Annotated in this window: 242 protein-coding genes and 3 tRNA genes (1 of these 245 running past the window's edge); 122 read left to right on the top strand and 123 right to left on the bottom strand. The window is 38.4% G+C overall.

Going from position 1 to position 230,686, the window contains the following annotated elements; all coding sequences use genetic code 11:
* Window positions 1-482 carry the end of a replicative DNA helicase gene (dnaB, locus tag BM179_RS02645; RefSeq protein WP_092011665.1) on the top strand. It extends 1,126 nt beyond the left edge of the window, so 482 of the gene's 1,608 nt are visible here — the last part of the coding sequence; the start codon falls outside the window, past its left edge; its stop codon occupies window positions 480-482.
* 250 nt (window positions 483-732) lie between these two features.
* Here dnaB and rlmD read toward each other — a convergent pair whose 3' ends face one another.
* Window positions 733-2,154 (bottom strand): 23S rRNA (uracil(1939)-C(5))-methyltransferase RlmD, encoded by a 1,422-nt coding sequence (gene rlmD, locus BM179_RS02640; RefSeq protein WP_092011662.1) that lies wholly within the window; start codon window positions 2,152-2,154, stop codon window positions 733-735.
* Between the two features lie 279 nt (window positions 2,155-2,433).
* Here rlmD and BM179_RS02635 point away from each other — a divergent pair, with 279 nt between their 5' ends.
* Window positions 2,434-3,240: an SDR family oxidoreductase gene (locus BM179_RS02635; RefSeq protein WP_092011659.1), complete on the top strand. Its 807-nt coding sequence runs from the start codon at window positions 2,434-2,436 to the stop codon at window positions 3,238-3,240.
* 58 nt (window positions 3,241-3,298) lie between these two features.
* On the opposite strand, the gene BM179_RS02630 is transcribed toward BM179_RS02635, so the two are convergent.
* Complete coding sequence (locus BM179_RS02630) at window positions 3,299-3,985, bottom strand: SH3 domain-containing protein (protein WP_143095131.1); 687 nt, start codon at window positions 3,983-3,985, stop codon at window positions 3,299-3,301.
* Window positions 3,986-4,098: 113 nt separating this feature from the next.
* Here BM179_RS02630 and BM179_RS02625 point away from each other — a divergent pair.
* From BM179_RS02625 to BM179_RS02610, 4 genes are all read left to right on the top strand, one after another.
* Window positions 4,099-4,171 (top strand) — tRNA-Lys (locus BM179_RS02625).
* 72 nt (window positions 4,172-4,243) lie between these two features.
* A tRNA-Lys gene (locus BM179_RS02620) sits at window positions 4,244-4,316 on the top strand.
* Window positions 4,317-4,501: 185 nt separating this feature from the next.
* The gene (locus BM179_RS02615; protein ID WP_092011654.1) at window positions 4,502-5,761 is read left to right on the top strand and encodes a tyrosine-type recombinase/integrase; all 1,260 of its coding nucleotides are present in this window, start codon (window positions 4,502-4,504) and stop codon (window positions 5,759-5,761) included.
* Window positions 5,762-5,798: 37 nt separating this feature from the next.
* A complete protein-coding gene (locus BM179_RS02610; protein ID WP_092011652.1) occupies window positions 5,799-6,206 on the top strand; it encodes a hypothetical protein in 408 nt (135 codons plus the stop codon).
* 80 nt (window positions 6,207-6,286) lie between these two features.
* Here BM179_RS02610 and BM179_RS02605 read toward each other — a convergent pair whose 3' ends face one another.
* The 21 genes from BM179_RS02605 to BM179_RS02510 all read right to left on the bottom strand — a co-directional run bounded on the left by BM179_RS02605 (window position 6,287) and on the right by BM179_RS02510 (window position 20,147).
* On the bottom strand, window positions 6,287-7,669 hold the full coding sequence (locus tag BM179_RS02605) for an ArdC family protein (protein WP_092011650.1): 1,383 nt from the start codon (window positions 7,667-7,669) through the stop codon (window positions 6,287-6,289).
* A gap of 10 nt (window positions 7,670-7,679) precedes the next feature.
* Window positions 7,680-8,162, bottom strand: a complete 483-nt coding sequence (locus BM179_RS02600; RefSeq protein WP_092011648.1) for a transglutaminase-like domain-containing protein — start codon at window positions 8,160-8,162, stop codon at window positions 7,680-7,682.
* 130 nt (window positions 8,163-8,292) lie between these two features.
* Window positions 8,293-9,555, bottom strand: coding sequence for a hypothetical protein (locus BM179_RS02595; RefSeq protein WP_092011645.1), 1,263 nt, complete (start codon window positions 9,553-9,555; stop codon window positions 8,293-8,295).
* Window positions 9,556-9,560: 5 nt separating this feature from the next.
* Complete coding sequence (locus tag BM179_RS02590) at window positions 9,561-11,597, bottom strand: glycosyl hydrolase family 28-related protein (RefSeq protein WP_092011643.1); 2,037 nt, start codon at window positions 11,595-11,597, stop codon at window positions 9,561-9,563.
* Between the two features lie 5 nt (window positions 11,598-11,602).
* On the bottom strand, window positions 11,603-11,968 hold the full coding sequence (locus BM179_RS02585; RefSeq protein WP_092011640.1) for a hypothetical protein: 366 nt from the start codon (window positions 11,966-11,968) through the stop codon (window positions 11,603-11,605).
* A complete protein-coding gene (locus tag BM179_RS02580; protein ID WP_092011637.1) occupies window positions 11,965-12,150 on the bottom strand; it encodes a hypothetical protein in 186 nt (61 codons plus the stop codon). Before BM179_RS02580 ends, BM179_RS02585 begins: the two co-directional genes overlap by 4 nt.
* On the bottom strand, window positions 12,147-12,578 hold the full coding sequence (locus tag BM179_RS02575; RefSeq protein WP_143095130.1) for a hypothetical protein: 432 nt from the start codon (window positions 12,576-12,578) through the stop codon (window positions 12,147-12,149). Before BM179_RS02575 ends, BM179_RS02580 begins: the two co-directional genes overlap by 4 nt.
* Window positions 12,487-12,873, bottom strand: a complete 387-nt coding sequence (locus BM179_RS02570; protein WP_143095129.1) for a hypothetical protein — start codon at window positions 12,871-12,873, stop codon at window positions 12,487-12,489. Before BM179_RS02570 ends, BM179_RS02575 begins: the two co-directional genes overlap by 92 nt.
* Window positions 12,873-13,091 carry a hypothetical protein gene (locus tag BM179_RS02565; protein WP_092011628.1) on the bottom strand — a complete coding sequence of 73 codons (219 nt, stop codon included), beginning with the start codon at window positions 13,089-13,091 and terminating at the stop codon, window positions 12,873-12,875. Before BM179_RS02565 ends, BM179_RS02570 begins: the two co-directional genes overlap by 1 nt.
* A gap of 14 nt (window positions 13,092-13,105) precedes the next feature.
* The gene (locus BM179_RS02560; protein ID WP_143095128.1) at window positions 13,106-13,771 is read right to left on the bottom strand and encodes a hypothetical protein; all 666 of its coding nucleotides are present in this window, start codon (window positions 13,769-13,771) and stop codon (window positions 13,106-13,108) included.
* A gap of 102 nt (window positions 13,772-13,873) precedes the next feature.
* Window positions 13,874-14,272 (bottom strand): hypothetical protein, encoded by a 399-nt coding sequence (locus BM179_RS02555; RefSeq protein WP_092011622.1) that lies wholly within the window; start codon window positions 14,270-14,272, stop codon window positions 13,874-13,876.
* 18 nt (window positions 14,273-14,290) lie between these two features.
* Entirely contained in the window at window positions 14,291-14,878 is a 588-nt protein-coding gene (locus BM179_RS02550) for a hypothetical protein (RefSeq protein WP_092011619.1), read from the bottom strand.
* Window positions 14,879-14,890: 12 nt separating this feature from the next.
* The gene (locus BM179_RS02545; protein WP_092011617.1) at window positions 14,891-15,610 is read right to left on the bottom strand and encodes a lysozyme family protein; all 720 of its coding nucleotides are present in this window, start codon (window positions 15,608-15,610) and stop codon (window positions 14,891-14,893) included.
* 124 nt (window positions 15,611-15,734) lie between these two features.
* A complete protein-coding gene (locus BM179_RS25190; RefSeq protein WP_177219285.1) occupies window positions 15,735-15,875 on the bottom strand; it encodes a hypothetical protein in 141 nt (46 codons plus the stop codon).
* Complete coding sequence (locus tag BM179_RS02540) at window positions 15,872-16,345, bottom strand: hypothetical protein (protein ID WP_092011614.1); 474 nt, start codon at window positions 16,343-16,345, stop codon at window positions 15,872-15,874. The genes BM179_RS25190 and BM179_RS02540 overlap by 4 nt, the downstream gene beginning before the upstream one ends.
* Entirely contained in the window at window positions 16,342-17,022 is a 681-nt protein-coding gene (locus tag BM179_RS02535; protein ID WP_143095127.1) for a lytic transglycosylase domain-containing protein, read from the bottom strand. The genes BM179_RS02540 and BM179_RS02535 overlap by 4 nt, the downstream gene beginning before the upstream one ends.
* The gene (locus tag BM179_RS02530) at window positions 17,019-17,570 is read right to left on the bottom strand and encodes a hypothetical protein (protein ID WP_092011610.1); all 552 of its coding nucleotides are present in this window, start codon (window positions 17,568-17,570) and stop codon (window positions 17,019-17,021) included. The genes BM179_RS02535 and BM179_RS02530 overlap by 4 nt, the downstream gene beginning before the upstream one ends.
* On the bottom strand, window positions 17,567-18,313 hold the full coding sequence (locus BM179_RS02525; RefSeq protein WP_092011607.1) for a hypothetical protein: 747 nt from the start codon (window positions 18,311-18,313) through the stop codon (window positions 17,567-17,569). The genes BM179_RS02530 and BM179_RS02525 overlap by 4 nt, the downstream gene beginning before the upstream one ends.
* Window positions 18,313-18,471: a hypothetical protein gene (locus BM179_RS25185; RefSeq protein WP_177219284.1), complete on the bottom strand. Its 159-nt coding sequence runs from the start codon at window positions 18,469-18,471 to the stop codon at window positions 18,313-18,315. Before BM179_RS25185 ends, BM179_RS02525 begins: the two co-directional genes overlap by 1 nt.
* A 2-nt stretch (window positions 18,472-18,473) precedes the next feature.
* The gene (locus tag BM179_RS02520) at window positions 18,474-18,740 is read right to left on the bottom strand and encodes a hypothetical protein (protein ID WP_143095126.1); all 267 of its coding nucleotides are present in this window, start codon (window positions 18,738-18,740) and stop codon (window positions 18,474-18,476) included.
* Between the two features lie 702 nt (window positions 18,741-19,442).
* Window positions 19,443-20,147, bottom strand: coding sequence for a S24 family peptidase (locus tag BM179_RS02510; protein WP_092011598.1), 705 nt, complete (start codon window positions 20,145-20,147; stop codon window positions 19,443-19,445).
* A 154-nt stretch (window positions 20,148-20,301) separates the two neighbouring features.
* Here BM179_RS02510 and BM179_RS02505 point away from each other — a divergent pair, with 154 nt between their 5' ends.
* The 21 genes from BM179_RS02505 to BM179_RS02400 all read left to right on the top strand — a co-directional run bounded on the left by BM179_RS02505 (window position 20,302) and on the right by BM179_RS02400 (window position 32,140).
* Window positions 20,302-20,676 carry a hypothetical protein gene (locus BM179_RS02505; protein ID WP_092011595.1) on the top strand — a complete coding sequence of 125 codons (375 nt, stop codon included), beginning with the start codon at window positions 20,302-20,304 and terminating at the stop codon, window positions 20,674-20,676.
* Between the two features lie 11 nt (window positions 20,677-20,687).
* Window positions 20,688-20,879, top strand: coding sequence for a hypothetical protein (locus BM179_RS02500; protein ID WP_092011592.1), 192 nt, complete (start codon window positions 20,688-20,690; stop codon window positions 20,877-20,879).
* A 1-nt stretch (window position 20,880) separates the two neighbouring features.
* Window positions 20,881-23,007: a DDE-type integrase/transposase/recombinase gene (locus tag BM179_RS02495; protein ID WP_092011589.1), complete on the top strand. Its 2,127-nt coding sequence runs from the start codon at window positions 20,881-20,883 to the stop codon at window positions 23,005-23,007.
* 35 nt (window positions 23,008-23,042) lie between these two features.
* On the top strand, window positions 23,043-23,969 hold the full coding sequence (locus BM179_RS02490; protein ID WP_092011586.1) for an ATP-binding protein: 927 nt from the start codon (window positions 23,043-23,045) through the stop codon (window positions 23,967-23,969).
* Window positions 23,970-24,033: 64 nt separating this feature from the next.
* Entirely contained in the window at window positions 24,034-24,681 is a 648-nt protein-coding gene (locus BM179_RS02485) for a DUF3164 family protein (RefSeq protein WP_177219283.1), read from the top strand.
* A gap of 307 nt (window positions 24,682-24,988) precedes the next feature.
* Window positions 24,989-25,378: a hypothetical protein gene (locus tag BM179_RS02475; RefSeq protein ID WP_143095125.1), complete on the top strand. Its 390-nt coding sequence runs from the start codon at window positions 24,989-24,991 to the stop codon at window positions 25,376-25,378.
* A 145-nt stretch (window positions 25,379-25,523) separates the two neighbouring features.
* Window positions 25,524-25,886 carry a hypothetical protein gene (locus BM179_RS02470; RefSeq protein WP_092011574.1) on the top strand — a complete coding sequence of 121 codons (363 nt, stop codon included), beginning with the start codon at window positions 25,524-25,526 and terminating at the stop codon, window positions 25,884-25,886.
* A 7-nt stretch (window positions 25,887-25,893) separates the two neighbouring features.
* Window positions 25,894-26,067, top strand: coding sequence for a hypothetical protein (locus tag BM179_RS25180; protein ID WP_177219281.1), 174 nt, complete (start codon window positions 25,894-25,896; stop codon window positions 26,065-26,067).
* A 4-nt stretch (window positions 26,068-26,071) separates the two neighbouring features.
* A complete protein-coding gene (locus tag BM179_RS25530) occupies window positions 26,072-26,413 on the top strand; it encodes a hypothetical protein (RefSeq protein ID WP_092011571.1) in 342 nt (113 codons plus the stop codon).
* A gap of 108 nt (window positions 26,414-26,521) precedes the next feature.
* Window positions 26,522-27,028 (top strand): hypothetical protein, encoded by a 507-nt coding sequence (locus BM179_RS02460; RefSeq protein ID WP_092011568.1) that lies wholly within the window; start codon window positions 26,522-26,524, stop codon window positions 27,026-27,028.
* Between the two features lie 294 nt (window positions 27,029-27,322).
* Window positions 27,323-27,595, top strand: a complete 273-nt coding sequence (locus tag BM179_RS02450) for a hypothetical protein (protein WP_092011560.1) — start codon at window positions 27,323-27,325, stop codon at window positions 27,593-27,595.
* A 210-nt stretch (window positions 27,596-27,805) separates the two neighbouring features.
* Window positions 27,806-28,111, top strand: a complete 306-nt coding sequence (locus tag BM179_RS02445; protein WP_092011557.1) for a hypothetical protein — start codon at window positions 27,806-27,808, stop codon at window positions 28,109-28,111.
* Window positions 28,108-28,533: an LvrA C-terminal domain-related protein gene (locus BM179_RS02440; RefSeq protein WP_092011553.1), complete on the top strand. Its 426-nt coding sequence runs from the start codon at window positions 28,108-28,110 to the stop codon at window positions 28,531-28,533. Before BM179_RS02445 ends, BM179_RS02440 begins: the two co-directional genes overlap by 4 nt.
* Complete coding sequence (locus BM179_RS02435; protein WP_218159141.1) at window positions 28,521-29,144, top strand: BTB/POZ domain-containing protein; 624 nt, start codon at window positions 28,521-28,523, stop codon at window positions 29,142-29,144. Before BM179_RS02440 ends, BM179_RS02435 begins: the two co-directional genes overlap by 13 nt.
* Before the next feature lie 30 nt (window positions 29,145-29,174).
* A complete protein-coding gene (locus BM179_RS02430; protein WP_092011548.1) occupies window positions 29,175-29,525 on the top strand; it encodes a hypothetical protein in 351 nt (116 codons plus the stop codon).
* Complete coding sequence (locus BM179_RS25525) at window positions 29,515-29,790, top strand: hypothetical protein (protein ID WP_092011545.1); 276 nt, start codon at window positions 29,515-29,517, stop codon at window positions 29,788-29,790. The genes BM179_RS02430 and BM179_RS25525 overlap by 11 nt, the downstream gene beginning before the upstream one ends.
* The gene (locus BM179_RS02420; RefSeq protein ID WP_092011542.1) at window positions 29,787-30,056 is read left to right on the top strand and encodes a DUF3850 domain-containing protein; all 270 of its coding nucleotides are present in this window, start codon (window positions 29,787-29,789) and stop codon (window positions 30,054-30,056) included. Before BM179_RS25525 ends, BM179_RS02420 begins: the two co-directional genes overlap by 4 nt.
* Before the next feature lie 170 nt (window positions 30,057-30,226).
* Window positions 30,227-30,544, top strand: a complete 318-nt coding sequence (locus BM179_RS02415; protein ID WP_092011539.1) for a hypothetical protein — start codon at window positions 30,227-30,229, stop codon at window positions 30,542-30,544.
* The gene (locus BM179_RS02410; protein WP_092011536.1) at window positions 30,534-30,797 is read left to right on the top strand and encodes a hypothetical protein; all 264 of its coding nucleotides are present in this window, start codon (window positions 30,534-30,536) and stop codon (window positions 30,795-30,797) included. The genes BM179_RS02415 and BM179_RS02410 overlap by 11 nt, the downstream gene beginning before the upstream one ends.
* A 116-nt stretch (window positions 30,798-30,913) precedes the next feature.
* Window positions 30,914-31,258 (top strand): hypothetical protein, encoded by a 345-nt coding sequence (locus BM179_RS02405; protein ID WP_092011533.1) that lies wholly within the window; start codon window positions 30,914-30,916, stop codon window positions 31,256-31,258.
* 42 nt (window positions 31,259-31,300) lie between these two features.
* Window positions 31,301-32,140 carry a hypothetical protein gene (locus BM179_RS02400; protein WP_092011530.1) on the top strand — a complete coding sequence of 280 codons (840 nt, stop codon included), beginning with the start codon at window positions 31,301-31,303 and terminating at the stop codon, window positions 32,138-32,140.
* A gap of 49 nt (window positions 32,141-32,189) precedes the next feature.
* Here the strand turns inward: BM179_RS02400 and BM179_RS02395 are convergent, their stop codons facing one another.
* The 10 genes from BM179_RS02395 to BM179_RS02345 form a co-directional block, all read right to left on the bottom strand.
* Window positions 32,190-32,585 carry a hypothetical protein gene (locus tag BM179_RS02395; RefSeq protein WP_143095124.1) on the bottom strand — a complete coding sequence of 132 codons (396 nt, stop codon included), beginning with the start codon at window positions 32,583-32,585 and terminating at the stop codon, window positions 32,190-32,192.
* Window positions 32,586-32,773: 188 nt separating this feature from the next.
* Window positions 32,774-33,109 (bottom strand): hypothetical protein, encoded by a 336-nt coding sequence (locus BM179_RS02385; protein WP_092011521.1) that lies wholly within the window; start codon window positions 33,107-33,109, stop codon window positions 32,774-32,776.
* 12 nt (window positions 33,110-33,121) lie between these two features.
* Window positions 33,122-33,760 (bottom strand): glycoside hydrolase family 19 protein, encoded by a 639-nt coding sequence (locus tag BM179_RS02380; RefSeq protein ID WP_092011518.1) that lies wholly within the window; start codon window positions 33,758-33,760, stop codon window positions 33,122-33,124.
* Window positions 33,757-34,251 carry a hypothetical protein gene (locus tag BM179_RS02375; protein ID WP_092011515.1) on the bottom strand — a complete coding sequence of 165 codons (495 nt, stop codon included), beginning with the start codon at window positions 34,249-34,251 and terminating at the stop codon, window positions 33,757-33,759. Before BM179_RS02375 ends, BM179_RS02380 begins: the two co-directional genes overlap by 4 nt.
* A complete protein-coding gene (locus BM179_RS02370) occupies window positions 34,251-34,745 on the bottom strand; it encodes a phage virion morphogenesis family protein (protein WP_177219280.1) in 495 nt (164 codons plus the stop codon). The genes BM179_RS02375 and BM179_RS02370 overlap by 1 nt, the downstream gene beginning before the upstream one ends.
* Entirely contained in the window at window positions 34,720-35,442 is a 723-nt protein-coding gene (locus tag BM179_RS02365; protein ID WP_092011513.1) for a phage head morphogenesis protein, read from the bottom strand. Before BM179_RS02365 ends, BM179_RS02370 begins: the two co-directional genes overlap by 26 nt.
* A gap of 77 nt (window positions 35,443-35,519) precedes the next feature.
* Complete coding sequence (locus BM179_RS02360) at window positions 35,520-36,860, bottom strand: phage portal protein family protein (RefSeq protein ID WP_092011510.1); 1,341 nt, start codon at window positions 36,858-36,860, stop codon at window positions 35,520-35,522.
* Between the two features lie 107 nt (window positions 36,861-36,967).
* On the bottom strand, window positions 36,968-37,387 hold the full coding sequence (locus BM179_RS02355; protein WP_092011507.1) for a phage protein Gp36 family protein: 420 nt from the start codon (window positions 37,385-37,387) through the stop codon (window positions 36,968-36,970).
* A 2-nt stretch (window positions 37,388-37,389) separates the two neighbouring features.
* Window positions 37,390-38,949, bottom strand: a complete 1,560-nt coding sequence (locus tag BM179_RS02350; protein ID WP_092011505.1) for a hypothetical protein — start codon at window positions 38,947-38,949, stop codon at window positions 37,390-37,392.
* Window positions 38,946-39,395: a terminase gpP N-terminus-related DNA-binding protein gene (locus BM179_RS02345; RefSeq protein ID WP_092011502.1), complete on the bottom strand. Its 450-nt coding sequence runs from the start codon at window positions 39,393-39,395 to the stop codon at window positions 38,946-38,948. The genes BM179_RS02350 and BM179_RS02345 overlap by 4 nt, the downstream gene beginning before the upstream one ends.
* Window positions 39,396-39,581: 186 nt before the next feature.
* On the opposite strand from BM179_RS02345, the gene BM179_RS02340 reads away from it, so the two are divergent.
* From BM179_RS02340 to BM179_RS02315, 6 genes are read left to right on the top strand one after another with little or no spacing between them, the layout of a single operon-like run.
* Complete coding sequence (locus tag BM179_RS02340; protein ID WP_092011500.1) at window positions 39,582-40,523, top strand: hypothetical protein; 942 nt, start codon at window positions 39,582-39,584, stop codon at window positions 40,521-40,523.
* Window positions 40,524-40,575: 52 nt separating this feature from the next.
* Window positions 40,576-41,535: a phage capsid protein gene (locus tag BM179_RS02335; protein ID WP_092011497.1), complete on the top strand. Its 960-nt coding sequence runs from the start codon at window positions 40,576-40,578 to the stop codon at window positions 41,533-41,535.
* Window positions 41,536-41,573: 38 nt separating this feature from the next.
* Window positions 41,574-41,804: a hypothetical protein gene (locus BM179_RS02330; protein ID WP_092011495.1), complete on the top strand. Its 231-nt coding sequence runs from the start codon at window positions 41,574-41,576 to the stop codon at window positions 41,802-41,804.
* A 3-nt stretch (window positions 41,805-41,807) separates the two neighbouring features.
* A complete protein-coding gene (locus BM179_RS02325) occupies window positions 41,808-42,974 on the top strand; it encodes a DUF2586 family protein (protein WP_092011492.1) in 1,167 nt (388 codons plus the stop codon).
* Between the two features lie 9 nt (window positions 42,975-42,983).
* Window positions 42,984-43,388 (top strand): hypothetical protein, encoded by a 405-nt coding sequence (locus tag BM179_RS02320; protein WP_092011489.1) that lies wholly within the window; start codon window positions 42,984-42,986, stop codon window positions 43,386-43,388.
* A gap of 32 nt (window positions 43,389-43,420) precedes the next feature.
* The gene (locus BM179_RS02315; RefSeq protein WP_092011486.1) at window positions 43,421-43,729 is read left to right on the top strand and encodes a hypothetical protein; all 309 of its coding nucleotides are present in this window, start codon (window positions 43,421-43,423) and stop codon (window positions 43,727-43,729) included.
* On the opposite strand, the gene BM179_RS25520 is transcribed toward BM179_RS02315, so the two are convergent.
* Window positions 43,715-43,924, bottom strand: a complete 210-nt coding sequence (locus BM179_RS25520; RefSeq protein WP_092011483.1) for a hypothetical protein — start codon at window positions 43,922-43,924, stop codon at window positions 43,715-43,717. The genes BM179_RS02315 and BM179_RS25520 overlap by 15 nt on opposite strands.
* Between BM179_RS25520 and BM179_RS02305 the strand changes: the two genes are divergently transcribed.
* From BM179_RS02305 to BM179_RS02250, 12 genes are read left to right on the top strand one after another with little or no spacing between them, the layout of a single operon-like run.
* Window positions 43,905-45,593 (top strand): tape measure protein, encoded by a 1,689-nt coding sequence (locus BM179_RS02305; protein WP_092011480.1) that lies wholly within the window; start codon window positions 43,905-43,907, stop codon window positions 45,591-45,593. The two genes, BM179_RS25520 and BM179_RS02305, sit on opposite strands and share 20 nt — an antisense overlap.
* 36 nt (window positions 45,594-45,629) lie before the next feature.
* Window positions 45,630-46,052: a DUF6046 domain-containing protein gene (locus BM179_RS02300; RefSeq protein ID WP_143095122.1), complete on the top strand. Its 423-nt coding sequence runs from the start codon at window positions 45,630-45,632 to the stop codon at window positions 46,050-46,052.
* A gap of 1 nt (window position 46,053) precedes the next feature.
* Window positions 46,054-47,013: a hypothetical protein gene (locus BM179_RS02295; protein ID WP_092011475.1), complete on the top strand. Its 960-nt coding sequence runs from the start codon at window positions 46,054-46,056 to the stop codon at window positions 47,011-47,013.
* Between the two features lie 15 nt (window positions 47,014-47,028).
* The gene (locus BM179_RS02290; protein WP_092011471.1) at window positions 47,029-47,559 is read left to right on the top strand and encodes a DUF777 family protein; all 531 of its coding nucleotides are present in this window, start codon (window positions 47,029-47,031) and stop codon (window positions 47,557-47,559) included.
* Window positions 47,556-47,846: a hypothetical protein gene (locus BM179_RS02285; RefSeq protein ID WP_092011468.1), complete on the top strand. Its 291-nt coding sequence runs from the start codon at window positions 47,556-47,558 to the stop codon at window positions 47,844-47,846. The genes BM179_RS02290 and BM179_RS02285 overlap by 4 nt, the downstream gene beginning before the upstream one ends.
* A complete protein-coding gene (locus BM179_RS02280; protein ID WP_092011465.1) occupies window positions 47,830-48,039 on the top strand; it encodes a hypothetical protein in 210 nt (69 codons plus the stop codon). Before BM179_RS02285 ends, BM179_RS02280 begins: the two co-directional genes overlap by 17 nt.
* The gene (locus tag BM179_RS02275) at window positions 48,040-48,849 is read left to right on the top strand and encodes a hypothetical protein (RefSeq protein ID WP_092011462.1); all 810 of its coding nucleotides are present in this window, start codon (window positions 48,040-48,042) and stop codon (window positions 48,847-48,849) included. It abuts the gene before it with no gap.
* A gap of 16 nt (window positions 48,850-48,865) precedes the next feature.
* Window positions 48,866-49,861 carry a hypothetical protein gene (locus BM179_RS02270; RefSeq protein WP_177219279.1) on the top strand — a complete coding sequence of 332 codons (996 nt, stop codon included), beginning with the start codon at window positions 48,866-48,868 and terminating at the stop codon, window positions 49,859-49,861.
* 1 nt (window position 49,862) lies between these two features.
* Entirely contained in the window at window positions 49,863-52,832 is a 2,970-nt protein-coding gene (locus tag BM179_RS02265) for an SGNH/GDSL hydrolase family protein (protein WP_092011456.1), read from the top strand.
* 2 nt (window positions 52,833-52,834) lie between these two features.
* Window positions 52,835-53,386, top strand: coding sequence for a hypothetical protein (locus BM179_RS02260; RefSeq protein WP_092011453.1), 552 nt, complete (start codon window positions 52,835-52,837; stop codon window positions 53,384-53,386).
* 10 nt (window positions 53,387-53,396) lie between these two features.
* Window positions 53,397-55,211, top strand: a complete 1,815-nt coding sequence (locus tag BM179_RS25845; protein WP_092011450.1) for a phage head spike fiber domain-containing protein — start codon at window positions 53,397-53,399, stop codon at window positions 55,209-55,211.
* A gap of 2 nt (window positions 55,212-55,213) precedes the next feature.
* Window positions 55,214-55,465, top strand: a complete 252-nt coding sequence (locus tag BM179_RS02250) for a hypothetical protein (protein ID WP_092011447.1) — start codon at window positions 55,214-55,216, stop codon at window positions 55,463-55,465.
* Between the two features lie 401 nt (window positions 55,466-55,866).
* Here BM179_RS02250 and BM179_RS02245 read toward each other — a convergent pair whose 3' ends face one another.
* From BM179_RS02245 to BM179_RS02200, 9 genes are all read right to left on the bottom strand, one after another.
* Window positions 55,867-56,553, bottom strand: a complete 687-nt coding sequence (locus BM179_RS02245; protein WP_092011443.1) for an SH3 domain-containing protein — start codon at window positions 56,551-56,553, stop codon at window positions 55,867-55,869.
* 68 nt (window positions 56,554-56,621) lie between these two features.
* Window positions 56,622-57,161: a hypothetical protein gene (locus tag BM179_RS02240; RefSeq protein WP_092011439.1), complete on the bottom strand. Its 540-nt coding sequence runs from the start codon at window positions 57,159-57,161 to the stop codon at window positions 56,622-56,624.
* Between the two features lie 60 nt (window positions 57,162-57,221).
* Window positions 57,222-57,713, bottom strand: a complete 492-nt coding sequence (locus tag BM179_RS02235) for a hypothetical protein (protein ID WP_092011434.1) — start codon at window positions 57,711-57,713, stop codon at window positions 57,222-57,224.
* Between the two features lie 35 nt (window positions 57,714-57,748).
* Window positions 57,749-58,282, bottom strand: a complete 534-nt coding sequence (locus BM179_RS02230) for a hypothetical protein (protein ID WP_092011430.1) — start codon at window positions 58,280-58,282, stop codon at window positions 57,749-57,751.
* A gap of 420 nt (window positions 58,283-58,702) precedes the next feature.
* Window positions 58,703-58,957, bottom strand: a complete 255-nt coding sequence (locus BM179_RS02220) for a hypothetical protein (RefSeq protein ID WP_092011424.1) — start codon at window positions 58,955-58,957, stop codon at window positions 58,703-58,705.
* Window positions 58,954-59,616, bottom strand: coding sequence for a hypothetical protein (locus BM179_RS02215; protein ID WP_143095120.1), 663 nt, complete (start codon window positions 59,614-59,616; stop codon window positions 58,954-58,956). The genes BM179_RS02220 and BM179_RS02215 overlap by 4 nt, the downstream gene beginning before the upstream one ends.
* Before the next feature lie 19 nt (window positions 59,617-59,635).
* Window positions 59,636-60,277, bottom strand: a complete 642-nt coding sequence (locus BM179_RS02210) for a hypothetical protein (RefSeq protein WP_092011418.1) — start codon at window positions 60,275-60,277, stop codon at window positions 59,636-59,638.
* A complete protein-coding gene (locus BM179_RS02205) occupies window positions 60,264-60,674 on the bottom strand; it encodes a hypothetical protein (protein WP_092011415.1) in 411 nt (136 codons plus the stop codon). The genes BM179_RS02210 and BM179_RS02205 overlap by 14 nt, the downstream gene beginning before the upstream one ends.
* Before the next feature lie 12 nt (window positions 60,675-60,686).
* Window positions 60,687-61,577 (bottom strand): hypothetical protein, encoded by an 891-nt coding sequence (locus tag BM179_RS02200; RefSeq protein WP_092011412.1) that lies wholly within the window; start codon window positions 61,575-61,577, stop codon window positions 60,687-60,689.
* Window positions 61,578-61,758: 181 nt separating this feature from the next.
* On the opposite strand from BM179_RS02200, the gene BM179_RS25510 reads away from it, so the two are divergent.
* Window positions 61,759-61,986, top strand: a complete 228-nt coding sequence (locus tag BM179_RS25510) for a hypothetical protein (RefSeq protein WP_092011409.1) — start codon at window positions 61,759-61,761, stop codon at window positions 61,984-61,986.
* 128 nt (window positions 61,987-62,114) lie between these two features.
* Here the strand turns inward: BM179_RS25510 and BM179_RS02190 are convergent, their stop codons facing one another.
* The 15 genes from BM179_RS02190 to BM179_RS02120 form a co-directional block, all read right to left on the bottom strand.
* Window positions 62,115-62,513, bottom strand: a complete 399-nt coding sequence (locus tag BM179_RS02190; protein ID WP_092011406.1) for a hypothetical protein — start codon at window positions 62,511-62,513, stop codon at window positions 62,115-62,117.
* Window positions 62,514-62,588: 75 nt separating this feature from the next.
* Window positions 62,589-62,915, bottom strand: coding sequence for a hypothetical protein (locus tag BM179_RS02185; RefSeq protein ID WP_092011403.1), 327 nt, complete (start codon window positions 62,913-62,915; stop codon window positions 62,589-62,591).
* A gap of 30 nt (window positions 62,916-62,945) precedes the next feature.
* Window positions 62,946-63,278, bottom strand: coding sequence for a hypothetical protein (locus BM179_RS02180; RefSeq protein ID WP_092011400.1), 333 nt, complete (start codon window positions 63,276-63,278; stop codon window positions 62,946-62,948).
* A gap of 12 nt (window positions 63,279-63,290) precedes the next feature.
* Window positions 63,291-63,536, bottom strand: coding sequence for a hypothetical protein (locus BM179_RS02175; RefSeq protein ID WP_092011397.1), 246 nt, complete (start codon window positions 63,534-63,536; stop codon window positions 63,291-63,293).
* Entirely contained in the window at window positions 63,505-65,157 is a 1,653-nt protein-coding gene (locus tag BM179_RS02170; protein WP_092011394.1) for a hypothetical protein, read from the bottom strand. Before BM179_RS02170 ends, BM179_RS02175 begins: the two co-directional genes overlap by 32 nt.
* Window positions 65,154-65,954, bottom strand: coding sequence for a DNA adenine methylase (locus tag BM179_RS02165; protein ID WP_143095119.1), 801 nt, complete (start codon window positions 65,952-65,954; stop codon window positions 65,154-65,156). Before BM179_RS02165 ends, BM179_RS02170 begins: the two co-directional genes overlap by 4 nt.
* Window positions 65,955-66,049: 95 nt before the next feature.
* The gene (locus BM179_RS02160) at window positions 66,050-66,691 is read right to left on the bottom strand and encodes a hypothetical protein (RefSeq protein ID WP_092011388.1); all 642 of its coding nucleotides are present in this window, start codon (window positions 66,689-66,691) and stop codon (window positions 66,050-66,052) included.
* 18 nt (window positions 66,692-66,709) lie between these two features.
* Window positions 66,710-67,177 carry a hypothetical protein gene (locus tag BM179_RS02155; RefSeq protein ID WP_092011385.1) on the bottom strand — a complete coding sequence of 156 codons (468 nt, stop codon included), beginning with the start codon at window positions 67,175-67,177 and terminating at the stop codon, window positions 66,710-66,712.
* 2 nt (window positions 67,178-67,179) lie between these two features.
* Window positions 67,180-67,500: a hypothetical protein gene (locus tag BM179_RS02150; RefSeq protein ID WP_092011382.1), complete on the bottom strand. Its 321-nt coding sequence runs from the start codon at window positions 67,498-67,500 to the stop codon at window positions 67,180-67,182.
* A gap of 34 nt (window positions 67,501-67,534) precedes the next feature.
* Entirely contained in the window at window positions 67,535-68,467 is a 933-nt protein-coding gene (locus BM179_RS02145; RefSeq protein ID WP_092011379.1) for a Dph6-related ATP pyrophosphatase, read from the bottom strand.
* Window positions 68,464-68,856: a hypothetical protein gene (locus tag BM179_RS02140; protein WP_092011376.1), complete on the bottom strand. Its 393-nt coding sequence runs from the start codon at window positions 68,854-68,856 to the stop codon at window positions 68,464-68,466. Before BM179_RS02140 ends, BM179_RS02145 begins: the two co-directional genes overlap by 4 nt.
* A 211-nt stretch (window positions 68,857-69,067) precedes the next feature.
* Window positions 69,068-70,369: a DNA cytosine methyltransferase gene (locus BM179_RS02130; RefSeq protein ID WP_218159139.1), complete on the bottom strand. Its 1,302-nt coding sequence runs from the start codon at window positions 70,367-70,369 to the stop codon at window positions 69,068-69,070.
* Between the two features lie 4 nt (window positions 70,370-70,373).
* Window positions 70,374-70,853 (bottom strand): hypothetical protein, encoded by a 480-nt coding sequence (locus BM179_RS02125; RefSeq protein ID WP_092011370.1) that lies wholly within the window; start codon window positions 70,851-70,853, stop codon window positions 70,374-70,376.
* Between the two features lie 269 nt (window positions 70,854-71,122).
* Window positions 71,123-71,275 carry a hypothetical protein gene (locus BM179_RS25175; RefSeq protein ID WP_177219278.1) on the bottom strand — a complete coding sequence of 51 codons (153 nt, stop codon included), beginning with the start codon at window positions 71,273-71,275 and terminating at the stop codon, window positions 71,123-71,125.
* A 2-nt stretch (window positions 71,276-71,277) separates the two neighbouring features.
* The gene (locus tag BM179_RS02120) at window positions 71,278-71,673 is read right to left on the bottom strand and encodes a hypothetical protein (protein WP_218159138.1); all 396 of its coding nucleotides are present in this window, start codon (window positions 71,671-71,673) and stop codon (window positions 71,278-71,280) included.
* An 839-nt stretch (window positions 71,674-72,512) separates the two neighbouring features.
* Here BM179_RS02120 and BM179_RS02115 point away from each other — a divergent pair.
* The gene (locus BM179_RS02115) at window positions 72,513-72,959 is read left to right on the top strand and encodes a helix-turn-helix domain-containing protein (RefSeq protein WP_092011364.1); all 447 of its coding nucleotides are present in this window, start codon (window positions 72,513-72,515) and stop codon (window positions 72,957-72,959) included.
* Between the two features lie 494 nt (window positions 72,960-73,453).
* On the opposite strand, the gene BM179_RS02110 is transcribed toward BM179_RS02115, so the two are convergent.
* Complete coding sequence (locus tag BM179_RS02110) at window positions 73,454-73,684, bottom strand: SymE family type I addiction module toxin (protein ID WP_218159137.1); 231 nt, start codon at window positions 73,682-73,684, stop codon at window positions 73,454-73,456.
* A gap of 153 nt (window positions 73,685-73,837) precedes the next feature.
* Between BM179_RS02110 and BM179_RS02105 the strand changes: the two genes are divergently transcribed.
* A complete protein-coding gene (locus BM179_RS02105) occupies window positions 73,838-74,263 on the top strand; it encodes a helix-turn-helix domain-containing protein (RefSeq protein WP_092011358.1) in 426 nt (141 codons plus the stop codon).
* A 266-nt stretch (window positions 74,264-74,529) separates the two neighbouring features.
* Here the strand turns inward: BM179_RS02105 and BM179_RS02100 are convergent, their stop codons facing one another.
* Both BM179_RS02100 and BM179_RS02095 read right to left on the bottom strand, forming a co-directional pair.
* Window positions 74,530-75,144, bottom strand: a complete 615-nt coding sequence (locus tag BM179_RS02100) for a class I SAM-dependent methyltransferase (RefSeq protein WP_092011355.1) — start codon at window positions 75,142-75,144, stop codon at window positions 74,530-74,532.
* Window positions 75,145-75,256: 112 nt separating this feature from the next.
* The gene (locus BM179_RS02095) at window positions 75,257-76,114 is read right to left on the bottom strand and encodes an AraC family transcriptional regulator (RefSeq protein ID WP_092011352.1); all 858 of its coding nucleotides are present in this window, start codon (window positions 76,112-76,114) and stop codon (window positions 75,257-75,259) included.
* 364 nt (window positions 76,115-76,478) lie between these two features.
* Here BM179_RS02095 and BM179_RS02090 point away from each other — a divergent pair, with 364 nt between their 5' ends.
* The 5 genes from BM179_RS02090 to BM179_RS02070 all read left to right on the top strand — a co-directional run bounded on the left by BM179_RS02090 (window position 76,479) and on the right by BM179_RS02070 (window position 81,250).
* A complete protein-coding gene (locus BM179_RS02090; protein ID WP_092011349.1) occupies window positions 76,479-77,405 on the top strand; it encodes a family 2A encapsulin nanocompartment shell protein in 927 nt (308 codons plus the stop codon).
* Entirely contained in the window at window positions 77,389-79,341 is a 1,953-nt protein-coding gene (locus BM179_RS02085) for a family 2A encapsulin nanocompartment cargo protein cysteine desulfurase (protein ID WP_092011346.1), read from the top strand. The genes BM179_RS02090 and BM179_RS02085 overlap by 17 nt, the downstream gene beginning before the upstream one ends.
* Window positions 79,342-79,391: 50 nt before the next feature.
* Complete coding sequence (locus tag BM179_RS02080) at window positions 79,392-80,213, top strand: serine O-acetyltransferase (RefSeq protein ID WP_092011343.1); 822 nt, start codon at window positions 79,392-79,394, stop codon at window positions 80,211-80,213.
* A 220-nt stretch (window positions 80,214-80,433) separates the two neighbouring features.
* Window positions 80,434-80,862, top strand: coding sequence for a VOC family protein (locus BM179_RS02075; protein WP_092011340.1), 429 nt, complete (start codon window positions 80,434-80,436; stop codon window positions 80,860-80,862).
* Window positions 80,843-81,250: a DUF1801 domain-containing protein gene (locus BM179_RS02070; protein ID WP_092011337.1), complete on the top strand. Its 408-nt coding sequence runs from the start codon at window positions 80,843-80,845 to the stop codon at window positions 81,248-81,250. The genes BM179_RS02075 and BM179_RS02070 overlap by 20 nt, the downstream gene beginning before the upstream one ends.
* 84 nt (window positions 81,251-81,334) lie before the next feature.
* Here BM179_RS02070 and BM179_RS02065 read toward each other — a convergent pair whose 3' ends face one another.
* Both BM179_RS02065 and BM179_RS02060 read right to left on the bottom strand, forming a co-directional pair.
* The gene (locus BM179_RS02065; RefSeq protein WP_092011334.1) at window positions 81,335-81,763 is read right to left on the bottom strand and encodes a VOC family protein; all 429 of its coding nucleotides are present in this window, start codon (window positions 81,761-81,763) and stop codon (window positions 81,335-81,337) included.
* Between the two features lie 22 nt (window positions 81,764-81,785).
* On the bottom strand, window positions 81,786-82,325 hold the full coding sequence (locus BM179_RS02060) for an SRPBCC family protein (RefSeq protein WP_092011331.1): 540 nt from the start codon (window positions 82,323-82,325) through the stop codon (window positions 81,786-81,788).
* Between the two features lie 446 nt (window positions 82,326-82,771).
* Here BM179_RS02060 and BM179_RS02055 point away from each other — a divergent pair, with 446 nt between their 5' ends.
* The 3 genes from BM179_RS02055 (at window position 82,772) to BM179_RS02045 (ending at window position 85,126) form a co-directional block, all read left to right on the top strand.
* Complete coding sequence (locus BM179_RS02055) at window positions 82,772-83,137, top strand: DoxX family protein (protein WP_092011327.1); 366 nt, start codon at window positions 82,772-82,774, stop codon at window positions 83,135-83,137.
* Between the two features lie 574 nt (window positions 83,138-83,711).
* The gene (locus BM179_RS02050) at window positions 83,712-84,068 is read left to right on the top strand and encodes a VOC family protein (protein ID WP_092011323.1); all 357 of its coding nucleotides are present in this window, start codon (window positions 83,712-83,714) and stop codon (window positions 84,066-84,068) included.
* A 128-nt stretch (window positions 84,069-84,196) separates the two neighbouring features.
* Window positions 84,197-85,126 carry an Abi family protein gene (locus tag BM179_RS02045; protein WP_092011319.1) on the top strand — a complete coding sequence of 310 codons (930 nt, stop codon included), beginning with the start codon at window positions 84,197-84,199 and terminating at the stop codon, window positions 85,124-85,126.
* A gap of 132 nt (window positions 85,127-85,258) precedes the next feature.
* Here the strand turns inward: BM179_RS02045 and BM179_RS02040 are convergent, their stop codons facing one another.
* Complete coding sequence (locus BM179_RS02040) at window positions 85,259-86,239, bottom strand: GlxA family transcriptional regulator (protein ID WP_092011315.1); 981 nt, start codon at window positions 86,237-86,239, stop codon at window positions 85,259-85,261.
* A gap of 255 nt (window positions 86,240-86,494) precedes the next feature.
* Here BM179_RS02040 and BM179_RS02035 point away from each other — a divergent pair, with 255 nt between their 5' ends.
* The 9 genes from BM179_RS02035 (at window position 86,495) to BM179_RS01995 (ending at window position 94,310) form a co-directional block, all read left to right on the top strand.
* Entirely contained in the window at window positions 86,495-86,872 is a 378-nt protein-coding gene (locus tag BM179_RS02035) for a DoxX family protein (protein ID WP_092011311.1), read from the top strand.
* 97 nt (window positions 86,873-86,969) lie between these two features.
* On the top strand, window positions 86,970-87,275 hold the full coding sequence (locus BM179_RS02030) for a hypothetical protein (protein WP_092011308.1): 306 nt from the start codon (window positions 86,970-86,972) through the stop codon (window positions 87,273-87,275).
* Between the two features lie 154 nt (window positions 87,276-87,429).
* A complete protein-coding gene (locus BM179_RS02025; protein ID WP_092012021.1) occupies window positions 87,430-88,044 on the top strand; it encodes a TetR/AcrR family transcriptional regulator in 615 nt (204 codons plus the stop codon).
* A gap of 51 nt (window positions 88,045-88,095) precedes the next feature.
* On the top strand, window positions 88,096-89,379 hold the full coding sequence (locus BM179_RS02020) for a TolC family protein (RefSeq protein ID WP_218159135.1): 1,284 nt from the start codon (window positions 88,096-88,098) through the stop codon (window positions 89,377-89,379).
* 12 nt (window positions 89,380-89,391) lie between these two features.
* A complete protein-coding gene (locus BM179_RS02015) occupies window positions 89,392-90,345 on the top strand; it encodes an HlyD family secretion protein (protein ID WP_092011305.1) in 954 nt (317 codons plus the stop codon).
* A 29-nt stretch (window positions 90,346-90,374) separates the two neighbouring features.
* Complete coding sequence (locus BM179_RS02010) at window positions 90,375-91,319, top strand: ABC transporter ATP-binding protein (RefSeq protein WP_092011302.1); 945 nt, start codon at window positions 90,375-90,377, stop codon at window positions 91,317-91,319.
* Between the two features lie 21 nt (window positions 91,320-91,340).
* Window positions 91,341-92,084 (top strand): ABC transporter ATP-binding protein, encoded by a 744-nt coding sequence (locus BM179_RS02005; RefSeq protein ID WP_092011297.1) that lies wholly within the window; start codon window positions 91,341-91,343, stop codon window positions 92,082-92,084.
* A 10-nt stretch (window positions 92,085-92,094) separates the two neighbouring features.
* Window positions 92,095-93,195, top strand: coding sequence for an ABC transporter permease (locus BM179_RS02000; RefSeq protein ID WP_092011293.1), 1,101 nt, complete (start codon window positions 92,095-92,097; stop codon window positions 93,193-93,195).
* On the top strand, window positions 93,195-94,310 hold the full coding sequence (locus BM179_RS01995; protein WP_092011290.1) for an ABC transporter permease: 1,116 nt from the start codon (window positions 93,195-93,197) through the stop codon (window positions 94,308-94,310). The genes BM179_RS02000 and BM179_RS01995 overlap by 1 nt, the downstream gene beginning before the upstream one ends.
* Window position 94,311: 1 nt before the next feature.
* Here the strand turns inward: BM179_RS01995 and BM179_RS01990 are convergent, their stop codons facing one another.
* Entirely contained in the window at window positions 94,312-95,205 is an 894-nt protein-coding gene (locus tag BM179_RS01990) for a hypothetical protein (RefSeq protein WP_092011286.1), read from the bottom strand.
* A 259-nt stretch (window positions 95,206-95,464) separates the two neighbouring features.
* Here BM179_RS01990 and BM179_RS01985 point away from each other — a divergent pair, with 259 nt between their 5' ends.
* From BM179_RS01985 to BM179_RS01965, 5 genes are all read left to right on the top strand, one after another.
* Window positions 95,465-96,388, top strand: coding sequence for a PLP-dependent cysteine synthase family protein (locus tag BM179_RS01985; RefSeq protein WP_092011283.1), 924 nt, complete (start codon window positions 95,465-95,467; stop codon window positions 96,386-96,388).
* 162 nt (window positions 96,389-96,550) lie between these two features.
* Window positions 96,551-96,862: an ArsR/SmtB family transcription factor gene (locus tag BM179_RS01980; protein ID WP_092011280.1), complete on the top strand. Its 312-nt coding sequence runs from the start codon at window positions 96,551-96,553 to the stop codon at window positions 96,860-96,862.
* A 15-nt stretch (window positions 96,863-96,877) separates the two neighbouring features.
* Window positions 96,878-97,300 carry an SRPBCC family protein gene (locus BM179_RS01975; protein ID WP_092011277.1) on the top strand — a complete coding sequence of 141 codons (423 nt, stop codon included), beginning with the start codon at window positions 96,878-96,880 and terminating at the stop codon, window positions 97,298-97,300.
* 186 nt (window positions 97,301-97,486) lie between these two features.
* Entirely contained in the window at window positions 97,487-97,882 is a 396-nt protein-coding gene (locus BM179_RS01970; RefSeq protein WP_092011273.1) for a VOC family protein, read from the top strand.
* Window positions 97,883-98,209: 327 nt separating this feature from the next.
* Window positions 98,210-99,307 (top strand): Gfo/Idh/MocA family protein, encoded by a 1,098-nt coding sequence (locus BM179_RS01965; RefSeq protein WP_092011270.1) that lies wholly within the window; start codon window positions 98,210-98,212, stop codon window positions 99,305-99,307.
* Window positions 99,308-99,340: 33 nt separating this feature from the next.
* Here the strand turns inward: BM179_RS01965 and BM179_RS01960 are convergent, their stop codons facing one another.
* From BM179_RS01960 to BM179_RS01920, 9 genes are all read right to left on the bottom strand, one after another.
* Window positions 99,341-99,646 carry a response regulator receiver protein gene (locus BM179_RS01960; RefSeq protein WP_218159134.1) on the bottom strand — a complete coding sequence of 102 codons (306 nt, stop codon included), beginning with the start codon at window positions 99,644-99,646 and terminating at the stop codon, window positions 99,341-99,343.
* Between the two features lie 3 nt (window positions 99,647-99,649).
* Complete coding sequence (locus tag BM179_RS01955; RefSeq protein WP_229632882.1) at window positions 99,650-100,234, bottom strand: nitroreductase family protein; 585 nt, start codon at window positions 100,232-100,234, stop codon at window positions 99,650-99,652.
* Window positions 100,235-100,248: 14 nt separating this feature from the next.
* A complete protein-coding gene (locus BM179_RS01950) occupies window positions 100,249-100,965 on the bottom strand; it encodes a pirin family protein (protein WP_092011264.1) in 717 nt (238 codons plus the stop codon).
* 82 nt (window positions 100,966-101,047) lie between these two features.
* Window positions 101,048-101,638 (bottom strand): Crp/Fnr family transcriptional regulator, encoded by a 591-nt coding sequence (locus tag BM179_RS01945; RefSeq protein WP_218159133.1) that lies wholly within the window; start codon window positions 101,636-101,638, stop codon window positions 101,048-101,050.
* 81 nt (window positions 101,639-101,719) lie between these two features.
* Window positions 101,720-102,079 (bottom strand): cupin domain-containing protein, encoded by a 360-nt coding sequence (locus tag BM179_RS01940; protein WP_092011261.1) that lies wholly within the window; start codon window positions 102,077-102,079, stop codon window positions 101,720-101,722.
* Between the two features lie 17 nt (window positions 102,080-102,096).
* Window positions 102,097-102,720, bottom strand: coding sequence for an alpha/beta hydrolase (locus tag BM179_RS01935; protein WP_092011258.1), 624 nt, complete (start codon window positions 102,718-102,720; stop codon window positions 102,097-102,099).
* Between the two features lies 1 nt (window position 102,721).
* Window positions 102,722-103,657 carry a ring-cleaving dioxygenase gene (locus tag BM179_RS01930; protein ID WP_092011255.1) on the bottom strand — a complete coding sequence of 312 codons (936 nt, stop codon included), beginning with the start codon at window positions 103,655-103,657 and terminating at the stop codon, window positions 102,722-102,724.
* A 252-nt stretch (window positions 103,658-103,909) separates the two neighbouring features.
* Window positions 103,910-105,283 (bottom strand): tryptophanase, encoded by a 1,374-nt coding sequence (locus BM179_RS01925; protein WP_092012008.1) that lies wholly within the window; start codon window positions 105,281-105,283, stop codon window positions 103,910-103,912.
* Window positions 105,284-105,563: 280 nt separating this feature from the next.
* A complete protein-coding gene (locus tag BM179_RS01920) occupies window positions 105,564-106,058 on the bottom strand; it encodes a DUF3575 domain-containing protein (protein WP_092011253.1) in 495 nt (164 codons plus the stop codon).
* Between the two features lie 529 nt (window positions 106,059-106,587).
* Here BM179_RS01920 and BM179_RS01915 point away from each other — a divergent pair.
* From BM179_RS01915 to BM179_RS01895, 5 genes are all read left to right on the top strand, one after another.
* The gene (locus BM179_RS01915; protein ID WP_092011251.1) at window positions 106,588-107,520 is read left to right on the top strand and encodes a universal stress protein; all 933 of its coding nucleotides are present in this window, start codon (window positions 106,588-106,590) and stop codon (window positions 107,518-107,520) included.
* Between the two features lie 118 nt (window positions 107,521-107,638).
* Window positions 107,639-108,337, top strand: coding sequence for a response regulator transcription factor (locus tag BM179_RS01910; RefSeq protein ID WP_092011248.1), 699 nt, complete (start codon window positions 107,639-107,641; stop codon window positions 108,335-108,337).
* 51 nt (window positions 108,338-108,388) lie between these two features.
* The gene (locus BM179_RS01905) at window positions 108,389-109,762 is read left to right on the top strand and encodes a sensor histidine kinase (protein WP_092011245.1); all 1,374 of its coding nucleotides are present in this window, start codon (window positions 108,389-108,391) and stop codon (window positions 109,760-109,762) included.
* Window positions 109,763-110,212: 450 nt separating this feature from the next.
* On the top strand, window positions 110,213-110,899 hold the full coding sequence (locus tag BM179_RS01900) for a glycosyltransferase (protein ID WP_092011242.1): 687 nt from the start codon (window positions 110,213-110,215) through the stop codon (window positions 110,897-110,899).
* A gap of 15 nt (window positions 110,900-110,914) precedes the next feature.
* A complete protein-coding gene (locus BM179_RS01895) occupies window positions 110,915-111,583 on the top strand; it encodes an HAD-IB family phosphatase (protein ID WP_092011239.1) in 669 nt (222 codons plus the stop codon).
* Between the two features lie 54 nt (window positions 111,584-111,637).
* On the opposite strand, the gene holA is transcribed toward BM179_RS01895, so the two are convergent.
* Both holA and BM179_RS01885 read right to left on the bottom strand, forming a co-directional pair.
* On the bottom strand, window positions 111,638-112,657 hold the full coding sequence (gene holA / locus BM179_RS01890; protein ID WP_092011236.1) for a DNA polymerase III subunit delta: 1,020 nt from the start codon (window positions 112,655-112,657) through the stop codon (window positions 111,638-111,640).
* A gap of 56 nt (window positions 112,658-112,713) precedes the next feature.
* Window positions 112,714-113,328: an acyl carrier protein phosphodiesterase gene (locus BM179_RS01885; RefSeq protein WP_092011233.1), complete on the bottom strand. Its 615-nt coding sequence runs from the start codon at window positions 113,326-113,328 to the stop codon at window positions 112,714-112,716.
* 180 nt (window positions 113,329-113,508) lie between these two features.
* Here BM179_RS01885 and BM179_RS01880 point away from each other — a divergent pair, with 180 nt between their 5' ends.
* Window positions 113,509-114,024, top strand: a complete 516-nt coding sequence (locus BM179_RS01880; RefSeq protein ID WP_092011230.1) for an FKBP-type peptidyl-prolyl cis-trans isomerase — start codon at window positions 113,509-113,511, stop codon at window positions 114,022-114,024.
* A gap of 74 nt (window positions 114,025-114,098) precedes the next feature.
* On the opposite strand, the gene BM179_RS01875 is transcribed toward BM179_RS01880, so the two are convergent.
* Window positions 114,099-114,572, bottom strand: a complete 474-nt coding sequence (locus BM179_RS01875; RefSeq protein WP_092012005.1) for a deoxycytidylate deaminase — start codon at window positions 114,570-114,572, stop codon at window positions 114,099-114,101.
* Between the two features lie 146 nt (window positions 114,573-114,718).
* On the bottom strand, window positions 114,719-115,612 hold the full coding sequence (locus BM179_RS01870; RefSeq protein ID WP_092011227.1) for an OmpA/MotB family protein: 894 nt from the start codon (window positions 115,610-115,612) through the stop codon (window positions 114,719-114,721).
* Between the two features lie 514 nt (window positions 115,613-116,126).
* Here BM179_RS01870 and BM179_RS01865 point away from each other — a divergent pair.
* Window positions 116,127-117,470, top strand: coding sequence for a D-arabinono-1,4-lactone oxidase (locus BM179_RS01865; RefSeq protein WP_092011224.1), 1,344 nt, complete (start codon window positions 116,127-116,129; stop codon window positions 117,468-117,470).
* A gap of 229 nt (window positions 117,471-117,699) precedes the next feature.
* On the opposite strand, the gene BM179_RS01860 is transcribed toward BM179_RS01865, so the two are convergent.
* On the bottom strand, window positions 117,700-118,269 hold the full coding sequence (locus BM179_RS01860; RefSeq protein WP_092011221.1) for a Crp/Fnr family transcriptional regulator: 570 nt from the start codon (window positions 118,267-118,269) through the stop codon (window positions 117,700-117,702).
* Window positions 118,270-118,523: 254 nt separating this feature from the next.
* Between BM179_RS01860 and BM179_RS01855 the strand changes: the two genes are divergently transcribed.
* The 3 genes from BM179_RS01855 (at window position 118,524) to BM179_RS01845 (ending at window position 122,504) form a co-directional block, all read left to right on the top strand.
* Complete coding sequence (locus BM179_RS01855; RefSeq protein ID WP_092011218.1) at window positions 118,524-119,831, top strand: hypothetical protein; 1,308 nt, start codon at window positions 118,524-118,526, stop codon at window positions 119,829-119,831.
* Window positions 119,832-119,846: 15 nt separating this feature from the next.
* On the top strand, window positions 119,847-121,247 hold the full coding sequence (locus BM179_RS01850) for a Dyp-type peroxidase (protein WP_092011215.1): 1,401 nt from the start codon (window positions 119,847-119,849) through the stop codon (window positions 121,245-121,247).
* Between the two features lie 63 nt (window positions 121,248-121,310).
* Complete coding sequence (locus BM179_RS01845) at window positions 121,311-122,504, top strand: cytochrome P450 (protein WP_177219276.1); 1,194 nt, start codon at window positions 121,311-121,313, stop codon at window positions 122,502-122,504.
* On the opposite strand, the gene BM179_RS01840 is transcribed toward BM179_RS01845, so the two are convergent.
* From BM179_RS01840 to BM179_RS01820, 6 genes are all read right to left on the bottom strand, one after another.
* The gene (locus BM179_RS01840) at window positions 122,501-124,174 is read right to left on the bottom strand and encodes an LTA synthase family protein (protein WP_177219275.1); all 1,674 of its coding nucleotides are present in this window, start codon (window positions 124,172-124,174) and stop codon (window positions 122,501-122,503) included. The two genes, BM179_RS01845 and BM179_RS01840, sit on opposite strands and share 4 nt — an antisense overlap.
* 212 nt (window positions 124,175-124,386) lie before the next feature.
* Window positions 124,387-124,554, bottom strand: coding sequence for a hypothetical protein (locus tag BM179_RS25170; RefSeq protein ID WP_177219274.1), 168 nt, complete (start codon window positions 124,552-124,554; stop codon window positions 124,387-124,389).
* Entirely contained in the window at window positions 124,554-125,105 is a 552-nt protein-coding gene (locus BM179_RS01835; protein WP_092011206.1) for a stage II sporulation protein M, read from the bottom strand. Before BM179_RS01835 ends, BM179_RS25170 begins: the two co-directional genes overlap by 1 nt.
* A 10-nt stretch (window positions 125,106-125,115) precedes the next feature.
* Window positions 125,116-125,877, bottom strand: a complete 762-nt coding sequence (locus tag BM179_RS01830; RefSeq protein WP_143095118.1) for a hypothetical protein — start codon at window positions 125,875-125,877, stop codon at window positions 125,116-125,118.
* Window positions 125,878-126,056: 179 nt separating this feature from the next.
* A complete protein-coding gene (locus BM179_RS01825) occupies window positions 126,057-126,269 on the bottom strand; it encodes a hypothetical protein (protein WP_092011201.1) in 213 nt (70 codons plus the stop codon).
* Window positions 126,270-126,821: 552 nt separating this feature from the next.
* A tRNA-Met gene (locus BM179_RS01820) sits at window positions 126,822-126,895 on the bottom strand.
* A 315-nt stretch (window positions 126,896-127,210) separates the two neighbouring features.
* Here BM179_RS01820 and BM179_RS01815 point away from each other — a divergent pair.
* The 7 genes from BM179_RS01815 (at window position 127,211) to menD (ending at window position 136,278) form a co-directional block, all read left to right on the top strand.
* Complete coding sequence (locus BM179_RS01815; RefSeq protein ID WP_092012002.1) at window positions 127,211-127,603, top strand: START-like domain-containing protein; 393 nt, start codon at window positions 127,211-127,213, stop codon at window positions 127,601-127,603.
* Window positions 127,604-127,755: 152 nt separating this feature from the next.
* Window positions 127,756-129,030 (top strand): cation:dicarboxylate symporter family transporter, encoded by a 1,275-nt coding sequence (locus tag BM179_RS01810; protein ID WP_092011198.1) that lies wholly within the window; start codon window positions 127,756-127,758, stop codon window positions 129,028-129,030.
* A gap of 86 nt (window positions 129,031-129,116) precedes the next feature.
* Entirely contained in the window at window positions 129,117-130,586 is a 1,470-nt protein-coding gene (locus tag BM179_RS01805) for an LptF/LptG family permease (RefSeq protein ID WP_092011195.1), read from the top strand.
* A 106-nt stretch (window positions 130,587-130,692) separates the two neighbouring features.
* Window positions 130,693-130,968, top strand: coding sequence for a 30S ribosomal protein S15 (rpsO, locus tag BM179_RS01800; RefSeq protein WP_092011191.1), 276 nt, complete (start codon window positions 130,693-130,695; stop codon window positions 130,966-130,968).
* Between the two features lie 324 nt (window positions 130,969-131,292).
* A complete protein-coding gene (pnp, locus tag BM179_RS01795) occupies window positions 131,293-133,440 on the top strand; it encodes a polyribonucleotide nucleotidyltransferase (RefSeq protein WP_092011188.1) in 2,148 nt (715 codons plus the stop codon).
* A gap of 123 nt (window positions 133,441-133,563) precedes the next feature.
* A complete protein-coding gene (locus BM179_RS01790; RefSeq protein WP_092011185.1) occupies window positions 133,564-134,427 on the top strand; it encodes a sigma-70 family RNA polymerase sigma factor in 864 nt (287 codons plus the stop codon).
* Between the two features lie 126 nt (window positions 134,428-134,553).
* Window positions 134,554-136,278 (top strand): 2-succinyl-5-enolpyruvyl-6-hydroxy-3-cyclohexene-1-carboxylic-acid synthase, encoded by a 1,725-nt coding sequence (menD, locus tag BM179_RS01785; RefSeq protein WP_092011183.1) that lies wholly within the window; start codon window positions 134,554-134,556, stop codon window positions 136,276-136,278.
* Between the two features lie 102 nt (window positions 136,279-136,380).
* On the opposite strand, the gene BM179_RS01780 is transcribed toward menD, so the two are convergent.
* Window positions 136,381-137,301 (bottom strand): tetratricopeptide repeat protein, encoded by a 921-nt coding sequence (locus BM179_RS01780; protein WP_092011181.1) that lies wholly within the window; start codon window positions 137,299-137,301, stop codon window positions 136,381-136,383.
* A 162-nt stretch (window positions 137,302-137,463) separates the two neighbouring features.
* Here BM179_RS01780 and BM179_RS01775 point away from each other — a divergent pair, with 162 nt between their 5' ends.
* Window positions 137,464-138,717, top strand: a complete 1,254-nt coding sequence (locus tag BM179_RS01775) for a Glu/Leu/Phe/Val dehydrogenase dimerization domain-containing protein (protein ID WP_092011178.1) — start codon at window positions 137,464-137,466, stop codon at window positions 138,715-138,717.
* A complete protein-coding gene (locus tag BM179_RS01770) occupies window positions 138,704-140,638 on the top strand; it encodes an acetoacetate--CoA ligase (protein ID WP_229632881.1) in 1,935 nt (644 codons plus the stop codon). The genes BM179_RS01775 and BM179_RS01770 overlap by 14 nt, the downstream gene beginning before the upstream one ends.
* Window positions 140,639-140,683: 45 nt before the next feature.
* Here BM179_RS01770 and BM179_RS01765 read toward each other — a convergent pair whose 3' ends face one another.
* From BM179_RS01765 to BM179_RS01740, 6 genes are all read right to left on the bottom strand, one after another.
* A complete protein-coding gene (locus BM179_RS01765; RefSeq protein WP_092011175.1) occupies window positions 140,684-141,544 on the bottom strand; it encodes a flavin reductase family protein in 861 nt (286 codons plus the stop codon).
* Entirely contained in the window at window positions 141,541-142,788 is a 1,248-nt protein-coding gene (gene fahA, locus BM179_RS01760; RefSeq protein WP_092011172.1) for a fumarylacetoacetase, read from the bottom strand. The genes BM179_RS01765 and fahA overlap by 4 nt, the downstream gene beginning before the upstream one ends.
* A gap of 39 nt (window positions 142,789-142,827) precedes the next feature.
* Window positions 142,828-143,262 (bottom strand): MarR family winged helix-turn-helix transcriptional regulator, encoded by a 435-nt coding sequence (locus BM179_RS01755; RefSeq protein WP_092011169.1) that lies wholly within the window; start codon window positions 143,260-143,262, stop codon window positions 142,828-142,830.
* Between the two features lie 150 nt (window positions 143,263-143,412).
* Window positions 143,413-144,543, bottom strand: coding sequence for a 4-hydroxyphenylpyruvate dioxygenase (hppD, locus tag BM179_RS01750; protein ID WP_092011166.1), 1,131 nt, complete (start codon window positions 144,541-144,543; stop codon window positions 143,413-143,415).
* Window positions 144,536-145,345, bottom strand: coding sequence for a phenylalanine 4-monooxygenase (locus BM179_RS01745; protein ID WP_229632880.1), 810 nt, complete (start codon window positions 145,343-145,345; stop codon window positions 144,536-144,538). The genes hppD and BM179_RS01745 overlap by 8 nt, the downstream gene beginning before the upstream one ends.
* Window positions 145,346-145,401: 56 nt before the next feature.
* A complete protein-coding gene (locus tag BM179_RS01740; RefSeq protein ID WP_092011159.1) occupies window positions 145,402-146,556 on the bottom strand; it encodes a homogentisate 1,2-dioxygenase in 1,155 nt (384 codons plus the stop codon).
* Between the two features lie 176 nt (window positions 146,557-146,732).
* On the opposite strand from BM179_RS01740, the gene BM179_RS01735 reads away from it, so the two are divergent.
* From BM179_RS01735 to BM179_RS01725, 3 genes are all read left to right on the top strand, one after another.
* Window positions 146,733-147,056, top strand: coding sequence for an Mpo1-like protein (locus BM179_RS01735; protein WP_092011156.1), 324 nt, complete (start codon window positions 146,733-146,735; stop codon window positions 147,054-147,056).
* A 118-nt stretch (window positions 147,057-147,174) separates the two neighbouring features.
* A complete protein-coding gene (locus BM179_RS01730) occupies window positions 147,175-147,621 on the top strand; it encodes a peptidylprolyl isomerase (protein WP_092011153.1) in 447 nt (148 codons plus the stop codon).
* Between the two features lie 27 nt (window positions 147,622-147,648).
* Window positions 147,649-147,888 (top strand): hypothetical protein, encoded by a 240-nt coding sequence (locus BM179_RS01725; protein WP_092011150.1) that lies wholly within the window; start codon window positions 147,649-147,651, stop codon window positions 147,886-147,888.
* 83 nt (window positions 147,889-147,971) lie between these two features.
* Here BM179_RS01725 and BM179_RS01720 read toward each other — a convergent pair whose 3' ends face one another.
* Window positions 147,972-149,765, bottom strand: coding sequence for a M61 family metallopeptidase (locus tag BM179_RS01720; RefSeq protein WP_229632879.1), 1,794 nt, complete (start codon window positions 149,763-149,765; stop codon window positions 147,972-147,974).
* Window positions 149,766-150,048: 283 nt separating this feature from the next.
* Here BM179_RS01720 and BM179_RS01715 point away from each other — a divergent pair, with 283 nt between their 5' ends.
* From BM179_RS01715 to trmB, 6 genes are all read left to right on the top strand, one after another.
* Entirely contained in the window at window positions 150,049-153,069 is a 3,021-nt protein-coding gene (locus BM179_RS01715; RefSeq protein ID WP_092011147.1) for a tetratricopeptide repeat protein, read from the top strand.
* A gap of 126 nt (window positions 153,070-153,195) precedes the next feature.
* Window positions 153,196-154,815 carry a TonB-dependent receptor gene (locus BM179_RS01710; RefSeq protein ID WP_092011143.1) on the top strand — a complete coding sequence of 540 codons (1,620 nt, stop codon included), beginning with the start codon at window positions 153,196-153,198 and terminating at the stop codon, window positions 154,813-154,815.
* Between the two features lie 51 nt (window positions 154,816-154,866).
* The gene (locus tag BM179_RS01705) at window positions 154,867-155,961 is read left to right on the top strand and encodes an HU domain-containing protein (RefSeq protein WP_092011140.1); all 1,095 of its coding nucleotides are present in this window, start codon (window positions 154,867-154,869) and stop codon (window positions 155,959-155,961) included.
* 30 nt (window positions 155,962-155,991) lie between these two features.
* Window positions 155,992-156,951 (top strand): hypothetical protein, encoded by a 960-nt coding sequence (locus tag BM179_RS01700; protein ID WP_092011137.1) that lies wholly within the window; start codon window positions 155,992-155,994, stop codon window positions 156,949-156,951.
* Window positions 156,952-157,096: 145 nt separating this feature from the next.
* Complete coding sequence (locus BM179_RS01695; RefSeq protein ID WP_092011134.1) at window positions 157,097-158,392, top strand: bifunctional folylpolyglutamate synthase/dihydrofolate synthase; 1,296 nt, start codon at window positions 157,097-157,099, stop codon at window positions 158,390-158,392.
* A 237-nt stretch (window positions 158,393-158,629) separates the two neighbouring features.
* The gene (gene trmB / locus BM179_RS01690; protein WP_092011131.1) at window positions 158,630-159,313 is read left to right on the top strand and encodes a tRNA (guanosine(46)-N7)-methyltransferase TrmB; all 684 of its coding nucleotides are present in this window, start codon (window positions 158,630-158,632) and stop codon (window positions 159,311-159,313) included.
* A 139-nt stretch (window positions 159,314-159,452) separates the two neighbouring features.
* Here trmB and gap read toward each other — a convergent pair whose 3' ends face one another.
* Entirely contained in the window at window positions 159,453-160,466 is a 1,014-nt protein-coding gene (gene gap / locus BM179_RS01685) for a type I glyceraldehyde-3-phosphate dehydrogenase (protein WP_092011128.1), read from the bottom strand.
* An 874-nt stretch (window positions 160,467-161,340) separates the two neighbouring features.
* On the opposite strand from gap, the gene BM179_RS01680 reads away from it, so the two are divergent.
* Window positions 161,341-162,159: a 2,3,4,5-tetrahydropyridine-2,6-dicarboxylate N-succinyltransferase gene (locus BM179_RS01680; protein ID WP_092011125.1), complete on the top strand. Its 819-nt coding sequence runs from the start codon at window positions 161,341-161,343 to the stop codon at window positions 162,157-162,159.
* Between the two features lie 58 nt (window positions 162,160-162,217).
* Here the strand turns inward: BM179_RS01680 and BM179_RS01675 are convergent, their stop codons facing one another.
* From BM179_RS01675 to fdhD, 3 genes are read right to left on the bottom strand one after another with little or no spacing between them, the layout of a single operon-like run.
* Window positions 162,218-163,108, bottom strand: coding sequence for a 3-hydroxybutyryl-CoA dehydrogenase (locus BM179_RS01675; RefSeq protein ID WP_092011122.1), 891 nt, complete (start codon window positions 163,106-163,108; stop codon window positions 162,218-162,220).
* Between the two features lie 39 nt (window positions 163,109-163,147).
* On the bottom strand, window positions 163,148-165,490 hold the full coding sequence (locus BM179_RS01670; RefSeq protein WP_092011119.1) for an FdhF/YdeP family oxidoreductase: 2,343 nt from the start codon (window positions 165,488-165,490) through the stop codon (window positions 163,148-163,150).
* Complete coding sequence (gene fdhD, locus BM179_RS01665) at window positions 165,490-166,332, bottom strand: formate dehydrogenase accessory sulfurtransferase FdhD (RefSeq protein ID WP_092011116.1); 843 nt, start codon at window positions 166,330-166,332, stop codon at window positions 165,490-165,492. Before fdhD ends, BM179_RS01670 begins: the two co-directional genes overlap by 1 nt.
* 164 nt (window positions 166,333-166,496) lie before the next feature.
* Here fdhD and BM179_RS01660 point away from each other — a divergent pair, with 164 nt between their 5' ends.
* The 5 genes from BM179_RS01660 to BM179_RS01640 all read left to right on the top strand — a co-directional run bounded on the left by BM179_RS01660 (window position 166,497) and on the right by BM179_RS01640 (window position 171,349).
* Window positions 166,497-167,357 (top strand): CvfB family protein, encoded by an 861-nt coding sequence (locus BM179_RS01660; protein ID WP_092011113.1) that lies wholly within the window; start codon window positions 166,497-166,499, stop codon window positions 167,355-167,357.
* A 156-nt stretch (window positions 167,358-167,513) separates the two neighbouring features.
* On the top strand, window positions 167,514-167,969 hold the full coding sequence (locus BM179_RS01655; protein ID WP_092011110.1) for a helix-turn-helix transcriptional regulator: 456 nt from the start codon (window positions 167,514-167,516) through the stop codon (window positions 167,967-167,969).
* A gap of 773 nt (window positions 167,970-168,742) precedes the next feature.
* Window positions 168,743-169,213 carry a pyrophosphohydrolase domain-containing protein gene (locus tag BM179_RS01650; RefSeq protein ID WP_092011107.1) on the top strand — a complete coding sequence of 157 codons (471 nt, stop codon included), beginning with the start codon at window positions 168,743-168,745 and terminating at the stop codon, window positions 169,211-169,213.
* A 35-nt stretch (window positions 169,214-169,248) separates the two neighbouring features.
* Entirely contained in the window at window positions 169,249-169,929 is a 681-nt protein-coding gene (locus BM179_RS01645; RefSeq protein WP_092011104.1) for a response regulator transcription factor, read from the top strand.
* Between the two features lie 22 nt (window positions 169,930-169,951).
* Entirely contained in the window at window positions 169,952-171,349 is a 1,398-nt protein-coding gene (locus BM179_RS01640) for a HAMP domain-containing sensor histidine kinase (RefSeq protein WP_092011101.1), read from the top strand.
* Window positions 171,350-171,684: 335 nt separating this feature from the next.
* Here BM179_RS01640 and BM179_RS01635 read toward each other — a convergent pair whose 3' ends face one another.
* Complete coding sequence (locus BM179_RS01635; RefSeq protein ID WP_092011099.1) at window positions 171,685-172,113, bottom strand: helix-turn-helix domain-containing protein; 429 nt, start codon at window positions 172,111-172,113, stop codon at window positions 171,685-171,687.
* A 296-nt stretch (window positions 172,114-172,409) separates the two neighbouring features.
* Between BM179_RS01635 and BM179_RS01630 the strand changes: the two genes are divergently transcribed.
* Complete coding sequence (locus tag BM179_RS01630; protein WP_092011096.1) at window positions 172,410-172,694, top strand: hypothetical protein; 285 nt, start codon at window positions 172,410-172,412, stop codon at window positions 172,692-172,694.
* Complete coding sequence (locus BM179_RS01625; RefSeq protein ID WP_092011094.1) at window positions 172,691-172,969, top strand: type II toxin-antitoxin system RelE family toxin; 279 nt, start codon at window positions 172,691-172,693, stop codon at window positions 172,967-172,969. Before BM179_RS01630 ends, BM179_RS01625 begins: the two co-directional genes overlap by 4 nt.
* A 397-nt stretch (window positions 172,970-173,366) precedes the next feature.
* Here BM179_RS01625 and BM179_RS01620 read toward each other — a convergent pair whose 3' ends face one another.
* Together BM179_RS01620 and gyrA are read right to left on the bottom strand one after the other, a co-directional pair.
* Window positions 173,367-174,869 (bottom strand): tetratricopeptide repeat protein, encoded by a 1,503-nt coding sequence (locus BM179_RS01620; RefSeq protein ID WP_092011092.1) that lies wholly within the window; start codon window positions 174,867-174,869, stop codon window positions 173,367-173,369.
* A gap of 177 nt (window positions 174,870-175,046) precedes the next feature.
* On the bottom strand, window positions 175,047-177,629 hold the full coding sequence (gyrA, locus tag BM179_RS01615; RefSeq protein WP_092011090.1) for a DNA gyrase subunit A: 2,583 nt from the start codon (window positions 177,627-177,629) through the stop codon (window positions 175,047-175,049).
* Window positions 177,630-177,883: 254 nt separating this feature from the next.
* On the opposite strand from gyrA, the gene BM179_RS01610 reads away from it, so the two are divergent.
* The gene (locus BM179_RS01610; RefSeq protein ID WP_092011088.1) at window positions 177,884-178,408 is read left to right on the top strand and encodes a guanyl-specific ribonuclease; all 525 of its coding nucleotides are present in this window, start codon (window positions 177,884-177,886) and stop codon (window positions 178,406-178,408) included.
* A 59-nt stretch (window positions 178,409-178,467) separates the two neighbouring features.
* Here BM179_RS01610 and BM179_RS01605 read toward each other — a convergent pair whose 3' ends face one another.
* The 4 genes from BM179_RS01605 to BM179_RS01590 all read right to left on the bottom strand — a co-directional run bounded on the left by BM179_RS01605 (window position 178,468) and on the right by BM179_RS01590 (window position 184,382).
* The gene (locus tag BM179_RS01605) at window positions 178,468-181,611 is read right to left on the bottom strand and encodes an efflux RND transporter permease subunit (protein ID WP_092011087.1); all 3,144 of its coding nucleotides are present in this window, start codon (window positions 181,609-181,611) and stop codon (window positions 178,468-178,470) included.
* A gap of 3 nt (window positions 181,612-181,614) precedes the next feature.
* Window positions 181,615-181,914, bottom strand: a complete 300-nt coding sequence (locus BM179_RS01600) for a DUF190 domain-containing protein (RefSeq protein ID WP_092011086.1) — start codon at window positions 181,912-181,914, stop codon at window positions 181,615-181,617.
* A 48-nt stretch (window positions 181,915-181,962) separates the two neighbouring features.
* Complete coding sequence (locus BM179_RS01595) at window positions 181,963-183,057, bottom strand: efflux RND transporter periplasmic adaptor subunit (RefSeq protein WP_092011085.1); 1,095 nt, start codon at window positions 183,055-183,057, stop codon at window positions 181,963-181,965.
* A 77-nt stretch (window positions 183,058-183,134) separates the two neighbouring features.
* On the bottom strand, window positions 183,135-184,382 hold the full coding sequence (locus tag BM179_RS01590; protein ID WP_092011084.1) for a TolC family protein: 1,248 nt from the start codon (window positions 184,380-184,382) through the stop codon (window positions 183,135-183,137).
* Window positions 184,383-184,613: 231 nt separating this feature from the next.
* Between BM179_RS01590 and BM179_RS01585 the strand changes: the two genes are divergently transcribed.
* The 3 genes from BM179_RS01585 (at window position 184,614) to BM179_RS01575 (ending at window position 187,907) form a co-directional block, all read left to right on the top strand.
* Window positions 184,614-186,842, top strand: a complete 2,229-nt coding sequence (locus BM179_RS01585; protein WP_092011083.1) for a heavy metal translocating P-type ATPase — start codon at window positions 184,614-184,616, stop codon at window positions 186,840-186,842.
* Between the two features lie 26 nt (window positions 186,843-186,868).
* A complete protein-coding gene (locus tag BM179_RS01580; RefSeq protein ID WP_092011082.1) occupies window positions 186,869-187,081 on the top strand; it encodes a heavy-metal-associated domain-containing protein in 213 nt (70 codons plus the stop codon).
* 301 nt (window positions 187,082-187,382) lie between these two features.
* Window positions 187,383-187,907 (top strand): glycine zipper family protein, encoded by a 525-nt coding sequence (locus BM179_RS01575; RefSeq protein WP_092011081.1) that lies wholly within the window; start codon window positions 187,383-187,385, stop codon window positions 187,905-187,907.
* A gap of 71 nt (window positions 187,908-187,978) precedes the next feature.
* Here the strand turns inward: BM179_RS01575 and BM179_RS01570 are convergent, their stop codons facing one another.
* The 4 genes from BM179_RS01570 to BM179_RS01555 all read right to left on the bottom strand — a co-directional run bounded on the left by BM179_RS01570 (window position 187,979) and on the right by BM179_RS01555 (window position 191,841).
* Window positions 187,979-188,323: a heavy-metal-associated domain-containing protein gene (locus BM179_RS01570; RefSeq protein WP_092011080.1), complete on the bottom strand. Its 345-nt coding sequence runs from the start codon at window positions 188,321-188,323 to the stop codon at window positions 187,979-187,981.
* Window positions 188,324-188,385: 62 nt separating this feature from the next.
* Window positions 188,386-188,949 carry a helix-turn-helix domain-containing protein gene (locus BM179_RS01565; protein WP_092011079.1) on the bottom strand — a complete coding sequence of 188 codons (564 nt, stop codon included), beginning with the start codon at window positions 188,947-188,949 and terminating at the stop codon, window positions 188,386-188,388.
* A 43-nt stretch (window positions 188,950-188,992) separates the two neighbouring features.
* Complete coding sequence (locus BM179_RS01560; protein WP_229632877.1) at window positions 188,993-191,257, bottom strand: TonB-dependent receptor; 2,265 nt, start codon at window positions 191,255-191,257, stop codon at window positions 188,993-188,995.
* Between the two features lie 152 nt (window positions 191,258-191,409).
* Entirely contained in the window at window positions 191,410-191,841 is a 432-nt protein-coding gene (locus BM179_RS01555) for an HYC_CC_PP family protein (protein WP_417715083.1), read from the bottom strand.
* A 352-nt stretch (window positions 191,842-192,193) separates the two neighbouring features.
* On the opposite strand from BM179_RS01555, the gene BM179_RS01550 reads away from it, so the two are divergent.
* Both BM179_RS01550 and BM179_RS01545 read left to right on the top strand, forming a co-directional pair.
* Window positions 192,194-195,187 carry a lantibiotic dehydratase gene (locus BM179_RS01550; protein ID WP_177219273.1) on the top strand — a complete coding sequence of 998 codons (2,994 nt, stop codon included), beginning with the start codon at window positions 192,194-192,196 and terminating at the stop codon, window positions 195,185-195,187.
* 44 nt (window positions 195,188-195,231) lie between these two features.
* Window positions 195,232-195,645 (top strand): nuclear transport factor 2 family protein, encoded by a 414-nt coding sequence (locus BM179_RS01545; protein ID WP_092011071.1) that lies wholly within the window; start codon window positions 195,232-195,234, stop codon window positions 195,643-195,645.
* Between the two features lie 73 nt (window positions 195,646-195,718).
* Here BM179_RS01545 and BM179_RS01540 read toward each other — a convergent pair whose 3' ends face one another.
* Together BM179_RS01540 and nspC are read right to left on the bottom strand one after the other, a co-directional pair.
* Window positions 195,719-196,648 (bottom strand): hypothetical protein, encoded by a 930-nt coding sequence (locus tag BM179_RS01540; RefSeq protein WP_092011069.1) that lies wholly within the window; start codon window positions 196,646-196,648, stop codon window positions 195,719-195,721.
* Window positions 196,649-197,044: 396 nt separating this feature from the next.
* The gene (gene nspC, locus BM179_RS01535) at window positions 197,045-198,178 is read right to left on the bottom strand and encodes a carboxynorspermidine decarboxylase (protein ID WP_092011992.1); all 1,134 of its coding nucleotides are present in this window, start codon (window positions 198,176-198,178) and stop codon (window positions 197,045-197,047) included.
* A gap of 218 nt (window positions 198,179-198,396) precedes the next feature.
* On the opposite strand from nspC, the gene BM179_RS01530 reads away from it, so the two are divergent.
* From BM179_RS01530 to BM179_RS01520, 3 genes are all read left to right on the top strand, one after another.
* On the top strand, window positions 198,397-199,197 hold the full coding sequence (locus BM179_RS01530) for a hypothetical protein (protein ID WP_143095117.1): 801 nt from the start codon (window positions 198,397-198,399) through the stop codon (window positions 199,195-199,197).
* 246 nt (window positions 199,198-199,443) lie between these two features.
* Window positions 199,444-200,631: an FAD-dependent oxidoreductase gene (locus BM179_RS01525; protein ID WP_092011065.1), complete on the top strand. Its 1,188-nt coding sequence runs from the start codon at window positions 199,444-199,446 to the stop codon at window positions 200,629-200,631.
* A 94-nt stretch (window positions 200,632-200,725) separates the two neighbouring features.
* Window positions 200,726-202,405: a flavin monoamine oxidase family protein gene (locus BM179_RS01520; RefSeq protein WP_092011063.1), complete on the top strand. Its 1,680-nt coding sequence runs from the start codon at window positions 200,726-200,728 to the stop codon at window positions 202,403-202,405.
* A gap of 109 nt (window positions 202,406-202,514) precedes the next feature.
* On the opposite strand, the gene BM179_RS01515 is transcribed toward BM179_RS01520, so the two are convergent.
* The 6 genes from BM179_RS01515 to BM179_RS01490 all read right to left on the bottom strand — a co-directional run bounded on the left by BM179_RS01515 (window position 202,515) and on the right by BM179_RS01490 (window position 213,173).
* Window positions 202,515-203,729, bottom strand: coding sequence for a saccharopine dehydrogenase family protein (locus BM179_RS01515; protein ID WP_092011061.1), 1,215 nt, complete (start codon window positions 203,727-203,729; stop codon window positions 202,515-202,517).
* Between the two features lie 183 nt (window positions 203,730-203,912).
* Entirely contained in the window at window positions 203,913-204,866 is a 954-nt protein-coding gene (locus BM179_RS01510) for a Fic family protein (RefSeq protein ID WP_092011059.1), read from the bottom strand.
* Window positions 204,867-204,958: 92 nt separating this feature from the next.
* Complete coding sequence (locus BM179_RS01505) at window positions 204,959-205,585, bottom strand: C40 family peptidase (RefSeq protein WP_229632876.1); 627 nt, start codon at window positions 205,583-205,585, stop codon at window positions 204,959-204,961.
* Window positions 205,586-205,678: 93 nt separating this feature from the next.
* The gene (locus BM179_RS01500; RefSeq protein WP_177219272.1) at window positions 205,679-207,793 is read right to left on the bottom strand and encodes a Tex family protein; all 2,115 of its coding nucleotides are present in this window, start codon (window positions 207,791-207,793) and stop codon (window positions 205,679-205,681) included.
* A 127-nt stretch (window positions 207,794-207,920) separates the two neighbouring features.
* Window positions 207,921-209,726, bottom strand: coding sequence for a right-handed parallel beta-helix repeat-containing protein (locus tag BM179_RS01495; protein WP_092011056.1), 1,806 nt, complete (start codon window positions 209,724-209,726; stop codon window positions 207,921-207,923).
* A gap of 117 nt (window positions 209,727-209,843) precedes the next feature.
* Window positions 209,844-213,173 carry a UvrD-helicase domain-containing protein gene (locus BM179_RS01490; RefSeq protein ID WP_092011054.1) on the bottom strand — a complete coding sequence of 1,110 codons (3,330 nt, stop codon included), beginning with the start codon at window positions 213,171-213,173 and terminating at the stop codon, window positions 209,844-209,846.
* A 209-nt stretch (window positions 213,174-213,382) separates the two neighbouring features.
* Between BM179_RS01490 and pyrG the strand changes: the two genes are divergently transcribed.
* The 5 genes from pyrG (at window position 213,383) to BM179_RS01465 (ending at window position 221,276) form a co-directional block, all read left to right on the top strand.
* Window positions 213,383-215,032, top strand: coding sequence for a CTP synthase (gene pyrG / locus BM179_RS01485; RefSeq protein WP_092011052.1), 1,650 nt, complete (start codon window positions 213,383-213,385; stop codon window positions 215,030-215,032).
* Window positions 215,033-215,249: 217 nt separating this feature from the next.
* Window positions 215,250-217,094 (top strand): membrane protein insertase YidC, encoded by a 1,845-nt coding sequence (gene yidC / locus BM179_RS01480; protein ID WP_092011050.1) that lies wholly within the window; start codon window positions 215,250-215,252, stop codon window positions 217,092-217,094.
* Window positions 217,095-217,303: 209 nt separating this feature from the next.
* Window positions 217,304-218,911: an ABC transporter substrate-binding protein gene (locus tag BM179_RS01475; RefSeq protein ID WP_177219271.1), complete on the top strand. Its 1,608-nt coding sequence runs from the start codon at window positions 217,304-217,306 to the stop codon at window positions 218,909-218,911.
* A gap of 48 nt (window positions 218,912-218,959) precedes the next feature.
* Complete coding sequence (gene hemL, locus BM179_RS01470; protein WP_092011045.1) at window positions 218,960-220,249, top strand: glutamate-1-semialdehyde 2,1-aminomutase; 1,290 nt, start codon at window positions 218,960-218,962, stop codon at window positions 220,247-220,249.
* A 67-nt stretch (window positions 220,250-220,316) separates the two neighbouring features.
* On the top strand, window positions 220,317-221,276 hold the full coding sequence (locus BM179_RS01465) for a glycosyltransferase family 2 protein (protein ID WP_092011042.1): 960 nt from the start codon (window positions 220,317-220,319) through the stop codon (window positions 221,274-221,276).
* Between the two features lie 56 nt (window positions 221,277-221,332).
* On the opposite strand, the gene rfaD is transcribed toward BM179_RS01465, so the two are convergent.
* Window positions 221,333-222,298, bottom strand: coding sequence for an ADP-glyceromanno-heptose 6-epimerase (gene rfaD / locus BM179_RS01460; protein WP_092011039.1), 966 nt, complete (start codon window positions 222,296-222,298; stop codon window positions 221,333-221,335).
* 471 nt (window positions 222,299-222,769) lie between these two features.
* Between rfaD and BM179_RS01455 the strand changes: the two genes are divergently transcribed.
* Entirely contained in the window at window positions 222,770-223,189 is a 420-nt protein-coding gene (locus tag BM179_RS01455; RefSeq protein WP_092011036.1) for a 6-pyruvoyl trahydropterin synthase family protein, read from the top strand.
* A 76-nt stretch (window positions 223,190-223,265) separates the two neighbouring features.
* Entirely contained in the window at window positions 223,266-224,375 is a 1,110-nt protein-coding gene (lpxB, locus tag BM179_RS01450; RefSeq protein ID WP_092011033.1) for a lipid-A-disaccharide synthase, read from the top strand.
* Between the two features lie 32 nt (window positions 224,376-224,407).
* Here lpxB and BM179_RS01445 read toward each other — a convergent pair whose 3' ends face one another.
* The 6 genes from BM179_RS01445 to BM179_RS01420 form a co-directional block, all read right to left on the bottom strand.
* On the bottom strand, window positions 224,408-224,977 hold the full coding sequence (locus BM179_RS01445; RefSeq protein ID WP_092011030.1) for a 1-acyl-sn-glycerol-3-phosphate acyltransferase: 570 nt from the start codon (window positions 224,975-224,977) through the stop codon (window positions 224,408-224,410).
* 92 nt (window positions 224,978-225,069) lie between these two features.
* Window positions 225,070-226,239 carry a site-2 protease family protein gene (locus BM179_RS01440; RefSeq protein ID WP_092011028.1) on the bottom strand — a complete coding sequence of 390 codons (1,170 nt, stop codon included), beginning with the start codon at window positions 226,237-226,239 and terminating at the stop codon, window positions 225,070-225,072.
* 87 nt (window positions 226,240-226,326) lie between these two features.
* Window positions 226,327-226,944 carry an HAD family hydrolase gene (locus tag BM179_RS01435; protein WP_092011025.1) on the bottom strand — a complete coding sequence of 206 codons (618 nt, stop codon included), beginning with the start codon at window positions 226,942-226,944 and terminating at the stop codon, window positions 226,327-226,329.
* A 64-nt stretch (window positions 226,945-227,008) separates the two neighbouring features.
* Window positions 227,009-227,959, bottom strand: coding sequence for an acetyl-CoA carboxylase carboxyltransferase subunit alpha (locus BM179_RS01430; protein ID WP_092011022.1), 951 nt, complete (start codon window positions 227,957-227,959; stop codon window positions 227,009-227,011).
* Between the two features lie 281 nt (window positions 227,960-228,240).
* A complete protein-coding gene (locus BM179_RS01425; protein WP_092011018.1) occupies window positions 228,241-229,680 on the bottom strand; it encodes an MBL fold metallo-hydrolase RNA specificity domain-containing protein in 1,440 nt (479 codons plus the stop codon).
* A gap of 267 nt (window positions 229,681-229,947) precedes the next feature.
* Window positions 229,948-230,616: a CAP domain-containing protein gene (locus BM179_RS01420; RefSeq protein ID WP_092011015.1), complete on the bottom strand. Its 669-nt coding sequence runs from the start codon at window positions 230,614-230,616 to the stop codon at window positions 229,948-229,950.
* Between the last annotated feature and the right edge of the window lie 70 nt (window positions 230,617-230,686).

The following is a 230,686-nucleotide window of genomic DNA, read 5'->3' as shown; positions in this document are numbered from 1 at the left end:
TAAAGCAATTGGCAAAAGAACTGGATGTTCCGGTTATCGCTCTTTCGCAATTGAGCCGTGCTGTTGAAACAAGGGGAGGAGATAAGAAACCACAGCTTTCAGATTTACGTGAATCCGGTTCGATTGAGCAGGATGCCGATATGGTAATGTTTATTTACCGTCCTGAATACTATGGAATTACCCAGGATGAAAACGGGAATTCAGTAGCAGGAGTAGGAGAGTTGATTATTGCCAAGAACAGAGCAGGTTCTCTGGATACGGTTCAATTGAGGTTTATCGGAAAATATACTAAATATTGTGATCTTGATGCTTCAGAGTATTTAGGAATGAATAATGATATGCAGTCTTTCCAGCATATTGCTGATCCGGCCAGCACGTTTGAAAGTGGAGGAGCCATTACGCTGGGAAGTCGTTTGAACAACCCGAATGCCAATCCGTTTGGCGGAAATACTGCTAACCCTAGTCAGGATGTGCCGTTTTAAAAAAGCTTATTAAATCAAATGATTTTTGAATGATCGTTCGATTTGTTTTTTTCTTTCTTAATTAAAAAGTGCCTTTAGGATAAATTTAAGCCGTTTTTTCTTAAAACTGAAGGAATAATTTTACCTGAAAATTAATTTTAGTTAAACCATTTTCCTGGTAATATTTTATTTTTTATAAGAAGAATCCCTGATTTGAAACAACTTCAAATCAGGGATTCTTCTTAATATAACCTTATAAACTAAGGTGAAATCAGTTCTCTCTCAGATCCAATCTTACCACATTTTCTACGTGATGCGTTTGCGGGAACATGTCAACAGGTTGAACCGCTGTAACTACATATTTAGCGTCCAGTAAAGCCAGATCACGAGCCTGAGTGGCAGGATTGCAGCTTACATAAACAATTCTTTTCGGAGCAGCTTCCAGTAAAGTTCTGACTACAGGTTCATCCATTCCGGCTCTCGGCGGGTCGGTAATGACTACATCCGGGCGGCCATTCTGCTTAATGAAATCCTCATCAAGAAGTTTTCTCATATCTCCGGCATAAAACTCAGTATTGGAGATATTATTGATTTCCGAATTTACCCGGGCATCTTCAACCGCCATTTCCACATATTCAAGACCAATCACTTTTCTGGCCTTTTTTGCTACGAAATTAGCAATAGTTCCTGTGCCGGTATATAAATCGTACACCAGCTCATCTCCCTGAAGATCAGCATAATCCCTGGTGATTTTATAAAGCTCATAAGCCTGGGTGGAATTGGTCTGATAGAAGGATTTTGGTCCGACTCTGAATTTCAAACCTTCCATTTCTTCAATGATATATGGGAAGCCCTTCACATTAATAACCTCAAGGTCATGAAAAGTATCATTCCCTTTTGTGTTAATAATATAGTTTAATGAAGTGATTTCCGGAAATTCATTAGCCAGAAAATCCATCATTAACTGAATTTCTTCAGGGCTATTTTTGGCAAATTGTACAATTACCATCAAATCTCCTGTTTTGGCAATTCGGATAATCAGATTGCGAAGCACTCCTTCTTCCTGGCGTACCAATTCATAAAATTCCATATCATGTTTCTCAGCAAAGTCTTTTACAGCCAGCCTAATCTTATTGGATGGATCCGGTTGAAGATAACAATGCGAAACATCAAGAATTTTATCATATCGTTTCGGAACATGAAAACCCAGGGCATTTTTGGATAAATTACCCTCAGTGTTCATTTCTTCAGCCGTTAGCCAGCGATTTTTGGAGAAGGTAAATTCCAGTTTGTTCCGGTAATAAAATGTTTCTTTTGAGGGAAGAATCGGATTAATTGCCGGGAGATCTACTTTTGCAATTCTTTCCAGATTATCGGTGACCTGTTTGGTTTTAAAGACAAGTTGCTGTTGATAATCAATGTGTTGCCACTTGCATCCTCCACAAACCCCGAAATGAGAACAGGTAGTCTGGGTTCTGAATGCAGAAGTAGGACGAATATTGATAGCCGTAGCTTCTTTGTAGTTTTTCTTAGACTTTGTAATTCTTAAATCTGCATAATCACCCGGGGCAACAGGACCCTCAATGAAGATTACTTCATCATTTACTCTGCTCAGACACTTTGCCTCAGAAGCAAAATCTTCTATTAAAACGTTTTCTAAAACGATATTCGGTTTTTTATTCTTTCCTCTCATAAGATTGCAAAATTACAAAAAAACCGTTCTTTTCGGCAAAACTTCCTGATAAAGGCTGTGATAAAGGGAATGCTTTTTATTTTTGCAGGTAAATTCTAAGCTTTTGAACATAAAAAGCTTAAATGCTTTCTGCTAATGGAAAGTTTTCAGTAAACTTGAAGAACAATCATTGCCGCTTAAATGCTATCCTGTATCATATTAATAGTTTTTGGATATTAAATGATTGATATTGAATAGATTGTGTTATAGGTTGAAAAGTTGTAAATTATAAACTCACAGATGAAAGATAAGGTTGTTATTATTACGGGGGCATCCTCAGGAATCGGGAAAGCATTGGCTTTTGCATTTGGAAGAGAGGGTGCGAAAATTGTTATTACCGGAAGAAAAAAAGAGCCCTTAGAAGCCGTTTCCAATGAATTAAAAGCAGAAAATATAGAAAACCTGGCTATTACAGGAGATGTAAGCGTTGAGAAGGACAATGAAATAATGGTAAATCAGACTTTGGAAAAGTATGGCAAAATAGATATTTTAATCAATAATGCAGGTATTTCGATGCGCTCGATGTTTGAAGACGTGGAACTTGAGGTGATTAAAAAAGTAATGGATATAAACTTCTATGGTGTTGTTTATGCCACAAAATATGCTTTACCTCATATTAAGGCAACAAAAGGATCAATTATTGGCATTTCATCCATAGCAGGTTACAGAGGTTTACCGGTTCGCTCGGGATATTCGGCTTCAAAGTTTGCTTTAAACGGCTTTTTAGAGGCGTTGAGGACGGAATTACTCAAAACCGGAGTTCATGTACTTACGGCTTGTCCGGGCTTTACAGCGTCCAATATCCGGGTTGCTTCATTAGGTAGTGATGGACAGAGCAAAGGAGACTCAATGAGAGATGAAGGAAAAATGATGTCTGCCGAAGAAGTGGCAGATGCTATTTTAAATGCAACGAAGAAAAGAAAAAGAGACCTGGTGCTGACATCTCAGGGAAAACTTACCGTTTTTCTCAATAAATGGCTGCCCAAATTGATGGATACCATGGTTTATAATACCCTTGCAAAGGAAAAAGACTCACCTTTGAGGTAAATTTTGTTTAGAAATACATAATTTGAAAGTTCCGGAAGCGCCAGTTTTCCGGAATTTTTTATTCTACCAGCCACACATCGCTTTCTTTTACGTACATTAGTTTACCGTGCCAGACAACCCTGTGCCATATGTCTGTAGTTCCGAGCACACTCAGGCGATTTCCTTTGTCAATCGTTTCGATCGCATGCGCACCGGATGAAGGCGCATCTCTAAGAATAACACTGTCTGTATTGACGATTGCCTGATGGTAGCGATCAGGAAGATTTAACAGAATACTCACCCCGATAAGATAAACCAGAAGGAATATTTTCTGACTGAGTGGGATGTAATGTTTTTTGTATTGTTTGAAAACCAGGACAGAAAAAATATAAATTCCAAGCACCAGCATAATTGCCACCAGGAAGCCCGAATACTGTTTGTAGAGCAAAACCAGAAAGTTGAAATCATCAAGTTCGTATCCTTTCAGGTCGTTTTGGGTAGCAATTTCGTTGAGTTTTGATAGTATTTTATCATTCGGTTTAAGCTCGTATGACTTGTTGAGGTAATATAAAGTATTTAAAAAATCTCTTTTTTGTTCTTTGATGAAGGCGAGTTTCAGATATAATTTACTTGAAGGAAAACGAATTTTAGATAAATTTTCTTCGTAAATCTGTTCTGCGGCGTTAAAATTTTGATGTAAGAATAAAGAATCGGCTTTTTTTAATGAATTTACATATTTCTGACTCTTAGAGAGTTGCGGGCTCAAAACGATTAGAATGATAAAAAATATAATTTTTTTTAGATTACTAGCTTGCATAATTTTAGATAAAGTCGTAGTTTTGCACCGCAATTAAGGAAAACGCTTTCGTATTTGCAAATGATTCCGTAGCTCAGCTGGTAGAGCAATACACTTTTAATGTATGGGTCCTGGGTTCGAATCCCAGCGGGATCACGAGGATTGCCAGTGGCAAATTCTCCCTTCGTTCCAGATGGAACATTTTATATATACAGACTTCGGTCTGATGATTCCGTAGCTCAGCTGGTAGAGCAATACACTTTTAATGTATGGGTCCTGGGTTCGAATCCCAGCGGGATCACAAAATTAAACTTACCAGCTACGTACATCAAATGCCGTACTTCTTTAAGTGCGGCATTTGATGCTTTCAGGCCATATTTAGTATTTCTTCTACTAATAATCTATCAAACTACAGTTTTTCTGATAATGAAAATTTGGTACATGTTTTGACTGTAAAATTGTCTAACACATAAAACCAAACCCACCATGAAAAACCTAATCGAACACCAAATGAAAATCACATTTTATTTCCGACAATCACAAACTACATCAAAAAAAAGGAAAGGTCTGGGTATAATTTACTATTATGTAATGATCGACGGAATTAAATCAGTCGAAAAAAGTACTAAAATTTCCACTGCCTTTTTGCACTGGGATTCAATTAACCAGGAGCTTATATCTGGGGAAGGATTTGAAGCAAAAAACAGGCGACTAAGGGCGATAAGGAGGGAAATAGAGGATCAAAAACGGGATTTTGAGCTAAATGGATTGGTTATTAATGAAAAGACTATTTTTAATAAAATTTCAACGACAAAATCAGAAGAAACACTTTTGAAAGTAGTCGAAGACTACCTTGCTGAGCAAAAAACTAAAATTCGCAAGGAAGAGGAATTGAAGCACAAAGGAAATATTGAGAGTTCCACTTATGAAACTTATATCAAAAGAATCAAGAACCTCACCAAATTTCTTTTATTTCAAAAGAAACTATCAATCAGGATTGACCAAGTTGATGAACGTTTTTGCGAGCAGTTTGATTTATACCTAACGTCAAATATTAATGACGAAGGGAAATCAAGAGGGCAAAATTATGCCACCAAACATATAAAATTAATCCGAACAATAGTTGATTTTGCAAGAAGATGCAAGTTGACAAGAGACAATCCTACAATATTTTACAAGTTAAAACACGAAGGCAGGAAAAAAGTAAAAACAGTTAGCCCAACTGAGGTTTCTGCTATCGAAAAACTAGAACTTAACTGGAATGAGCAAAGATACCTGGATGTGTTTATTTTCTGTAGAGAGTGTATCATTCATCATGGTGATTTCAAGCAATTATGTGATGAAAAACACTTAAGAACCGATGAAAATGGCAACTTCTGGATTATAAAACCCAGAAAAAAGGCAATTGAAGAGGGACGGCAGATACAAATAATTCCAATGTCTGACAAAGCTATTCGAATAATGCTTAAATATGGGTCCTTACAGGAGATGCCCAGATTTAGCACAACCAACTTCAATCGTTATTTAAAAATGTTATTTGCAAAGGCAAAAGTTAACAAAAATGTTTCTTCAAAAATGGGACGATCATCCGGTATTTCAGAGGCCTATAATGTCAAAAAACTACGTGGTGAAAGCATTGCAGTTATTGCTGGTTGGACGACTACCAGGGAACTTGAGAGTTATTTGGAAATTGATCATACTATTTTAAGAGATGAATATTTGTCTACAAAAGGTTTTTTAGCTTAGTTTACGTATATAAAACAATTTAACCCTTATAAAAAAAATGAAGAACCCTATTCTACTCGTACTATTCGCTTTCTTAGCTACAATTTCTTCCTGCACCGTTCAGCCTAAAACCAGCAGTCAAAATCAAAGATTTAATTCGGTCAATGACACGGAATTATCGAATTTGAAAAGAGAGGATTACAAAATCACTTCAAACGTTGAGACAAGCAAATCTTTTACAAAGGTTTGGCTTTTATTTCTACCTTTCGGTGGTGGAAAGAGTGAGGAATTTAGAAGGGAGCAGGCATATCTGAAGGCCTGTAAAGAGCATCGAATCGATGGAATAGTTCAACCAAAATTTGTCACAAAGCGTACTGTAATCCCATTGATTCTTATTTCCTATGCAGGATATACAACTAGTGTTACAGGGAAAGGGTATCTAATTAAAACAGATAGTCAGAAATAAGCTACAAACTAATACTATCAAAAAAGCAGATATTGCCAGGCAATATCTGCTTTTTATTTGATGTTTCAGGAATCATTTATCTACTTTTTCCTGATAGAAGTCGTCCGATAACTCAAACCAACCCTTCTACCAATTACCTTAAAGTCTTCATTATCACCTCTCAATAAATTTGTCAAGAATTTTTTCTTTGCTTTCAAACTCGTTAATTCAGAATCTAACCCGGACAACCCATTTAGCGATTTTAGATATTTATCTAATTCAAAAGCCAGCTTTTCTTTAAACTTCGCATTATCCTTGACTTTTCTCGTTAGCTTTGAAATATCTCCTTTTAGTTTTTCCTTCTCTTCTCTTAATTTGAAGCTTTTAGAGAGAACAGGACGAGACTTATCTCCGATTTTTGGCGTTTCAATCTTCCCTTTAAATTTCCTGTAGATTTCCTTGTCCAATTTTCCGAGAATGTAATCAGATGCCTTCTGTGCCTCTGACGCAGCTTTGAATATTGCTTTATTATTACCCCGGAGTTCTTCAATTACTGATTTTTTCCAACTTTTAATATATGCTGCAGAATTATTAAGTGTGAAATAATCTATGTGAGTATACCCACATAGATACGAGGCACCTAACTCTGCGATTAATTCCTCAAAAGCATACTGAGGATCACTCATTCCTTTTCCGAATTTTCGATTTAATCGTTCTGAATACCCTGTTGAATGGATCAACTCATGAAAAAGGGTTGAGTAATATTCCTGTGGAACATTAAAATCCTTTATTACTGGCATTTGTACAGAATCGAAGTTAGGAGTATAGTACGCCTTATCGCCACCGAAGTACAACTTCGGCTTGTTTGGCATTTTTGTATAAATTTTCTCACAATTAGTGATTTGATCCTTTTTTGATACTGCAACCCCCTTCCATCTATCGTCAAACTTAACTCCTTCTATATCATTGGCGTTAAAGATATTGTAAACCTTTAGAGTGAATGACTGATGGTAATTCGCCTTTTCGGCATGTGATAATTCCTTATACTTACTGGCAGTAATCGTCTTTCCGGTCTGCAAATGTCTGTATAAATCTTTCGTGTAAAAACATGCTGTGTATGCCTTGGCACCTTTTTTTACATTTCCACCTTTCTCGAAAACCTGCTTGTAAGTCATAAAATATGGGCAATCATGTTTGAGGGCAACCATTTGCCATTTGATAAAATAACCATTGAAGCCCTTATAATTTTCCTTTGAAGTATAGTTCATAGGAAAGTTCGGTTGCCCCTCTTTGTTTGTAGTCCATGATTGTCGCCAAACGAGATTGTCATTATTTTGAATAATCTCAATAATTCGATCAGTGATAATATCATATATTGAGTTTTTTGTTCCGGTTGAAACAATTTTACCCAGTCCAGACTTATTATCCAACCCAAGTTTCTTTACCTGAGTTGCTGAATAACTTTCAATTCCGTAATATTCCATGTTTTTACTGCTAAAATGACTGATACTTAATCCGTTTAAACCTTTTAATCTTATTGAATTTTTCGTTGACTGGGTCCAAGATAAAATCACAACTCATTGTATGGACGATAATTAAAATATGCTGCCATCCTTCACCAAAATCAATCATACATACCCGATGAGGTATCTGAAGATTGACTAAAATTGAGGAACAAAATATCGCGAAATCTTCACAATCAACACCCTTTTTCCGATCAAACCAAGTTTGATTTGGTAGTCTTATTTGCTCGATTCCAGGAGTATCTTCTCTGTAATTTATATTTTCACGACAAAATTTATAGATTGAAAACAGAGTGGATTTCAGAGGTTTTCCTTGAAATTTAACAGATAACTTTTCACTCTCAGAAACAGCTTTCGGAATCGCCTTACAAATTCGAGAGAATGTCCTCAACTTGTTGAACGATGGCATCTCGATTAAATCACTTGCATCCGGTTTTTGAAAAAAATGTTTCATATACTTTTGGCTGATAAGATCCAGGATCGAACTTTTCTTAGATTCCGGCCGACATCGTAAAATAAGTCGATCCGGGCCGTAACAAAATATATTCAGATGCGATATCGCATCGCATTTTAATTTGATACGATCAGGAACCGGATTTCTTAATACCAAACAGATTCGTAAACCCGATTAAGTATGAAATTCCGGCAACCAACAGCGTAAATACTAATGCCAAAAACCAACGAAATTTAGCAATCAAAGAAATTGCCAAAATTGTAATAAAAGCAAGTCCTATAACGATTGCAGCTACAGAAGTATTCGCCTCGTCCTTTATTTGAGCGGCCGTCGTCTGCACAATCTTAGTGATTTCAGTGAACGTTGGAGTCGGTTTAGGATTAGATGCGAAGAAATTCTGAGAAATCAGCATACTTGTCCAATCCTGAGCTACTTTGATTTCCCCCAAATCATTCAAGTGTAATCCGTCCGAAATTCGGTATGAAGCTCCCATCTGAGATAAGTCAGGGCCATAATACATACTCGGCAGCTGCTCAATAGCCTGATTGGTAGAAGCAATGATTTCAGGGAAATTAGGATCAATACAACTTCGTGCCAATGAAACAGGCAAGTTAAAATTTGCATCAACTCTAATTTTGTTAATCAATCTTTTCCAGCCATCAAGTAAAATGTTTTGAGTAAACTGCTTATCTCTGTCATTATCTCCATGAATAATCAAAACTCCCCTGCAACCGGTTTCTTGTACAAAAGTCTTAAGAGCTTCTCCAAGTATAGCGTAGGGATAGCCTAAATCTTCATATCCTTGTTTATACCCGGCATATTCCCGTCCGGTTTTAATTCCTGAAGCTGCGTCTGCCCAATCCATCATGCGGGTTCCGCCCCAAGCACAATGATAAAACAGAACTGGAACCATCAACTTTTCTGCCATTTGGCTTGCAACTCTGGCAGGTAATCCCCTTGCCGTTTCTTGCCTGATATTGTCCAAATACCTTTGTACCTCTTCCGGTTTTTTATACTGATCCGGATCATTTCTTTTCCAGAAATTTTCCGTAAAAAATGCCAGGGGAGAGGTATCCGAACCAATGCCGTAACCATCTGCGAAACTATGTCCACTCCAAACGATCACTTCACCGACCCCTAAGTATTCCAATTTTTTCGATTCTGATTTATTGGTAACAACAACCTGATAGAGTCCCTGAGGGACTTTCACATTAGCTTTAAATTCGGCATTATTTACTGGAAGAGTAATAGAAAAATCAGTTCCAGAATTTTCCAAAGCCGAAAATTTTACAGTTACTGCAGTATCAGATAATCCTGAGAATTTTACAAGCGCAAAGCCCGAATTATTCCTTTGGTAAATGATCGGTTTTGTAGGATATGTGAGGTTTAGCATGATTCTTAATTAGTAGTGATCGTTTTCCAAACGGTTCCGTTCCAAAATTCCTTTGCATGTGTTTCGGTATTATAATAGTCTTGCCCTTCCTGTGGTGAAACTATTGCATTTCTTTGAGCAGTACTACCTTCAAGTCTTGAAGAAACCTTATACCAACTTCCCCATACGCCACCAGATTTCGTTCGTTTATATTCGTTTCCACTGGTATCGAAAACAAGCTGGTTTATATAATCCGACTGTCCGTTGCTAAGAAATTGCACACCCTGAAAAAATGCTGTTGGGGACGATCCGGCAGGTGCATTAGCTGGACCTGCTGTTGTTTTGAACCAACCCTCTTTTCCTAATCCGTTTAAATCACTAAGTGTTTGAACGGCAATTACTCCTGTGGGGTCAATTGAACGAATTGCATACCAGTCGACTCCCAAAGCATGACTAGAACCTGACGTTAATCGCTTCCAACCAAGAATAGAATAATTAACACCATATGTAGTGTATAGCATTGGATTATCATTCCAAACAGTTACACCAGCATTAAAATTGCCTGTGGTCGGCATAGTGCTACTGTCTAACATTTCTGAGTCTAACGAAACTACTTTTTTCCATCCGGTTGAAAGGTCAGCCCGATATTCCCATCCGCCAATATCTCTTACACTCCCAGAAGCCTGATTATATACATACCCTTGACTTCCATACGGTTGCGCTGGTGTTGGCTTTCCAAAATATTCACTCAACCTTACACCGTTCGAAAGTTCAATACCATTGCTTCCTCTAAACTTATAATAGTTATGCGAAAACCCTGCATACCTAATACTTCCAAGCGTTCCGGTATCGACTTCAACCTCGACATTATTAATGTCGTTATTGAGCAATGTTCCATATACCCGGTATTGCCCTTCGACTTTAATCCCCGTACTTCCTGTTGTCATACCTGTGCCGGAATTAATCATGTTGTCAGCGACGATTAAGCCGTCAGCCTCACCTACAAGCGACATCAATGTAATACCTACTTCGCCAGACTTTACCATGATTTGATTGTCAGCAATAATGGTGTTACAAACGCCGTTCCCTTCTGTCATTTTGTAGACAATCCCTCGTTGATCAGCTGGCTCTATGTAATTTCCGAGGATTTTAAGTAAATACCCTGAGATTACAATATGCTGTTGGCTGACTCCAAGTCCATAGAAATGATTTCCTGTGATTAGCCACCCCGCCGCCGTATCAAGATTTATCCCAGTTACACATTTAACAAAGAAGCAATTTTTCAGAATACCGTCGGTAGTGTGTCTGCCTGATGTGCTCGAACTTCTCATACCTGTATTGCACTCAATAAAATAGCATTCATCAATTACAGTTTCAACGACGTCGCTAACTGCATATGCAGTAAAGTCAATTCCAGCATCAAAATGCCTGAAAAGACAGTTCTTAACGGATAATCTCTGTATAGCAGAATTCAGCGCAACATTGGTAGAATTGTTACCCTCAATCGAAAGATTTCTCAACTGAATACATACACCGGAACCAGGATCACTTGCAGGAGTTGTAAATAAATATCCTGTACCAGAATAGAAGATCGTTTGATTATTTAGTGTATTTTGATCAAGGAAACATTGTTCCCCATACACCATTGTGTAGTTGTTAATTTTAAGCGATGCCGTAACCTTATATCGCCACTTCGGCTTTGGAAAAAAAACAACTCTATGATTATCCAATGCCCTTTGAATTGCAGCTGTGTCATCTGCTACGCCATCCCCTATCGCTCCATACGAAACAACATTAGCCGCTCTGCCACCAAATTGGCGTTTTAGTCTAACGCCATTTGCACAGACTAAAATTCCTCCAGTATTGTCAAGCGATGTTGTATCAGCAAAATCAGGAGTCCACTTTCCGCCACCCATGTCCGTACTTTCATACAGAACAGACAAATCTGATGAAACAGGGGACATACTACGCAATTGAGCAATCGTACCCTGTTTAATCAGACCATTGAAATTTGATGGCTTAACAGCATCCTGAACAAATTGTTGAGTCTTGGTCAGAGTCATATGAATTATTGTAATGTTGAGTGGATAAATAGCAAATCTTTGCCTTGTCGATAGTAAAGGCCCTCGCCCGGAACGTAATTCCAACCTTCTTTAACATTATTGGGATCGTAAAAACTTATCGTATTAGTGGAAACAGGCTGATTTTTTATAGCTAATGCTATAGCGGCAGTAGCTAACTGGCGGTCTGTATAATTTACCAACGATTGAGAGTCAGAAATCAATTCCGGCTGAATATTAGCAGTAAGGTTTTCAGGAGTTGTAGCAGCTTGATCGGTGCTATCCTCAATTCCAAGTTCGATACGGAATTTATAGATCAGAGCAGAAATTCCCCCGATTATTGCCAATACGAATATGGTTTTAAGTATTTTCATTTCTTTCTCAGATATAAGATCAGGGTAGTTAGGAAACCAATTCCCAAAACCGCACTAATGATTTTGAAAGTTTTTACTGACTTGGTTAAGGCCGATACTTGTTGCTTCAAAGCCCCCAATTCCTCAGAACTATTGTCCGAAGTACCGAATATTGCCCCTAAAATTGACGAGAATATGTTCATAACTTTATAATTAAGCCTTTTTGTGCTGCTATATTTCCGAGGTAAAATAAACCAGCACCGAGCAGAGGTGCTTTGATATATTGCAATACTAACTTAAGATTGAGCCGTTTTCTGATCTTTTTATCATTTGCAATTATAATCCCGGCTGTCTTCATATCGTCATCACAAATCTGAAATATCTGAGAACCTATCACTTTTGCTTTTTCCAGACTTACTTTCGAACTCAGCTTCAATAATTCAAATCTGATCCTAAGAGAATCCAGAGCGATCTTATTATTAATCGCCAAGTCAATCTGTGACTTTCTGACTAAGAACAATGGTTCCTGAATCTCTAAACTATCTTTTCTGGCTGTAGAGTCTGCTGCCGTAATACTTTTGCCATAGAGCGTCTCTGGCAGAATCAGTACGATCCAGGCTATTACTTTCAAGATATTTCTGATCTGCAGCATCTTTATTTTCTATTTCAGCATTAGTATTTAAACCTTTCTTAATTGCCTCTGCAAATGATTTCTGTAATGCAGATCGCTTTCCCTGATTATCTCTCAGCACCTTTGTCAGATAATCATTTTCAGTTTGCATCTGAGCAATTCGAAAATCTGCCTGTCTATAGTACATCCAGAAACCAAAACAACCAAGTAAAAATGCTATTGCCCCCAAACGGAGTAGTAGAAACTTCCACCGCTTGAGGGTAATTTCAGAATTGAGCCGAGCAATTAAAAGCATCACTTAACCTGTTTTGCGGCTCTTTTTACCGCCTCGACACGACTTACTTTAAACTTTGATACAGTTACTTTTTTCGTTGTCTTTCCGCCTGACTTTTGAATCTCAGTAGCAACCTGACTGATTCTTTTGATTCGTTTCTGAGCAGGAGTTAAACCTGATTTTACCACTTTCTTTTTTGGCTTAGATGCTTTTTTAGGAGCCGATTTTGTCTTTTTCATAGCTGAGGTATTTTTTATGATTTTTTTCTAAATATCAAAAACAGGAAAATAAAAACGGCTGAAATTGTTACAATTAACCAGGGAAACGGATTGCTGATTGCAGTTAAAGCAACATCTTTTCCGTTTAATTTCTTCCAGATAATTACTCCTTTCTGTTTAAAAGCCTGCCAGTATTCAACAATGCTGGGGTCACGTTTATCAGTAACCTTTAGGCTTTTATAACCACCTTCAAGCAATTGCCGTGGCTCTGTACAATATCCCAGATAATCATATTTTTGTCCTGTAACTTTGGTTGTGTCATACCAATTGTTTGATACAAAATTTGATACTAATATTCCGTTAATTCGATAGGCGAATTCCTTACTTTGTGTTATATCCGCAATCTCAAAAAAGAACTCTCCTTGCAAGTTAGGTTCGTTAAGAAAATTGTCTGCTTTCAGAAATTTATCTACCCTTGGATTCGCAATTGTCTCAATTCCTTCATGACTCATTGTAAGGGTTAAAGCATCAAAGTCGCTATTGTATCGAACATCTATATATGGCTTATTCTTCTCGTCAACCCAATGGTATCCATTTAATTCCGGCTGGTCGATTTCGCTTTTGATGTACATCGGATAATAATTATCCGGCATACTGGAAATAGAATCAAATACCTCATAATGTCCTTCGTACCCATTCAAATTTAAGAGTTGTCCAGCCTGAATGTTTAGGGCTTCTCTTATTTTCAAGAGGGTGGATCTGTCCAAACTTGAGACCTGGGATATGATACCGATGTTAACCATTTACTTTTTCTTCCTGAAAATGAAAAATGAAATAATTGCAACCACAACAAGTACAATTCCTATGATAGTGAACTTCCCGGTTTTAGCGGACTGTTCATCCTCTAGCTGTTGTTGTTGAGCCGGTGTAATAGTTGTATTTGCGGGAATCCCGGCATTTTCCCCTGAATTAATCCCCAGTACCCCGCCTACAATTCCCCCAATAGTTACTATCAAACTCGCCCAATCGAAAGTTCCTGTTGCACCCTTCGAGTTATCCGATCCGGAAGAAGTCCCCGCAGGACTTGAACTGGTAGAGCTCGTATCAGTCTTTTTCTTAAAAATACCTGAGAAGAAACCACCAATGTCCTGAAGTACTTTCCCCACCCGGGTCTTTCCTGTTGCGTCTTTATATGCTCCCATTTTAATTAGGTTTAGAGGTTAATTATGTTTCCGGGCAAACAAATAAATGACAAACCCTACTACGGCAACTGCAAGCCCATACAGAAGAATTTTACTTGATGATGCGTTTGAATTAGGAGTTCCAGCGCCTGGGGTATTTCCACTTCCGGCCGCACTTTTAGGAGGCTTTGTGTAACCAGTGTCACCATTGGCGTTCGCCTTCTTAATATCTTCAATAGATGCACCATCCTCCCTTTTGTCGAATGCAGCAAAAGCCGCATCCTCGCTGTCAGTAGCATCCTGACTGCTTACCCAGGCCAACATCGGTCTTGGTGTGTATTCACCTGCACCCCAACCGAGGAACCCTGTACTGTTACGGTTTTCTGAAAATGTGTTTACCTGGTAGTACAACACATCACCCTTTACTCTTTTTTCGCCTGTTGCTGTTCCGATTAGAGAACCCTGCAAAAACCGTTTTGGCTCATTTGTCGTCCCACTGTCACCATACCATTGCATCATAGGCTCGTGCCAATCAGGAAAATGCGCTCCGTAATGCTCGTCTTCATATACAGTACACCCCGCTTTTGAAAAGCAATAAATTTTAGAACCTTTAGTAATCAGAGCCATTTTATAATGAGTTTAGAGAGTTCTTGTAATTGAGTCTATAAGCCCGTTTGTGCCTATAAACTTTAGAATGTAATCAGATGTGGTATTAGAAATATTATTTTTCACAAAACTGACAGTGTCAGTAGGTGTTAAGGACTTCGGCACTTTATTTGCATTACCCTGCCCGGCATTGTAGTGTACAATAATTTTGTCCATCCTGACTTTTGTCGGATTGCCGATTCCTATGATTCCTCCTTCAGAATACTTGTCGACTAAATAATCCATATACATGGAAGACAACCAAATATTTATCTCTGGATTTAATAACTGTTGCTTTGTTATCAGATTTGTTGAATCTGCAGCACCTGAACATTTACTGGGAGCGTTATCCCACTTTAGATTCAGCAGACAATCCGCAAGGTTTTGACCAAAAAGTTGATAAATCTTAGCTTCCTGAGAATCCGTCATGATTTTTGCTCTTTTTTTGAGCCAGAATGGAATATTGCTTGCCGTTTTTGGGTCCAATTGCCCGATTCCGTAGGCTTGCCCGTTCGCAGCATTCGGATTGCCCTTGCTTTCGATGAAAAAAAGTGCTTCCAAGATGTACGAATCAAGCCTTGCATTTGCTGAGGAACACGCCTCGTTAATGATTGCTCCGTACGCACTTCTGATCTGGTTCACAATCGCCATATTACCCGGCACTTGATTTGTCGTGTAAAATGAGGATTTCAATATTTCGATTGCTAAAGGCATTTTTTAATTTCTTTTGATTACAAATTTCCGGTTTGATTTCAGTCGCCCTGGTTTAATGAAAATTGCATCCAATGTGATATAGCTTCCTATACCAAACACAATCAATGTGATGAATAAATAGTATTTATTTCGTTGGTACATTTTCAAGTTGTTTACGCATGCGTTGCTCTTTCAACGTATTGATATTGACAAAGAATTGAAGTACCAAACCGATTACAATTAAAAGGTTTACGCCAATTCCAATAATAAAGAACCATTTTTTCATAATTTCTTAAATTTCAACCTTGTTAAAATTTCGTATAAATGCGATGGAGAGAGTTGGAAACTTTTTAATCCATAACTTTCAATAACCCCTGCTTGAACCAATGAATTAAAACATATTTCGCTACAGAACTGACCATTAGAATTTGTAAGATCAAAACCTGCGATCATTCCGGCAAAAATGCCAGTCCAATTATATCTTTCTGATTGTCTATCTATAAAATACTGTCTCACTTTAGCCTCTTGATCCGCCTTGGCTGGTATCTGAAAGAACTGCCAGTTTTCAGGTTTGTAAACTTTGTCCTTATCTGAAATAAGCATTACACCCCTTCTTTTGTCTCCGGCTGTTCCGACTGCTCCGTCACTAAAGTGTATCTCGCAATGTGACCATATCCCTGCACTGGCCAGACTCATTATAATCGTGGATACTTCCGGATGATCTATGTCAAAAGTTTCAAAACCGATTGTCATCATTTCTTAAATAGTCCAATTATCATTATTCTAAAAGCCTTCCAGGAACCCGGTTTCAATAATGAAAACCCTGTGAAAAAGAAAAAGCCAACTACAATAACCCAAAGTAAAAAATTAGGAACCCCTTGGATAAACTGATTTACATTTTGTCCAGATTCCGACTGATTCAAGAAGGAAATATCGTAATACGGGTTAACCTGTTTCTCTAAAAAAGTCTTTAACTCGAATACTGTTACATTACCGTCCTTATCATAATCAAGCCTATTTGCGTTGTATGCGGCTGAACCTTTTGAATACAGGATAAAACCATTTGCTTTTTTAAATGCTGCCGGGTAATGCACCAACTCATACAACTCATACCCATTATCAGGCAAACCATACCTTTTAATTTGCAACGATAGATACCTCTCTACTGGAACCAACTGCTCGATAACATTCATTTTAGCAATCTGGGCAGTTGAATATCCTATTTCATTTGCGGTAGATTCTAAAAACTGTATTAAGCCAGTTGCCGTAGAGTCTGGAGCCTTAGCGGTTGGTATAAATCTCGACTCAGCCCATATCAACGCCATTAACCAATTAGGATTTCTGATCTTAAGATTCATACAAACAACCCTTAATTTCTTTTCAAATTCGGTTCTGAGGTTTGCAGGAATTTTATCTATAAAAATCAGGCTCACAGCTTTTTTTGCTTATTATAATAGAAACTAATATGATTACTGACTAACTGTATTTCGTTTAAATTTCGATTGGTGATGTAAACACCATGCCAGCCTTTGCCGCCTCCCGTGTTTCCGCCCCCGCTGGGGATTTTTTTTCTTGCAAAATCTTTTAACCAGTCATCACCGACGTACATTTCGATATGGGAATAAAACATTCGCATCTCATCGCCCTTTTTAGGCAAAATGCCAGTTCTTTGATTTCCAGAGCCCTTTATATACACTATTCGAGAACTTTTCTTAAACCATTCTCTAACCGAAAGCGGATTTTCAATCCCGAAATCTTTTCGAACGTCTATCCCGACATCCTGATGTAAAACAGTTTGATATGCACCGCACCAATAGCACCCAAGTGGACAACCTGCCCGTTTTTGAATTTTATCTAATTCAGTTCCTCTATTCGTGTAAACCCATGTCTTTTGAGTGTTACTCCAGTATCTATCTTCTCTAACTGTCAGATACTTTTCCTGGGCTTTAACTATTTTTTCCCTCAGCTCCGATTCGCTCAAAATTGGTTGACTGAGTGACTCAAACCAAAATAAATTAGCAACGATCCAAATAACATAGCAACAAATTTTATCCTTTCCCATGCGGTTAGTTTGTAGAAAAAATCGTGATAAAAATCTTTATTTGACTTAACAAACGGCAATTGATAGCATAGAACGGATGGCGCAATAATTAACAGGAAAATCAAAATGAATACCAGGTCGGTACTCTGTAGTAACCGCTCAAATACAATTCTCTGTAAATTTGAATCGTTGAAAGCGTTTACTTTTTTTGTAATAAGCTCATCTTCACTTAAGAGTGAATTTGCCCGCTCAATCTTTGCTTGATAACCATAAAATGACATTAACAGAGCGACAATCATTGAAACCAGCACGCCAACCTGAATGAATGGCATGTATTTTGCAATGAATCGACTCAGTTTTCGTTTATTGGCAATCTGTTCTACTTTTGGCAATTCTTCCTCGAAGGTCTCCCCTTCGATTACAATCTTTGCAGCTTCATCTCTTGAGGCTTTCGCCCAATCGAGCTTTTGATCTGTGTCCTCTTTAGTTTTTGCATCTCTGGCAAGGGCTTCGTAATTTCGAGCATCATCTAAAAGTGAAAGTTTTCGTTTTCGAAGTTCTTCCTTTTCAGTTTTGGCAATTTTCGCCTGTTCCGCTTCGAGTTGCAAAAGCCGTTCAGCAGCTTCCTCCTGAGAAATCAACAGCAACTCTTTTTCAAGTTCTATTTCAGATTTTGTCATCATTACCAGCCTAATAGTTTATAAATGAATTTAATAAGTACTGCGGCAACAATAGCAGACAATCCCAAGATAATACCAGTATTTAGTACTGATTTCTGGTCAAGACTGATCTGATTATCCGTTTTTACAGTGCCGAGAATATTTCCTAACAATCCATCCATTTTTAGTTATTGTTTTGGTATTTTAATTCTAAGGTTTTGATTCTTTTCACAAGATTGTCACGGATCGGGGATAGTGGAGTATAATAAGATACATCATCCAAATCCTTAGCTAACGACCCTTTGTTATTGCTATAATACAACTGATTATATCCGTTAATGACATAGATAAGTTGATTATCGTTATACTTTTCGATTTCTAAGATGTAATCATTCAAAGTGCCATTTGTAAAGTGCCAGGTTGAAAGATAACTACCGAGCTTGTCAACCATTGTTTGTCCAGTAGCCCTAATCCAAGTTTTGAAACTATCGCTTTGATCAGGGAGTGGGAGGGATGGCGAATAGCCTAAAACCTCCGGAGCAGAGTTCTTCTTAAAAACATATTTCTTAAGCAAGAGATACCCGGTAATTGCCGCTGCAGCATAATTAGGGGGTAATACGAGATATTAAAATAAAGATGTACAGAATGGTTTAAAAAAGCCTGAAAATGAGGAGATTAGAGGTTTTTTCAATTTGATGGCTAATGAAACGAATTATTAAAAAATAGATGTATTTTAATTGTACTTTAATTTTGCATGAAAAATAAGACTGAAATACATCTATTTATGAATTGGGTTGAATTTTGGTTAAATCTGGCTTGTACATTTCAGGGCGATAAGATAGAACACTATTGCAAAAAACAACCTTAAAGCCCTTATTGCGTTGTATTCTAGCCTTATTTTCCCAAAAATCAAGTTTGATGAGTAAGGTAGGATAACGACGCCTGAAAGTAAATAAAAGAATGCAGGTAAAGGCTCTGAAAAAAAACCTGCGAAGGCAAAAAGTATAAATAAACCACCGATAAACCAACTTGCAATACTGTGTTTTTTGTCCATTTTAATACATGTAAAAGTTTATAGATTGATATATATGTATTTTTAAATACAATAAAGATGTATTTAAATACATGTAAAAATTTATGTATTGTTGTACAATTACCCCATCGAGTTAATTCTCACAGAGGCTTTTACGAATGCGATTGCTTTAACAGCACCGACCTGTACGTCTTTTGGTTGGTGATGTGGATTTTGACTTACAAGTCTAATGTAATTTTCCCGTGTTGATTGCTGTACAAATTTTACAGTGATATACTCCTCCTGCTCATATTCGTCTACAAGACTAAGTAAATACATCTCGCCCCAAAAAACACTTTCTATACTTGCTAGTTGCTTATAAAGTACAATATCCCCGGACTTAAGTAGAGGGTACATGCTGTCGCCAGTAACATATACCGCACCGTCGCACTTCGACAGATTTGGTATTGAAAGGTAGTCAACTGGTGTTTGTGCTGCTGAATTATTAAACAAGGGGATTAATCCCGCTGTAGCATCTAAATTATAGAGAGGGATACTCTGTGAACTATATTTTTTTTCAATAGCCTTCCCCTGAAATTGATTTACCTTTAAGTCCGACATTTCGCCCTGTTTTTCCATGTCTCCACGCCCTGTTAATAGCCATTCGGTGTTAATTGTCGGCATAAAGTCGACAATTTTAATTATTGTTGACCCACTGATGTCTGAATCTCTATTTTTGATTATTGTCAGATACCCTTTACTTAAATTAATTTGCTTCTCAAACTTTGTATGGGGTATATTTTTATACCGAAGGTATTCAAAAACCCGATCAATTATCTTTGTCATTTGACTATTGTTATAATTATTACAAAAAAAGCCGACAATAATTTTGTATTTATGAAAATTGTCGGTAATATTGTACTCAGTCTTAGATACAAACTAAGTAGATTATACTTGAAAAGCAATACAAATTTGAGGGAACGGTACTAAATTTTGAAAAATGTCTAAAAATGTAACAATAACATGTAATGTATGTCGGCAAGAGCCTATTATGGAGGCTCTTGTAAGGGCAGAATTAATAATTGAGACCTGCCCGCTTTGTCCACATAAGTATCATGGAAGTCATGACGCTTTTAAAAAAGCCGACATATTTCAAAAAATCGAAATCGACAGCTTACGATTGCCGACAATTGGCAGTATTGTTACATCAAGTTTGCCGGGTGATGTGTCTGAACGTTTTGGAAATTGGGAAGTTGTCGAAATTGGCAATAAGAGTATGAATGCAGATAGAGGGTGGGTTGTCACAATTCAAAAAATTGGGACAACAAACAGAAGGATTAATACCTATTCAGCATGGTTAAAGATGGTCTCTTAATTTAATTAAAAATGCAGAACAAAAGATTGAGTTTCGGTGAATTGAAATTAATCTCCGATATGTCGGGAGTGCCTTATGATACTTTAAGAGCAACCAATAACGGAGTAAGAAATAACATGCGTGCGAGAGTGGCAATAGATGTGTATTTGGACTCTAAGGCAGGTTTGACTAAAAAAATAATAGCAGAGTTAAGGGATATATAGTATGCAGGATATTGTAAAGGAAATAGACGGACGCTTATACGTTACTATCGAGTCTCTCACGGCCGCAGGTATTCAGAAAAATACAATTGTGGTTGGGGCGTATCGTGGGCGGGATGGCTGGGTAATAAAAAAAGACCCTTCTGATCGTCGAAAAAGCCTTGTGCAATGGGAAGCGATGGCATTACGGTATAAAGACCTAATGCTTAAGAATGTACTTAAAGGTGTTCAACCGCAAGAGTACATAAATGAACAGAAAAATAGAGGGCATATTGTACAGAAAAGCGTAATAGAAATTAATCTTGATAAGATAGTTTCAGAGATTGATGTTAGAGTAATGGTGTATATGCGGCATTACAAGGCGTGGAATGATAGAGATGAAAAAAAACAATTAGCACTTGCTAAAGCTTGCGCAATATGTGAGATAGTTGCTAGTCATGTTGACAACTGGAAGCGATATGATACGTTTAAGCAGGCTGCCGCTTGGATTGGAACGTATCAGCAGGGCAAGGGTGTACCCAAGCTTCTTCCAGTGCATGAAATAAACCTAAAAAGGTTATTGGAGCGTGTTTACCTCCGCAAAGAATGCGAAATCTGGGAGGCTATTACGATTAAAAACGTAGGAAACAAAAACCGCAAGGCAAAACGACACGACGAACTTTATGCGTGGGCGCTGGCTATGCGAAACGATGGCCGGAACTTTTCTGCCGCGCACATTTATAGACAATGTAAGTTGGCTGCCAGCCTATTAGGATGGGAAGACGGCGAATTTGTATCTGAACAATGGTTCTACAAGGCTTTAGCTAAACAAGAAACAAAAGTGATAACGCAGGCTAAGCGTTTTGGCGGAACAGGGCGGGCGGCAAAGTTCTCTGGTTTTGTGCCTCTCCGGATGCCCACAGAAAAGAATATTCTCTGGGAAATAGATGCAACTCCAATTAACATAACTCCGCACTATTGGGAAGATCCCAACGAAGTTACAACAAAGAAAAAAGATTTAGCGATGGGACGGGCGGTACTAAGCGTTGTACGCGACCACGCTACGCAAGATATTCTCGGATACAGCCTTGATATGTCTGAAAATAGACATATGGTAATAAATGCCTTGCGAATGGCCATTGAGCGCACCGGAAAACTACCATACGAGCTAAGATATGACCGTGGTAGCTGGTATGGAACTGACGAAGTCGAAACGATTATTAAGAAGTTTCAGGGGTTTGGTGTTAAAACTACCGAAACCACTAGCCCAACCGGGAAGCCGGGCGTTGAACGCTGGTTTGAAACATTTCAGTCTGTATTCTTGATAGATTCAGACTATTATATCGGGGAGGGCGTTAAGTCACGGCGTGAAAATGCTCACCGATCTGCCGACCAGCTTACTAAGCAATTCCAGCAAGCAAAAAGAGAAAACTGGAAATTTGAGGATGCTGTTAAAGAGATTGCAGGGTATATAAACGAGTATAGAAAAACTAAGCTGAGTAAATATTCTAAAAAATACAAGAATGTTGACTATAGCCCATCAGAGCTATACAATCTATTCGATGATTATGAGGGAAGCGTAAACATAGAACGCTGGGAAATTGCCGATTTGCTGTGGAAAACAACTAAACTGAAAATCACAAGGCGTACAGTCAGATTGCAGGTACATAACGAGGTGTGTTTATTCCCTCTTATTGAGTCGAAAGCAGCTAAATACGCGATAAATGCGGCCGATATTTTAATGAAACACGCCGAAATCGTAGTAAAATACGACGAAAGAGACCTGAGCGAAGTGATGATATTTACCCCGGACACAGGCGATTTTCTGGGAAGTTTGGCAAGAAATGACGGGTTTGACGGTTACGGAAAGGATGCAGAATGGGGTAAAATCGCAGAGTTTCAGGCAAAGCAAAAGCAAACGAGTGAGGCAATTAAGAAAAAGGCCAAAATACTAATGGAGGCAGGACAATACGACCCAATGGCGATTCTTGCCAGCCACAAAGTTAGTAAAGCTGCTGCCGTAGAAGCAGAAACAGCCGCATTCCTTCCAAATATAGCAGAAATGAAAGAGAACATTAAACGCAGGGGAACTAAGAAGGGAAAAGCTGCTGAACCCGTAAAGGTAATGGACGACTTTTGGGGGCAATGGTAGAGTTTTTAAAAGGAATTTAAAACCCGTTTATAAATATGATAACAACAAAGCACAAACACGATATTGTCTCGCTGATTGAGCGGGAAAGTTCAAACCTGGGCAGCTACACTAAGGTTGCGGCAAAGCTAGGGGTTTCGAACGCTTACATTACGGAGATTCGCAAGCCTGAGCGATGGTTCAAGTTCCCTGACAAGGCTTGGAGTGACATTGCGGGAATGCTTAACTACCGAGTGGATTCCGAAAAATGGCAGATTGCGGACATTACAAATTTCCAATGGCTCACTGCCGCTTTAGAAAACGCTAAACAGGATTCTATGTGTATTGGCATATCGGAAAAGGCGGGTTCAGGAAAGACTAAAAGCCTAGAATCCTTCCTAAAAAACGATACTACAAGCGGCGTATTTCTAATCCGTTGCGAGGCGTGGGGATACCGGGTGTTTTTAGAGAAAGTTTGCAGAGAGGTGGGTATAAAATTGTCTGAAAAACGACATACATGCGAGGATATGTTAGAACAGATTATAGCCTTTTTTCGCCAGCGTTCTGCGACAACAAAACCTATCCTGATGCTTGATGAAACTGACAAGTTAAAGCCCGCAAGCTTGCAGTTTATTATAAGCTTTTACAATGCCTTAGAGCGCGAATGTGGCTTGGTTATCTGCGGAACTCAGCATCTTAAAAAGAAGATTTTAAACGGAGCTGCAAAGAATCAAGTTGGCTTTGATGAAATTCTTTCACGTATTGGCAGCAGGTTTCTTGAACTTCCCGGAAGCCAGTACGAAGACGTTGCAAAGATATGCCAGGCCAACGGTGTAAGCGACACGGAAACAATTTCGGCTATCTGGGCAGGATGTGACAGAGAGACGAGAACAAACGGACGAGGCAAGATTACAGAGGTTGTAACAGACCTTAGAAGAGTCGAAAGAAGTATTGTAGTCGCGATAAAACGGCAAAACAAACAATAATATGTTTAAGGGATATTTAACACTTAGAAGGCTTACAAATTCAAACAATAAAACAATAAATAACATGGAAAACACAGCAGTAGCAACTGAACTTACAGTAGAGCAATTGGAGGCGTTACTTTCGAAAAAACGCAGAGAAGAAAACGAACTAAAAAGGTCTAAAAGACAAGCATATGAAGACACAAGAGAGGATGTCTTACAAAGCTTAATGTCTGGGGCGAATGGGCTGTCAATTGCGCTCTACGAGTTCAAGAAAAAGGCATTTGACGAATTGGAGGCACTCTATAAAATTATGCAAGAATATGGAGACATTCCAGCGCACTCAAAGGGAGGCTTTTCAGTAACTAGTAAGGATGGCGCAAGAAGGTGTGTGTACGCATACCGGACGGTGAGTGATTTTGACGAGCGTGCACAAATGGCAGAAGAACATCTATCCCTGTTTATTCAAAGTCATTTTAAAGCCAAAGACGAAGATGCGTACAAATGGATTAGAACTCTTTTAGAGAAAAATGCAAACGGTAAGTTAGAGCTTTCAAGGGCGCAACTCTTATATAAGATGGAAAATGATTACGAAGACCCAAACTGGAAAAAAGGAATTGAGTTGTTGAAGGAAAGTTATAGACAAATAGACACGCGCTATACTATGACATTTCAAGAAAAAAATGAACTTGGCGAATGGGACGAAATCCCTCTTTCTCTAACGCGTGTATGAAGCCGCTTAGCAGCTACCAACAAGCCAAAGTACACTTAAAGTCTGCTGAGGCTAAACTAAGGTCTCACGACTCAAAAACGTACTTAAAAGCCAACAAGCCAAAAGAGTTTTTGAAGCTGCGAGAGGAACTCGAAAAGGAGTATCTAAAGTGGGCTGAAAAGGTTAAAAAGTACGCACCTAATCAAAACAAGAGACCAGATAACCAGCAAGATTTATTCAACGTATAAACGAAAAGGTGATGAAGTATAGCGAGAAAGGATTTAAGCAGTTTTACGAGTACTATTTCCCACAATACATAACGATAAGCATGGAAAATAACAAAAGAACATCAGAACAAAATAAAGCTTTTCATTTACTTGTGAAAGAGCGGAAATTTGACAAATCAAAGGTCGAAAAAATGGTACTACACTACTCAGGTGGCGTAACAGAACATTCAAGCGAATTAACGGAATCGCAGATGGCTGCATTAATAGCCGAATTGCAAGACGGAATACAAAAATCTCTTAACCGCATGCGAACAAAAATCAACCAGATTGCCCGCGGAATGGGGCTTATTCAGGGAAATGATTTCTCGCGTCTTAATAAGTTTGTACAGAAAACATTTAAGGTTGAAACGATTTTTAAATTACCTGCTGACGATCTGAGAAATTGCATTACTGCACTAGAAAGATGGAAGCAACAAGCAGCAAAAAGATGAATAAAATATTAGTGTATTTGGAAGATTGGTTTTTCTTCCCGGAAAGCCTCTTTAATGTGCTTTCAACTAGAAACCCGAAAGCAAGTTTAGCACTAAACAGAGCTTTTTACCCACGCTGGCGACTTAACTATTTTCCTAATTGGTTATGTATCAAAATCTTAGAAATGCGATGCAGGAACTAAAGCTAAAGTTTAATCACAGCGAACTGGAAGCCCTCGGAAAAATACTTGTTGTGTTTTTTCAACAAAACCCACTGCCTGTTTTAAAGGAAAATATCTTGCTTTACGGCTGTGCAGCAATCTTACAAGAAATCTATGAGCAAGCGGCAAAGAAGGCGAGTAGAGCGAAAAATATAGGGGCTGAAACAGTGTTTACGCTTACGATAAGCCAAGCGCTTATTTTCATTTGCTGTCTACAAGACGGTTGTTTTGATTTTGTTGGAAAGGATACCTACGAGGAAAACTTTTTGCAGCAACTCAGGGACACAATTATTAAAAAATACATTTAAAAAAAAGATGGCGAAAGGCGCAAAAAGGCATACTACAAAAATGATGTACGAAGCAATTCGTAAGGACTTCGAAGACTATTACAAAAAGGGGCTTCGTGTAGATGTTATTGTTCCTATTCTTGCCAGAAAATTTTACAAAGAAAACGCTACAATTGAAAACATCTTAAAAGGGGTAAAATAACAAAATGTATAAGATAGGACAAAAAATAAAGGTGTATCTAAGCGATACACGTACGGAAAGCTTGTACACTTTCGGCGTAGTGTGCGAGGTCATGGACGGAGTTCCAGTGCTGGAATTTAAAGACTTGTCAGCCGAAAACATTTCCTGTTTTTATAAGCTTTTAGAAAACAGGTATGTGAAATGGAAGCCCCGCCGTCCGGGCTGGGCAGACTACAAAATTTTCCGGTCGCATCTTACTAAAGGGGAAAGTAACATTAGTTCCGAATCCCTACCGAAGTCGAAATACACAAACGATAGTAATCCTAAGATTTACACAATCCCCAAAAGTCATGCGAGAAAATTTTAAAAAGTTCGGCTCATGGTTAGCCTCAGAAGCAGTTTTTTACTCCGTTTTAGTTATCGCATCGTTGCTCTTTTACATTCATCTGGTAATGGTTTTATATAAAATTCCGTGATGGAAGTATTTAAGCAATACACTGAAAACGAGTTAGAGAAATTAAGGGTTAATTATCTCGAACTGAGCCTAATTACAGGCATTCGTACAGCCGAGGGCAGGGCGGTTTTTGCTTTAGTGTTAAAGAAGTTTGACCCGAGCTACATAAAGGCAAGCGACTATCTATTTGTAAAAGACTTACTGCCCTTTTTTATCCGATTTCCCTCAGTAGATGAGCGATTTGATAACAAATCAGAGCTGATATTGAGGCTTATGGGATTTCACAGACAGTACAGGCATTATTTGCAAAGCAAGGCATGTATTAAACGCTGTATGCTCACGGGAGCAAAGAAGGTGTTTTATAATCTCATGTCTGAGCAAGAAAAGAAACATTGTGAAAAAGCTCTAAAATCGTCACATATCTGTTTGTATGGCGAGAAAAGCTACAATGAGGCAATACAAAGACGGGCGTACAAAAATCCCGGCGGAAATCTGTACAAAAACGCCCCTGAGCGATTAGCTAAATAATCATTTCAAAGTATAGCAAAATGAAAACATTCGAAGAGATAACGCAAGATAGATATGCTAAAAACATAAAGGTTCTCTACAATTTAAACAGGGTTAGAGAAACAATGATGAGTAGGTGTACTTGGTTTCATAGGCTTTCAGCGTGGGAGCAATTCGAGTATTGTGAAATGACATGCTTGATAGTCTATCATTCGGTTCGGAAAGTTAATAACGAGCGGCTTTGGCATAAAAGTGAAGAAAAGGAGTTTCCATACTCCATTGACTACGGTTTCAACAAAAACAACAAGGATAACGATGAAAAAATACAAAGTGAAGATTGTAAAAGAAATTGAACTCGAAGCAGAGTTTGATGGGAATTATTGGGATGCTGAACGAACGCTAATGTGTGCACTGGAAAACGATTTTGAAGAAGAAAGCACATTAAGATGTATTGCGGAGAAAGTAGCGAAAGCCGTACTAGAAACTTTTGACGCTCTTGACGATGAAGCCGTCGCCCCAATTCCTGTTCCTGGCGCTGTGCTTTTAATTAAAAATCTGTCGTGTGAGGTAGAGACAGATGAATATTAAAACAGCGATCGAAAACAAAGTAGCCCGCTTAAATCTCTTAGAGATGCTAGCTGGCAACCCTCCCAATTACGAGGTGACAGCCTCAAAAGCGGGGCGTTACAGGCTTAAACGCGGAAGCACGGGGGGGGGGTGACGAAAAGGGTTTGACAGTAACCCTTCCAGGTGCGCAAATGGCTAATTATTTACAAAAATTACTAAACAAATAAAGAAATGGAGCTAATAAATGAACACAAAGTGATGCTCGGCAATACACTTGATAAGTATGAGGAGATGAGGAAAAAGGCCGAGCAGGTAGAAGTATTAAGAAAAAGATGGAATGAAGCGAAAGACGAAGTTGAGCAAATGGAGCGTAAAATTTCTAAAGAACTGGATGGTATCCCTTTGGTGTCAGCTCTTGACAAGGGTGAGTTATTTGTTACTAGCAGAAAGATCAAGACTTATAGAATTAAGAAACGAGAATACCCGGGGGTTAACGAAAAATTCGTAATTATAGAAGTTAAACTTAATTACTTATGACCGAAAAATTCATCCTTAGCTCTGCTTTGTTCGAGGGAGAATTGATACTTGAATTTCGCTTAGATGGAACTTTGGTGCGATTCTCTAACGAAGCTGAGCTAAATGCCTCCCAACTTACTTTTTTAGCTGCGAACTTCCCTGTTAATGTAACTGCTGCAAACAAGTTTATTAAAGACGCTAAGAACATTACAGCAAAGCACTTCCCCGCAGAAGTTCAATTTTTAGACTTTTGGGAAGCATACGGAAACAAAGCAAATAGCAACAAAAAGCTAAGTGAAAAGGTATTCGAGAAGCTAACTTTAAAAGAAAAGGTACAGGTAATGGAAGACATACCGCGCTACAGGCAAAGGCTTATTAAACAGCCGGGGATTTCGCAGAAATACGCAGAAACTTACTTAAGGTCGAGAGTATGGGAGCAATGAGAGTGCTGGTTGCATGTGAAAAGTCCGGCATAATTCGGCAAGCGTTCGAAAAGCACGGACATGATGCCTGGAGCTGCGACCTGCAAAATAGCGACATTCTTGGAAAGCACTACAAAGGCGATGTCAGGGATATTCTATATTGCAATAGCTGGGATTTGATTATCGCACACCCTGTCTGTACAAGGCTCTGCAACTCTAGCGTACTGAGGCTGTATCATAACTCTAAGAAAGAATTTGGCCTAAATCCTGATAAAATCTTAGAAATGATTGAGGCAGCAAACTTTTTTAAGCTGTTCCTTAATCATCATTGCGAAAGAATAGCAATTGAAAACCCGATAATGCACTGCTATGCAAAGCGGATAATCGGAGTTGAACAAACACAGATTATACAACCGTTTCAGTTTGGACATCCGGAAAGTAAAGCTACCTGCCTATGGCTTAAAGGCTTGCCCCTGTTGCGCCATACAGAAGTTTTAAGATTGAAGCCGGGCGAAAGATGGCAAAACCAATCCCCATCAGGAAACAACAAACTGGGGGGTAAGGCGGCCGAATTAAGGGCGAAAACCTATCAGGGTATCGCGAACGCGATGGCAGAGCAGTGGGGTAACTAAAAATTTTAAAAACCTTTTAAACACAAAAAAATGAAAGAGAATAATAACGCAAAGCTGGATGCCGCCGCGAAAATTCTTATTGCCACAGGGCAAATACAATACCTCGCACACAATCTTAGTAACATGTTGCAGGCATTGGTAATTGAAAGAGCGTACAGCGATCCATTTGGCTCTACGTCCCACATAATTAAAAAGGGGGAAGATTTACTGAATAGTTCAGTTGAAAGACTGACGCATGTATTCGAAGACATGTCTTTGTTTATGGACGAGTGGGATCGCTCGCTCGAAATAGATAAACGAGTTATCCAAGTTCCTTTCGAGATTTTGGTACATGATATGGATGAGGTGCATAACCCCTATTTGCCAGACGATGAAGAATGACCGAAATGTCGAAATATTCAAGTTCTTTTTAGAAAATCACGGAATTGAACTTGCGACCTCCGAAATAAACGAGATTAAATCTTTCATGGGGGTTGATACGTTGGTTGAGTTAACATCAATGCTGCTTAGGAGAATCCGGCAGCTTGACAATAAACTGAAAGACCCTGATTTGACTAGGGTTAACGAAAAGATTAATCAAAAAGCCTTCGAAATATTAGAAAAGTACCTGACGACAGATTTGCAATATAAATTTATCAAATCATGACACATGAAATCAAGTGCGAAAGAGAATACTTCTCGCAAACCTGGCTAAGAAAAAAGCCTTTTGAAGTGAGAAAGGATGACAGGAATTTCAGCGTCGGAGACGAACTAATGCTAAGGGAATGGATAGCACACAAACAAGAATATACACATCGTGTAATGTTTGCGAAAATCTCTTATAAGTTGGAAGGCGGACAGTTCGGTATCGGGAAAGACTACTGCGTACTAGGATTACAGAGAATAAAACGTTTTGATTATTACACAGAATAAAACTAGAAAAAAATGACAATAGAACAATTTTTAACGATAGTCTTACTTTCCGTTGCATTCCACATACTTGTAGGTTCACCAAAGAAGAAAGACGATTAATAACCACTATCGTATTACAGCACGATAATCGTACAATATCGTACTGTGATACGATAATAAATCAAACTGACATGAAAGAAATTTTAGACGAATTATCGAAGTATGTTAATATATACGGAATTGGTTTTACTTACGAAGAAAAACAACCTATAGTAATTACCGTTTCGGAAGGTAAAAATTGGCTACAGGTTGAGATTTGTGAAATGTTTCGTCCTGCTGATTTGTCCCGAAAATCATTCAAACGGCATGTAGTTGACAAACTAAAGAAGGCAATACTAGAACTCAGGGGCGGAAATGTCGGAATATCAGGAGACTATATTGAAACCCTTGAAGAATCTTTTTATATGGTATATTATGAAAAACGCAAACCCCAAAACGATGGAAAATAACTCACTAGACAAACTTGCAAGCGCCCTTATGTGTGGGGTGCGAATATCCTTAGTTCCTGTAGGAATAGACGCGATTGAAATCGTACTAATTAGGGCAGGCGTTGAGGTAAGAAGGGGTGTGCCTAGAAAGATACTAAGGTTAGATGCGGCTTTTGCAACATGCCTCGAGGCTCTCTATGTGCGATTAGTGGAACTGGAGAGGGAACACGCAGAAATGCAAAAGGCTAAATACAAAAAATTGAATCTAAACTAATCCCTCCGGGCTGAGGGATTTTTTTTGCACAGCTATAAAAAAACACAACCAAAAGTTTGCATTTGCAAACTTTTGTAGTAACTTCGTATTGTTAAATTTAAACAAGTTCTTTATTTATGGTAAATCAGCAAATGACAGATGAGCTACTACGTGTAGCCTCTGAGAATCCGGATGGATTCACGATTAATGTAAACACCTTCCAGCCTGTTACGCATGGTTGGGCGGTGGCTCTCTTAGAAACACAAAATTGTTTTGGGAGAGAGGGGGCAATGAAAGTAATTGACGTTGCTCTCAAAAAAACTGCTGGGATTGTTGGAGGTTGGAATAATCAAGGCGATTATTATTTTGATGCGGTTTTGATTGTCGAAAGCGAAAGCGAGGCAACAAGATTAGGAATCGAAAATGAGCAAATTGGTATTTACGAAATCCACACAAACCGATACAAGGATTTATTAACTTAACAACACGAAGGGGTGAAAGCCCCTTCTTTAACCCTTAAAAAAATGGTAAACGAAAGCACAATTCAAAATCTTAAACGATTGCAATATCTTAGTGAAGACCAATTGGCTAAGTTAGAACGAACTGCAATCGCACACAAACGGTATAGCAATATCCGCTTCAACATCGTCTTTGTGGATAAAAAAGAGGTAGTTGTTGAAGTGTCACAAGGACGAAGCCTTAGCGAAAACTACGCTGACGCAGAAGGTCTGGTAAGGCTGACAAAAGAAATGATAGACAATAGTATGTTGTCCGGAAGGGCGCTACGTGTCGGAACAAAGATATATATAAAGACTGATTCAGACATAGTAACAACGAGTTGGATTAAAAATAAGATGTCTAAGGTCGGTATGAGAGCGGTTGACGTTGAGCAATATATGAGTATAGATAAAAGCACCCTTTCTTTGTACCTAAATGGTCGTCGTGAATTGACTAGGAAAGTAAAGTCAGATTTCTTCCATCGGCTGAGGGCTTTAATACTAGACGATGTGTATATAGGGAAAGAAGGTAGCGTGTATTCGGTCTATAGAAATGGGAACAGTTTGCAATTAAGCTTTTTGTTTAACGACCGAACCGGATTTGTGTGGTTTGAAATGAACGAAGATGAAATTAGGCATTTTAAGGTTTCTGACAATGTAGTTCTTCAACATGGAAAATATAATCCCGATAAACAAAAGGTGTCATATTCCTTTAAAAAGGGTGATGCAATATATAAAGGCGATTTGGGGACTCATGGGGAGATATTCAACCCAACCAGATACACAGATGCAGGGACTCATTTAGACCTTCAAATGCTTAACCCTAACTTTGAGCCAGACGAAAGCTTTGATTATGGTAATAATTAAGCGGCAATTATTAAAATAAAAAAGCCCCTCGAATCCGAGAGGCTTTTCTTTATTTATGAGCAGTAATAAGGACTGCAATAACTACAGGCTCTACAATAGCCACACCCCGCCAGACTTTTTTCCAAAACCTTTCTTTCTTTATCTGTTTTTGTGCCGCGACAAGTTGCGCAGAAAGAACCTGAATAGTAATCTTATCTGCCAGGTTCTTGTTCCTCTTTTCGCTCTCACTTGCGTCAAGCGCCTGCGAGAGATAAGAAACCCGGGTTTTAAGCAACGGATATTCTACCAGCGCCCTTGTAATACTGTCAGCTTTCTCAACTGTCACCGCCGGAAATGTGACAAGCTGCTTTCGTGTCGTGTCGCTCAAACTACTTCCCGAAATTCCGAAACACAGAGTCGCGGAAAGACTTAGAAAAATGAGCAGGAATCTTTTGAATTTTCGCATCGGTGATACTGTCTTTAAGTTTTAAATTTACAACTCTGATACTGTCGTACTTAGCGACGATGGCGAGGCTATCGCGCTTAATTAGCAGGTCAGTTGACTGCTTTTTGTGCTTACAGCCTAGCACTTGTGTAAGTACAATAATTAGCGAAATGGCTATTACTCCCAATAGCGTTTCGGTGAACAGGGCTTTACTGATTTGTTTCATCGCGTCCTTGTTTTAAATTGTTAATTGCCCGGATTGGGCTTTTCTTGAAGCTCTTGCCCCAAACCATCATGCCGCCAATGATGTAATAACTTAGTAGTCCGGCCAAAAATGCGGCAAAACCCCGGCTTTTCATCGCCGGAAAGTACTCTAATAATGCGAGGTCTGCGTACCCGGCGAATACTCCGCCGACCAAAATTTGTACGCATCGCTCCCACCATTTGAGGCCGAATTTAAAAAACTGTGCAATAGCCGCACCGAGCGCCCCGGACGTAATTGCTTCGGGTGCAATACCCAAAAAATCTAAAATTTGTTTTACCATCTTAGCGGTGTTTTAAATTGTTTTTAAAGCATTTAAAAGTTTGGTGTAAATCTGTTTTCGGGCATCAAGGCCGTTTTCGCCTCCGTTAATCTTAATGCAAATCGCCTCGAAGCTTTCGCAGGAAGAAAGCTTGTTATCTATCCAATACTGCGCAGCGGATAGGGCGGCAAAGGTTGGGTCAGAAAGGATAAGAGGTTTTTTAGTGAAATCTATGTCAGCTTCGCTTCCGTCCGGGAGTATATGCCTTCCGACTGTGCCGTTTAGGGCTTTGTAATTCGCCCGCCCGGTTGTGTGGAAATATCCACGCCCACGAAAACGAAACCCGTCCCCGCTTTCTACCCCCCCGTTTCCGTTCCGGTTTGCATATACCCAATCGCCTAATTTATTGGGATTTCTGGCGCACAATTTCGCTTGTGCAGGAGTAATCCGTCTGCCAAATACCTGCAAAATCCGCTCTTCTGTGTAGTTAAGATTTTCAGTAAGATTTAGAAAAAATCCTGTTTCGTAAGCGGCATTTGCAATAAATGCTGCAACCTGTTCGCTTGTGCTAAGTTTCGCAAACAAGATAGCCCCGTTTATAGGGTCAATATGCTCGTCTATGCGTGTCGCAGGCACGCCAATTGCCTGTAGTACTTTTGCTGTTATTCTCATAAAATTGGGATATTTACGTTAATGGTGAAATCGTGTAAAGTAATGGTTTGCGGAGTATTGATAGTATCCCAAAACTGAGACCTATATGTTTGCTCTACGACGTAGAACGTATTGACAGAATACTCCCTGTACCCGTGCCGGGCAACGGTCGGTAGCTTACAAACAGCTTTGTGAACCTCTTTTGCAACCCAGAGAGCTGCGAAGTTGTCCGCAAGTCTTTGCAAATCGTCTACCTTGCTTGTGATGTAGGTAGTTTCCGGAAGTCTGAATATTGTTTTTAAAGTAAAGCTGCCCGCTCCTGTCTGCGCGTTACCGACATGAGAGCCTTGAAAGTCTATATCCAAACCACCCAAAAGTACCGATACTTGCAGGATGCTTTCGTATTTGTCAGGGTCTTCTAATTGCCCCTTATCTAAATCAAACTGCTTGACCGTCCCTGCCTGCAATAGCGGCAATAAAGCTCCTGCAATCTCAAATTGTGCTTCTAGCATTATTTTTTATTGTTTAAAATTTTATCTAAAACCTGTGTTCTAATCGTCTGCATAATCTTTAAATTAAGCAGCTCGGATTTTCCCATAAATTGACGTTTTGGGATTCTTGCCGCTAGCTTTCTCCCAGCTCTTCCGCCTTCATTCTGAACCTTCGCATAGTCCAGATCTGAGGCGAACTTAACCCCGAATTGTCCGGCGTTTTCCCAGGTTATCGAATCGCCCAGGTCTCCGGACTGGGTCAGGGTCGGTCTGTTCTGTAGAGCTGTCCTTTTCTTGGCCTTCTTGCCTTCTGCGGGCAGGGCTGTAAGTCGCTTAGAGGGCTGCCACTTTACGAGGGTGGTATCCGTAAAGCCTTCGTCGCGGAACGACTTCTTAAACCAGTTTTCGCCTTCCTGCCCGATTATCGTTAAAATTTGCCGCCTGGTCGCAGGACTTTTAAGAGCGGTAACAATCCGCGCCAGCTCCTTTTTATTCGGCTGAGGGTTTATAGGCATCTTGTAAGCTGTTAATTGTTTGCTCCGAAACTTTTTTGCTGAAATACGGATGGTCGTCGGTAAATAATTCGCCTGTCTGTCCGACATTTCCGCCTAAACCTTGCGACACTTCCGGGAGTTTTTCCGGCAATTCTGTTACACCTTCGGTTGTTGGCACTGCGCCACAGAGACAGCCCCAGCGGCTCGGCGGGAGGTGTTTTCTCCAAAACGGGTCGTTCATAGGCCGCACAATTCCAACTAACTTTAAATGTGCCTCGTCCGGAGTCGTTGCCCGCGTTTGCAGATAGCGTAGGTTCGGATAAATGTCAGCTTGCGCCTCCCATCTCTGCCAATTCGTCGCCATTCTCGCCCCCCTTACAGCCGCCTGGTGTTCTACTTCTAGCCATCTCACGTTGTAGTTGTCTACAATCCCGGATACTGCTTTTTTGAATTTCGCGAAGCTTCTTTTTTTTCCGTTCTCGTCGAGTAAGCTATCTCGCAGCTCTGCACACTGAGCAGCGGTCTTATGTGCAGAGAAGGAGGCAGCGGAGTATTTTAATTTGCTTTTAAATTCCTGCTTTATCTCACCCTCTAACCCCTTGTTTACCGCCTCTAGTAGAGAAGAATAAGTAAGGTTAAAAAGGAGTTGACTTATCTCTAATTCTGTGCCTTCATGAATTTGCTTAAGGGCTTCGTTAACGATTCCCTTCACGCTCATATTATTACCCTCATCCGCTAAATTGGTGTGCGAATGAGAATATAGGGTGTTCACTTGCGCCCCGAGGTCGCTTAATTTTACAACTTCGGGGCTTGGTCGAAAAAAGAGAGAAAAGACGAAACAAGGCGGTGACTAAGGCTTAGTCCGTCTGCGTTATTTACAGCCTCTTCTTTAGGCTTCTTTTCTTTCTCTACTGGCTTAGTTGGCTCAGGCTCTTCTTTTTCCGGCTCGTCGTTGTCGTCAACAAACGTTACCCCGTATTTTTCCGCAAAAAACTTCTTAGGTATCCTGCCAACTTTTTCGTGAATTTTGAGGTCGTTATCAAGTTGCTCGACAATAGAGAGCTGCTCTTCGGCTTCCTTAAAGTCAAATCTGTAGCCTTCTTGAATGTCGTATCCGGCATACCTTAGAGCAGGGATGAACTTGCTATTAAGGATTCTAAGCACAAACCTTCTATCTGCTGCCGCAATTTTTTCCTCTACCTCTAAATGCACATCGCCCAAACTTCGAGCCCCCTTGTCTCCTGCGTCCGTTGTTAGCGTTCCGCCAAGCCAAAGTTTACTAACCTGGTCGTCGCAGGTTTTTTGAAACTTTTGAAAGTTTTCTGCATTCCCTGCTGTACCAGTGTTTTGTATATACTCTATTTCTGTCCCATCTGGCAAAATCAGATACGTACTTGTTCCAGCTTCCTCTAATGCTTGTTTAAGCTTTTCACGGTCGCCAGGAACAGTACTGTTGTATTTTCCAACCCGGTAGGGCATGCCGAATATTTGATTAAAAATCGCCCAATCTTGAATGTTCCCCGTCTTTAGGAGTATCCAGGGAAGCGCTTTAAGCAGTAAGCCTAAATCCCGCTTTTTCCCAACGCTTAAATAAAGGTTGTTGTATGGCGGAAGGGTATAACCAAACCCACTGTTCATTTCCGGAGTTTTGGTTACAATAGAAAGTTCGGGCTTGACATGCCGACGGTCTATAATCTCGCATTCTTCGAGACTTGCAGGGTCGAGCAGGTTGGCCGTAAGTAGGTCTATTAAAGTATAGCCAAACCCTACCGTTTCGATAATATGACTTAAAAGCTGTTCAAACCATTGTGTATCTATTAACTTGTGCACTAATAGGTGTTGCTCCCCCTTTTCGTTCGCGCAAACAATATCAGTATTGGTTACAGCTAATCTGCGTTTTTCAGAGACAGAAGTAAGGTGCGGGTCTAATAAGATTTCCGCATACAATTCAAGCAGCAGCCGCCTGTTTGGATTAACAGAACTTTCAGCAGAAACGATTGCTTGTCGAACCTGCGATAGCTCCTTTCTTGTTCGGTTAAGCGGTCGGACGTCTATACTTAGGTTCTTTACTTCTACCACAGGGCGGGCGAAGTCTGTAACGGTTATGCCCGCGTCTGGTTTTCTTTTTTTTGCCATCGGCTTAATTTTGCGTTTAAGCGACGATATTGTCGCAAGTCGAATAGTTGTGTCAATCGACTATTAAAATCGATTACAAGAAAAATTAAAAATGTTTTAAAAGGGGTTTACCACCTTGACGGCCTGCGGGGTTCGTATCCAGCGGCAATTCTGTCCGAAGCTGCCGGGTTTTCGCTTACTGGCGCGGGGTCTAAGCCCTGTATTACGGATAGTCCCTGCTGACATTCGAGCAAGAAAGATATTGCTTCTTCGTATGCAAACTTTCGCTTTGCAGGAACGGACTCAGGGAGCTTGTATAAGAAGTATATTGCTATATCTCTTACGTACATTACAAGCAGGGAGTTACGACTATCGCCAGTTTTAGCAAACTCCGCCGCAATGTTATAGCGTAGTGAAAGTTTTGCTGCAACCAAGTCCATCGCGTTGTTTATTGCGGTTTCTGGCGGGTTCGAATTGTCCCGGCTAATAGATTGCTGAATCTCTTCGTAGAGAGCTGCGTTAAGGTCTGTTGTTGTTACGTATGCCATTTTTACCAGGTTGTTGTACGGCGTGTTCCGCCAGTTTCAGGTGGTTGGGTCATTGATCTGTGATGTTCATTTAGTTTATTTTCGCTTCCTTCCAAGGCATCGGGTGCGTCGTCGTGCGCGTTTGGAAAACCTAAAAGCTGCTCTAAAAAGGCGATTAAATCAGGGGTGTTTCTCAGGTAGTCCGCAAATACAATAATACCTCTCTCGAACAAAGGGGTCATATTTTCGATGCGCCCCGTTTTGTCTGGTTTTTTTCGCGTATCTGCCCGAATTGGCAGCATGTATCCGAAATTTTCTTTTTGTGCTACATATTCGGTTAAGTGTGTGTCCTGCATCATATTCGCCTCCATATAGCAAATATGTAGTTTCAGTCCTTTGCTTTTTAGGAACAAATCCATGTCATAGTGCGCAGTCACCATACTGGAAACGCTTGCCTGCCTAACCCAAACCCCTACTACCACGATTTTTGTACCTATCCGGGTTGTAGCAACAATGGCTTTAAAGTCGTTGCGCTTGGTATCTTTATAAGAAGGGTCAACATAGCTTACAGCGACTTGACAGTCTGCCAAGCTCTTGACAGGAACATAATTTACCCACTCTTTTTTGAACACAGTTCCGTCGATAATATGCTTATGAAAATACTCCCGCTGCGCTACCCTGTAGCCGACCTGCATAAGCTTTAAGTCAAGTTGCCCACGCAAATAGTTTTCCTTCCAGGCTGGGACGCCCTTTTCGCTTTGGTCTTTTGCATGCGTTTTGGGATTTTCAAGGGCATAGACTTTCAGATGTCTTACGCCCGGTTTTTTCGGCATTCCTATCTCTGTGTCTCCGACGATATGTCTAAGTACAGACTTTTGGTGAATACCATTTCCGAGACACAAAAAACGAGCTTGTTTGATAGCACACGCCCCCCATAAATCCCCCATTATCCAGTCAACTGTACGGGTTACGCGTTCGAGGTTTCTACACAAATCCGGCGTGTCTACATCGTCTACAAGACAGGCGTTAGGACGGTTTCCGCCTACGATAACCCCCCGCGGACTTTGTCCAACTCCGAACGCCCAAAATCCCACGTCGCGGATAGTTGAGAACTGTCCTACCGACCAATCTCCAATATTTTTTTGACTCCCGAAATCGTTTATAAGCCGCGCGTTTGCTTCAAATTCTGCCTGAAATCTCGAAAGCAAAGTTTCGGCCTTATCAGCACTCTGAGAGGTTAAGACAAGCCCTGTAATCTCTCCTGCAAAGTAGAGATTAATAAATAGCATTAGTGCTAACGTAGACTTAGCATGTTCGCGCGGAAATTCCCATACGCCAAAATGCTTATTGTCTTCTAATACTTCTTTTGCCCCTCGCTTATGAAACCAACCGAAAGGCGCGGTCTTTAAATGTGGAAAATAATAGTCGCAAAAAGCTTCAAAATTTTTAGGCTTTAATAGCTCTGCGACACGTTTTTCCTTTTGCGATTCAGTCTCGTCTAAGATAACCTCTGTAGCTTTTCCGATGCTGAGTTTGACCGCTTGATACGCTTCTAAAGCCTGTTTGTCTTTAGTAGTTATCACTTGTCGAAATTATCCTTTTTGAGATTAATAAACTTATTAGTGAAGGGAACAAGGGCTTTGCTGAGTGCAATATCTTCCGTCTGTAGCCAGCCTAATAATTCAGTAATATTGTTTACTATTTGGGCGAATGTCATCTCCTTTTGCTTAATGCCAGATAGCAGCTTTGAAAGAGCATCAATCTGCCCCTTATCCAGCGGAACAAGTTTTCCCTCCTGTATCGCCTTATCCTTTTGTTGCTCCAAATATCTGAGCTGGTAATCTATCAGACTCATGATTCTTTGTACGGCACTTTCCTGGGTGGCTAAGGTGCTGGCGCGCTTATCTGCCCACTTGTTTTTTTGTGCCCAGGCTGATACCGTGGCCTCGGACTTCTCTGTAATTTCTGCGATTTTTTTCTGACTTAACCCGCTAAAATAAAGGGTTTCGGCTAGCTTTTCTGCTGTCATAAATTCAAGAATGTTTGTCTTTTTTCTTCGAAATTCAGCAGTTATTCAAGTAGTTACAAAAAGTCAAATCCAATTTAGTCTGAATTTAGGCTAATTTGAACTTAATTTTAGGTCAATTTGAAAATAGGTTTTTGCGACACTTAAAATTTTGTTCGAGCTTTGTTTCGAACAACAAGGGAAAGCAAAATGAATTACATTTTCATAGCTACACAAGACACGATAAATGTGTATGGTTTTGGGCTGGACAGCGAAGGGATAGACTTTAGCGACGTCGACCAAGAGCCAACATGTTTTTTTAATCATGACTTAAATGTGCCATGCGGGCACTGGACAGACCGCAAATTAGTCGACGGTGCGATTTCGCAAAAATGGAATCCCTACACAGGGATTGCGGAAGCCGCAAAGGTAAAACAGTTGGTTGACGATGGCATAATAACCCGCGCGTCTATATCTGTTCGCCCGGATGAAAGTAGCGCATATCTGAAAACTATAAACGGGAAAGAGTATGTGTACTTTGCCCGCTCGAAAGCGCGTGAAACCTCTCTTGTTACGCTCGCGGGAAATAAATCCTGCATTCGTCTTGTCGACGAAAATGACCGCGAGAGTACATATTTCAATCTCTCAGACAACCTTTTAAAACAACTTAAACAACCTAAAAAAACAATGTTAGAGCAATTAAGAAAGCTACTGAATTTGTCTGACTCCGCAGACGAGTCAGCGGCCTTGCAGTCCGTTACTGCATTGAAACAAGAACAGGGCTACAAGGCAAGGTTTGATGAGCTTGTAGCTAAAAACAAAACAGACGAAAAGGCCGCCTTTGCACAATTGTGCGACAAGGCTATTACCGAAAAGCGCATCTCTGCGACAGAAAAAGAAACGTTCATCGCGTTGGCTGACGCTTCGGGTAACTATGAGCTTGTAGAAAAATTGCTAGCTGAAAGAAAAGCCCCTGTGTCACTTGCAGATGTAATTCAACCGGATTCGCAGGCAGATAACGATGTAATTAAGCTTGCAGACGAGTACACCAGACTCGATAAAACGGGTCAATTATACGCACTAAAACAAAGTAATCCGGAGCGATTCAGTAAGCTTTTTAGCGCGAAGTTCGGCACAAAATACGGCGCATAGTCGCTAATCTAAAACAGACAAATAGATACTTTAAAAAATCTTCTTTTAAAAAATGGCTATCCAAAAAGAAATCTGGATTAACGACATCGTGGAGGCGATTTACGCTAACAACAAATTTTTAGAGTTCGCCGAAGACGCGACCTCATTCCTGATAAACGGTAAGTTCCTGCATATCCCGCAGGCTGGTGGAGCGACAGATGTGGAGCAAGACTTAACCGTGTTTCCCGTTGATGCAACAGAGCGTACGGACTTGGATTTAATCCTACCGCTTACGAATTTTTACGTAAAGCCTGTCAGAATCGCCAAAATTGATGAATACGAACTTTCGTTCTCGAAACGGAACTCTGTTATGTCGCAAAACTTGGCAAACTTGACCGACCGTGTTGCTTTGAAAGTACTGTTCAACTGGGCCGCAGCTAGCGGATTTATTAACGTCGCGACGACGGGCGCAGCCTCTCCGTTTGTCCGCATCAGCAAGACAACAGGGGCGGCAAGAGCTGCGGAGCTGGCCGGGTCGACTGGTAACAGAAAAACCGCTTTGCGACAAGACATCGCAAGAATGGCGGCAATGCTTGACGCGCAAGATGTCCCGCAAGACGGCCGTGTAGCGTTATTAACACCTCAGATGTATAACGATCTGTTTTCTGACGATGTGATGCTACGCCGTGATGTAACCAACGAAGCGGACTTGAAAGCTGGTGTAATCAACGAGCTAATGGGATTTAAGATTATGAAGCGTAGCCGGGTGCTTAATATCAATGCCGCCTACACCGGGGCAAAAGATATGAGCCTTAAGACTTACACGACTGCGGCCGCGACAGATAACGCAGCTAGTCTTTTCTGGCATCCGTCAATGGTTTATAAGGCTGTAGGGGAAGTTGACGTTTTCGAAAGAGATAATGACCCACAGTTTTACGGTAGTATTCTTTCTTCGCTTACCCGTGCGACTGGCATCAAAAAACGCCTTGATAACTTGGGCGTTGTAGCACTTGTGGAGGATACAGCAGCTTAATTTAATCCTTTTTAAAAGCCTTTTAAAACCCCTTTTATATGTCAAAAGTAACAATTGGACGGATTGTAATATACAAGCCGACCGAGGAAGATATTTCACTTATGCAGCATTCCGGTTTTTCAAAGAAAGAATTGCCCGCAATTATTACCGCGGTGCACTCTGACGACTGTGTGAACCTAAAGGTCTTTTTAGATGGGCATGGTGATTTGTGGAAACTTTCGCGAAATCGCGGAACTCACTGGGATTTCCCTACAATCGAAAAGACCTAATCAATGGCAGTTCAAATCATTTTAAGCAACGGCGGTCTGGGCAAAGTCCAGACCGTTCAAGACCGTGTCACCGGACTGCTGTTCACTGGCACGGCAACGGCTAACCTTGCCTTATATACGCCAAAGATGATTAACTCTTTGGCGCAGGCGGAGGGATTAGGGCTAACGGCTATCGCAGGAACAGAGAACGCAGAGGCCTGGTCACAAATAAAAGACTTCTATTCGTTCCCACAGAACGAGGGCAGAGAGTTCTATATTATGATGTACCCGAAAACAGCCAAAATGTCGGAAGTACTCGACAAGGATACGGCAAACTCTGCAAAGAAGCTGCTTGATTACAGTCAAGGCAGAGTCAATGTGCTTGCGGTTTCTTTGTTCGTTTCGGGCGGAACATCTCCGGCAATTACGGCCGGGCTAGACGCAGATATTCCAACGGCTCTAATCAAGGCGCAGGCGTTAGCGGAGACTTACGCGGGCGGTCAAAAACCACTGCGTATAATCTTGGACGGTAGATTCTACGGAAGCGACCCGGCTGTAGTGGTAAACCTTACGAGCGCGGCTTATAACCGGGTGGCCATTAACCTTGCCTGTGTTACGGTTGCTGCAAGAAATGCCGCGCAAGGCTTGCTTTTAGGCAGGATTGCCGCAGTTGCAGTTAACCAGCACATCGGACATGTGGGCTGGGGTGCGCTGCCTAGTTCTGCAATGTATCTTACGAACGGAACGACGATAGAAAGTCAGTTCGCAGATTTGGCAACGCTTGCGAGCAAGGGGTACATTGTACCTACAGCTTATCCGGGTAAGTTGGGATATTTCTTCTTAAACGACAGTACTGCGACAGCGACAAGCGACGATTATTCAAGCTTGCAGGCTGGCAGAACTATCGACAAGGTTCACCGTATTGCTTACGCTACGTTCGTTAACCACGTTAACGAGACAATCGTAATAGATAATGGTTTGTTAGACGCTGCTAAACTTTCATTTTTCGAAAGAGAATGTGAAAGCGCGGTTACAATCAACTGCCAGGGGGAAATCAGCGCAGTAAAATGCCAAATTAACCCGGCTCAGAACATTTTACAAACGGGCAATTTAGAGGTTGTTCTAAAGATTGTTCCGACTGCGACAATGAAAGAAATTATCGTCAAGATTGGTTTCGCAACAACAATTTAACAGATAAAGATGGCATTCGACAGTAGAGCATACGACTGGTCTCAGCTTCGATTACTGCACAACGGGCAGGAGCTTACAAGCTTTACCCGTGTGCAGTACACTGCCGATTTCGATAAGAAATTGCAGTACGGAGCTGGGACAAACCCCCAATTCGTCGGGATTGGAAACAAGAGCTTCAGCGGCTCAATCACAATTAAAAAAAGAGACCTGATTGCAATTAAAGCGCGCTTCGGTGTAAAGCTTCTCGGAGATGTTCCGCCGTTCACAATCACAATTGCGTACAAACGCCCGGACTTAACTGTACAGTCAGACAGCTTAATGTTCTGCGAGTTCGGCGGTGAAGATGTGAGCATCGGACAGGGCGACCCGGACACGGAAGTTACAGCAAACTTCATCTTCTTAAGTCTCGTTTAATCAATTTTTAAAAGCTTTTTAAAAACAAAAATATGGATTTCAAAGCACCATTATCCGCGGCAGATATTGCCGGATTTGCGGGCAAAAAAGTAAAAGAGGCGTCTATTAAAACAGACGAAGCAACCGTAATTGCCGTATTTTTTAAGCGTCCGACGCTCGATATTATCCAAGCCGCTTTGTCAGAAGAGGGCTTTAACAGAGGCAAGGCAATGTTTGTAAACTGCTACTTGGGCAGCGATAACCCGGAAGCCTTAGAGGCGGACGAACTTTTGTTGTTCCAATGCTATCAGGCCGCTGCCCAGTTAATCCCGGTGTTCGAGGGTAGCTTAAAAAACGTTTAGAGGCTGGAAAGCCTCTGCAAGAAACGTACCTGGACGAAGTAAGGAAGCGCAATACCTTGCTTCGTCACTTTCTCGGAATCCAAAACCCCAACCAGCTTTCAAACGAACAGTTCGGCGCAGCCTGGCAAGAATGCCTTTTTCTATTAAAACTACTTTATCCTGACCGATATAAATAATGGCATACAGTTTTGACATAGGATTATCGGACTTGTTTTCAAGCCCGCTTGATAATCTTTTCAACAACTATACGAACAAAACCGACCGTATGGTGAAAAAACAAGCTTCGTTCGACCGGGCAATCGGAAATACGGGTAAGCTTGTAGATAAGCTTAATTCAAAGCTGCAAAGCTTAGAGGTCAAAAAGACCATTGAAATAGACGACTCCAAGATAAAGAAGACTGAACAGCAGATAGATAAATTAAAAGCCCGGTTGAATACGCTGCCGTCTGGCGGAGGAGGCAATAGTAATTTCGGGACGCCTAAGCTCGGAGGCTCTAAGAATCCTTTTTCTGCTACTCTCCCAATGATTGGAAACCCCTATTTGGTGGCGGGTACAATGGCGGCGGCTGGCTTGACCTATGCTGCTAAATTGGGCATGGACAGACAAAGTACTTTATTGGATTTCGAGCAGTTTGTTGGCAAGCATAAGGCAGCCTCTGTTGTTGCGAATTTGAACAAATATGCAGACAAGACTTCGTACGAAAATGACGACGTCTTGCAGGCAGGTGCATTGTTGAGTCAAAATGTTTCGGCCGACAAAATTGAAAAAAAGATGGCGATGTTCGGAGATTTAAGCCGTGGAAAAGCGGAGAACCTAAACCGGAACATCTTTAATTACGCGCAGGTTAAAGGAATCGGAAAACTGGACATGATTAATGCCCGGGAATTTGAAAACAACCTTGTGCCAATATTAGACGCCCTTGCAAAGCTTAAAAAAGTAAGTCGCGCGACCTTATCGCAGCTTATTTCAGACGGAAAGGTTAGTTTCCAAGACGTCGACAGAGCGTTAGAGTCTTTAACAGAAAAAGGCGGGAAGTTTTACGGCCTTATGGATAAACAGGCTCAGACTACACGCGGCAAGCTTTCGACGTTATGGGGGACATTTAAGAACGAAATCGCAACAGAATCGTTAGATAATTTGCTCCCAAAACTGGATAAGTTGATTGACTTTGGCAATGATTTCTTAAAGAACGCCGACCCGTTAAAACAAGCTTTTCGGGACATTGGGAATACTTTTGTGTCCCCATTTGAAACCGCTTCAAAAATTCTTGAAACATTTAATGTAAAGGCTTTGCAAGCGGCTAATGTAGTAGACACATTGGGCAATAGGCTCAAACAACCCTTTGCTCCCTTGAAATGGATGACACAGCTATTTGATTGGGGTGGCCGTAAAATTGATGATTTTAGTCCTGAGATAAAAGCAGCCGGGAAGGCATTTACGAGCATAAAAAAAGGCTTTACAGATGCAAAAGGGAGCGACAGGCCTTTAGATATTTGGAAAAGAAGTTTTACGCAGATTGGGAAAGAGTACGACAGTGATAAGTTTAATCTTATAGAATCAAGGATTCACGGTAAAGACCAGAAACGTAACGATGTACACCGTCAACTAACGGGCGACCGAAACGCCAGACTTTCGGAAGAGAAGCAAAAAACGGAATCGCAATTAGTTTCCGGCTCAGCTTCCGCGGGTGGCACAGGAAGCGCAACAGGTGGAAAGGCGACTACAATCAATGTTAACGTTTCAAAATTCCTCGAAACGCTAAATTACACTGCTGGTGAGGGCTTAGGCGTAGAGGAGGTTCAGAGACAATTTATGGACATGTTTTTACGCGTCGTAGGTTCCGCCCAGGCGTTGGCTAATTAGAAAAATATGGAAATCAAGAACGCTTTAGGCATACCAATGCGACTCCCTGTAGGATTCGCCAAACCGGAGACCCCGGCAGATATTTGGTGGTTTCCTGTTGAGCCCCTTGTTACGCTTGCAAAGCAAAAATTTATTGTCGCAACGCCTTTGGCGAATAGCAAATACTATCGGGGAACGGTCAAGGAATTGTTTTCGGATGGCGATTACGGAATCACGATAGAGGGTAGTATTATAGACATTTCTCCGGCTAATTACGGGGAAAAAGACGAACGGAATATTAATAAGCTAAAGGATTTTTTGGATTATAACCGCAGTCTTTTAATCTATTGTGACCTAACAACGGATTTCGGGATTAGCCATATTGCTATACAACAAATCCCTAGATTACAAATGCAGGGGAATCGTTTAGATTACATTGTACAAGGTCTCTCAGACCAAATTTTTGAATTGCTAAATTAGGATGCTGGAAATTACTCACGATATAAGAATTGCTAACGTGCGCTTGCGCTCTTTCTCTGCAATAGAGATAAACAAGAGCATAGAGCAGTTAAGCGGTACTTGTGTTATAGAGCTTCCAGCAATGTTACAAAACCTTCCTTATAATATAGAAGGCAAGGTAAAACGGGGCGACATTGCAACTGTTTCACTCGGTTATGACGGCAAAAACAGACAGGAGTTTACAGGTTACTTACGGGCAATCAGCCCCAATACTCCGATGAGGCTCGAATTTGAGGATAGTATGTTTTTGCTTCGCAAACAGGTCAAAAACAAGTCCTATACGAATGTAGATATTAGCACGCTGATTAAAGATATTGTGAATCAGATCGGTGGATTTACCTTCAACATAAGCGTACAGGGCATCAGATTCGAAAAGTATGTAATAAGAGACCAGACCGCATATCAGGTTTTAGAAAAGCTTAAGCAGGACACTAACATTAACATTTTTTGTGTAGGCACAGAACTAAACGCTCACCTGCTTTACACACAAAAAACTGGAGAGGTCAATTTCTACACACACAATAATATGCGCAAGGATACCAACTTGCAATATGTCCGTGCCGACCAGGTGAATATTTCAATAACCGCAATCGGCAAGACTAAAAACAGAAACAAAATTGAAAAAACTGTAGGGACGTTGGGCGGAGATAATAAGGTTATGCGGTTTCCCGACATTTCCGACCCAGCGACTTTACAGAAGCTCGCAGAAGAGAGTTTGAAGCGTTACTCCTACGACGGATACCGTGGCGAAATAAAAACGTGGGGGCATAGTACTGTGGCGGTTGGAAATACCGCAAAAATAGTTAACGAGCTATACCCGCAGCAAAATGGCTCATATTATGTTATTGCTGTAAAGGTAGAGGTAAAAGGCGGGCAGGTAGGCTTTTGCAAGACTGCATCGCTCGGTTTAAAAGTCTCTTAAAAACCTTTTAAAAAAATGGAAAATGCTATCCAGCAAATGCGAACAGCACTAGCCGAACATGTGCAAAGCTATACTACTATTCAGGTACTAACGGGCATTGTACAATCTGTAACAGACACAACCGCAGATGTTACAGAAGAGGGAAGCCCGGACATTGTTCACACGGTTGAATTATCTGCAAGCCCGGATACCTCGGAAGGATTTTGGTTAATCCCAGCAGTAGGTTCAAAGGTGCTTTTAGGTCGAATTGAAAACGGGGAGGATTTTACGATTGTCAAATTTGACAAAGTAGACAAGTTGGTCTACAACGTATCAAACACAAGAATAGAAGCGACCGGAAACGGCGTAAAAATATTGTCTGGGGCTAAGGTGCAGATTGCTAATACAAGTCAGAGCCTTGCCGGAATATTTGGCGATTTAATAAGCCTACTAAATGGACTTAAGGTAATCTGTAGCTCGCCCGGCGCGCCCAGCTCTGCCCTTTCCCCAGACACCATTGTGAGTATTACTTCTTTGCAAACAAAGATAAATTCCCTGTTCGAATGATAACCGATATTTTAACAAATAGCGCAGGCGAGATTCTTGTGAATAACGGTGATATAATCATCGCCAACGGAGCGAACCAGGCAATTAAGTCGGTTATTACGACCCGAAAAGGTGGTAATAAATTCGAGCCGATTTCGGGGGTTGGAATCTTGGATTATGTCAATTCCACAACCCCAACAGTCGCACTTAATCGTATCGTCTTAGGCGAACTAAATCAGGTCGGAATTAATGCAGATTTGCAGGCTGCCGACATTAAAACCCTGTTAGCGGATGAAATATCAAGTTAAGCAAAAACAGACGCTGTATGATGTTGCGCTACAGTTTTACGGTGATATAGCAGGCGTACAGTGGCTCATTGAGGATAACGCTTTAACCTCGCTTACAGACCCGATTACGAATCTGAGTTTAGAAATCAGGGACGACAAAATCAAACCGCAAACCGTGCGCGCTTTAAGCCCGTACAGCCCAATCGTAACATAAATGGCACGCACAAGGAACGAAATATTTACAAGTATCACAAACAAGACGTTAGAGCTTTTGCCCAGTCTTGAAAATACTACCACAACCGGAAATGTCCGGCTTTGGGATGTTATCAAGGGTATAGCTGCGGAGATAATCTTGCAGGTCGAAATTAACTGGGACAGGATGCGTACACAGGTTCAGGCTTACGTAGATAATACGCAGGTTATGACAATCGGATGGTATGCTGACCGGGCTAAAAAATTCCAGATCTCAGATACACTTACATGGACGGACTTTGTTCCTAAGTATCCACAAATTGACACCACCAAGCAGATTATTAAGTACGTGAGTGTGCAGGAGGATAATAACGGGTTTTTGTATGTGCGAGTAGCGAAGGCGGATAATGCGGGCAATGCGGTTAGTCTAACGCCTACGGAGCTTGCAGAGTTCTCATATTACTTTCGAAGTATTAAGCCTGCGGGAGTAAAAGTGTTAATTGATAATGCAACCGCCGATACAATTAAACTTGAAATCGAAATTACACGTAGTACGGCCGGGGGAAACCTGACCACTGGTCTAAATTCCGACTATGGTATTACCGTCAGAGATGCAATTACGGATTTCTTCAAGCTCACTCAATTTAACGGTTACTTGTCGCTTAGAGAGCTTTCAAACTATATAAAAGACAAAGCGTTCCTTATTGACTGCGACATCAAAAACGCTTATTGGAAAGATGGTGCAACCTGGACAGTATTTACGACTGGAAGGCAGACGACGAAAGGTTTTTTCGTCTTGGATATACCTAGCTCAACTGTAATCTGGAAATAGAATGGTATCATTTAATTTGGCAAAACTTATTGAATTTCTGCTCCCGGAAGACAACCGAAATTCAGTAAACATAAATTTTATATCAAGCTTGTTTACGGATATTGCAGCGATTAATAATAATGCAATTTCCGAACTGGCAAAGCAAGAAGAACGCTTACGGGTAACACCGCAAGAAGGAAGCTTAGCGGCAGCAATTAAAAAGTACTTTAATGTACAGATTGCTTTCGACGACCCATTAAAGGAGATTTATTCAGGACTTGTTACTGTTGCTGTAATTATTCCGACCGACACCAGTAAGCTAACAGAACTTGCCATTAGAGAGTTTCTCTCTCACTTCTGTATCGGAAGTAAGTATATGGCGGTAATCCGGGACGATGTAAATAAATACATCCCCGTACAAGTCACATGGAGCATTACACGCGTTGATTTGCAGGAAGTTTCCGGGACTATGATTGCGACTGTTGTTGTTAATAATCCAGCAAGCAAGCAACTTTCTTATAGAAAGAATCAGGGTGACGAACAAAGTAACAATGCGTTTAATGTAGTTCCTGGTCAGACTTATATTTTCTATGTGTCAGAGCTAAGCAATACAGGTGTACTTATTGCTGCTCGTTCGATTAGCTTAACTATCCCAACGGCCGGAACGAACCCGACGGGATGGACATACGGCGAAACTGGATACGGCGCAAGTGTTCCGGTCGTGGACGAGTCAGCGGGCTGGACATACGGTGAAACTGGCGGAGATGTGCAGATTTCTTATGACAGCACTGCACGGATTACAAGTGTTACGTTTGCGAAGCTCGGGGATGTTACATACGCAACAGTAAATTATGTTAACCCCGACAATTATGTACTTAGTTTTAAGGTGTCAGCGGGGGGATTTACAGACTCCAATAGCTTCCCCGTGACAGACTTTCACCGACAAACAGGACAGTTTCAGTTAAGGGCATTTTATGCCCCTACCAATACATTTTATTTCTCAACAACATACGTAACAGTTCCTAACTTGTAAGATGGCTAATTACTCATATAACGGAAACGGAGACCTTCAATTATTTGGAAAAGGCGCAGATATTTGGCAAGACCAGACACAATACAATTGGTATTGCAAGAAAGAAAGCAACGTGGATATAGACCAAGTTTGCCTTGTCGAAAGCCAGCAAAACACTAACAGTTTCGCTAAGGCTGGCTGCTTAATCCATAACGGAATGCCGTCGGTTGCAGCGCATGCCGCAATCTGGATTTGTATAGTGCCCAATGGCTCTATCGTCGTGCTTTCAAAAGCATCAAACGGACAGGTTCAGCAACTTAAATCTGTAGACGGAAAAGCCGTTCCGGTGTGGTTGCGTGTTCAAAAAACAGGGCTTTCTGTTAAATTGTATTACAGTACAGATTCGCCAACTACAACCGCAATTGCGTGGGTATTGTTACACGAGGTACAGAACTTCTTTTCGGGGTTCGGAACTGACTACTGGCATGGTGTTTTTGGTTGTTCCCATACAACAGACACGACCTCAGAAATCAAGTTTAAGCACATTTTAGACGGTGCTGGCTCAGTAATTGCGCCGACTCCTGATTCGAGTGGGCAAACTAATAACCGCCGTCTATTTGTATTATTAGGTAGCAGTATCATGGGCGGCCGTGCGGCCAACTCTGGCGCTCCGACTGGTGACATTCGCGCCTATAATCGCATCAAGATTCTCAACAATAATACAATGGTTGTAGAGAATCTAAGCATCGGTGTAAATAGCGATTTGGCGGATAACGAATCAATCGCAAACACACACGGAATAGAATTATATATCGCAAAAGCGATAGAGAATAATGTGTTTGACCAGAACGACGCGTATCTTTTGAAAATAGCTCAGGGAGGTGCGTTTGTAGGTCAATTTACAGCCGGGTTGGGCTACGCGGATACAATGCTACAGCGCATTGATGCAATGAAGGCGGCTATTGCTGCGGCTGGAAGAACCTTTACTCCTTATGTAGTTGTAGAGCTTGCCGTAAACGATTCAGCAAACCACGAAGCAATCGGGGTTACGCCATCAATTTATTACGACAGGCTGACCAATTTATTAGGTCGTGTTCGTGCAAAACTCGGTTTATCAACACATATTATTATCTGTCGCCCGTGGGCAGATTTTGGGTATTTTAATGCCACAATTGATACGATTGTTTCAGAGAACCCGTATAACCATTCCGTAGACATTTCAGGGGCTGCAAGGTTCGACGGGGTTCACCCGAATTATGCCGGAAACCAAGTCATAGGACAGTTGGTTATTTCTAAAATTCAGTCAATTGAAGCCGTCGCAAATCCGGTAATTCCAACTGCCCCGGATTCAGGTGGCGGAACTTCTACGGAGGCGTTCAGAATTGTAAATACAGTAGTCACAGACTCGCCACAATACAATCAGATTCTTGTAGACGCTGTTCCGGATTTTAATATACCGAATAACACAGCCGGAGAGCCGTTTTTTCAAATTATATTCTGTACGGGCGGCAGGAATCAGTTTGGTTTAGATAAGCTATACAAGCGTGGATTTTCTACGCCGACTGTCTCGGCCTGTGTGCAACCAAGCGAATTTGACGGGTCTTACCCGCACGCAAATCCTGCGTATGTCAGTACGCTACCATTCTTCAGACGGTCGTTTTGGACTGGTACTGGCTGGATGAACTCCGCTCCGTTTAATCTACATATAGATGCGGGAGACCACACTTTAGATTACTTTGAAGATAATGGCAATAGCAGTTACCAACAAGCTATTTTGCAAGGCTTCGGAGCGAAAGGTTACGGATTTGGCGACCCGGCTACGCCAAACTATCTATTAAATGCAAAAACTATTTTGCTGGACATGGAAAATTGGGGTGGTTTCACAAATGGCCTTGACGATTTAGAGTTCCGGGCAAGACATTACGGCTGGCTATACTATTTAATGCAGGCGAGTACGTCAAACTGCTGGGTTAATACAATGTACCCAACCTGTCCTGTCTTTACGTTTGGCAGACCAAATTTGAACCACTATACGAATGCGGGGCGAAATGCACTTTGGTATCAGCCAGTCCAAAGTACATCCAATTTGACAGCCAAAAAAATGCCGTCTGCATTTGTTGGGCAAAAGGTGGCGGATTTGGCAAGGGTTTCGGCCTTCACTGAAACGTATTTTGAATATGAAACCTTCTTGCCAGAGGGTAGTATTATTAAGAATAAAAAAGGCAACAATCTGCCAGCTGTTACGCACTACGGAACAAATCCTAACGGCGGCCATTGGGCTACTCAGGCCTGTGGAAATCCGGAAGTTCAATTTTATCAGCTATTGCAGGACGGTAAAAGCAATCCAGTTGTACACGAGATTTCCTATATGAACCTGGGTGGAACAGGTTACAAAAACTACGGGGAGAATGGAGCATCAAACTACGAGGATGTAACAATAGACCGTTATCGCGCAGGATTTATAGAGCCTGTGCCTGCGTTAATTGCAGAGGGGCAGGTATTATTGACGTTATTTACGGGCGCATGGATAAACCTGTGGCACGACCCAGCCCCTGACATCAACCCGGTCGCAAAAGACGGAGCAACCTTGTCAAATCTAGTTAAAGACATGTCGGGTTTTAATTACATTTTAAAAGCGTTTTACAGATTTTTCGCTGCAAAAACAACCATCGCTAGTAGTCTGTACGGAATATCCGATTTGTTAGACGCTAATACAGAGTTCCTAAGATGGAATACTAAAGTTAGCTACGATTCAGGAAGCACATTTGTTCAGTATAAAGCTCCTGAGTGGCAGATTAACCAAAAAACCGCCGTGCGTGCTATTGTCAATAGGCCGAAAAACTTAATTGCAATCTATGCGGTTCAGCCTTACGGCGTTGAACAAAGCTCTGTTATAGTAAAATACGACCAAAATGGCTACAATTGGCAGCGTCAGATAGACGTTCGGGCGGGCGTTAACGAGTTATATATATTCAAATTAAACGATATTTAAACATGGCAGGTACAGTTAGTTCAAATGGTTCTGGTGCAATTATAACCAAAGTCGGGGCGTTTAGTGCCCCGGCTGTATTCCTTGTCGACGTAGACGGAAATCCTATCGTACCGACTTCTGCGGCAGGACAAACGGCGGCTAATGCTTCACTGTCGTCTATAGACACCAAGTTTCCGGCGCAAGTTAGCGGGGGGCTACCTGTTACAATAAAAGGAGGCACGCCGTGGAAGTTAATTTCCTCGGCAACTTCAAACACCCCGACTCAGGTTAATGCTACGCTCAAAAAGCTTAGTTCAATGTCAGCTATAAGCCTAGGCAGTGTAGTGCGATTTCTTAAGTTTTGGTCAAAAGCAACTATCCCACTAACCACGGATGTTCCTTTTTTTACCTTTCCGATTCCTGCAAATACACAAGGGGCGGGGGTTTCGATTCCCTTGTCTATCCCGGCAGAGGTCAGTCAAACAATCTGGGTTGCAATCACAGCATCAGGAGCGGACAACGTTTTAGACGCTGTTCCAGCGGGGGAAATATATGTAAATGGCATAGTGCTTTAATGACAAAGGTATGTTAAGTTTGTTAGGGGCTGGACAAGCCCAAAATATGGCTTTAACGCTCGGCTTAGACTTCTCTGTTTCTCAGAGTTTGTCTAATGCCCAGAGCGTCACTATTAACTACACTCGCCCATCTAGGGCGATGTATTTCAATTCGACTGGTAGACTCGTTGCAAGTCAGGAAAATGTATTTACGTGGTCAGAAGACCTTAGTAATGCTGCCTGGGCTAAGAATGCAGGCTCAATCACTTCCTACAATACAAGTATTCCGACTGGCGTTGGTGCTGCATGGTCGCTCATAGAAGACGCCAGCAACAACGAACATCGCATCTCGCAGTCTGTCGGCGAGTGTATCCCTGCAAGAACTTACACTTTTTCGTGCTTAGCGCAAGACGCTGGGCGTGCGCTTTATATCGGGTCTAATGCCGCCGTTTTTGGCGGGAATGACTGGGCGGTTTTTGATTTAAGAACAGGAGTTATTCCCGCTTCGTCGGGAAGTTCATCGCCTGCTGTTTTATCAATAGGAGGCGGCTGGTACTTGTGCTCTGTCAGTATAAAATGTGTGGCGTCCGGTTCAGCAAGTGCCTTTTTTTGCACATGCCCGTACACCTGGAACGTTCGTGTCGCAGCTTATACGGGCGACGGTGTTAGTGGAATTAGAATTACAGGTATGTCGGCAAATCAAGGCGGATTATTGACATACACAAAAACGACCACAGCGCAATATTATGCACCAAGATACGAATACGACCCCCAATCCCTTGCATTTAGAGGCATCAAGGTCGAAGGGTCTGCGACCAATTTGCTACTTCAAAGTCAGGAGTATTCCGGCTCGTCATGGGCAAAAACTGGCATTACTTCCGTCGGTTTTACAGCAGAAGTCAACGGAGTTGGTAATTTTTCAGGAGAGGCAACTAAGATTGTGGAAGACTCTTCGGGCGGTGCTTTTATCGAACAAACAAACCTTACGGTTACGGCCAACAACTACTACTGTGCTTCTCATTTTATCAGAAGAGGGAACTTCGACTGGATAAGATTTCTTATTCAAGACAATACGGGAACTGCCAGGGCGGCAGTTTGGTACAACATAAACACGGGTACGGTTGGTTCGTCAAGTGTAACATCAGGTGTTAATATTTCAGGCGCGTTTCTCGACAAACAGCAAGATAGTTGGATGCGGGTAGGTTTTGCCGCGAATATGGGCGGTTCGTACACAAACTGGAAAGTTACAATTGTTTCCGCGACGGCAGACGGGAGCGGAACGAGAGTTAATAACGGCTATTACTATGTCTGTGGGAGTCAGTTTGAGGCTGGCAAAGTTCCCTCAAGTTATATTTACACACGTATTGCAACTGCTACAAGGGCAGCCGATTTAATCAACATACCTGTAGGCTCTTGGTGGAATAAAAACGCCGCCTCAGTTGTAGCAGAATATCAACTAAGCTATGTTGATTCCGGAGTAGGATATGCACTGTTTTTCGCTAGTGACAACACTTCTAATAACAGGGTTTATATGCGTGCAAATAATTTCAGTGGTAGTAAAGAGTTTGCGACTATTGTTGCTAACTCTATTACCTCAGTGCAATCAGTTACGGGCATATTGCCTAAGACGCCGTATAAAATCGCTGGTTCATACGGAGCTTCTGGATTTACTTTCGTCGCAGATAACGGAACGCCCCTTAATAATCCAGTTGCGGCCTTGCCTGCGAATATCATAGATTTTACGCTAGGAAGCAGGACTGGCGCAATTGAATTCCTGAATGGCTGGATAAAGTCGTTTAGAGTTTATAACGGACAATTAGCAGACAACACACTTAAGAATTTATAAAAATGGATATATTTATTAAGGCACAAAATAGACAGGAGTTAGACGACTGTCTATTAGAAAACGGAATGATAGGCGATGAAGGATATATATGCTACACCCTTGATTATTGCCTTAATATCGTTGGAGAGATAGGCCAAACGGAGGGTTGGCATGCTAATATTCGGCTATTAAATGAGGATATATACCTTTCAGATAGTCTTATTGCGTTAAGTATAGCCCCAGACCCAGAAACGCCAGAAAATATTTGGTTTTGAAACAAAAATTCCATAAAGCTAAAAGCTAAATGGAATTAATAATAAAGTTCTACACCTATTATGATTGTAAAGATAAATCAAAACTATACAAAACAAAAAATCCTGTCTCTAACAAGGCAGGATTTCGTCAACTTTTCTACCATTAATCAAATTATCTTTGATTAATATTGTCAAAAATAGCTTCAATTAGCCTTATATAAAAGCTCAATTCTAAACGGCATTTTGTTTTTAAAAAGGCTTTAAAACATATTTAAAACGCTCGGAGAAATGTATCTTTGAGCGTTTGTAATTTTAATATATTGAATTACAGATTTTAATATCTCGAATTGTAATTTAATCATACCAGAATATTTTAGATGAAAATATTTTCATCATTACGCCCCATATGGTACTTAGAACTTTCATGCTTTCTTTTTAAAGATTTTTCTTAGAATAATTCCACCGATAAAGCTCGCAACAATACTAACTCCGAGTCTCAACCAGTCTATTGATCCCTCTATGGGCTGAACAACCGGAATCTGAACAGTTGTTTCTTTCCCTGATGTCGAATCCTTGACGGTTAATGGCTGAGTTACTACGGGAAGCTCAGGCGATTTGAGTGTGCAATATTGGTTTGAAACATATCCTACACCGCCCAAAGCAAGGTTGAACTTTAAGAACTGTCCATAAAGAATACCATCTGAAGTTCCAATAACATCACCCTTATCTAACTTTGCCAGAACAGCTGAAGCTACAGAAGAACCCTTCCGAATATTTACTTTGCTTCCAGTACACCAATAAGTTTTTCCAGTAGCAGGAGTGGATACTGCAGTACCAAATAAATTTACGTCAGCCAGATAAACATATCCATGAGTGTATTTTGTAAGTAATTTCGAAACAGGATTGACTAACTGTACTTTTGCAAAATGTTTACCATCTCCGCTATAGTATGTAGCTACAATTACACCGACCTTTCCACCTGTCTTAATTGTTGTCAAGCTTTTTGACAATCTGGCGATATTTATGTCTTTTACATATTCTCCCCAAACTGTCAGGTTTGAACTTGCGACCACCAGTGGATTTTTATTTGCAGCTTCAATAGTTATCATGACTTAAGAAAAAGAGCCTGCCTACACTGAGTAAGCAGGCTCCTGTCTATTTAGAGGTAAAACATATGCTATTTCCAGAACTTTTTCACAAGTACATATGCGACCACCGCACCAACTGCACCTAGAACCCATGTGATAGGCTTTTGATACCATTTTTTTGCCTGGGTCACTGCTCCTGTTCCAGTAGTAGTGGAAGTACCATCTGCAACTGTTTGCAGGATAGTTTTAATTGTGTCCGTGTTTGAAGCGTCAGTATATGGCGTTTCAGCGAAATGACCCAAACCATCGGTGTACACACCAATTTGCTTAGTTGTGTCAATCGAAGGCATGCTCATTCCTGTAGATTCAGCCATACCTAAAGCGTATTTAACAAGAACAGCATTTAGCACACCACGATCGCTTTCTGCGATATTGGCCAATGTCTCCTTAGAGAATGGGGTATAACTCGTCTGTGATGAGTGTTTGCCAAACAGTACGATCCGCGACCCTACAGTTGCGAGCTTAAAATCCCAGATTGAAACGTCAGTAACTGTATAATCAATACTCCCGATTGATTGCCCGTTTGTGATAGCACCTTTCGGAGCCAGATTGATAATTTTAGTTGCCATTCTAATTACAGTTTAGAGTATTTTGAGAGGTTTCCCTACTTTTTTATTTTTAATCGATCGCTATAAAGCGGCAATGATCCGGTTAAGCTTTTCTTTAACCTTTGCGCCTAATCCGGCTTCCTGTACAATTGACTGATAAATTCCAAGTTGAAGTACTAACGCTTGTTTTTCTGAGTCAACTTCAAAATCAACCGTTGTTACAGGCTCAATGTAGCCATCAGTTGAAAGTGGCAACCCAGTCAGAGTCGATATTAAAACACTTGTATTTACAATGCCCGCCCCTAGAATACCGGTAACAGTAGCTTCCAATGCCAACTGGTCCACATCGTTTTGAACAAAAGAATTGATAAAATTCAACTTTTGGGGTGTTCCGGCAAGTCGCGAAACAACACCTTCTTTTCCCAGAATAGTAACATGTGTTCCATCCGGATCAAACAGGGCAATGAAGTACAACCCTTTATAATATACGATTGCAGGCTTAACACCAACATTCACCCCGGCATTGTATGCCAACACAACTTCACGTTGCTGATATTGTCTTGAAAATCTCATGCTTATATATGCTTAAGCGTAAATTCTAATACTTACTACAAAATGCGTGTTTCCTGCTCAGGAATCCCTAAATCACCCTGACCACCATAATTGAAAATAATTTCAATATCAGAGCTACTTCCCTTCAGACACACGGCCAAAACTGTAAGCGGACTGAGAACGATTGGATTTCTCAATTGATACATGTCAAAGTAACGACCCTCAGCTGTTTTACCAGTTTTCAAATCAAACTCAATTTCAACCTCAGCTGGATCGCTGAAAGGATTAAACTCTGTCAAAGCGAATCTTTCAACAGGATTTTGATTTTCACCGTTGTTTGCCAATACTAAGATGTTTTCAATATTGAAGTTTCCAACTTGATTCAAGTAAGTAATTAGATCATCAATTTTGATTTGTTGCTTACCAGAGAAGGCCTTTGCCGTCAGCTCTAAATTCCCCGGATGCGCTTTGAATGCAGAATCTGACATGTAATTACCCGGCCCGTTAATGTCTTTTGCTACGCCTGGGAACAACACAGCTACACAAGACTCAGTAGCATTGGAAAGAATTAATTTTAAATGCTGTGACATAATTTTTCTATTTTGTGAAAAAAGCTTTTCTGCTTAATTATGACACAATGATAAAGCACATAAAAAATCATCTGGCTCTAAATCGGGCTTAAAGCGGCTGTAAAACGCACGAAGTATGCACGAGTAATGCACGAGTGACGCACAAACTATGATTGAAACTTGCTGAAAATGAAGCAAATAACAGTATAGGGGAGAGGTTTCCGTTTTCCCCATGCCCAAACATCTGTTTTAAATCTGGTAATAAGGGTCTTTCGGTATGGTTGAAGGGAAAAGAGCAGATAATTCAAATCCGCTCTTTCATGGGGTCCGTTTCTTGTAGTAAACCCAAACTCGATAGCGATTTCGCTAAGAGTCATTTTTGGGCGTATCTTCGGATTCGGCATGATATAGAAATTTATAATTGCAGCTTAAACAAATTTTTTAGCTTTCCAGTGGCAATTCCTGTATGATTGAATTGGCTCTTTTTTTGACAATTTCGTCCAATTCTTCTGAGGTTAAGGAAATCCTTTTTCGTTCTTCTTCAACAGAAGGCTGAATATCTGGTTTAATTTCCAGTTGTGGCCTAGGCTTTCTGAAATTGTTTAAGATTCCGAATAAAATCCGGATAATGACATTAAATGCGATTAAAACCCCGAAAAACTGTACGAGATTCCACCAGTTGAATTTACCTTTCATAGTGTTTTTATGATTTCGGAAATCTCTCTCCTTTGTTTATAAGACTCAGCAAAATTTGACACTGTCGGATTTTTAACATAAACCATCTCTTCATTTATGTCCACCAACCTTGTAGCCCATTTCCGATTAGGATCATATTTCGAATTTTCATCCCCACAATCCAATATCATTCGTTCTATTAAGCGCGAATTGGGTGCGCTTTTTTTGATTGGAAACGAGTCGTTAGTTTGTTTTATAACCAACATATTGCAACTCTTTAAGATCGATGGTGCAGTATCCGCAATAGTGTGAAACTGCATGATTAACTCTAATCTGTGATTTTTTGCAAGTCCAACGAACGAAATAAGTTTATCCGGAACATTACCCCTCCATAATCCCGTAGCATCATCGATCACGATTGAAGCATTCTTAATTTTGAATGCGAAATCCAAGAAACGGGACCAGTCTTGGGTTTGTACTCTTACGCATGCTCTCCCAGGCAGCAAATACCTGAGATCATCAATCTGAATTACATCAATTCCTCCGTAAGTATCATCGTTTTGGGTGTGATCCAGGATAATCGTTCTTTTAGGCGATTCTCTACGTTCCCTGAAAAACGCAGCGATTTCCAGAGCCTCAAACGATTTCCCTGTTCCCCGCTTACCGCACAGATACCACACGTTACCTCTTCCGTCCATATTACAAAAACCCTTTTGCTTTCTTTATGAGATTTTTTCCGATTGAGCTGAATACCCCGTAATTTTTCCCTACCAAAACAGAGAACTCAGAGGAAACCATCATTAGTATCATTTTTTCAATTGACAATTCCTCAAGTTTTCCCGCTTTCATTTTTCGTTCCAAATCCAGTTTTACGGCTTTTTTCAAGATTTCCCGCTTTAGCTTCATATCAGACGGGGGAGTTTGCTCCAACTTTTCCTTAACAGCAATTCTTTCCCGGATTTCCGCTGTTTCTGCACTTTCTGGAAATCCATTCAATTGGTGATTTCGTAAGATTTCCAAATCCTGATCGCTTACTACGAGTTCCGAAACTCCGCCTTTAGCCAATCCGATAAACAGATTAAACTTCGTCATTAGCAAATCAACCATCAATTCAGCACGAATTTCGAGGTCTTCGCTCGAATATTTTGGCTCATATTCTGATTCCGGCTTATTTACCGTCTTGAACAATCCTCCCAAGAAATCGCCCGATTTTTCAAGATATGGTGTACCCCTGTGCGGTAATAGTTCCTCAGCTGGCTGAGATACTTCAGTACTGAATAATCCATAGGAATCATCATTACCTGCATTTTCGAAATCACTTAAAAAATCAATGTTTCCCATTTTTTAACCTTATTAAGAATTTTACCAAAGACGGGCCCACTTTTGCAGTAATTCTCCACCGCATCTTTGAAATCGGCTTTTTAATCCAGAAATCGTAATAAAACCTAAGTGTGATACGGTTCTGTATTTCGATCAGCTTCTTTTCAATAACTTTTTCAAATTCCGAGTGATGTATGAAGCCCATTTTAACGATTTCTTCGAAATTTGCTGTTAAACGAATTTGCTGATTTCGTTCGATTTCCGTCAAATTCGATTTTGCTTTCTTTAATGCAATACTTTGTATGAAGAAAGAGTCAGCCCGTTCAACCGAACAATTTTCAGAGTAAATTTTATGAGGCAACTTTTCAACGATTATTCCAGTCAATGGATCTATTTCCACAAGTGCAAGTACCTTCATTCGTTCATAATTTTACAAAAACTTCTGATCAAAATATTTAGAAACGATTTCCTGCTCAGTAAAGCGTTTCAGTTTTGAAAATATTGAGGAAGAAGAGTATTCAGCATAACTTTTAATGACAGCTAAAGTTGCTAACCTGAATTTCTCGAAACTCTCAATATAAGCCTCAGACTGAAGAATCTTAGCTTCAGATGCCCGTACTTTTCTGTTTAATTCCTCAACTTTTTCATCCAGCAATCTTGAAAACTTATCACGGGTCTCGCTTTCCTTTTTGATAGTCATATACCGATCTTCATTAAAACCGGATTCCTGCAACGATTTCCGCACCTCTTCATCATTAATTTCATCGAAGGAGATTTTAATTGAATTGTCCGGCGTTTCTTGACTGAGTCCATCAATGCGAAATCCAGTGTTTTTCTCGGATTTCTTTGCTAAAATCCCTGCCCTGAGAACATCTGTTAGGAAATCTTCATAAGCAACAGAATCCTGCTCAGACTCGAACAATCTACGGATTTCTGCTAAATCAGTCGGTAAAACAACTATGTCAATACGTTCCTCAGCATTTTGTTTATATTTCCAACGCTGATTAACGAAATCCGTCAGGATGCTGCCGGAAACCACCTCAATTCCCACATTATTTTGATGGGAAAAACTATTTAAAGCGTGAGCAACGTCTAAGCCTACAAGCCCCTGTATTGTGTAAGTTCTTTCTTCGATGATTTCCGGCCCTGGAATGGAAATCTCGACTGGATTGGGAAAAAAATACTCTGTTAAGGCTTCCCGAATTACCCCGGCTTTTCCGTCTTCATACTCCTCAGCCTCCTTGTTAATTCTTTCAAGAAGTTTCTGGCTAACCTTTGGTGAGGTTGTAGCGTGGATTCCGTTGTTTCTGCTCTTTTTCATCGGATTTCGTTGGATTTCGTGACTATTGACAAAATGAGAATAAGGGTGTATCTTAGCATCAACATTCGACCTTTGTACTACCGATATCACCCTCTTTTTCGTGAAACAAAGCTAAAGAATCGGACTTCCGTTCGCAATAGCTTGACAGTTTCCGGGAGGTTCACAGTAAGTTCACGGCAACATGATCGGATTTTCTCTCACCCAAGTAGCAGATTGCTACCAGATAAAAGTATCAACTCTTAAAAGTCATGCAGAAAAAAGCGGACTTTCAGAGTACCTTCCAAAAGTCCTAAACTACAGGGCAACCATCTACCCACAGGAAGCATTATTAATAATGAGATTTCTCGGAGAATCTCCAAAGCTGGCCAGACTGGCGGGAGTGAAGATTACTGCAGTATCATTATCATAAAAAAAGCCCTCATTCTTGGAATGAGGGCTAAATATTATTTCGTGCGTTTTGGAATGAATGGCTTCATTTTCCCGCTATCGTCTTCCTTATACATTTTACCATCAAATATCATGTAAGTTGGAGATTTCTTATTTTTTTCCGTATTGTTGCTCGACTTCCTTTTTATAGGTGTCGTATTTTTTAATGATATGGCTTTCATGGCTTATGTAGCAGCTGATTATTACTGCAAATAAAGTTTCACAATCTTTTCTCTTGTCAAGGTAATAAAAAGTTACGTAATATTTTCCCCGGTAAAACGAAATTGCTTGAAATTTGTTTTTCGATTTCGGTACTTCACTAAAACAGACATTGCCAGACAAAAGTTGAGATATATCTGAAAATTTAACATCATGTACCCTTTCTTTACCTATCTTATTTACATCTGTTCGGTAGTTTTCTAGCAGGTGATCGCAATTTACCGTTTGAAAAAACAACTCAGCTTTACCCTCAGCAGTCAAAACAGTCGTATTTTTGGCTTTAAAATTCATAGCATATAATAAGTTCAGTACTCAAAAATACAAAAAAAACATACAAAATTCGAATCGAATAAATTCCTATAGGACCTAAAACCAACCAATGCAAAATAGCCTATCATTTAGATCATAAGGTTTACAGATATGCGTATTTCCCTTTATTGTATTAAGCTTTTCAAATCCATCAATCAACTCTTTTGACGGATTTTGGATGAAAAAACAAATACTTTCCCACCCATCATCTTGCTTTTTTCCCCAACCAAGTACCTCTAACACCGGAGGATATGTCTGCCTTTTAGTACCCCATTCACCCATATCAGAGGGCCATGATGGTATATTCAAATCAGGCAGGAACTCTTTTTTAATGAGACCGAATATCTCATAAGCCTGTTCTACCGTTTTAAAACTTAATGCCATTTCTATTGTAGTTTAAAGTTGAAATTATCCTTATTGTAAAGTTCTAAGTAAAAGAAAATGAAACTTTTGAGTAGTGAAATCTGAAACTTTGTTTTTATACATTGTTTTAATAATCTTTTCGAAGTACTCTACACCACATCCTGCGTCTATCGCAGTCATCCAGCCGTTAATTTGGCTGAGGTACAATACCCTAACTGACTGAATAACTGCTGTTTTCTTTAAAACACCGTTTTCATGTATTTCAACCGATCGCCCTTCAAAATATTTTTCCGGGTTGAAAAGTCTGAATGTAGTAAAATATTCACAATCAAGCTTGTGGTTCCAATTTTTTGAGAAACTTATTTTTTCAGGTTTATTATCCATAACCGGTATTATTTATTCGTCAGACATTTTCATGTTTAATTCTTTAATCTTCCCCACTTCGCATGCACGAAATAAGGCTTTCATATAATCCCCCCAGTTATGGCTTGGGTCTGTCCTGAAGAATGACCACCAATCTGATTCACCGAACCTATCAGGGGTGATATGATAATTGTTAGCCGTTTCAAACAGACTACCATCCTCCAATACTTCCCAGGTACCAAACTTGTCAAGCGTAGAGGGTCTTGAATATTTCGCCATAGTGGTTTAAGTACTCATTATAAAGCTCTGGCGCATTTTCCTGCATAAAATGCTTTTGGTATTTTACCTTACCCTCTTCTTTTTTATAGACTGGAATGACCTGTCCACCGAAGGCGACGAAACTTCCGCCTACTTTATTTGTCGCTTCATCGATCTGTGCTTTTCCAATAATATTTTTCAAACAATCTATATAATTCCAGCTTACTTTATCCTCAATACCGTAAGCTTGTCGCTTATAGTGAGTATCAGTAACTAATACATCTCTATGTTCATATTTCAACGACTCATTTCCCCAGAGGTCAGTTATGGTGTGGGAAAATATTTTTTTATTTTCAACCCTGGTTTCATAGACTGGCTCCTCAACAAGTTTGTAAGTATAAATCGCTTTTTCAAAAGCTTTAATTCCAAAAAGAGAGTCGCTTCGTCCCCATAAGCGGCCAGTGACCTTCCTTGTTTCAAATCTCGGTTTATACTCCTGGCGACTTGTCTCAATCTTCACCTCCTGACCATCAAGTGATAATTCGTAACGATAATTGACAATATATTTTTTCAACTTGCCAAACTCCTCAGTAGCAACAAACTCCTGATTATCATTTAATTTCGGAGCAATTTCCTCACTAGACTTTGAAATGTACTTGGTAACATATGCTGTTACACTCTTTGCATTCTGAATTGGGATTACCTGGGTACTTGGAGGATCGGTAAAATTATTCTCAACTTTCTTTCTGTAATTGTACTCAAGTACACATTTTGCCAATTCAGCAGATTTTTTCACAGAAAACGCTTTTTTTCCAGACTTGAAAGCTGTGATAAACTCATGTTCAACGGCCGGATGAATATTTTTCGGCAATTGATTATGCTTATTAGCCTGAAATAACTTATCCTGTAACTTTTTGCGCTGCGACTCTATTTCCTCAACCGTGCATGAGAAACCGTTTCTATATTTATGAAGTTGCACATTACGAAATCTGTCAACATAGCCCAGCCGATTGACTATCTGATTCCAACGCCAACGAATCTGATCTTTATCTATCCACCGATCAACTATTATATGGAAATGCAACTGCCCGTTTTTCTGAGTTTCAGCTCTCCACAAATATACCTTTACATTACACCCCTGCAATAAACCTTTTCCCTTGCCTTTTCTTGTAATGTACTCACGATCAGATTTAAGCCATTCTATGAATGGGTCGAGACACTCGTTCTTGATATAGTTATCATTATGAAGTTGCTTTGATGGGAGAGTCAACGTTATGAAAGTCGGATACACCTGATTATTTTGTTGATATTCGACCCCTGAAATCCTTTTTACCTGATCCGCAAGCAAACTGAATGATTTTTCTCCGTTTTTTTTAGTTGAATCAGTCGCATACTTCATGCCTGTAGTAAGCTCAACCGACATTAGAAAGTTTTCTGCCAGGTTCTTTAAATTTCTTTTAGAAGCCTCTGACAAGTACCCGTTCATATTTTCAGACTTTGCTCCATCTTTTAGCAAATTCGCCAAGGAAACTTCATTTTGAGTTGTTTCCTCTGATCGTTCAGATTGAACCCATCTTTTAGTTATAATAACTGAATTAGGCTTAAATTTTGCGATAGTGTCAAAGTGTGCAACAGTTTTCATAACAGTAGTTCTTTCAAAATTGAGTTTTGTAGTTGACGGGGCATTTCTTTAAATTTTCTCAGGAAATTTCTTTTAATCCGCTTTAATTTGTCTCGCTCCCTGAAATCACTTCCTAAATAGCTGTAATCTTGAAGCTCAGTAGGTGTTTCATAATTTTTGTATAAATATTCTTTAGCTAACCCTTTCCTTGTTTGAGACCAGAACTCATGCAGATTAAAATAGGGGGGGGGTAGTAAATCTTCATAAATATCATTTGGATAAGTACTAATAAGCTGCTTACAACGAATGTTTTTCAGATACTTCAGATACTTAACATGATCCTGGTCAGTCATTTCAAATTCGTATCTTTTTACTTGACTTTTTCTCGATCCGAGTGGGTAAGGTGGGTCTGAATAAATCAGCGAATTAAAAACTTCAATTAATTCCTTGTATTTATCTATCAAATCAATTGCATCAAGACACTCAATTATCAAAATAGATCCGGCATCGTTATTTCCTTGGCAAGTATTTTTAATTTCTCCGATGCTCGAGTTACTTATTTTTTCAAGATACTTCCGGATAAAATCTTTCCGGTCCGTATCATCACTAAAACTGATGCTTTCCGGAAAATGAGCAATAAGTTTCTGATAAACTTTAGGATTAATATCATTTAATATTGTTAAGTTAGGCCGGATCATTTTTCGAAAAACACTTGCATGTCCAGCATAGGCTTCGATATAAATTTCCACAGCTGGTATCTGATTAATGATAGTTTGATATGTCCCATCTGATCCTTTGCCTCCAAAATATGATTCCATAATCTTAATTCTGTTTGATACTGCAGTAACTAACATTTCTGTGGCTGACAACCCTGAAAGAGAAAAAGGGAAGAAGCGACGTAGAGATAAACCCATTAAGCTGACGCAGGATTTTTCAGATCAATTGTCACAAATTCTTCATCTTTTGCGGGGCGCATAGGCATAATTCCTATCAAAATTTCATTATTTATTTTGAATAGATTTACCCGTTCATCTTTCTGATGAATCAAGAAAATATTTTTAGAATTTGTGGCCTGACAAACTTCAAGTAGTTTGGCAATAAATCCATTGTTGAATAAACTGTCCCTAATTTTTATTCGTACTTCTTCATCGATGATGGTTTCGTACTGCCCATTTCCAACAAACCCATATCCGTCACAGTTTCGACAATATGAGGAATAAAAGCCCTCTTTAACCTCACCAGTCCCGGAACAATAAGAACACTCGCATTCTTGTTCTACCTCAACCAACCTAATTTGAGATACTTTGTTGATTATCTCATTAACAGAGATTTCAACCTCGCAGTTAGGGGATGGAATGTGTGCGGAAAGATTCAGAAACCCTGATGGAGTAAATTCATAAATCGACTTTTTAATGATAATAAAATGGTGGGGAGTTGTAGTAGCGACATATTTGTTGCTATTCCAAGTTACGTCCAAGTAATTATTTAATCCTGGTCTGTCGTTTTCTTTGTAACGAAATAGTTCCAATAAACGGATTATCTCATCCTTTTCCATAGTTATTCCTATTTTTGATTAAAAGTTTCTTTGAGTGAAATTCCCTGCGCCATCTGAACATATTCCAAGCAGAATGTTAGGATTAATACTGTACCCATTAACCAATGATCTATCGAACAATTGGTATCTATCAATCAAATCAGATATTACTGGAATTTTGGCATTTACACCCTGTTTAAATTGATTACCAAGATCAAGAGTTAAGGGGTAGAATAGACTTGTTGCTGAGGTGTGTCTAATGAATAATAATATGCGCCCTGAGTTTGTACATAGATAAAATTCCCATTTACGGGAATCAATATGGAAATACTTAAACTGGCAATCCTTGCACCAAAAATCCGATTCTGAAACACCAAAATCCATGCTTGCAACCAGCATTCCATGATATATCTCAGCTGGTTCTACCAGATACCAAATAGCAATACCTGTTTTTTTGTAAAACTCCTCTATTTGATCGTTTATATTTTCTTGCTCTATTGAATTCATAGCTATCTGTATGAGTCAACGCTCAATTTTGTCAATAGAGTAACCTTTATTGGCAAGTCACCTGGAGTAGTAAAGAACAAATCAGACCCAGATAATTTTACGCTTTCGTTATACCACTTATCAAAATGAATAGTTCCAAGTATTTCACCTATAAGCCCTTTTGTGCTTTTAAAAAAAAGCGAACCAAAGAAAACATCTTTGTCAGGAGAGACCCTATAGTAAGCAGGAAGATCATTTATCAAAATGCCATCCGCCTTTTGAAGCAGTATGATCGCCTGAGTGAGATTGATAATTGTTTCGATTAATTCTGTATTTTGTTTCATGCTAATTTGATTTTCGTACCAATTGAGAAATAGTTCAAACTTCACAAGGATTAAGATTATTAGAACAACCGAATAGACTAAGAGTCTTATCTCTCATTTTCTTGTTTCTAGAATAAGCTCTTGTAAAAACATATTTAGCAACATCGGTAACAGTCGGGATAAATACCAGACGAGACTTGCCGGACCTTTTGTCAAAAATTTCCTTCTGGATACTGCAATATGTCTTAGGAATATACTTTGGAGGAAAGAAGGATGCTCCTATTTGCTCTTCCTGCTTGGCTAAGCCTTGAATCCAAGCAGGAAAATTTTTAACAATTAACTTAAATTCCTCCTTTCCACACATTATACAAGGGAAGCAACCAACCCTATGAAATCCCATATCATATAATTTATTCCGCTCAGTAAAATTTGCCTCCAAAAAAGCAAATACATCACTCTCGCTCCAATCAATAATAGGGCGATCTACATCGTGAACATACTCTTTACAAAATGAAATAACATCCGCTTTTCGATATGTATAATACTTTCCCCTTCCATTTTTGTCGTATGTGTAAGGTTCAAAGTAAAATTTAAAAAATTCGCAATTCTTAGGCATTGTAGCTCTCTTATGACTTTCTTCTGCCCTAATTCCTTGAAGAACTAATATGTTATCATTTACCTGATCCAGTATGAAATCAATCATTGGTTTCACCTTCAGCTCCTCGGTACAAAATCTGCTTTTTGTCGAAGGAAAACGCCCCTTTTTCTTGGCTAAATCAACCAGTGAGTCAAATTTGTAAGACCGTGTACGAATAATATTAATGCCAAACCTCTCTTCGAGATAATCTAAGTATTTATATGTAATCTCATGTTCCCATCCTGTATCGCAAAATAGGAAAATTAAGTTCGAGCGATTGAATTTATTCAAAGCTAAAATCAATGTAGCTGTGGAATCCTTACCTCCGGAAAGTGTTACGATGACCTTCATAATGTAGGGGATTTGGGAAAATAATGTACATAATAAACTTCATCGAATATGACGACCGGACTTATTCCTCCAATCTCATTATAAACAAGATTCACAACCTCGCTTATACATCTTTTGTAAAGTTCGAGATCACTACAATTAAGAGCTAATCCGGTTACAACACAGATAGAATCCCCACCACACCCCCCGCCAAAATTAGGATTCATAACTCTTTTAGCCATTATGACAGTAGCATCCAAGTGCAAATCGTTCTTTTCACCTATTCTTTTCGAATTGTATTGCCAACTATAGCATACTTTACTCAACACCTCTTCCGGAGGTTCGAAAGTGAATAGTTCCCCAGGTATATCATCATTCCCCAACTCAACATAAAATTTCAGTGTTTTCATTTCCAATATATAGTTACAAGTTCATACAGAAATAAACCGTCAGCAGCAACTAACATCACAAAAGAGCCTAGGATACGAAAGAAGACTGGGTTAAATAACTTCTCAAACCTGCGATTTGATTGTGCCAGTAAGATAGAATTCCCCCAAAGTGTTAGGATATTGGCGAGTCCCAACAGGACCATAATTAGGATAGTTATCATTAGAATAGTTATTAAGGTTTGACTGTATCGATATTATTATTCAAATATTTTATTCCAATAAGAGTTACAATTGTTGCGGTAACTGCATTTCCGCACATTTTGTAGCGATTTGTGGGTTTTATTTCCCTAACTATATAGGCTTCGTTGTTATGAATCATAATTTCATCCGACCTCTTTTTAATATCTACATTCCTTGCTTTAAAAAGTCCGAATTTTGTCCAGTTATCAGGAAGCCCCTGAAGTCTCTCACACTCAATTTCTGTGAATCGTCTTATTTCAGAATCATCTAATAATATGCCGTGTTGTTCTTGGCAACCTAAAGTAAAGGCCGGGTCCCCATCTTCTTTTATCCTACGCCCATTTTGTCGTTTTACTATTCTGCCCGGGGTCAATACGGGTTTTATGGAAACAAAATTATTATGTTCAAAAGAGTTGCTCTTTATAGTAGGAGAGATTTCAGATTCATTTCCTTTATAAAAGCCATGAGGTTTCGAGATAATCTTAATAACACCTTGTCCACTACCGTCTTTTCTGGCTCTTGCTGGGATCGTCGCAGCACAGTCCCCATGATTTTGACGGAAACCATTGCCATCTTTATGAGTTCTGTATGTCCCTGAACGGATATAATCACCGGTCCATGTTTGAGTACCACTGGCCATCAATGGCAATGAAATTCTGTAATTTGAGTGTATTTTTTTAAAATTCGTTTCGGGTTTGTAACGTAGGCAGTCTGTTTCTGTGAAAGGAAATATTCCCTTGAAACTTCCTCCTGAGGTTGCAAGATGTCCAACAAGGAATATCCGCTCTCTATTTTGGGGTAAAACCCATGTTGTATTAAGCAATTGCCATTCGATGTTATAGTTCCCAAGGTTGGCAAAGGCTTTGATAATTGACCAAAAATCTTCACCATTGTTTGAACTGAAAGCTCCTTTAACATTTTCCCAGAAAAAAAGCTGTGGTTTACACTCATCAACGAGCCTAATTGCCTCTTTGATAAAAGAGGAACGTTTTCCGCCCATTCCCTTTCTGTTTCCAGCCAAGCTGAAATCCTGGCAAGGCGATCCGAATGTGATAATGTCAACCTTTCCAAGGTCGAATCCTCGAATATTTGTAATTGATCCAAGTGGTTCTGCATTTCTGAAGTTATATTGATAATTAGCAATACAATTAGGGTCAATTTCGCTGAAATAATGCTTTTTAAATTTAAACCCGGCATCTTTCAAACCTTTCGCAAAGCCCCCAGTTCCAGCAAAAAGGTCTAATAGTACTATATCATCTAATGAAAAGTCCGAATATGATATTTTCTTAGACATATCTTTATTTTTGTAAATCCCGATGCCTGGCATTAACCCGCTCGTGCAAATGAATAAAATTATCGTAGGTGAGCGTTAACTTAAGCAGCTGAACGTTTTCAGACCATATTTCCATGATTTCTTTAGTGGTTTTTGCATTATTGACAAGGGCAATAACAAGATTCTCGATCATTTTCTCTTTTATTGAAAGCTCCGGAATCGAAGGGAATAATATGCTAGAATCTTCGAAATCCAGTGCTTTTCTCGCATTCCTTAATCGCTCATTTTGCTGAGTGAGGATAATAAAAAAACAATCGTTAAACTTATCAACAATTGTTTCTAACTTCCTCAACTTGTCAACACGATCCTGAAACTTTTGTGTCGCAGATGGACTCAGCTTTTCAAACTGATCCCCGGAAATCGCAATATTCGCCCAGATTTCCGAAAACAATTCCTTTGCCTCTACATATAGATTTCCGACGATTTCCCGTGAATGCTCTTCCATTTTGTTTTAAAGAAAATTCCCCGGCACTCGCCGGGGTTTTTACATCAAACCTTTGCACCAATATATTTTTTTTCGACCGGGTACACCCCAATCCAATTTGCAAGAACTATTCTCGTATCGAGAAAATATCGGTCGGCACTATACGCCTTACTGATTTCCGAACATCTGATGCCAAAATATATACTCCATCAACAAAACTGATCCAAATTTTAGAATTCGATTCGAAGCCCCATATTGGGGACTTTAGAGTAACAAGGAACATAAGCGAATTAGGATTTTAGAGTGAAAAGAGCAACCATGCAAACTACATATATGACAAAACACAATAGTAAATCGATAACCTGAACACCATTGGTCAGAATCCTGTAAAACAGAACTCCTACAGCCGTAAATTCGAATAATATCAGTAGTTTACGCTTCATAGTTATGCTGAGATAAATTCTTCGGCTTCAATTTCTTCTATCAGATATTTGAATTTCAAGTTCAAAACCTCCCAGATCGCAATTTGTTCAACATCGGATAAGACTTTGTTGCCCGAAACCTTCTTTTTCCAGGTCTCGTATGAAATTACTGGCGAATCCCTGCGTTTTGGGTCTTGTTTAAAGACGTTGGGGAACAAATCAATACAGAATTGATAAAGCTCGAACTTATCCCTGTTAGTCGGCAATTTCTCTTGCACGCGTTTCCAATCCTTAAAAGTCAGTAATGCCATATTGATAATGTTTAATTTTTTATCGTAATATTCAGATACCTTTATTTTCTTAGCCTCCTTCTGTAGAATAATCGCCCGCTCACGTGTTTGAAAATGCTTCTTAGTCATGCTTGTAAGATGATAATACCCGCATTCAAGACATAAATATGCCCGTAGGGGCTTTTTACGATTGTCTGCGATAGCTGCGTACTCATCTATCTTTCTTATAGCGAGAGCCTTTGACAAGAATCTGACTTTTGTACACATCGGTTTTAGGTTTAGATATTATGGGGATTTCCAATAGATTTGTAATTATCAGAGAACAAACGTTAAACCTTCAATCCCCCATATTTTTTTATGTCTAAAAAGCTGAACGTCTTATACGGAAGTAATAATTTCTTAAACAATCAAGAATTGAGCTTATTTTTTCGGAATGGGATAAAGAAGATTTTAAATGATTTTTTATCTCATTTTCAAAATTTTGGAAATCAGAAATATCTAAAATCAACTGAGCATGATAGTAGATGTCTTCTGTCATCTGCTTATCCCACTTAATTTTTTTCTTCTTGTGTTTAAACGACTTGAATAACCTCTCAATAGCTACTAATTTATTCCTTCTTTTTTCAGAAGAGGTTAAGATTATCTAAATTCCAGATTCAAGGTAAAAATAGCAATCGTGCAACTTGCTACAGTAATCAAAGTATCTAACTACCTTTTTATTAATTGAAACTTCTTTCATATACAAAGTCGTTAATTTTTTCGTCAATCTTTTTTCCCTTCCGGTGTACTTGTCAATCTGATTTTCATAAACTTTTTTTTGTTTAGAATACCGAAAACTAAATTTTTTAATCAAAAATGTATCAAATCTGATTACTTTCCGTTTACTTTATGATATAAATACGATACAAATATATAAATAAATTTTTGGTGAATACAAAAAAATTAATAAAAAACATACAAATAAAATTATGAAAACCTCACAAGTTACTGATTATCAGGTAGATGATAAGGTAAAAAAATTAGCAAAAGAGAGGGGCGTTTCCTTCTCAGAAGTATGCAGAAAGATAGGAATGACAGACACCGGATTGTCAGGAAGTCTAAAAAAAGGCTCTTTGAAACTACAAACATTGATAGATTTATCAAATTATTTTGGCGTTCCTTTGAATTATTTTGTAACCAATACAAATGATTTTAGTAATGATCAAAATTCAGATGGTGGAACCTACAAGGTTGAACTAATAAATCAATTACAAGCAAGGTTGGAAGACGCACTTAAAGACAAAGAGTTTTACCGGGAATTATTATCAAAAAGTTACTTGGGAAAGCCTGAGGAAAGTGATTATGCCATATCAGACAATATTATCAAGGTTGAATTTTGGAAACAATATAAAAACCCCGCTTTGATAAATTTCTGATAATCATTTTCCATGCAACTTACGGAGTTGCAATTGGCTGGTTATTAATTAGATACGCTGGGGCGGATAAGTCCCAGCGGGATCACTTATATTGATTTTACTACTTTTGCGAAATCCGTACTTCTTAAAGTTCGGGTTTTTGTGTTTTTAGCCCCCTGATGCATCAATTTTTCATGGATTAAGGGATCAACGCCAAAGGTTGAGGAACTATAGAATTAGGCATATAATTGAGTTTGCCTATAAAGGAAAAATTAGCTTCACTGTGGCTTGTTTGAGAAGACCTGACTTTTCTGTTAAGAGAATATTTTTTTCACTAATAAAAAGGTATTGACCATGTCTGGAGTTTGTTTTGACTAAGGATAAACTTGTGATTCGTTTGAGTCTTATCAAACGGGAGTGTGGGGAATATTTGTGTAAGCTTTTACTTCTTTTTACATTTAATAGGAGTTTTTGATTATCAAACTAAAGTAAAACAAATCTAGGTACCTCAACACCTACCCACCCTCCAATCTCTGTTCCTCCACTATAGTTATGATCAGTTTGCTGTCTTCACAGACGATATCTATCATTTGGCCGCTTTTAAAACCTTGCTCTTTCAGCCATTTGCCACTCAGGCTGATGATGGGAAAAAATACATAACGGCCGTTTTCCCGGGCAAAGCCTTTATTGCATATTGTCATTCTTCTTGTTTTGGCTGCTTTGGCCACTTGTTCCTGTGCTTCCATAGGTTTATGCTGTTTTTGATACAAAGCACGCTTACAATTAATTTGTATCATACATCACAAGCCTGTATATTACACTGTAATAGGTTTGAGTGGCTGGTAACTTATCGAATAAATTTGTAATTTACGAGACTGAAAAAAAATACATTTGCTGTTATGATACATAGTAAAACACCAACTCATAAAATCCACGAAGGCCGTAATGTGAAACGCTTCAGGGAAATGTTAGGCATTAAACAGGACGCTATGGCTGCTGAGCTTGGCGACGACTGGAACCAACAAAAGATTTCTTTGCTCGAACAAAAAGAAACAATTGACCCCTCTCTGCTTCAACAAATATCCGCTACCTTAAAAATTCCGGTTGAAGCTATTCAGAATTTTGATGAGGATCAGGCGATTTATAATATTGCCTGCAATTTCTCAGACAATGCTGTAAACAATAACGGCGTGAATATTCAGCAGATAAATGCAATTGATAAAATCATTCAGCTTCATGAAGAAAAGATTGCTTTATATGAGCGAATGCTAAAGGAAAAGGACGAAATGATGTTGCGTCTGGAACGCTTACTTGAAAAAAAATAGTACTTTATAAAAAACGAAACCCGATGGCTTGAATTGCTTCAGGGGCTATCGGGAATAAGATGAAGTAAAACTAAGGTATTTTTTGAAATTAAGCAAGTAGTAATTAATGGATTACGCAACCGCATTGTGCCATTTATAAGAGGATTTAAAAATAGACTATTTCTATAAATACAATAATTCAGCTTACTCGAAAAGAAATAAAACATTCATAAAAATCCTTACATTCCGTAAGGATTTTTGTTTTTTGTCTGACCGAAATGTTGCATTTAGCCGACTTTTCTTCCTACAAACCTGATTACCGAACCTTTTCCGATATGATATTTCCCTTCCTCTAGCAGAATTTCTTCTTCCTCCAGCATCAATATTTCATAATTGGCAAAATCGGCTAAGATTTCGGCCTTAGCGTACAACATCTCAATCTCCTTCGGGCCGCCTACTTTTGGATTGAGCCTCACCAATTCCAGGTGATTTTTACTGAATGCCTCTAAAATGATTATTCCGCCCACTTTGAGAGATTCATTTAATTTCCTGTGAAATTCCGACTTCCGTTCTGCCGAAAAATGAGCATATATTAGCCCGATGGCATCAAATGTCTCTTTTTCAAACTCAAGTTCTTCTAAATCTCCTGCAATGTACTCAAGTGTTACGCCAAACTCCTCAGCCAGTTGTAAGGCCTTTGCCCGGCCTTCTATACTTAGGTCGAACGATGTTACATGCCAACCGAGTCTGGCGGCAAATACTCCGTTACGGCCTTCTCCGTCGGCTGGCATTAATATGGTGCCGGGGTCAAACTCCGGAAGCCATTCTTTAAAAAATAGATTAGGATCTTTGCCATAAGCAAATTCATTATCCTTATATCTTTCATCCCATATCTGTTTCATATTGCTTTGATTAAAACTTTTAATGATAAATAAACTTCAACGTATTACTTATCTGCAAAAGTAGTTCTCAGAATAATTTTCAGGATAGGACAAAAATGCAGTTTAACAGGACTTATCTGAAATTATGTCTGAATGCCTCCGGCGAAAAACCTGTGTGCTTTCTGAAGAATCTGATAAAATAGGAAACATCTTCATAACCCAAATGATAGGCTATCTGGTTTATCTGATCGGAGGTGGCAAGAAGATATCTTTTAGCTTCCAGAATAATGTGTTCATTAATAAGTTCTGAGCAGGTTTTGCCCAGCGTTTCCCTGGTGATTGCGTTAAGCTGGTAAGGAGAGAGGTTTAACAGCCCGGCATAGGTAGCAACTTGCTTATGGTTTGAAATTTGGCTTTCTAACAGCTCCAGCAATTCTTCAAGCCTTTCCTGTGCGTAAGAATTCAGATTATTTGAAGGTTTTGAGTTATTCTGTCTGACAAGTTCAATCAGGAAAATACCCAGATTTGCCTTAATAACTTCTGCATAGTTTTCTTGTTTTTCGATATATTCCTGAGAAATATAAGTTAACAGAGCATGCAATTTTTTGAATCGTGGGTCATCAAAAGAATAATGATTTACGTTACTGGCCTTTCTTAAGACCTGATTTGAAAGCTTGTCGTGAGGGTGGTAAAAATCAGTCTTAAATTCCATCAGAAACCCGGAACTTCCTGCCTTTAGTACAAGCTGATGCACCTGACCGGGACGCATAAAGAAAACCGAATTGTCAGAAACCGGGTAAGGATTGAAATCTATTTCATGTTTCCCTGTTCCTTTTTCCAATGCCAGCATATAAAAGAAATCATGTCGGTGAAGCTCCTGAACCATGTCTTCACCGGCCAGTAAATCTTCAATATTTCTGATGTTAAAACTTTCCTGTAAATTCAACTCTCCACGAGTTGCAGTAATAGATCTTATTGGAATGTTTCCCATTTCGAATAGTCTTTAATTACACCAACAATTGTACCTCTTGTAGAATTCGGCAAAATAAGAAATAAATGTTTAACTATACAATAAGATTCAATAGGTAAAAGGGCTTTAATTTTCATTTTATAACCCGTTGATTATGAGATGTAATGAAAATTATTTTTAAAAATAACTTCAAAAAAAATGAATAAAATTTTAAATCTATAGTTTTAATAGACTATATTTGAAAATCAGTTCATCTCAATTAAAATAATCTGAAACTTAAGTTTTTTTTAATACAAGAGCAATACCACAATTTGCTCTAAGTCAAACTTTTAATTATTAATATTCTTAATCTATATATTTAGTATTTTTTAAATCAAATTAAACTATGTCAGAAGTAAACAAAAACAAAAATCAGACGGCCTTAGGTGATGTGGCGGCAAGACAGCTGGCCATTGCTACCCGGACAGTCCCGCAGCTTTCAACCATTACACCCCGATGGCTTACACATTTGCTGAACTGGATTCCGGTAGAATCAGGCGTATATCGTCTCAACAAAGTGAAAGATGGTACAAGTGTAGAAGTTGACTGTTCGGGAAGAGATGAACGTGAATTGCCTCATACTTTCGTGGACTATATCGAAAACCCGCGTGAGTATAATCTTAGTGCAGTAAATACGGTTCTGGACGTTCACACACGTGTATCTGACCTTTACAGCAAGCCGTACAACCAGATTTCCGAGCAGTTGCGTCTTACTATCGAAACCATTAAAGAAAGACAGGAAAGCGAACTGATTAATAACAAAGAATATGGTTTGCTAAGCAGCATCAGCCCTTCCCAAACGATAAAAACCCGCACCGGAGCTCCGACACCGGACGATTTGGACGAGCTTTTGACGAAGGTTTGGAAAGAACCGGGTTTCTTCCTCTTACATCCTCTTACAATCGCCGCTTTTGGCCGTGAGTGTACCCGTCGTGGTGTTCCACCTCCAACGGTATCATTGTTTGGCTCTCAGTTTATTACCTGGAGAGGTATTCCGCTTATTCCTTCAGACAAAGTACCGATTGAAAACGGAAAGTCAAAAATTCTTTTATTACGCACAGGCGAGAGCCGTCAGGGAGTTGTTGGCTTGTATCAGCCGGGTCTTCCGGGAGAGCAGTCTCCGGGTTTATCGGTTCGTTTTATGGGAATTAATGACAAAGCTATTGCCTCTTACCTGATTTCATTGTATTGTTCTCTGGCGGTATTGGTAGATGATGCAATTGCAGTGTTAGAGGACGTAGAAATCGGAAAATATCATGAGTATAAATATTAATCAACCTCAGGATTTACCGGATATCGGATTTTTGGAGAATCTGGCTAATAAATTCTTTACCGAATTGCCTTCTTCGGGTTCTGCAACCGGAATAAATCCTTATGAGTTAAATTATGATTATCTGACAAGTCAGGGTAATTCAGGCGATTTGAGCAATTATGCAGGAAATCTGCCCGAACCTGATTATGGAAAAGGGATAATTCTCAATTCGGCAAGCGGAGGCGAGGTTTCTCCTTCCGGCATTAATCCTGTCAATGCCATCGACCTGAGTAATCAGAGAAATACCTTGCCCGACCCTCATTATGCTGGTCAGGGCAAAGTTCCGCAATCTGTGGCGGGGCAAGGTATTTCTCCTTCTGCTCATTATCAGGGAAATGAAGTAGATTTATCCGATCCTCAGACAAGCCTGCCTGATCCTCATTTTGCCGGGGAAGGAAGGAATCCTAAGTCTGTAGCAGGAAGTGGTATTTCTCCTTCAATCCGAAATCAGGAAGTTCATGAAAGTTTGCCTTTTGCTTCTGAGCATGATTTTTTTCCTGATTTAAGTGAAGTACTGTCTGGCATTCCATCCTTTGCCTCAACACCGCAGATTCCGACTTTCAGGCCTTCAGGTTTGGGAGATGCTTCTTATTATTTTCTGCAAAGCGATCATGGTTCCTATCTGACCAATGAATTTGCCAAAGAAAAGAAGCAACATCCGAAAGCTTCGGGTTTTAAGGCTTTGTTTGATGCAAATCTTGTAAAAAAAGATTTTCCGATTCTTCAGGAAAGGATAAATGGCCGACCTTTGATTTGGTTGGATAATGCTGCTACTACTCAGAAACCTCGTCAGGTTATTGATCGGATCAGTTATTTCTACCAACACGAAAACTCTAATATTCATCGTGCGGCGCATGAACTCGCAGCCCGTGCTACGGATGCATATGAAGCAGCCCGTGAAAAGGTCAGAGCTTTTCTCAATGCAGGTTCAACCAATGAAATTGTTTTTGTGCGTGGCGCAACCGAGGCGATTAATCTGGTAGCTAAAAGCTGGGGAGATCAGCACCTGAGCGCAGGAGATGAAATTATTGTCAGTAATCTGGAACATCATGCCAATATCGTTCCCTGGCAGCAATTAGCGGCCAGAAAGGGTTTGAAACTAAGGGTGATTCCAGTAGATGATGACGGACAGATTTTGCTTGATGAATATGCTAAGTTATTGAATCCTAAAACCAAACTCGTAACATTTACCCAGGTTTCAAACGCTTTAGGAACTGTTACTCCGGCAAAAAAGATTATTGAACTGGCGCATCAGGCCGGAGCAAAGACTTTATTAGACGGCGCACAGTCTGTGTCGCATCTGAGGGTGGATTTACAGGCGCTGGACGCTGATTTCTTTGTGTTTTCAGGACATAAGGTTTTCGGACCGACCGGAATAGGAGTTTTGTATGGTAAAGAAGATTTGCTGAACGAAACCCAGCCCTGGCAAGGTGGAGGAAATATGATCAAGGATGTCACATTTGAGCATACACAGTTCCATCAGGCTCCTTCCCGTTTTGAAGCAGGTACCGGTAATATTGCTGATGCAGTAGGGCTCGGTGCGGCTATTGACTATGTTAATCGCCTTGGAATCGATAATATCAATCAGTATGAGCATTATTTATTGTTGTATGCTACCAATTTGCTGAAAGATGTTCCGGGTTTGCGACTGGTAGGAACTGCGCCTGATAAAGCGAGTGTATTATCATTTACACTCAAAGGTTTTACAAATGACGAAGTAGGTCAGGCTTTGAATAAAGAGGGAATTGCCGTAAGAACCGGACATCATTGCGCCCAGCCGATTTTGCGGAGGTTTGGTCTGGAAAGTACAGTTCGTCCTTCGCTGGCATTTTACAATACTTGCGAAGATATTGATACATTGGTGGAATCCCTGTATAAATTGAAACGTAACAAATAAATATCGGAATAGCAGTTTAACTGCTATTCCTTTTACCTCGACTGACGAAAATGGACAACCCTAATATTCATAATTTTATCGAAATACTTCACAAAACACACAAGGAAGAGTGGGAGGCTACACCTAAAATCCATGACTCAATTGTGTGGTTAAGTGATTTGTTTGAATTTCTCTTTCCTAATAACCGTTTGCACAGGCAATCTACTTATGAAGGAGTCTTGAAGAAAAACCAGATTGATCTGGAAAATATTCTGTTAAGCTATCTCGATCCGGCCAGCATTGATATTGGTGCGAAGGTCTATGATTTTTACATTTCTCTGGAAAAGATATACCTGGATTTAAGGGCTGACGCCACAAAAATCTACGAGAATGATCCAGCCGCTACAAGTATTCACGAGGTGATCGTTTCTTACCCGGGTTTTTATGCAATTGCTGTGTATAGAATTGCCAATACTTTATCAAAACTTGAAATTCCGATTTTACCACGCATCATCAGTGAGCACGCACACGGGAAAACAGGTGTTGATATCCATCCGAACGCACAGATTGATGTGCCGTTTTTTATAGATCATGGTACCGGAATTGTCATTGGTGCTACGAGCATTATCGGAAAAAACGTAAGTATTTATCAGGGTGTCACACTTGGGGCACTACAGGTAAATAAAGAACTGGCTGAAACCAAAAGACATCCTACTGTCGAAGACAATGTTATAATCTATGCAAGAACTACTATTTTAGGTGGGAAGACGGTAATTGGCCATAACAGCATCATTGGGGGCAGTGTTTTTCTGACAAAAAGTGTTAGCCCATATTCTCATGTATTCAATACTCATCAACTCAGAATTGATGTGAAACAGGAGGTTTTAGGTTAATGTACGAAATATAAGTACTTGATAAATAGTGAAATTTGGTTTTGGGAAGGACTTTCAGATAGCTGGAAGTCTTTTTGATTTATCAGGTTTTCTGAATTTTCGACATCAATATTTACCGTAAAATAAGTGTCGCAATCTCCCCGCCAGATTGTCGTGATTGTGTATTTGTAAAACCGATTCCTGGGTTTAAGTTTGTATCACAAATCTAACAAATACAACTATGGCAATTTTCAATACTTATCTTAACTTCAACGGCAATGCCGAGGAAGCATTTATTTTTTACAAATCTGTAATCGGGGGAGAATTTGGTGTTTTAATGCGCTATCAGGATATCCCCGGAGGAGACAAAGTTGCAGAGGATGTTAAAGATAAAATTATGCATATTAGTCTGCCTTTAGGAAATGGCAATATCCTTATGGCGACAGATGCTGTGGCGTCGATGGGGCACAAACTGCTTACCGGCAATAACTTTTATATTTCAATTTATCCGGAGAGTAAAGAAGAGGCAGAGAAAATGTATTATGGCCTTTCAGCAGGTGGTAAAATTGATCAGCCTTTGGAAGACGCTTTCTGGGGAGCTTATTTCGGTATGTTTACTGATAAATTCGGGATTCAATGGATGGTGAATTATGAGTATCCTAAAAATTAATGAACTTTTAACCGATTTTGATTCAATGAGTAATACCGATAAAGTAAACGAATACCTGGATAAGCTGGATCATCCTTTAAAAGAAGAAATGAAGGCTGTCAGAGATATTCTTATAAATGCTAATGAAAAACTGGCCGAACATATTAAATGGGGTGCGCCTAGTTTTTATCTGAATAAGGAAGACATGGCAACTTTCAACCCGCAGGCTAAAAAATATGTACATATTGTTTTTCACAAAGGTGCTTTGCTGCATGACGATTCGGGGTTATTGCAGGGTGATCATGCCGACAGAAGAATGGTGAAATTACATAATATGGAGGAAATAGAAGCAAATAAAGAAGTACTGGAAAAGGTTGTAAATGAGTGGGTTGTCCTGAATGATAAATAGGATGAATTCAGCACTTTTGCCAAAGACTATTTAATAGTAAAGCCACTGTAAATCAGTGGCTTTATTTATTGCTGCTAAAATGGATTACTGTTGCTGATTGTAGTCATAATTTACCATCCACTGAATCCCGAATTTATCAGTAAACATACCGAAATAAGCTCCCCAGAAAGTTTTCTGTAGTGGCATTGATACATTTCCACCCGCAGAAAGTCCGTTAAATAACTTATCAGCTTCAGCCTCGCTTTCAGCGTTGATAGAAATGGAGAAATTATCACCAATGGTTGCTTTTCCATGTTCGTTAAGTCTGTCGCTGCCCATAATGATACTTCCGTGACCAATCGGTAAAGAAACGTGCATGATTTTGTTGGCTTCATCCGAAGGCATTCCAGAGTCTGAAGGGGCATCACTGAATCTTCCGATGTAAGGAAATTCACCGCCAAATACAGATTTGTAAAAATTAAATGCCTCTTCGCAATTTCCGTCAAAAGTTAAATAAGGGTTTACTGCTGCCATGTTGTTTAGTTTTTAATTGTTATTATTTATCAAGAATTCCTTTCAGATTTTGTAAGCCTGTATCTAAATCTTTACCAAGCATGTCTTCAATATTTACAAATAAAAGCATAATATTCATAGGGTAAGCCATGGTACCGCTGAATCCCCATTTTACTTTAGTCTGATTCTGAGATATACTTTCTGTAATCATATAGGCGGGAGCTGTGGAGGCAAAAGGTTTTTCAAATCTGATTTCAAAATCAATTCTTTCTCCCTCTACGATTTTGGTAATCTGCTGTTCACCTTTTCCTACATCTTTGTTATCGCTATCCCAGGCATAAACAAACCCGACAGTACCGTCAGTCCCTCGATAATCCTTTCTCATTTTCGGATCCAGCAACACCCATTTATTGAAAGTATTCTGGTTTTTGATAAACTTCACAAAGTCAAAAACTTCCTGCTTGGGTTTATTTATGGTAATTTCTCTTTCGACAGAATAGCTTTTTCTGGTGAAAAGACCAAGCACCAATAACAGTACTATAAAAACTGCCAATAAGATCAGGATTTTTTTTAAGATTTTCATTTTGTCTGATATAATTTTTAGGTTAAATATTATTTAAATTCCGGGAAAGGATAATGATTCAAACTAAGGCAATTAAATGATTTTTGGAAGAGTGTGTCAGAAATATCAAATGAAGATGACAATTTAGGGATGTATCCGGCTAAATTACTGGATTAAAATGATACAAATTTTTATTCCCCGTAAAATTCCCTGAAAAATTATCCTGAATCAATAAGAAATGTTTATTTCCATGATGGAAGACATGCTGTAAAAATATTGAAAATTTATTTCAGATTATTGAAGATGCTTTGAAAACTATTTAAAGGTACTTTCCTGAAGGAAATTAGTTTCTTTTAGGAAAGCACTATCTTTTAGAAAGTAAATGTAGTTAAGTTTGTTGTCAAATAAACTTACCGATTCATATACCTGGCTTAAACGTAGTTTTCAGGCCGTAAAAAGAAATAATAATGAAGAAAAATACGATTATTTACTGGATTTCAACAGGTCTTATCGGCCTGATGATGTTGTTTAGTTCGTACAGTTACCTGGCAAATCCTCAGATTGCTCAGGCATTTAAACATTTGGGTTTTTCCGATTATTTCAGAATTGAACTGGCTGCGTTCAAAATTATCGGAGCATTTGTTTTGCTGATACCTCAGATACCCTCAAGGGTAAAAGAATGGGCATATGCCGGTTTTGGAATTACTTTTATTTCAGCTGCAATTGCACATGCAGCAAGTAACGACCCTGCTTCAGCAGTTGTCACTCCGGTTATTTTTCTGGGAATACTGATCCTTTCTAATATTCAGCTGCATAAGTTAAAATTAGCCTGAATCATGGGTTTAGCGATTTTAAAGGCCACTGTTAACCAGTGGTTTTTTTATGGATTAGTGTAAAAGATTGGGTTGGTGAATGTATTGTTTTTCAGTTAGTTATCCGAAAATTTGAAGATCGGAAAAATTAAATTATATTCGATACCTGATAGACAAACTGTCCAAAATTACCTGATTATAATTCTGATAAAATTGTTAATCTGACATTTCTGAAGTAATGACTGCTGTTTTTAGCTAAAAAAACACTGATTCTGTCTTAAACACGCCGGAAGTTTTATGAAATTATTATGCTGAAAAAAGTTCATTTACAGGCTTTTGCTTTAAAATAAACCCCTGAAATACAAAGGTATTTGAAAAGAAACTTTTAGAATAAATCAGCATTTTGAATAGTTTTCAGATCGGTCTATAATTTTTCTGATGTGTTAAGTCTGACTGATTCTTCATGGAAAATTTGCCAAATGCTTTAAAACTGAATGTTCATTCGGTTTTTGATTTTCACTTTCCTGAATGAATTTGTATGTAACTTCCGAACTGTCTTCATCGTCTCAACTTTCAATTTTAAAATATGCTCATTATGTATAAGGCCCTGTATCTTAGTCCGATGATTCCATCTTATAATATTCCGGAAACTGTTCGTTTTTTTCAGAATATTTTTGCTTTTAATCTAGCCTTGGATGATAGCAATTATAAGATTTTGTACAAAGAGGACAGAACCGTTCATATTTTAAGAGCAGGAGAGCATATAGGTGAGATGGAAATGTATCTGGAAGTTGATAACATAGATTTGTTATGGGAAACTGTTAAAGATCAATTGAAAAGTTTTGAAACAAAGATACGTGAACCTTTTAATCGGGAATACGGAATGAGGGAATTTCATGTTGTTATTCCATACACCAAAGCGTTGTTGTTTGTTGGTCAGGTGGTTAAATAACGTGACAATTTATATTACCTGAAATCTTAGTTTTGAAAATGCTTATGGAATTAAAAAAAGTACTAACTTTGTATCAACAGTACCCGCTTTGCATACCGTAAGATCTGCAAGCGGGTCATTTTTTTATTATGGCAACTAAACCTGCGTATTCTATAGCCGACCAAATCTCTCTGCTAAAACAACGGGGAATGCATTTCCGGAACATGGTTACAGCTCCACACCTTTTAGAAAATATAAGTTACTATCGCCTCAAAGGGTATTGGTGGGATATGCAAGATGATTACACTCTGCATACTTTAAAACCCAACACTTATTTTGAGGATATAGTGGACCGATATAATTTCGACCGCCATTTTCGTTTGATTTTATTTGATGCAATTGAACGTATTGAAATCGCCTTACGTACCAAAATGATTTATCATTTATCCATGAGCTATGGTGGGTTATGGTATTTAGACTCCTCACTTTTCGAAAATACTACTATTATTTTACCAGATGGCACGGTTAAAACTATTCATCAAAATACATTAGGCGAATTAAAAAAAGAATTTAGCCGAAGTCAGGAGATTTTTATAAAGGACCATTGCAGACGTTACCCTAATCAGGATGCAGATGCCTGGAAAACATTAGAAGTGGCGTCAATGGGAACGCTTTCAAAATTGTATAAAAACTTAAAGCACCAGTTACCTGAAAAGGCAAGCATTGCAAAAGAGATGGGTCTGAACCTTCATAGTGAGCTTTCAAGTTGGTTAGAAGCTATCACTTACGTTAGAAATATCATTGCACATCACTCTCGAATGTGGAGCAGAAACATGGTTAAAAAACCAATAGAGCATTTGAATAATTCACCAGGACAATGGTTTGTAAATCCACTTATGGAAGTGCAGGCAAAAAAACCTTTTTTAATTATTTCAAGTATGGTTTATTTATGTAATCATATAGCGCCAAATCATCATATAAAAATCAAAATACTTGACCTTTTCAATACTAATCCTACCATACCAATTTACAAACTTGGTTTTTTAAACAATTGGCAAAACGAGCCTTTGTGGAGATAAAGATTTAGACACTCAGGCAAAAATTAGAAGAAGAGTTGATAGAACAGTCTGATTTCTTAAATTATCTCAATCCGTATTGGCATAAAATAAAAACCCGGACCTGAAAATTACATGCCCGGGTAAAAAAAGTATCTAGAAAACCATTGCTTCTTTGTTGTATTTATTACGGTAATCAAGGGGAGACATACCTGTCATTCTTTTAAAAACATCTCTGAATGCTTTATTGTCTGAATAACCGACATCGTACATTACTTCATTGATATTTTTACGACTTGTTTCAAAATTTTTCTTGGCAGCCTCTACTTTTACCCTTTGAATATATTCTGTGACAGTATTTCTGGTAGCTTTTTTAAACCGACGCTCCAGGCTTCTTCTGCCCACTGCCACCATTGAGGATAATTGGTCAACTGTTATTTTGTCCTGGAAATTCTTTTCAATAAATTCCTGGGCCTTTTTAACCGTTTCGTCCTCATGCTCTTTCTGGCCTTTAAACATAATGAAAGAAGACTGGCTGTTCCGGTCGATTTCTATGGCGAAGAATTTAGAAGAAAAAATAGCCATTTCACGGTCTGTAAACTTTTCAATCAGGTATAAAAGAAGATTCCAGTATGAAGTAGCTCCACCGCTTGAATAAATACCATGATCTTCCGTAATTATCTTATCGTCTACAAGATTTATATCCGGAAACATATTTCTGAACAAATTGGCATGAATCCAGTGAGTAGAGCAGCTTTTGCCGGATAGCAGACCGGTTGAAGCCAGTAAAAAAGCCCCGACACAAAGACTTGCAACTTCTGCACCATTTTTGTAGTGTTTTGATATCCAGGGAATAAAGTCTTTGTTTATTTCTAAGGCTTTTCTCATATCACCGCTTAAGGCAGGGATGAAAATAAGATCAGTTTTTTCTACTTCGTGTAATAATAACTCAGGATGAACCGTGAAAAGACCGTTTTGCAACTGTACTTCTCTGGAAAGCCCGACAAGCTGTACATGAAATAAAGCCGGTCTGCCTGAAGCCTCCAGAAAATCGTTAGCAGCAGTAAACAGGTAACGAGGATCTATGATACTGGCTAAAACGGCTCCTTCCGGTACAAGAATTGATATATGTTTCATAAGTTGCATATGAAGTAAGATATGTGTCGTGTTCGACCCCTTATATTGTCGTTTTTACACCACAGCAGACATCATGATAGATTGTAAGTTTGTAGCATAAAATATGCTCAATTTTAACCTTTTTTAGATGAAAATCAATAACGGAAAATGCAAAAATGCAAAAGCATGATCCCGGAAAGGTTTAACAGTTTTTCCTGATGGGCCTGTGGTTAAGATAATTAGCTTTAATTACATAAACTTTTAATCTTTTAACCAATGAAAAAAACAAAAATCATTTACTGGATTTTTACCGGCTTTCTGGCGCTTTTAATGCTTTTCTCCGGTATTTCCAACATCATGGTAACCCCTGAATCTGTTACAGTATTTAAACATCTTGGCTATCCTGTTTATTTAATTCCTTTTCTGGGCGTTGCTAAAACACTGGGTTCCCTGGCAATTGTTGTCCCAGGCTTCGCAAGATTAAAAGAATGGGCTTACGCCGGATTTGTTTTTGATTTGGCCGGAGCTATGTACTCAGGGTTCTCTGTAGGCGATCCTGTAAGCGGATGGCTGCCGATTTCGGTCGGTTTTATCATAATCGCAGTTTCTTATATTTTTTATCACAGGAAACAAAAAGAGGCTGTCAGCAATTAACAGGATAATCCGAATAACCCGTACAGGAAATTGGTGCGGGTTATGAAAAACCCGATAAGTCTTTCCTGAATAATCGAAAATTAAACCAAAATGAAAGATGGTAGAAGTTTTTAAAACAAATGTTAAAAACAAGAATCAGGCAAAAATGCTGATTCATCTTATCTATGAAACTTTTCAGGGATATGTGGTGAATTTTGATCTGGAAGACTGTGACAGAATACTTCGGGTCAAATGTGAATCCGGATGCATTGAATCGGAAGACCTGATACACTTTTTGCAAAAACTGGGGGTTCAGGCTGAAATTTTACCTGATGAAACTCCTCCGGGACAACGTTCATTCTTGAGTTCCGGAATAAATTTCCACTTTGGAACGGCCATTGAACAGGCAAAACGTTATTTTTAAATACAGCATTAATTTAATGAAATGACTGAAACAGGTTTAAAATCAGGTATTATTGAGATTTTATTTTTTTTATGTTTTTGTTTTAATCAAATGATTAAAATTATTGTTTAATTCAATAATCATTTTTACTTTTGAGCTGAAAAAGAGATTTTACATGAAGACAGAGAAGAAAATTGAAGCAGATCTTTCCACGGAACAGAAGATTATGGAGGCAGCAAGAAAGGTCTTTACGCAGAAAGGTTATTCCGGTACCAGAACACGTGATATTGCTGAGGAGGCAGGGATCAATCTCGCTTTATTAAATTACTATTTCCGAAGCAAGGAGAAATTGTTCCAGCAGGTAATGATTGAAAAGATTCAGCAGTTTTTTAGTGTGATTGCTCCGATTTTCATGGATGCTTCATCTGACCTGGAAACAAAAGTGGAGAGGATTGCTTCAAATTATATTGATATGCTTTCTGAAAACCCTGATTTGCCGATTTTTGTATTGAGCGAAATCAGAAATAATAAAGACCAGATTTTCACCAGGTTAAATGTAGGAAAGCTTGTTCAGCATTCGTCTCTGGTGCAACAGCTGAAAGAAAAAAGGCCGGATATTAATCCATTGCATTTCATCATTAATATTCTGGGAATGCTGGTTTTTCCTTTTGTGGCACAACCTGTTTTGGTTACGACTTCAATGACCGATCCGGAACAGTTTAAAGTACTCATGGAGGAAAGAAAAAGACTCATTCCAATCTGGATTAAGACAATTTTAAGTGCTGAGTGATTTTTTTTATACTGGAATTAATCAAATGATTAAATTAAATGAACCAATAAGATGATTAAATTATTCCGGAATGTTTCATGCTGTATCTGTCTTGCTTTAGCAGGAATGGCAGCAAATGCCCAGTCTGGTCAGTTTACGCTTCAGGAATGTTATGCTTTTGCCAGGGAGAATTATCCTCTTATCAGAAAACTGAACCTGATTAGTAAAAGCAGCGCTTATTCTCTTGAAAATGCTTCCAAACTGTATCTGCCACAGTTAAATGTAACGGCACAGGCTTCCTATCAGTCTCAGACCATTAGTTTTCCTGATATTTTTCAGGGAGCGCCCGGAATCAGCTTGCCGAATATCAGCAAAGATCAATATAAAATACAGGCTGAAATTACCCAGGCAATTTATGACGGCGGGAATGTGAATAATCAGATCGCCTCAGTAAAAGCCAGTGAAGCGATACAACAGCAGAATATTGAAGTCGCTTTATATGCAGTGAATGAGCGCATTAATCAGATTTATTTTTCTGTTCTGCTTATGGATGAGCAGCTTAAGCAAAATGATATCCGGAAATCTAATCTGCAAAACTCCATTGATAAAATTGCAGGAGCACTCCGGTACGGCACAGCTTTTAGAAGTAATCTGGATGAATTAAAAGCCGAAGTTATTAATGCAGATATGTCAGAAACGGAATTCAGATCAAACAGATCTGCTTATCTGCAAATGCTGGGTGCACTGATCGGGAAAACCACTACGGACAGTACAAAGCTGATGATGCCGTCGTCAGGAATTGTAAACACTGATATTAACCGACCTGAACTGAAGCTGTATGGTTTACAAAAGGAACTTTATAAAGTAGAGGAAAAGAAACTCCGGACAGAATATACACCTAAATTAAATGCCTTTTTTCAGGGAGCGTACGGAAGACCTACGCTGAATATTATCAATAATCAATTCGGCCCCTGGTATATTGTCGGTGCAAGAATGAACTGGAACCTGGGGAGTTTATATACTTTAAAAAACAACAGGCAAAATCTTGAAATCAGCCGGCAGAGCATAGACATCGATCAGGAAACTTTCCTGCTGAATACCAATCTTACGATCCGGCAGGAACAGGGTGACATAAGCAAATACCAGACATTAATCAGACAAGATCAGAAGGTGATAGAATTGAGAGCTTCTGTAAAAAAGGCCTCAGAAGCTCAGCTTGAAAATGGAGTCATTACCACGCACGACTTTATTAATCAGCTTAATGCAGAAAATCTGGCTCGTCAGACACTCATTTTGCATAGTATCCAATTATTACAGGCTCAATACAAACTTAGTCATACCACGGGGAATCCTTAAAATTATTTTACAATGAAATACAGCATTATTCTAGCTCTTTCGTCCCTTCTTTTTCTGGCTTCCTGTGAAAAAAAAGAGGATTATGATGCTTCCGGCAACTTTGAAGCAGATGAAGTAATTGTTTCATCTCAGCAAAACGGAGAACTATTATCATTTTCGGCCAATGAAGGTGACGCCTTAAAGGCAGGAACCCTGGTCGGGCAGATTGATGTGACCCTGCCTAAATTGCAAAAAGAACAGGTGGAGGCTTCCATTCAGGCCATTGCCCAAAAAACCGGCAGTCCTAAAGAACAGATTGAGTTGATAAATAAGCAATTAGCAGTTCAGCAGGCGCAAATGGACCAGCAACTCAGGGAGCGTACCCGCATGCAGAATCTTGTGAAAGCGGACGCTGCTACCAGAAAGCAACTGGATGATATTAATGCCAGAATTGAACAGCTGGAAAGAGAAATGCTGGCAACCCGTCAGCAAATGAAACTGAATACCACAAATGTCTCTACGCAAAACAGAGGTATTTTGAGTGAGCAGGCTCCTCTGAAAGTGAGTGCAAGACAATATCAGGAGCAAATTAACAGAGGAGAAATTGTTAATCCGGTTTCAGGTGTGGTATTGACCAAATATGCCTTAAAAGGAGAAATTACTGCCATAGGCAAACCTTTGTACAAAATAGCCAATATCGATACACTTTTTCTGAAAGCTTACCTGACGGGAGATAAACTTTCTCAGATCAGATTGGGACAACAGGTTAGCATCAGAATAGATCAGGGAGAAAAAGACTACAAATCTTATCAGGGCATTATTACCTGGATTTCCGCTAAATCGGAATTTACTCCTAAAACTATTCAAACGAAAAACGAAAGAGCCAATTTGGTATATGCTTTTAAAGTCAGAGTAAAGAATGATGGATATCTGAAAATCGGGATGTACGGAGAAGTGATTTTAAATAAAGCTCAGGAACAGAAATAGAGTACATTATCCCTTAAATCAGGCATAAAATGGCGGCAGTTTCTTTGGAAAATATTACCAAAACCTATGATAACGGAAAAGTATTGGCCGTAGATAATGTTTCTTTTGAAGTAAAGGAAGGCGAATTGTTCGGGCTCATCGGGCCTGACGGAGCCGGAAAAACTTCAATTTTTCGCATACTTACTACCGTTTTGCTTGCCGACAAAGGCCAGGCAACGGTAGCCGGATTTGAAGTAGTGAAAGATTACAGATCCATCAGAAGCCGGGTTGGGTATATGCCCGGGAAATTCTCTTTGTATCAGGACTTAACTATTAAAGAAAACCTGGAGTTTTTTGCTACTGTTTTTGGAACAACCATTGAAGAGAATTATGAATTGATTAAAGACATTTACGATCAGATAAAACCCTTTAACGACAGAAGAGCAGGAAAATTATCAGGCGGAATGAAGCAGAAACTGGCACTTTGCTGTGCCCTGATTCATAAACCTGAAGTTTTGCTGCTGGATGAACCTACCACCGGAGTAGATGTTGTTTCCAGAAAGGAGTTTTGGGAAATGCTGAAAAGATTGAAAAAGCAGGGAATTACTATCCTGGTTTCTACGCCTTATATGGATGAAGCTAATTTGTGTGAACGTATTGCCCTGATTCAGAAAGGAAAAATAATGTCTGTGGATACACCGGGAAATATCATTAATTCCTTTCCGACTACACTTTATGCGGCGAAATCGGCTGATATCTATCAGTTGCTCAATGACCTGAGAGCAAATCCTGAAATTGAAAGTTGTTATGCTTTTGGTGAATTTTTGCATGTCACGCTTAAAGATAACCAGAATGGCGGAGCGGATTTCCTGAAAAATATAGCAGTAAGTAAAGGTCATTCGGAGATACTTATAAAAACCATTACTCCCGGAATAGAAGACAGTTTTATCAGACTGATGAATGAAAGGCCGGAAGAGGTCAGACCGGGTAATTAAATTTAGAGCTCCTATGTAAAAATGGAAGAAAAGGCAATAATCTGTAAAGAGCTGACCAAGCAGTTTGGCGATTTTTATGCAGTAAATAAAATCTCGTTTGAGGTAAGTAAAGGAGAGATATTCGGATTTCTGGGAGCAAATGGAGCCGGAAAGACTACTGCAATGCGTATTCTTTGTGGTTTGTCATACCCTTCTTCCGGAACGGCCTCTGTAGCGGGCTTTGATGTATATCGTCAGCAGGAATCTATCAAAAAGAATATAGGCTATATGAGCCAGAAGTTTTCCCTGTATGAAAACCTGACCGTTTTAGAGAATATTGAGTTTTTCGGCGGAGTTTATGGGGTTTCGAGAAAGGAAATAAAAGAAAGAAGCAATGATTTACTTGAAACGCTTGGTTTGCAAAAGGAATCCCGGAAAATGGTAGGAGAGCTTCCTTTAGGCTGGAAACAAAAGCTCGCTTTTTCTGTAGCGATATTTCACAGACCTAAAATCGTCTTTTTAGATGAACCGACCGGAGGGGTTGACCCGGTAACACGCAGGCAATTCTGGGACATGATTTATGAAGCCGCAGCTTCCGGAATTACTGTTTTTGTTACTACACACTACATGGACGAAGCAGAATATTGCAACCGCATTTCAGTAATGGTGGATGGCAGAGTGGAGGCTTTGGATACACCGGCAAATTTAAAACATCAATTTTCTGCTGATACCATCGACGAAGTTTTTTACCAATTGGCCAGAGGCGCTAAACGTTCAGCCGATTAAAACTTAAGCCATGAAACAATTATTCGTTTTTATAAGGAAAGAGTTCTTCCATGTATTCCGTGACAGACGAACTTTGCTGATAATGTTCGGGCTTCCGGTGGTGCAGATTCTTTTATTTGGTTTTGCACTTACCAATGAAGTGAAAAACGCTCATATCGTTATTTCAGATAATTCAGGAGATGTACAAACCCTTCAAATCATTAATAAAATCAGGGCTTCATCCTATTTTACTGTAGAAGAATCGGTTTTGAATTATAAAGCTATTGAAAAAGCATTCAGAAGAGGAGAAGTAAAATGTGCCCTTATCTTTCCGGCCCACTTTTCGGAGGATTTAAAACACGGCGGTAAAACCCAGGTTCAGATTATTGCTGACGGATCTGATCCGAATACGGCTAAAACGATCATTAACTATCTGACGGCTATTATTACAGATTATCAGCAGCAAAGCTCTTCTTCTGGTCTGGCTTACAGAATTATTCCGGAAACAAGAATGCTTTATAATGAAGAGGGAAATGGTTCTCTGAATTTTATTCCGGGAGTAATGGCATTGATTCTGATGATTGTCTGCACCGCACTTACCTCTGTATCTGTAGTGAAAGAAAAAGAACTGGGAACAATGGAAATATTATTGGTTTCACCTTTCAAACCAGTTTTGGTATTAATTGCCAAGGCTGTGCCGTATCTGGTTTTATCTTTTGCAAATTTCACCCTGATTGTGCTCCTTTCGGTCTTTGTGCTGGATGTGGAAATAAAAGGAAGTGTTATTTTACTATTTGTGGAAAGTACCTTGTTTATCATAACCTGTCTTTCGCTGGGCTTATTGATTTCCAACGCCACTTCTTCACAGCAAACGGCTTTATTGCTTTCCCTGATGGGCATGATGTTACCGACAATGATATTTACAGGTTTTATGTTTCCGCTTGAAAATATGCCCTGGATATTCAGGATGATCTCCAATATTGTACCTGCCCATTGGTATTTTCTTATTATCAAAGCCGTCATGCTGAAAGGGCTGGGTTTTGAATATATCTGGAAAGAAACCCTTATTCTGATCGGAATGACGATCGCATTATTAGGAATTGCATTGAAAAACTTTAAAATCAGGCTCTGATGAAAGTATTAAGATTTATCCTGCAAAAAGAATTCAGACAGATTTTTCGTGATAAGACTATTCTTGCCATGATGTTTGTTATGCCGACAGTCCAGCTGATCGTCATGCCGCTCGCTATGAATTTCGATGTAAAAAATGTCAATATTTCACTTGTTGATCATGACCATAGTACCTATTCTCAGAAACTCATTTCTAAAATTGCTTCTTCAGGATATTTTCGGATTATCAGCTCAGATTTTTCTTTTAAGGAAGCTTTAATGCATATTGAAAAGGAGGAGGCTGACCTTGTCGTTGAAATTCCTTCGGGTTTTGAAAGAAACCTGGTTCGGGATGGCGCACAAAAGCTGGCGGTTTCAGTGGATGCTATTAATGGTTCAAAGGCTTCTATAGGAGGAAGCTATCTCAATACGGTAATCAGTGATTTTAATGCAGGAATTGACATAAATATCAGAAATATTAACAAAACACCTTCGGGTGTAATTGACATTTCTTTCCGGAACTGGTTTAACCCGATGGCAGAGTACAAATACTACATTGTTCCGGGAATTTTGGTATTGCTTCTTACCATGATCGGAGGATTTATGACCGCTTTGAATATTGTGAGAGAGAAGGAAGTGGGTACAATTGAGCAGATCAATGTTACACCTATCAAAAAATGGGAATTTATTTTAGGAAAACTTATCCCTTTCTGGGTTATAGGCATGACTGTTTTTTCGATCGGTCTGGTTGTATGTTTTGTAGTCTATAGAATTGTTCCGGAAGGCAGTATTGCGTTAATTTACCTCATTGCATCAGTTTATCTGATTGCATTATTAGGTTTTGGATTACTGATTTCAACCTATAGCGATAACCAGGTTCAGGCGATGTTTGTGGCCTTTTTCTTCATGATGATTTTCATGCTGATGAGCGGTTTGTTTACTTCAATTGACAGTATGCCGACCTGGGCAAGGATTATTTCTAATTTAACACCTGTTACACACTTTATCAAAGTTGTAAGAATGATTGTGCTTAAAGGCAGTGGATTTGAAGAGGTAAAAACAGAATTATGTTATATTCTTGCTTTTGCTTTTGTTCTAAACGGCTGGGCAATCTGGAATTACAGAAAAACCAATTGATTTATCTTTTGCGGTTGATAATTTCTTTAAGCCCCGGTTCGCAGGTTAACAAATGCCATCCGCCAAAAACGATGAAAATCTTGTCATGACTGTCGAGCAGTTTATCTATGGTTTTCAGTAAAAACTGATCTCTGATTTCCTTGGAAGTTCTCCCGATTTCCTGAAATTTGCCTTTGGGATTAAAGGGATCGGTTGGCTCCAACTCTTCAATATCGAAAGGAATATTCAGTAGTTTTTGGTAATTGGATTTATAAAAAGCAAAGCTCCTTTCCTCCGGATTAAGAGAAACTTTACCTTTTTCCATGATATAGTCCTTAATGAAACCGTTGAATTTGCTTTCGATTTCGTCATGTTTTAAAATATTTGCTCCCCGAAGCCCCCACATCAACCGCTCTGTAACAATGTATGCCAGAAACTCACCTTTAGTATATTTTTTTAACAATTGTCTGAATTCCAGACTGTCACTTATGTCGCCATTAATGGCTTTAACCTTTAAGCTGTCTGCCAGGATTTTGACCAGCCCGATTTCTCCGTCTTTTAACAAGGCATCATTCTTGGAGGAATAGATTTTTTGAGAAATATCCCCGCCTTCATTAATACAAAGCTCCGGTCTAAATGCAAAGAATTTCTTCTCAATCGTATCGAACATCGGGTTTTTAATGTCACTGTCATCTTTCAAATGGTTAACCCCGCAAAATACTACCTGCTTTTTGCCATTTTTGAATTCCATTATGTACGGATTAGCAGGTAAATGGCGTTCGCTATCCAGTTTTATTTTCAGATAACTTATAGTGGGATAAATATGGGTTGAGTCCAGAAGCGTATTTTGAGGCTTTTCTGTATTACGACAGGCGGAAAGTAGAGCAATTGTCAGGAAAATTGGCAAAAATTTCATTTTTGAATATCCGGTTATATTAAAATATTGTCATAGAAGAGATCAAACAGCTAAAGATAGAAACAACTTTGATATTTTGTAAATGCCCGGGATTTATTTCCCGGAATCAGATATTTGAAATGACATAAATAAACCTTCGCTCTAACTGTGTAAGATACCGGAAACTAAACATTTTCCCGGAAACAGTATTGATTATAAATGTCTTATGAAAAGCTTTTTATAATTTTATCAGAGACACGTTTAACCCCCACACAAAAATATGACCTATCACATTACGGATGCAGTCGGGAATACCCCGCTTGTTAAACTCAGGAAAGTAGTCGATGATGATTCTGCGGATGTTTACGTGAAATTAGAATATTTTAATCCCACCGGTTCTTACAAAGACCGGATGGCGCTGGCAATTATTGAAGAAGCTGAAAAAAGAGGGGATTTGCAGAAAGGAAAATCTGTCGTTGAATGTACAGGTGGCAGTACAGGTACTTCTCTGGCTTTTGTTTGTTCTGTCAAAAACTATCATTTTAAAGTAGTTTCTTCTGATGCCTTTGCTGCTGAAAAATTGCATTCTATGCGATTATTTGGAGCTGACCTCGAATTAATTCTGAGCGAGGGCGGAAAAATAACGCCAAATCTGATTCCTGATATGATAAATAGAGTAAAGGCTATTCAGCAGGAAACAGGAGCATATTGGCCTAATCAGTTTGAAAACAGAGATGCACTAAAAGGATACCAGAATCTGGGAAATGAAATTATCAGGCAGTTAGACAAGCCGGTAAATGTTTTCTGTGCGGCTGTCGGAACCGCAGGTATGATTACTGGTGTCTCAGATGCATTAAAACGAGTCAATACTACAACCAGAATAATTGGTCTTGAACCGGCTTCAGCTCCTTTAATCTCTCAGGGAATTAAAGGAAGTCATAAGGTTGACGGCGTAGGAGTGGGTTTTATTCCCCCGCTGTTCAACAGGTCAGATTTTGATGACATACAAACAGTAGAGGAGGCAGAAGCCAGAATAATGGCAAAAAGATTAGCTACTGAAGAAGGCATTTTTGCCGGAACATCCAGTGGTTTAAATGTTGCTGCGGCTATCAGAATTGCCAGACAATTAGGTCGGGGACAAACCGTTGTAACCGTTGCAGTAGATTCAGGAATGAAATACCTGGCAGGCGGGCTTTTTGACTAAATAATGTTTTACATATTTCAAAAGAGGTTATTTCTGTTTTTCCGGAGATAACCTCTTTTGTGTTTACAGCTATTTGAGGAGGAATATTTTCGGGCAAATAATTGTGTAACTGAAAGGTTTCATTATATTTGTAACCAATTAGTTACAAATATAGAAAAGATTATGAGAAGAGATGTATTTCAGGCAATAGCCGACCCAACCCGCAGGGAAATAATTCGTATTCTCGCTAATCAATCCTTAAATCTGAATTCAGTGGCAGAGAATTTTGACGTAAGTAGGCCAGCTATTTCCAAACACATCAAAATTCTGGAAGAATGTGGATTAATTGTAGTAAAGCAACAAGGCAGGGAAAGGTATTGTGAAGCCAATCTTAAATCATTGGCTCAGGTTTCGCAATGGATTGAACAATATCGAATTTTCTGGACACAGAAACTGGATGCTTTGGAAAATTTCTTAGAAAATGAAAATCTATAAACAATCAGCATAATTATGAAGAATGAACCTTTTGTAATTGAACGGCATTTTAATGCACCGATTGGTAAAGTATGGAAAGCTCTTACCGACAAAGATCAAATGAAAAAATGGTATTTTGATCTGGATGAGTTTAAGCCGGAAATTGATTTTGAGTTTCAGTTTTGGGGAGAAAATGAAGGCAGGAAATACCTGCACTTATGCAGAATTACTTCTGTGGTTTTTGAAGAGAAAATTTCTTATACCTGGAAATACAGAGATTATCCGGGGGAATCTGAAGTTACTTTCGAATTGTTTCAGGAAGGAGAGACAACCAGACTAAAGCTGACTCATGCCGGTTTAGAGACTTTTCCCGCCAACGAACCGGATTTCAGAAGAGAGAGCTTCTCAGGTGGCTGGACTTATCTTATCGGTACTGCTTTGAAGAATTTTGTTGAATAATTCCATAATTTTAATCCATAAGCCAGTCGGACCGACCGGCTTTTTATTTTTTATCATTTCGGGTTTGTGGTTGAAAGTGATGAATCGTATCAGTTTTTGAAAAAAAGATAAAAAAACAGAAGTTTTTTTAGAAAAAATGTAAACAATTGTATTTATTAGTAGAAAGATCCTTTTAATTCGAAAACTATGAAGATTAATTTGACCAGTGTAATGGTTGATGACCAGATGAAAGCCTTAAAATTTTACACTGAGGTATTAGGTTTTATAAAAAAGACAGACGTTCCGCTTGGGAAATTTCATTGGCTTACTGTTGTCTCACCGGAATTGCCGGAAGGAGTGGAACTGGTTTTGGAACCAATGGCTTTTCCTCCTTCTCAGGTTTATCAGAAAGCCTTATTTGAAGCCGGAATACCTGCCGCTTCTTTTGCAGTCGATGATATTCAACAGGATTATAAAAGAATGAAAGCATTGGGCGTCGATTTTAAGTCTGAACCTCAGAGTATTGGCCCTGTTACAATCGTGGTGCTGAATGATACCTGTGGTAATCTTATCCAGCTCGCTCAGAAATCAGAGCATTTTTAAGAAATATTATAGAACAGATTTCATTTGGAGTTAGTTATATGAAATCATCTCACCGTGTTCCGTGGCTCACGGAACACTTGATTATTTTTGCTCTGTGTGTGTCAGAGCAAGGAGTAGACTTCTTCAGTTTTTATTTTTCCCTTAATACATATTCCATTTTCTGGTCAATAAGATAATTCTTTTGGTGTAACCGCTACTCAGAGAAGAAGTATTGTATTTCCAGACAGAGTAAGGACAGAGGTTTTTGGAAATAGACTTAACTTTTGTGAAGATTTTACCATTCTTCCCCAGATTTATTCCAAAACCATTTTAAAATCTTAAAGACTAATGATTTATAAACAAAACTTAAAGACGCTTAGAAATACCATCCTGACCGGATTTTTCCTGATTTCTGGTTTTACGCTATCTGCTCAACACCTTTTAAAAGTGGGCGTAGCCGGGCTGACACATGATCATGTGCATAATATCATGAACCAGTTTGCCCGAAAAGAAGTAATTATTGTCGGGATTGTTGAAGAAAACGAACAATTGGTTAACCGCTATAAGAAAAACTATAAATTACCTGATTCACTATTCTTTAAAACCCTTTCTTCTTTACTGAAAAAAACAAAACCTGATGCCGTACTTGCTTATAATGCCATTTCGGAACACTTGTCTGTGGTGGAGATTTGTGCTCCCAAAGGTATTGCTGTAATGGTTGAGAAACCGCTTGCAACTACTTATAAAGATGCCGAAAGAATTGCTTTTCTGGCAAAACAACACCATGTGCAGGTACTTACTAATTATGAAACCACCTGGTATAATACCAATCAGCAATTGAATGAACTGGTAAATGACCGAAATGAAATTGGTCCGATTCGTAAAATGGTAGTGCATTCAGGGCATGAAGGGCCAAAAGAAATCGGATGCAGTCCTGATTTCCTTAAATGGCTTACAGACCCTGTAAAGAACGGAGGAGGAGCCGTCAGGGATTTTGGTTGTTACGGGGCAAATCTGATGACCTGGTTAATGAAGGGAAAAACGCCAAAAGCAGTTACTGCCACGATTAAACATATCAAACCTTCCGTTTACCCGAATGTAGATGATGATGCGACCATTGTGCTGGAATATGAAAATGCCACAGGAATTATAGAGGCTTCATGGAACTGGCCTTTTGGTATTAAAGATATGGAAGTTTTTGGCGTGAGAGGCTATTACCATGCTTTAAACGGAAATACCATGCAAAAAAGAGAGAAAAGCACGTATGAGAATATTACAGTAAAACCAGCTGTATATCAGGATAATATACCTTATCTGGCAGATGTGTTAAATGGTAAAGTAAATCCTTCTAACGATCTTTCTTCTTTAGAAAATAACCTTATTGTCGTGAAAATTCTGGAAGCGGCCAGTAAATCAGCTAAGGAAGGCAAAAGAATTGAATTGTAATTTAACAGGTTTCTTACTTAAAATCGCTCAGGCTCATTTTTGATGAATGGCCTGGGCGATTTCAGTATAAAGCAAACCACTTCCGCCACCGTAGTGCTGGGCAATTGCAATTTTATCATTGTTTTGTCTGAAAAAGGTACGAAGCGCCTCGTCAGTGTCTTTATCAATTCCTGCCCCGATCAGCACCAGATCAAAACTGTTTTTCAGAAATATATCCTTAGCTTCTTCCGGAGAAGTGGTACCGGTTGCTTTCCAGAGAGGATTGTTATTAATTAACCGCAAAACCGTCTGTAGAATCTCAGGATGAGTCCCGATTACAAGAATGCTGGTATTTTCCATGATTTAAGCCTGTTTTACAAATTCATGTAGCTCTTTTCTCTTTCTCGGAGAAAATTCACGTGTTTTTAAGCCTTCATCCAATTGATCCGGATCGCCAAGATAACCTAATGCAATGACACAAACCGGACTTTCTGAATCTTTCAGCTCAAATAATTCAACGGCTTTCTTTTTGTCGAAACCACCCATCGGATGACCGTAAATATCCATGGAAATTGCCTGAATCAAAAGATTTTGATTGGCCATTCCCAAATCATGAAAGGCTGTCGGATTCTCCTTGCCATTATGCGCATAAGTATGTTTGGCGATAGTCAGTACCAAGGCCGCAGCATGTTTTGCCCAGACAGCATTGGCCGGAACAAGACAGCTTAGTAATTTTCCAAAACCTTCTTCATTTTCTTTCAGAGCATAAATGTATTCCCAGGGTTGTTCATTCATCGCACTGGGTGCCCAGCTTGCCGCTTCGAAAATAGTATGCAGATCTTCAGGAAGAATAGAAGCCGGTGAAAATGCTCTGGGACTCCATCTTTTTCTGATTTGTTCATTTAATTCTACGCTGTTTGCTTCTTTTATTGTCAGTAGTTCCATCATTTTTTATTTGAAAATTAAATTGTCATTGATACCTCCATCAAGAGAAACTCCGCATCATTCTGAGCTCTGATGCTCAGTTGATCGGTTTCCAGTATTCCTAAACCATCCCTCTCTTCCAGTAAAGTGTTTGCTGTTTCTACAGAACCTTTTATTACAAAAATATAAACACCATTTTTTTCATTGTGTAAAGAATAGTTCTGTGCAAAACCTTTTTCGAAATTTGCCAGATAAAACCAGGCATTCTGATACACCCAAACTCCCTGATCTTCTTTATTTGGTGAAACGATTTGCTGTAAATTGTTAAGGGCTTTGCCTTTTTCCAGTACAATCTGGTCGTACCTTGGTTCTACATTCAATTGATTCGGATAAAGCCAGATTTGTAAGAATTTCGCCGGTTTATCTTTATTTCCATTGTATTCTGCATGATAAATCCCTGTTCCGGCACTCATCATCTGGATTTCTCCGGGTCTGATAACTGCCGTATTTCCCATACTGTCCTCATGTCTTAATTCTCCTTCCAGAGGAATTGAGATAATTTCCATATTATCATGAGGATGATCGCCAAACCCTTTGCCACCGTCAACAATGTCATCATTTAATACTCTTAAAGCCCCGAAATGAATTCTGTCAGGATTATAGTAATTGCCAAAACAAAAAGTCTGGTAACTTTTCAGCCATCCGAGGTCGGTTATCCCTCTGGAATCTGCTTTATGTAATATTGTCTGCGCCATAAAACTTATCTGATTATGATAGCACAAATTTAATTCTGCGCATTCTTTCAGCACTTAATATACATTAAGAAAAGAATCATGCCTACGATTTCTTTCTCAGCATTTCGTTTCGCATTTTGCTGAAAAACTGCGGAGTAACGCCAATATATGAGGCGATTTGTTTAAGGGGTAACTGATTGATAAGAGAAGGGTATTTTTTGCAGAAGTTGTTATACCTTTCTTCTGCGCTGAGGCTTAGGTTATCGAGCAATCTTTGTTGATTTGCTACAAGAGAATTTTCTGTAATTATCCGGAAGAAACGCTCAAACTTGGGTATCTGTGTGTAAAGCTTTTCCTGATCTGTCTTGGAAAGTAACAGAACCCCGGTATCTTCCAGCGCCTCGATATTCAGAACACCGGGTTTTTGAGAAATCAGACTATACATATCTGCTATCCACCAGTTTACCGGAGCAAAACTGAGGACTCTTTCAAATCCGTTTTTGTCGAAAATATAGCCTCTCAAACAGCCATCAGTAATAAAGGCAGAGTATTTGCAGATTTCGCCTTCATGGAGTAATAATTGTCTTTTTTTAATTTGTCTCGTTTCCAGTAAAGAAGTGAAAAATGCCATTTCTTCGGCTTCTAAACGGATATAACCGGAAATATTATGCTGAATTAATTCGATTGGGGTCATTTTGCTGAAAATATTGAAGAATTTCTGATTTTTAACAAGAATGTGTTTCAATATATCTGCAAAATGACCATTTTCCAAATGCTAAGCGATCGTCACAAAGATAGATTGCCTTGTGACGGGTTTTAAATTCCGGGTAGCATGCCCTTTTCCTGTAATGTCTTCAACAAGTAATACGTCTGCTCCGGAGAATCTTCTTTTCTCTTTTAAGGAAGTTTCTATTTCAATTTCACCATCCAGTAAAATAATAAACTGCTTTTGCGGAGCGGTATGAAAGGGGTAGTCATATTCAGGAACGACCTTGCGGAAAAAGAGGTCTTTTACTGCAAAATTCTCTGAAATGAAACCGATCGGGCCATTATCTTTCAAAGGATAAAAAAGATCTTCAAAGAAACTGTCTCCGTTTTCATCTTCATACAAGCGGGTTACTTTAAATGTTTCCATATTGCCGGCCCTCCGTTTTACAGATTTAAAAGCTGGTTTGCCAGCTCTAATTCTTTGAATTCAATGGTATGTGGTCTTCCTTTGAAAATTTCTACCCACACTTCAGCATTCATCTTTTTTAGTATTTCTGCGCTCTCGTTAACCCTTGAAACCGGAACATGCGGGTCAGGGTCACCGGTAGTTATCAGAATGGGTGTTTGATTGAAATCTCCCTGATAGTTGTTTAAATTCAACTTTTCACCAATAAGTCCACCCGTAAAAGCAATAACCCCTCCATATTTTGAAGCATTTCTTGCTGCAAATTCCAGCGTCAGACAGGCTCCCTGGGAAAAACCAAGCAGATAAATCTTATTAGCCGGAATACCTTCTGCCTTAATTTCTTCAACCAGTGCCGACAGCGTTTCAAGCGCTTCATCCAGATAAGGCTGGTTTTGCTGAACAGGTGCTAAAAAGCTGAAAGGATACCAGGTATGGTTTTTAGCCTGGGGAGCAAAAAAAGCAGCTTTTTCTACCTTTAAATGACTTTTCAAAGACAGTATGGAATCGGCGCTTGCGCCTCTTCCATGTACCATTATGATGACTTTATCAGCTTCTTTCAATGGCAGACCTGTCTGCATTATTTGATTTTCTTTGTTTAACATCTTAGTCTAATTTTGGCAATTTGCTTTCAATAGCCTTGCGACTTGATTCGTACTGTGCCGGAAGTTTCAGGCCGCTTCCTAATTCTTCAAGGGTTTCATCTGTAGCAAATCCCGGATTATCAGTCGCCAATTCAAATAATACCCCGCCTGGTTCTCTGAAGTACAATGAATAGAAGTAATTACGATCGATTTTAGGCGTAATATTCAAGCCTAAACCTGCAATTTTTTCTCTGTAATTCATCAGCACTTCTTCATCTTTCACTCTGAATGCTACGTGATGCACGGAACCGCCTGCTACATGACCCACTTTTTCTCCCGGAGCCTCAACCAGGTCAACAATTGAAGCATTATCTACGGCATCTGTAGCAAATCTTAAACGATTTACCTCTTGTCCTACAAATTTATAACCGAGAATATCGGTAAGAATATCTGCTGTAGGCTGAGCTTTGTTCGCAGTGATGGTCAGGTTATGAAAACCTTTGGTAGCGACCTGACTTGAAATTTCCGGTGTTTCCCAGGGTTTTCTTAAATCTGGTTTCTGAGCAACGGTTAATTCAAATTTCAGACCATCCGGATCCAGAAAAGTTAAATATTGTTCTCCGAATTTCTCAGCAGCTTTGTTATAAATTACATTGTTTGCTTCAAAACGTTTCAACCAGAAATCAAGGCTGTTTTCAGGTACAGAATATCCGATTTCACTTACCTGATGTGTACCTCTTCTGCCGGGAGTGATGCCTTCCCAGGGAAAGAAAGTTAAAATCGTTCCCGGTGTTCCTTCTTCATTACCATAATAAAAGTGATAGGTTCCGGGATCATCAAAATTCACGGTTTTCTTTACCATTCTTAATCCCAAAACTTTTGTATAAAAATCAAAATTCTTTCTGGCATTTCCTGCAATAGCAGTAATATGATGTATGCCTAAAATCCTGTCTTCCATTTTTCCTATAGTTATATTGTTATGAAATTTTATTTGAAACCTTTTAAGTCGGGGTGATTTCCCTTCCTCTTTGGTGTTACAAATTTGCAGCTAAACTTTAGTGAAATCACTTAATCTAGAATAAGAAAGCCGGAACGACAGAATTTTATTAAACAGGAGAATTAAGTTCTTGTTGTTTGGGGATTTGAAAATTCAGGGTAGAAAAAGAGTTATCAGAGATCATAATCATATCTCCGATAACTCTATAATATATTAATCAGCCAGCTCAAATCTTGCCGTGAAATGTCTTAACATGGGTGCTTCATAGCTAAGTTTATAACCTTTGAGAAGATGTCTTTCGTTAAAAACAGCAATGATAATTTCAGCCACATAATCGATATGGCTTTGGGTATAAACTCTTCTGGGAATAGCTAATCTTACCAATTCCATAGGAGGAGGAATTAATTTCCCTTTTTCATCATATTTCCCGAACATTACACTACCTATCTCACAAGCTCTGATGCCGCCTTTTTCATACAAAGCAATAGAAACAGCCTGTCCCGGAAATTCTTCGGCAGGAATATGAGGGCAAAAACGCTTCGCATCAAGATAAACAGCATGGCCACCGGTAGGTTCTATCAGGGGAACTCCTGCGGCAAGTAATTTTTCACCCAGATATTCTACACTACGGATCCGATAATGCAGGTAATTTTCATCTGTAATTTCTTCAAGACCTTGTGCAATAGCTTCCAGATCACGACCAGCCAAACCTCCGTAAGTTGGGAATCCTTCCGTTACGATCAGTACATTCCGGCAATTCATGGCCAGTTTGTCGTCATTCAGGGCAAGAAAACCTCCGATATTTACAAGAGCATCTTTTTTAGCACTCATGGTCATACCATCGGCATAGCTGAAGAGTTCCCGGCAAATTTCAAGAACAGATTTCGATTCATAGCCTTTTTCTCTTATTTTGATGAAATAGGCATTTTCTGCAAAGCGACAGGCGTCAATGAAAAACTTCAGACCGAATTCATCACATATTTTTCGTACACCTTTGATATTTTCCATAGAAACCGGTTGCCCGCCTCCTGAATTGTTCGTAATGGTAATGAATACCAATGGAATATTTTCAGGGCCTTTTTCCAGAATAAATGCCCTGAGTTTATCGAGGTCCATATTGCCTTTGAAATCGGCTTTTTCTTCAGGATGTTTCCCGACCTCACAAAGTAAATCAACTGCCTCAGCGCCGCTGTATTCAATATTTGCTCTGGTAGTATCAAAATGGGTATTATTCGGGAAAAATTTACCCTTTCCGCCTAAAATGGAAAAAAGAATCTTTTCCGCTGCTCTTCCCTGGTGTGTGGGAATCACAAAGTCCATTCCGGTAATTCGTTTTACAGCTTCCTCAAAACGGAAAAAACTTCTTGATCCGGCATAGCTTTCGTCGCCATCCATAATGCCAGCCCATTGTTTACTGCTCATGGCGGAGGTGCCGCTATCGGTTAGTAAATCGATCATTACATCATCAGCATGAATGAGAAATGGATTATAACCTGTGTCTTTAAGAATGGTTTTACGTTCTGTTTCGTTGGTAAATTTAATGGGTTCAACCGATTTGATTCTGAACGGTTCGATGATAGTTGTCATGTTTTCTTTCATTTAAAATCTTGGGAAATGCCTTTAAGCTGCCTGTAATTCAGGAAGAAAAAGGAAACGATAACTTGAGGAAATTATACTAAAAGAAAAGCATCTCTGTCTTTCAGGTTTTGAAAGATCGTCTTACTGGTTAAGAAATATGGAAAGGATAATGGCATTTATACTGGAATTACAGGGCAAAACTAACAATAATTCTGTACAAATACATTTGTAGCTGAAAAAAGGTCAGCAATAATGCTAACCTTCTTCAATAAGAGTTATCTGTTAAAGATTACCTTCCTAAATTGTAGCCCAGATTAAATCCAATTGAAGGCAAAGGACCATCATAGGTTATACTTATATTTTTGGAGGCACTTGTAAACCAATAGGCAGGTCCGATACTGGTTTCAATTGTAAAATTGTCTCCCAAAGCCCATTGGTACCCGATTTGAGCCCCTAATGAATAAGCAGAATAAGAATAGTCGTTGGAATCTTTTTGTTTGAACGAACCGTACTGCACTTCCGGTGCAAAGAAAAATCCGGCTGGAAAACTTTTACTGGCTGATAAATACCTGCGGTACTGAAGACCTAGACCGATTCCGGAAACACCTGATCTTGCATAGATTGAAGCGCTTGGGAAAATCGAACTTTTTTCCGTTAATTGTTTTTCATACCCGGCATTAATTATACCAAAAGCGAAAGTAACAGGGGCTATTTTAATAATCTGAGCATTTGATACACAATTAACAGCGGAAATAATAGAGAGACAAAGTAGAAGCTTTTTCATTTTATAATTTGTTATTAGTTAAAATGAACATGTAATTGTTCGCAGAGCAATTTAGTGAGAAAAACAATGATGTTCAAAATTTGTAAAATTTACAGGGTTTTGACTAAACAAAATACCTATTATTTCATCCAAAATAAGGATTGTATGTTTCCGGGATAATCGCTCACTTGCTGAATTATTTATGATATTACAGCTTTGTTTTATGGGGATTTTTGGGGAAGTATCAATTTCAAAGAATGAAATTAGCCATGCTGAATGTTCTTCCGGAGGTCTGGAACAATATTTTTAGAAAATTATATTTTAAAACTAACAATAATTCTTTCATAAATCCATTTTCTAATCAATTTCTAATCTTAAATTAAGCCGGTTTTAAGGTACCGCTCATAATTTTGATCTGATAATTATACACTGGCAGTCGAGACAATATTTTTAATAATTGTTCAACCTTAAACAAAACTGTATTCCTTCCTTTTTTGTTGCCCCTCTGCATGTTACCAAAAATTAACCATAAATTTAAAACACTTGTATTATGGAAAATTTAGCAATTAACACCATTCTTGTACCAATCGATTTTAGTACGATTTCATTGAATGCCTTAAATACGGCCATTTCTATAGCAAAACGCCAGAATGCCAGGATTACCCTTTTGCACGTCATTGATAGTAATTCATATATGTACATTACTGCGGATGGGTCACTTTCAGTAGATTTTACCCTTGATTCAATAATAAAAGATTATCAGCATAAACAGGACGTTTTAAGTGATTCCGTCCGGAAGAGTCATGGAATTGTTGTAGACTCCATAGTTACTGTTGGTTTTATCTCCAATGAAATCGTAAAAGTAGCTTTTGAAAGAGAAATAGATCTTATCGTTTTAGGTACCCATGGCGTTTCTGGAATCAGAGAGCTTTTTCTGGGTTCAAATGCTTATGATGTAATCAAAAATTCATTCTGCCCTGTTTTAACCGTGCCGGATGATGCTAAATTTGATAAGTTTTCCAGAGTGCTTTTTCCGGTCAGACCAGTTCATGGGGCTTTGGAAAAATATGATTTTGCCAGAAAAATTATCCGTAAAAATAAAAGCCAGCTTTTTGTTTTGGGTTTACTGGAAGAGGGGAAAGAAGAGCAGCACAGCACTTTAAAAGAAGAAATGGGGGCATTGAGTGAGAAACTTGAGGCAGATGAAGTAGATAGCAGCGTTTTCTTCTATTATGGAGAATCAGTAGCCAAAGAAATTCTGCACAATGCCGATGACCTTAGGATTGATCTGCTGGTAATTACCGCCACACTGGACTTCACAATCCGAGACTTTTTTATCGGGCCTTTCACACAGCAGATCGTTAATCATGCTAAAGTACCTGTCTTGTCGATAAGACCAGTCCCTGCACTGGAGGAAGAGTCTGGTGAGGATGAAGATGGTGCGGAGGATTTTCAGATGCCTTTAATGACAGGCACGTTTTAAACAAAGTTTTTAAGGTGATTTATCTGAAAGCAGAATTCAAATAGTTTTATGAATTCTGCTTTCAGGAGGAACGTTATACCCTTTTCAGAGCGATTTCTCTGAAATATTTTCAAAAAGAATGGAGCTTAAAAGTAAAATATTACTGATTGAGGATGACAATAGAATTTCTGAAACAATCGTCAGAGGACTCGTTAAAAATAATTTTGACGTCAGAGCGGCTTTTGATGGTTTAATTGGTCTGAGAATGGCGATAAGTGGGAATTACGATCTGATTATTCTGGACATTAATCTGCCTTTGATCAATGGTTTTGAAGTTTGCCGGAATATCAGAGAGAAAAAGCCGTTTTTGCCGGTGCTTATGCTCACAGCCTTTGGTGAAATTGAAGATAAAATAGAAGGTCTGGAAAAAGGTGCTGATGACTATCTTGTAAAACCATTCGATTTCAGAGAGCTGATTGCCAGAATTAATGCATTACTCAGAAGGGCAGGGCAGGAACCAAATAAAGAAGGCGCAAATATTCTTAAAGTTTCTGATCTGGAAATGAATATTGATACTAAGGACGTGAGAAGAAACGGGAATCATATTGACCTGACGGCTAAGGAATTTATGCTTTTGGAGTTTTTACTGAAGAATAAAGGAAAAGTTTTGTCGAAAATGGACATTGCTGAAAAAGTATGGGACTTAAATTTTGATACAGGAACCAATATTGTAGAAGTTTATATCAATTATTTGAGGAAGAAAATTGACAGAGATTTCGAGCAAAAGCTCATTCACACTAAAACGGGTCTCGGTTATGTGCTGAAAGATGAAGTTTGAACAAATCAGGCTATTTAATTCCTTTCGAATGACTTACAGCCTTTCTCCGTTATGAAAATAAGGTTTAAAATTGCCCTTCAATTCTCGCTTATTGCTGCCTTTATTTTACTGGCATTTTCTGTAACTATCTATCTTCGTGCGGATTATGTGAGACACCGTAATTATGTAGATCGTCTGAAAAAAAGAGCGGTAACCACTGCAAGGCTTTTGGTATATGTGAAGGAATTTACTCCCAAAATGCTTAAATTGTTAGATAGAAATTCTTTAAGCAGGCTGAATGATGAGCAGGTTTTTATTTTTAACCACTCAGACTCTCTGACTTTTTCAAATATTAATAAAATCCCCTCAAATATTAATATTGCTCTTTTGGACAAAATAAAAAAGAAAAAAGAGATCAGATTTCAGGAAAATGGAAGGGAGTATGTCGGATTAGTTTTTGAAGGAAAATTTGAAACTTTTATTGTGGTTGCTTCTGCAATAGACAGCATAGGCATCAAAGATTTGAAAAGTCTGAGTGAAACCTTGCTGATTGGTTTTTTAGCCGGAATCTTCGTGGTAATCATCGCAGGTATTTTCTTTGCCAGCGAATCATTGAAGCCAATACAGTCTATTAATCAGCAGGTTAAGAAGATTTCGGCACAACATCTTCGGGAAAGAGTTAACGAAGGGAACGGAAAAGATGAAATTGCTGAATTAGCCATGAATTTTAACCGGATGCTGGAAAGACTGAATCTGGCATTTGAACAGCAAAGAAGTTTTGTTTCACAGGCATCACATGAATTAAGAACACCGCTGGCTGCAATTAAATCAGAAATTCAGCTCGCTCAGGATGGTACGCAATCAATAGAAGAATATAAATCGGTACTTGCCACACTTTTAATTGATACTGACCGGCTGATTGCTTTGTCGAATGGGCTATTACAATTGGCAAGGTCTATGGAAAATGAAAATGTTGACAATTTTATTCCGCTCCATATAGAGGAATCTATATTTTTAGCAAATTCGGAACTCAAAATGGCCAAACCTGACTATAAGACCGAGGTTCATTTTGACCGGGTTCCGATTGATGAGAATAGTACTGTAGTATCAGGGAATGAGATTTTACTAAAAAACCTGTTTTTGAATCTGATTGATAATGCCTGTAAATACAGCATTGATCAGAGTGCTGAAATCAGAATCGGATTTGACCAGAAATTTGTAATTGTTAAAATCAGTGATTCCGGGATTGGTATTCCGGAGGCCTCTCTGGAGAAAATCTTTTCTCCTTTTTACCGGGCAGATAATGCCATTCAGGCCAATGGCTTCGGGATAGGCCTTTCTGTTACCCAAAGTATTCTGAAACTGCACCATGGAACAATAGATGTACAAAGCGCTGTAAATAAAGGTTCTGTCTTTTCTGTGAAAATTCCGCGGATTTATTCTTAAGTATAAACACTCAATTTATTAATATTTCTTAAGTTCTAAGGTATTTCTAATGTCGTTTTAAGGTATTTTTAATAGTATTTTGTTTTTTTTGTACAGTACCGGCAATGAATTGTTCACTAAAACCCCTAGGCTTATGAAAAGCGTATATGTTTTTTATCTATCGGCCATCTGTTTTTTTGTTGGCTTTTCACTTTCAATAGCCCATGTTCTGGAAATACAGAAAACATATTATTCTGTTGTCTTCATTATAATTGGAGCTTGCCTTTACGAAATCGGAGTTATTGTTAAAAAGAGAAATAAAATCTGAATTTCTTGAAATAGCCCGTCAATTCCACAAAAACCATCTTTGAAAACTCCGGGAATTTCTGATAAAATCAGAAAGGTTCTCCGGTATTCCATTCTCTTAGCATTAGCCTGTTACCTGTTTTTTCACACTAAACATGTTATAATATGAAGAAAATCACGGTTATAATACCAGCTCTTAATGAGGAAGAAGCGATCCAGTCGGTCATTCAGAAATCATATCATCACCCTGATGTAGATGATGTGATTGTCGTAGATGATAATTCGGTTGACAATACCGTAGAACTGGCAAAAGAAGCAGGCGCAAGCGTTATTACGAGTGCCAGAAAGGGAAAGGGTATCTCAATGAGAGAAGGGTTACTGATGGCTAAAAATGAGCTCATTGTTTACCTTGACGCAGATATTAAAACTTACCCTAAAGATATTATTGAAAGGTTGGTGAAACCTTTAAAAGAAGGCCCTTTTGACTTCGTTAAGTCTTATTTTGAAAGACAGGCCGGAAGAGTAACAGAATTGGTAGCCAAACCTTTATTAAGCCTTTTGTCTCCTCAGTTGAGTCATTTTCAGCAGCCGTTAAGCGGTATTATTGCCGGGAAAAGAACGCTTCTGATGCAGGTGGATTTTGAAAATGATTACGGGGTAGACATCGGTTTACTGGTAGATATGTACAATTCCGGGGCAAAAATATCGGAAGTCAATATCGGTACTGTTGAAAATAAAATGAAACCCTGGAGAGAACTTGGCAAAATGGCGAAGGAGGTAAGCGCAGCTATTTTAAAAAGAACCGTTCTTCGGGAAAATACTCGTAAAGTCCTCAGAGAGGAATTAGTTTAATCTGAATTTGAGATAATGAATTATACCTTACAAACAAATGACAGGAAAATGATTGTTTTTGACATGGATAATACGATTCTTCTGGGAAGTTTTATCCGGACTGCTGCAAAAGCATTTGATTTTCAGCCACAATTGGCCAGCATAGTACTTGAGAATACTAATCCGATTGTCAGAACCAAAAAAATTGCAGAATTAATGAGGAATATCAGTATTCAGGAGATTCAGGCTGTGGCAAATTCTATAGAAATAGTAGATGATTTTAAAGAAATTGTCGGAAAGCTGAGGAAGAAAGGCTATTTAATCGGGATTATCAGTGATAGCTATACCTGTGTAACCAATCTGATCAAAGACAAATTCAGACTTGATTTTTCAATCGCAAATGAATTGGAATTCAGAGAGGATCGGGCTACAGGAGAAGTGCTTATTCCTTCCTGGTTTTTTAAAAAAGACCATTCAATTTGCAGTCATGAATATTGTAAGTCAAACGTTGTCAGTTACTTACTTGAAAAGTTTGAGGTTTCAAAAGATAATCTGATTACGGTGGGGGATGGCGACAATGATATTTGCATGGTCAGTAAAGCAAAATTCGGTGTAGCATTTTGCACGGTAAGCCCTGCTCTGAAATCAGGTGCAAATCTGATTTTATCTGAAAAAGCATTCAGCCCTATTTTGCATTATGCTTAAATAATTTACTTTAGACTAAAGCTGTACGCAAGCACAATTACAGCTTTAGTTTTATTAGTGTAAAATACTAAAAGTCAACTCTTTGAGTATTGCTTCTTCGTCTGCTGCCCCGCCTTCAATACCTTTAGAGCGAAGGTCTGCAATTTTAATCTCATGCAGGATATGCGCTACCTTTCCCATTGAATAATTCCTGACAGCCAGCATATAATCTTTGGCAAAAAAGGGATTAATTCCCAGAATAGCTGCCACGTTCTTTTCCGACTTATCCTGTGTGGCGTGGACTAGTAAAACTTTGCTGAAGTAATTATAAAGAAGAATGATAATTTGAGGCAGCGGGTTGTCCTTGGGATTTTTCGCAAAGAAATTGATAATCTGATTGGCTTTCATAATATCCCGGTTAGTCAAAGATTTCTGAAATTCAAAGACATTGTATTCTTTGCTGATTCCTACATATTTCTCAACAATTCCTGCATTAATTTCCTCATCAACTCTCAGGTTAATCAGTATTTTATCAATCTCAGAAGCCAGACGTTTTAAATCGCTCCCGACGTTCTCAACAAGCATCTGAACGGCTTTCGGGCTGATTTTTGTGCCATTTTCATGGCAGTATCCCAAAACCCAGTCAGGGATTTTGTTATCATATAATTTTTTGGAAGGCATTGAAACGCCATGCTGGTCAAATGCTTTAACCCAATTGAGATGCTCTTTAACCGTATCTTTATAGGCCAATACCAGAATTGTTGAATCCAGCGGTCTTTTGGCATAATCTTCCAGCAATTTCTGCATTTCCTTCTGATCAATACCCTGAATAGCCTGTGCTTCCTTAACCAGAATCAATTGCCTGTCAGACATCATCGGAAATCTTTTGGCATACGACAGAAGGGAAGGAACAGTTATGTCTTTTCCAAAAAGGATAAACTGATTAAAACTCTGTTCAGAAACGGGAAGAGCATTTGTTTCAATGAAATCTGCAATTTTATCTATGTAAAAAGGCTCATCCCCATGTAAAAGATACAAAGGGACGAAGTTTTTTTTCTTAAGATCCTTTAAAACGTCAACGGATAATTTTGGCATAATGAAAAAAATATTTTAAAAGAATCTGATATCATGATCAGTATCCGGATATAATTTTAGGATTGAAAATCTGCTGTGGTTTTTAGCAGGAAATTCCTCACATGCTCCTGAAGATCAGGGAAAAATGCTCTGAATTCTTCCTGATATAACTCGTAATCTGTTTTGAGTTCGTCAATTGCATTTTCGATGTTTGAAGGAAATGAAGTTCGCCGGGAAATGCCTTTCAAAGCCCATTCTATGCCTTCAAAATTAGCGTAATTTGTCAGCCAATCTCTTTTTGAAATAGAATGAATGATCGGTTTTATTTCTTCTTTTATTTCAAATTCGTTGATTTCCAGTATTTTGTAGAAATTTTGCGAAAAATCAAAAAGTTTTTCACTTGAAAAATCTGAAAAATTCCTGGCCAGAAAATGATCATAAAACATATCGATACAAATTCCGGAATATCTTTGGAATTTTGGCTTTAAACGTTCAATGCTTTTCTTTACAACCGGATGAGAATCAGTGTAATAGTCAATTTCCCTATGAGCAGCGATACCTAATCTTACTTCCGGAGCATATCGCATATTTTGGGGATTATCCAGTTTTCCGCGAACAAAATCTCCCAGAAAATTTCCCAGTTTAATCAGGTCATTGTCTCCGGAAAGAAAAATATGTGCCAGGTAGTTCAACTTTTCTGCGAATTTTATCGTTGATTAACAAATATTATAGAGAAAACGCTTAGGTTTGTTCTAAAATCCAAAATTAGAAAGATTTTGAAGAAACTTTATGTTTTCTGACTCTGCGGAGTACTTTTGTTTTAAAATAGAACAAATCTTCCTGATTTACTTAGCAATTAAACAATTTTTTATATGCAAATTTCAAATGCGAAGGTCGTGTCTCTGACCTACGAATTATCTGTTTTAGACAAAAACGGTGAAAAAGAAACAATCGAAATCGTTGAAGTGGATGAGCCAATGGTATTTATTCATGGAATGAGCGGATTACCTGAGGCTTTTGAAGATAAAATTGCCGGATTGGAAGCTGGTGCTGATTTTGAATTCAGTATCTCTGCTGAAGATGGTTATGGTGAATATGATACCGAAGCGGTTGTTGAACTGCCAAAGGAACTTTTTAAAGTAGAAGGAGAACTGGTTGAAGATATTCTGGAAGAAGGTAACTTTATTCCAATGAGTGATGAGCAGGGAAATCGTTTACAGGGTAAAGTACTTGAAGTAGGTGCTGATTTTGTAAGAATGGATTTTAATCATCCTCTTGCTGATAAAGAAATGCACTTTAAAGGCAATATCATAAGTGTACGTGAAGCGACTGAATCTGAAATCGCTCATGGACACGTTCATGGTGAAGGTGGCGTACATCATCATTAATACCTGAATATCTCCTGATATTTAAAATAAACCGCAATGAAGCTTAAATTTCATTGCGGTTTTATTTTTGCATATCAGGCAGCTTCTTCACGTTTCTTTTTGTACTGAACCACTTCTACGCCAAATTTTCTCAAAAATTCTACTCCTTCGTCTTTCGGAATCCCTTTATACTGTGCGTAAGAATCCAGAAAAATAACCTTTTTGATCTTCATACTGAAAATAATTCTGGCGCAGGCTATACAAGGTGAAAGTGTCACATAAATTGTAGCTCCTTCGATTGAGGCTCCGTTTTTAGCGGCATACAAAATGGCATTCTGTTCCGCATGAAGCGCCAGAGAACAACTTCCTTTAGAATCTCTTTCACAACCAACTTCCGGAAATTCCTCGTCACAGTTGTGTGTGCCTGCCGGCGGGCCATTGTAGCCAATTGAAATAATTCTGGTGTCTTTGGCCAGTACAGCTCCGACCTGAGCCTTTATACAGTGCGAACGTTTTGCAAGGCTTACCGCCAAGTCCATGAAAATATCGTCAAAATCTGGTTTAAGCATAATGTGTTTATCAATTTTATTCCCTGATTTCAGGAGGGTTGCCTGTTGCAAAATTACTGAAAAGTTCTTCAAATACACTGAAACGCAAAAAATAAGGGGATAACCTGTGAGCAGGCTATCCCCTTATTTTCAAACACTGACTAAAATTATTTTTGCGGAGCAAGTAAGTTGAAGAACTGATCTAACTTAGGAGTTACGATGATTTCAGTTCTACGGTTAACCTTACGGCCAGTACTTTTATCGTTACCTTCTTTAGGGATAAATTCAGATCTACCACCGGCAGTCATACGCTCAGGAGCTACGCTGAATTTAGTTTGTAATAAACGAACCACAGAAGTTGCTCTTTTCACACTAAGATCCCAGTTATCCTGAACACACTCAGTAGAGATAGGTACATTATCAGTATGACCTTCAACTAAGATATCAAGATCTTTGTGATCGTTAACAACTTTAGCAACTTTTCCTAATACAGTTTCAGCTGCAGAGTTGATTAAAGAACTACCTGATTTGAACAACAATTTATCAGAAATAGAGATATAAACAACACCTTTTTTCACTTCTACCTGTACATCCTCATCATTTACATCGCTTAATGAACGTTTAAGGTTCATAACCAAAGCAAGGTTGATAGAGTCTTTACGTTGGATTGAAGTGTTCAGATCTTTGATATAACGGCTTTGGCCATTAAGAGCTTCCAAAGAACTTTTGATACTTTCAGCTCCTGATTTGCTGATTACTGACAAATCTGAAAGACGATCTAACAAGTTAGTGTTCGTTTTCTTTAAATAAGCCATTTCTTCCTGCAAAGATTTCAAATCATTTATTTTGCCTTGTAATTCAGCATCTTTGCTTTTAAGCTGACTACGTAAGTCAGTTCCCTGTTTCTCACAATCATTTAAGTCTGATTTAGCTTTGGCTATGGTTTGCTCATTTGAAGCCTGCATTTCGGCAAACTTAGATTGTAATTCTGTAAGCTTCTTCTTGCTTGCACATGAAGAAAGTAGTGGTAATAGCGCTACAATCAAAAGGATTTTTTTCATGGACTTTAATTTTAATTTCTTAATTGACACTAAGTTTTGATTAATGTGCAAAAATAAAAAGGTCTTTTTTCTTTTCTAACCTTGTTTATCCCTGTTACAAGTATTTTTTTTTGGTTTTTAAAAAACAAATGCCTGAATAAACTCATTCAGAGCTTATTACAGGACTCCTGACCGCAAAATTGAGTTGATTTTTTTTTGAAAAATAATTTGAAAAATATAAAAATACGGGGCTGGTTGAACATTTATTTCACTGATAACGCTCCTTTAATGGCAAAAGTTGTCTTCAAAACTAAAAAAAAATGAAAACATTGAGCGTTTTCAGCGGAACCAAATGTTCAAACGGGGTTTTGAACTTATCGGTAATTAAAGTATTATTTAGAGTAAATCCCGATATTTTTTATATTGCATCTTAACCCGGAGATTTATAATAGCCGAACATAAAAACTACCGGATTGGAATAAATGTAGATTAGGAACATTCATTCCTGCAAATTTTATCTAAATTTTTAAAAACTATGAAAAAAAGAACTTTCCTTAAATTATCCACTGTATTTGCTACAGGTGCAATGTTTTCCCCTTTATCGGGTTGTGTCATGAAAGAAAAAGAAAGACTTAAAAATTGGGCAGGTAACTTAACTTACAGCACCGCTAATGTAGATTATCCGACTTCGGTGGAAGAAGTGCAGGCGCTTGTTAAAAAATATAATAAGCTCAAGGTATTAGGAACAAGACATTGTTTTAATACCATTGCTGATTCAGAAGATAACCTTGTATCATTGAAAGAACTAAATAAAGTTGTTTCATTAAATGCTGAAGCCAGAACTGTCACAGTTGAAGGCGGAATCCGTTATGGTGATCTGGCTGAATTTCTTGAGGCCAAAGGTTTTGCTTTGCATAATCTGGCGTCTTTGCCACATATTTCGGTGGCAGGTGCCTGTGCAACAGCGACGCATGGTTCAGGGGTAAATAATGGGAACCTGGCCGCCGCTGTTTCCGGTTTTGAACTCGTTACGGCAGCAGGAGAAATAAAAACCTTGTCAAGAGACAAAGATGGAGAGGAATTTTTAGCAGGAGTAGTAGGGCTTGGGGCACTTGGTGTGGTGACAAAAGTAACACTTGATATTCAGCCGACTTTCCAGGTCAGACAGGATGTTTATGAAAACCTGCCTTTTAGTGCCCTGAAAGATCATTTTGATGAAATAATGTCCGGCGGATATAGTGTCAGTTTGTTTACTGACTGGCAAAAGGATAATGTAAGTGAAGTATGGGTAAAAAGCAGGATTGAACAGGGAGTGAAGATCGATATCAAACCCGAATTGTACGGAGCAAAGTTAGCAACGAAGAATCTGCACCCGATAGCGGACCTTGCTTCTGAAAATTGTACAGAACAGATGGGTAAGCCAGGTCCATGGCATGAACGCTTACCCCATTTTAGGATGAATTTTACGCCAAGCAGTGGTAAAGAGCTTCAATCCGAATACTTTGTTCCCCGTGAACATGCCTATAAAGCACTTGAGGCGATCAATCGCCTGGGTAATAAATGGAAAGAAGATCTGATGATTTCAGAGGTTCGTACAATTGCGGCAGATAACCTTTGGCTGAGTACAGCTTATCAAAGACCAAGTGTTGCCATTCATTTTACCTGGAAACAGACTGATAATGTTATAAAACTGCTGCCATTGATCGAGGCTGAACTAGTACCATTTGGTGTCCGGCCGCATTGGGGCAAACTTTATACTATTACAACAGAACAATTAAAGGCTGTTTATCCTAAATTTAATGATTTTGTAGCCCTGGCAAAGAAATACGATCCAAGCGGTAAATTTCATAACAAGTTTCTTGATACCTTACTTGGCTAGTATTTGAGCAGATTATGCCAGATGTACACACTGATCAGGAATGCAGACTTTCCTGATCAGATGCCGGTTTGTTTCGGTAACTGATTTTCAAAATCATACGAAAAGGATCATAATTGTACTTATGCGTATATATTTATACGGGTTATTCGCTTTATCTTTTATAACAAGCCACAGAAAAAGCCTGACCCCTTCAAAAGAAAATATTTGCAAATATTGAATTTCCGGCACCTTATGATTCAGCACGAATGCGGCTTAACTGGGTTGGCGTGATACCCAGATATGATGCGATTTCATGTTGTTTTAAACGAAATTCAAGAGATGGATAATTACGCAAAAAGTCGGCGTAACGAGTTTTTGCTGTATCATATCTGAAAGATATCTCCAAAGGTTCTTTTTCGATGATCCAGTGCAGTTCTATATACCTTATATAAAACGCAGCAATATCCTGATGTTTTTCCGTTAACTGTTTGAAATCGTAAAAGTTATACTCAAAAACAATACTGTCTTCAATAGCCTTTATGTTAAAAGGACTGGGTGATTTTTTTAATAAGGCACTTGTTGAGGCAACGAAATGGTTTTCAGGAAAGAACTTTTTAATAACAATGTCGCCGTTCTCAGCAGTAAAGTATTGAGAAAAAAGGCCTTCTGAAACAAATGCAACCATTTTCGGGGTTTGTCCTTCTGTCAGGAAAAGCTCGTTTTTTTTATAGCTTCTTTTTCTCAGAATCTCCTCCCAGGCTGTTCGGCTTTCTTCTGAGAGCTGAGTATAGGTATCAATTTTTTGCCAGATATTTTGCATAATAAATGAGGGAAGAGAATGACCTGAATGGTCGTCTCAATACGAAGTATTCTTTTTCCGGGAATAAAATTAGATATTTTGCCTGAGGCAGGACTGAAATAAAACAGAATTCTTAAAATTGTTGTAAGACAATTACCCTTTTATCAGGAAAATATTATCTGTTTATAAGATTTTATGCGTAAAAACACGTATTTCTACGCTTTCTTTTACAGCTTCGATTTCAATAACTTTATGAAACCTTTTAACATACCACTATGATTAAGCAACATGCCTTAACGGTAATTGCCAGACTTCGTCAGGAATCTGTCCCTGGCCTGAGAGTTTTGCTGGATATGATAGACCAGGACATTGAAAGCAATTCGATTATCCCCTTTTCCAGATTAACCACCATCCATTTCGCAAGATTTGTAATTCTTGAAGCATCAGAGCTTGATGGTGAAATGATCCCCCCTCAATTGTCTTTCAGTTCTAATTTTGACGGACCGTTGGATGACCATCTCAAAGAACTCTTTTCTGTAGCAGGGTCGGGTTTCGACCAGGTGTATCAACATTGCGCAGATTATAATGCTGAAGGAGATATCAGCCAGAAAATTGCATATTTTAAACAACACTCTCTGCCGCCACCCAATGCATTTTATATCGGACATCGTGGTTTATCTGTGCAAATGATTCAGAAACAGAATCAGATCCGGAATGCCATTGAAATGTTCCTGAATCAAAATCCCCAGGATAATTATAAACCTTCAGAAATCAGGCAAAATATCCTCAATTTTCTGGAAAGTGCAGGTTTAAGGGATATTAAACCTCCTGAAATTGTTTTGCGAACCCTTTGGGGGCCGGTTCTTATTTTACTGGGCAGTATTCTTCTGTTGGGTTTAGTAATCAGCTGGGCTTTTGTCCTGAAGCTATTCATTGCGATTGTGGTCTTTCTGATAATCTGGACGATTATCCTGAGAATGAAAGAAAAAACAGACCCTGAAATACAAATTGAAACAGATGACTGGAAAAAAGATAACCTGATTCAGAAAATCCAGACATTGAAAAAAGATGAAGACTTTGTTGTTCAGAACCAGTTAACACACCTGGTTCCCATTAAAAAGGGACTTTTCAGACTTATAACGCTGAAAGCAGTTCTCTGGGCAATTAACTTACTGGCCAATGTCTTTTATAACAAAGGAAAATTAGGAAACATTCCGACGATCCATTTTGCCCGTTGGGTGATAATCGACAATAACCGGCGTCTGTTATTCTTCAGTAATTTCGACGGTTCCTGGGAAAGTTATCTGGGTGATTTTATTGATAAGGCAGCAGTCGGCTTAACCGGTGTATGGAGTAATAGTGAACTATTCCCTAAAACTAAATTCCTTGTTTTTGAGGGAGCTACAGATGAAGAGCGTTTTAAATACTGGACCCGGACTTACCAGATTACCACGCAGGTATGGTACACCGCCTATAAAAATCTGACAGTAGTGAATGTGTTGAATAATAATGAAATACATCAGGGTATCTGGAAGGAAAAAATGACAGAAAATGAAATCATAGATTGGCTAAGAAAATTATAATCAACCACTACAATAATGGAAACTTTACAAATAGAAGATATTCAGGGGATTTTGATCAGAGGTTATAAAAACCTCAGAGGCGCCCGCTTTATTCTGTGCCAGATAACGGATGTTCAGGCTGCCAGACAGCTCATTTCTGATTTATTGCCTGTTATCACACGGGGCGATGAGAAAGCAGAGGAAAAAGCCCTGAATATCGCATTTACCTATAAAGGAGTTCAAAAGTTTAATATGAATCTTTCCAGGAATTTTTCTGAGGAATTTCAGGAAGGAATGGATTCTGTGGATCGCCAGAGAATCCTGGGAGACTATAATTCAAATGACCCTAAATACTGGCACTGGGGCGTACGTAATTCAGGTACTGAAATAGACCTGATTATCATGCTTTTTGCTCCGTCGAATAATGCGATTGATACAATTTTTTCTCAGGTTTATGAAAACATTAGAAAATCCGGAGTCCTGGTAGTAAAGGAATTAAATTCCGAAAAACTGGAAAATGACCGGGAACATTTTGGCTTTCATGATGGCGTTTCCCAACCGGTTCTGGAAAGCATGTCTCGGAAAAAGAATGCTACCGACGATAACATTATTGCAGACGGAGAATTTATTTTCGGATATACCAATGAATATGGAAAGGAAGCCATATCACCTACACTTACCAATGGTTTCGATTTTGGAAAAAACGGGAGTTATATGGTTTTCAGACAAATACAACAGGAAGTACATACCTTCTGGGATTTTATGCTCCGCCATTCGAATCAGGATAATGATGCGGCAATCCACCTGGCCGCTAAAATGATGGGACGTTATCCAAGCGGAACACCAATTACACTTTCTCCTTTGAAAGATAGCGAGGATCCTGAAATGTTTATGGAGAACAATTTCAATTTTTACAAGGATGATAAATATGGCGACAAATGCCCGATTGGTGCACATATCCGTAAAGCGAATCCAAGGGATGGTGTAAATGATAATCCAGAAGAATCAACTACAGTTTCCAAACGTCACAGAATTTTGCGTCGTGGCCGACCGTATGGACCGCCCTTGATTGAAGATATGAATGTGCCAAAAATGCTTGATGCCATTAAAGCCGGTCAGATGCCTGAAGAAAATATCGGACTTCATTTTATATGTTTTAATACGAATATCAGCCGTCAGTTCGAATTTATCCAGCAGCAATGGATGAATAACAAAAAGTTTGATCATCTCTATAACGATCCTGATCCCATTATCGGCGTAGATGGAAAGCCACCTGTTAACGGAACAAATAAGCCGGAACCTCCCGGAGAATTTACCTTGCAAGCATGTCCGGTAAGGAAAAAGCTTCTGGATGTACCTCAATTTACCAAAATTAAAGGGGGAGCTTATTTCTTTCTGCCGGGTTTGGATGCACTTCAACAAATGCAGAAATCCTGATAAGTAAATCGTTGGCTATCAAAGCCGATGTCATTTGTTTTACCTCAATTTTATGCAATAGAGATGATACACAAGTTGTTTGAAAATATTCGTTTCGGAGAAGTCATTACCTGGTTTTTCCGAACATTTTTGCCGGTCTTCAGATTTCGTGACTGGGTTGTTGTTTCCCGGTATTCAGAGGTAATAGAAGTGTTAAGCCGAAATCAGGATTTTACGATTTCTGAAATTAATGCGGCCCGTATGCATGCAGTTGATATAGATTTTTTTCTTGGAATGGATACTTCCCCACAACACGACCGTGAAAAGGGCATTATGGAATTAGTTGCTAAAAGGGAAGATATGGGACGCATTCAGCAATTTGTCTCGAAAGAATCTGAGCGAATAACTGATGAAATTAAGACCATTGGTAAGATTGAAGTAGTGGAAACCATCTCCAGAATTGTACCTGTATTGCTCGTCGATAATTATTTCGGTGTTCGCAATCCTAATCAAAAGCAAATGCTTTATTGGCTTCGTATCCTGTTCCATCAGCTTTTTCTTAACCTCAATAATGACCCGGTTATCGAAGCAAAAGCAAAAAAGGCAGGAAACGAGTTAAAACCTTTTCTTAATGTACTGATTTCTGACAGAAGAAGGCAGATGGAAGAAGGAAAGGAGTGTCCTGATGACCTGATAACCAGGCTGCTGAAGTTGCAGCCTCAATATGACTGGCTTGATACAGATGCGATTCGCAGAAATATCTCAGGATTAATTATCGGAGCAGTTGAAACGACCAGTAAATGTGTGGTTTTGGTGCTGGAAGAGCTTTTCCGAAGACCTGAGGTGTTGAAAGAAGCCATTGCACTGGCAAATAAAAATGATATAAAAGCCCTGAAAAACTATTGTTATGAGGCTTTACGCTTTAATCCCCATAATCCGATTGTTATTCGTTATGCTTCAGAAGAACAAAGAATCGGGAAAAACGGGAAATATAAAATTCCGGCGCAATGTAAGGTTTTGGTAGGTATCTACTCAGGAATGTTCGACAAAAAAGTATTTACCAGTCCCGGTAAATTTAAAGTTGACCGAAAAACAGAATACCTCCATTTTGGATACGGAATGCATGAATGTTTTGGAAAACATATTAATGCTGTACAAATTCCCATTATTGTCGGTTCAATTTTGCGTCTGCCTAATCTGAGAAAGGCCTCGATTAATGATGGAAAAGTTATTAATGACGGACCATTTCCTGAAAGCTTTTGGCTGGAATTTGATTAGTGATTGTGGTAGCTTTGCATAAAAGTATTGTGATAATATTGAAGCATTGCTTTAAGTTTAATGCTGGCAAAAGTTTGATTTTTTGCTTCGCTCCGGTTGAGAGTGAACGAAACATCTTCTGACGGGCTGAATAAGTGATATACTCCGGAATGGTATGAAAATGCCATTCCTTCATTTACTGAAAATAATGATTCTCCAAAAGGTAATGCCTTCTTTTCCTCAATGTTCAAAAAATCTAACACAGAAGGCAGAATATCAATATGTTGAGCGATTTTAAGAGAATTACCTTTTCTTTTTATTTGAGCTGATTCGTATTTATCCGGATGAAAAATTATTAAAGGAACCTGATATGCCTCTTTCCCTTCTGCGGTTTGCAGATGCGTATGATCACCTGTGATAATGAATAGGGTATTTTGATACCAATCTGTTTTCTCGGCTTCTCTGAAAAACTTTTTTAAGGAATAATCTGCATATCTCATGGATGTATGCATCTCATTCTTTTCTCCTTTTTTCAAAGGAAAGTGTGAAGGTAATTTATAAGGATTGTGCGAACTTAAAGTAAACAGAACACTGTGAAAGGGCGCATGAACCTTTGAAACAGTCTGACAGGCATAAGACAGGAAATACTCATCAAAAATACCCCATGCTCCATCAAAATGCTTGCTTTTGTCGGGGTAAGTATCCATTCCGAAATACTCATCATATCCTGCCTTTCGGGTAAATGTTTTAAATCCCATGGATCCGTCTCTGGCTCCGTGAAAAAACATAGTCTTATAACCTGATGCCTTTAAGAAAGAACCAATCGTTTTCGGATACGTTTTATGACTGACATATTGGATAAAATGGTTATCGCTAAGTTTAGGAACAGATGCCAGTATAGCAGGAATTGCATCTATGGATTCCCGGCCGTTGGCATAGAAAGATTTCATAGATAAACCTTGTTGAGACAGGCTGTCTAAAAAAGGTGTTTTTCCCTTAAATAAACATTCGGAAGAAAGGCTCTCGCAGATGATAATAAAGACATTTTGTTTCTTTTGATGAAAGAAATGATGCCTGCTGCTATCTCGTCTGATATATTTAGCCACTTCGGCGTCAGTTAAAAGTGAAATCTTTTTTACCTCTGTGGTTCTGCTGCTGCGGATTAAGGATAAAGTCGCGTTTGACAGCATGTATTTATAAATGTTGTTTTCTTTAATGCCTGAAGAGACAGACAAATCTGAGATGCTTTGTGAACCGAAAATCAATAAGAGAATTAATGTTATTTTATGCAGAAAATACCTCGTAAAGCTGGCTTGCCTGGGAATAAAAATGATAAAAACGACTGAAATAAGAAGCAGAATTAAGGAAATGTACCAATAATAGGTTACCAGACTTATGGTTTGCTGCCTGATATCGGTTTTGATATTGAGTACGGATATAGATAATGGTTGGCCTGTAAATCTGAAATACTCAACGTCGATTAAAGAAATTAAGATAAAAGGAAGGTTACACAATGCAAAAATCAGATAGTCCAGCTTTTCTGATAATCTGGTATAAGGAAACAATATTGTACAAAGAAAGGGCAGGCAGTTTATGACTATTAATGTGATAATATCTGTTCCTAATCCTAAAAAAGAGGCTTTGACTATACTATTAAGAGAAATCCCTTTCAGCAAATCGTGATTGTTCAAAAGAAAGAATATTCTGCAAAAAAGAGAAAATGCCAGTAAGTATATGATTCTGTTTAGAACAACATTTATCTTTTTTATTGGCAAAAGAGATGAAAAGTGCTGATTAATCCGGTTAAAGGTATTTTCATAGAACATAATAAGGCAGATATCAAATCAGCGTATGACCTTCAGATCGATCATACGCTGAGTTATCGGTCATTTGAAAATTTCAATTATTTGTGATGCTCTTTTTTAGAAAAATTAGCAAAAGTCATGACTGATATGATTAAAAGAAAGCCGGCAGAACTGATCTGAGGGATTTTTCCGGGAACCAGAAGAATTGCCAGGATTGTCATAGAAGCAACCAGAACAATAAGGCTTACAGCAGTTTTAGTTTTCATTATCGTGTATTTAAGAGGTTAAACAAAGAACCGGTTACATAACTTTCGACAATAGCACTTAATAAAATAAGGCTCAGCAATTTTAAAGTATAGATGCTTACCAGGTTTTTAAAAAGTGAATTGTCATCAAAGCCGGAATTCAGGAATTTGTAAAAATCAAAGGACAATTTGGTTGAATAAACCGAAATGCTGATAATCCAGTAATATTCCAGAATAGCATGAGGAATAAAAAGTATGATTGAATTTAAAAGGCCCAGATTACTGAAAAATTTATTGAGATAAAATCCCCAGAAAAGGCCGTTGAAAAATATGATAATAACATTGTAAATATTGAAAAAGATAAATCCTAAAAGCAGCGACAAACCCAGCAGGAAGTTATTCAATAGAATCTTAAAAAAAGAATCATTTGAAAAAGACACATTGTCTAATGAAATATCTCTGGATCTTAGGTTTATGTTAGTAAGACCCAGTACAAAACTTATGATGAATACGATCGAATATAATAGAAAACTATTTTTATTCAGAAAGACAACTACAGTTTTAGTATTCACTTTTCAGGGGTTATTTAGAAAATAATTGATTGAAAAGAATAGAAGAAAACAGAATCATTATACTTGGGAAAAAAGCATTGAATATGCTCCAGAATGCATTTAATTTACCTTTACATGAATTGTAAATTAATAAACCAAGTACACCTAACGACCAGTATTCACCTAATTTGCCGATCACAATTCTGGTATAAGAGCTTGACATTGTCTGGGTCAGCTCATCCAGGCTGTCGAAATGCCCCATTGTGCAGATATTGTAAATCAGCAATATTAACCCTGATAAAAGAAAGCCGACGTATGACAAACCGATACATTTCAGATACTCATTGAAACTGATACGGCTATCTAAAAACACACCCAATGTATAAACAATGACGGCCTGGAAAAATAAGCCTCCAACCTGACTCATTAAAATATTCATAGAATATACCTGCTTGATCAGTCCTCCTACATTTGCCTCATAATTACTGTCAATTGAAGAATAATCAACCGTATTTAAAGTGAAGAATAAATTGAGAAAATTGAAAAGTAATAACAGAAATATCACTGCGAATATTTCAGCCTTGTAATTAGCCTGAGGGTTAAAAGTTTTGGTAAAAGCTATCGGATTGTATATTAATTTCAAAAAAGGTCTTATTCTGTCATCACTTTCTAAAACGGGAAAATCTTTTTCATATTCGCTTTTTTCATTCGATATAATGATCGCAAATGAAACCAAGCCTATTGTGAGAGATATTGCAGATAATAAATGGTTAACTGTCAATTTATCATTCATGAGTGTATAAAGTAGAATCATGAAGACTAAAGAAACGAAGCCAAAATAGATTGCAAAATATCTTAAGCTGCTGATATATTTTTGTGCCAAGGGAATTAAAGGAAAGATGAGACTATTTGAAACAGCATTGAAATTAAATCTTCCGGCTTTAGGCCGGAAGACTTGAAAGGATCATGAAATTAAGCACCTACTCCAACCAAGATGGCAGTCTGTACACCACACAGAAGACCCAGTGCAGAACCGATACCACCTCCGGCACCAACTACAGTACCGATAATTCCTAGAGCAGCCTGAGTACTACCTGAAGTCAGGTAAGATCCGATTACATAAGCATTAGATGTTAGAGCTTGTGAGGCAAATGAGATAGCTGGCATAGCTAGTACCATTGCCATAAATAAGATCGCAGCGATTTTTTGCTTGCGTGAAAATTGTGTAGTTCTTTTCATTGTTTTTTTGTTTAGTACTGTAATAAAGGTATAATTATTGGAATATTACTCAAAATTTTTTGTGTTAACTGTATGTTAATTAATATTGTGTTGTACGGAGAAATATCATGTTTTTGTGCGTAATGTGTATTTAAGTGTATGTTATTGTATCTTATTTCTCTGTAAGGAGAGGCTGCTGTTATATTGATACTGTATATTTTTGAGTAAAATAAAAGGAAAGAAGGTCTCTTTGTAAGCTGCTGAAGCCGTCAGGTTGGAGTAGAAAATTAACGGATTTAAGGTAAATAAGGTAAACGTAGGATGTCTGACGTCAGCGGGTTTTATACAGGTTATTTTATGCAGGAGAAAAATCGGGACCTGAGTCAATAATAGCGGGAATGAAACTGTTTGGAAGAGGAATAGAGGAGGAAAAAGGACGGCTATTGGATTATAGAATAAATGGGGAATATCAGTTCTGTAAAAACAAAAAAAAGCCACTTTTTAAAGTGGCTTTCTGTGTAGCGAGGACGGGAGTCGAACCCGTGACCTCTGGGTTATGAATCCAACGCTCTAACCATCTGAGCTACCTCGCCTTGAATCATGGTGCAAAATTAGCCTTTTTAACCTTTCCCAGCAAATACTTTCTGCTTTTTTCTTAGATTTATTTTTTTTTCATATCTTAAGGTGTCTTATAACGATCTGTATTTCAATTTTTTATATTTTACGAAAAAAACGCATTTTTTTTAAAGTTTTTAATAAAACTTGCAATTTAAAAACAGATTGATACCTTTGCCTATATGACATCGGAGCAAATCCAGGTTAAAATCGCCGTTGCGGAGTAGATTTGCAAGTTTTGTAGTTAATGTTAGTTTTTAGAGGGGGAATTTATCCTCAAAACCCTGATGAGTATGAGTAAACATAAGTTTGTTATTGAATTTGAGTTGAGAGCATCACCAAAGGTACTTTTTCCTTATATCAGCTCCGCTTCCGGATTGCAACAGTGGTTTGCCGAGAAAGTTACTATGAAAGATAGTAGTACTTTTGATTTTGTATGGGATGGTGAAAGTCATATTGCTAAATTGTCTCAGGTGAGAATGAATAAGTCTGCTAAGTTTGATTTTGTCCCTAATGACCCTGATGAACGTGACCACAATTATCTCGAATTAAAAATGGATGTAAGTGACCTCACCGGATCTACTTATCTGAAAGTAATCGATTATTCTTCAAACACCGACGACGACGAACTAAAAGAACTATGGGAGGACCTGATTTACAAACTGAAGGAAATAGTAGGAAATTAGTACAGAAAGAAATAAATCCTTAAAAGCCCCGATCGGGGCTTTTATTTTTGCCCAAAAGCCGAAAAAACTTTGTTTTCATAAATATTTTGGAAAAATTAAGGCTTTAATGAGATAATACTTCGGAATCTAATAATTTCTTCTTTTCAACATACATGAAAAAACTATTTACTAATCTTACTTTTTGGGTTCTTACAGCCATTACGCTCGGAGTTTTATTGGGACATTTTGCCCCGCAGATTGCTCTGCAGAAAATAATGGAAGAACCTTTCAAAATGAAACTTTTAGGAAATGAAGTAAGTGTTGGAAATACAATCAGTGAGTTTCTGAGCGGAATTTTTATCAGTGTTGTCAAACAATTTATTAACCCGATTATCTTCCTTACTATAACACTTGGTATCGTTAGCATGGGGAATTTAAAAAAGGTCGGAAAAGTAGGAGGGAAAGCCCTGCTGTATTTTGAAATAGTTACTACTTTAGCCCTTTTGGTCGGAATTATTGTAGCTAATGTGATCAGGCCCGGAGACGGAGTAGTGACAGATAGTATCAAAGGAGGAGATATTTCGAAATATACAAAAAGTGCAGAGACATTTAGCTGGCTTAAGTTTTTTATGGATAACCTGACCTTGCAGGTACTTTTGTTTTCAATTATCCTGGGGATTTTACTAAGTAATTATGAAAGACGACATGTAATTGTTGCCTTTTTTCAGAAAATTTCCAGATACGTGTTCAAAGGATTGCATTGGGTTATGAAATTTGCCCCTGTAGGCGCATTCGGGGGGATGGCTTTTACCATCAGTAAATACGGTATCCAGACTTTATTGCCTCTTGCCAAACTTATGGGGACGGTCTATGTTACAATGGGCATTTTTGTGTTTGGTATTCTTACCCTTATTTTGAACTATTACAAGATTAGTCTGTGGCGATTTCTTAAATATATCAGAGAGGAACTGCTGATTGTATTAGGAACCTCATCTTCCGAAGCAGGTTTACCTTCATTAATGGAAAAACTGGAAAAAATGGGTTGCGCCAAATCTGTTGTAGGTCTGGTTGTTCCGGCCGGATATTCATTCAATTTGGATGGAACCACTATTTACCTTTCGATGTCTGTAATTTTTCTGGCGCAGGTATTTAATGTTTCTCTGAGTTTAGCCCAGATTATGACGATCATCGGAATTTTAATGGTGACTTCAAAAGGTGCCGCAGGAGTAACCGGAAGCGGATTTATTGTACTGGCTTCTACATTAACAGCCATAAAAGTAATTCCTGTAGAAGGTTTGGCGTTATTATTGGGTGTAGACAGATTTATGTCTGAAGCCCGGGCTATTACAAATTTTATCGGTAATGGCGTAGCAACGATCTGGATCGCCAATAACGAAAAAGAATTTGACCGCGAAGCTATGGAAAAAGCCTTCAATCTGAAAGCTTAAGTCTTTTAAGAAAGTTTAACTTTAGGATAACCGTCTTTTTCCGTAAATTTGCCGGAAATTATAAATATTTAAGAAATACTAATTTGATGAAGAAACTTGATAAACTGGTCCTCAAATCATTTTACGGGCCGTTTATTTTGACGCTGGCAGTAGTTATTTTTATTTTTCTGCTTCGTTTGGTGTTGTTTTACTTTGCTGATTTATTTGGGAAGGATTTGGGAGTGTTTGTTTACGGTGAATTGTTTTTCTATTTTACCCTTATTACCATTCCTATAGCAATGCCTCTGGCAATGCTGCTTTCTACCTTGATGGCTTATGGTAAGCTCGGAGAGTTTTTTGAATTAACTGCCATCAAAAGTGCCGGAATCTCAGTGTCCCGTGTCATGCGACCGATTTTGGTCGTAGCTGTTATAATCACCTGCTTTTCTTTCTGGTTTAATAATGTGGCTTTACCCTGGGCAAACCTCAAGGGATATCGTTTGCTGTATGATATCAAAACGACTAAAACTACTTTAAATATCAAGGAAGGCATTTTTTACAACGATTTACCAGGATACAGCATTAAAGTAGGGAAGAAATTTCCTGATAATAAAACGTTAAAGGATATTCTGATTTTTGATCATACCAAGAATGACGGAAATCGTCATGTAACAGTGGCAGATTCAGCTCAGATGTACACGATCCTAGATAAACAATATCTTATTTTTGAATTATTCAATGGGAATGATTATCTTGAGGATGCAGACAAGACTTCAGGGACTGACCAGACAGATATGGCAGTTCATGAGTTCAAAAGGAGCAAAGTTGTGATGAGTCTGGCGGCGTTTGATATGCATAAAACGGAAGAAGAGCAGTTTTCTCACCATCAGATTATGCGTGATGTGGTACAATTGGGAAAAGATGCCGACTCACTCAGAAAAAGCACCAGAGACCTGAAAGCAAATTTCTATTATACAGCCAGATCATATTATATGTATAATCTGAAAGACCTTACAAAAGAGCAGAAAAAGATGAAAGCGGGAAAGTGGATAGATTCTCTCATGGTTCCGAGGACAAAGGGAATGGAAATAAGAGATCTTGAATTTGCGGCAAGTCAGGCGAAAAACATGGTAACTTTTGCTGATGGCAATGAACAAAGCCTTTTGTCTAAAGATGACGAGTTTCAGAAAACAAATCTGGAATGGCATCATAAATTCACAAATGCTTTTGCTATATTCGTAATGTTCCTGATTGGAGCTCCTTTGGGTTCAATTATTAAAAAAGGTGGTTTTGGGATGCCGATTGTGGTAGCCATTTCATTTTTTATCTTGATGTATGTTATGACGCAGCAAGGAGATAAAATGGCAAAAGAAGGGAAGATTCTGGTACAGATCGGAGCCTGGTTTTCTAATGTAGTGTTATTTTCAATAGGGGTTTATTTCTTAAATAAAGCAAGAAATGACTCCAGGTTGTTTGAAACTGACGTTTATGCGATGGCTTTTGGCAAATTGAAGGAAAGACTTTCAAAAATTGAATTGTTCTCTAAAATATTGAAATTAAAGAAACAGACGGTATGATTCATTTGTAGGGTCTGAAATTAATAGGAACAAAGATTTGCATTCTCAGGAGAAAAACCTTATTTTTGCACGTTTATAAAATTTTTAACAATTAAACTGGTAAAAGATGTACTTATCACCTGAGAAAAAGCAAGAAATTTTCGAAGAAAAAGGAAAGGCTAAGTCTAAAATCGATACTGGTTCTGCCGAGTCACAAATCGCTTTGTTTACTTACAGAATCAATCATTTGACTGAGCATTTAAAAGTTAACAAAAAAGACCACAGTTCACGTTTGGGTCTTTTGAAATTAGTAGGTAAAAGAAGAAGACTTCTCAATTATCTTACTGCAAAAGATATTAACCGTTATAGAGCAATTATTGCTGAACTCGGCATCAGAAAGTAATCACTTTCCAAAACAGGGAATCACACAGGTGAATTCCCTGCTTTGTTTTCTCCTTATCATAATTGATTCTGATTTGAATAAGCAAATTGGCCTGAAAATGAATCACTTATGCCTTTTCCCTTGATATGTGCTCATTCCGGATAGAAGTGTTTAAACGGAACAGGGTTCGTTAATAGTTATACGTTATTTGCTAATCGTTATAATCGTAGCTTCTATAACCTTTCATAACGCCTAACATTTAACATTAACTAAACGATAAACCAACAAAATCCTTCCTCAACATGTTATTGATTGAAAAAGGGACAATGTTTTACTAAAAAAATTATGTCATTTAACGTAATTACAAAAAAAATTACAATGCCAGATGGTAAAGAAATTACCATCGAAACAGGTAAACTTGCTAAGCAGGCAGACGGGTCTGTTGTAGTAAGAAGCGGAAACATGATGTTGTTAGCAACTGTTGTAGCTAACAAAGAACACAAAGAAGGTGTGGATTTTTTACCACTTTCAGTTGACTATCAGGAGAAATTTGCTGCTGCAGGTCGTATTCCGGGTGGTTTCCTTCGTCGTGAAAGTAGATTATCTGATTATGAAGTATTGATCAGCCGTCTGGTTGACCGTGCTTTACGCCCTACTTTCCCGGATGATTTTCATGCAGACACTCAGGTGATGATTAACCTTGTTTCAGCAGACCTTGAGGTTCAGCCGGATGCATTTGTGGGATTAGCCGCTGCGGCTGCCCTTGCAGTATCTGATATTCCTTTCAACGGACCAATTTCTGAAGTTCGTGTAGCTAAAATTGACGGAGAATTTATTGTTAACCCGGATTCTTCATTAATTAACAAAGCGGATCTTGAATTGATCGTTGCAGCCAATATGAATGATATTCTGATGGTTGAAGGTGAAGCAAATGAAGCTTCTGAAGAAGATATGCTGGCTGCTTTAAGATTAGCTCACGAAGCAATCAAAATTCAGTGTAACGCTTTGAAAGAATTAGAAGCTGAAGTTGGAAAAACTGAGAAACGTGTATATAATCACGAGACACATGACGAGGAACTTCGTAAAGAATTGTGGGACAAATATTTCGACAGATTCTATGAAGTAGCCAAATTGGCTAATCCTGTTAAAGCTGAAAGAAAAGCCGGTTTCAAAGCAATTGTTGATGAATATATTGCTGCTTTGCCTGAGGATCATACTGTTAGCCTGGGCCTTGCTAAATATTATTTCCATGATATTGAGAAAGAAGCAGCCCGTCAGCTGGTATTGAATGAGCGTTATCGTTTGGATGGACGTAAATTGGATCAGATTCGTCAGATTACCTGCGAAGTTGATTATTTGCCATCTCCGCATGGTTCAGCAGTGTTTACACGTGGTGAAACACAATCGCTGACGACAGTAACACTTGGTACTAAACTGGATGAGCAAATTGTTGATCAGCCAATGTTCCAGGGTTATAACCGTTTTATGCTTCATTACAATTTCCCGGGTTATTCAACTGGTGAAGTAAAACCAAACAGAGCTCCCGGACGTCGTGAAGTAGGACATGGTAACCTGGCGATGCGTGCTTTGAAAAAAGTATTGCCAACCGGAGAAGACAATCCTTATACAATTCGTGTAGTTTCTGATATTCTTGAGTCAAATGGTTCATCTTCAATGGCAACTGTGTGCGCAGGTACATTAGCACTGATGGATGCGGGTGTTAAAATTAAAGCACCGGTATCAGGAATTGCCATGGGATTGATTACAGATACTAAAACCGGTAAATATGCCGTTTTATCTGATATTCTTGGTGATGAAGATCATTTAGGAGATATGGATTTCAAAGTAACCGGAACAGAAAATGGTATCACTGCCTGTCAGATGGATATTAAAGTAACCGGACTATCATATGAAGTTCTTTCTGAAGCATTGCATCAGGCAAAACAAGGCCGTTTACACATCCTTGGAGAAATGAAAAAGGCTATTGAAACTCCTCGTGAAGACTTCAAACCTCAGACTCCTAGAGCTACCGTAATCAAGATCTTCAAAGATCAGATTGGTGCAGTAATCGGACCAGGTGGAAAAGTTGTTCAGGATATTCAAAAACAATCCGGTGCTACTGTAACTATTGAAGAAAAAGAAGACGGAGGATATGTAAGTATATATTCTTCAGATAAACCTTCTATGGATAAAGCTATTAAAATGGTGAAAGGCATTGTAGCTGTAGCTGAAGTAGGAGAAGTTTATGATGGAAAAGTTAAGTCAATCATGCCATTTGGTGCTTTTGTTGAGTTTATGCCAGGCAAAGATGGCTTATTGCACATCTCCGAAATTTCATGGGATAGAATCGAAACTATGGATGGTGTTTTGCAGGAAGGTGAAGAAATTAAAGTAAAACTTATTGAAGTTGATAAGAAGACGGGTAAATTCCGTTTGTCAAGAAAAGTTTTATTGCCGAGACCTGCAAAGGCGGAGAACAAAACAGCAGAATAATACGTTATTTAATCAGTTAACAATTATTTTATATCTTAATCTCCAAATTATGGTTAAGAATCTGATAATTGTTAACTGACTTTATGTTAATTGAAACCAGCAATTATCAACAGGTAATTAAATATGAGACAGCTAAAAATCAGCAAGCAAATTACAAACCGGGAGAGCCAGTCACTCGATAAGTATTTGCAGGAAATAGGTAAGGTGGATTTGTTAACACCAGACGAGGAAGTAATTTTAGCTCAGAAAATACGTGAAGGTGATCAACTTTCTCTCGAACGACTTACAAAAGCGAACCTTCGCTTTGTTGTGTCAGTAGCGAAGCAATATCAGAATCAAGGATTAAGTTTAGGTGACCTTATTAATGAAGGTAACCTTGGTTTGATCAAAGCTGCTCAGCGTTTTGATGAAACCCGTGGTTTTAAGTTTATTTCATACGCTGTATGGTGGATTCGCCAGTCTATTCTTCAGGCTTTGGCGGAACAATCACGTATCGTACGTCTGCCACTTAACCGTGTAGGTTCTTTAAATAAAATCTCTAAGACTTTCTCTGAATTAGAGCAGAAATTCGAACGTGAGCCATCTCCGGAAGAATTAGCGGAAGTGCTTGAAATCTCTACAGGAGAAGTTGTCGATACCTTGAAAATCTCAGGTCGTCACGTATCTATGGATGCTCCTTTCGTTCAAGGGGAGGAAAACTCTCTTCTTGATGTGTTGGAAAATGATGGTGAAGATAAACCAGACTCTGGTTTGATTAATGATTCACTTCGTCGTGAAGTCCAAAGAGCACTCTCAACGCTTACACAACGTGAAGCAGATGTGGTAACATTATACTTTGGTTTGAACGGAGAACATGCAATGACTCTTGAAGAAATCGGTGAAAAGTTTAATCTTACCCGTGAACGTGTGCGTCAGATCAAAGAAAAAGCAATTCGTCGTCTGAGACATACTTCGAGAAGTAAAGCCTTGAAAACATATTTGGGATAATAATTTCCTGATAGTAAATTTAGAGCCTCTTTTAGAGGCTTTTTTTGTTCTGAAGATATCCTTCTCAGAATCCGGAAGATTCCAGAAAATTTAAGGATTAAGCTATTTTAATTACTCTGTTTAAGTATGGCCTTATTACAACCCATTCTCAATATTGCCGAAATTTTGCACAAAAAAGGTGTTAATCATGCCCTAATATCTCCGGGTTCCAGAAACGCTCCCTTAACGATTGCATTGGCCCGCCATCCGGGTATTCAGGCCAAATCAGTATCGGATGAACGCTCGGCAGCTTTTATTGCCCTGGGAATGTCTCAAAATTTAAAGGAACCTGTCGTAATATGCTGTACTTCAGGCTCTGCTGCTTATAATTATGCACCAGCTGTCGCTGAGGCTTTTTTTCAGGAAATCCCGCTGATTGTTCTCACAGCCGACCGGCCTAAAGAATGGATTCATCAGCATGACGGGCAAACGATATACCAAACTGATATTTTTGGTAAACATGTTAAACAAAGTTTTGAGATCGGTGCTGACTATTCTCATCCCGACTCCGTCTGGCAGATTGAAAGATCAGTAAATCATGCGCTTAATTTAGCCATGACAGAACCCAAAGGTCCCGTTCATATTAATATTCCATTAAGAGAACCTTTTTATCCTCTTGAAAATGAAGAGGTTAGGTTTAGTCCCCGGGCGCGTGATATAAAAAGAATTAAACCTGTATTTCAGCTAAGTAAGGAAGACTGGACTGAAATCATTGAAAAGGTAATAGATTCCAGCCGAATATTGATTGCAGTTGGCCAGGAAGAATTGAACTCTGCACTGTCGGAGGTTTTGGCTAAAATTCAGGAAGAATTTAATATTCCGGTTTTAGGAGAGGCTATTTCAAATGTTGGCTTGGATTCAATCTCTAAACATGATTTGTTTTTAGGGGGAGATGATTCTCTGTTGAAACCGGATTTGCTGATTACGATCGGAAAATCCTTTATTTCTAAAAGTTTTAAAACATTTCTACGGAAATACAAAGCTGAAGAACACTGGCACTTGCAATATGGAGATCATTTGATTGATACCTTTCAATCTCTGACTCAGATTATTCCGGTGAGCCCTCTTGATTTTTTCTCAAAACTCTTTGCTGATATTGACTATGATAATTTCCGAAACGGAGATATGGAAGAGAGAGATCCTGAATTTAAGAATATCTGGTTTGAAAGAGAATTAAAGGCGAGAAAATATGTGGAATCTTTCTTTCAGGCTGATTTTAAAACCGAATCATTTAATGAATTTTTGGTAATTAAGCAATTTATGGAAGGCTTACCGGATAATTCTCAATTACATTTAGCTAATTCATTATCAGTTCGTTATGCAAATTATATTGGTGTTGAAGCAAAGAAGAAAATAGAAGTTTTTGCCAATCGAGGAACAAGTGGAATAGATGGTTGTGTAAGCACTGCTGTCGGCGCAGCGATTAGTACAAAGAAACCGGTTTTTCTTTTAGTCGGAGATGTAGCGTTTTTCTACGACAGGAATGCTCTTTGGAACAGGTATTTACCTGAAAATTTAAGAATTGTTTTGTTAAATAATCATGGCGGTGGAATTTTCAGAGTAATTGATGGACCATCGAAGCTTCAGGAGCTTGAAGACTATTTTGAGACAGTTCAGTCTTATAATGCAGAGAAAACCTGTCAGGATGCTGATATAGAATATGTTAAAGTAAATAATAATGAAGGACTGATGGCTAAATTATCATTATTTGCCGAAAATTCCGGAAAACCGAAATTACTGGAAGTTGATACAGATTCATTGGTAAATACAGAGATTTTCAAACAATTTAAAGCCGGTTTTAAAGCTGTTTAAATGTCAGAAGCTACAGGTTTGCAGAATTGGATCTGTTGACTTGTAGCTTCTGAGTTTATCTTATTTTCCGGATATTTAAAGAGATCCTAAACATAGATTTGACTATTTTATAGAAGGATCAATCTTTTTTGCCTCATTGAGGTATTTTTCAGATTCTGTAAGATTTCCTGTTTTTTTGTAATACAAACTCAGATTTCTTAAGGCATAAGCATTTTCCGGCTGAAGTTTTAAAGAATGTTCTATGGCCTCTCTGGCTTTCTGGGTTTCTCCAAGCTGCAACAGGATATAGCCGTAATTATTAAGATAAATTGGCTGTGTCGCTTTCTGAGCAATAGCTTTTTTCGCCCATTTCAATGCCTCTTCATATTTTCCTTCTTCTCCCAGAATAAATGCCAGGTTATTGGCAGCAAAATCCTGATTACTATCCAGTGACAAAGCCTTTTCGAAATCCTTTCTGGCTAAATCATAAGATTTTTGCTGAAAATAAAGATAACCATGATTAGAATATGCTTCAGCATTTTTAGGATTTAGTCTGATCGCCTGCTCATAATCGGCAGTTGCTCCTGAAAGATTATTTAATTGGGCTTTAATATTACCAAGGCTTACATACACGTAAGAAGAATCCTTATACACTTTCTGAACAGCTTCAAGATCTTTTAGCGCATTTTGATATTCTCCTTTTATGAAAAGAAGTTCAGCTCTGTTGTAATAGGCTTCCGTAAAATTATTATCCTTTTCTATAGCGCTGTCAAAGTCTGCCAGCGCCTCATCAAGTTTATCTGCTTTCTGATAAGCCAAACCTCTGTTATTGTAAGCATCAGCAAAATCAGGCTTTTTTTCAATCGCTTCAGTAAACCATTTAATCGCTTCCTGATACTCCCGGTTCTGAAGCTTGAAATTTCCTCTTTTGAAAAAATCTGTGGCCTCCTGTAATTTACTGTCACTATTACATCCTGAAATCCAGCATAAAAAAAGAAGGTAACAGATTGAATAGAAAACAGAGCGTTTGAATGATTTTTTCATACAATGATAGTTGAAATTTTTATCCAAAATTACAGGTTTTTAAACGATTTATCCCTAAAATTCTGTGAATCATTATGATCCTTGATAGCAATAAATAAATGTTTACTAATAGTTGTTATACTAAGTAAAATTAATTTACATTTGCATATAAATCATAAAAAAATGCAATCTATTCTCAAAAAATTTGAAGAAAAACGTCCTGAAATTGTATTTGAATGGAAGGATTCTGAAACCGAGGCCGAAGGCTGGGTAGTAATTAATTCATTAAGAGGCGGTGCTGCCGGAGGTGGAACGAGGATGCGTAAGGGCCTGGACAGGAGAGAGGTAGAATCATTGGCTAAAACGATGGAAGTAAAGTTTACTGTATCAGGTCCTCAAATCGGGGGAGCTAAGTCAGGAATAAATTTTGATCCTTCAGATCCCAGAAAACACGGGGTATTGGAACGCTGGTATAAAGCGGTTTACCCTTTACTGAAAAATTATTATGGTACCGGCGGTGACCTGAATGTAGATGAAATCCATGAAGTAATTCCGATTACTGAAGAATACGGCTTATGGCATCCGCAGGAAGGAATTGTGACAGGGCATTATCTGGCCAATGAACCTTTGAAAATCAAGAAATTAGGCCAGCTCAGACATGGAGTCGTAAAAGTAATTGAAGATTGGAATTATACCCCGACTTCCTCTCAAAATGTCCATAAATATACGATTGCTGATTTAATTACAGGTTGGGGTGTTTCAGAGTCAATCAGACATTATTATGAGCTTTGGGGAGGAAATATAACAGGAAAACGGGTAATTATTCAGGGCTGGGGAAATGTTGCCGCCGCTGCGGGTTTATACCTGACGAAGTTAGGTGCCAGAATTGTTGGAATTATTGACAGAAACGGTGGAATTATCAGAAAAGAAGGATTGGATCTGGAAGAAACCAAAGCCCTTTTCTTCGACCGGGAAAATAATACTCTTGTTGCTGAGAATCTGCTTAGTTATGAAGAGGTTAACGAAAAAATCTGGTCAGCCGGCGCAGAGATATTTATCCCGGCTGCTGCTTCAAGGATTGTCACAGGAAACGCTTTGGATAAAATGATCGCCGGAGGTCTTGAAGTCATTTCCTGCGGGGCAAATGTACCATTTGCTGATCCTGAGATATTTTATGGCTCAATTATGTCACAGGCTGATGAAAAAATTTCTCTGATTCCTGATTTTGTTGCAAATTGTGGGATGGCAAGGGTTTTTGCATATCTGATGAGTGACGACGCTGTAATGACCGATGAATCGATCTTTCTTGATGTTTCAGAAACCATCAGAAAAGCTTTGCAAAAAGCCAGGAATGTGCATGATAGCAAGCAAACAATTGCCAAGGAATTATTTAGAATTGCGCTGGAACAATTAGTTGATGAAAATGATGAATCCTAAAATACTATGGAAACCTGATGCGGAAACGCGAAAGACTTCTAACCTTACTCAGTTTATTGATTATTTAAGATCCGCTTTCCAGCTGGATTTTCAGGATTACCAATCTTTGTGGGCCTGGTCGGTTAATGAACAGGAACAATTCTGGAGAATTTTGTTTGACTATTTCGGCTTGTCTTATTCCGGTGAGATAAAGCATGTACTGACAGGAAATATGCCTCAGACAAAATGGTTTGAGGGTATTTCTCTGAATTATGCTGAGAATATATTTACCAGAAAAAATGAGGCGATTCCTGCCATTATTTTTAAGTCCGAATCAGAAGAAAGTAAACATATTTCCTGGGACGAATTATTTTCACAAACGGCCTCACTTGCAGCATTTCTCAGAAAATCCGGAGTCAGAAAAGGAGACAGAGTTGCGGGGTATTTACCCAACATTCCTCAGGCGACTGTTGCGTTGCTGGCCACAGCTTCCATCGGTGCAATCTGGTCGGGTGCTTCTCCTGATTTCGGAACGGAGAGTGTTTTAGAACGGTTTCAGCAAATAGAACCTTCAGTTTTCATAGCGATAGATGGTTATCAGTATAATGGAAAACAATTCAATAAAATTCCACAGGTAAATGAATTAAAAAAACAGCTTAAAAGCCTGAAATCTGCCATTCTTATTCCTTACCTCAATAAGAATGCTGAAGTAGAAGGCTTTGATAACTGGGACAATATTATTGCAGAAAAACAGGAAGAAATTGCATATGAACGGGTAGATTTTAGCCATCCTCTCTGGATTGTTTATTCCTCAGGCACAACCGGAACGCCAAAATCGATTGTTCATTCGGTTGGTGGGATTTTACTTGAACACTTAAAATACCTTTGCTTTCATAATGATTTAAAGCCTTCTGAGCGTTTTTTCTGGTACACCACTACCGGATGGATGATGTGGAATTTTTTGCAGGGATCTTTACTGGCTGGAGCAACGGCCGTGATTTATGATGGAAGTCCTGCTTTTCCTGATATAGATAATTTATGGCGCTTTGCAGAAAAAGAAGGTATTCATCATTTTGGTACAAGTGCTTCATTTATTCAATCCTGTATAAAAAGTGAGATTCATCCGAAAGACAAATTTAACTTAAGTAAACTTCGCTCTGTAAGTTCTACAGGATCTCCCTTGTCTTCCGAGGGCTTCGACTGGATTTATGAATCTGTCAAAGAAAATGTCTATTTATGGTCTATGTCTGGTGGTACAGATGTATGCACTGCATTTGTTGGCGGTAATCCTTTGGAAGTTGTTACAGAGGGAGAAATACAATGTCGGGCTTTGGGAGTATCTCTGGAAGCATGGGATGAAAACGGACAGGCGTTAACGGATGAAGTAGGAGAGATGGTGATTACCAAAGCGATTCCTTCCATGCCGGTAATGTTCTGGAATGATCCTGATTTTAAGAAATATTCAGCCAGTTATTTTGAAGAATATGCCGGTATCTGGAGACATGGTGATTGGGTTAAAATTTCAAAAGAAGGGAAACTGGTAATTTTTGGCCGTTCTGATGCGACGCTTAACAGACAGGGTGTCAGGATTGGTACCGCCGAAATTTACAGAGCAGTTGAGCATTTACCTGAAATTAGTGATTCATTGGTTATTCATCAGGAAAAAGAAGATTGTATGATTCTGTTTGTAGTTTTGAGAGAGTATTCAGAACTTTCAGAATTGCTTAAACAAGAGATCAGAAAGGTTTTACGCGAATCTTATACTTCCAGGCATGTTCCGGATAAGATTATTGCTGTTTCTGCAATTCCTTATACAATTTCCGGAAAAAAGCTTGAAATTCCTGTCAAGAAAATTCTGCAGGGGATTCCGTTGGAAAAAGCAGTGAATTTAGGATCTGTAAGAAATCCGGAAGCATTTGAAGAATTTAAAACATTGATATGACAAAGCAATAAATCCCGGAATATTATTCCGGGATTTATTGTTTTGTCAGCTTAAAAGTGTAAGCCAGGCTTCTGTAACTTTTTTATCTCTTAACAGGTTCCGGGCAATATGGTGTATTTCGTCCCTTGATTTTCCGGTAAATTCTCCCTTTTTTTGCTTTCTGTGCTCATCTATCAGCTGATTTTCCGGCAGATGTTCAATGTTAGCAAGAATACCTAAATCATTGGCTGTAAATATATTACTTTGTCTGATTTCCAGCGGTAACTGATCAAATCCTATGCCTTTATTAATACTTGGTTTAGGAACCTCAAATATTGCATTACCAGAAGCTCTGCAATAGGAATCTCCCCCCATACGTGCTACCCAATCGGTTTTGTGTATATCTATTTTTCCGGATTCATCCAGGATATCCTCAGAAAAGTGCATCAGTATTACTTCACAGATCACCAGGTTTGCTGCCCCTCCGGTTTCACCCATTTGAATAACCTGTTTTACTTTGCATTCAAATTGCGCTTTTGACTCTCTGACCCTCGGAGGTTTAACTTTTAAGGATTTTTCTTCAGTAAATCCTGCTTTTACGAATTCATTGACACCTTTTTCGTACTCACAGCTGGCTAAAGACATTTGCTGAACCATTGAGTAATCAACCAGGTTAATTACGACTTCGTCATGCTCCAGAATATTCAGAATGGTATGTTTCTGAGAGCCGTCTCTTACTCTTCTGTTGGGCGCAAAAATTAAAGTAGGCGGATTGGTTCCAAAAAGGTTGAAAAAACTAAAAGGACTTAAATTAACCTGGCCTTCTTTATCCACTGTGCTGGCAAAAGCAATTGGTCTCGGTGCGATTGCATTTTGCAGATATGCCTGCAAGGCCTGAAGCGTTATTTCTTTAGGATTTATAGTCATTTTGATGGTAATACTTTATTGCTTACTTCTCCGAAACCTATTTTAATACCTTCTTTTTGTGAAAAACCTCTCATTGTAACTGTATCAAAATCCTGAATAAATTTCCTTTCTGAATTTTCTGAGAGTTTTATAGGGTTTTTACCACCCCATGTGAGCTCAAGCATAGAGCCAAAACTTGTTGGTTCAGAGCCGGAAATTGTTCCGGAAGCTAATATATCACCAATATTGAGGTTGCAGCCGTTTACCGTATGGTGCGCAATCTGCTGAGCCATGTTCCAATACATGTATTTAAAATTGGTCTGGCTGACAATAGCAGATGCTCCGTTTTCGGCACTGATTTCGACACTAAGCTGTATATCGTAATTTTTAGCGCCTGAGAAAGTCAGGTAGTCAAGTACCGGAGGATTTTGTTCCGGACCTTCACTTTTGAAAGGTTCCATTGCTTCCATTGTCACAACCCAGGGAGAAATCGATGAAAAGAAATTTTTTGCCAGAAACGGTCCCAATGGAACATATTCCCATTTCTGGATATCTCTTGCCGACCAGTCATTAAATAATACCAGTCCAAATATATAATTTTCTGCCTGTTCTGTAGAGACAGATTCGCCTATTTCAGAATTTTTTCCGATAATTAAACCGATTTCAAGTTCGAAATCAAGACTTTTACTGGGAGAAAAGACAGGAGAATCGGAATCATTTGGCTTGATCTGACCTTTGGGTCTGTGAAAGTCTGTTCCGGAAACTCTGATAGAAGAAGCCCTGCCATGGTATGCAACCGGAAGGTGTTTCCAGTTAGGTAGTAAAGCATTTTCAGGATCTCTGAACATCTTACCGACGTTGGTAGCATGTTCTATGCTTGAATAAAAATCAGTATAATCTCCGATTTTCACCGGAAGGTGCATGACTACTTCAGATTGCTTAATTAATGTTTTTTTTGCAATGTTCTGAATTTCAGTGTCTTCTGTAGTGAATATGTCAGTAATTCTTTGTCTTACAGCAGTATGGATACTTTTCCCGAGTGCAATAAAATCATTTAACTCTGCTTTTAAGAAGACTGCTCTGTCAAAATGGATTTCTTCCAGTAATGGTGATAATTTCCATAAATCAATGATGTATTCGCCCAGTGCAACCCCAACGCGTGAATCTGCATGCTGGTTAGTTGAGAAAACCCCGTAAGGCAAATTATATATTGAGAAGTCTGAATGAGCAGAAATCTCAAGCCAGGATTTTAAGTCTTTTTGCATATTTTCAGAAATAGCTTCCCGAAAGCTATTTCCGGAAAGCTAGGTAGTAATATTTTTATAGATTGTATCAAGTATTCTGGTGAAAATAAAATAATCTTCATCATTCAGTCCTGACCAGCTTTTTCTTCGCACATGCACCACTATCGGATGTGCCTTGTGATAGACTTCTTTCCCTGTTTCAGTCAGAAATACATCAAATCTTCTCCGGTCACTTTCAGACATTTTTCTCTCAGAAAGCCCTTTTTTGACAAGCAGATCAATAATCCTTGTTACTGTAGGATTATCTTTTACAGTCATTTCTCCCAAATCGTTCTGACTGATTCCGGGATTTCTGAAAATGTGATCGATAAGCACCCATTGGTCAACCGTAATATCAAGATTTGCTTCATCAAGCGCTTTTTGCAGAGCATATCTGATCTTTTTAATGGTTGTATCAATTTTGAAAAAATAAGCTTTCTGGTCTGATGAATTCATTTTGGAAATTTATGTAATTGTTGTTTTGACAATTAATTTTACCAAAAATACAAGAAAATTCAAAAAGCCGATAATTATTTTGTTTTTTATTCCTGAATAAGAATAATATTTGGAAAATTATGACAGATTCAATCTGAAATAATTTGCAGATCAAAGCGTTCCTCTTAAAATCTGTTCCCGTTCAATGGCTTCAAATAATGCTTTAAAATTGCCTTTTCCAAAAGATTTTGCTCCTTTTCTCTGAATAATTTCGAAAAATACAGTAGGACGGGAAACTATGGGTTTGGTAAAAATTTGTAACAAATAACCTTCATCATCCCGGTCAACCAGGATTCCGAGGCTGGAAAGTGTACTGATTTCTTCATCAATGCTTCCAATCCTGTCGAGCAGTGTTTCATAATAGGTTGTCGGAACTTTTAAGAATTCAATACCTCTTGCCTGTAAAGAAATGACTGTTTCAATAATATTGTCAGTGGCGACGGCAATATGCTGTACGCCCGGGCCTCCGTAAAAATCGAGGTATTCTTCAATCTGAGATTTTTTCTTTCCCTCAGCAGGCTCGTTGATCGGAAATTTGATTCTGCCATTACCGTTTGACATCACTTTCGACATCAGGGCTGTATATTCAGTAGAGATATCTTTGTCGTCAAAACCTACTAACTGATTAAATCCCATGACATTAGCATAGAAATTAACCCAGGTATTCATTTCACCCCAACCGACATTTCCTACCATGTGATCCACATATTTGAGACCAACTGTTTCAGGCTGGTAAGTTGGATTCCAGGGTTTAAAATTCGGAAGAAATGCTCCGTGATAGTCTTTTCTTTCCACAAAAACATGAATTGTATCTCCGTACGTTTTAATGGCAGATCTGACAACTTTTCCGTTGACATCTTCTTCGGAGAAGGGTTCAAAAACAGAAATAGCTCCCCTTGAAACGGTTTCTTCATATGCTTTTGCCGCATCATCAACCCATAAAGCTATCGCTTTTACCCCATCACCATGGCGATCAATGTGTTTACCGATTGCAGTATCTCCGGTTAGCGGACTTGTAAGAATGAATCTGATTTTATCCTGAACAAGTACATAACTTTCCCGGTCTTTTAATCCGGTTTCAAGTCCTGCGAAAGCAAGAGGTTGAAAACCGAAAGAGGTTTGAAAAAAATGAGCAGCTTGTCTGGCATTGGAAACATACCATTCAATATAATCAGTACCATTTATCGGAAGAAAATCTTCAGGTGCTTCCAGGGTACCAGTATTTGGTTCTTTTTCAGACATTTGCATAATTTTTGCCTAGTTCTGTATCGTAAGTTTGAAATGAATATTTTTTGTTGTCTTTCATCCGTTTTTCAAGTGCTAATTCAATTTCAGGAATGGAATCGAAAAGCTGCCGGTATGAATCTATGATGAAATATTTATCCTGATAATGTTCTTTTATGTAAGGTGTATCAAAAATTTCCGTTACATTAAATGGTACTCTCTGCGGAGTCGGATCAAGAAGGCAATAAGTACTTTCACCTGAAGAAGAAAGTATTCCTGCACCATAAATCTTCAGTTGGCCATCTTCTTTAATGAGTCCGAATTCGACAGTAAACCAGTAAATTCTGGAAATAATTTCAACAGCATCCTCACTTTCAACAAATCTTAATGCAATTCTTGCCAATTCTTCTAAAAAATGACAAACCGATTGATTGGAAAGTAATGGAACATGTCCGAAAATATCATGAAACATATCAGGTTCTTCCAGATAATCAAGCTGTTGGAAGCTTCTTAGCCAGGTTGAAGCGCAGAAATTCTTAGCTTGCATTAATTCGAAAAACGGACGATTCGCTATTAAGCCGGGTACTACATGAATTTGCCAACCGGTATAACTTCTCAGTAACTTATTGGTTTCCTCATAGTCCGGAATTCTTTCAGCTGAAAAATTAACCTTTTTGATTCCTTCCAGGTATTCTTTTGAAGCTATATCAGGCAACTTGGCGATCTGTCTGTTGAATAATATTTTCCAGATTTCAAAATCCTCAGGAGTATATTCATCATAATGCTGATGCATGGAATATGGAACAAAGTCGTAAGCCATTTTAATTTGTTTTGAAGTTTTAGTATTTTGAACAGAATGGTTCAAACAAATCGGTTTTACAGCCAGGATTGATAATATTTGCCATCATCAATTTTTAAGGCCTCTTCAGTAAGCATGAGAGGTCTGAAAGTATCTACCATTACCGCTAATTCATAGGTTTCTGTTTTTCCAAGACTTCTTTCCATTGCTCCCGGGTGCGGACCATGCGGAATTCCTCCCGGATGCAAACTGATATGTCCGGCTGCAACGTCATTTCTGCTCATAAAATCTCCATCAACGTAGTACAGAACCTCATCTGAATCAATATTGGAATGATTATAAGGTGCTGGAATACTTTTGGGATGATAGTCGAAAAGTCGGGGACAGAAAGAGCATACCACAAAAGCATCCGTCTGAAATGTCTGGTGAACAGGCGGCGGCTGATGGATTCTGCCTGTAATCGGCTCAAAATTGTGAATAGAAAAACCCCAGGGGAAATTATATCCGTCCCAGCCGACGACGTCAAAAGGGTGGGCTTCATATACTACAGAATGTAAAATGCCCTGTTTTTTAATTTTGATAATAAAATCCCCTTTTTCGTCATGGGTTTCCAGATTTTCAGGCAGTTTATAATCTCTTTCACAAAAAGGCGAATGTTCTGATAACTGGCCGAAATTGTTTCTGTAACGTTTAGGCGTGTATAAAGGACTGTGAGATTCCAGATAAAATAAGCGATTATCATTTGTATCGAAATCAATCTGGTAAATCATTCCTCTGGGAATCACCAGATAATCACCATATTCGAATGGAATATTGCCAAGCATGGTTCTGAGGGTCCCGGTACCTTTGTGCACAAAAATTAATTCATCTGCATCAGCATTTTTATAAAAATATGATTTCAGCGAATTACGTGGTGCAGCGAGTCCGATCAATACATCCTTATTAAGCAAAAGAGGAATTCTGCTGTCCAGAAAATCATCTTTTGCTTCGATATTAAAGCCAATTAGTTTTCTGGATTGAACGCTTTTTTCAATGGCAATTTTAGGGGAAGCATCAACGCTTTCAAGAATGGCTTTCACCATTGTCGGTCTTTGAAAATGGTAAGCAAGGGTAGCCATGCCGTCGAAACCTATGGTTCCGAAAAGTTCTTCATAAAACAGACCTCCATTCGGTTTTTCAAATTGAGTATGTCGTTTAGGAGGAATTTTTCCAAGTTTATGGTAAACAGGCATGGCGTTTAAGGTTTGATGAAGTATAATTCAAAATTGATAATTACGATCCGGTATTAAATCAAATAGTTGCTATACTAATAATTTGTATGTAAAGTAAATAAAAAGATATTGTAATTCAAAAAGAATTAATATGATTTTTAGTACATTTATGTAAAAAGGATCTAAATATTCTGAAAATGAAAAAAGCGTTAATAAAGACCGATAAATTTGAGAATTTCAGAGAGTTTTATAATTTTTATCTTACTGAGCATTCGCATCCTGTTTCAAGATTATTGCATTTTATCGGAACTGGTTTGGTGATTTTTATTACTTTTTACGGCATTTTCACTGACCAGTTTAAGCTTTTATGGTTTATTCCGCTGGTTGGGTACGGTTTTGCCTGGGTAGGGCATTTCTTTTTTGAGAAAAACAAACCTGCCACTTTCAAACACCCTTTTTACAGTTTGGGGAGCGACTTTGTCATGTTTTTTGATATTATAAGAGGAAAAGTGAAGTTATAATGAATCCATTTGCTAAAAATTCAGCACTATAATTAATAAGTCAGCGGGCAGAACGAGCATTTTCTAATACTTTGTCTAACTTTGTCCGGAGTTTATCACTATTAAAAGTATAATTAAAATGATTAAGGCAGAAATGTTGACCGATAAAGGTCTTATGAAAATTGAATTTTTTGAGGCCGATGCTCCGATTCATGTAAAGAATTTCGTCGATTTATCTAAAAGTGGTTTTTATGACGGACTTACTTTTCACCGTGTTATTCCTGATTTCGTAATTCAGGGTGGAGATCCGGATGGTACAGGAGCCGGAGGACCAGGTTATTCGATTCCCTGTGAGTTGACCGGAAATAATCAGTATCATGACAGAGGAGTTCTTTCAATGGCTCATCGCGGACGTAATACCGGCGGTTCTCAGTTCTTTATTTGCCATAGTCGCAGAAATACTGCTCATTTGGATCGAAATCACACTTGTTTTGGCAAGGTTGTTGAAGGTCTTGAAGTTATAGATGCGATTCGTGAGGGAAGTAAGATTATTAAGGTTACGATTATTGAAGACGAGGTTGCTTAATTTCTAACTCAAAACACTAAGGAACGAATGTATTTCATCGGAGAAATTCCAAATGAAGCTTGTAAGATTTCATTGTATAAATGGAATAACAAGTACTTTGTAAAGTTTGAAACACCTGATTTAGAACAGACTTTCAAAATTTCGGAAATGGATGTTGTCGGAGAGGGAGATGTTCGTGAAATGATGACTGATGAATTTATTCAGAAAGTAGTAAAACGTTTTGAAGAAATGTATGAGGATTTGAGTAAAGCAATGAATCCTTATTAGAAATTTCAAAATCATAACATCATAAAAATGGCCATCTCAAGCAGAGATGGCCATTTTTATGATGTATCGTCAGTTAGTAATGCTTACAAAAACAACCATTTTTTATAAAGATCCTGCTGTTCTTTGCTTGGTGAAGCAACCGGTTCAATTTTGAAATTTTGAATCGGGCTTTTTACTAAAGTAACTTTGTATGTTTTTTCCAGACCGTCTCTTTTAACTTTTACTGAAATAACATCCCCGACTTTCTTTGAAGCGATAACAGCCGGAAGGTTTTCTAGCTTAGTGTCATCAATGGTTAAAATTTCGTCACCGACATTCAGGCCATCATTATAAGCAGGAGAATCTCTCCATACATTTGAAATCTTTCCGTTTCTCAGATCAGCTCCCAGGTATGGGTCATTTTTGCCTGCATTCTGATCTGTAAGTTGCATCCCAACGGCTTCAAGGAATGAATTATAAGGAATTGGTTCTGTTCCGAAAACGTACTTCTGGAAGAAATCATTCAGGTTTCTGCCAGCTACAGACTCCGCTGCTTTCTGGAATTCTTCATCACTGAAGCCTCTTCCCAGTTTTTTGTAATATTCCTGGTAAAGCGTTTTCATCACATCATCAAGGTTTTTAGCTCCTTTAGTGCTTTGAATAATCAGAAGATTTAAAATACCCCCTAAAACTTCACCTTTTCCATAGTATGATATGGTACTATTGCGGGAATTTTCATTCGGACGATAATATTTAATCCATGCATCCCAGCTGGATTCAGCAGCTGACTGGATTTTGTTTCCCGGTTGGTTTTCAGTAACAGAAATCTCATCTGCATAAGTAGTAAGGTATTCCTCCGGAGTCATCAGATTGGCACGTCTTAAGATATAGCTTTGATAAAAACTCGTACAACCTTCTGAGAACCAGAGCATATGTGTGTAATTCTCATTCTCGTAATCGAAAGGTCCGAGTGCTTTAGGACGGATTCTTTTAACGTTCCATAAATGAAAATACTCATGTGCAATCAGACTTAAGAATGACTGATATGTTTTAGGGTTTTCATAGCTGGTTCTGGAAGTCTGACAGGTGGTTGAATTAAGGTGTTCCAGTCCGCCGCCACCCTGAAGGATATTGTGAATAATAAAAGTATAATCTTTACAGGGATGTTCTCCTACAACAGTAGTAGCTGTTTCGCAAACCTTTTTTATATCTGCTGTAACCTTAGCTTCATCATATTTTGCTTCACCATACATTGCAACTTTATGAGGAATTCCTTTTAAATCGAAGTTCAGAACTTTTTGTACACCGATTTCAATGGGCGAATCAATAAGAATATCAAGATTTTCGGCTTCAAATGTGTTGTTACCCAATGCCTTTAAACCGGTTGAAACAGTATTCCAGTTTTTATAAGGTTTAACAGACAAGGTTGAAGGGGTATGACGCCAGTCATTTACATACAGAAAAATGCTTGCCGGGTTAAGGTATCCGTGGGAGTCGTCAAGGAAAGATGTTCTTACAGATAACTCAAAGGCATAAACTTTGTATTTTAAAGTAACTTCCTGCGTGTTGGACTGTAAGCGTACTCTCCAGGTATTTTTATTGATTTTGTCTGATTTTAAAGGGGTATTTCCGGAACTGGCTGTTACTGATTCCACGTTTTTGGCATATTCTCTTACCAGGTAAGAGCCGGGAGTCCAGACAGCCATTTTAAAATCAAGAAATCCTTGTTGTTTGGTTTTAGCGTCAAGATTCGATGCTTTTACCACTACATCAAAATAATGGGTTTGTGGCTGATCCATCGAAAGAACATACTCAATTTTAGGCGTTGGTGTCTTGCTTTGTGCTGATGAAAGGTAGCCAATTAGTAAAAGGATGGCTGTTTTTACGATTTTTTTCATAATTTAATGCTGATATTTACGTTTTTTTAGTTGACGACCATCGAAATTAGTAAATTTCTGCAAGGTTGTCATCATTTTAAGGTCTCATCAATATTTAAACTTTGAAATTATTGTACATTCATTCTCTTTTGGTAATTTTTGGGGTCTGTCATGACAAACAAGCATTGATTGACTCGATTTAACGGTACTTTGCTTCATTAAGATAACTCCGAAATTATTTTTTAACTATTCATTATTTCATTCTTACTTGTATTACAAGAAATCTCCAATAAACAATTTTCTGATGAAAAGAATATTTTTAGCGATTCTTCAAATCCTGGTTCCTGCCATTTTTTTAACCTCAATGCAGGTTTCTGCACAAAATACTTTAAACTACACAGAGGCAGGTATAAATTTCAGAAATGGGCAGGAATACTTCGAAGCCAAAAATTATCCGGCTGCACGCGCTGAATTTAGTCAATACCTCGAATTATATAAACCACTTTTAGCGAAAGACGATGCCAATAAGGTCTGGGCCGAATATTATGTGACAATGTGCAGTTTGTATATGAGTAATCCGGAAACCGAGCTTTTGGCAGATCGGTTTGTCAGAAATAACCCCGACAGTCCGCAGGCGAGAAACCTTTTTAAGGAAATTGGTCAGTATTTTTTTGATAACGGAGATTATGAGAAAGCTGTTGGATATTTAGCCAAAACGGCTGGTTCAGATCCTGAAGCCAAGTATAAATTAGCCCTTTCATATTTTCAGTTGCAAAGATATAATGAAGCTCAACCGATTTTTGATGAAATAAAGAATGAATCCAATACCGAAAATGGGATCGGAGCTTCTTATTATTCTGCGATTATCAGTTTCAGAGCAGGCCGGTATAATGACGCAATCCCGGATTTCAAAAAAGCTGAACAATCTGCCAGATTTCGCAGTGAAATACCTAACTGGGTAGCCCATAGCTATTACCGTCAGGGAAAATTCAATGAAATGCTCGCTTATACGGAACCTATTCTTAAACAGAAAGGAACCGGGTTAAAGATTGATGATTTGGCGCTTTTGACGGCAGAAGTATATTTCCAGCAGGGGAATTACGAAAAAGCAGCTCCGTATTATACACAATATGCCAATTACAGAGCTCAGAAAATGCTTCCTGCTGTAGCATACCGATATGGATACAGCTTATACAGAATCAATCAGTTTGCTCCGGCAGCTGAACAGCTGAAAAATGTAGCAGCAAATCGTGATACTTTGGGGCAACACGCAGCATTTATCCTGGGAATCAGTTATTTAAAAGCTAACAATCCCAATTATGCACTGGGGGCTTTTGATCAGGCCAGAAAGCTCAACTTTAACATGGGCATTAAAGAAGATGCCGATTTTAACCACGCAAAGGTGCTTCTGGATCTCGGAAGAGCTAATGAGACTATTCGTGAAATTGAAGAATTTCTGAATAATTATCCAAATACCAAATATGAAGATGAAGCCAACGAACTGGTTTCAGAATCTTATCTGAGTACCAATAATTATGTAGCAGCACTCAATTATATTGAAGGTCTGAAAAAACGTTCTCCAAGAATTAATGCAGCTTATCAGCGAATTGCGTTTAACCAGGCAGTTATCGATTATAATGCCGAGAAATACAATGAATCACTCAGCAATTTTGACAAATCACTTTCAGCACCTGAAAATCCGGAACTGAAGTATGCAGCTACTTTCTGGAAGGCAGAGGCATTATCAGGCGGAAAAAGATATAATGATGCTATTTCATTATATAACCAGCTGATTGCTTCAAGCGATAATTCTACGAAAGCACTTGCTGATTATCAGACCAAAAGCAGATATTCTCTGGCTTATGCCTATTTCAATATGAAAGATTATGACAAAGCTAATGCTCAGTTTAAGGCATATGCTGATAAAATGAAGAATTCCGGTGATTCTCAGTCATACCAGGATGCTTTGATACGTTTGGCTGATACCTATTTCGCTGCAAAAAACTATGACCAGGCTTTAAAATATTATGACCAGGCGATTACAGCCAATAAGACTGACCGTGACTATGCTATTTATCAGAAAGGATTAATTCTTACTTTCCTGGGTAAGGATGCTGAGGCAAAAAATGCTTTCGAAAAAGTACAAAATGGTTTTCCGGACTCACGTTACCTCGATGATGCGATGTATCAGAAAGCCCTTCTTGCATTTAAAGGAAATAAATATACTGAAGCAATTACCGGATTTACGGAGTTGATTAATAACCAACCTAAAAGTACTTATGTAACCAGAGCATTATTGAAACGCGCCCTGGCATTCTCTAATACTAACAATCATGAAGGAGCGATTAATGACTATAAAAAGATCATTAATGATTACAAAGCTGATGATGTTACAAAGGATGCTTTAGCGGGTATTCAGGAAGAATTAAACGAAGTAGGTCGTCCGGAGGAATTCAGTCAGATACTTAACGGTTATCAGGTAGCTAATCCGAATGATAAATCTACCACCGGACTGGAATATGAAGCAGCTAAAGGCCTTTATCAAAATGAAAACTATGAAAAAGCTATTCAGGCACTGAGCGAATACATTAAGAAATATCCTGGTAGCTCGGATGTTTACGAAGCAAGATATTTTATCGCTGAATCATTCTACCGTCTGGAAAATAAATTCGCTGCATTAAGATATTATAACCTTGTGTTGGCTGATAATAAGATCAAACTTATTAACAGAGCTGCACAAAGAGCTGCGGAAATTGAATTTGCGAATGGAAATTATAAAAATGCAATTACTGATTATAAAGCTTTGTTAAGCGTTGCTTCTGACAAACGTGACCAGCAAACGGCTTATTTAGGATTGATGGAGTCTTATTATATCAGTCAGAATCTGGATTCTACAATTGTATTTACGCGTCAGGTATTGTCATCACCTGATTTTGTAATGGGCGCTAAGAGTAAAGCCAGTCTGTATGCAGGAAAGATCTATATGCAAAACAATGATTATTCAAAAGCAACTGAATCATTTAACCAGACTATTTCGATCGCCAAGGATGATTTTGGCGCAGAAGCTCAGTATCTGATTGCCCAGATTCTTTATAACCAGAAGAAATTCAAGGAATCAAGTGAAATGATTCTGAACAAACTTCGTAATGATTTTCCGGATGCCAACGATAAAATTATGGGAAAAGCCTTCATTTTATTAGCAGATGATTTTGTAGGAATGGACAATCTGGTTCAGGCAAGAGCTACATTGAACTCAATTATTGAAAATTCTCCCGAAAAGGATATCGTTACAGAAGCTAAAGCAAAATTGAAATCACTGAAGTAATAAATTCAGGTCGTTTAAATTAATCCTATTTAGAAAACAGTTAGATTCTTAGAAAACAAAGACATGATTTTGACTAAAAATCCATATAAATTTCTCACAATTGTATCCTTGTCTTGTGTGTCAATAATGGCGAACGGACAAGATAAAAAGCAAGGCTCAATCACGAATGAAGACATTGTTATTGATAAAGAAAGAAAAATTGAGCTTCCGCAGGCAAACCGGATTTTTGAAAAAATCCCGACAATTCAGGATGCCAATAAGGGTAAGGGGTTAAGGTATGAATTTACCGAAAGAAAACTCCCGATACAGATGCCTCAATTCAGTCCGGTAGTAGTGATGCCGGGAGATGGTATTTCTAAAGAAAATACAAAGCTGGGGAATTATAACAATGTCATCAAGGCAGGATTTGGTAATTATGCCCATACCTTCCTGGAAGGACATGTTGGAATCCAGCCGAATGAAGATGTTTACCACGGGATTTATTTCAAGCATGACGGCAATCGTTTAGGTCCGGTAGGTGCTTCAAATTCGGGAAGAAGTCAGAATCTGATAAAAGTTCATAGTAAAACGATAACCAACACCTTCAAGTTTGACGGAGCTATTGGCTGGGAAAGACAAAGTACCCATTTTTATGGAAAAGTACCTAATCCTTATGACATTGTAGCTGACAGTATTGCTCAGCATTGGAATAAATTTCATTACATCGGAAGTATCAGCAATGCAATCAGAGGATCAAAAATTGATTATACAGCTACTTCAGGATTGTCATTTCTTTACACAAAATATGATGCCCGTGAATGGGTTTGGGATAGTAAAATCAATGCGGTATTTCCGATTACAAATGGGCTGACTGCTCATTTTGACGGAAATATGGTTATCTCTGAATATACGGATGAGGTGGCTGACAGAAGACAATTATTTAAGCTTAAGCCAACATTTCAGTATAAGAATGATTTCCTGAATATTTCTGCCGGTATTAATATTGCCAATGATAAGGACAAGAATTTAAACCTGAACGACACTTACGTTTTCCCGACTGCTAAAATAGATGTGCAGCCTATTGAGAACATTCACGTTTTCGGAGGAATTGACGGAGATGTTTACATGAATAATTTCATGAATATCTTACAGGAAATGCCCTGGCTGGCGGCTAAATCTCAGCTGAAAGATACCCGTAAAACGGCCGAATTTTTTGCAGGAGCGAAAGGTTTGTTAGAAAATGGATTCGGGTTTGAGGCAAAAGTAAGTTATGGCCAGTACAGAAATTTCTATGTGTTTAATAATTCCGGAGCAGACTCGACAAGGTTTAATATTAATTTCTCGAATGATACCACTAAAGTGAAAGTAACCAACTTTTCAGGACAGTTAAATTATCAGTATGAAAACTTCCGTTCTTTGCTGAAAGTCGATTACTATAATTATGCCGGATTAGGGAATCTGGATCAGGCCTGGCATCGTCCGTCTTTTACTTCTACCTGGAACAACACACTCACCTTTAAAGAGAAGTTAATTGTTTCATCTGATATTTACTTTATCACAGGGTTGAAAGGAAAGAATCTGATTACCAATAAAGAACAGAATCTGTCTTCAATTTTTGACCTTAATCTTAAATTTACTTATCTTATTACTGACAGATTTAACGTCTTTGTTTCGGCCAACAATATACTTGGAAAGGAATACCAGCGATACCTGTACTATCCTCAACAAGGCATTAATTTTCTTGCTGGTTTGTCATATTCTTTTTAACTTAGCGAATAGAAGCCTCCTGAAAGGCTTCTATTCTAATTTTGGGCCTAGATGAAAACAGTACAGAGCTATATAATTGATCTTCTATTCGAACAGGATTGCGTGGTAATTCCTGACTTTGGCGGTTTTATCATAAACTCCAGAAGTGCAGGTTTAGATAAGATGGAGCGCTTTATGAGTCCTCCGCAAAAATGGCTGGCATTCAATGAATTATTGAAGTCTGATGACGGCCTTCTATCCAGTTACATTTCCGGATGTCAGAAGATTTCCAGAGAGGAAGCCGTTGTTCAGATAAAGAAATTTGTTGAGCAAACCCGGAAATCAGTTAAACTGAATGAGTCGGTTTATATAGCTAATCTCGGAACGTTCACTTTAAATGCAGAACAGAAACTGCAATTTCAACCTGATCCTAAAATGAACTTTTTAACAGAAAGTTTCGGGATGGATAATATAAAGTTGAAATATTTTACGCCTTTAAAAGCTAAAGAAAGCGAAGAAATTCAGACTTTAGAGTTGCCTGCGCCGGTTTATCGGACTCTACAACTCAAGGATCGTGAATATATTCATGAGGATTCGAAAGAAGAAACAAGCATTCGGCCGATCAGAAAAGCAAGTCGTTTGCTTTCTGTTATAACTATATTTTTAGGTGTTTCAGCTTTTATCAGCGGATTGTATTTTTATGATTCAAATCCTTCAACTGGTCTGAGCTCTTTTAACCCGTTTTCAGTAATCAGTCATTTTAAACAGCATTTCCCGGAAACACCAAAAGTTAACCCTGCAGCGGTTGAGAAAAAGGATGAAGCTGTAAAAGCGGAAGAAATCACGGCAAGTAAGAATGCTCCTGCAGAAAATGAAGCCACGAAAGAAACTTTGGTCGTAGAAAAAGCTATAATAACTAAGCCTGAAACTCGTTATTACGTCATTGCAGGAAGTTTTGGAAGCGAAAAAAATGCTGATAAAATGCGTAGAATATTAAAGAGTAACGGATTAGATCAGAAGGTAGAGTTTCTCTTTCCTGTAAAAAATGAAAAGCTCATTAAAGTTTCTGCCGGAGAGTTCTCTGATGAAACAGAAGCGAAGGCCTTTTCAAAAACGGTAAGTGATAAAATCAAACAACAAACCTGGGTTTTTAAAGTTAAAAACTAAGTTTGAACTGAACCATTCTACTATATTATTATGACGACTTTTGATTTACAGGAAGAAGAGAGCAAAAACAGAAGAATAGCATTTTTTTATACGTTGTTAATCAATGGATCATTGCTGTTACTTTTCTGGTTTGTCACAGTCTGGACTGCTCAGGAAAATAAGCCGGTAGAATTACCTGCGGGTGGCTTTGAGATAAATTATGGAACAAGCGATTTTGGAAGCGGAAAAGTTCAGACTCATAATAAACCAAGCCCGCTTCCTGAAGCTGTTGAGTCTAAACCGGAGGAAAAAGTAGAGGTAAAAAAAGAGATTGTAAAGAAGGTTAAACCGGTGGAAGTTCCCAAAGTAAAACCTGTTAAAGCAAAAGCTGCTCCTGAAACTCCTTTAATTTCAAGTACGAAAACAAGTCCGGTGAAAGTCAAGGACTTACCACCAAAAGTAGAGCCAAAACCTACTACCAAACCAGTAGAAGCTGCCAAACCAGCCGCTAAACCGGTTCCTGAAACACCAAAAGTTGATGAAGGGGCGCTTTATAAAAGGGGAAAAAGTACCTCAAACGGAACGATTGGAACAGCAAGCAGACCTGGTGGAAATTCTAACGGAGATGATAAATCGGGGATAGGAGATAAAGGGCAGAAAGATGGTGATATTAATGAAAGTGCCATTTACAAAGGACCAAAAGGAAATGGAGGTGGTTCGGGGAACGGAACTACAGGTGGAAACGGATCATTGAATTTAACAGGATGGACCTGGACGAGTAAACCTCAGGTAAATGATGATTCAGATGAAACAGGAATAATCAGATTTTCTATTAAAATTGATGAAAACGGAGATATCATTTCACTAAAAGTTGTAGAAAAAACAGTAAGTGCTTCAGTAGCAGAGAAATACAGAAAGGCAATAGAGAGAGTAACTTTCAAACCAACCTCTTCAGGAGAAAGGCCTGCTACCTCTTCCGGATCGATTATCTTCCGGATTAACCCGAAATAGAGATATTAATTTTGAAATTCTTAAAGCGAAGGTCTCCTTCGCTTTTTTTATTGCAGTTTTTTCAGCTAGCGAATGCGTGTTAACTTTACAGAAAAATTACCGGGTCATCTCTTATCAAAGAATGACTTAAATAAATTTAGTCCCGATGAATTACTCAGAAACCATTGATTATCTGTACGATAAACTTCCTGTCTTTCATAGAATAGGAAAAAAAGCCTTTAAAGCTGATTTAAGCAATACATTGGCAATATGTGAACACCTGGATAATCCACACCAAAAATTTAAGACAATACATATTGCCGGAACAAACGGAAAAGGAAGCACGTCTCATTATTTAGCCTCAATTTTGCAATCTGCCGGGTATAAAACCGGATTATATACGTCTCCTCATCTGCAATCATTTACGGAAAGGATAAGAATAAACGGACAAGCTATTCCGGAAGAAAGAGTAGTATCATTTGTAGAAAAAAATCAGCAGTTTATTGAGTTTCTGGCCCCTTCGTTCTTTGAATTGAGTGTTGGAATGGCTTTTGAATACTTCGCTTCTGAGAAGGTCGATATCGCTGTAATAGAAGTGGGTTTGGGAGGAAGACTTGATTCAACCAATGTGATTTCTCCCTTGCTAAGTGTCATTACCAATATCGGATATGATCATACAGACATATTAGGTAAAACTTTGCCTAAAATTGCCTTTGAAAAAGCTGGAATTATTAAAGAAAACACTCCGGTAGTTATTAGTGAGAGACATACAGAGACAGAATCAGTCTTTAATGAAATTGCTTCAGAACGAAAGGCCCCGATTTTCTTTGCTGAAGATTATTTTGAAGTAAAAAACTCTATTCAGGGGGCTACTTCTTTAGATTTTGAAATAGTTAACCGGGAAGAACCAGGAGAAGTAATCAAATTGTCCTCTCAATTAAGAGGGAAATATCAGACGAAGAATATTCTGGGTGTTTTAAAGGCAGTTGATGTATTAAATGGAATCGGATTTAGAATTGATGAATATTCTTTAGCAAAAGGTGTTGAAGGAGTTGTTTCACTTACACAGTTGAAGGGGAGATGGCAGCAGCTCTCCGAACAGCCGACTGTAATTTGTGATACAGCACATAATGTTGACGGAATCACAGAAATTCTGGAAAGTATCAAACAGGCGAAATTTAATAAACTCTGGATGATTTTAGGTTTTGTTTCAGACAAAGATATTTCAGGCATTCTTGAAATGTTACCCAAGGACGCTGATTATGTTTTTTGTCAGGCTTCGGTACCCAGAGCGCTTGATGCTAATGAATTGCTAAAAAATGCTAAAGAGAAAGATTTGAAAGGAATTGTTGAAAAAGACGTAAATCAAGCCCTATCTTTGGTGAAAAGCCAGGCCGGCAAAGATGATTTTATCTATGTAGGAGGGAGTACCTTTATAGTAGCTGAACTAGACCAATTATAAGGAGGCAAATAAAAATTGGTTTTAAAATAACCCCCTGAGAATTGAGTGTAGCCGGGTAATATACAGATAATTTCAAATGACCGATTCTCACAATAGCCTATTGTTTTGTATATAACTATATGTAAATCAATAAGTTATATTATTTTAAATTAACTAAATATTGACAGTTCAATTTTGACTATTTTATTTTAATTTTACAATAAGTTGATATTCAACTTATTAATAATAATTACAACAGTGCCAAGAAAGAAATTAAAACGATTCGAAAGTAATCAGTATAAAGAAAATATTCTAGAAGATTATAAGCCAATCTATAATGAAATTAAAGGAAATTGGAACGAAATTTATTTTAAAAATTCAAACCCGATTGTTCTTGAGTTAGGTTGCGGAAAAGGAGAATATACTGTAGGATTAGCAAAGTTATTTCCTGCTAAAAACTTCGTTGGTCTTGATATAAAAGGCGACAGAATCGCTGTGGGAAGCGATGTAGCGCTTGAACAGGGTCTGAGCAATGTAGCATTTATCCGTGCAAAGGTTCACAGTCTTTTAGAACTCTTTGCTGAGAATGAAATAGCTGAGATCTGGGTCACATTCCCTGATCCTCAGCCATTACAGAGTGGTGTGAGAAGGAGACTTACCAACGAACGATTTTTGACGCTGTATGAGAAAGTATTGCAGGACAACGGGCTTTTACACCTTAAGACTGACAGTGAATCGTTCTTTGATTATTCATTACAAAGTTTGAATGCGTTTGGTATCAAAGATTTGATTCTAACGAAGGATCTTTACAGTTCTGAATTGAATGTCAGACACTATGGAATAAAGACCAGGTTTGAAGAAATTTTTACAGATAAAGGTTTCAGTATCAATTATCTGTCTTGCAGTTTTATCAGGAAACCGCAAAATATTGATATTTCCTAAGCGTCTGAGAATTTAACATACTGATATCCGGTATGAAAAAAATATTCTGGACAATTCTCAGAAGAGGACAAAAAAGAAGGTCTGCCATGATTTTACCGAAGATTCGGGAATCAGGCAGACCTTTTTATAATACTAAGTATTACTTGCTAATCAATTGTGCAAAGTAATGAACAGTTCTTACTAATTGAGAAACGTAAGACATTTCGTTATCGTACCAGCTCACAGTTCTTACTAACTGAAGATCTCCGACTGTCTGCACTTTTGTCTGAGTTCCGTCAAATAATGATCCATAAGAAATACCGATGATGTCACTGCTTACGATTTCGTCTTCAGTGTAGCCGAAACTCTCATTGGCAGCAGCTTTCATTGCGGCATTAATTTCTTCAGCTGTTGTTTTCTTGGCAAGAACTACTGTTAATTCAGTAAGTGATCCTGTAAGAGTTGGAACGCGTTGAGCAGAACCGTCTAATTTTCCTTTTAATGAAGGTAATACAAGACCGATTGCTTTTGCTGCGCCCGTTGAGTTTGGAACGATGTTCTGAGCAGCAGCTCTTGCACGACGAAGATCTCCTTTTGGATGTGGAGAATCGTGTGTATTCTGATCATTTGTATAAGCGTGAACCGTTGTCATCAAACCGCTAACGATTCCGAATTGATTTTCCAGAACCTGCGCCATTGGTGCAAGACAGTTAGTTGTACAAGATGCACCACTGATTACAGTTTCACTACCGTCAAGGATATTGTGGTTAACGTTGAATACAACTGTTTTTAAATCACCTGTAGCAGGAGCAGAGATAACTACTTTCTTAGCTCCGGCAGTGATATGAGCTTCAGCTTTTGCTTTGTCTGTGAAAAAGCCAGTACACTCAAGAACTACATCTACCTCGTGTGCTCCCCATGGAATTAATGCAGGATCTCTTTGAGCATATATTTTTACTTCTTCGCCATTTACTAAAATTGAACTGTCTGTAGCAGAAACTTCAGCATTGAAACGACCTTGTGCTGTATCGTATTTTAATAAATGAGCAAGCACGCTAGGGCTTGTAAGATCATTGATAGCTACGATATCAATACCTTCCATATTATAAATCTGACGATAAACCAGACGGCCGATACGACCAAAACCGTTGATTGCAACCTTTACTTTTGCCATTTTGAAATAAGGGATAATAGTTAAATAACTCTACAAAAGTAGTAGCTTTAATGAGCTTATACAAGTAATTACTGCATAAAGTTATAGTTAAGTAAAGCTACTAAATTTAGTATATACAGCTATAATATTTAGTAAATGGGGAGAATTAGTTTAAAATTACTAAAAATAATAGTGATTAGATTTTGTTTTACTAATAATAAAACACCGTCATACAGCCAGGATACCAAACTGTGGCAAAAGCACCTATATTCTGTGCCAATCTATGCCGTTTAACAGTTCTGTCAACTAGCATATAAAGGAATTCTCTCTCTATTTAAGCCATTGTAATCGCGCTTTCCTCAGAAATGGATAATCCGAAGTACCTCAAACAATTCAAGCTTCAGAATAACCGAATGGAGCAAATTACAGAACACATTATATTAAACTCTTTGTAAATATTTAGGTCTGTTCCTGGAAAATGGCTGGTAGAAATCATAAGATTGGAGGATATATGAAAGTTGTAATGAATACTGTCAACTTGTCATACTTAAATTAATCGATCTTGCTCATTTCGATATTTTAGAAGCCAAATAATATTCTGAAACAACAAATCACATCGTTAAACAAAATATATAACTATTTAATTTTCAGTAAATTAAATATACTATTCTAAAGTAATACATTTCATTGTTTATCAAGTAAAGGGGTAGGGGATAAGTCAAACGGAGATAATCATTTTCTATAAATCAGGGCTTAGTCTATCTCTCTCAAACAGAAATGAAAAGGAATATCACCTTCTTATCTGGCATAAAATTGATAGAATGCCACTTAATTGTATTTAATTTGCATCTTCATTATAACTCTTCTCTAAAAAGAATCTTTTTATAATTAATAAATGGAACACTTAAAAGTAATTATTGAAAAAGCATGGGATGACACAAGTCTCCGTGCAAATGAGGAAACTAAAAATGCCATTGAAGCGATCGTAGAAAAAGTGGATAAAGGTGAGCTGAGAACTGCTCAACCTAACGAAGACGGTTCATGGACAGTGAATGAATGGGTTAAAAAGGCAATTGTCATGTATTTCCCGATTCGCCAGATGCAGGTACAGGAAGTGGGAATTTTCGAATACCATGATAAAATGAAGTTAAAGACTAATTATGCAGAATTAGGTGTTCGCGTTGTTCCTCCGGCAGTAGCTCGTTATGGAGCATTCCTTGCTAAAGGAGTTATCATGATGCCTTCTTATGTAAATATTGGAGCTTATGTTGATTCAGGAACGATGGTTGATACCTGGGCCACGGTAGGTAGCTGTGCTCAGATCGGAAAAGATGTACATTTAAGTGGCGGCGTTGGAATCGGTGGAGTACTAGAACCACCTCAGGCGGCTCCGGTAATTATTGAAGATGGTGCATTTATCGGTTCACGCTGTATTGTTGTTGAAGGCGCCAGAATTGGTAAAAGAGCCGTTTTAGGAGCGGGAGTAACCATTACAGGGAGTTCTAAAATCATCGATGTAACTGGTCCTGAGCCGGTTGAATACATTGGGGTTGTACCGGAGAACTGTGTAGTAATTCCGGGTGGATACAATAAAAAATTCCCTGCCGGAGATTATAATGTTCCATGCGCCCTTATTATTGGAAAAAGAAAAGAAAGTACTGATTTGAAAACATCTTTAAATCAGGCACTTAGAGAAAATAACGTAGCAGTATAGTATTTATAGTCCTATTTGTCATCTGCTTTTAAAAGGAGGAAAATAATTTCCTCCTTTTTTATTTTCTGAACCGGCCGGATACGATAAGCTCTTTACTGCCTTTGGTATATTGATAAAAACCTTCTCCTGATTTTATACCCTTTTTCCCGGCCTCTACCATGTTAATCAGCAATGGACAAGGTGCATATTTAGGGTTTCGGAAACCATCATAAAGCACAGTTAAAATACTCAGACATACATCTAAACCTATAAAATCGGCCAACTGAAGAGGCCCCATAGGATGTGCCATTCCTAATTTCATCACATTATCTATTTCTTCGACACCTGCAACCCCTTCAAAAAGCGTATAAATTGCTTCATTGATCATAGGCATCAGAATTCTATTGGCTACAAATCCGGGATAGTCATCTGCTTCTATCGGAATCTTGTCAATATTAACTGATAATTCAAAGATTTTCCGGCAGGTTTCCTCCGAAGTTGAATAGCCTTTTATAACTTCTACAAGTTTCATTAGTGGCACCGGATTCATAAAATGCATCCCGATTACTTTATCCGGCCGCTTTGTAACAGCAGCAATCTTTGTAATTGAAATCGATGAAGTATTACTCGCTAAAATCGTACATTCATTACAAATACCATCTAACTGTCTGAAAATATCCAGTTTAATCTCAACATTTTCGGAAGCAGCTTCAACCACCAAACCGGCCTTTTCAGCACCTTTTTCTAGGGAGGTAAAGGTTTTAATGTTCGCCAGGGTTTTCTCCTTAATTTCGTCAGAAATAGTGCCTTTTTTAACCTGCCTGTCCAGATTTGAACCAATCGTTATGATGGCTTTGTCAAGAAAATCCTGCTTTACATCAATTAATGAGACCTGATAACCAAACTGTGCAAAGGTATGAGCAATGCCATTCCCCATAGTTCCTGCGCCGATAACAGAAATATTATTCATGTGATTTTGTTTATTGATGAGATAAGTAGTAAATAAAGATTAATGACTCACAGAAGCAAAAACGATATTTTCTGCCTCCAAAACTGGTTTAATTGTAATGATTACTGATTTTGAAGTCGGGGTATTGCTGGTAAGTGCCACTGAATCAATGGGCACTAGAACGTTAGCTTCCGGAAAATAAGTAGCAGCGCATTGTCTGGGAATATTATACGGAACTACAATAAAGTATTCTGCTGTTCTTTTCACTCCACCAAAATCGTTTTGCAAATCCACAATCTGATACGGCTGTAAACCCAATGATCTGATATCCTCATTATTCATCATAATGATTCTTCTTTCATTATAAAAGCCTCTGTATCTGTCATCCAGCCCGTAAATAGTCGTATTAAACTGATCGTGACTTCTCACGGTCATCATTAAAAATTCATCTTTAGCCAAGCTGATCGGTGAGAGTTTATTGATTGAAAACAAAGCTTTGCCCGATTTTGTACCAAATTTGCCTTCTCGGGGAAGATTTGGAAGAAAAAAGCCATTTTCCTGCCTGACTTTTTCATTATAATGCTCAAATCCCGGAATAACCTTTTCTATCATATTTCTTATTTCGTCATAATCAGAGGCCAGATTATCCCAATCCACTTTAGATTTTCCTGAAAGCGTTGCTTTGGCGAGTTCACAGATAATTCCGGGTTCACTTAACAGAGTTTCAGAAGGAGGCGTTAAAACCCCTTTGGAAATATGCACGACACCCATAGAATCTTCTACTGTAATGAATTGAGCGTTATTCTTCTGCAAATCAAGGTCCGTTCTTCCGAGTGTTGGTAAGATAATAGCCATTTTACCATGAACCAGATGACTTCTATTCAGCTTTGTAGAGATATGTACTGTTAAGTCGCAATTTCTGAGGGCTTTAGCCGTAAATTCTGTATCAGGACTGGCTGACAGGAAATTACCACCCATTCCGATAAAAACTTTTGCTTTTTGGGAATACATTGCTTTGATTGCATTTACCGTATCATAACCATGCGCTCTGGGTGCCTTAAAATCAAATGTTTTATCCAGGTTTTTCAGAAAGTCTTCATTGGGCTTTTCATATATTCCCATAGTTCTGTCACCCTGAACATTGCTATGTCCTCTGACCGGACAAGTACCCGCACCTTCTTTTCCAATACTTCCTTTTAATAACAATAGGTTTACCACTTCCTTTATAGTTGCTACAGAATTCTTATGCTGGGTAAGACCCATTGCCCAACACACAATAATCCGGTCATGTTTAACTAATAACTCTGCTGCTTCAGCAAGTTGTTCATATTTTAAACCTGTCTGATCCAATAATTCATTTATTGAATATTCATTCAATGATTCTATAAATTCAGAATAACCTTCGGTTTTATTATTAATGAACTCATTATCAATACATTTATAATTATTCTTGCTGCTTTCTTCTAAAACTATTTTTATCAGGCATTTAAGTAATGGCAGGTCCTGATTGATCTTGATCTGAAGATAAATATCGGTCAACGAAGTAGCTCCCAAAGCAACATCTTTAAAATCCTGGGGGTTTTTAAAGGCTAAAAGTCCTGCTTCAATCAAAGGATTGACAGAAATAATTCTGGCCCCATTCCTTTTGGCATGCTCCAATGCCGTTAACATCCTCGGATGATTAGTTCCAGGATTTTGTCCCAGAATCATGATTACTTCGGCTTTGTTAAAGTCTTCAAGTGTTACAGAGCCTTTTCCCAGTCCTAAAGTTTCAGTTAAGGCTGATCCGCTTGACTCATGGCACATATTAGAGCAATCCGGAAGGTTATTTGTACCAAACTGGCGAACAAAAAGCTGATAAAGAAAAGCAGCTTCATTACTTGTGCGGCCGGAAGTGTAAAATATTGCTTCATTGGGATCAGTCAAACCTTTCAATTCCATAGAAATATGCTGAAAGGCTTCATCCCAGGATATTTTTTCATAATGAGTACCGCCATTTCTTAAAATCATCGGGTGAGTCAGGCGGCCTTGCTGCCCAAGCCAGTAATCTGATTTTTCAGAGAGCTCAGCTACACTATATCTTTGAAAGAATACAGGTCCGGTCTTTCTTGTAGTAGCTTCTTCTGCAATAGCTTTTGCACCATTTTCACAGAATTCTGCCACTTTTGAGCGATTTTCAGGATCCGGCCAGGCACAGCTCGGGCAATCTATTCCATGTTGCTGATTAAGCTTCAGCAGGGCTTTAAAACCTCTCGTCACCGGCATTGCCCCGAAAACATGTTTAAACGAGTTGATTACAGCCTTAAACCCGGCGGCTTCTGTCGCGGGATTTCCCAATTTCAATCCCGTAAATTGCCTGGGAGACTGAAACTGGATTTCTTTTTCCTGATTCATTATTTTCATTATTGAATATCTAACCTGAAATCTCCCGAATAAATGTTAAATCCTCCATTTCTGACAAAACCCAGAAGAGTAAGATCATATTCTTTGGCAAGTTTTACTGCCATACTTGAAGGAGCACTTATTACTGCAAGTAATGAAATCCCTGCTTTGACAGTTTTTTGGACAATTTCAAAACTTGCCCTGCTGCTCATCATCAGTATATGCTCATTCAGTGGAACTAATCCATTCATAAAAGCAGTTCCGATAACCTTATCTATCGCATTATGCCTTCCGACGTCCTCCCGGATTATGAGTAAATTACCTTCAAGATCAAACAAGGCTGCAGCATGCAAACCTCCGGTATATTCGAAGATCTGCTGATTTTCCAGAAATTTAAGAGACAGCGATGCCATCAGATCAGGTTTTACCCTAAACTTGCTTTTATCCAATTTATCCGCAATCTGAACATATATAGATTCCATAGATTCTTTTCCGCAAACGCCACAACCGGATGAAGAGAAAAAATTCCTTTTAATTGTTTCCCAGTCGACCTCAACCTCCGGACTAATTTCTACTCTGACTACATTCTTGCTGGTTGAGTTTCCAAGATCCGAACAATATCTGACACTCATAATCTGGTCTGGAGAGGCGATAATTCCCTCAGTGTACAAGAATCCCAGAGCCAGGGAGAAATCGTCACCAGGCGTACGCATGATAACTGTAAGCTTACTTTGCTGTCTGTCGTCAGACCTTCCATAGCCAATCCGGATTTCCAATGGCTCCTCAGCGGCAACAAGATCAGCCTTTTCCTGCTTTCCCTTCTGATTTATTTTAATGATCTGAACCGGGTATACTGAAGACATTTTGATAAAGTTTATTAACTATTGTGAGAGGAAGAATGATTCTTTCTTGCAAATTTGTGTATTATTAGGTCTTTTCCAAGAAATTACACAGATCAGGTAAGACAAAAGCATGATTTTTTGTAAAATTTCACAGAGAAAAGACAAAGTTTTTAAATTAATAACACATGATCAACGAGCAGGAAGTGCCAAAACTGGAACTTGGCAAGTACAATAGACTGGAAGTAATTAAAGAGCTGGATTTCGGGCTTTATCTGGACGGTTATGAGGATGAAATTCTCATTCCGCGTCAGTATGTACCAGAAGGAACTCAGATCGGAGACATGTTGGATGTTTTCATCTACAGAGATTCGGAAGACCGTCTGATCGCAACAACATTAAAGCCTTTAGGAATTGTAGGAGAATTTGCTTTCCTAAAAGTGAAGGACATTAGTAAACTGGGAGTGTTTATGGAATGGGGACTGATGAAGGATTTACTAATTCCATTTAGTCAGCAAAATTCAAAAATGGCAATTGGTAAATCATACCTGATAAGAATTTACATTGATGAACAGACAGACAGGATTGTTGGATCTGCGAAACTGGATCAATTTCTCACAAATGATATTTCAGGATTGAAGGAAGGAGATAGTGTACAATTGTTACCTTTTGAGTTTACAGAATTAGGCATCAAAGCACTAGTTAACAATAGTAACATTGGCGTTATTTACAAAAGTGAAGTATTCCAAAATGTAAATTTGGGCGAGTTTACAAATGGATACATCAAGAAAATCAGACCTGACGGAAAGCTGGATTTAAGCCTTACAAAACAGAGTTACGACAGAATTTACGACTGTAAATCAGTTATTTACGAAAAATTGTTAGCTTCTAACGATTTCCTTCCGTTTACTGATAAATCAGATCCGGATTCAATTTACAATACATTTGAAATGTCTAAGAAGGATTTCAAAAAAGCAATTGGCGGTCTGTTTAAAGAAGGTAAAATCCTGCTCAAAGAAAACGGTATTTACAAAACGCAACAGGAGTAACTTGACATCCTTACCACCTAGTCAATTACATTTGTAAAACAATATTGGCTAAATTATTTTTAATTACATTTGTAATTGACAATTCTATATTTTACATTTGTTTATATCTCTAACAATTGGAAACTGATTTAGAATTCAGCTATTCATAAATGTAAAATGGACTTAAATAAAAAGATAGAGCAGATTATTGTAGATAAAGGAATTTCACCAAGCTACTTCGCTGATGCTATTGGAGTGCAAAGAAGTAGTATTTCTCATATACTTTCCGGACGAAATAAGCCCAGTCTTGACCTTATTCAGAAGATTTTGAAGATTTTCCCTGATATTGACAGAGATTGGTTGCTTTTTGACAGTGATATGCCCGCTCAGAGAACCCCTCAAAACGGGCAGCAACCTGCTAATTTCCAGAGATTTAACAATCAAAATCTGTTTGAATCTTCGCCACGAGAATCGGCTGTAAAAAATAAACCTGAAGAAAGACCCGTACAAACGACTGTAAAGAGGAAGATTGAACGGCCGGTTTTGCCCCCTCAACCCAATTCGGTGAAACAGGTTGAGCGTATTGTGATCTTCTATACTGACGGCACATTTATGGAAAGCAAACCGATGTAACCTTCAAAAGAATAACAAAAACCCTTTCATCACCGAAAGGGTTTTCTTTTATCTTCAGCACCAACCTCAGGGATTTTCATATTGCATTCCTACTGATTCCGTGAATATTTTCTTTCATTCCATACCCTGAAAACTCCCGGACTTCAGAAAGAGAAACATTCTTCCTGCGGGGTAGGATATAAGTGGAATATCTCGTTCTCCGGATCGGGGCGGGTAGGAGCAAACTCTTTATATTATTCTATTTTTAATATTATTCTTAAAATTAATTTTAAAGGCTATTTTCTCCCTTTTCAGCCACTTTCTCCTATACATCCATCTCATATCCTTACTAGAATATTTTCTTTGCTTTTCTCCTGTTTTTCAAATTTATATCAAGTACCTTCTAATTTAATCATCACACCTTCTTAAAAAAATTATATTTTAAATTTCAGAAAACTCCTGTTTTTACCTCAAAAATCAGGATGCGCCAGATTCTTTCTCAGCCTTATTTCCGGTTCTGTTTCCTCATACCAGCCTGACCTTTCAATCCTCTTTTCTATCCGATACATACACTGCTTATCCCTTAACATTTATCTCCTTCGTATTCATATTCCCTATAAATACCTTATTTTCAATCAATTACCTACCATACAATCTAATATATTGACATTCAGCAGATTATCTTTCATTCCTTAAATATATGCAGTTTGTTAGGCCAGCTACACCAGAAAATTAGATTTTAATCAATTTCCTTCCTAACTTTAAATCTGAAAATAAACATTATATTTCAATCTATGACACAGTTAGATTCGTTAAATCAGGTCGCTGAATTTCACCGCACGTTTAAAGCTCCAATCCTTTCATCGCCTCAGATTCCTTCTGAAGATCGCTGTAAACTCAGAGTCAGTCTGATTGCCGAAGAACTAAAGGAATTACAGGAAGCTATTGATAATAAGGATCTTACAGAAATAGCCGACGCACTTTGTGATATTCAGTATGTATTATCCGGAGCCGTTCTGGAATTTGGTTTAGGTGATAAATTTGTTGATTTATTCAATGAAGTTCAGAGATCAAATATGTCTAAAGCCTGTTCAACTTATGATGAAGCTGAAGCTACAGTTCAACATTACCTGAGTAAAGATGGAACAGAAGCTGAAATTGTACAGGATGGCGATAAATATCTGGTTTACAGAATTTCAGACAATAAAGTCTTAAAATCTGTAAAATATTCTCCGGCCGATCTGAATAGTATCCTTACTCAATAGAGCTTTTCACCCGCCACTCATCAAACATCCATTGTATGAAAATTCTCCTTATTGAAGACGAGCCCAAAACCGTTCAATCACTCCGACAAGGTTTGGAGGAACATCACTATGAGGTAGATGTAGCTTATGATGGACTGATAGCCAGACAATTAGCAACCAGAAATCATTATCAGTTAATTGTTTCAGACATTATTATTCCCGGGATAAATGGTTTGGATTTATGCCGGGAATTAAGAAAACATGGTCTGCAAACACCTATTCTGATGCTTACAGCTTTGAGTACGACAGATGACAAGGTCATTGGTTTTGATGCCGGAGCTGATGATTATTTATCCAAGCCCTTTGACTTTAAGGAGTTTCTCGCCCGTGTACGAGCATTGACCAAAAGAGCCAACAATTCCTTCATTGAGGCTTCAGTCTTAAGATTTGCCGATTTGGAACTTGATCCTGAAAGCAAAATTGTTACCCGGTCAGGGCAACGTATTTCCTTAACAGCCAAGGAGTTTTCTTTATTGGAATACCTGATTAAAAACCAGGGAAGAGTGATTTCCAAAGCTGAAATTGCAGATAAAGTCTGGGAAATTGACTTTGATGGCGGTGCAAATGTTATAGAAGTTTATGTTAATTATCTCAGAAAGAAAATAGACAAAGATTTTTCTCAAAAGCTGATTCACACGCAATTTGGGATGGGCTATGTACTCAGGCTGGAAGCCTGAAACCAGTATTTTTGATTAGAGCATGCAGATTCGTTCCCGACTCACATATCAGTTTACCTGGTTGGTTTCAGCTATTTTGCTGGTATCATATCTTATTATTTATTTCTTTTCCCAGAGATATTATGAAGACCGCTTTTACAGTCGTCTTCGCCGCAAAGCCAATACCACTGCCGAGCTTCTCGTAAACGTGAATCAGGTGGATTCCAAACTGATGAAAATCATTGACCGGGCTAATCGTGATATCCTTCTGAAAGAGAATATAATGGCCTATGACACCTGCAATGAGCGTATTTACAGAAGTAATGATACCATTCATTTTAATATAGATCTGAACAGAATCAAGGAGGTAAGACAGAAAAAAGAAGTACGGTTTTCTGAAAATTCCCTGGATATTCTGGGAATAGTCTTTGCTACACCCGAGGGAAGAATTGTAGTATTTTCAGGAGCTGTTGACCAGTATAGCGCCGAAAATTCCAAGGATTTAAAGAAAATATTGCTTGCACTCTTTCTCATTTTTGTGATTGTGGTAATTGTAAGTGGCTGGTTCTTTGCGGGAAGGGCCGTAGAGCCAATTTCCGAGGTGATAAAGCAGGTAGATACATTATCCCCCAGAAGACTGGAAGAACGGCTCGCTACAACCGAACCTGACGATGAAATAGGGAAATTAGTACTGACTTTCAACCGGTTATTGGAAAGAATTGAAAATGCGTTCAGATTACAGAGAACTTTCATTGCCAATGTATCGCATGAACTCAAAAATCCTTTAACCAAAATCAGTTCTCAGCTTGAAGTCAGCCTTATTAAAGAAAGGCAACCGGCAGATTATCAGACAACTATACAATCTGTACTTGAAGATACCCGGGAATTAGCCAATATCACAGAATCTTTGTTAGAGCTCAATAAAATCGGTACGACTGATTATAGCGCCAGCCTGACTGAAATCCGTATTGATGAGGTTTTGTGGGAAGCCAGAAGTCTTACGATGAAACTGGAAAGTCATTATAAAATCGTGCTGAATCTGGAGAATTTACCTGAAGATGAAAATCTTCTGATCCTGAAAGGCAACGAAAAACTACTCATGACTGCCTTCAAGAATCTTATGGAAAATGCCTGCAAATTTTCAAGTAATAATAAAGCACTGGTATTCCTGAAGATTGATTCCCGTCAGATTGAAGTTAAAGTTTCTAACGAAGGAACCGGGATTCCGGAAAATGATTTACCTTATATATTTCAGCCATTCTTTCGTGGGGCAAGCACTGCATCATTTAAAGGATACGGCATTGGTTTATCTCTTGTAGAAAGAATCATTTCATTACACAAAGGTACCATTCAGGTTTCGTCTGACCATTCTCACTGGACGCACTTCATTGTAAATCTTCCACCGATCATGAATCCGGTGAAACAACCAACTAAAAACTAAGTTAATAGTTATTTATTATATCAAAAAATTAAGATACAAGCTCTAAACCCGGAGAAATTCTATACAAAACAGGCTTCTGACAATTGTATATACCTTACCAAGGTTCAGGCATTTTTATTTAAAAGATTCTCAGAGGCCTGAATTTGAAGAAAAACAGAGTCTTTTAAAGGATTTCTAAACACATAATCAGCGAATTAGCAGAGAGTTGGGTGGGGTAAACTGAGGGTGAAAATTCCGGAGAACAGATTCAATTATCAATGAAATCACTCCGGAATCTTTATTTTTGAAGAAAAGAGATCAAATGATCTTATCAAATTCTGTCATGAAGCTATTTTCTATTGCTTTACTAACAACTTTTCCAATCTCACCATCATTTCGTCCTTTTCTTTAAGCATGCGCTCAAATAAAGCAATTTTTTCTTCATGCAATTTCTTTATCTCATCAATCGGATTGATATTGAATATTGGATTTGAATTACCGATATAGGCATCTTTATCTATATTAAACGTATTCGCAATAATATTCACTGCCTGATCCTCGTCAAAATTCTCCAAAGCTTCTACTGGCACTTTGAGTATGACAGCTATCTGTTTGAGAATGCCAGCTTCAATTGCTTCTTTCTGTTCCAATAATGATACTTTTTGCTGGTTCCAGTCGTAGCCTAGCTCATAGGAAAGTGCATCTTGTTTCAGACCCATCATTTCACGGAATCGCTTTACATTGCGGCCATGATGTATCTTTTTCGGATAGGTATTATTTGTCATAAGCGTAAATCTAGTTTTTAAGGAACGAAAAATACAGATTTCCGGAATAAATAGCCAATAAAACGAACAATAATTTACTGGTAAATAACTCATATAACAAGCAAACTATCAACTATATTATTAGTTATAAATTACCTGAAAAATAGAAGGAGTGTTTTCAAATAGTCCGATTCATTTACACGATTCTTTTCGGATCGTCTGTAGTATGTTATGTGATTACATTATGAATACTAATTTTAATTATTTAATTTAGCAAAATAAAATTTGTTATTTTTATAATTAAAACAAATCGGAATATGAAAGAGGTCATTCAAGAATACCAATATTTACGAAGCATGATTTCGGTATTAATCGCCAAATCCGGGTATAAAAACAGTTTCCTTGCTGAAAAAATTGGTTTGCCTGCTTCAAATTTTTCTGTAAAAAAGCAAAGAGGTACATGGACGGAAATGGAAATGGAAAAAATTCTTGATATAATCGAGAATGAAGAACTTGAAGATTTTTATCTGGCTGAAATTATGAAGCAAAGAAAAAATGATGAGTTTGTGAGTATGGAGCAATTTAAAATTGAAATGGCGTGATTGTAAACGTAAGTAAGGGATTTATCAAGGAATTAAAGAAGTGCCCAAAACAAATACAAAAAGGTGTAATTGAAATACTTGAAGAACTGGAAAAAGTTGATTCTGTAATGGATATCAAGAATGTCAAGAAACTCAACGGATATGATACTTTTTATAGAATCAGAATTGGCAGTTACAGAATTGGCCTTGAGATTGAGGATGGTGTTATAAAAATTGTATGGATCCTTACAATACTATCAAGAGGTGATATTTATAAAAAGTTTCCCCCTAAATAAACTATTCCTGAAATCTTTATTTTTTTATCTCACCAATTCGATATTCTGTACAATGCCCAGAAATTTTCATTTACACGATTGATAAGAGAAGATTACTAAGAGGGAAATTGAACCAAATCCTGAGGAACCTGAAGATTTTCATGCTGATAGAAATTATTAAGTAAAGAAACAATGATGAAATAGCGTGATTGTATCAACATTATACATCTATCTGATTATATGGGATTTGCAGTCATATTCATATAAATATCAATTGTTACATAATTTACATTATGTTAAGTAAAACAAAGGAAAGATTAATATGCTTTAAAAACTTCTTCATCACACCTCTTTCCATAAGTCATAAAAAAAGCCCGCCTGTAATGGCGGGCTCCTTATAATCAACTGACTATCAATATTATTCAAGAGCTTTAAGTTTCGCATCATAAGCCTCAGATTTCTCTAACTGCTTTAACACATTGTATAAACCTCTCAAGTTACCTTTCAAGTCATCTTCTTTTTTAATCTCCCATGCTTTTTCGAAATATGGCATAGATTCTTTGAAAGTTGAAATAGCTGATTGCTCAATGGCTTTACCATCTTTCTGGTAAGTTTTCATATCCATTGAATCAACCTTTCCTTTAATTTTAACACCTTCATTGAAGTAGAATACTCCCATGTTATAGTTTGCATCAAAATCGTTAGGATTAATTGCCAAAGATTTTTTGTAATATTCAGCAGCGAATCCTCTGTCTTCAGCCTGTTTCTTAGTCAACTCTTCCAACTGCTTAGTCAAATCAGCAACATTCACCGCAGAAGCAGCTTGTTTTGCAGCTTCAGCATTCATTTGCTCTAATACTGCTTTCTGATCATCACGCATTTTAACTACATCAGCCAATTGCTTTTTAGATGAAGCCGCAGTCTTTGGATCTTTCTTGATTTTGTCTGTCAAACGTTTGATTTCTTCATCAAAAGCGCTGATTTTATCTTTCTGATCCTGAAGCTTTTTCTTAGCAGATTCAGTATCGTTTTGCTGAAGTTTTTGTTTTATATCAGAAATCTGCCCGTCGTATTTAGAAGCAGAGTTATCATATAAAATAGCAAGGTTCAACAAATACTGAGAGTTTGATGGTTCTTTAGCAGACAATGCTTTCAAATCGTTGATTGCATCTCCGGCCTTACCCATTGCTAACAACATGTTGATTTTTTCATTTCTCAAATCTTTGTTAGAAGGGTTCAATTGGATACCTCTTTCGATTGTAGCAATTGCTTTTTCGTCGTTTTTCTCGTTTTTATAGATCTGAGCAAGACCGTAGATAATTCCCGGATCTTTACCTCCAGCTGTTAAGAATCTTTCGAAACCTTCTTTAGCAGCAGCTTCATTTTTAGCCATCTGACCAACCACACCTGTGTACATTGCAGCCGTAGTATCTTTCGGGTTTACTGTAGAAGCCATTGAAATGTTAGCCAAAGCTCCTTCAAAATCTTTAGCCTGGTATTTCTGTACACCAACGTTCATAAACGCAGAGTAAAGTTTCTGGCCCTCTCCTTCTGGTTTTCCTTCTTTGTTATACTCAACTTTCAGATATTTCTTTGCTGTTTTAGCAACATCTCCTTCTTTGCCATCTTTTACGTCAAGAGAAGCGGCTTTTTTCAAAAAGTCGTATGCTTTAATTGCAGCTAAAGGTTCAAGTTTTGTAGTGTTTGTATCAGGAGAACTGGCAATTTCAATATACGCTTCTGCTCTTGTTAACCAGGTTTTAGCTTTTAATGAATCTTTTTTCATAACAGACTCATCAGCTTTTTTCTTGGCATCCAAAAGCGTTTTGCGCTGTGCCTCTAATAAAAGCTTATCAGCCTGTGCATAAGTTGACCCCATTGCAGCAAAAAATACAACCAGGGAGAGTGATAGTTTTTTCATTTTGTGATTGGATTTGTTTAGTTTGGTACTGTGAAAAATAGCATCCACAGGCTATTTTTCAACTATTTAACTTATGGTTTGATGATACAATTTTTAATTACTTTATACCAATATATCAGGAAGTAAACGAAACACCACAACCTTTTAATAAATCAGAAAGGTTGCGGTGTTTTCATTTTATTCTTCCGGATTATCTTCACCGGCTTCTTCAGTTAAAGGTTCCTGAGTATTTCCTCCCTCCTGTTCTGTCGAATCTCCGGACTGAACAATTGCTTCATCCACAATCACATCTTCAGAAACTTCATCAGGTTCTTTATCAATTTTGGTGACAGATGAAATTTCATCGCTTTCATTTTTCAGACGTATCAGCTTCACGCCCTGAGTATTACGTCCCATCACTCTCAGATCAGCTACTGCAATACGGATTAAAATACCCGCTTTCGTAATAATCATCAAATCATTGTTATCGTTAACCTCTTTGATAGCAACAAGATTTCCGGTTTTATCCGTGATATTTAAGGCTTTAACTCCTTTTCCACCACGGTTTGTCAAACGGTAATCTTCCACTTCAGAACGTTTACCAAAGCCTTTCTCAGAAACAACTAACAGCTGCTGGGTATCAGGGTTTTCTATACAAACCATCCCGATTGCTTTTTCAGTAGTGATATCTTCATCAATCCAGATACCTTTCACACCTGCCGCAGAGCGTCCCATCGGGCGAACTCTATTTTCCTCAAACCTAACAGATCTGCCTGTATTTGTAGCAATAACGATATGGTTATTACCATTTGTCAATGATACATCCAATAATCTGTCTCCTTCACGGATGGTAATTGCAATGATACCATTCTGACGTGGACGGGAATATGCTTCAAGAGTTGTTTTCTTGATCGTTCCGTCTTCAGTACACATTACAATAAAGTTATTATTAATGTAATCCGGGTCAGTGATTGATTTCACATTGATTACGGCTCTGATAGAATCTCCGCTTTCAATATTCATCAGGTTCTGAATCGGACGGCCTTTCGAGTTTTTCGAACCTTCCGGTACGGCATACACTCTCAGCCAGAAGCATTTTCCTCTTTCTGTAAAGAAAAGCAGCCAGTTATGCATTGTTGCCGTGAAGAGATGTTCTGTAAAGTCATCATCTTTAGTTGCAACTGCTCTTGAGCCAACTCCGCCTCTGCTTTGCGCTCTGTATTCGGTAATCGGAGTACGTTTGATATAACCCTGTGCAGAAATCGTAATAAGCATTTCGTCATCCGCAATCATATCCTCAACAGAGAATTCATCATCTGTCATGTTTATTTGCGTACGACGCTCATCACCATAGCGGGCCCTCACATCGGCAAGTTCATCCTTAATGATCTGAAGCTGGCGTTCTGGTTTGGCAAGGATATCTTCCAATTCACTGATCAAAAGCTTGATTTCATTGTATTCAGAAAGAATCTTATCACGCTCCATACCTGTAAGGCGTTGAAGACGCATTTCCAGAATTGCTTTGGCCTGAATTTCAGACAAGCCAAAACTCGCCATCAATCCTTGCTGTGCCGTGGCCGGATCACGTGATTCACGGATTAACTTAATTACAGCATCCAGGTGATCCAGCGCAATAATAAAGCCTTCCAAAATATGCGCTCTTTTCTGAGCTTCTCTCAGATCGTACTGTGTACGTCTTACTATAACTTCGTTACGGTGTTCAACGTAATGATAAATCAGGTCTTTCAGGTTCAGTGTCATCGGACGGCCTTTTACCAAAGCCACGTTATTTACACTGAATGAAGATTGAAGTGCTGAATATTTGTATAAGTTATTCAGAACAACATTTGGTACCGCATCCCGTTTCAAATCGAAAACAATACGCATACCCTGACGGTCTGACTCATCTCTGATTTCGGAAATTCCTTCTATTTTTTTATCATTTACAAGATCTGCACAATGTTTAATCAGTGAAGACTTGTTTACCATATATGGAATTTCAGATACAATAATCTGATCTTTTCCTGTCTTGGAAGTTTCAAAAGTAGCATTTCCGCGCACGACCACACGACCTCTACCGGTTTCAAAAGCATTTTTGATCCCTTGAATACCATAGATTGTACCACCAGTAGGAAAATCAGGGGCTTTAATATACTCCATCAATTCCAGAATAGTGATATCACGATTATCGATATAGGCTATAATTCCGTTAATTACCTCTGTAAGGTTATGTGGCGCCATATTTGTGGCCATCCCTACTGCAATTCCGGAAGTACCGTTCAATAACAGGTTAGGGATTTTTGCCGGAAGAACAGTAGGTTCCTGAAGGGAATCATCAAAGTTTGGCTGAAAATCAACGGTTTCTTTGTTCAAATCGCCAAGTAGTTCCTCCGCAATTCTTTTCAGACGAGCCTCGGTATAACGCATAGCCGCCGGGAAGTCACCATCGATCGAACCAAAGTTTCCCTGACCATCAACTAATGGATAACGTAATGACCATTCCTGTGCCATACGAACCATGGTATCATAAACTGATGCATCACCGTGAGGGTGGTATTTACCCATTACCTCTCCGACAATACGGGCAGACTTTTTATAAGCTTTGTTGTAATTAACCCCAAGTTCCTCCATTCCGAATAACACCCGGCGGTGAACAGGTTTCATGCCATCACGGACATCAGGCAAGGCACGGGATACAATAACGGACATTGAATAGTCAATGTACGCACCCCGCATTTCGTCTTCAATGTTAATGGGGATAATGTTGCTGTTTTCTGACATAATTTAAAAGTCGTAAATACTATTAAGTCGAAGTGAGGATTGTAAAAAATTAAAGAGTCCGACTAAAAACTCTGAATTAGAACCAGTAAAGAAATAAAATTTTATTTTTTCTACTGTTTATTACAAATTTCGTGAAATTTTAGTGCTTTTGCAAATCCTGAGAATAGTAGCTGGTATGCTTACAGAGTTTTTTTAAGGCTTTCCGTAAAATATTCAATAAATTGTCAGAATAATTAGCTCAAATTCAAAATTACATGAGGAATATACCTGAAAATTCAAAATGGCTGCAAAGCTTTCTTAGACTTGTACTATTCTTTTTACTGCCTGTTTTCATCGGAAGCTGCCATAATAATCGGGCTGACGATTCAAAAAGTGACTTCCCTGCAGAAAGGAAATCAGACAGAAATGATCACCGGAAAAAGCATCATCGGAACAAGGGTTATCAGGGCAATCAAAACAATCAGCTGAATGACCGGAATACCGAAATTCCTGATAAAGTGTATAAAGTGCTGGAATATGTTCAAAGGAATGGAAATGCTCCTGAAGGGTATGTGGGAGGCAGAAGGTTCGGGAATTTCGAAAGACTCTTACCCGCAAATGATTCGGCTGGTAATAAAATACAATATCAGGAATGGGATGTTAATCCGAAAGTAAATGGCAGAAATCGCGGGGCAGAAAGATTAATAACCGGATCAGATGGAAAAGCTTATTTCACAAACGATCATTACCGGAGTTTTATCGAAATATCCCTTCAAAAAAAAGCCGGACATTCTTTCTGAGATAGTCCGGCTTTTTGAATAACAAGTGGTTTGTGTAGCGCAAACCACGGTAAAGGTGTTTACTCACTCTTCGCTACATTCTCAGCCTTTTTACCTGGTTTATTCATCCAGAAATAAAGCGGTGGAATCAGTAAAGGTGCAAAAATCAATGTACTGCTTAAGCCGCCGATAATTACTGTAGCCAATGGTCTCTGCACGTCAGAACCGATCCCGGTTGATGTCGCTGCCGGAACTAAACCCACAATTGCTACCACTAAAATAGAAAGCAATGCACTTAATTGATTTACGGAGGCATTGAGGATATTTCCTTTCAGCAATGTATCATCCATACCTCTCTCCCGGTTTATTGCCGAAACAAGTAAAACCCCTGCCATAACTGAAATACCGAAAATCGACACAAAACCTACACCGCCCGAAACATTAAAGTGATATCCTCTGATGTATAAAGCAATAATCCCACCGGCTAAGGCAAACAAAACACAGGACATCGTAATTAAGGTATATTTGAAATGCTTGAAAAGCATAAACAAAAAGGTAAATACCATTACGATCGTCAAAGGAATGGTAAGAGCGAGCTGTTTCCCTGCTCTTTCAAGGTTTTCATATTGACCTCCGTAAATGACAGAGTAACCCTCAGGGATTTTCACGTTTTTGTTAATCTTTTCACTGATTTCCTGCACAAAACCTCCCTGGTCTCTCCCACGAATATTGGTTCTCACAGTTACCATTCTCTTGGAATTAATACGGTAAATATTAGTTTGCCCTTCTACAAAACGGATATCAGCCAATTGCGACATAGGAATCAATGCACCATTTGCTGAAGGAACCTGAAGGTTTTGTAAGGCATTAATACTATTACGGTTTTCCGGTAAAAATCTTGCTACAATGTCATACCGCTTTGTTCCTTCATAGAGTGTGGAAATAACCTTCCCTCCTATGGCAGCTTCAATCATCTGTTGAATATCACGGATATTGATACCAAATCTTGCGGCATTTTCACGGTTAATATTCACAGCCAGCTGAGCCTGCATTCCTTCCTGCTCAATATTTACGGAGACAGCGCCATCCATCTTTTTCACCAAAAGCGCAATACTGTCAGCTTTTGCCCGCATAAGCTGCAAATCTTCCCCTACTACTGAAATAGCCAGATCGGCAGCACTACCTGTCACGATTTCCATTACCTGGTCAATAATCGGCTGGCCGGAAGAGAAAAATGCACCGGGAAATCTTTGTTGTAAATCATCCTGAACCTTTTTAACCAATTCCTTCTTGGTAATGGTATCACTCCAGAGCTTGTAATCTTTCAGGCCTACTAAAATCTCAGTTCTGTTTGTCGGGAATGGATCGGTTCCGTCATCATTTCGTCCGGTTTGTGTAATTACATAATTAACCGGAGGATATTTGGAAATGGTTTGACGAATAAGCGGAGCAATCTTGGCATTTTCCTGAATCGTAATCCCTGAAGGCATAAAAGATCTGAGGAAAATAGAGCCTTCATCCAATTCCGGCAAAAATTCTGTTCCCAGACTTCCTCCAAAAAGAATAAGTACTGCCACAACAGAAAACCCGGCAACTACGGTAAGTTTGGATTTATTCAGAATTTTCTCTAAAAACCCATGATACCTTTTTGTCACAAAATCGAGAATGAAATTCTTATGCTCTTTTAAAGGTTTATCTGTTGAAATCAAGGCTTTTTTATAGGCGAAAGAAATCAAAACAGGAATCAGCGTTAACGCACATAACATCGAACCTACTACCGCATAAGCAAGCGTCAAAGCCATCGGAGAGAACAATTTCCCCTCCACACGAGTCATTAACAAAATCGGCATATAAGCCAGAATAATGATGGTAACTGAGAAAAAAATCTCCCGGCCTACTTCCTGTGCCGCATGCAGGGTAATTGTTAGTATCCCGCCTTGTTTCTCCTCCGGTGTGGCCGTTCGGTATTTCCTGATCAGATGTTCTGCCATTACGCAGGCTCCGTCCACAATAATCCCGAAATCTATCGCACCTAATGACAATAAGTTAGCCGGAATTCCGGTTAATCGCATCAGAATAAAAGCAAATAACAGAGAGAAGGGAATAGTTACTGCCACTACAAAAGCAGACCTTACGCTCCCCAGGAAGAAAATCAGAATAATGATTACAATTGAGATCCCTTCAAATAAAGTTTTCCCTACTGTTTCCAGAGAATGATCAATCAGGAAACTTCGGTCATACAAAACCCTTAGTTTAACATCTTTCGGAAGTTCCTGAGCCTGCAGGTCTTCAATTTTCGTTTTAAGCAGTTCCAGTACCTCACTTGGATTTTCACCTCTTCTCAAAAGAATAATACCTTCTGTACCGCTTCCCGACTCCACTCCTTCAGAAGGAACAGAATATCCCATAATTCCTGATGGCGGTGGCGGCGATACCTCCACACTGGCCACATCTCTTACAAAAATCGGAACACCATTTACGGAAGTAAGTACAATATTTGAGATATCTTTTTCTGAACGGATAGCACCTAAACCTCTTACTGCAAATCCTTGTCCTCCTCTTTCAATAACATTTCCACCGGTATTTTGGTTATTCTCTCCTACGGCATCAATTACATTTTGAAGGGTAAGGTTGTATTTGCGGAGTCTGTCGGGAGATGTAAGCACATGAAACTGCTTAATCGGACCGCCGAAGGTTGTAATATCAGCAATTCCCGGAACCTGCAATAAATAAGGTTTGATAATCCAGTCCTGCATATCACGCAACTGCATTGGTGTATATTTCTCTGCCGGAGCTTCAACCACAAAACGGTAGATTTCACCAACAGCCGTGGTAAGCGGAGCTAATTCAGGAGCCACACCATCCGGTAATCCTGCTGAAGAAAGGCGTTCGATAACCTGCTGACGGGCAAAATAATCGTTTGTTCCATCCTGAAAAGTCAGCTGAACGACTGAAAGTCCAAAGATTGTACGGCTTCTTCGGTCTAAAACACGGGGTACATTGTTTAATGCTCTTTCAATAGGAATTGTCACCTGTTGTTCAACTTCCTCCGCAGCACGCCCATCATATTTAGCCACTACAATAACATTGGTATCGGCAATATCAGGATAGGCTTCAATTTTAAGTTGTGTAAAACACCAATAACCAATTAAAGATGTTACTACAGCAATCGCAATAACTAACCAGCGGTTAGTGAGTGAAAATATAAGTAAGTTCTTAATCATTCTTTACCATTGTTCAACTTGTGAAGTAATAATGAGTCCGGCTTTGGTTTCTGCTCTCAAAGCTGTAAGGACTTTTTCAACATGTTCCTTTTCATCTATGAAAGTGATTACCATTGGCACATCATCAAAAGAGAAAAGGTCATTTGGGTACTTTAATCTATGATTCGGACCAAAGCCTCCCACTCCTTTGAACACAGTTGCCCCTTTTATACCATGTTTCATCAGAAATTCCAATGTGTACTGGTAAAGTGGTTTAAGACCGATCAGGTCATCTTTGTCTATGAATATCTGGGCTTGAAGCATCTTAGTCTGAGTTTAAATATTAAAGTATACAAATTATCTGAAGCAGCATCAGTACCCGAAACTAAGTCCTTTCAGCTGCATGACATTCGTGATAGCAATAGATTCATCATTTGCCAAACCGGAAAATACTACTACTTTATCATCAATCTGTTGGCCTATCATTACTTCTCGTCTTTCAAATACTGTTTCAGATTTTTTCACAAAAACATAGTGTTTTCCCTGTACAGTTATTAATGCTCCTTTAGGAACGGCAATATAAAATCCCTGGGAAATACCGAATTGCACAATCGCAAACATTCCGGCTCTCAGTTGTTTGGAAGGATTAATCAGACTTATTCTCAATTTGACCATTCTGGTAATATTATCTACTACATCACCAACCTCCTCTACTCTTCCGGTAAATTTCTGGTCGGGAAATGAAGTAAACTGCAACGTACAGGTATGTCCGGCCTTAATATGACCGATCTGATTTTCGGGAACATCACAAATAGACCAAACTGTACTGGCTTTTGCCTTGATGATCTGTAAGGGATTAAATCCGGCAATTTTCAATTTTGCCTCGTCTTCCAGAATCGCTGTTTTTTCATCGGCAAGCTCTGTTTCAGAACTGGTAAGATCAGCTTGTGCGGAAAGAAGGTTCGTTTCCTCGTTGTTAATATCAATTTTAATCTCCGCAAGGTCTTTTCCGGTAGCCGCTCCATGATCTGCCAGTTCCTGATACCTTGCCAGTTCAGCCTGGCGCTGGTTAATAATGGCCTTTCTTCTCGAAATAGTGGCTTTTCTCTGCTCTACCGCTATTTTCTTTTGGTTTACATTAATGATATGCTGTAAAATGGCTGTATAAGTAGCCGTAAGATCAGGGTTATCAAATAAAACAACATTCTGCTGCTTATTTTCTACCGAAGGGACAACTGTTGCAACAATCCTGCCCGGTGCGGTAAAAGCGGCCTCAATATTTTTAGCGGCTAAACTTTCTACTTTGAATAAACTACTTTCTTTAGGACCTGACAGTGTAATAACCTGGCCGTCTTTAGAAACAACGGGTTTTCCAGCCTGTCCTGTCTTTGCTGATTGCTCTTTATGGCAAGCAGTAAAGAAGCCTAAGATGGCGAGGAAATAAATACTTTTGAAATTTGTCTTCATAATTATTATTGAGAAATTGTCTGTTTTTGGTTTTGACAACTCAAAGCAGAAAACTGCCGGTAAGTTTTTTGTTTGAATTATAGCTGGTTAATGTTTCCTGAAACATATAATAACTGAACATAGCTTCTGTGAAAGTCAAGAAGTGTTTCATAATATAACTGACGGGTATCAAACCAGCTTCTCTGAGCATCCAGATAATCTATAATGGTTGTACCGCCTTTTATATAAGCAAATCTTACATTACTTAATACTTTTTCAGATTGCTGTAAAATATTGTCGTATTGGGAAAGGTTTTCCTTTTTTAACAGATAAGTCTGGAAAGCTGCACTTAACTCAGTTTTAACCTGTAATTGAACCACTTCTAAATTCTGCTCATTCTGAGATTTTTCAATTTGTGATCTTTGAATATTTCCCTGATTTCTGTCAAAAAACGGTAAAGAGATCGTACCGAAGAAACCTATATACGGAACTGTATTCTGAGGGTTCCAGATTGCTCCGAGTTCGGGTTGAGGAATCGCCAGTGATTTTTGAAGTTTGATATTACTTTTATTTAACTCAATTGCAGAATTTGCAGCAAGGATATCCGTTCTGTTATTAAGTGCCTGATTCAGCAAATCTTCGAACCTTCCTGAAACCGGCAGGCTTTCGATAATACTGTTTTCATCAATTTCAATATTATCCGTAACACCGAGCAAAAACTTCAATCTCTCGATCTCATTTTTATACTCCTGCTGCACACTTTTTAGCTGAAGATTGTATTGATCCAGTAATAATTGAGTTCTGATAAGTTCTGTTTCTGTAATAACCTGATTCTTGAAACGGATTTTGTTGGTATTTACGAGCGTATCAAGATTAGACTGCGCTTTGGTAAGCAAACCAAGTCTGTTCTTAATAATCCATACATCAAGCCATTTATTTGCTACATCCAAAGAAAAGTTACGCTCAAATTCGGCATAGTTTTTCTGTGTCAGGACCAGGTTGTTTTTAGCAACTTCAATTTTATAGGCCCGCTGGCTGGGTAATTGAATCCTTTTTGTCAACTGCCACCAGACCTGACGGTTTTTATTATTTGCCCAATCGGTATTGGGAGCAAAATATTTACTGTCGGCCAGTAAAAGTGTCTGGTTGTTTAAGGACGGATTCGGCCGGAGTCCGGCTGTTGACAAGTCTGCCTCCGCAATTCCAAAGTTAAATTTCTGTGTTTTCAGAATCGGGTTATTCTCTTGGGCAAATTTGAGTGCATTTTTCAAAGAAACTGCATTTTGTGCAGACAACGAAAAAGGGATAAGAGAAGCTAATAAAAGAGGGTGTAATGCTTTCAACATTCTTCAAATTTAAATAATCTATTTACTGAATAATTATCTGTTCGGGTTTGGACGTTTTTTGATATTCTCCGTTTAACGGAAATTAAAAAAAACTTTTGAGTTTCTGGTTGTTAGCAAACGCATTCCGGCCATAATTCTTAATCTGAAAATCTTGTAATCCTTAGTTATAATTCTGTAAAGGTTTAGTGTACAAGGCAATGTAATTTTGTAAAACAAATTTCAGGGAATAATATGGAAACTCAATATAAAGAAAAAGAAGGATTAAAAAAGTTAATGCTCCCTGTTACCGGAATGACTTGTGCGGCTTGTGCTAATAGTGTAGAAAATATTATCAGCAGGCAACCGGGAGTTATTGAGGCTTCAGTGAACTTTGCAAATGAATCTGCGAAAATACAAATCGATCCGGAAATCACTTCTCCGGAAAATATCCGGGAGGCTGTCCGGACAATCGGTTATGATCTTCTGCTTGATAACGAAAATCAAAAAGAGATTCTTGCCGAAATTAAGCAAAATCATACGCAAAACCTCAAAAGAAATATTATTAGTGTCGGGGTACTGACTTTGCCAACCGTAGCCATAGGCATGTTCTTCATGGATATTCCTTATGCCAACTGGATTATGTTTTTACTCACGCTGCCGGTTATACTGTTTTTCGGAAAAAGTTTTTTCATCAATGCTTACAAACAGGCAAGAATCGGGAAAGCGAATATGGATACGCTTGTAGCAGTCAGTACAGGAATTGCATTTGTTTTTAGCTTATTCAATACTTTTAATCCCGAATTCTGGCATAGCAGAGGCCTTCATCCGCATGTTTATTTTGAATCAGTATCAGTGGTGATCTTTTTTGTTATGCTTGGTAAATTACTGGAAGAAAAAGCCAAATCCAATACTTCTACGGCCATACAGAAACTAGTCGGTTTACAACCTTCTTCAGTCATAATAATCGAAAACGGAGAAGAGAAACTGGTAGAACTTAAATCTGTAAAAGCCGGAGATAAAATTCTGATTCGTCCGGGGGATAAAATTCCGGTAGATGGAAAAGTTGTTTCGGGTAATTCCTTTATTGATGAAAGCATGATAAGCGGAGAGCCTATTCCGGTGGAAAAGACCAAAGGGGAAAATGTATATGCAGGAACGTTAAACCAGCAAGGCAGTTTCAGATTTGTGGCACAGAAAGTAGGAGAAGATACATTTCTGGCAAATATTATCAGAATGGTTCAGGAAGCTCAGGGCAGTAAAGCTCCTGTTCAAAAGCTGGTAGATAAAATAGCCGGCATATTTGTACCGATTGTTTTGGGGATTTCAATCCTCACTTTTATTACCTGGATTGTCATTGGAGGAGAAAACGCAATTACTCATGCCTTACTGGCTTCAGTTACCGTACTGGTAATCGCCTGTCCATGTGCCTTAGGTCTGGCCACGCCGACGGCAATTATGGTCGGAGTTGGAAAAGGTGCAGAAAACGGCATTTTAATCAAAGATGCTGAAAGCCTGGAATTGGCTCAGAAAGTCGATTCAATTATCCTGGATAAAACAGGAACCATCACGGAAGGGAAACCTCAGGTTACTTCTATGAGCTGGGCCGGGAATCCGGACAATTTAACTGCTAAAAGCATTCTTTTATCCATAGAAAGTCAGTCAACCCATCCTCTGGCAGAGGCTGTGGTACGGAAAATGAAGGAAGAGCATATTGACGCTGTAAACATCAGACAAATTATCAATCATCCCGGAAAAGGTGTCGAATCAGAATATTTGTCCGAAAAGTACTTCATCGGAAATCCTAACTGGATGAAAACGCTTGGATTTATTTTTGATGAAAACCAGGTAAAAGCTCTCCAGAATCAGGCAAATACAGTTATCTTATTTGGTAAATCCAGGGAGATACTTGCCATTTTAGCCATTTCAGATCCTGTAAAAGCCTCCTCTTTTGAAGCAATCAAAACGCTGAAGGAATTAAACATTGAGGTGTATATGTTAACCGGAGATAACAAACTGGCAGCAGAAAAAGTAGCTGAGCAAGTGGGCATTGATTACCTGCGTGCGGAAGTCCTTCCTTCAGAAAAAGCCGACTTTGTTAAATCTTTACAGGAAAAAGGCAAAATTGTGGCGATGGTCGGAGACGGTATAAACGACTCTCAGGCACTTGCTCAGGCAGATGTAAGCATTGCAATGGGGAAAGGCTCAGATATTGCAATGGAAGTAGCCAAGATCACCTTGATTTCATCTAATCTTCAGGCTATTCCCAAAGCCCTGAAAATCTCAAAACTCACAGTCTCTGCGGTCAGGGAAAATCTTTTCTGGGCATTTATTTATAACCTGATCGGCATTCCTCTTGCGGCGGGCATTTTATATCCTGTAAACGGCTTTCTTTTAAACCCAATGATTGCCGGAGCTGCAATGGCTTTAAGTTCTGTTTCGGTAGTACTAAACAGTCTTCGGATAAAATACAGAAACATTTAAATTTTTCAAAATCAAACTATAACATTATGGAAACCATAAAATTCAAAACTGATATAAACTGTAGCGGCTGTGTATCAAAAGTAAGTCCTTTGTTAAATCAACTGGATAACATTGAAAACTGGAAAGTTGACCTTGAGAATCCGGATAAAATTCTGACGGTGGAAAGTGAGGAAAAAATTGATACGCCCCAGCTTATTGAAACCCTGGAAAAAGCCGGATTCAATGCAGAAGTAATCTGATTATCCCAATCTGATTTGACCGTATACTCATTGTTTTTTTTAATAAAAGGGCGTTTCTGGTTCAAAAACCGGGAATGCTCTTTATTTTTGCAGGATATTCCACACAACAAATGGGGAATATATTCCACAATAAGCAATTTTTCCGGGAAAAGCTCCGTTTAAAATTGAAAGTTTCCAACTGGTACATCTTTTTAACAAGTCGGTTTAAAATCCACCTCGTATACAGGATGACTAACCTTAAATTTAGTAACGTCTTATTTCAGAACACTCCAAAATAAGATTCATTTAAACTTTAAAAATCATGAAACAGTTACTTGTAATTTTCACCGCCGCCACTTTACTCTCAGCATGTAACAACAACAAATCAGATTCAGCTGAAGTACAACAGGCAAAACAAATGGCTATTGATTCCATGAAAATGGAGGCCAAAGTACAGCAAGCCAAGCAAAGCGCTATCGATTCTATGAGAATGGAAGAGGTAAAAAAAGAAGAAAGTGTTGACAAAAATGACAAAACTGCTTCAAACAGTCTGACAGCAGTTCATGAAAAAGGAAGTGCTGTAGTTGCTTCAAACGCTTCTCCAACCGTTTCAACACCATCAGCTTCAAGTGAAACTGCCGCACCTGTTGTTCACAAAAAGAAGAAAAAAATGAGCAATACTGTTAAAGGTGCCTTAATCGGTGCAGGGGTCGGAGCTATTTCAGGAGCAGTAATTGACAAAAACAGACCTGGTAAAGGTGCTGTGATCGGTGGCTTAATCGGAGCCGGTGTAGGTGCCGGAACCGGAGCAATCATTGATAAAAAAGAAAGACAGAGAGGAAATTAATTATTTTCCGGTTTTCATACAAAAAAGGGCGATTTCTTAACAGAAATCGCCCTTTTTATATCAGTTTATGTTTACTGATGCTTCTCTGCATCTTTCTTACAGCATGAAGGCAATTTATTATACCCTTTCTCATTCGCTGTTAACTCATCCGCATCATATCCGACTTCTGAAATAGCCTGTTTGATTTTGTCTACACTGGTTTTCTTAGGATTAAAAGTAACTGTAATCACTTTATCATCCAGATTCAGGTCTGCATCCGAAACGCCCTTGGTAAAGGCAAGATTCTTTTCAATTCTCGCTTTACACATTTCACAGATGGCAGAAGTTTTAATCTTTACAGTTTGAGGTTTAGGTCCTGTGGCATAAGTCAAAATTGAGGCCAAAAGGAAAACCAGCGTTAAAATGTTCTTTTTCATGGGATTATAAAAATTAATAGTTGAAAGTATGAAAATTTCTGATAAAAACCTGAAAATCTTTATCAGATGGAGTCAATCGTTTTTCTTTTTTTATCACGGTTTTCTTTAAAGCTACTTGGAGTGAGTCCTGTCACTTTTTTAAACTGTGTAGAAAGATGCTGTACACTACTGTAATATAGCTGATCGGCAATCTGGCTCAGGTTCAATTCATCATAGGCCAGCAATTCTTTGACCCGCTCTATTTTCTGTTCAATTAAGAACTGTTCGATTGTTGTTCCTTCGGATTCCGAAAAAAGTCCGCTCAGGTATTTGTAATCTTTTCCCACCTTTTCAGCAATAAATACGGAAGAAGTGATCTTTTTAAGGCTGTCAGGATGCTGATGAACCAATTCTCTGACTGCATTTTTTATTTTTTCTACAATCTGATTCTTCTTATCATCTAAAAGCTCAAAACCGTAAGACTGCAATTTTTCAGCAATTTTATTAACCTGTGCCGGTTCAGGCTCCAGAGAAAGTTTAACCTCCCCCAACTCAACAGAGTCGGGAGAGAGACCAAGGTCTTCAAAGGTCTGGCGTACTACCATTTTACAACGATCGCAAACCATATTTTTTATGTAAAAATCCATATTTCTTTAATTAAAACACCTGCAAATAATATTATCAACGTTCTTAAACACGGTTAGGTATTTTGAAACGCATTCCCAGGTAAATCATTCTTCCAATAACCGGACCATAAACCATAGAAGCATCAAAAGTTTTACCAAAAGGATCATTAGCTCCAAGAATCGGGTTTGGCTGGGTAAAATTATTCAGGTTCTCCCCTCCTACATATAAATCCCATTTTTTAAATCCGCGGGTAATCTGTGCATTGATGTTTGAAAAAGCAGGCGCAAAAACTGTTTCAGAATTAATGGTATGAATATGACCTGCTTCAGTATTCGGAACTCTTCTCTTTCCATTCCATTGCCAGGTAAAATCAAATTTCCACTTATCCCATTTGGTTGCGTAACCGATATTAAATAGTATCCTGTCCTTATTAACAAACTGTTTCGGTAAAAGAGTAAGTTCCCCGTTTGAAGTTCTGACATCATTTTCCACATCAAAAAGACGATAAGCCAGTTTTACATCCATTCGATCCAGAGGGCTGTAATTCACTTCCGCCTGAAAGCTATTAGAATATGATCGTCCTTTAAGGTTATAAAATCTGACATAATCGGCATTTTCCATATCCACAATCAATTGATTCTGGAAGTCTGTCCGGTAATAATCGAGTAAAAACGTTCCTTTTTTACCAAAAATCATAAAATCGTTGGTAAGGCTTATACCATAATTCCAGGATTCTTCCGGGCGGATTGCTTCCGGAACAGATAATTGTCTTGAATTAATCAGCATACCAAAATTCTCAGCAATCGCATTAGGCATTCTCCAGCCTTTACCTGCACTTGCTCTCAGATGCCAGTCGTTACTCAAATCATATTTCACATGAGCTCTCGGTGTAAACCTTGTACCATAAAGGTTATGAAAATCAACCCTGCTGCCGAGTACGAGGGTGAATTTTTCAGGAACAGTAAAAGTATATTCACCAAAAACGCCCGGTACAGATTCTGTTCTTTTAAAAGTAGAATCTATATACTTTTCATTATAGTCATCCAATAAATAGCTCAGACCTGCCTTATACTGATGATTCGTGTTATCTATGATATTCTGGTAAATCAGATTGGCATAAAAACTTTGTTCTTTTCCGTTATAATTTTTAAACCCGAAATATGAAGTATTATCATGAACCAATGCATTGATAATTAAACCTAAGCCTTTGTAAGGCTTTTCAGGAAATAACTGAGCCGTTTTACTGAAAAACTCATATCTCCTGGTTACACTTCCAAACCCGTAATGAACGCCTTTATTTCTATCGGTATCAGGATTAAAGTCTACCTGACCACCCAGACGATCTTCGTACAAAGCCTTTACACCGAATTGAGCCATCAGGCGGTCTCCCTGATATTTCCAGCGATTTAACACATTGTATTGGGTATAGAGCGGTAAATCAAGAAATCCGTCATTATTCTTATCAAGTTTGGTCTGAAGTGTACTTGCATGAGTTAATAAGCCAACTGACCATTTTTTATTAAGCGTATTCGCCAGATTCAGGTTTATTTCTCCCCTTCCCTGGCTATTGAGATAAGTATTGAGGTATAATTTATCAGAAACATCAGGTTTTGCCAGTTCTACATTCAATACTCCGATCATAGATTCATAGCCATTTACCACGGAACCTGCTCCCTTTCCTACATCAATTGAGCTAACCCAGGTTCCGGGAATATAATTGAGTCCAAACGTAGAATTTAACCCTCTGATATTTGGAATATTTTCAGTATTAATCTGAACATAATTACCGGAAAGTCCAAGCATCTGAATCTGTTTCGCACCGGTTACAGCATCTGAATAGCTTACAGAAACAGAAGCATTTGTTTCAAAACTCTCGGAAAGGTTGCAACAGGCCGCTTTGGCAAGTGCTTTGGTGGTGATAATCTCTGTGTGAATCGGGTTCAGTCGGTCAATACTCGTAGCAGAACTTCTCACAGTAACCTCCTGTAAAGAAGAGTTGTCAGGCTGAAGGAAAATCTCCTGAAAATCTGAGGAATGAACCATAATTGTGTCTGTTTTATATCCTACAAACGAAACAATAAGTTCATGATTTCCGGCTTGTTTTTTGAGGGTGAATTTTCCTTCTGTATCAGTAGAGGTTCCTCCGTCTTTGGCATTTTGCCAGCGAAGCGTTGCGCCTATTAATGGTTCATTTTTACCATCAGCTTTCTTTTCATACACGGCACCTTTTGTAAAGTTTTGTGCATAAACATTTGAATAACTGATAAAAAGTAATGAGAACATGACAAACTGCGCCCGCATGAGGAAAGATATTATTTGTGTCTTCACGATTAATGATTGTTGGTGAAAAAAGGAATAGAATGTTTAATTTCCGACAGGAGAATCGGAGGCAAATTCGAATCCGGACTGACACAGTATTTTGAATTACTGTAATAAAACGTCAGACAGTCTTCTGCATTGCAGAAAAAACACCAACAAGATCAAATAAGAAAGGATTGATTAAGAATAAGCAGCTGCCTTCCGGAAGGCGGAGGTGCCGGGCTGTAATAATGCGGAACCTGAAAAGATACAAATCCCGACATCTGTTCTGAAAATACCGGAATCTGCGTATTCAGTAATGCCCAGTTTAATTGAGGAGCTTTTAAATCAAAATTGTAATTACTGTTTGATTCTGTATTGATTTTACTAAAGATTGTTTGCAGATCACAGCATTTGTCTTTCCTGACAATCTGTTTCGCTTTCAATAAAAGCTTCTCGGATTTCTTAGAACAACAACCTTCATCTTTATGTACAAAATAGGTCTTTATTCTGCTGATTCTGCAAAAATGCTCAGTCATGGCGAATCCGGTACTTGCAAAAAGCACCTGGAGGCTCATGAAAAGGCAAAATATGCGAATCAAAAAAATCTTCATACACTAATTATTAGCAGTAAACGCCTGAAAAATCAAAATCATTTCTCCTTATAAACACAAAGTTACAAAATTTAAAACAATAAGCTTTTTATATTTCTTTCACAGATATTTACAAAATTTTCAGATTGTACCAAAGAATCTAAAAATTAGATTTGACTTTTGAAGATGGAATACTGAATTTTAGTATTCCGATTAAATTCCATTATAAAATATATCATTTAATAATTCTCCAAACCACATGTTTCAACCCTATCACTTTCATTCAAAACTTATACTCCGAACCCCCTCCTTACCATTTAATGAGAAGATTACTGTTGATTTTATAAAAAGCAAGCTAAATGACAGGCATTTCATGGAAGCGCTTTATCTGGCTTCTCCCGTTTTGCATGAGGAAGCTCTTAACTGGAAAGAAGGGAAATCGTCTGATCCCAGAAAAATACAGAAACTGACTTTTTCATTAAGTAAATACTACCTCAGAATGAGCACCCGCTGCACGCCTTTCGGATTGTTTGCCGGCTGTGCAGTGGCTGAATGGGCAGAAGAAACCGATTTAGTTTTAGACCCGGAACAATCTTCAAGAAATACCAGACTTGATATGCATTATTCCTGTGCTTTAGCCCAAAAACTGGCAGAAATTCCTCAAATCAAACAAAAGCTAGTCTATTTCCCCAATTCAAGTATTTACAGAATTGCCGATGAAATACGCTATGTTGAGTACAAATATATCAATGGTCAGCGGACACATCAGATTAGTGCCATCACCAGCTCAGAATATATTGAAAAAGTACTGGAACTCTGTAAAAATGGCAGCCTTCCTGATACTATGATCATGAATCTGATGGATGATGACATTTCAGAAGATGAAGCAGCAAGTTTTATAGATGAACTGATCAATGTACAACTGCTGGTAAACGAGCTTGAGCCTTCAATTACCGGAGAGGAATTTACCCAGCAGATTTTAAAAGTCATCCAAAAGATTAATCATTCACACGAATTCGACGGAATTGTTTCCGTTTTGGAAGAAATTGAAAAAAGACTTGAAAAAATAGATCATCAAGGCTCAAATGAAGCTGAACTTTACGGCGAAATTACCAGAATTATTGAACAATTAAATGTTCCATTCGAAGATGGAAAGCTCTTTCAAACAGACCTTGTCAAACATCTCACCACTCATAAAGTAGATCAAAAACATCAAAAAGATCTGGAAGATGCACTGTATGTACTCAGTTTGCTTAGTTTAACCGGTGATAATAATAGTTTAGCAGAATTCAGATCGAAATTCTTCGATCGGTATGAAGGGCGTTCTATGCCCCTGCTTGAGGTGCTGGATACAGAAATGGGTATCGGTTACGGAAATTCGGGTAAAACTATCAATACGCCAATTACAGAAGGCATCGCTTTACCGCAAAATGCCAAAGAATCAGGTAATATTTCTGTCAGTAAAAACCATAAATTTCTGATTGATAAATGGAAAAACGCCATTAAAAACAATGATTTTATTGTGGAAATTAAGGAAGAGGATTTAAGTGATTTACAGGCTGTCGGTCAAAAAATGCCTCCATCCTTTCCGGTAATGTTTCGCCTCACCGGAGATGAAAAGTTTCAGGTACTCATTGAAAATGCAGGCGGTTCCAGTGCAGCAAATCTATTAGGTCGTTTCGCACATGCAGATCAGCAGATTGCAGAACTTATCTGTGAAATTACTGAAGAGGAACAAAAGAGAAATCCCGCTGTCGATTTTGCTGAAATTGTCCATCTTCCGGAAAGTCGTGTAGGAAATATCCTGCTGCACCCGGTTTTTAGAAATTTTGAGATTCCGTATCTGGCTAAATCTTCCCTCCCGACCGATCAGCAGCTGAATCTGGAAAATCTGGAAGTCAGCGTAGATATTTTAAGCAATAAAATTACCTTAAAATCTGCTAAAACCGGGAAGGAGATTATCCCTAGGCTTAGTAATGCCCATAATTTCAGTTATAATGCTCTTCCGGTTTATCATTTTCTGGCAGATCTCCAGACACAGAATCTGGCCTCATCATTAGGAATTCGCTGGAAGTCTATTCTTCCTGAATCTAAATTTACACCAAGATTAACCTATAAAAGTGTCATTCTGGAACCGGCAGGCTGGAATTTCGAAAAAGCTGATATTGAACATATTATTCAGGCTGATAGCGAAAAACTTCTGGAAGAATTCTCAATTTTTGCCGGAAAATGGTCTATTCCAAGGTACTTCCTGTTGTCTGAAGGTGACAATGAGCTGCTAATTGATTCTGAAAATCTGCTTAGTTTACAAACTTGGTTTGATTCTGTCAAAAACAAAGCTACAATCCCGTTGAAGGAATTTGTTTTTAACGCTGAAAACCTCTGTGTCAAAGATCTTTCAAATCAGGGTTATACCAATCAGTTTGCGGCTATCCTCTTGAGAGATGAGGCAACTTATGAGAAATTTGAGCAAAGACCTCCTGAGCCTGATTTAACCGCCAGACAGCGGGATTTTTCATTAGGCTCTGAATGGCTTTATTACAAATTCTATTGCGGGATTAAATCTTCTGATAAAATCCTGACTGAAGCCTTTGGTCCTTTGGTAACGGAGCTTATTCAAAATCAACTGATTGACAAATGGTTTTTTATTCGTTACGCAGATCCGGAGAAACATCTCCGGGTGCGGTTTCATATTCCTCATCCCGAAAACCTGACCAAAGTAATTTTACTGATCAATCAATTCATCAGGCCTTTTGAGGAAATCGGAATAATACACAAGACTTTTACAGCAACCTATCAGCGAGAACTGGAACGTTATGGCGCAAATACGATAGAACTCACTGAGCAGCTGTTTTTTGAAGACAGCAATGCAGTACTTGGCATGCTTAGCCAAACCTGGGGAGATGAAAGAGACCAGATCAGATGGCAATGGGGATTGAAAGCCATTGATCACTATCTCGATGCATTCAGGCTTGAGCTTGTTCAAAAATACAATCTGCTGGAAAATATGAAAGACAGTTTCGGACAGGAATTTAAAATGAATAAGAGTCTTAGGGTACAATTGGATCAAAAATTCAGAGAAAACAGGTCTTTAATTACTAAAATACTTGACAATGACAGCAATAATCCTTCTGAATATGAACCACTTTTTGAATATATTTACCTGAAATCAGAAAAAATAAGACCAATTGTCGAACAAATCCTTATCCTGAAAACAACACAGCAATTAAGCCTCTATCTCAGAGATACCATTCACATGTGTGTTAACAGAATTATCTCTGACAACCAAAGACTTCATGAACTGGTTATGTATGATTTTTTATTTAACTATTACAGATCAAAACTTGCCAGAATGAAGAAAAAGTAAAGTCTTATATGAGATTATTTACCTTATAACAACAAGATACAGGTATGATAACAAATCCAAATCAAGACATTATTGACCGTTTCTTTGCCTTGTACGCTGAACGGGATTTTCAAGGTATTTCCGAAGTTATGACTGAAGATGTCAAATGGTTCTTTATCGGAGACCACCCACTCTCAGGCATAAGTACAGGCATCAGGGAGGTTGTCGGATTCTTCGACAAAATGGGCAAAATCATGAGTAATTCCGATATCAGATCAGAAAAACTTGTGACAGGTACAAATGAAAATTATCTAGTAGAATGCCAGCATATCGTTACAAACCGATCTGACGGAAACAATCTGGATTATCAGGTATGTGTACTCTGGACTTTCAGGAATCGTAAAATTGCAGAAGGAAAACATTTTTTTGCCGATTCACAGGCTGCCAATTCTTTTTTCAGTGCAGTGGCAAACCTCTAAAACATAAAACTGTCTGATTTTCAGTTCGCCAGCGCGTTCACGAAAATCAGACAGTTTTATGTTTTATCCATTCTTATTGTAAAATGGCATTATTGCCCGGAGAAGGTCTGCATTGTCTGGCATCCGACTGACAGAATACCTGATACCCCACCAACTGAACATTCTCTTTGCCGGAAAATGAGGAAGCCTCAAATTGAGCTGCAATCAGGTTATAAGTCTGTTCAAAAGAATTAACCATAAAATAGTTAAACGAATAATCAGGTTCGGCACTGAAAATAACCACAACAGGCATAACTTTACCCTGTGCTTTTGCCGCTTTCCCGATCCATGAAATCCTGTCTTTCATATACGCAAATGAAGGATTTGCCTGATAATCATGCACCAGAATCCGGTCAGAGTTTTCCACCAATCCGGCGGCCTGAGTAGAATCCTGGCCTTTGGGATTTTTAAACCATCCTATATATTCTTCCGTAGGAATTCTGGGATTCTGGCTATCTCCCCAGCTTTTAATGCCTTTTAATTGCTTCAGATAATTCTTGTACGTAGAAGCATTATTCCACCATTCTAATTCCAGATTTGAATAATTGAATTTTTCTAAAGGATCTGTTCTGCTGGCATTATAATTTCCGACCAAACCGGAAAAAGCAGAAGATGAAGCCATGCAGGCCGTAATTGTGGTAATGCCATACGTTGTCCTGGCTTTTTTTATAAAAGCTGCAACTTTAGAATATCCTGATGAATAAGCTAAGAGCGTATAAAGATCATAACAGGTTATTGTGGTGAAATTATTAGACTGGCACCATTGAAGCATAACATTTTCTCTGGAAACATCACCTACAATATACTTTAGGCTGTCAAGATATATCCCTCTGTACAAATCGACGGATTCAATACGGTCAGTACTTCTGGGTACAATTTCTTCCTGCAAAGTGGTTTCTTTCCGGCATTGCATAAAAACAAAGGCCATCAGAAAAATGGCTGGGATGAAAAATCTAATTTTCATTGGCGGATGAATTAATTAGTTATGGGTTACAGATCGTTTAAAGAATTGAAAAATGTATGTTTTTCTGAATACTTCTACTATCGAAGGCTCCTGAAAAAATTCTGATAAACAAACATTAATTACAATTCCATTTTGAAAATTAGGGCTTTTTTCCAGAAAACAAAAATTACCATTCGCACAAAATGCATTATAATCGCACAATTTATGATGTCATTTTTAAGCTAATGCTATAATATATCTGATAATCAGAAGCAAAATAATCTTCAGGCGCCCTTAAATAGTTCGAACTTAAAATCCAATTTATTGCCGGAATTTTCTTTTTATGATTCTTCTGTATATAAAAAAACCTTCCGATGTGTTTTCGGAAGGTTTTTAATCTGAAAGAATGTATAAATATTACAAACGATCTTTGAATGTTTCGTAACCAAAAGTCTTCACCAGTTCAAAGCTTTCATTTTCTCTCCAGATTCCTATGGAAGGTAAAGGAACACCATTGAAAGTGGTAGTTTTAACCATGGTATAGTGAATCATATCATCAAAAACGATACTATCTCCTATTTTTAAGGGTTCATCAAAGGAATAATCACCGTAGAAGTCGCCCGCAAGACATGTCATCCCGCCAAAACGATAAGTAGGTTTTCCGGTAACCGGTTCCTGATGTGCCCCGAGAATTTTAGGTTTATAAGGCATTTCAAGAGTATCCGGCATATGTGCTGCGAAAGAAACATCCAGGATTGCCACATCAATTCCCTGAGAATCAATAATATCAAGTACAGTGGAAGTCAGATAACCCGTTCTCCAGCCTACTGCCGAACCGGGCTCAAGAATTACCTTTAAATTCGGGTATTTAGTTTTAAAATTCTTCAGCAAAGCGATTAAATGCTCCGGATTATAATCTGCTCTGGTAATCAGGTGTCCCCCTCCCAGATTTAACCATTTAGCCTGTTTTAACAAACCACTAAAACGTTCTTCAATCGCATTAAGTGTACGCTCAAGCGTATATGAGTCATTCTCACATAATGTATGCGAGTGTAAACCCTCAATTCCTTCGGGCAGAGTGTCTCCCAGCTGATTTCTGGTTATTCCCAAACGTGATCCGGCGATACAAGGATTGTACATATCCGTTTCTACCTCAGAATATTGTGGGTTAATTCTCAATCCGCAGCTGATACCATTGGCAATAGCTCTTGCACCAAACTGGTTAAATTGATTAAGAGAATTAAAAGTAATATGACTCGAATAACTCATCAATTCCTCATATTCCCGCTCAAGATATGCCGGAGCATATACATGCGCTTTTGTCTCCATTTCTTCAAAGCAAAGTCTTGCTTCATTCAAAGAGCTGGAAGTAGCTCCTGAAAGGTATTCTCTTACCAATGGAAAAGTAGAATACATTGAAAAGCCTTTTAAAGCACAAATAATTTCTATACCCGCTTCATCTTTGACTTTTTTCAGCAATTCTAAATTCTTACGTAAAAGTCTGTCTTCAATAACATAACAAGGCGAAGGAATCTTCGAAAAATCTATCATTTTACTATTAAATTGAATGGCAGCGAACTGCCGGATTTTTGTTTCTGAAAGTTCATAAAATAAAACCCTGCAAATCAATACATTACATATTTTTCACCAGAAAACAGTCTAAATATACTTTGCAGAAAATCGGTTTTTACTTTAAATTGAAGGCAAAATTAATCAATTTAGTTTCACTAAATATTAAATTTAACGAAACATACCTAACCAGGGAAAGAATGACAACCAGATTAGAAGATAGTTTAATCAATAATTATCAGGTTCATATTAAAAATTATATCGATTACGGATGGCTGGTTTTAAAGAATAACATGGGGCTTTTTGTTTTTTATACGGTGATAAATTTTATGATCACCCTTATGCTTCAGATTATTCCGATTGTTGGTCCTTTGGTTCAAAGCCTGCTTGTTTCACCTTGTATTGCAGCCGGATATTACATAGCCGCCCAGAAAGGGTTTGATGGCAAATACACCGAATTATCAGATTTTTTCAGAGGGTTTGATCATTGGAAAGAATTACTGATCTCCACTGTTTTTAATTCAGTTTTCATAATGATACTCCTTTCTCCTCTGTTTTTTCTCTTCGGAGTCAGCGCTTTTCTGGATGTAAAGAAAGTATTAGCCAACGAAGATATTTTTTCTACAACTGCTGCCATGATTAGCATAACGATTTTCCTTATTGGGGTTGTGTATATGACTGTCAGCTATCTTTTTGTAACACAATTCATTATTTTTCACAAAATGGAGGCCTGGCCGGCAATGGAATTAAGCCGAAAACTGATTGCAAAAAAGTGGCTTTATTTCTTCGTTTTCGGGACCTGCCTTCTACTGTTTCAGTTTTTGGGAACAATCTTTTGTTTTATTGGCCTCTTAGTAACCATGCCTTTGATGTATTGCGCTTTGCATGCTGCCTTCAGAGATATTGCAGGACTTGAAGATGATGAACTTGTTTCGGCGATTAATAACATCGGAAATACAGACGAATCTCCGAACAGGCATTTTGACGAAGATGAAATCTAGATGAATTTACAGATCTTTATAACAAATCCCGGGAAGGCAACTTTCCGGGATTTTTCTTTATACTGAAGAATAAAACTCTGGTTAAAGCAGAAATAAACCAACGCCCGAAGAAAATATAGTTTCAATAAAAAATAATCGACGTATTATTTTTGTAAATTAAAATAATGTTTTCTACATTTATCACAACTTCTAGACCCGTTTTTAAAATTTATACTTGATCACTAACACACCAGACTTAACAAAACTATGAAAACGCACTACGACGTAATCGTCATTGGCGGCGGCCCGATGGGCTTAGCAACTTCTTATCAGCTTGGCAAGCGAAAAGCTTCCGTTTTAGTTCTCGAACGTTTTAAGTTTCTCAATCAGCAAGGAAGTTCCGCAGGATTTTCCAGACAATACCGTATTCCATATCCTGATGAATACATGGTAAATATGGCGCTAGAAGCTCAACCTTACTGGGATGAATTACAAACCCATACTCCCAAAACTCTGATGGATAAAGTCGGGACTTTATGGTTCGGAGACCCGAATGTACATTCAACCGAAGGGAATATCGCAGCCGCAGAGAAAGCTATGGATGCGGCTGGCGTAAAATACACTACCCTGACTTCGAAAGAGGTTGAGGATCAATATCATTTCAGAAATCTTCCTTCAAATTATACAGGTTTGTTTCAGGCCGACGGAGCCAGCATTGATCTGGTTGCCACGCTGGAAACACTTCATGACTTAAATCTTAAGTCTCCCAGTGTAACCTTAAAAGAGTTTTCTCCCGTTTATCAGATTAATCAAATAGATGGTATTTTTCACGTAACAACGCCGGAAGGAACACATTTGGCTAAGAAACTGGTAATTACACCCGGTCCGTATATCAATAACGTTCTTAATCTTCTTAATTTTAAGGTAAGCGTTACCTATTGGGAAATGGCTTCGGCCTACTTCAAAAAAACAAAACCTGATATTCAATACCCTACCTGGTTTGTATTTCAGGAAGCTGTCGGAGAAAACGGAAATCAGTTTTACGGATTCCCGGAAGTTACCTGGGACTACCCTGGTTACATCCGTGTGGCACCTGATTTTGTTATTAAACCACTTACAAGTCCTGATCAGCGCACCTCTATTCCAAACCCTCAGGAACTGGCTTATACCGCTCAATGGGTTAAAGATCACATGACCGGACTAGACCCGACCCCTTACTATACTTCAACCTGTCTTATTGCCCTGAGTAATCTGAAAAACAAAGAGTTACTGCTTGACTTTGCTCCGGATTTCGTTCCGAATAATAAAGACATTGTAATCTATGCAACAGGCTGGGCGGCAAAGTTTATCCCTTTGCTCGGTGAGATTTTATCTCAGCTGACACTGGACGGAACAACGCCCTATGACATTGAACCATTTCAGCTGGGTTATAAATATTTTAAATCTATTTTATAACAGAATAATTCATTCACATTCATAGTGCCAGACCATTCGCATTCACTGTAAATGGATGACATCTGATTGCTGTTTCCTAAACTTTCCCAAAACCATGAGAATTAAAAAAGCCAAATCACAACAATTACTGCCCTTTAGCACAGATGTTGCCATAATTGGTGCAGGCGTATCAGGATTATATGCAGGTTACCGTTTTCTTACCGGTGATTATCAGGAGGGAAAACAAGCCCCTCAAAGCATCTCCGTCTTTGAAATGAGTAATAGAATCGGGGGAAGACTTGAGTCGATTGAATTGGATAGCATGAATGTAATGGGCGAACTGGGTGGAATGCGTTATATGACCTCTCAGGAGATTGTCACAGCACTTATTGAAGATATTTTTAAAGGAAAAATCACCCCGGTGGAATTTCCGATGGGCGATCCGGCCAATTTGTTGAATTACTTAAGAAAACAGAGGTTTTTAAACAATAGCTGGCGCGATAGTACCGGCGGCTCTCCTACTTTTGAAACACGTTATTTTGTAAAAGAGCAATTTATCGGATACAGTTCTGACTATGTTTTTAACTGGATCGTCAATAACGTTTTAAAAGCCGGTGGTTACGACAAATCAGGTTCTGAATATACAGCCAGAGAATGGGATGATATCAAAAAGGTTCTGAGATATAATTTTGAAGGTCCATATAACGGAATGCTGGTAAAAGATATGGGATTCTGGAATCTGATCAAAGACCAGACCGATGAAGAAACTTATCAGTTTCTTTCAGATGCCGGAGGATATTATTCAAATACCATCAACTGGAACGCCGCTGAAGCCTTTCCTTATATGGTTGGAGATTTTGCACAGCAAGGTGTTCAGTATAAAACAATTAAAGAAGGATATGACCAGATCGCCTATTGCCTGGCCGAAGAATTCACTAAACTTGGGGGTGTGATTTATCAGGAAACCAAACTGAAATCTTTTGAAAGAACGCCAGCCGGATCTCAGTATAAATACGTAATGACGATCGAAAATACCAGGACAAAGGTTTCAATGAGTATTTATGCCAACCACATCTTTCTGGCAATGCCTCGTAAATCTTTGGAACTTATCGATCAGAACAATTTCTTTTTCAACAACCCTGTTCTCAAAAAGAATATTCCATCTGTCATTATGGAGCCTTCTTTTAAATTGTTACTGGGTTTTGAATATCCCTGGTGGACAAATCCTCAAATTTTAGGTGCAACTTCCGGACACTCGGTTACAGATTTACCAATGCGTCAATGTTATTATTTCGGAACCGATCCGGAAAATAAGCATTCATTGTTTCTCTCCAGTTATAATGACATGAGAACGGTACAATTCTGGAAAGCCTTACAGTCGGATAAACTTTTCCAACCGAGGGCCACAAAACTTGTCACCCTAAAATCCCTGCAAAAAGCACCCTATAAGCAGGCCCCAAAAGAAATGGTTGATGAGGCAATGAAACAGATCCGGGAATTGCACGGCCATCCCGAATTAATTCCTGAGCCTTATACTTCAGCTTACAAAGATTGGTCGGGAAATCCTTACGGCGGAGGTTATCATGCCTGGAAAGCAAAATATGATGTCTGGAATGTAATGCCGTTTATGAGAAAACCATCACAGAATGATAACATTTACATTTGCGGAGAGGCCTATTCAGATCAGCAGGGATGGGTAGAAGGCGCATTCTGCGTGACGGAGCATATTATGCAGGATTATTTCGGATTGCTCTGGCCAGACTGGCTGAACAAGGAATATTATTTAGGATGGTAAACAGCTTTTATATCCTTAATCCGAAAAACAAAAGCCCTCAACTTTAAGGAAGAGGGCTTCTGGAAAACTCAGATAACAAATCAAGGATTTGAAATCCTAATTCTGAATACTAATATTCGTGAGGTAAAACACCGTCAACTTCCTCATTCCAAGGTAGTCCGTGGATGTTAAGCATTTCCATGAAAGGATCCGGGTTAAACTCTTCTACATTCCAGACACCGGGTTTCATCCATTCTCCTGTGATCATCATCATTGCACCAATCATCGCAGGAACACCTGTTGTATAACTTACCCCTTGCGCCTGAACTTCTCTCCAGCAATCCTGATGTTTACAGTTATTCCAAACGTAATATGTTTTTTCAACACCATCTTTGATTCCTTTAATCTGGCAACCGATCGACGTTTCTCCTGAGTAATTTTCTCCCAGAGTTCCCGGTTCCGGTAATACTGCTTTCAGAAATTCCAATGGAACAATATCAATTCCCTGGAACCTGATTGGCTGAATGCTGGTCATTCCCACATTTTGAAGCACATTCAGGTGAGTGATATATTGCTGGCCAAAAGTCATCCAGAATCGAGCTCTTTTCAAGGTAGGGAAATTCTTGGTAAGAGATTCTAATTCTTCATGATACAACAAATATGATTCTTTTGGTCCAATGTTAGGATAATCAATTGCTTTATGGATTGACATTGGAGGAATAACCACCCATTCTCCGTTTTCCCAATATTTACCGTCCTGCGTAATCTCTCTGATGTTGATTTCAGGGTTGAAATTAGTAGCAAAAGCTTTTCCATGATCTCCTGCATTACAATCGATGATATCAAGATAATGCATCTCATCAAAATAATGCTTGTTGGCATAAGCTGTATAAACACCTGTAACACCCGGATCAAAACCACAACCCAGCAATGCCATTAAACCCGCTTTTTCAAAACGCTCTTTATAAGCCCATTGCCAGGAATATTCAAATTTAGCTTCATCTTTTGGCTCGTAGTTGGCAGTATCCAGATAATGAACTCCTGTTTGTAAACAAGCATCCATGATTGGAAGGTCCTGATAAGGCAACGCAACGTTGATTACCATAAAAGGTTTAAAGCTTTCGATTAATTTTGCCAGTTCAGCTACATTATCGGCATCAACCTGAGCCGTCTGAACTTTAGTTGGCAAACCGATCGATTCACATTCTTTGGCGATGGCATCACATTTCGACTTGGTACGGCTAGCCAATAAAACTTCTGAAAATACAGATGGATTCATGGCACATTTTTTCACAACAACATTTCCTACCCCTCCTGCACCAATGATTAATACTTTCTTCGACATTCTTTTGTTGAGTTACCAGCGTATTTACCGCCGCGTTTTTCAATATTCGGTTATTAAAAATGTTAATTTCCCGCAAAATTAACGAAACCCTATGAATTTTGCTTAAAATTATCTTAAACAAATCATTTTGTACGAATTTTTGTCATGCACAAAAGTTTTAAAAACAAAAAACGCTAACTAAAGCTAGCGTTTTCTCTTTCTTGCAGCGATGTAATCTTCAACAGCCTCCCTGGTAGTAAGCCAGTTCCGGCCTTCCTTATAGGCATCAATTTTACCGGTTCTAGCCAATAGACTAATGTATTCCTGACCGTAAGGCATATCAGGCTCCTGTACTAAATCTGAAATTTCTATGTATTCTTTATCATTCCCCGGTAAAGCATTAAGGTAAATGTTTAAAGTACGTTCTAATGACTGACACATTAACAAGATCAGCTTTTGATAGTTCCCTCCATTGGCCTGATTAAGCGCTTCATAATATTTCCTTCTGTCATTTTTTAAGATAATAGCAGGAGGAAAACCACAGCGCATTAACAATAAATTCATGGCTAATCTTACTGTACGGCCATTCCCGTCAAAAAACGGATGAATCCAAACCAATTTATGATGAAATATAGCTGACAACTCTATATCATTCAGTTGAAGAGGATTAATATTGATAAAGTTAATTAATTCATCCAGCAAATCAGGTACCTTACTGGCATTTGGCGGCGTGAAATTTGCCCCTGAGATACGAACGCCCCCATTACGGATCCGGCCTGCAAAATCTTCTTCGATTGATCGTAAAACTAAACCATGCAATGACAAAATATCAATACTTCTTAATTGATAATCCTCACTGACAATAGAATACAGATAATCAATGGCTTTGTCGTGGTTATGTGTTTCAAAATGCTCTCTTAAGGATTTCCCTTTCACGGTAATACCTTCCTGAATAACCATTTGTGTCTCTCGTAAACTTAGTGTGTTTCCTTCAATACTGTTGGAATTATAAGTCCATTCAATAGAAAGACTTTCTCTGATTTTATTCAAAGCAATATTCGGCAAAGGCCTGCTGGTTTGAAGCATTTGCTTTTTTTCGTACAATCGTTCAAAGGTTGCCTTAAGTTCGTCTCTGTATGTTATGTCTATATCCCACATTACCACAAAGATACATCTAATATCGGATATTAAAAAATACACCTTATCCGATATTAATTTTTCAAAATCATCATTTTTTATCAGTATTTCCTTTAAAAAGGCCTGATGGCTTTTGCGAAATTGCTAATCCAGTATTTGTTATAAAGATTATCTTCTCTGACGCCCTTACTGGTTGAAGAATGGATAAAGAGTACTTCTGTAGCAGAATGAATTTCGGTTACAAGACCTGCGTGATTAATTGTTCCGGTGTCTCCTTTTCCGGTAACAAAAAAGAGCCAATCACCTATTTTCAGGTCATCAATAGAAACTTCAGATCCAAATTCCGCCTGTTGCCAGGAAATTCTGGGAATCTGAAACCCTACGTTCTGATAAACCGTAAAAAGCAATCCTGAGCAATCCATTCCACTGGCATCTGTCCCACCGCTACGGTAAGGCACGCCAAAATAATTTCTGGCATTGGCGACAATTTCATTGATTGTTCTGGAAGTATAAGCCTTTTTAACCGTAGTATTCACTTTCGGTTCTGGTTTTGTATGTGAACCTGAAGAGGAAGAAGGTCTGCGATAAACCTCGGCACCTCTATCATCATACCGGCTTTCATTCCTGCGAAAAAGCTTGCAGGAATCGAGAAACAGCGTCATTGAAATGAGTACTACACTCAGTTTCAAGCCTGAAAGTCCTGCAAAATCCGACGGGGAAACAGAAGTTGATTTTTTCAAAGGTCAAAACGGTTTTGGCTGAATTTCAGATGCCATTCCTCTAAAACTTCCTGCATAACTTTAGCCGGAAAAGCATCTGAAATAGTTTAAAAGCTAGATTTTCATTGACAAGGCAATTCTTTTTCTGTTTACATCCACTTCAACCACTCTCACTTTAACATGCTGCTGCAATTTAACTACCTGATTCGGATCTGAAACAAAATGATTTGCCAATTGAGAAATATGAACCAATCCATCCTGCTTTACACCAATATCTACAAAACATCCGAAAGCAGTAATATTGGTTACAATTCCCGGAAGAATCATACCTTCTTTAAGATCATCCACTTTCTTAACATCAGGATCAAACTCAAAGGCAGCTATTAATTCCCTAGGATCCAGAGAAGGCTTTTCCAATTCTTTTAAAATATCCTGCAAGGTCAGTAATCCGGTAGTTGGAGAAACGTATTTCTGCAGATTTAATTGTTTACGAAGCTCTGCTGAAGTCATCAGATCTTTGACTGAACATTTCAGGTCTTTAGCCATTTGTTCTACCACCGGGTAACTTTCCGGGTGAACCGCTGAATTATCCAAAGGATTATCCGGATTTGAAATTCTCATAAATCCTGCGCATTGTTCAAAAGCTTTATCTCCAAGTCTGGCTACCTTCTTCAATTGCATACGGGTCTTGAAATCACCGTTTTCTTTCCGGTATTTCACAATATTAGCGGCAAGGCTTGCTCCCAATCCTGAAACATAACTTAACAGGTGTTTGGATGCTGTATTGAGGTTTACCCCTACCTGGTTCACACAGCTTTCCACGACGGAATCCAGCGTTCCTTTCAGCATATTCTGATCTACATCATGCTGATACTGACCAACTCCGATAGATTTCGGATCAATTTTAACTAATTCAGCCAAGGGATCCAATAATCTCCTGCCGATAGAAACAGCCCCGCGGACAGTAATATCCTTATCCGGGAATTCCTCTCTGGCTACTTCTGAAGCTGAATAAATAGATGCACCCTGTTCAGAAACCATAAAAATCACTGGTTGCTCCTTAAATTTCAATGACTTGATAAACGTTTCCGTTTCTCTTCCTGCCGTACCATTTCCGATACTTATGGCCTCAATTTTATGTTTCTCAGCCAGAAAAAGAATTTTTTCCTGAGCCTCCGAAGGTTTATCGAAAGGATAAATTACTGTATCATTCAACAAATTCCCCTGGGCGTCAAGACAAACTACTTTACAGCCCGTTCTGTAACCCGGATCTATTGCCAGAACCCTTTTTTGCCCAAGCGGGGAAGCCAATAATAATTGTCTGAGGTTCTGTGCAAAAATTCTGATCGCTTCTGCATCCGCTTTTTCTTTCGAAAGATTCGCAAATTCGGTTTCAATGCTTGGTTTCATCAGGCGTTTATAGGAATCTGTAATCGCATCTTCAACCAGTTGTTTAGATTCAGGAAGCCCTCGGACAAAAATTCTGTCAAGCGCATCCAGTGCGTTATTCTCATCCGGAGCAATATTTACTGATAAAATCCCCTCTTCTTCACCCCTCCTTATAGCCAGCAGCCTATGTGACGGCACTTTTTTCAAAGGTTCAGAAAAATCAAAATAGTCTTTATATTTTGCCCCTTCTTCTTCTTTGTTTTTCTTTACTTTTGAAGACACAACAGCCTCACGCTCAAATACTTTCCTGATAGAATTTCTGGCATCAACATTTTCATTGATCCATTCTGCGATAATATCGCTTGCTCCCTGAAGCGCTTCTTCAACATTCTGTACTTTTTCATTAAGAAATGCCTCTGCTTTTTTAAGAATATTCGGTTCTTTCTGTGAAAAAATCAGGGTAGCTAATGGTTCCAGTCCTTTTTCAATAGCAATTGAAGCCCGGGTTTTGCGTTTTTGCTTATAAGGAAGATACAAATCCTCCAATTCCTGCAAATAATAAGCATTATTAAGTTTTTCCAATAACTCCACTGTCATTTTCCCCTGCTCTTCAATACTTTTAATAATGGCCTCTCTCCTCTTATCAGCTTCCCTGAATTTTGTCCAAAGTTCTTTAATGTCCAGAATCTTTACTTCATCAAGACTTCCTGTCATTTCCTTACGATAACGGGCAATAAAAGGGACTGTAGCTCCTTCATCTAAAAGAGATATGGTGTTTTTAACCTGATTATTATGGACGCCGATAGCGGCCGAAATTAATTGTAACTGAATTGAATTCATTTATCTAAACTATTTAATGCGAATCGACACAAAACAACTAAATATTTAATTAACTGATTTACAGAATATTAATCCAAAACCAATCATACTTTAACGACACAGCAAATTTTTCTTGTCAGAATATCATCTAATTTACCGGAGTGATTTTTGAAAAAATATCTTTCTTTTCCATTTTATCCAGCTTTATATCGGTTTTTGCTCCTGAGTAAAATTTATTACCTGAAATTTTCACATTGGTACAAGCTGCAAAACTAAATGCTGCCCGTAATTTATCTGCCGGTAAAAACTCCGATTTCTCTATTGTATTATCCAAAAACCTTAAACCATTTGTGCTGCGGGCAAATAAGATGGGAAAATCATATATTTTAAACAAATTATTTTCGATAGTGATATTTTTGTGAACATAATAGCCCCGGGCAGGTTCATGATCCTGAGGATTGATATTGATGATATAATTGCCCGGAGCAGAATTAAAGCCACACTCGATAAATTGATTATTGCGAATCGTGACATCTGTTACTTCGCCGGACTCATACCAGCCTGAGGCATCATTTTCTATCAGTATGGCATGCATACCAGTTCTGTAATACACATTGTTTTCAATCAGCACTTTTCGTCGGGTAGTAACCAATGTACCTCTCGTATTGGTTCGTTCAAAACGGGAATTTTTAATCGTTAAAGCAGGAGTCCAGGTAATATTTTCCAGAACATCCCCAACCGATACGTTATCAGCTAAAGGCTTCTGAAGTTCGACTAACACATCATGCTCTGAAATCATTTTAGCTGATCTGACAATCTCCTGACCAAATATTTGCAAGGAGGCCGAATGTACATAAGCTACAGTATCACCGGGAACAAAAGGCAAAAAGCCATAGCTTTGCGGATGCATAAAACGCAGTTTTAAACTGGTCGGAGAAACAATTTCGATAATTTTCAAATGAGTTCCGTGCACATTTACCGGGTCATCATGCATGCCATTAAAACGGCAGTTATTAATGGTAATCTGCCCCCTGCAACCGGAAAAGTGCATTCCATCTGCTGATGAAGCAATCACCCTCCCGCTGCCTTTTTCAGGTTCTACAAATACACTATCATAGTTCAGGTTTTCACAAAACTGCGAAACAATGCCCAAACCGTGCATTGAGTTCATATGTACATTAAGAAGCCTGATATTTTTAGAGCGGTTTTGAAATGACCCTACATAATCACGATAAGTATCTCTAATGGTCAGAACATCGCCGGGTTCTGCCTGAAATTTTGAGAAATCACCATTAAATCTGACAGTTAAAGGAGCTATCAATTCTGCTTTACTTTTTAAAAACGGGCTCCATGAACTGTATACAAGCATATCTTTATTCACTCTAAGCAACACTGCATGATGGTTTTTAGTCACCCATCTTTCGCCATACCATTCCAATCGGCCTTCTATAATTTTAAATTTCGAATCCGGATGTATGCTCGCTGTTACTGATTCGGAGGTAATCTCTTTGATGGTCATCTCAGACATCCCGGGGCGTTCGTAGTTAACCTTCAGGTTTTTAATGGTAATATTTTCACTGCTATCCAGTGCCCAGGCAATCATTTTGCCATGAAACACAAAGGTTGAGCCATTTCCATCAAGGGTAATGTTTTTTAAACCTTTAAACATTAAACCCACACTTTGTCTTTTGACAGGCATTTCTTCTGCCGAAGAGCTATTGCTGATATAATACGTTGTGGCAACTGCTTTATCGGGCCAAAAATCATACCGCCCTTTTGGAAATTCAATTACAGACTCTGCCTTATTTTTACCTGAATCAATGGCTTTCTGCACACTCTCTGTGGCATCAGCAAAACTGTCAGGTTTTGCACCGAATGTTGTTACATCGATCGATTGAGCCTTTACACCGAAACTTAACACCAATAACTGACAAACTGCAAATTGTTTGATCATACTTTAATAGGTTGAAATATAATAATGTTTTGTTTTCCGTATTTCAGACAAATACTATCGGATTCAAATATTACTACAAATGGCGGCAACATGACGAAAGCCATTTTGAACCAAAAACTAGTTATTGACAGTAACCTGAACCACTTCGAGATTTTCCAAATATACTAAGATTCCTTCGACTTCATCATAGCCCATTTCTTTATAAATATTCATATACTGTTCTACCTGTACCTTATGCTTTTCAGATTTAGAACCGGTCTTATAGTCCAGAATTACTATTTTTCTACCAAATCGTACCACTCTGTCCGGTCTAAGCATTTGTCCCTCAGGCATTAATATTTCTCTTTCATTTCTTACCTGAGTAGCATCAACATCAAACAAAGGTTTAATCCCTTCCAGGCCGATAATTCTGAGAATATTTTCTTTTAAACTGACGATTTCGCTGTCAATTATCAAACCTTCTCTCAGTATTTCCCCCAAAGCAAAATCCACTTCAGCAATTGTCCGGATTTTTGCAAAGGCCGCATGAACCTTATTCCCGTAATCCTTACTTTTTTCAAGCGTTTTTAAATCAAACAACCTTTCCGCAGAATGCCTCAACTTTACTTCATTACTTTTTCCGGAACTTGTAATGTGCTTTATTTCAATACTTTCCACCATTCCTTCTTCATTCTTTTGTTGATTTTTATCCAAACCCTGATTGATGATTTCAGTATAACAAACCCCTTCCTCAATAACAGGCGAATCAATAAATTTATACAAAAGATTCCCGACGGTTTTCTCAAAGCTGTTGTTACTTACTGATTTCCTGACAATCAGGTATAAGCGCTGAGTCGGACGTGTTAAAGCTACATACAACATGTTGAGACTTTCCAGAAAAGTCTTTTCTTTTTCAGTATGATATTGCTCATGCAAACAAGTTTGTTCAAGCTTTGAATTTACTGACACTGAAGCTGTTGCAAGAAATTTTTCTTTTTCAGATTCTGCAATTTCCAGTTCAGGATAACCGTCACGCGGCAATTCTGCCCAGATAGCTGTACTTAGCTCGGTATCCGTAGTCCAGTTACAATTTGGTACAATAACCACCGGAAATTCCAGGCCTTTCGACTTATGGATACTCGTGACAGTAACAGCATCCTGTCCTTTGGGGGTTGAAATAGAAAGAGATACCTTCTTTTGTTCCCAAAACGTAAGAAAATCAGTAAGATGCGTACTTTTTCCTGTCTGAAATTCTAATACTACATCCAGAAATCTGAATAAAAAATCCAGTTCTTTCGGGTGATTGAATAAGCCGAATACCCCAATCAAACGTTCTGCAATCTGATAAAGCGAGAGCTGTTGTAAAACAAATGAATCAAATCCATACCCTTTATGATTCAGATAATCATAAAAAGGCAAAACATCTTCATTTTCAACGGCTTGCTTAATTTCTTCATTATCTTTTGTCGAAGGAATTTTATGTAACACAACCCGGTAGAACAAATAAACCGCCTCATATTTTGCCAGGCGGTTATCCGGGTTCTGAATAATTTTCATGAGTGCAACCACCAGACTTACGGCTTCGGAAGTGCTCAGGCTTAATGAATCTGAAGAAATGACATTGATTCCCATTTCTTTCAATAAATTGGCAATATTTCTGGAATCCTTATTTTTCCGGGACAGAATGGCGATGTCTTTATAGCTGTAACCGGCGGACAGTGCTTCATTAATCAGTTCCACTATCCGGTTAAACATCTGTTCATCATCTGAAATTTCAGGCATTTTCGTCAGAAAATCAATCTGAACATGTCCTCCGGATTTAGGTTTTTCCGGTACTTTTTGTTCAAAATGATCATCATAAACACTTGGTAATGAAGGTGCCAGATTAACATTCGCCTCATCTTCCTTTATTTTCCTGAAAAGTGCATTGTTAAACTCAATTACCTCTTTAGTACTCCGGTAATTAGTATTCAGATTCTCCGGAGTCAGATAAGGAAGAATGTTAATGTACCTTTCAGCCAAAAAGTCATTCTCCTGAAAATCAGCCAGTAATGAGTCAATTTGCTTCTGATGTAGTTTTACAATCAATTCCATTTCTCCCCCGCGAAAACGATAGATCGATTGTTTTGCATCGCCTACAGCAAGATTAAAATGCCCTCCGGCCAGAGAATTTTCAATAAGTGGCAAAAAGTTATGCCATTGTAAAATGGAAGTATCCTGAAATTCATCAATTAAAATATGATTATACTTATCGCCAAGCCGTTCGTAGATAAAGGGAACAGGTTCATTCAGTACAATTTCAAGAATTTTCCGGTTAAATTCAGAAATATGAATGGCCCCAGTTTCATCCTGAATACTTCTTATTTCAGCTTTCAACTGGCTCAAAAGAGATAACTTCTTGATGTTTTTCAGTAACTCCTTATACAAAAAATATTTGGGTTTATGCTCATTCTGAAGGTCAAGAATCATTTGTCCGTAAATGCCGAGCATTTCAGAAATACCGTCTATTTTGGCTTTAACCGGAGCAGGTTTGGTCTTGGAATACCACTCCCCGGTTTCCAGGGCTTTTGTCACCCTTGTCCCGGCTTCTTTAAAAAAATCCCCGTTTGCAATTTTAAGAAAATGCCCTGCTACTCCGCTCTGACCATAAGGAAAGTCCTCAACCAGCAAATCCTCACTTTCAAAAGTCTCAATAAATAATTTCGCAGTCAACTGTATTTTCTCTTCCGCATAACTGCAAAACTGCTTCAGCTGTCTCTCTATGACCAGGAAATCTTCTGCAGTTAATTCGGTAAGTTTTTCGATAGCTTCCTGGTTCTGGTCCGACAAAAGATTTTTCCCAAACCCTGCCAGTTCCTGCGGTAAGTTGTTCCATGATTTACCTTCGTTGGCTTTTTCAAGAGCATAACTTTTAATTGCTTCGGTAATATGCTCAAAGGTCTCCGAATTAGCCTTTTCCATCATCTTCTGAACAGCTGCTTCCATAAGCACCTCAGAGTCAAGACTGACCTCAAAATTGAACGGAAAACCTAATTCTTCCGTGAAGGCCGAAACAATACGCTGTACAAAAGAGTCAATTGTTGATACAGAGAAATTCGCATATTCATGAATAATATGTTTAAATGTTCTGGAAGCTCTTGCCCGCAGCTCCTTTTCATCAATTACAATACCCTCCGATTGCAATTCTTCAAGAATCTGCCGGAAAATACCCGATGAATCCTCCAGATCTTTAGGATCTTCCGCGGAGAATTGTCTGAGATATTTCAGGATACGTTCCTTCATTTCTTCTGCAGCCTTATTTGTAAAAGTCACGGCAAGAATATGAGTAAAGTACCATTGCGAAGAAGTTTTTAACGCTAATTTCAGGTATTCTTTGGCTAGCGTATAAGTTTTTCCGGATCCGGCGGAGGATGAATATATCTTAAACCTGGGTGTTCTGGTTTGAGAAATCAGCGTTGATTGAGTCATATGACTATTTTGAATCAAAATTGCGATAATACTAAGATTGAATTGTTCTGAAATTATTTTACTCAAAAACAACCTTTTTATGTTAAATCTTTTTTAACCGCTAAGGGTTTGATAATCACAGTAAATGAAAAAACTATCGGTGACAGCATTAAATTTTTAACTAAAAGTACTAACTTTGTATCCCGTAACCAAACTAATGCAATCCAACAATGTCTGGTAAAGGGCAACCCAAGACCGCAAAATATATCTTTGTTACGGGCGGTGTAACTTCTTCTTTAGGGAAAGGCATAATTGCCTCTTCTTTAGCAAAACTCCTTCAAGCCAGAGGCTTATCGGTAACAATTCAAAAATTTGATCCTTATATTAATATTGACCCGGGAACATTAAATCCTTATGAACACGGTGAATGTTATGTAACAAATGATGGTGCCGAAACAGATCTTGACTTAGGGCATTATGAGCGTTTCTTAGGAACGCCGACTTCACAAGCTAACAACATCACTACAGGTAGAGTTTATTACAACGTTATTACAAAAGAGCGTAAAGGTGATTTCTTAGGTAAAACAGTTCAGGTAGTACCTCATATTACTGACGAAATCAAACGTAATATTCTTCTTTTAGGAGAAACCGGTAAATTTGATATCGTAATTACTGAGATTGGTGGCTGCGTAGGTGACATTGAGTCTTTACCTTTCATTGAGGCTGCCCGTCAGCTGAAATGGGATCTTGGTGATCATAATACACTTTTCATTCACCTGACTTTAGTGCCTTATCTTACTTCTGCAGGGGAGTTGAAAACCAAGCCTACACAACACTCTGTAAGACAACTTTCAGAATCAGGAATTCAACCGGATATTCTGGTATGCCGTACAGAACATCCTCTTCCGATTGAAATGCGCCGTAAAATTGCTTTGTTCTGTAACGTTTCCCAGAATGATGTTATTGAAGCAATGGACGCTGAGACGATTTATGATGTTCCTTTATTGATGAAAAAGGAAAAATTAGATCAGCGGGTTCTTTATAAACTGGATATTTACAATGATAAAGATGCTGATCTGGAGCAATGGAAAAGTTTCCTCGGAAAATTGAAAAATCCTACCGAGCAGCTGAACATTGGTCTGATTGGTAAATACGTTGAATTAAAAGATTCATACAAATCAATCGCAGAAGCCTTTATTCATGCCGGAGCGCTTAATGAAACAAAAGTAAATCTTCACTGGATTTCTTCTGAAACACTGGCAGAAGATGATTTCGAAAAAAAACTTCAGGATCTTGACGGTATTTTGGTTGCACCGGGTTTTGGAGAAAGAGGAATCGAAGGAAAAATAAATGCTGTGCGCTATGCCAGAGAGAACAAAATTCCATTCCTGGGAATTTGTCTTGGTATGCAATGCGCCGTAATTGAATTTTCAAGAAACGTTTTAGGTTTAAGTGAAGCACATTCTTCTGAAATGAATGCTGATACTCCTGATCCGGTAATCGCCTTGATGGAAGAGCAGAAAAATGTTACTGAAAAAGGTGGAACCATGCGTTTGGGAGCTTATACCTGTAAACTTGAAAAAGGATCAATGGCTCATCATATCTACGGTAAACTGAATATTCAGGAACGTCACCGTCATCGCTATGAATTCAACAACAAATACCTTGATGATATCAAAAAGCATGGATTGATGCCAACGGGGATTAATCCGGATTCAGGATTGGTTGAAGTAGTTGAACTGAAAGATCATCCATTCTTTGTGGGAGTTCAGTTCCACCCTGAATATAAATCAACTGTTATTAATCCGGCTCCGCTATTTGTTCATTTTGTGAAGGCCGCTTTACAACATTCAATTCCATTAATGAAGGGGGCTAAGTAACCATTTATCAAAAAAATAACAATCCCTTCATAAGAAGTTTGTAATTTTGCACCGCCAAAGGTTTTTCCGATGGCGGTTTTAATTTATAAATAGTAGTCATTGATCAGAATATATATTTCAAATCAGACTTAACTCTCTGATAATCTTAATATAAAATATCAGTTTTCATCATCGGCAACTATTCACCAATTACTACATAATTCATAATTCAATTAAAATGGATAGAAATTCCGTTACAGGTATTGTGTTGATTCTGGCCATGCTGCTGGGGTATCAGTTCTTTTTTGCCCCGAAAGAGGCTCCCAAACAAACAGAAAAAGCCCAAACTTCTCAGGTTAAACCAGCTCCGGGTGTTCCTGCACCTTCTTCTGATACCGTTGCGCTTAAAGCTGCGGCCGGAGCATTCTCCAATGCGGCAACCGGTGTTGCCAAAGACATTGTGCTGGAAAACAAAGACATTAAGGTCACCTTAAATACTCAGGGCGGTAAAGTAAAACAGGTTCTTCTGAAAAACTACAAAACGTATGCTGATTACAATAATGGCAAAAACTCACCTCTGGTGATTTTTGACGAAGCTTTTGATAAACTTTCTTTCGAACTGCCAACCACTCAGGGAAATGTTGACATTGCCCGACTTTTCTTCACTACCAATTCCACAGGGGGAGTTGTGGCTGATGGTAAAACTACTTCTGTAAGTTTTGTTGCTCAGATCGGGCCAAATCAAACCATCGAACAGGTTTATACTTTAGCCGGAAATGGATTTGAACTGAATTATGATGTAAAACTTTCAGGTTTGAATGGCATACTTAAAAATGAAAATGCAAAATTCAACTGGTTAGAAAATGTTCGCCTGACTGAAAAAGACATTACAGAAAACCGTAAGGCTACTGTTAATTATCTGATTAACGACGGAGAAGAATTTGATCAGTTATCTGAAAACCCGACCTCCCCTGCAGATGCTTCTGTGGATAAGGCCGTAAAATGGATTACTTTCAAGAAAAAATACTTCCTTTCAGGATTTATTACCAAGAATGCACCAATTCAAAAAGCGCAGGTTTTCTCCATTCCAAATGTCAATGATTCTTTAAATATCAAGACCTTAAGAGCCGGTATGGAATTATCACTGGCAGATCTTGAGTCAGGAAAAGGAAATTTTATTCTTTTCTTCGGACCTAACGATTACTCAAAAATCAAAAACGTTGCTCCTTCTTTCGGTAAGAACGTTAAATTGAGTTACGATATCTTCCTGCCAATTACAAGGTATGTATTTGTGCCCCTTTTCAGCTTTTTAGAGGGAATCTTCTCTAATTACGGTTTATTGATTATCGCATTGGTTTTCATCATCAAGATGGCTCTTTTCCCATTGACTTATAAATCATATGTTTCAATGGCTAAAATGCGTATTCTTCAGCCTGAATTAGCTGCTATCAAAGAAAAAGTAGGTGATGATGCTGCCAAAATGCAACAGGAGCAGATGAAATTGTACAATGAGGTTGGCGTCAGTCCGCTGAGTGGCTGCGTTCCTGTGCTGGCTACCATGCCTATTCTCATGGCTGTCTTTATGTTATTCCCGAACCTGATAAATTTACGACAGGAATCATTCCTTTGGGCAAATGACTTATCGACTTACGATTCTATTCTTTCTCTGCCTTTTTCTATTCCTTTCTATGGAAACCATGTGAGTTTGTTCTGTTTATTAATGACGGTTTCTCAACTGGCTTACGGATATTATAACAACCAGATGACTCCGGATCAACCAGGTCAGCCTATCAATATGAAAACGATGGCTTACGTTACTCCGGTAATTTTTATGTTTGTTATGAACTCTTTCCCGGCTGGTCTTAGCTTTTATTATTTTGTTTCAAACTTAGTTACGATCGGTCAGCAATTGGCTATCCGTAAATTTGTTGATGAAGACAAAATCAAATTGGTTCTGGAAGAAAATCGTAAGAAAATCGCAGCTGGCGGTGGCAAAAAATCAAGATTTTCTGATTATTTGCAAAAGCAGTTAAAAGCAGCTGAGGAAGCCCAGAAAGCTTCAGAAGGTAAAAAGAAAAAATAATTGAAAAGCAATATTTTCAAAATGAAAGCGAAACGGTGTTACCTCCGTTTCGCTTTTTCGTTTACAGGAAGTAAATTCTGCCAACAGTTTCCCCTGAAACCGGAAATCCATTCAACCTTTCACTAAAAAGCGTAATTTTAGAAACTTTTCATTCAGTCAGAATGCTTAATCTGCGTATCTTTGCAGACAAGCTGTTAAAATACCACAAAATGAAAAAACCTGTTTTCTGTTTTTTTCTCCTCTTCTTCATCAATACATTCCAGATGCTGGCACAGACCGGTTTTGCGGAATATGAAAGTAAATACAATAAGGCTAAAGGCTTTTTTGACAATGGTGATTTTGAAAGAGCCAGAGGTGAATTCAACCTGTTGGGCAATACCAGATATGATAATGCTCTTGTGCCTTTCTCCATCTACTTTAAAGGTTTGTCTTTATTAAAGTTAAATAAAAATACCGAGGCAGGTCATGCACTAAAGAGCCTGCTTTATCGCTTTCCTAATTGGGAAAAGACAGATGAAGTGAAATATCTTCTGGTATATATCTCTTTTGAAGATAAAAACTATGCCGACGCTTTCAGTTATGCTAAAGAAATTAAGGATGAAGACGTTTTGAATGATCTTGATGAATTGAAATCGGGTTATATCAACCAGATCTCAGACATGAATGTCTTATCTGAGCTGAATAACAAGTTTTCAGATGAAAAAATATCCAAAAGAATCAAATCATTATCTTCCATTCCGGAAGTAGATAATCCATCTAAATGGACCAAAGGCTATTTCAATATTGGTGCTTTGTTGCCGATTGATATTAAAAATCTCGACCCCGACAAAGGCCACAGAAATAATCAATATGCGCTGGATATGTACCAGGGTATGAAACTCGCAAAACAAAAACTAGGTTCGGAAGGAGTTACCGTTAATCTGTTCGTCTATGATATGGCAAATGATTCGGACGAAATGCTGAATCTGATTAATAATGCGCCCTTCCAGCAAATGGATGTGTTATTCGGTCCCTTGCACACTGAAACCAATAAAATCGCCACAATTTATAGTGAGGAAAACAAAGTACCAATTATCAACCCTCTGACAAACAATGCTCAGTTGATTTATAAAGTGCCTTATGCTTTTCTTTCCCAGCCCTCTAATGTAACCCAGGGAATTAAGGCGGCTCAATTTGCGGGTTCGCATGCTTTTTCAGGAAGATCTGTTGCCATTTACTATACAAGTTCACCAAATGATTCCATAACAGCGACGACATATCGTCAGCAAATCGAAAAATCAGGCTTTACCATTGTAGATTTCAAAAAAGTTCCGGCTACATTGGAATCCATATCAGCAGCCCTTCAAAACATAGCTGATAAAGCAATCGGTCATATCTTTTTAGCCAGTGAAGAAAAAAGAGCAGGAAATGCGATGCTGTCTGCAATGGATAAAAACGGCATAAATGTTTCACTTTTTTCAACGATTGAAGCTTTTAACAAAACTAATCTAAGTGCAGGAATGATGAACAATCGTGAGATTTATTGCATTGATCCTGAGTTCATTGATACAGAAAAACCAGAGGTTGACAGCTTCAGAAAAACTTATATGGCACGTTACGGTGTAATACCGTCATTTTATGCCCATATTGGTTATGACTCAATCTTATTCTGGGGCAGAATTTTCGGTCAGTACGGAGCAAAATTCAGAAAAGGACTTGACTCCCAGCCATATGTTGACAACTTTACACTCTATGGCTTTGACTATCAGAAAACAAACGATAATCAGAATGTTCCGATAACAACATTCCAGAATTACAAATTTGTTCCGGCCAGATAGTACGCAATATTCATCACAGTAACATCAAAAACAGCATCATTACAATTCATGAATACACAAATCAGTGAACAACTTTTTCAAAAAGCCCAAACACTCATTCCGGGTGGTGTTAACTCACCGGTAAGAGCGTTTAAAGCAGTTGGAGGTAATCCGCTTTTCATCAAATCAGCTAAAGGAGCCTATTTATTTGATGAAGATGGCAATAAATATATTGAATTAATCAATTCGTGGGGTCCGATGATTATCGGGCATGCTCATGAACTTATTGAAAAAGCGGTATCTGATGCCATTCAAAATGGTTTCTCCTATGGAGCGCCTACCAGAAGAGAGGTTGAAATTGCTGAATTGATTGTGTCAATGGTGCCTTCTGTAGAAAAAGTTCGTCTTGTGAATTCAGGAACTGAAGCTACTATGGCAGCAATCAGAGTAGCCAGAGGATACACAGGAAAAGATAAAATTATTAAGTTTGAAGGTTGTTATCATGGTCATGGAGATTCATTTCTGATCGCCGCAGGTTCTGGTGCTATTACGCTTGGTGTACCGGATAGTCCGGGCGTTACCAAAGGAGTGGCAAATGATACCCTTACAGCTCCATTCAATGATCTTGAGGCTGTTCAGACACTCATTGAGGCCAATAAGGGCAATATCGCCTGTATTATTCTTGAACCGGTAGTCGGCAACATGGGACTTGTTATTCCAAAAGATGGCTTCCTGCAAGGGCTTCGGCAGCTTTGTGATAAGGAAGGTATTGTACTGATTTTTGATGAAGTAATGACCGGATTCAGGCTTTCCAAAGGTGGTTATCAGGAAAGAACGGGGATTATTCCTGACTTGACGACTATGGGTAAAATCATCGGAGGTGGTATGCCGGTTGGTGCTTATGGCGGTAAAAAGGAAATTATGGATCGGGTAGCTCCTGCCGGACCTATTTATCAGGCTGGTACACTTTCCGGTAATCCTATCGCTACAGCAGCCGGAAAAGCAATGCTGACTTATCTGAATGAGCATCCTGAAGTCTATACACGTCTTGAAGAAGCCGGAAATACACTTACCGCCGGTATTCGTTCAAATATGCAAAAATTAGGACTTAATTATACACTAAATCAGGTTGGCTCTATGTTTACACTTTTCTTTACTGAAAAACCTGTAAACAATTTTGATGATGCAAAAACTTCTGATACTCAGAGATTTGGTCAGTATTTTCAGGCGATGTTAAAAAGAGGCATTTATCTTGCCCCTTCTCAATACGAAGCTATGTTTATTTCAACTGCTCTGACAGATGAGCATATCAATACAATCGTAGAAGCTAATTATGAATCATTAAAAGAAATTATCTAATTACACAGGCAGGATTGGCCCATATCAGATAAAACTGATGGAAGGCCAATCTTTCTTTTTTTGATTTATGAAGAAGTTTTCTGTCGTTATACCCGTTTACAACCGCCCTGAGGAAATTCAGGAATTGCTTGAAAGCCTGACTTCCCAGACTTTTCAAAACTTTGAAGTCCTTATTATTGAAGATGGCTCAATCAATAAAGCTGATAAAATTGCAGCTGAATTTGCGACCAGGCTTGATCTGAAATATTTCTACAAGGAAAATACAGGACAGGGATTTTCAAGAAATTATGGTTTCGAGAGAGCTTCCGGAGATTATTTTATTGTTTTTGACTCTGATGCGGTAATCCCTCCGAAATATTTTGAAACAGTCGATAAATATCTGACTCACACCCCTTTAGATGCCTTTGGTGGTCCGGATGCTGCAAGCCCCGACTTCTCTCCTCTTCAAAAAGCAATCAGTTATTCCATGACTTCTATTTTTACGACAGGCGGAATCCGTGGTAAGAAAAAAGGTGTTGGTAATTTTCAACCCAGAAGCTTTAATATGGGTATTTCAAGGCAGACTTTTGAAAAGACCGGAGGATTCGCCAAAAGGGACATGGGGGAAGATGTAGAATTCAGTTTGAGAATGCAGTCCTTAGGACTGAAAGTCGGCTTGATTGAGGAAGCTTTCGTTTATCATAAACGTCGGGGAGATTTCAGGGCATTTTTTAAACAGGTTTTCTCTTTTGGAAGAACCAGAATTCTTCTTAAAAAATATAATCCTGATATTCTAAAACTCATTCATGCGTTTCCGGCGGTCTTTACAATCGGATGCCTCTTAATTCCTGTTTTCTACCTCACATTTAAACCTTTCTTCTATGCAGGAATGTCTATCTTATTGATCTACAACCTGTTAATACTCCTTGACTCAAGTCTTAAGCATAAGAACATTTACATAGGATTTCTTAGTCTGGTAGCTGTATATGTTCAATTGGTCGGTTATGGACTGGGGTTTCTGAAAGAATTATTGCTGCCCTCAAAATAAAAAAGTAGAAGAATTTAAGTTCTTCTACTTTCATCTATAATCAAACAGTATAGTTTCTACAAATAAGTATCTTTAGATAAATAGTTCTTCACGTAATCCTCAACACCTTCCTCTAAAGTATGAAATGGTTTTTCATATCCGATTGATTTCAGTTTCGACATATTTGCCTCTGTAAAATACTGATACTTGTCGCGGATATCTTCAGGGGTATCGATAAATGAGATATTTGGTTCCAGATCCAAAGCACTGAAAGTATTTTTAACCAGGTCAAGGAAAGTTCTGGCTTTACCTGAGCCAAGGTTATAAATTCCGGAATCACGTCTGTGATGCATCAGGAACAAACAAACCTCGATCAGATCCTTTACATAAATAAAGTCTCTCATTTGTTCTCCATCCTTATAATCAGGATTATGAGAACGGAATAATCTCATTTCACCACTTTTCTTAATCTGGTTAAAAGTATGCCAGATTACTGATGCCATTCTGCCTTTATGGAATTCATTCGGGCCATAAACATTGAAGAATTTAAGACCAGCCCAGAAGAAAGGTTTTTCTTCCTGTTGAAGCGCCCAGATATCGAAATCGTTCTTAGAATCTCCGTAAGGATTCAATGGTTTCAACTGAGGAATTAAAGATTCATTATCATCATACCCTAATTCTCCCAAACCATATGTAGCAGCAGAAGAAGCATAAACTAAAGGAATCTGATAATCATGACATTTTTTCCAGATTTTTTTCGAATAATTAAGATTCAGCTTATTGAAAATTTCAACATTGAATTCAGTCGTATCCGTTCTGGCACCGATGTGAAAGCAAAATTCTACCTCCTGATAATTAGCATCCAACCATTCAAAAAAATGTTCACGATCAACACGTTCCTGAATTTTCTTACCTTCTAGATTTTTATTTTTTTGTTCGTCCGAGAAATCATCTACAGCAATAATATAGTTGAAGTTGTCCTGATTCAGTCTTTGAATAAGGCAACTCCCGATGAATCCTGCGGCACCTGTGACAATAATCATAAATGTGTGTGTGTATTCTTGTGAGTGGTCGATGGACTATTCTCTGTTACTTTTTGCAATTATAAATAAACAAAGGTAACGATTGATAAATTTTGAACTTTAAACTCTTTTAACAATGGCTTAACAATGCTTTTCTTAAAAGTAGTGAGCAAAATTACCTAATGCCCGACTATTTTCCTATACACTGTTCAATGAAAAAATATAAATTTTCCAAGTTGTGCCAGTATTGTTATACATAGAATGATTGTTCATACAATAAATATTTAATTCATTATTCTGACAAAAATCATTTTAAAACGTACAAATGAGGCAGAATTTCTGTTTTAGAGCAATGAAAGCAAATGAAATAAAATTCAACTTTTTTGTGAATTGAAAACCTCGTAACTTTGCAGCAAAGTTAAATTTTTTGGCTTAAAACTGCTATTGTTTTCCCAGTTTCAAGCCTTCACATCTAACACTGAAAACAAGGCAATGGTTTACGTAAGTAGGAAAGAACATTTCAATGCCGCACACCGGCTTTACAATCCAAACTGGACTGAAGAAAAGAACCGTGAAGTTTTTGGCCCATGTGCCAATATTAACTGGCATGGTCATAATTTTGAATTAATTGTTACGGTAAAAGGGAAACCTGATTACGATACAGGCTTCGTAATTGACCTGAAAGTATTGGGAGACATTATCAAAACAGAGGTAATTGAAAAAGTAGATCACAAAAATCTTAACCTGGATGTTGATTTCATGCAGGGAAAAATGGCCAGCTGTGAAATTTTTGTCATGGAAATCTGGAATATCCTTGCTCCTAAAATCGAGGCAGCCTCTTCAACTGCTCGTCTTCATAGTATCCAGTTGTTCGAAACTCAAAAGAATTTCGTTGAGTATTTCGGAGAATAACATATTAAACAAGCTGAAATCAAAGGCGATTTCAGCTTGTTTAATCCTCTGATTTTATTAAAACTTCATAACAGGAATGAAATACTACATCATTGCAGGGGAACGTTCGGGCGACTTACACGGCTCTAATCTCATTAAAGGAATCCTGAAAAATGACCCTTCTGCTCAAATCAGAGCCTGGGGAGGTGATATGATGGAAGAGTCAGGAGCTGATCTTGCAAAACATTACAGAGACCTGGCTTTTATGGGCGTTGTTAAGGTAATTCTTAATTTACCCGTTATTCTGGGCTTAATCCGTTTCTGTAAGAAAGATATTCTTGCTTTTCAGCCTGATGTAGTTATTCTGATTGATTATGCCGGTTTTAACATGAGAATTGCTGAATTTGCCAAAGGCAAAGGCATCAGGACATTCTATTACATTTCTCCGAAAGTTTGGGCCTGGAATCAGTCAAGAGCCCTGAAAATCAAGAAATTTGTAGACCGGATGTTTGTGATTTTCCCATTTGAGAAGGAGTTTTTCAAAAAGTTTGATTATGAGGTAGATTATGTCGGAAATCCCTTGTTTGATGCCATCTCAGATTTCAGACCTGATCCGGATTTTAGAAAAAGTGCCAGACTGGGTAATAAGCCTATCGTTGCATTGCTACCCGGAAGCCGGAAACAGGAGGTTTCAAAGATTTTGCCTCTAATGCTATCAGCAAGTTACGAATTTCCAGAATATCAATTCGTTATAGGTAGTGTATCTAATCTTCCCAAAGAGCTTTATGCCCGATGGCAGAGCATTTTTCCGGTAAAAATTGTGGAAGATTCTGCGTATGATTTACTTTCAGTAGCAGAAGCAGCTTTGGTAACTTCAGGAACAGCTACCCTGGAGACAGCCATTCTGAATACCCCTCAGGTTGTTTGTTATAAAACCGACCCATTATTCTACCGTATCGGGAAAAAGGTTATCAAAGTAGCTTATTTATCCCTTGTAAATCTGATTGCCGGAAGAACCGTCGTTACAGAACTGGTTCAGGGAGAGCTTAACAATGAAAATATCAGGTCCGAGCTTGGAAAATTATTGAAAAACCCTGAAGCAAGAACAGCTCAGCTAGATGGATATGAGCAGGTCAGGACACTTCTTGGTACGAAAGGTGCTTCGGAAAAAGCGGGAGAACTTATGGTTAATTACCTGAAGCAATGACACTTACAGATTCCTGGAAAAGTTAACATTATTTATTTCGACTTCGCTGTCTCAAGATAATTCTTTATCCAGCTTTTCTGCACACCTCCTATTGTACTGTAGAACCGGGCAATAGCCCCCATATCTTTGTCAAAATCTCCTGTTAAATACAAAGGGGCTGCCAAAACTACTTTTTTCCCCGGATAATCAAATCCTACCATGATAACGGGGATGCTCACCTGCAATGCCACATAGTAAAATCCTGTTTTAAGTTTTTCAACATCCTTCCTCGAACCTTCCGGAGTAATTACCATAAACAATTCTTCCTGAGTATTGAATATTTTTGCGATTCCGTCAACAAGATTATTACTTTTAGACCGATCGACCGGGAATCCTCCCAATGCTCTGAAAAACCAACCGAATGGCGGCTTAAAAAGCTCTGCTTTTCCCCAATAGCCCATCTTTACTCCTAAAGAGGCTCTGGCGCCTACTCCTACCGGAAAATCCACCCAGGAAGCATGCGGACAAACAATAAGCATTCCCTTCTTTAAAGAATAGTCGAACTTACCGTCTATTCTCCAGCCAAAAAGTCTGAAAAGGGCACTAAAAAGCCAATTAAACATGGATCTCTATATATTTATTAAAGCGATATCGCCTTTACAAACATAATAAAATGTATATTGTTTTGAAATATTTCAAGAAAATATATTCGATTTTAAGGCATTTGCATAAAAGGCTGCGGAGAAAAACAAAGAATAAAAATAAGCAGGGAAATCCAACCGAGTAATTTTCGTTTCCAGTCTAACGGTTCATCAATTTCAACTTCCGGATGGTAAACCCCCAGTATTCTTCCCAAAAGAAAAACAAAGAGCAGAAAACCTGAGAATCCCTGTGTTCCGGCCGGCAAAAAATAGCTTAATACAATTTGAAAAACGGTAACAGCAAGCGCTAATACCCATGAAGTCATCCTGTTTTCAGGATTAATACGGGAAAAGCATATTTGAAGAAAAAAGATATAAATGACAAGCCACATGAACGAATCCATATCACTTTCTGCATTTGAAAAACCCTGAATTGTAAATAAACCGTAGCCTGAATATGTAGTAAAAATGATAAACAAAACCGGAGAAATTCTGTTAAACCACTTTTTACCGATCAGTCCGTAAAGAATATGTCCCCCATCTAATTGACCAATCGGAATCAGGTTCAATGCTGTAAAGAATAAAGCCAGATACCCGGCCATAAGGAAGGGATAATGGGTTATTTCAAAAATATTAGGTAATAAAGCAGGATCTGCCACATACTTTTTAAAAAACCAGAACAGCAGGTTATCTCCTAAAACCAGACTTCCGGACATGTTTTTAGCATCATAAACATGTTTAGCATAATCCAGACCATACTTCATATATTCTGGATGAATACTGAATATATAATGAGCCGGAGGTAAATGTGTAAACCCATACCATAAAACCCCAAAAGCTACTACAAAACCTGCCAAAGGACCTGCTATGCCGATGTCAAAATACTGAAGCCTGGATTTGGTTCTGTCTAAGATACGAATTACAGCCCCCATTGTTCCGATACTAAAACCTAAGCTGCTAAACCAAACCGGAATATAATAAGGCAAGGTTGCCCTGATTTTGTAATGCCTGGCCGTAAAAAAATGACCAAATTCATGGGCGGTAAGAATACCGATAAAAGGAAGAGAATATTGCAAACCCTGCCAGATTTCGTCTAAATGCAGTTTCGCCGCTTCAGGCAGCTGATCTCCGATAAAGGGATAGAAAAAGTACCTTCCCGTCATCCATTCTGCCCCGGCAAATGTGGTTGTAATCAGTGTAACGATAAATAGTATAATCTGTATTAAAACTGTCTTCCGATTCATATCAAATTCGTTTTAGCGTAAAGCTGAACGATTTTCCTCTGTTACACGCTACTATCTATATGGTTTAAATGTTAATCAGAAACTGATTTAGTACTCCTTCAGTCTCTCTAAAATACCCACAGGCGGCTGTATGTGTATGATGTTAATACCAAGTTTTGCTGCGGATTCAACATTTGCCTGAAGATCATCTACAAACAACGTTTCTTCTGCGATAATTCCTGCATCCTGCAAAACCTGCCTGTAGATTTCCGGATCCGGTTTTACTTTACCCATTTCATAGGAAAGGAAAACAATCTCAATAAAATCACTGAAGTGCTTCCTTCCGGTACATCTTTCCAGGATTTTCTCAACATCTACAAAATGAATGTTACTGGTATTACTAAGAATAAAAAGTCGGTATTTCCGGCCAAGGTTTTCTATAAGTTCTATCCGTTTCGGATCAATTTCCAGAAGCAAGGCATTAAAGGCCAGGTCTATTGCTTCATCTGAGGCAGAAATGGACAATTCTTTACGAATTAAATCTCTGAATTCAGCATCGGTGAAATGACCTGTTTCATAGCCAATCCAAAGCTTCTTTTCTTTGATCAGCTGTTCAATTTCCTGCCAGGAATATTTATTGGAAAGTGTCGCAAAAGCTTCATATGTCTTTTGCGGAAGAATATCTATAATTACGTTTCCGAGGTCAAAAATGATATTTTTAATCATAGATTTAAAGAAATTAAAAATACCGGACGGCAGATTTTGCCATCCGGTATTTTAAGAATTCTGATTAGATAACGACTCCCATTTTACCAAATTTCTCAATTCTCTGTAAAATTCTTTCGCGGGAAGGTATATTATTGAGTTCTTCCAGGGTTTCAAGAAGAACTTTTTTAACCGTTTGAGTAGCCAGTGCATAATCAAGATGAGCTCCTCCCAAAGGTTCAGGAATGATACCATCTACCAGCCCGTTTTCAAACATATCTTTGGCAGTAAGTTTCAATGCTTCTGCAGCCTGCTCTTTAAAATTCCAGGTTCTCCAAAGAATAGTTGAGCAGTTTTCCGGAGAAATTACTGAATACCATGTATTTTCAAGCATCAATACTCTGTCACCGATTGCGATTCCTAAAGCTCCTCCGGAAGCTCCTTCTCCGATAATTACACAGATAACCGGAACTTTGAGCATAAACATGTCACGGATATTTCGTGCAATGGCTTCCCCCTGCCCTCTTTCTTCTGCCTCCAGACCCGGGAATGCACCTGGTGTATCAATGAAAGTGATAATAGGTTTTCCGAATTTCTCAGCCATTTTCATCAATCTCAAGGCTTTTCTATAGCCTTCAGGATTTGGCATACCGAAATTACGTTTTTGACGCTGTTTTGTATTTCTTCCTTTCTGCTGACCAATGATCATGAAAGTCTGATTATCGATTTTTCCAAATCCTCCGACCATCGCTTTATCATCACCAACAGTTCTGTCGCCAAAAATTTCGATGAATTCATCGCAGATATTTTCGATATAATCGAAAGTATAAGGGCGATCCGGATGACGGGAAAGAAGAACTCTTTGCCAGCGGGTAAGGTTCGAGAAGGTTTCTCTTTTAAGATCTTCAATGCTGTTTTCCAATGAGGCGGCTGCTGCACTTACATCCACATTATTTTCTACTGCCAGCTTTTTCATTTCTACCAACTTGGCTTCCAGGTCGGCAATGGGTTTTTCAAATTCCAGAAGGGTTTTCATTTTTGAATTTTCAATTATCGGCTACGGTTCCAAAGGATTGCCAATTCGGCCGATTATTACTCTGAATTGTGTTTCGTTCCCAAAGTTAGATAAAAAGAGAAACTCTAGGATGTAATTATTGTATTTTTCAGTTAGGCAGAGGTATAATTACCAAGATTCATTCAATAAATTATCAAAATAATATTATTTAGGTTTAAATCTCAGAAAACCTTCGTCTCAATAATCTGAATTTACTGATTTATAAAACCTCTTTTTATGGTTTATTCTACCCGGTTCCTTTCTTAAAGTTCAAAACTCTCTCCCTTTTCCGGAATTATGACATCATTATAACCTTCATTATTCAATGTTTCTTTAAAGACTTCCATACTTTCAGGCTCACCGTGAATCAAAAATATTTTTTTAAGTTTAGCGGGAGACTGATATTTCACGAACTTCAGAAGATCGTTTTTATCTCCATGTCCGCTGAAAACGTCTATTTTCTCAACATTCGCCATCACTTTAACTTCCTGGTCTTTAATTTTGATGGTTTTCTGACCATTCATCAAACGCCAGCCCAGGGTACCTTCAGAGGCATAACCTACTAACAGAATAGTACAATACGAATTATTGATATTTGCTGCTACGTGCTGCTCAACTCTCCCTCCTGCAATCATTCCTGATGAGGAAATTATAATGCATGGTTCGCCGTAATTTGAGATGGCTTTACTCGACTTCTCAGACTGAATATACTGGAGATTTTCGAAATCAAAAAGGGTATCATTCTCTTCATAAAACTCCTGGGCATCTTTATTGAGTAATCTGAGATTTTTCTGATAAACTTTCGTAGAAGCATATGCAAGCGGGCTATCGCTAAATACCTTAATAGGTTTTATTCCGCGTTCCGAATAAAGTCGGTTAAGGGTATATAACAAAGCCTGTGTACGGCCCACAGAAAAGGCAGGAATAATTAACCTTCCGGGCATATTGATGCAGGTTCGGGTAATTACATCTGCCAAAGCATCTTCGGGAGACATTCTGTCTTCATGTTCTCTCGCTCCGTATGTGGTCTCGCAAAGCATATAATCTACTTCCGGAATCTGTTCAGGATCGATATGCAGCGGGTAATTCCTTCTTCCGATATCTCCTGAGAAACAAATAGTCTTTCTTTCACCATTATCTGTAACGGTAAGAATAATATGCGCCGCACCGAGTAAATGACCCGCCGGAATAAAAGTTACTTCAAGTCCGTCTCTGATCTTAAATTTTCTTCGAAACTGAATTGTTACAAAGTTATGCAGTGCATCATTTACGTCTTTTTCAAGGTACAAATCGCCTTTTTTAAGCAATCTGTCCATTTTCTTAGCTTTCTTTCTGCTTTCTCCTTCTGCTTTTTTTATCTTTTTCAAATTCAGAATGGCCGCATCATGAAGCAGTAAATCTGTAAGCTCAGCCGTTGCCGAAGTACATAATACCTGCCCTTCATAACCTTCTCTGTATAACATAGGTATATTTCCCGTATGGTCAATATGTGCATGTGTTAACAAAACAAGATTAATCTGTGAAGCTTCAAACGGAAAAAAAGACTGAGAAGTAAGAGGTTGACCGTAATCAATTTCTCTTTCCATATCAGTACCGCAATCAATGAGAATTTTGTAATCATCAAAGGTCTCGGCAGATCCCAGTTCGAGCAGATACATGCTCCCGGTAACTTGCCTGGACGCTCCCCAAAAAGTTAATTTCATGTAATTAATTTATCTCTTTCTTAAATATATATATAACTGAGCAATTCTCAGTACGATTCCAATCGAAGTCTCCTTAAGGAAGTTTATACAGAAAAATCTGAAATTATTTTTCTGATTTTTACTAACAAAGGCTTAAAATTAACATAATTCGGCTAAAAATGAATTAATCCGGCCTTTGCAAATAAAAAACATTTTTCCGAATCCTGAGAATCAAATAATTAGAATGCCTTTGTTATAAATGTTTTTTCAGGCAGGAGGATTGATTTTTCAAAGCCTTCCTCCAAAATCCTGAGTAAACCTGCCGAAATGACTCAGGGCTGATTTTAAAGGATTCCGGCAAAGTCTGCCTGAACAACCGATATATTGAAGTTTGGGATTGAGAATATTTTTCCGATGTGGCTTTGAATCCATCCAACCCGCTACAACTGTTCTTGCCAGCTCCAGATAGGTCAAAACAGGAATAATACGCCCGGTATCACAATTATAGAAAACAAAGTCTCTGCCGGCTGTTGCAGGAGTATAACAAAATCTGCCGGAGATATTGAGGAAGTCTTGCTGTGCAATATTTTCTGCCATTTCAGCAAACTCTCCTTTCTGGAGAAAAACCCGGTCATAGAAATGCTTTTTGCTAAGGGTGTAAGGATTATCATGTCCGTAAAAATCCTGTCGGATCATATCCTCAGAATGTCCGGAAGAAGCCTGATAAAGAGAAGCCGAAAAAATGAAAGGGTTTAATCCAAACTTAAGACGCTGTTCATTAGTGGCCTGAAATATGGCAGCATCCAGCAATTCGTAATCAGGATTTGAAGGAATTATCGGGCTGTTTACTTCCTGTAACTTAAAAAATGAAACAGCATTCAGTTCATATAAATGCTGTTGTGCGTAGCTTCGGGCAAAGATGTTGACAAAAAATAATAGCAAAAAAGATTTCTTCATTCGTTTCTGGTGGTTTGGAGATTTAACGAAGAAATCTTCAGGCTTAGTCTAAAAAAAGAGGAACCTTAAG

Origin of the sequence: Pseudarcicella hirudinis, assembly GCF_900115665.1 — a bacterium.
In the GTDB taxonomy this organism is placed as follows: domain Bacteria; phylum Bacteroidota; class Bacteroidia; order Cytophagales; family Spirosomataceae; genus Pseudarcicella; species Pseudarcicella hirudinis.
The sequence above is the reverse complement of the archived record's forward strand: the minus strand, read 5'-3'. Positions and strand labels throughout refer to the sequence as shown.

Excerpts from the sequence above, each read along its gene's own strand:
- rlmD (WP_092011662.1), bottom strand. The coding sequence starts at position 2,154 with ATGAGAGGAAAGAATAAAAAACCGAATATCGTTTTAGAAAACGTTTTA.
- BM179_RS02635 (WP_092011659.1), top strand. The coding sequence starts at position 2,434 with ATGAAAGATAAGGTTGTTATTATTACGGGGGCATCCTCAGGAATCGGG.
- BM179_RS02615 (WP_092011654.1), top strand. The coding sequence starts at position 4,502 with ATGAAAAACCTAATCGAACACCAAATGAAAATCACATTTTATTTCCGA.
- BM179_RS02610 (WP_092011652.1), top strand. The coding sequence starts at position 5,799 with ATGAAGAACCCTATTCTACTCGTACTATTCGCTTTCTTAGCTACAATT.
- BM179_RS02605 (WP_092011650.1), bottom strand. The coding sequence starts at position 7,669 with ATGGAATATTACGGAATTGAAAGTTATTCAGCAACTCAGGTAAAGAAA.
- BM179_RS02600 (WP_092011648.1), bottom strand. The coding sequence starts at position 8,162 with ATGAAACATTTTTTTCAAAAACCGGATGCAAGTGATTTAATCGAGATG.
- BM179_RS02595 (WP_092011645.1), bottom strand. The coding sequence starts at position 9,555 with ATGCTAAACCTCACATATCCTACAAAACCGATCATTTACCAAAGGAAT.
- BM179_RS02590 (WP_092011643.1), bottom strand. The coding sequence starts at position 11,597 with ATGACTCTGACCAAGACTCAACAATTTGTTCAGGATGCTGTTAAGCCA.
- BM179_RS02585 (WP_092011640.1), bottom strand. The coding sequence starts at position 11,968 with ATGAAAATACTTAAAACCATATTCGTATTGGCAATAATCGGGGGAATT.
- BM179_RS02580 (WP_092011637.1), bottom strand. The coding sequence starts at position 12,150 with ATGAACATATTCTCGTCAATTTTAGGGGCAATATTCGGTACTTCGGAC.
- BM179_RS02570 (WP_143095129.1), bottom strand. The coding sequence starts at position 12,873 with ATGCTTTTAATTGCTCGGCTCAATTCTGAAATTACCCTCAAGCGGTGG.
- BM179_RS02565 (WP_092011628.1), bottom strand. The coding sequence starts at position 13,091 with ATGAAAAAGACAAAATCGGCTCCTAAAAAAGCATCTAAGCCAAAAAAG.
- BM179_RS02555 (WP_092011622.1), bottom strand. The coding sequence starts at position 14,272 with ATGGGAGCATATAAAGACGCAACAGGAAAGACCCGGGTGGGGAAAGTA.
- BM179_RS02550 (WP_092011619.1), bottom strand. The coding sequence starts at position 14,878 with ATGGCTCTGATTACTAAAGGTTCTAAAATTTATTGCTTTTCAAAAGCG.
- BM179_RS02545 (WP_092011617.1), bottom strand. The coding sequence starts at position 15,610 with ATGCCTTTAGCAATCGAAATATTGAAATCCTCATTTTACACGACAAAT.
- BM179_RS25190 (WP_177219285.1), bottom strand. The coding sequence starts at position 15,875 with ATGAAAAAATGGTTCTTTATTATTGGAATTGGCGTAAACCTTTTAATT.
- BM179_RS02540 (WP_092011614.1), bottom strand. The coding sequence starts at position 16,345 with ATGATGACAATCGGTTTTGAAACTTTTGACATAGATCATCCGGAAGTA.
- BM179_RS02525 (WP_092011607.1), bottom strand. The coding sequence starts at position 18,313 with ATGATGACAAAATCTGAAATAGAACTTGAAAAAGAGTTGCTGTTGATT.
- BM179_RS25185 (WP_177219284.1), bottom strand. The coding sequence starts at position 18,471 with ATGGATGGATTGTTAGGAAATATTCTCGGCACTGTAAAAACGGATAAT.
- BM179_RS02520 (WP_143095126.1), bottom strand. The coding sequence starts at position 18,740 with ATGGTTGACAAGCTCGGTAGTTATCTTTCAACCTGGCACTTTACAAAT.
- BM179_RS02510 (WP_092011598.1), bottom strand. The coding sequence starts at position 20,147 with ATGACAAAGATAATTGATCGGGTTTTTGAATACCTTCGGTATAAAAAT.
- BM179_RS02505 (WP_092011595.1), top strand. The coding sequence starts at position 20,302 with ATGTCTAAAAATGTAACAATAACATGTAATGTATGTCGGCAAGAGCCT.
- BM179_RS02500 (WP_092011592.1), top strand. The coding sequence starts at position 20,688 with ATGCAGAACAAAAGATTGAGTTTCGGTGAATTGAAATTAATCTCCGAT.
- BM179_RS02495 (WP_092011589.1), top strand. The coding sequence starts at position 20,881 with ATGCAGGATATTGTAAAGGAAATAGACGGACGCTTATACGTTACTATC.
- BM179_RS02490 (WP_092011586.1), top strand. The coding sequence starts at position 23,043 with ATGATAACAACAAAGCACAAACACGATATTGTCTCGCTGATTGAGCGG.
- BM179_RS02485 (WP_177219283.1), top strand. The coding sequence starts at position 24,034 with ATGGAAAACACAGCAGTAGCAACTGAACTTACAGTAGAGCAATTGGAG.
- BM179_RS02475 (WP_143095125.1), top strand. The coding sequence starts at position 24,989 with ATGGAAAATAACAAAAGAACATCAGAACAAAATAAAGCTTTTCATTTA.
- BM179_RS02470 (WP_092011574.1), top strand. The coding sequence starts at position 25,524 with ATGTATCAAAATCTTAGAAATGCGATGCAGGAACTAAAGCTAAAGTTT.
- BM179_RS25180 (WP_177219281.1), top strand. The coding sequence starts at position 25,894 with ATGGCGAAAGGCGCAAAAAGGCATACTACAAAAATGATGTACGAAGCA.
- BM179_RS25530 (WP_092011571.1), top strand. The coding sequence starts at position 26,072 with ATGTATAAGATAGGACAAAAAATAAAGGTGTATCTAAGCGATACACGT.
- BM179_RS02460 (WP_092011568.1), top strand. The coding sequence starts at position 26,522 with ATGGAAGTATTTAAGCAATACACTGAAAACGAGTTAGAGAAATTAAGG.
- BM179_RS02450 (WP_092011560.1), top strand. The coding sequence starts at position 27,323 with ATGAAAAAATACAAAGTGAAGATTGTAAAAGAAATTGAACTCGAAGCA.
- BM179_RS02445 (WP_092011557.1), top strand. The coding sequence starts at position 27,806 with ATGGAGCTAATAAATGAACACAAAGTGATGCTCGGCAATACACTTGAT.
- BM179_RS02440 (WP_092011553.1), top strand. The coding sequence starts at position 28,108 with ATGACCGAAAAATTCATCCTTAGCTCTGCTTTGTTCGAGGGAGAATTG.
- BM179_RS02435 (WP_218159141.1), top strand. The coding sequence starts at position 28,521 with ATGGGAGCAATGAGAGTGCTGGTTGCATGTGAAAAGTCCGGCATAATT.
- BM179_RS02430 (WP_092011548.1), top strand. The coding sequence starts at position 29,175 with ATGAAAGAGAATAATAACGCAAAGCTGGATGCCGCCGCGAAAATTCTT.
- BM179_RS25525 (WP_092011545.1), top strand. The coding sequence starts at position 29,515 with ATGAAGAATGACCGAAATGTCGAAATATTCAAGTTCTTTTTAGAAAAT.
- BM179_RS02420 (WP_092011542.1), top strand. The coding sequence starts at position 29,787 with ATGACACATGAAATCAAGTGCGAAAGAGAATACTTCTCGCAAACCTGG.
- BM179_RS02415 (WP_092011539.1), top strand. The coding sequence starts at position 30,227 with ATGAAAGAAATTTTAGACGAATTATCGAAGTATGTTAATATATACGGA.
- BM179_RS02410 (WP_092011536.1), top strand. The coding sequence starts at position 30,534 with ATGGAAAATAACTCACTAGACAAACTTGCAAGCGCCCTTATGTGTGGG.
- BM179_RS02405 (WP_092011533.1), top strand. The coding sequence starts at position 30,914 with ATGGTAAATCAGCAAATGACAGATGAGCTACTACGTGTAGCCTCTGAG.
- BM179_RS02400 (WP_092011530.1), top strand. The coding sequence starts at position 31,301 with ATGGTAAACGAAAGCACAATTCAAAATCTTAAACGATTGCAATATCTT.
- BM179_RS02395 (WP_143095124.1), bottom strand. The coding sequence starts at position 32,585 with ATGCGAAAATTCAAAAGATTCCTGCTCATTTTTCTAAGTCTTTCCGCG.
- BM179_RS02385 (WP_092011521.1), bottom strand. The coding sequence starts at position 33,109 with ATGGTAAAACAAATTTTAGATTTTTTGGGTATTGCACCCGAAGCAATT.
- BM179_RS02380 (WP_092011518.1), bottom strand. The coding sequence starts at position 33,760 with ATGAGAATAACAGCAAAAGTACTACAGGCAATTGGCGTGCCTGCGACA.
- BM179_RS02375 (WP_092011515.1), bottom strand. The coding sequence starts at position 34,251 with ATGCTAGAAGCACAATTTGAGATTGCAGGAGCTTTATTGCCGCTATTG.
- BM179_RS02370 (WP_177219280.1), bottom strand. The coding sequence starts at position 34,745 with ATGCCTATAAACCCTCAGCCGAATAAAAAGGAGCTGGCGCGGATTGTT.
- BM179_RS02365 (WP_092011513.1), bottom strand. The coding sequence starts at position 35,442 with ATGAGCGTGAAGGGAATCGTTAACGAAGCCCTTAAGCAAATTCATGAA.
- BM179_RS02360 (WP_092011510.1), bottom strand. The coding sequence starts at position 36,860 with ATGGCAAAAAAAAGAAAACCAGACGCGGGCATAACCGTTACAGACTTC.
- BM179_RS02355 (WP_092011507.1), bottom strand. The coding sequence starts at position 37,387 with ATGGCATACGTAACAACAACAGACCTTAACGCAGCTCTCTACGAAGAG.
- BM179_RS02345 (WP_092011502.1), bottom strand. The coding sequence starts at position 39,395 with ATGACAGCAGAAAAGCTAGCCGAAACCCTTTATTTTAGCGGGTTAAGT.
- BM179_RS02340 (WP_092011500.1), top strand. The coding sequence starts at position 39,582 with ATGAATTACATTTTCATAGCTACACAAGACACGATAAATGTGTATGGT.
- BM179_RS02335 (WP_092011497.1), top strand. The coding sequence starts at position 40,576 with ATGGCTATCCAAAAAGAAATCTGGATTAACGACATCGTGGAGGCGATT.
- BM179_RS02330 (WP_092011495.1), top strand. The coding sequence starts at position 41,574 with ATGTCAAAAGTAACAATTGGACGGATTGTAATATACAAGCCGACCGAG.
- BM179_RS02325 (WP_092011492.1), top strand. The coding sequence starts at position 41,808 with ATGGCAGTTCAAATCATTTTAAGCAACGGCGGTCTGGGCAAAGTCCAG.
- BM179_RS02320 (WP_092011489.1), top strand. The coding sequence starts at position 42,984 with ATGGCATTCGACAGTAGAGCATACGACTGGTCTCAGCTTCGATTACTG.
- BM179_RS02315 (WP_092011486.1), top strand. The coding sequence starts at position 43,421 with ATGGATTTCAAAGCACCATTATCCGCGGCAGATATTGCCGGATTTGCG.
- BM179_RS02305 (WP_092011480.1), top strand. The coding sequence starts at position 43,905 with ATGGCATACAGTTTTGACATAGGATTATCGGACTTGTTTTCAAGCCCG.
- BM179_RS25520 (WP_092011483.1), bottom strand. The coding sequence starts at position 43,924 with ATGTCAAAACTGTATGCCATTATTTATATCGGTCAGGATAAAGTAGTT.
- BM179_RS02300 (WP_143095122.1), top strand. The coding sequence starts at position 45,630 with ATGCGACTCCCTGTAGGATTCGCCAAACCGGAGACCCCGGCAGATATT.
- BM179_RS02295 (WP_092011475.1), top strand. The coding sequence starts at position 46,054 with ATGCTGGAAATTACTCACGATATAAGAATTGCTAACGTGCGCTTGCGC.
- BM179_RS02290 (WP_092011471.1), top strand. The coding sequence starts at position 47,029 with ATGGAAAATGCTATCCAGCAAATGCGAACAGCACTAGCCGAACATGTG.
- BM179_RS02285 (WP_092011468.1), top strand. The coding sequence starts at position 47,556 with ATGATAACCGATATTTTAACAAATAGCGCAGGCGAGATTCTTGTGAAT.
- BM179_RS02280 (WP_092011465.1), top strand. The coding sequence starts at position 47,830 with ATGAAATATCAAGTTAAGCAAAAACAGACGCTGTATGATGTTGCGCTA.
- BM179_RS02275 (WP_092011462.1), top strand. The coding sequence starts at position 48,040 with ATGGCACGCACAAGGAACGAAATATTTACAAGTATCACAAACAAGACG.
- BM179_RS02265 (WP_092011456.1), top strand. The coding sequence starts at position 49,863 with ATGGCTAATTACTCATATAACGGAAACGGAGACCTTCAATTATTTGGA.
- BM179_RS02260 (WP_092011453.1), top strand. The coding sequence starts at position 52,835 with ATGGCAGGTACAGTTAGTTCAAATGGTTCTGGTGCAATTATAACCAAA.
- BM179_RS25845 (WP_092011450.1), top strand. The coding sequence starts at position 53,397 with ATGTTAAGTTTGTTAGGGGCTGGACAAGCCCAAAATATGGCTTTAACG.
- BM179_RS02250 (WP_092011447.1), top strand. The coding sequence starts at position 55,214 with ATGGATATATTTATTAAGGCACAAAATAGACAGGAGTTAGACGACTGT.
- BM179_RS02245 (WP_092011443.1), bottom strand. The coding sequence starts at position 56,553 with ATGATAACTATTGAAGCTGCAAATAAAAATCCACTGGTGGTCGCAAGT.
- BM179_RS02240 (WP_092011439.1), bottom strand. The coding sequence starts at position 57,161 with ATGGCAACTAAAATTATCAATCTGGCTCCGAAAGGTGCTATCACAAAC.
- BM179_RS02235 (WP_092011434.1), bottom strand. The coding sequence starts at position 57,713 with ATGAGATTTTCAAGACAATATCAGCAACGTGAAGTTGTGTTGGCATAC.
- BM179_RS02230 (WP_092011430.1), bottom strand. The coding sequence starts at position 58,282 with ATGTCACAGCATTTAAAATTAATTCTTTCCAATGCTACTGAGTCTTGT.
- BM179_RS02220 (WP_092011424.1), bottom strand. The coding sequence starts at position 58,957 with ATGAAAGGTAAATTCAACTGGTGGAATCTCGTACAGTTTTTCGGGGTT.
- BM179_RS02210 (WP_092011418.1), bottom strand. The coding sequence starts at position 60,277 with ATGGGAAACATTGATTTTTTAAGTGATTTCGAAAATGCAGGTAATGAT.
- BM179_RS02205 (WP_092011415.1), bottom strand. The coding sequence starts at position 60,674 with ATGAAGGTACTTGCACTTGTGGAAATAGATCCATTGACTGGAATAATC.
- BM179_RS02200 (WP_092011412.1), bottom strand. The coding sequence starts at position 61,577 with ATGAAAAAGAGCAGAAACAACGGAATCCACGCTACAACCTCACCAAAG.
- BM179_RS25510 (WP_092011409.1), top strand. The coding sequence starts at position 61,759 with ATGATCGGATTTTCTCTCACCCAAGTAGCAGATTGCTACCAGATAAAA.
- BM179_RS02190 (WP_092011406.1), bottom strand. The coding sequence starts at position 62,513 with ATGAATTTTAAAGCCAAAAATACGACTGTTTTGACTGCTGAGGGTAAA.
- BM179_RS02185 (WP_092011403.1), bottom strand. The coding sequence starts at position 62,915 with ATGGCATTAAGTTTTAAAACGGTAGAACAGGCTTATGAGATATTCGGT.
- BM179_RS02180 (WP_092011400.1), bottom strand. The coding sequence starts at position 63,278 with ATGGATAATAAACCTGAAAAAATAAGTTTCTCAAAAAATTGGAACCAC.
- BM179_RS02175 (WP_092011397.1), bottom strand. The coding sequence starts at position 63,536 with ATGGCGAAATATTCAAGACCCTCTACGCTTGACAAGTTTGGTACCTGG.
- BM179_RS02170 (WP_092011394.1), bottom strand. The coding sequence starts at position 65,157 with ATGAAAACTGTTGCACACTTTGACACTATCGCAAAATTTAAGCCTAAT.
- BM179_RS02165 (WP_143095119.1), bottom strand. The coding sequence starts at position 65,954 with ATGGAATCATATTTTGGAGGCAAAGGATCAGATGGGACATATCAAACT.
- BM179_RS02160 (WP_092011388.1), bottom strand. The coding sequence starts at position 66,691 with ATGGAAAAGGATGAGATAATCCGTTTATTGGAACTATTTCGTTACAAA.
- BM179_RS02155 (WP_092011385.1), bottom strand. The coding sequence starts at position 67,177 with ATGAATTCAATAGAGCAAGAAAATATAAACGATCAAATAGAGGAGTTT.
- BM179_RS02150 (WP_092011382.1), bottom strand. The coding sequence starts at position 67,500 with ATGAAACAAAATACAGAATTAATCGAAACAATTATCAATCTCACTCAG.
- BM179_RS02145 (WP_092011379.1), bottom strand. The coding sequence starts at position 68,467 with ATGAAGGTCATCGTAACACTTTCCGGAGGTAAGGATTCCACAGCTACA.
- BM179_RS02140 (WP_092011376.1), bottom strand. The coding sequence starts at position 68,856 with ATGAAAACACTGAAATTTTATGTTGAGTTGGGGAATGATGATATACCT.
- BM179_RS02130 (WP_218159139.1), bottom strand. The coding sequence starts at position 70,369 with ATGTCTAAGAAAATATCATATTCGGACTTTTCATTAGATGATATAGTA.
- BM179_RS02125 (WP_092011370.1), bottom strand. The coding sequence starts at position 70,853 with ATGGAAGAGCATTCACGGGAAATCGTCGGAAATCTATATGTAGAGGCA.
- BM179_RS25175 (WP_177219278.1), bottom strand. The coding sequence starts at position 71,275 with ATGAAGCGTAAACTACTGATATTATTCGAATTTACGGCTGTAGGAGTT.
- BM179_RS02120 (WP_218159138.1), bottom strand. The coding sequence starts at position 71,673 with ATGACTAAGAAGCATTTTCAAACACGTGAGCGGGCGATTATTCTACAG.
- BM179_RS02115 (WP_092011364.1), top strand. The coding sequence starts at position 72,513 with ATGAAAACCTCACAAGTTACTGATTATCAGGTAGATGATAAGGTAAAA.
- BM179_RS02110 (WP_218159137.1), bottom strand. The coding sequence starts at position 73,684 with ATGGAAGCACAGGAACAAGTGGCCAAAGCAGCCAAAACAAGAAGAATG.
- BM179_RS02105 (WP_092011358.1), top strand. The coding sequence starts at position 73,838 with ATGATACATAGTAAAACACCAACTCATAAAATCCACGAAGGCCGTAAT.
- BM179_RS02100 (WP_092011355.1), bottom strand. The coding sequence starts at position 75,144 with ATGAAACAGATATGGGATGAAAGATATAAGGATAATGAATTTGCTTAT.
- BM179_RS02095 (WP_092011352.1), bottom strand. The coding sequence starts at position 76,114 with ATGGGAAACATTCCAATAAGATCTATTACTGCAACTCGTGGAGAGTTG.
- BM179_RS02090 (WP_092011349.1), top strand. The coding sequence starts at position 76,479 with ATGTCAGAAGTAAACAAAAACAAAAATCAGACGGCCTTAGGTGATGTG.
- BM179_RS02085 (WP_092011346.1), top strand. The coding sequence starts at position 77,389 with ATGAGTATAAATATTAATCAACCTCAGGATTTACCGGATATCGGATTT.
- BM179_RS02080 (WP_092011343.1), top strand. The coding sequence starts at position 79,392 with ATGGACAACCCTAATATTCATAATTTTATCGAAATACTTCACAAAACA.
- BM179_RS02075 (WP_092011340.1), top strand. The coding sequence starts at position 80,434 with ATGGCAATTTTCAATACTTATCTTAACTTCAACGGCAATGCCGAGGAA.
- BM179_RS02070 (WP_092011337.1), top strand. The coding sequence starts at position 80,843 with ATGAGTATCCTAAAAATTAATGAACTTTTAACCGATTTTGATTCAATG.
- BM179_RS02065 (WP_092011334.1), bottom strand. The coding sequence starts at position 81,763 with ATGGCAGCAGTAAACCCTTATTTAACTTTTGACGGAAATTGCGAAGAG.
- BM179_RS02060 (WP_092011331.1), bottom strand. The coding sequence starts at position 82,325 with ATGAAAATCTTAAAAAAAATCCTGATCTTATTGGCAGTTTTTATAGTA.
- BM179_RS02055 (WP_092011327.1), top strand. The coding sequence starts at position 82,772 with ATGAAGAAAAATACGATTATTTACTGGATTTCAACAGGTCTTATCGGC.
- BM179_RS02050 (WP_092011323.1), top strand. The coding sequence starts at position 83,712 with ATGTATAAGGCCCTGTATCTTAGTCCGATGATTCCATCTTATAATATT.
- BM179_RS02045 (WP_092011319.1), top strand. The coding sequence starts at position 84,197 with ATGGCAACTAAACCTGCGTATTCTATAGCCGACCAAATCTCTCTGCTA.
- BM179_RS02040 (WP_092011315.1), bottom strand. The coding sequence starts at position 86,239 with ATGAAACATATATCAATTCTTGTACCGGAAGGAGCCGTTTTAGCCAGT.
- BM179_RS02035 (WP_092011311.1), top strand. The coding sequence starts at position 86,495 with ATGAAAAAAACAAAAATCATTTACTGGATTTTTACCGGCTTTCTGGCG.
- BM179_RS02030 (WP_092011308.1), top strand. The coding sequence starts at position 86,970 with ATGGTAGAAGTTTTTAAAACAAATGTTAAAAACAAGAATCAGGCAAAA.
- BM179_RS02025 (WP_092012021.1), top strand. The coding sequence starts at position 87,430 with ATGAAGACAGAGAAGAAAATTGAAGCAGATCTTTCCACGGAACAGAAG.
- BM179_RS02020 (WP_218159135.1), top strand. The coding sequence starts at position 88,096 with ATGATTAAATTATTCCGGAATGTTTCATGCTGTATCTGTCTTGCTTTA.
- BM179_RS02015 (WP_092011305.1), top strand. The coding sequence starts at position 89,392 with ATGAAATACAGCATTATTCTAGCTCTTTCGTCCCTTCTTTTTCTGGCT.
- BM179_RS02010 (WP_092011302.1), top strand. The coding sequence starts at position 90,375 with ATGGCGGCAGTTTCTTTGGAAAATATTACCAAAACCTATGATAACGGA.
- BM179_RS02005 (WP_092011297.1), top strand. The coding sequence starts at position 91,341 with ATGGAAGAAAAGGCAATAATCTGTAAAGAGCTGACCAAGCAGTTTGGC.
- BM179_RS02000 (WP_092011293.1), top strand. The coding sequence starts at position 92,095 with ATGAAACAATTATTCGTTTTTATAAGGAAAGAGTTCTTCCATGTATTC.
- BM179_RS01995 (WP_092011290.1), top strand. The coding sequence starts at position 93,195 with ATGAAAGTATTAAGATTTATCCTGCAAAAAGAATTCAGACAGATTTTT.
- BM179_RS01990 (WP_092011286.1), bottom strand. The coding sequence starts at position 95,205 with ATGAAATTTTTGCCAATTTTCCTGACAATTGCTCTACTTTCCGCCTGT.
- BM179_RS01985 (WP_092011283.1), top strand. The coding sequence starts at position 95,465 with ATGACCTATCACATTACGGATGCAGTCGGGAATACCCCGCTTGTTAAA.
- BM179_RS01980 (WP_092011280.1), top strand. The coding sequence starts at position 96,551 with ATGAGAAGAGATGTATTTCAGGCAATAGCCGACCCAACCCGCAGGGAA.
- BM179_RS01975 (WP_092011277.1), top strand. The coding sequence starts at position 96,878 with ATGAAGAATGAACCTTTTGTAATTGAACGGCATTTTAATGCACCGATT.
- BM179_RS01970 (WP_092011273.1), top strand. The coding sequence starts at position 97,487 with ATGAAGATTAATTTGACCAGTGTAATGGTTGATGACCAGATGAAAGCC.
- BM179_RS01965 (WP_092011270.1), top strand. The coding sequence starts at position 98,210 with ATGATTTATAAACAAAACTTAAAGACGCTTAGAAATACCATCCTGACC.
- BM179_RS01960 (WP_218159134.1), bottom strand. The coding sequence starts at position 99,646 with ATGGAAAATACCAGCATTCTTGTAATCGGGACTCATCCTGAGATTCTA.
- BM179_RS01955 (WP_229632882.1), bottom strand. The coding sequence starts at position 100,234 with ATGATGGAACTACTGACAATAAAAGAAGCAAACAGCGTAGAATTAAAT.
- BM179_RS01950 (WP_092011264.1), bottom strand. The coding sequence starts at position 100,965 with ATGGCGCAGACAATATTACATAAAGCAGATTCCAGAGGGATAACCGAC.
- BM179_RS01945 (WP_218159133.1), bottom strand. The coding sequence starts at position 101,638 with ATGACCCCAATCGAATTAATTCAGCATAATATTTCCGGTTATATCCGT.
- BM179_RS01940 (WP_092011261.1), bottom strand. The coding sequence starts at position 102,079 with ATGGAAACATTTAAAGTAACCCGCTTGTATGAAGATGAAAACGGAGAC.
- BM179_RS01935 (WP_092011258.1), bottom strand. The coding sequence starts at position 102,720 with ATGTTAAACAAAGAAAATCAAATAATGCAGACAGGTCTGCCATTGAAA.
- BM179_RS01930 (WP_092011255.1), bottom strand. The coding sequence starts at position 103,657 with ATGGAAGACAGGATTTTAGGCATACATCATATTACTGCTATTGCAGGA.
- BM179_RS01925 (WP_092012008.1), bottom strand. The coding sequence starts at position 105,283 with ATGACAACTATCATCGAACCGTTCAGAATCAAATCGGTTGAACCCATT.
- BM179_RS01920 (WP_092011253.1), bottom strand. The coding sequence starts at position 106,058 with ATGAAAAAGCTTCTACTTTGTCTCTCTATTATTTCCGCTGTTAATTGT.
- BM179_RS01915 (WP_092011251.1), top strand. The coding sequence starts at position 106,588 with ATGGAAAATTTAGCAATTAACACCATTCTTGTACCAATCGATTTTAGT.
- BM179_RS01910 (WP_092011248.1), top strand. The coding sequence starts at position 107,639 with ATGGAGCTTAAAAGTAAAATATTACTGATTGAGGATGACAATAGAATT.
- BM179_RS01905 (WP_092011245.1), top strand. The coding sequence starts at position 108,389 with ATGAAAATAAGGTTTAAAATTGCCCTTCAATTCTCGCTTATTGCTGCC.
- BM179_RS01900 (WP_092011242.1), top strand. The coding sequence starts at position 110,213 with ATGAAGAAAATCACGGTTATAATACCAGCTCTTAATGAGGAAGAAGCG.
- BM179_RS01895 (WP_092011239.1), top strand. The coding sequence starts at position 110,915 with ATGAATTATACCTTACAAACAAATGACAGGAAAATGATTGTTTTTGAC.
- holA (WP_092011236.1), bottom strand. The coding sequence starts at position 112,657 with ATGCCAAAATTATCCGTTGACGTTTTAAAGGATCTTAAGAAAAAAAAC.
- BM179_RS01880 (WP_092011230.1), top strand. The coding sequence starts at position 113,509 with ATGCAAATTTCAAATGCGAAGGTCGTGTCTCTGACCTACGAATTATCT.
- BM179_RS01875 (WP_092012005.1), bottom strand. The coding sequence starts at position 114,572 with ATGCTTAAACCAGATTTTGACGATATTTTCATGGACTTGGCGGTAAGC.
- BM179_RS01870 (WP_092011227.1), bottom strand. The coding sequence starts at position 115,612 with ATGAAAAAAATCCTTTTGATTGTAGCGCTATTACCACTACTTTCTTCA.
- BM179_RS01865 (WP_092011224.1), top strand. The coding sequence starts at position 116,127 with ATGAAAAAAAGAACTTTCCTTAAATTATCCACTGTATTTGCTACAGGT.
- BM179_RS01860 (WP_092011221.1), bottom strand. The coding sequence starts at position 118,269 with ATGCAAAATATCTGGCAAAAAATTGATACCTATACTCAGCTCTCAGAA.
- BM179_RS01855 (WP_092011218.1), top strand. The coding sequence starts at position 118,524 with ATGATTAAGCAACATGCCTTAACGGTAATTGCCAGACTTCGTCAGGAA.
- BM179_RS01850 (WP_092011215.1), top strand. The coding sequence starts at position 119,847 with ATGGAAACTTTACAAATAGAAGATATTCAGGGGATTTTGATCAGAGGT.
- BM179_RS01845 (WP_177219276.1), top strand. The coding sequence starts at position 121,311 with ATGATACACAAGTTGTTTGAAAATATTCGTTTCGGAGAAGTCATTACC.
- BM179_RS25170 (WP_177219274.1), bottom strand. The coding sequence starts at position 124,554 with ATGAAAACTAAAACTGCTGTAAGCCTTATTGTTCTGGTTGCTTCTATG.
- BM179_RS01830 (WP_143095118.1), bottom strand. The coding sequence starts at position 125,877 with ATGAATGATAAATTGACAGTTAACCATTTATTATCTGCAATATCTCTC.
- BM179_RS01825 (WP_092011201.1), bottom strand. The coding sequence starts at position 126,269 with ATGGCAATGGTACTAGCTATGCCAGCTATCTCATTTGCCTCACAAGCT.
- BM179_RS01815 (WP_092012002.1), top strand. The coding sequence starts at position 127,211 with ATGAGTAAACATAAGTTTGTTATTGAATTTGAGTTGAGAGCATCACCA.
- BM179_RS01810 (WP_092011198.1), top strand. The coding sequence starts at position 127,756 with ATGAAAAAACTATTTACTAATCTTACTTTTTGGGTTCTTACAGCCATT.
- BM179_RS01805 (WP_092011195.1), top strand. The coding sequence starts at position 129,117 with ATGAAGAAACTTGATAAACTGGTCCTCAAATCATTTTACGGGCCGTTT.
- rpsO (WP_092011191.1), top strand. The coding sequence starts at position 130,693 with ATGTACTTATCACCTGAGAAAAAGCAAGAAATTTTCGAAGAAAAAGGA.
- pnp (WP_092011188.1), top strand. The coding sequence starts at position 131,293 with ATGTCATTTAACGTAATTACAAAAAAAATTACAATGCCAGATGGTAAA.
- BM179_RS01790 (WP_092011185.1), top strand. The coding sequence starts at position 133,564 with ATGAGACAGCTAAAAATCAGCAAGCAAATTACAAACCGGGAGAGCCAG.
- menD (WP_092011183.1), top strand. The coding sequence starts at position 134,554 with ATGGCCTTATTACAACCCATTCTCAATATTGCCGAAATTTTGCACAAA.
- BM179_RS01780 (WP_092011181.1), bottom strand. The coding sequence starts at position 137,301 with ATGAAAAAATCATTCAAACGCTCTGTTTTCTATTCAATCTGTTACCTT.
- BM179_RS01775 (WP_092011178.1), top strand. The coding sequence starts at position 137,464 with ATGCAATCTATTCTCAAAAAATTTGAAGAAAAACGTCCTGAAATTGTA.
- BM179_RS01770 (WP_229632881.1), top strand. The coding sequence starts at position 138,704 with ATGATGAATCCTAAAATACTATGGAAACCTGATGCGGAAACGCGAAAG.
- BM179_RS01765 (WP_092011175.1), bottom strand. The coding sequence starts at position 141,544 with ATGACTATAAATCCTAAAGAAATAACGCTTCAGGCCTTGCAGGCATAT.
- fahA (WP_092011172.1), bottom strand. The coding sequence starts at position 142,788 with ATGCAAAAAGACTTAAAATCCTGGCTTGAGATTTCTGCTCATTCAGAC.
- BM179_RS01755 (WP_092011169.1), bottom strand. The coding sequence starts at position 143,262 with ATGAATTCATCAGACCAGAAAGCTTATTTTTTCAAAATTGATACAACC.
- hppD (WP_092011166.1), bottom strand. The coding sequence starts at position 144,543 with ATGTCTGAAAAAGAACCAAATACTGGTACCCTGGAAGCACCTGAAGAT.
- BM179_RS01745 (WP_229632880.1), bottom strand. The coding sequence starts at position 145,345 with ATGGCTTACGACTTTGTTCCATATTCCATGCATCAGCATTATGATGAA.
- BM179_RS01740 (WP_092011159.1), bottom strand. The coding sequence starts at position 146,556 with ATGCCTGTTTACCATAAACTTGGAAAAATTCCTCCTAAACGACATACT.
- BM179_RS01735 (WP_092011156.1), top strand. The coding sequence starts at position 146,733 with ATGAAAAAAGCGTTAATAAAGACCGATAAATTTGAGAATTTCAGAGAG.
- BM179_RS01730 (WP_092011153.1), top strand. The coding sequence starts at position 147,175 with ATGATTAAGGCAGAAATGTTGACCGATAAAGGTCTTATGAAAATTGAA.
- BM179_RS01725 (WP_092011150.1), top strand. The coding sequence starts at position 147,649 with ATGTATTTCATCGGAGAAATTCCAAATGAAGCTTGTAAGATTTCATTG.
- BM179_RS01720 (WP_229632879.1), bottom strand. The coding sequence starts at position 149,765 with ATGAAAAAAATCGTAAAAACAGCCATCCTTTTACTAATTGGCTACCTT.
- BM179_RS01715 (WP_092011147.1), top strand. The coding sequence starts at position 150,049 with ATGAAAAGAATATTTTTAGCGATTCTTCAAATCCTGGTTCCTGCCATT.
- BM179_RS01710 (WP_092011143.1), top strand. The coding sequence starts at position 153,196 with ATGGCGAACGGACAAGATAAAAAGCAAGGCTCAATCACGAATGAAGAC.
- BM179_RS01705 (WP_092011140.1), top strand. The coding sequence starts at position 154,867 with ATGAAAACAGTACAGAGCTATATAATTGATCTTCTATTCGAACAGGAT.
- BM179_RS01700 (WP_092011137.1), top strand. The coding sequence starts at position 155,992 with ATGACGACTTTTGATTTACAGGAAGAAGAGAGCAAAAACAGAAGAATA.
- BM179_RS01695 (WP_092011134.1), top strand. The coding sequence starts at position 157,097 with ATGAATTACTCAGAAACCATTGATTATCTGTACGATAAACTTCCTGTC.
- gap (WP_092011128.1), bottom strand. The coding sequence starts at position 160,466 with ATGGCAAAAGTAAAGGTTGCAATCAACGGTTTTGGTCGTATCGGCCGT.
- BM179_RS01680 (WP_092011125.1), top strand. The coding sequence starts at position 161,341 with ATGGAACACTTAAAAGTAATTATTGAAAAAGCATGGGATGACACAAGT.
- BM179_RS01675 (WP_092011122.1), bottom strand. The coding sequence starts at position 163,108 with ATGAATAATATTTCTGTTATCGGCGCAGGAACTATGGGGAATGGCATT.
- BM179_RS01670 (WP_092011119.1), bottom strand. The coding sequence starts at position 165,490 with ATGAAAATAATGAATCAGGAAAAAGAAATCCAGTTTCAGTCTCCCAGG.
- fdhD (WP_092011116.1), bottom strand. The coding sequence starts at position 166,332 with ATGTCTTCAGTATACCCGGTTCAGATCATTAAAATAAATCAGAAGGGA.
- BM179_RS01660 (WP_092011113.1), top strand. The coding sequence starts at position 166,497 with ATGATCAACGAGCAGGAAGTGCCAAAACTGGAACTTGGCAAGTACAAT.
- BM179_RS01655 (WP_092011110.1), top strand. The coding sequence starts at position 167,514 with ATGGACTTAAATAAAAAGATAGAGCAGATTATTGTAGATAAAGGAATT.
- BM179_RS01650 (WP_092011107.1), top strand. The coding sequence starts at position 168,743 with ATGACACAGTTAGATTCGTTAAATCAGGTCGCTGAATTTCACCGCACG.
- BM179_RS01645 (WP_092011104.1), top strand. The coding sequence starts at position 169,249 with ATGAAAATTCTCCTTATTGAAGACGAGCCCAAAACCGTTCAATCACTC.
- BM179_RS01640 (WP_092011101.1), top strand. The coding sequence starts at position 169,952 with ATGCAGATTCGTTCCCGACTCACATATCAGTTTACCTGGTTGGTTTCA.
- BM179_RS01635 (WP_092011099.1), bottom strand. The coding sequence starts at position 172,113 with ATGACAAATAATACCTATCCGAAAAAGATACATCATGGCCGCAATGTA.
- BM179_RS01630 (WP_092011096.1), top strand. The coding sequence starts at position 172,410 with ATGAAAGAGGTCATTCAAGAATACCAATATTTACGAAGCATGATTTCG.
- BM179_RS01620 (WP_092011092.1), bottom strand. The coding sequence starts at position 174,869 with ATGAAAAAACTATCACTCTCCCTGGTTGTATTTTTTGCTGCAATGGGG.
- gyrA (WP_092011090.1), bottom strand. The coding sequence starts at position 177,629 with ATGTCAGAAAACAGCAACATTATCCCCATTAACATTGAAGACGAAATG.
- BM179_RS01610 (WP_092011088.1), top strand. The coding sequence starts at position 177,884 with ATGAGGAATATACCTGAAAATTCAAAATGGCTGCAAAGCTTTCTTAGA.
- BM179_RS01605 (WP_092011087.1), bottom strand. The coding sequence starts at position 181,611 with ATGATTAAGAACTTACTTATATTTTCACTCACTAACCGCTGGTTAGTT.
- BM179_RS01600 (WP_092011086.1), bottom strand. The coding sequence starts at position 181,914 with ATGCTTCAAGCCCAGATATTCATAGACAAAGATGACCTGATCGGTCTT.
- BM179_RS01595 (WP_092011085.1), bottom strand. The coding sequence starts at position 183,057 with ATGAAGACAAATTTCAAAAGTATTTATTTCCTCGCCATCTTAGGCTTC.
- BM179_RS01590 (WP_092011084.1), bottom strand. The coding sequence starts at position 184,382 with ATGTTGAAAGCATTACACCCTCTTTTATTAGCTTCTCTTATCCCTTTT.
- BM179_RS01585 (WP_092011083.1), top strand. The coding sequence starts at position 184,614 with ATGGAAACTCAATATAAAGAAAAAGAAGGATTAAAAAAGTTAATGCTC.
- BM179_RS01580 (WP_092011082.1), top strand. The coding sequence starts at position 186,869 with ATGGAAACCATAAAATTCAAAACTGATATAAACTGTAGCGGCTGTGTA.
- BM179_RS01575 (WP_092011081.1), top strand. The coding sequence starts at position 187,383 with ATGAAACAGTTACTTGTAATTTTCACCGCCGCCACTTTACTCTCAGCA.
- BM179_RS01570 (WP_092011080.1), bottom strand. The coding sequence starts at position 188,323 with ATGAAAAAGAACATTTTAACGCTGGTTTTCCTTTTGGCCTCAATTTTG.
- BM179_RS01565 (WP_092011079.1), bottom strand. The coding sequence starts at position 188,949 with ATGGATTTTTACATAAAAAATATGGTTTGCGATCGTTGTAAAATGGTA.
- BM179_RS01555 (WP_417715083.1), bottom strand. The coding sequence starts at position 191,841 with ATGAAGATTTTTTTGATTCGCATATTTTGCCTTTTCATGAGCCTCCAG.
- BM179_RS01550 (WP_177219273.1), top strand. The coding sequence starts at position 192,194 with ATGGAAGCGCTTTATCTGGCTTCTCCCGTTTTGCATGAGGAAGCTCTT.
- BM179_RS01545 (WP_092011071.1), top strand. The coding sequence starts at position 195,232 with ATGATAACAAATCCAAATCAAGACATTATTGACCGTTTCTTTGCCTTG.
- BM179_RS01540 (WP_092011069.1), bottom strand. The coding sequence starts at position 196,648 with ATGAAAATTAGATTTTTCATCCCAGCCATTTTTCTGATGGCCTTTGTT.
- nspC (WP_092011992.1), bottom strand. The coding sequence starts at position 198,178 with ATGATAGATTTTTCGAAGATTCCTTCGCCTTGTTATGTTATTGAAGAC.
- BM179_RS01530 (WP_143095117.1), top strand. The coding sequence starts at position 198,397 with ATGACAACCAGATTAGAAGATAGTTTAATCAATAATTATCAGGTTCAT.
- BM179_RS01525 (WP_092011065.1), top strand. The coding sequence starts at position 199,444 with ATGAAAACGCACTACGACGTAATCGTCATTGGCGGCGGCCCGATGGGC.
- BM179_RS01520 (WP_092011063.1), top strand. The coding sequence starts at position 200,726 with ATGAGAATTAAAAAAGCCAAATCACAACAATTACTGCCCTTTAGCACA.
- BM179_RS01515 (WP_092011061.1), bottom strand. The coding sequence starts at position 203,729 with ATGTCGAAGAAAGTATTAATCATTGGTGCAGGAGGGGTAGGAAATGTT.
- BM179_RS01510 (WP_092011059.1), bottom strand. The coding sequence starts at position 204,866 with ATGTGGGATATAGACATAACATACAGAGACGAACTTAAGGCAACCTTT.
- BM179_RS01500 (WP_177219272.1), bottom strand. The coding sequence starts at position 207,793 with ATGAATTCAATTCAGTTACAATTAATTTCGGCCGCTATCGGCGTCCAT.
- BM179_RS01495 (WP_092011056.1), bottom strand. The coding sequence starts at position 209,726 with ATGATCAAACAATTTGCAGTTTGTCAGTTATTGGTGTTAAGTTTCGGT.
- BM179_RS01490 (WP_092011054.1), bottom strand. The coding sequence starts at position 213,173 with ATGACTCAATCAACGCTGATTTCTCAAACCAGAACACCCAGGTTTAAG.
- pyrG (WP_092011052.1), top strand. The coding sequence starts at position 213,383 with ATGTCTGGTAAAGGGCAACCCAAGACCGCAAAATATATCTTTGTTACG.
- yidC (WP_092011050.1), top strand. The coding sequence starts at position 215,250 with ATGGATAGAAATTCCGTTACAGGTATTGTGTTGATTCTGGCCATGCTG.
- BM179_RS01475 (WP_177219271.1), top strand. The coding sequence starts at position 217,304 with ATGAAAAAACCTGTTTTCTGTTTTTTTCTCCTCTTCTTCATCAATACA.
- hemL (WP_092011045.1), top strand. The coding sequence starts at position 218,960 with ATGAATACACAAATCAGTGAACAACTTTTTCAAAAAGCCCAAACACTC.
- BM179_RS01465 (WP_092011042.1), top strand. The coding sequence starts at position 220,317 with ATGAAGAAGTTTTCTGTCGTTATACCCGTTTACAACCGCCCTGAGGAA.
- rfaD (WP_092011039.1), bottom strand. The coding sequence starts at position 222,298 with ATGATTATTGTCACAGGTGCCGCAGGATTCATCGGGAGTTGCCTTATT.
- BM179_RS01455 (WP_092011036.1), top strand. The coding sequence starts at position 222,770 with ATGGTTTACGTAAGTAGGAAAGAACATTTCAATGCCGCACACCGGCTT.
- lpxB (WP_092011033.1), top strand. The coding sequence starts at position 223,266 with ATGAAATACTACATCATTGCAGGGGAACGTTCGGGCGACTTACACGGC.
- BM179_RS01445 (WP_092011030.1), bottom strand. The coding sequence starts at position 224,977 with ATGTTTAATTGGCTTTTTAGTGCCCTTTTCAGACTTTTTGGCTGGAGA.
- BM179_RS01440 (WP_092011028.1), bottom strand. The coding sequence starts at position 226,239 with ATGAATCGGAAGACAGTTTTAATACAGATTATACTATTTATCGTTACA.
- BM179_RS01435 (WP_092011025.1), bottom strand. The coding sequence starts at position 226,944 with ATGATTAAAAATATCATTTTTGACCTCGGAAACGTAATTATAGATATT.
- BM179_RS01430 (WP_092011022.1), bottom strand. The coding sequence starts at position 227,959 with ATGAAAACCCTTCTGGAATTTGAAAAACCCATTGCCGACCTGGAAGCC.
- BM179_RS01425 (WP_092011018.1), bottom strand. The coding sequence starts at position 229,680 with ATGAAATTAACTTTTTGGGGAGCGTCCAGGCAAGTTACCGGGAGCATG.
- BM179_RS01420 (WP_092011015.1), bottom strand. The coding sequence starts at position 230,616 with ATGAAGAAATCTTTTTTGCTATTATTTTTTGTCAACATCTTTGCCCGA.